The sequence below is a fragment of the Nocardia sp. NPDC051981 genome (assembly GCF_040680715.1).
GTDB lineage: Bacteria > Actinomycetota > Actinomycetes > Mycobacteriales > Mycobacteriaceae > Nocardia.
In genome coordinates this window covers 55940-286625 of record NZ_JBFAXK010000001.1, presented here as the reverse complement: position 1 = coordinate 286625, position 230686 = coordinate 55940, and the positions used below count along the sequence as shown (strand labels likewise).

Annotated in this window: 201 protein-coding genes, 3 pseudogenes and 1 riboswitch (2 of these 205 cut by a window edge); of the genes and pseudogenes, 125 read left to right on the top strand and 79 right to left on the bottom strand. The window is 67.7% G+C overall.

From position 1 onward, the window contains the following. A protein-coding gene (locus tag AB0L60_RS01280; protein WP_364605546.1) for a hypothetical protein crosses the window boundary here: on the bottom strand, nt 1-5428 show its 5' portion. It extends 26 nt beyond the left edge of the window; the window shows 5428 of its 5454 coding nt (coding positions 1-5428); the start codon lies at nt 5426-5428; its stop codon lies off the left edge, out of view. A gap of 147 nt (nt 5429-5575) precedes the next feature. Between AB0L60_RS01280 and AB0L60_RS01275 the strand changes: the two genes are divergently transcribed. Then, the gene (locus AB0L60_RS01275; RefSeq protein ID WP_364605544.1) at nt 5576-5827 is read left to right on the top strand and encodes a hypothetical protein; all 252 of its coding nucleotides are present in this window, start codon (nt 5576-5578) and stop codon (nt 5825-5827) included. Nucleotide 5828: 1 nt separating this feature from the next. Here the strand turns inward: AB0L60_RS01275 and AB0L60_RS01270 are convergent, their stop codons facing one another. Then, on the bottom strand, nt 5829-6347 hold the full coding sequence (locus tag AB0L60_RS01270; protein ID WP_364605542.1) for a YbaB/EbfC family nucleoid-associated protein: 519 nt from the start codon (nt 6345-6347) through the stop codon (nt 5829-5831). Nucleotides 6348-6360: 13 nt separating this feature from the next. After that, the gene (locus AB0L60_RS01265; protein ID WP_364605540.1) at nt 6361-6645 is read right to left on the bottom strand and encodes a hypothetical protein; all 285 of its coding nucleotides are present in this window, start codon (nt 6643-6645) and stop codon (nt 6361-6363) included. Between the two features lie 220 nt (nt 6646-6865). Here AB0L60_RS01265 and AB0L60_RS01260 point away from each other — a divergent pair, with 220 nt between their 5' ends. Continuing rightward, entirely contained in the window at nt 6866-7456 is a 591-nt protein-coding gene (locus AB0L60_RS01260) for a hypothetical protein (protein WP_364605538.1), read from the top strand. Nucleotides 7457-8012: 556 nt separating this feature from the next. On the opposite strand, the gene AB0L60_RS01255 is transcribed toward AB0L60_RS01260, so the two are convergent. The 5 genes from AB0L60_RS01255 to AB0L60_RS01235 all read right to left on the bottom strand — a co-directional run bounded on the left by AB0L60_RS01255 (nt 8013) and on the right by AB0L60_RS01235 (nt 12047). After that, nucleotides 8013-8402 carry a hypothetical protein gene (locus AB0L60_RS01255; protein WP_364605536.1) on the bottom strand — a complete coding sequence of 130 codons (390 nt, stop codon included), beginning with the start codon at nt 8400-8402 and terminating at the stop codon, nt 8013-8015. Between the two features lie 269 nt (nt 8403-8671). Then, nucleotides 8672-9175 carry a YbaB/EbfC family nucleoid-associated protein gene (locus tag AB0L60_RS01250; RefSeq protein ID WP_364605534.1) on the bottom strand — a complete coding sequence of 168 codons (504 nt, stop codon included), beginning with the start codon at nt 9173-9175 and terminating at the stop codon, nt 8672-8674. Between the two features lie 2 nt (nt 9176-9177). Then, nucleotides 9178-9501, bottom strand: coding sequence for a hypothetical protein (locus AB0L60_RS01245; protein ID WP_364605532.1), 324 nt, complete (start codon nt 9499-9501; stop codon nt 9178-9180). 37 nt (nt 9502-9538) lie between these two features. After that, nucleotides 9539-11080 carry a hypothetical protein gene (locus AB0L60_RS01240; protein ID WP_364605530.1) on the bottom strand — a complete coding sequence of 514 codons (1542 nt, stop codon included), beginning with the start codon at nt 11078-11080 and terminating at the stop codon, nt 9539-9541. A gap of 103 nt (nt 11081-11183) precedes the next feature. After that, the gene (locus AB0L60_RS01235; RefSeq protein ID WP_364605528.1) at nt 11184-12047 is read right to left on the bottom strand and encodes a hypothetical protein; all 864 of its coding nucleotides are present in this window, start codon (nt 12045-12047) and stop codon (nt 11184-11186) included. 262 nt (nt 12048-12309) lie between these two features. Between AB0L60_RS01235 and AB0L60_RS01230 the strand changes: the two genes are divergently transcribed. From AB0L60_RS01230 to AB0L60_RS01195, 8 genes and pseudogenes are all read left to right on the top strand, one after another. Beyond that, nucleotides 12310-20040, top strand: coding sequence for an ADP-ribosyltransferase (locus AB0L60_RS01230; RefSeq protein WP_364605526.1), 7731 nt, complete (start codon nt 12310-12312; stop codon nt 20038-20040). Nucleotides 20041-20071: 31 nt separating this feature from the next. Beyond that, on the top strand, nt 20072-20467 hold the full coding sequence (locus AB0L60_RS01225; protein WP_364605524.1) for a hypothetical protein: 396 nt from the start codon (nt 20072-20074) through the stop codon (nt 20465-20467). A gap of 40 nt (nt 20468-20507) precedes the next feature. Further along, the gene (locus AB0L60_RS01220) at nt 20508-20963 is read left to right on the top strand and encodes a hypothetical protein (RefSeq protein ID WP_364605522.1); all 456 of its coding nucleotides are present in this window, start codon (nt 20508-20510) and stop codon (nt 20961-20963) included. Between the two features lie 19 nt (nt 20964-20982). Next, complete coding sequence (locus tag AB0L60_RS01215; RefSeq protein ID WP_364605520.1) at nt 20983-21372, top strand: hypothetical protein; 390 nt, start codon at nt 20983-20985, stop codon at nt 21370-21372. Between the two features lie 19 nt (nt 21373-21391). Next, nucleotides 21392-22447 (top strand): hypothetical protein, encoded by a 1056-nt coding sequence (locus AB0L60_RS01210; protein ID WP_364605518.1) that lies wholly within the window; start codon nt 21392-21394, stop codon nt 22445-22447. Nucleotides 22448-22459: 12 nt separating this feature from the next. Further along, the gene (locus tag AB0L60_RS01205) at nt 22460-22744 is read left to right on the top strand and encodes a helix-turn-helix domain-containing protein (RefSeq protein WP_364605516.1); all 285 of its coding nucleotides are present in this window, start codon (nt 22460-22462) and stop codon (nt 22742-22744) included. Next, nucleotides 22669-23208 (top strand): DUF5753 domain-containing protein, encoded by a 540-nt coding sequence (locus AB0L60_RS01200; RefSeq protein WP_364605514.1) that lies wholly within the window; start codon nt 22669-22671, stop codon nt 23206-23208. Before AB0L60_RS01205 ends, AB0L60_RS01200 begins: the two co-directional genes overlap by 76 nt. Nucleotides 23209-23249: 41 nt before the next feature. After that, nucleotides 23250-23363: pseudogene (locus tag AB0L60_RS01195) on the top strand (DUF397 domain-containing protein); the annotation flags it as partial. Nucleotides 23364-23525: 162 nt separating this feature from the next. Here AB0L60_RS01195 and AB0L60_RS01190 read toward each other — a convergent pair. Further along, on the bottom strand, nt 23526-23678 hold the full coding sequence (locus AB0L60_RS01190; protein ID WP_364606806.1) for a hypothetical protein: 153 nt from the start codon (nt 23676-23678) through the stop codon (nt 23526-23528). 242 nt (nt 23679-23920) lie between these two features. Continuing rightward, nucleotides 23921-24625 carry a hypothetical protein gene (locus AB0L60_RS01185; protein ID WP_364605512.1) on the bottom strand — a complete coding sequence of 235 codons (705 nt, stop codon included), beginning with the start codon at nt 24623-24625 and terminating at the stop codon, nt 23921-23923. Between the two features lie 151 nt (nt 24626-24776). Here AB0L60_RS01185 and AB0L60_RS01180 point away from each other — a divergent pair, with 151 nt between their 5' ends. The 17 genes and pseudogenes from AB0L60_RS01180 to AB0L60_RS01100 all read left to right on the top strand — a co-directional run bounded on the left by AB0L60_RS01180 (nt 24777) and on the right by AB0L60_RS01100 (nt 41159). After that, complete coding sequence (locus AB0L60_RS01180) at nt 24777-25160, top strand: hypothetical protein (protein ID WP_364605510.1); 384 nt, start codon at nt 24777-24779, stop codon at nt 25158-25160. Next, nucleotides 25157-25612, top strand: a pseudogene (locus tag AB0L60_RS01175) (serine/threonine-protein kinase); the annotation flags it as partial. The gene AB0L60_RS01180 and the pseudogene AB0L60_RS01175, both read left to right, overlap by 4 nt. 201 nt (nt 25613-25813) lie before the next feature. Next, on the top strand, nt 25814-26092 hold the full coding sequence (locus tag AB0L60_RS01170; protein ID WP_364606705.1) for a hypothetical protein: 279 nt from the start codon (nt 25814-25816) through the stop codon (nt 26090-26092). 136 nt (nt 26093-26228) lie between these two features. Then, nucleotides 26229-28112, top strand: a complete 1884-nt coding sequence (locus tag AB0L60_RS01165; RefSeq protein ID WP_364605508.1) for a hypothetical protein — start codon at nt 26229-26231, stop codon at nt 28110-28112. Further along, entirely contained in the window at nt 28109-28882 is a 774-nt protein-coding gene (locus tag AB0L60_RS01160) for an ESX secretion-associated protein EspG (RefSeq protein ID WP_364605506.1), read from the top strand. The genes AB0L60_RS01165 and AB0L60_RS01160 overlap by 4 nt, the downstream gene beginning before the upstream one ends. A gap of 474 nt (nt 28883-29356) precedes the next feature. Continuing rightward, nucleotides 29357-29644: a YbaB/EbfC family nucleoid-associated protein gene (locus AB0L60_RS01155; RefSeq protein WP_364605504.1), complete on the top strand. Its 288-nt coding sequence runs from the start codon at nt 29357-29359 to the stop codon at nt 29642-29644. Nucleotides 29645-29751: 107 nt separating this feature from the next. Continuing rightward, nucleotides 29752-30066 carry a hypothetical protein gene (locus AB0L60_RS01150; RefSeq protein ID WP_364605502.1) on the top strand — a complete coding sequence of 105 codons (315 nt, stop codon included), beginning with the start codon at nt 29752-29754 and terminating at the stop codon, nt 30064-30066. Continuing rightward, nucleotides 30063-31397, top strand: a complete 1335-nt coding sequence (locus AB0L60_RS01145) for a hypothetical protein (RefSeq protein ID WP_364605500.1) — start codon at nt 30063-30065, stop codon at nt 31395-31397. The genes AB0L60_RS01150 and AB0L60_RS01145 overlap by 4 nt, the downstream gene beginning before the upstream one ends. 50 nt (nt 31398-31447) lie before the next feature. Beyond that, on the top strand, nt 31448-31762 hold the full coding sequence (locus tag AB0L60_RS01140; protein ID WP_364605498.1) for a PE family protein: 315 nt from the start codon (nt 31448-31450) through the stop codon (nt 31760-31762). Nucleotides 31763-31780: 18 nt separating this feature from the next. Next, complete coding sequence (locus AB0L60_RS01135; protein ID WP_364605496.1) at nt 31781-32809, top strand: PPE domain-containing protein; 1029 nt, start codon at nt 31781-31783, stop codon at nt 32807-32809. Next, on the top strand, nt 32806-33594 hold the full coding sequence (locus AB0L60_RS01130; protein ID WP_364605494.1) for an ESX secretion-associated protein EspG: 789 nt from the start codon (nt 32806-32808) through the stop codon (nt 33592-33594). Before AB0L60_RS01135 ends, AB0L60_RS01130 begins: the two co-directional genes overlap by 4 nt. A gap of 92 nt (nt 33595-33686) precedes the next feature. After that, nucleotides 33687-33998 carry a WXG100 family type VII secretion target gene (locus AB0L60_RS01125; RefSeq protein WP_354830426.1) on the top strand — a complete coding sequence of 104 codons (312 nt, stop codon included), beginning with the start codon at nt 33687-33689 and terminating at the stop codon, nt 33996-33998. Between the two features lie 46 nt (nt 33999-34044). Next, nucleotides 34045-34377: a hypothetical protein gene (locus AB0L60_RS01120; protein ID WP_354830425.1), complete on the top strand. Its 333-nt coding sequence runs from the start codon at nt 34045-34047 to the stop codon at nt 34375-34377. 119 nt (nt 34378-34496) lie between these two features. Further along, nucleotides 34497-36008, top strand: coding sequence for a type VII secretion protein EccB (gene eccB, locus AB0L60_RS01115; RefSeq protein ID WP_364605491.1), 1512 nt, complete (start codon nt 34497-34499; stop codon nt 36006-36008). 161 nt (nt 36009-36169) lie between these two features. Continuing rightward, nucleotides 36170-37360, top strand: coding sequence for a hypothetical protein (locus tag AB0L60_RS01110; RefSeq protein WP_364605489.1), 1191 nt, complete (start codon nt 36170-36172; stop codon nt 37358-37360). Next, nucleotides 37357-39234, top strand: a complete 1878-nt coding sequence (locus AB0L60_RS01105; RefSeq protein WP_364605487.1) for a serine/threonine-protein kinase — start codon at nt 37357-37359, stop codon at nt 39232-39234. Before AB0L60_RS01110 ends, AB0L60_RS01105 begins: the two co-directional genes overlap by 4 nt. Beyond that, nucleotides 39234-41159 carry a serine/threonine-protein kinase gene (locus AB0L60_RS01100; RefSeq protein WP_364605485.1) on the top strand — a complete coding sequence of 642 codons (1926 nt, stop codon included), beginning with the start codon at nt 39234-39236 and terminating at the stop codon, nt 41157-41159. The genes AB0L60_RS01105 and AB0L60_RS01100 overlap by 1 nt, the downstream gene beginning before the upstream one ends. A gap of 146 nt (nt 41160-41305) precedes the next feature. On the opposite strand, the gene eccE (AB0L60_RS01095) is transcribed toward AB0L60_RS01100, so the two are convergent. Both eccE (AB0L60_RS01095) and eccA read right to left on the bottom strand, forming a co-directional pair. Continuing rightward, the gene (eccE, locus tag AB0L60_RS01095; protein WP_364605483.1) at nt 41306-43456 is read right to left on the bottom strand and encodes a type VII secretion protein EccE; all 2151 of its coding nucleotides are present in this window, start codon (nt 43454-43456) and stop codon (nt 41306-41308) included. Nucleotides 43457-43470: 14 nt separating this feature from the next. Beyond that, on the bottom strand, nt 43471-45306 hold the full coding sequence (gene eccA, locus AB0L60_RS01090; RefSeq protein ID WP_364605481.1) for a type VII secretion AAA-ATPase EccA: 1836 nt from the start codon (nt 45304-45306) through the stop codon (nt 43471-43473). Nucleotides 45307-45516: 210 nt separating this feature from the next. On the opposite strand from eccA, the gene eccD (AB0L60_RS01085) reads away from it, so the two are divergent. From eccD (AB0L60_RS01085) to eccCa (AB0L60_RS01075), 3 genes are read left to right on the top strand one after another with little or no spacing between them, the layout of a single operon-like run. Continuing rightward, on the top strand, nt 45517-46938 hold the full coding sequence (gene eccD / locus AB0L60_RS01085) for a type VII secretion integral membrane protein EccD (RefSeq protein ID WP_364605479.1): 1422 nt from the start codon (nt 45517-45519) through the stop codon (nt 46936-46938). Next, the gene (gene mycP, locus AB0L60_RS01080) at nt 46935-48407 is read left to right on the top strand and encodes a type VII secretion-associated serine protease mycosin (RefSeq protein ID WP_364605477.1); all 1473 of its coding nucleotides are present in this window, start codon (nt 46935-46937) and stop codon (nt 48405-48407) included. The genes eccD (AB0L60_RS01085) and mycP (AB0L60_RS01080) overlap by 4 nt, the downstream gene beginning before the upstream one ends. A gap of 17 nt (nt 48408-48424) precedes the next feature. Further along, complete coding sequence (gene eccCa, locus AB0L60_RS01075; protein ID WP_364605475.1) at nt 48425-52447, top strand: type VII secretion protein EccCa; 4023 nt, start codon at nt 48425-48427, stop codon at nt 52445-52447. Nucleotides 52448-52556: 109 nt separating this feature from the next. Here eccCa (AB0L60_RS01075) and AB0L60_RS01070 read toward each other — a convergent pair whose 3' ends face one another. Further along, nucleotides 52557-53234: a GNAT family N-acetyltransferase gene (locus AB0L60_RS01070; RefSeq protein WP_364605473.1), complete on the bottom strand. Its 678-nt coding sequence runs from the start codon at nt 53232-53234 to the stop codon at nt 52557-52559. Next, nucleotides 53231-54070 carry a GntR family transcriptional regulator gene (locus AB0L60_RS01065; RefSeq protein WP_364605471.1) on the bottom strand — a complete coding sequence of 280 codons (840 nt, stop codon included), beginning with the start codon at nt 54068-54070 and terminating at the stop codon, nt 53231-53233. The genes AB0L60_RS01070 and AB0L60_RS01065 overlap by 4 nt, the downstream gene beginning before the upstream one ends. Before the next feature lie 214 nt (nt 54071-54284). Here AB0L60_RS01065 and AB0L60_RS01060 point away from each other — a divergent pair, with 214 nt between their 5' ends. Further along, nucleotides 54285-54755 (top strand): DUF4254 domain-containing protein, encoded by a 471-nt coding sequence (locus AB0L60_RS01060; RefSeq protein ID WP_364605468.1) that lies wholly within the window; start codon nt 54285-54287, stop codon nt 54753-54755. Nucleotides 54756-54849: 94 nt separating this feature from the next. Here the strand turns inward: AB0L60_RS01060 and AB0L60_RS01055 are convergent, their stop codons facing one another. From AB0L60_RS01055 to AB0L60_RS01045, 3 genes are all read right to left on the bottom strand, one after another. Continuing rightward, on the bottom strand, nt 54850-56679 hold the full coding sequence (locus AB0L60_RS01055; protein WP_364605466.1) for a serine/threonine-protein kinase: 1830 nt from the start codon (nt 56677-56679) through the stop codon (nt 54850-54852). Then, nucleotides 56676-57812: a hypothetical protein gene (locus AB0L60_RS01050; protein ID WP_364605464.1), complete on the bottom strand. Its 1137-nt coding sequence runs from the start codon at nt 57810-57812 to the stop codon at nt 56676-56678. The genes AB0L60_RS01055 and AB0L60_RS01050 overlap by 4 nt, the downstream gene beginning before the upstream one ends. 221 nt (nt 57813-58033) lie before the next feature. Next, nucleotides 58034-61558: an AAA family ATPase gene (locus tag AB0L60_RS01045; RefSeq protein WP_364605462.1), complete on the bottom strand. Its 3525-nt coding sequence runs from the start codon at nt 61556-61558 to the stop codon at nt 58034-58036. Between the two features lie 369 nt (nt 61559-61927). On the opposite strand from AB0L60_RS01045, the gene infA reads away from it, so the two are divergent. The 14 genes from infA (at nt 61928) to AB0L60_RS00975 (ending at nt 72871) form a co-directional block, all read left to right on the top strand. After that, a complete protein-coding gene (infA, locus tag AB0L60_RS01040) occupies nt 61928-62149 on the top strand; it encodes a translation initiation factor IF-1 (protein WP_040804562.1) in 222 nt (73 codons plus the stop codon). A 118-nt stretch (nt 62150-62267) separates the two neighbouring features. Then, entirely contained in the window at nt 62268-62381 is a 114-nt protein-coding gene (gene rpmJ / locus AB0L60_RS01035) for a 50S ribosomal protein L36 (protein ID WP_033085975.1), read from the top strand. A gap of 236 nt (nt 62382-62617) precedes the next feature. Next, complete coding sequence (rpsM, locus tag AB0L60_RS01030; protein WP_040855471.1) at nt 62618-62989, top strand: 30S ribosomal protein S13; 372 nt, start codon at nt 62618-62620, stop codon at nt 62987-62989. A gap of 9 nt (nt 62990-62998) precedes the next feature. Next, nucleotides 62999-63412 (top strand): 30S ribosomal protein S11, encoded by a 414-nt coding sequence (rpsK, locus tag AB0L60_RS01025; protein ID WP_040855472.1) that lies wholly within the window; start codon nt 62999-63001, stop codon nt 63410-63412. Between the two features lie 22 nt (nt 63413-63434). Then, a complete protein-coding gene (gene rpsD, locus AB0L60_RS01020) occupies nt 63435-64040 on the top strand; it encodes a 30S ribosomal protein S4 (protein ID WP_040855473.1) in 606 nt (201 codons plus the stop codon). A gap of 106 nt (nt 64041-64146) precedes the next feature. Then, a complete protein-coding gene (locus AB0L60_RS01015) occupies nt 64147-65205 on the top strand; it encodes a DNA-directed RNA polymerase subunit alpha (RefSeq protein WP_040855475.1) in 1059 nt (352 codons plus the stop codon). A gap of 53 nt (nt 65206-65258) precedes the next feature. After that, nucleotides 65259-65759: a 50S ribosomal protein L17 gene (gene rplQ / locus AB0L60_RS01010; RefSeq protein WP_364605457.1), complete on the top strand. Its 501-nt coding sequence runs from the start codon at nt 65259-65261 to the stop codon at nt 65757-65759. A gap of 64 nt (nt 65760-65823) precedes the next feature. Next, nucleotides 65824-66738 (top strand): tRNA pseudouridine(38-40) synthase TruA, encoded by a 915-nt coding sequence (truA, locus tag AB0L60_RS01005; RefSeq protein ID WP_364605455.1) that lies wholly within the window; start codon nt 65824-65826, stop codon nt 66736-66738. A gap of 395 nt (nt 66739-67133) precedes the next feature. Next, nucleotides 67134-67475: a hypothetical protein gene (locus AB0L60_RS01000; RefSeq protein WP_364605453.1), complete on the top strand. Its 342-nt coding sequence runs from the start codon at nt 67134-67136 to the stop codon at nt 67473-67475. Between the two features lie 113 nt (nt 67476-67588). Then, the gene (locus AB0L60_RS00995) at nt 67589-68554 is read left to right on the top strand and encodes a helix-turn-helix domain-containing protein (RefSeq protein ID WP_364605451.1); all 966 of its coding nucleotides are present in this window, start codon (nt 67589-67591) and stop codon (nt 68552-68554) included. A gap of 249 nt (nt 68555-68803) precedes the next feature. Then, complete coding sequence (locus tag AB0L60_RS00990) at nt 68804-69784, top strand: AraC family transcriptional regulator (protein ID WP_364605449.1); 981 nt, start codon at nt 68804-68806, stop codon at nt 69782-69784. A gap of 83 nt (nt 69785-69867) precedes the next feature. Then, nucleotides 69868-70722: a nitrilase-related carbon-nitrogen hydrolase gene (locus AB0L60_RS00985; protein ID WP_364605447.1), complete on the top strand. Its 855-nt coding sequence runs from the start codon at nt 69868-69870 to the stop codon at nt 70720-70722. A gap of 111 nt (nt 70723-70833) precedes the next feature. Beyond that, on the top strand, nt 70834-71796 hold the full coding sequence (locus AB0L60_RS00980) for a helix-turn-helix domain-containing protein (protein WP_364605445.1): 963 nt from the start codon (nt 70834-70836) through the stop codon (nt 71794-71796). A 79-nt stretch (nt 71797-71875) separates the two neighbouring features. Continuing rightward, nucleotides 71876-72871, top strand: coding sequence for a nitrilase-related carbon-nitrogen hydrolase (locus AB0L60_RS00975; protein WP_364605443.1), 996 nt, complete (start codon nt 71876-71878; stop codon nt 72869-72871). Nucleotides 72872-72874: 3 nt separating this feature from the next. Here AB0L60_RS00975 and AB0L60_RS00970 read toward each other — a convergent pair whose 3' ends face one another. After that, on the bottom strand, nt 72875-73144 hold the full coding sequence (locus AB0L60_RS00970) for a metal-sensitive transcriptional regulator (protein ID WP_354831600.1): 270 nt from the start codon (nt 73142-73144) through the stop codon (nt 72875-72877). A 183-nt stretch (nt 73145-73327) separates the two neighbouring features. On the opposite strand from AB0L60_RS00970, the gene AB0L60_RS00965 reads away from it, so the two are divergent. The 3 genes from AB0L60_RS00965 to AB0L60_RS00955 all read left to right on the top strand — a co-directional run bounded on the left by AB0L60_RS00965 (nt 73328) and on the right by AB0L60_RS00955 (nt 76221). Further along, nucleotides 73328-74143: an S-methyl-5'-thioadenosine phosphorylase gene (locus tag AB0L60_RS00965; RefSeq protein ID WP_364605441.1), complete on the top strand. Its 816-nt coding sequence runs from the start codon at nt 73328-73330 to the stop codon at nt 74141-74143. A gap of 254 nt (nt 74144-74397) precedes the next feature. Continuing rightward, entirely contained in the window at nt 74398-75633 is a 1236-nt protein-coding gene (locus AB0L60_RS00960) for an NAD-dependent epimerase/dehydratase family protein (RefSeq protein ID WP_364606701.1), read from the top strand. Between the two features lie 24 nt (nt 75634-75657). Continuing rightward, complete coding sequence (locus AB0L60_RS00955) at nt 75658-76221, top strand: NAD(P)H-dependent oxidoreductase (RefSeq protein ID WP_364605439.1); 564 nt, start codon at nt 75658-75660, stop codon at nt 76219-76221. Here the strand turns inward: AB0L60_RS00955 and eccE (AB0L60_RS00950) are convergent. Next, nucleotides 76218-77861, bottom strand: coding sequence for a type VII secretion protein EccE (gene eccE, locus AB0L60_RS00950; RefSeq protein WP_364605437.1), 1644 nt, complete (start codon nt 77859-77861; stop codon nt 76218-76220). The genes AB0L60_RS00955 and eccE (AB0L60_RS00950) overlap by 4 nt on opposite strands. 130 nt (nt 77862-77991) lie before the next feature. Between eccE (AB0L60_RS00950) and AB0L60_RS00945 the strand changes: the two are divergent. Both AB0L60_RS00945 and eccB (AB0L60_RS00940) read left to right on the top strand, forming a co-directional pair. Then, nucleotides 77992-78144, top strand: a pseudogene (locus AB0L60_RS00945) (type VII secretion protein EccB); the annotation flags it as partial. 1 nt (nt 78145) lies between these two features. Beyond that, entirely contained in the window at nt 78146-79480 is a 1335-nt protein-coding gene (gene eccB / locus AB0L60_RS00940) for a type VII secretion protein EccB (protein ID WP_364605435.1), read from the top strand. A gap of 23 nt (nt 79481-79503) precedes the next feature. On the opposite strand, the gene mycP (AB0L60_RS00935) is transcribed toward eccB (AB0L60_RS00940), so the two are convergent. Together mycP (AB0L60_RS00935) and eccD (AB0L60_RS00930) are read right to left on the bottom strand one after the other, a co-directional pair. Further along, the gene (gene mycP / locus AB0L60_RS00935) at nt 79504-80973 is read right to left on the bottom strand and encodes a type VII secretion-associated serine protease mycosin (RefSeq protein ID WP_364605433.1); all 1470 of its coding nucleotides are present in this window, start codon (nt 80971-80973) and stop codon (nt 79504-79506) included. Nucleotides 80974-80985: 12 nt separating this feature from the next. Next, complete coding sequence (eccD, locus tag AB0L60_RS00930) at nt 80986-82446, bottom strand: type VII secretion integral membrane protein EccD (protein ID WP_364605431.1); 1461 nt, start codon at nt 82444-82446, stop codon at nt 80986-80988. A gap of 79 nt (nt 82447-82525) precedes the next feature. Between eccD (AB0L60_RS00930) and eccCa (AB0L60_RS00925) the strand changes: the two genes are divergently transcribed. Continuing rightward, entirely contained in the window at nt 82526-86581 is a 4056-nt protein-coding gene (eccCa, locus tag AB0L60_RS00925) for a type VII secretion protein EccCa (RefSeq protein WP_364605429.1), read from the top strand. A 245-nt stretch (nt 86582-86826) separates the two neighbouring features. On the opposite strand, the gene AB0L60_RS00920 is transcribed toward eccCa (AB0L60_RS00925), so the two are convergent. From AB0L60_RS00920 to AB0L60_RS00900, 5 genes are all read right to left on the bottom strand, one after another. Further along, nucleotides 86827-87129, bottom strand: a complete 303-nt coding sequence (locus AB0L60_RS00920; protein ID WP_354830360.1) for a WXG100 family type VII secretion target — start codon at nt 87127-87129, stop codon at nt 86827-86829. 53 nt (nt 87130-87182) lie between these two features. Continuing rightward, nucleotides 87183-87512: a WXG100 family type VII secretion target gene (locus tag AB0L60_RS00915; protein WP_364605427.1), complete on the bottom strand. Its 330-nt coding sequence runs from the start codon at nt 87510-87512 to the stop codon at nt 87183-87185. Between the two features lie 98 nt (nt 87513-87610). Continuing rightward, nucleotides 87611-88813 carry a hypothetical protein gene (locus AB0L60_RS00910; RefSeq protein ID WP_364605425.1) on the bottom strand — a complete coding sequence of 401 codons (1203 nt, stop codon included), beginning with the start codon at nt 88811-88813 and terminating at the stop codon, nt 87611-87613. A gap of 36 nt (nt 88814-88849) precedes the next feature. Continuing rightward, nucleotides 88850-90085, bottom strand: coding sequence for a hypothetical protein (locus AB0L60_RS00905; RefSeq protein ID WP_364605423.1), 1236 nt, complete (start codon nt 90083-90085; stop codon nt 88850-88852). 49 nt (nt 90086-90134) lie between these two features. Further along, the gene (locus tag AB0L60_RS00900; RefSeq protein WP_364605421.1) at nt 90135-91715 is read right to left on the bottom strand and encodes a serine/threonine-protein kinase; all 1581 of its coding nucleotides are present in this window, start codon (nt 91713-91715) and stop codon (nt 90135-90137) included. A 155-nt stretch (nt 91716-91870) separates the two neighbouring features. On the opposite strand from AB0L60_RS00900, the gene AB0L60_RS00895 reads away from it, so the two are divergent. Then, nucleotides 91871-93214, top strand: a complete 1344-nt coding sequence (locus tag AB0L60_RS00895) for an FHA domain-containing protein (RefSeq protein ID WP_364605418.1) — start codon at nt 91871-91873, stop codon at nt 93212-93214. A gap of 7 nt (nt 93215-93221) precedes the next feature. Here AB0L60_RS00895 and AB0L60_RS00890 read toward each other — a convergent pair whose 3' ends face one another. Then, nucleotides 93222-94655 (bottom strand): metallopeptidase, encoded by a 1434-nt coding sequence (locus tag AB0L60_RS00890; RefSeq protein WP_364606698.1) that lies wholly within the window; start codon nt 94653-94655, stop codon nt 93222-93224. A gap of 148 nt (nt 94656-94803) precedes the next feature. Here AB0L60_RS00890 and AB0L60_RS00885 point away from each other — a divergent pair, with 148 nt between their 5' ends. Continuing rightward, on the top strand, nt 94804-97533 hold the full coding sequence (locus AB0L60_RS00885; RefSeq protein WP_364605416.1) for an ATP-binding cassette domain-containing protein: 2730 nt from the start codon (nt 94804-94806) through the stop codon (nt 97531-97533). 79 nt (nt 97534-97612) lie between these two features. Continuing rightward, a complete protein-coding gene (locus AB0L60_RS00880; RefSeq protein ID WP_364605414.1) occupies nt 97613-100189 on the top strand; it encodes a hypothetical protein in 2577 nt (858 codons plus the stop codon). Here the strand turns inward: AB0L60_RS00880 and AB0L60_RS00875 are convergent. Continuing rightward, entirely contained in the window at nt 100106-100711 is a 606-nt protein-coding gene (locus AB0L60_RS00875) for a hypothetical protein (protein ID WP_364605412.1), read from the bottom strand. The two genes, AB0L60_RS00880 and AB0L60_RS00875, sit on opposite strands and share 84 nt — an antisense overlap. A gap of 394 nt (nt 100712-101105) precedes the next feature. Between AB0L60_RS00875 and rplM the strand changes: the two genes are divergently transcribed. The 3 genes from rplM (at nt 101106) to glmM (ending at nt 103666) form a co-directional block, all read left to right on the top strand. Next, nucleotides 101106-101549, top strand: coding sequence for a 50S ribosomal protein L13 (rplM, locus tag AB0L60_RS00870; RefSeq protein ID WP_326309446.1), 444 nt, complete (start codon nt 101106-101108; stop codon nt 101547-101549). Next, entirely contained in the window at nt 101546-102061 is a 516-nt protein-coding gene (rpsI, locus tag AB0L60_RS00865; RefSeq protein ID WP_364605411.1) for a 30S ribosomal protein S9, read from the top strand. The genes rplM and rpsI overlap by 4 nt, the downstream gene beginning before the upstream one ends. Nucleotides 102062-102289: 228 nt before the next feature. Continuing rightward, on the top strand, nt 102290-103666 hold the full coding sequence (gene glmM, locus AB0L60_RS00860) for a phosphoglucosamine mutase (RefSeq protein WP_364605410.1): 1377 nt from the start codon (nt 102290-102292) through the stop codon (nt 103664-103666). 49 nt (nt 103667-103715) lie between these two features. On the opposite strand, the gene AB0L60_RS00855 is transcribed toward glmM, so the two are convergent. Then, on the bottom strand, nt 103716-105359 hold the full coding sequence (locus AB0L60_RS00855; protein ID WP_364605407.1) for an ABC-F family ATP-binding cassette domain-containing protein: 1644 nt from the start codon (nt 105357-105359) through the stop codon (nt 103716-103718). 117 nt (nt 105360-105476) lie between these two features. Here AB0L60_RS00855 and AB0L60_RS00850 point away from each other — a divergent pair, with 117 nt between their 5' ends. The 4 genes from AB0L60_RS00850 to AB0L60_RS00835 all read left to right on the top strand — a co-directional run bounded on the left by AB0L60_RS00850 (nt 105477) and on the right by AB0L60_RS00835 (nt 108380). Next, a complete protein-coding gene (locus AB0L60_RS00850; protein WP_364605405.1) occupies nt 105477-105683 on the top strand; it encodes a PspC domain-containing protein in 207 nt (68 codons plus the stop codon). 105 nt (nt 105684-105788) lie between these two features. Further along, nucleotides 105789-106100 carry a DUF6802 family protein gene (locus tag AB0L60_RS00845; protein WP_364605403.1) on the top strand — a complete coding sequence of 104 codons (312 nt, stop codon included), beginning with the start codon at nt 105789-105791 and terminating at the stop codon, nt 106098-106100. A 46-nt stretch (nt 106101-106146) separates the two neighbouring features. Then, on the top strand, nt 106147-106467 hold the full coding sequence (locus AB0L60_RS00840; RefSeq protein ID WP_364605401.1) for a hypothetical protein: 321 nt from the start codon (nt 106147-106149) through the stop codon (nt 106465-106467). Continuing rightward, complete coding sequence (locus tag AB0L60_RS00835; RefSeq protein ID WP_364605399.1) at nt 106464-108380, top strand: hypothetical protein; 1917 nt, start codon at nt 106464-106466, stop codon at nt 108378-108380. The genes AB0L60_RS00840 and AB0L60_RS00835 overlap by 4 nt, the downstream gene beginning before the upstream one ends. A gap of 252 nt (nt 108381-108632) precedes the next feature. On the opposite strand, the gene AB0L60_RS00830 is transcribed toward AB0L60_RS00835, so the two are convergent. After that, nucleotides 108633-109496: a dienelactone hydrolase family protein gene (locus tag AB0L60_RS00830; RefSeq protein ID WP_364605397.1), complete on the bottom strand. Its 864-nt coding sequence runs from the start codon at nt 109494-109496 to the stop codon at nt 108633-108635. Nucleotides 109497-109716: 220 nt separating this feature from the next. Here AB0L60_RS00830 and glmS point away from each other — a divergent pair, with 220 nt between their 5' ends. Continuing rightward, nucleotides 109717-111585: a glutamine--fructose-6-phosphate transaminase (isomerizing) gene (gene glmS / locus AB0L60_RS00825; protein WP_364605395.1), complete on the top strand. Its 1869-nt coding sequence runs from the start codon at nt 109717-109719 to the stop codon at nt 111583-111585. 8 nt (nt 111586-111593) lie between these two features. Here the strand turns inward: glmS and AB0L60_RS00820 are convergent, their stop codons facing one another. After that, entirely contained in the window at nt 111594-112019 is a 426-nt protein-coding gene (locus AB0L60_RS00820) for a cupredoxin family copper-binding protein (RefSeq protein WP_364605393.1), read from the bottom strand. A 132-nt stretch (nt 112020-112151) separates the two neighbouring features. Between AB0L60_RS00820 and AB0L60_RS00815 the strand changes: the two genes are divergently transcribed. Further along, the gene (locus AB0L60_RS00815; RefSeq protein ID WP_364606695.1) at nt 112152-113702 is read left to right on the top strand and encodes an NAD(P)H-hydrate dehydratase; all 1551 of its coding nucleotides are present in this window, start codon (nt 112152-112154) and stop codon (nt 113700-113702) included. On the opposite strand, the gene AB0L60_RS00810 is transcribed toward AB0L60_RS00815, so the two are convergent. After that, entirely contained in the window at nt 113683-114558 is an 876-nt protein-coding gene (locus tag AB0L60_RS00810; protein WP_364605391.1) for a LysR substrate-binding domain-containing protein, read from the bottom strand. The genes AB0L60_RS00815 and AB0L60_RS00810 overlap by 20 nt on opposite strands. Before the next feature lie 70 nt (nt 114559-114628). Here AB0L60_RS00810 and dapA point away from each other — a divergent pair, with 70 nt between their 5' ends. The 6 genes from dapA to tsaD all read left to right on the top strand — a co-directional run bounded on the left by dapA (nt 114629) and on the right by tsaD (nt 119571). Next, on the top strand, nt 114629-115534 hold the full coding sequence (gene dapA / locus AB0L60_RS00805; RefSeq protein WP_364605389.1) for a 4-hydroxy-tetrahydrodipicolinate synthase: 906 nt from the start codon (nt 114629-114631) through the stop codon (nt 115532-115534). 118 nt (nt 115535-115652) lie between these two features. After that, entirely contained in the window at nt 115653-116789 is a 1137-nt protein-coding gene (alr, locus tag AB0L60_RS00800; protein WP_364605387.1) for an alanine racemase, read from the top strand. Between the two features lie 11 nt (nt 116790-116800). Continuing rightward, the gene (gene tsaE, locus AB0L60_RS00795) at nt 116801-117232 is read left to right on the top strand and encodes a tRNA (adenosine(37)-N6)-threonylcarbamoyltransferase complex ATPase subunit type 1 TsaE (protein ID WP_354831590.1); all 432 of its coding nucleotides are present in this window, start codon (nt 116801-116803) and stop codon (nt 117230-117232) included. 94 nt (nt 117233-117326) lie between these two features. Then, entirely contained in the window at nt 117327-118037 is a 711-nt protein-coding gene (gene tsaB, locus AB0L60_RS00790) for a tRNA (adenosine(37)-N6)-threonylcarbamoyltransferase complex dimerization subunit type 1 TsaB (protein ID WP_364605385.1), read from the top strand. Beyond that, on the top strand, nt 118034-118543 hold the full coding sequence (rimI, locus tag AB0L60_RS00785) for a ribosomal protein S18-alanine N-acetyltransferase (protein ID WP_354830326.1): 510 nt from the start codon (nt 118034-118036) through the stop codon (nt 118541-118543). The genes tsaB and rimI overlap by 4 nt, the downstream gene beginning before the upstream one ends. Continuing rightward, complete coding sequence (tsaD, locus tag AB0L60_RS00780) at nt 118540-119571, top strand: tRNA (adenosine(37)-N6)-threonylcarbamoyltransferase complex transferase subunit TsaD (protein ID WP_364605382.1); 1032 nt, start codon at nt 118540-118542, stop codon at nt 119569-119571. The genes rimI and tsaD overlap by 4 nt, the downstream gene beginning before the upstream one ends. A gap of 142 nt (nt 119572-119713) precedes the next feature. Here tsaD and AB0L60_RS00775 read toward each other — a convergent pair whose 3' ends face one another. Next, nucleotides 119714-121105, bottom strand: coding sequence for an Hsp70 family protein (locus AB0L60_RS00775; RefSeq protein WP_364605380.1), 1392 nt, complete (start codon nt 121103-121105; stop codon nt 119714-119716). A 636-nt stretch (nt 121106-121741) separates the two neighbouring features. Between AB0L60_RS00775 and groES the strand changes: the two genes are divergently transcribed. Together groES and groL are read left to right on the top strand one after the other, a co-directional pair. Then, complete coding sequence (gene groES, locus AB0L60_RS00770; RefSeq protein ID WP_040855536.1) at nt 121742-122044, top strand: co-chaperone GroES; 303 nt, start codon at nt 121742-121744, stop codon at nt 122042-122044. A gap of 142 nt (nt 122045-122186) precedes the next feature. Next, entirely contained in the window at nt 122187-123794 is a 1608-nt protein-coding gene (gene groL, locus AB0L60_RS00765; protein WP_364605378.1) for a chaperonin GroEL, read from the top strand. A 373-nt stretch (nt 123795-124167) separates the two neighbouring features. Here the strand turns inward: groL and AB0L60_RS00760 are convergent, their stop codons facing one another. Beyond that, a complete protein-coding gene (locus AB0L60_RS00760) occupies nt 124168-124407 on the bottom strand; it encodes a hypothetical protein (RefSeq protein WP_364605376.1) in 240 nt (79 codons plus the stop codon). A gap of 159 nt (nt 124408-124566) precedes the next feature. Here AB0L60_RS00760 and AB0L60_RS00755 point away from each other — a divergent pair, with 159 nt between their 5' ends. Next, nucleotides 124567-124872 (top strand): hypothetical protein, encoded by a 306-nt coding sequence (locus tag AB0L60_RS00755; protein ID WP_364605374.1) that lies wholly within the window; start codon nt 124567-124569, stop codon nt 124870-124872. Here AB0L60_RS00755 and AB0L60_RS00750 read toward each other — a convergent pair. Together AB0L60_RS00750 and AB0L60_RS00745 are read right to left on the bottom strand one after the other, a co-directional pair. Further along, on the bottom strand, nt 124847-125422 hold the full coding sequence (locus AB0L60_RS00750; protein WP_364605372.1) for a sigma-70 family RNA polymerase sigma factor: 576 nt from the start codon (nt 125420-125422) through the stop codon (nt 124847-124849). The genes AB0L60_RS00755 and AB0L60_RS00750 overlap by 26 nt on opposite strands. A 388-nt stretch (nt 125423-125810) precedes the next feature. Beyond that, nucleotides 125811-126104, bottom strand: a complete 294-nt coding sequence (locus tag AB0L60_RS00745) for a WhiB family transcriptional regulator (RefSeq protein ID WP_040855647.1) — start codon at nt 126102-126104, stop codon at nt 125811-125813. 610 nt (nt 126105-126714) lie between these two features. Here AB0L60_RS00745 and AB0L60_RS00740 point away from each other — a divergent pair. The 3 genes from AB0L60_RS00740 (at nt 126715) to AB0L60_RS00730 (ending at nt 129543) form a co-directional block, all read left to right on the top strand. Further along, complete coding sequence (locus AB0L60_RS00740) at nt 126715-127659, top strand: hypothetical protein (RefSeq protein ID WP_364605369.1); 945 nt, start codon at nt 126715-126717, stop codon at nt 127657-127659. Between the two features lie 161 nt (nt 127660-127820). After that, nucleotides 127821-128402, top strand: coding sequence for a sigma-70 family RNA polymerase sigma factor (locus AB0L60_RS00735; protein ID WP_213557917.1), 582 nt, complete (start codon nt 127821-127823; stop codon nt 128400-128402). After that, nucleotides 128395-129543 carry an anti-sigma-D factor RsdA gene (locus AB0L60_RS00730; RefSeq protein WP_364605367.1) on the top strand — a complete coding sequence of 383 codons (1149 nt, stop codon included), beginning with the start codon at nt 128395-128397 and terminating at the stop codon, nt 129541-129543. Before AB0L60_RS00735 ends, AB0L60_RS00730 begins: the two co-directional genes overlap by 8 nt. A 122-nt stretch (nt 129544-129665) precedes the next feature. Here AB0L60_RS00730 and AB0L60_RS00725 read toward each other — a convergent pair whose 3' ends face one another. Beyond that, entirely contained in the window at nt 129666-130079 is a 414-nt protein-coding gene (locus AB0L60_RS00725; RefSeq protein ID WP_029923780.1) for a DUF5319 domain-containing protein, read from the bottom strand. Between the two features lie 376 nt (nt 130080-130455). Between AB0L60_RS00725 and guaB the strand changes: the two genes are divergently transcribed. Together guaB and AB0L60_RS00715 are read left to right on the top strand one after the other, a co-directional pair. Next, nucleotides 130456-132000 (top strand): IMP dehydrogenase, encoded by a 1545-nt coding sequence (gene guaB / locus AB0L60_RS00720; RefSeq protein WP_354830311.1) that lies wholly within the window; start codon nt 130456-130458, stop codon nt 131998-132000. A gap of 78 nt (nt 132001-132078) precedes the next feature. Next, the gene (locus tag AB0L60_RS00715; protein WP_364606690.1) at nt 132079-133212 is read left to right on the top strand and encodes a GuaB3 family IMP dehydrogenase-related protein; all 1134 of its coding nucleotides are present in this window, start codon (nt 132079-132081) and stop codon (nt 133210-133212) included. A gap of 188 nt (nt 133213-133400) precedes the next feature. Here AB0L60_RS00715 and AB0L60_RS00710 read toward each other — a convergent pair whose 3' ends face one another. Further along, complete coding sequence (locus AB0L60_RS00710) at nt 133401-134219, bottom strand: alpha/beta hydrolase (protein WP_364605364.1); 819 nt, start codon at nt 134217-134219, stop codon at nt 133401-133403. 467 nt (nt 134220-134686) lie between these two features. Between AB0L60_RS00710 and guaA the strand changes: the two genes are divergently transcribed. Then, nucleotides 134687-136252, top strand: coding sequence for a glutamine-hydrolyzing GMP synthase (gene guaA, locus AB0L60_RS00705; RefSeq protein ID WP_354830306.1), 1566 nt, complete (start codon nt 134687-134689; stop codon nt 136250-136252). Between the two features lie 129 nt (nt 136253-136381). Here guaA and AB0L60_RS00700 read toward each other — a convergent pair whose 3' ends face one another. From AB0L60_RS00700 to AB0L60_RS00690, 3 genes are all read right to left on the bottom strand, one after another. Beyond that, entirely contained in the window at nt 136382-136588 is a 207-nt protein-coding gene (locus tag AB0L60_RS00700; protein ID WP_364605361.1) for a hypothetical protein, read from the bottom strand. Then, a complete protein-coding gene (locus AB0L60_RS00695) occupies nt 136581-138458 on the bottom strand; it encodes a PspC domain-containing protein (RefSeq protein ID WP_364605359.1) in 1878 nt (625 codons plus the stop codon). Before AB0L60_RS00695 ends, AB0L60_RS00700 begins: the two co-directional genes overlap by 8 nt. A 274-nt stretch (nt 138459-138732) precedes the next feature. After that, the gene (locus AB0L60_RS00690; protein WP_364605357.1) at nt 138733-139740 is read right to left on the bottom strand and encodes an AraC family transcriptional regulator ligand-binding domain-containing protein; all 1008 of its coding nucleotides are present in this window, start codon (nt 139738-139740) and stop codon (nt 138733-138735) included. A gap of 168 nt (nt 139741-139908) precedes the next feature. Here AB0L60_RS00690 and AB0L60_RS00685 point away from each other — a divergent pair, with 168 nt between their 5' ends. The 4 genes from AB0L60_RS00685 to AB0L60_RS00670 are packed head-to-tail and all read left to right on the top strand — an operon-like array spanning nt 139909 to nt 143207. After that, nucleotides 139909-140490, top strand: a complete 582-nt coding sequence (locus AB0L60_RS00685) for a UbiX family flavin prenyltransferase (RefSeq protein ID WP_364605355.1) — start codon at nt 139909-139911, stop codon at nt 140488-140490. Between the two features lie 21 nt (nt 140491-140511). Then, the gene (locus tag AB0L60_RS00680) at nt 140512-142005 is read left to right on the top strand and encodes a UbiD family decarboxylase (RefSeq protein WP_364605353.1); all 1494 of its coding nucleotides are present in this window, start codon (nt 140512-140514) and stop codon (nt 142003-142005) included. 31 nt (nt 142006-142036) lie between these two features. Continuing rightward, on the top strand, nt 142037-142447 hold the full coding sequence (locus AB0L60_RS00675) for a DUF3224 domain-containing protein (protein ID WP_364605351.1): 411 nt from the start codon (nt 142037-142039) through the stop codon (nt 142445-142447). 16 nt (nt 142448-142463) lie between these two features. Next, nucleotides 142464-143207, top strand: a complete 744-nt coding sequence (locus tag AB0L60_RS00670; protein WP_364605349.1) for an SDR family oxidoreductase — start codon at nt 142464-142466, stop codon at nt 143205-143207. A 165-nt stretch (nt 143208-143372) separates the two neighbouring features. Here the strand turns inward: AB0L60_RS00670 and AB0L60_RS00665 are convergent, their stop codons facing one another. After that, a complete protein-coding gene (locus tag AB0L60_RS00665; protein WP_364605347.1) occupies nt 143373-143756 on the bottom strand; it encodes a VOC family protein in 384 nt (127 codons plus the stop codon). Between the two features lie 343 nt (nt 143757-144099). Beyond that, nucleotides 144100-144513, bottom strand: a complete 414-nt coding sequence (locus tag AB0L60_RS00660; RefSeq protein ID WP_364605345.1) for a nitroreductase/quinone reductase family protein — start codon at nt 144511-144513, stop codon at nt 144100-144102. A gap of 751 nt (nt 144514-145264) precedes the next feature. Between AB0L60_RS00660 and AB0L60_RS00655 the strand changes: the two genes are divergently transcribed. From AB0L60_RS00655 to AB0L60_RS00605, 11 genes are all read left to right on the top strand, one after another. Then, complete coding sequence (locus AB0L60_RS00655) at nt 145265-145909, top strand: VOC family protein (RefSeq protein WP_364605343.1); 645 nt, start codon at nt 145265-145267, stop codon at nt 145907-145909. Between the two features lie 37 nt (nt 145910-145946). Beyond that, entirely contained in the window at nt 145947-146399 is a 453-nt protein-coding gene (locus tag AB0L60_RS00650) for a hypothetical protein (protein ID WP_364605341.1), read from the top strand. Next, nucleotides 146396-147403, top strand: a complete 1008-nt coding sequence (locus AB0L60_RS00645) for a zinc-dependent alcohol dehydrogenase family protein (protein WP_364605339.1) — start codon at nt 146396-146398, stop codon at nt 147401-147403. The genes AB0L60_RS00650 and AB0L60_RS00645 overlap by 4 nt, the downstream gene beginning before the upstream one ends. A gap of 18 nt (nt 147404-147421) precedes the next feature. Continuing rightward, nucleotides 147422-148300: an alpha/beta hydrolase gene (locus tag AB0L60_RS00640; RefSeq protein WP_364605337.1), complete on the top strand. Its 879-nt coding sequence runs from the start codon at nt 147422-147424 to the stop codon at nt 148298-148300. A gap of 42 nt (nt 148301-148342) precedes the next feature. After that, nucleotides 148343-151096, top strand: a complete 2754-nt coding sequence (locus AB0L60_RS00635; RefSeq protein ID WP_364605335.1) for an AAA family ATPase — start codon at nt 148343-148345, stop codon at nt 151094-151096. 152 nt (nt 151097-151248) lie between these two features. Then, nucleotides 151249-154005 (top strand): AAA family ATPase, encoded by a 2757-nt coding sequence (locus AB0L60_RS00630; protein WP_364605333.1) that lies wholly within the window; start codon nt 151249-151251, stop codon nt 154003-154005. Nucleotides 154006-154205: 200 nt separating this feature from the next. Next, on the top strand, nt 154206-155090 hold the full coding sequence (locus AB0L60_RS00625) for an alpha/beta hydrolase (protein WP_364605331.1): 885 nt from the start codon (nt 154206-154208) through the stop codon (nt 155088-155090). A gap of 226 nt (nt 155091-155316) precedes the next feature. Beyond that, nucleotides 155317-155586, top strand: a complete 270-nt coding sequence (locus tag AB0L60_RS00620) for an alpha/beta hydrolase (protein WP_364605329.1) — start codon at nt 155317-155319, stop codon at nt 155584-155586. An 84-nt stretch (nt 155587-155670) separates the two neighbouring features. After that, nucleotides 155671-155850 (top strand): alpha/beta hydrolase, encoded by a 180-nt coding sequence (locus AB0L60_RS00615; protein ID WP_364605327.1) that lies wholly within the window; start codon nt 155671-155673, stop codon nt 155848-155850. Between the two features lie 29 nt (nt 155851-155879). After that, nucleotides 155880-156791, top strand: coding sequence for a universal stress protein (locus AB0L60_RS00610; protein WP_364605325.1), 912 nt, complete (start codon nt 155880-155882; stop codon nt 156789-156791). Between the two features lie 133 nt (nt 156792-156924). Continuing rightward, complete coding sequence (locus AB0L60_RS00605) at nt 156925-157647, top strand: hypothetical protein (RefSeq protein WP_364605323.1); 723 nt, start codon at nt 156925-156927, stop codon at nt 157645-157647. Nucleotides 157648-158075: 428 nt separating this feature from the next. Here AB0L60_RS00605 and AB0L60_RS00600 read toward each other — a convergent pair whose 3' ends face one another. The 4 genes from AB0L60_RS00600 to AB0L60_RS00585 all read right to left on the bottom strand — a co-directional run bounded on the left by AB0L60_RS00600 (nt 158076) and on the right by AB0L60_RS00585 (nt 161409). Beyond that, complete coding sequence (locus tag AB0L60_RS00600) at nt 158076-158957, bottom strand: aldo/keto reductase (RefSeq protein ID WP_364605321.1); 882 nt, start codon at nt 158955-158957, stop codon at nt 158076-158078. After that, nucleotides 158954-159814 carry an oxidoreductase gene (locus AB0L60_RS00595; RefSeq protein WP_364605319.1) on the bottom strand — a complete coding sequence of 287 codons (861 nt, stop codon included), beginning with the start codon at nt 159812-159814 and terminating at the stop codon, nt 158954-158956. Before AB0L60_RS00595 ends, AB0L60_RS00600 begins: the two co-directional genes overlap by 4 nt. Nucleotides 159815-159893: 79 nt before the next feature. After that, the gene (locus tag AB0L60_RS00590; RefSeq protein ID WP_364605317.1) at nt 159894-160652 is read right to left on the bottom strand and encodes a glucose 1-dehydrogenase; all 759 of its coding nucleotides are present in this window, start codon (nt 160650-160652) and stop codon (nt 159894-159896) included. A gap of 22 nt (nt 160653-160674) precedes the next feature. Further along, the gene (locus tag AB0L60_RS00585; protein WP_364605315.1) at nt 160675-161409 is read right to left on the bottom strand and encodes an SDR family oxidoreductase; all 735 of its coding nucleotides are present in this window, start codon (nt 161407-161409) and stop codon (nt 160675-160677) included. 152 nt (nt 161410-161561) lie between these two features. On the opposite strand from AB0L60_RS00585, the gene AB0L60_RS00580 reads away from it, so the two are divergent. Next, nucleotides 161562-162368, top strand: coding sequence for a helix-turn-helix transcriptional regulator (locus tag AB0L60_RS00580; RefSeq protein ID WP_364605313.1), 807 nt, complete (start codon nt 161562-161564; stop codon nt 162366-162368). Nucleotides 162369-162458: 90 nt separating this feature from the next. On the opposite strand, the gene AB0L60_RS00575 is transcribed toward AB0L60_RS00580, so the two are convergent. The 3 genes from AB0L60_RS00575 to AB0L60_RS00565 all read right to left on the bottom strand — a co-directional run bounded on the left by AB0L60_RS00575 (nt 162459) and on the right by AB0L60_RS00565 (nt 169689). Next, complete coding sequence (locus AB0L60_RS00575; RefSeq protein ID WP_364605311.1) at nt 162459-165215, bottom strand: AAA family ATPase; 2757 nt, start codon at nt 165213-165215, stop codon at nt 162459-162461. 129 nt (nt 165216-165344) lie between these two features. Further along, complete coding sequence (locus AB0L60_RS00570; RefSeq protein WP_364605309.1) at nt 165345-166712, bottom strand: NAD(P)/FAD-dependent oxidoreductase; 1368 nt, start codon at nt 166710-166712, stop codon at nt 165345-165347. Between the two features lie 211 nt (nt 166713-166923). Further along, nucleotides 166924-169689, bottom strand: a complete 2766-nt coding sequence (locus AB0L60_RS00565; protein WP_364605307.1) for an AAA family ATPase — start codon at nt 169687-169689, stop codon at nt 166924-166926. 568 nt (nt 169690-170257) lie between these two features. On the opposite strand from AB0L60_RS00565, the gene AB0L60_RS00560 reads away from it, so the two are divergent. Together AB0L60_RS00560 and AB0L60_RS00555 are read left to right on the top strand one after the other, a co-directional pair. Next, nucleotides 170258-171505, top strand: coding sequence for a PspC domain-containing protein (locus tag AB0L60_RS00560; protein ID WP_364605305.1), 1248 nt, complete (start codon nt 170258-170260; stop codon nt 171503-171505). Between the two features lie 62 nt (nt 171506-171567). Then, a complete protein-coding gene (locus AB0L60_RS00555) occupies nt 171568-172209 on the top strand; it encodes a response regulator transcription factor (protein ID WP_040855660.1) in 642 nt (213 codons plus the stop codon). A gap of 172 nt (nt 172210-172381) precedes the next feature. On the opposite strand, the gene AB0L60_RS00550 is transcribed toward AB0L60_RS00555, so the two are convergent. From AB0L60_RS00550 to AB0L60_RS00535, 4 genes are all read right to left on the bottom strand, one after another. Beyond that, nucleotides 172382-173536 (bottom strand): serine/threonine-protein kinase, encoded by a 1155-nt coding sequence (locus tag AB0L60_RS00550; protein ID WP_364605302.1) that lies wholly within the window; start codon nt 173534-173536, stop codon nt 172382-172384. Between the two features lie 373 nt (nt 173537-173909). Next, the gene (locus AB0L60_RS00545; protein ID WP_364605300.1) at nt 173910-174908 is read right to left on the bottom strand and encodes a sucrase ferredoxin; all 999 of its coding nucleotides are present in this window, start codon (nt 174906-174908) and stop codon (nt 173910-173912) included. Continuing rightward, on the bottom strand, nt 174905-175465 hold the full coding sequence (locus AB0L60_RS00540) for a YdeI/OmpD-associated family protein (protein WP_364605298.1): 561 nt from the start codon (nt 175463-175465) through the stop codon (nt 174905-174907). Before AB0L60_RS00540 ends, AB0L60_RS00545 begins: the two co-directional genes overlap by 4 nt. A gap of 24 nt (nt 175466-175489) precedes the next feature. Beyond that, entirely contained in the window at nt 175490-176212 is a 723-nt protein-coding gene (locus AB0L60_RS00535) for an alpha/beta hydrolase (RefSeq protein WP_364606687.1), read from the bottom strand. A 286-nt stretch (nt 176213-176498) separates the two neighbouring features. Between AB0L60_RS00535 and AB0L60_RS00530 the strand changes: the two genes are divergently transcribed. Then, nucleotides 176499-178076, top strand: coding sequence for a glycosyltransferase family 39 protein (locus AB0L60_RS00530; RefSeq protein WP_364605296.1), 1578 nt, complete (start codon nt 176499-176501; stop codon nt 178074-178076). Nucleotides 178077-178179: 103 nt separating this feature from the next. Here AB0L60_RS00530 and AB0L60_RS00525 read toward each other — a convergent pair whose 3' ends face one another. The 4 genes from AB0L60_RS00525 to AB0L60_RS00510 form a co-directional block, all read right to left on the bottom strand. Beyond that, nucleotides 178180-179817: a DNA polymerase Y family protein gene (locus AB0L60_RS00525; protein WP_364605294.1), complete on the bottom strand. Its 1638-nt coding sequence runs from the start codon at nt 179815-179817 to the stop codon at nt 178180-178182. 178 nt (nt 179818-179995) lie between these two features. Continuing rightward, entirely contained in the window at nt 179996-180748 is a 753-nt protein-coding gene (locus AB0L60_RS00520) for a hypothetical protein (RefSeq protein WP_364605292.1), read from the bottom strand. 184 nt (nt 180749-180932) lie between these two features. Continuing rightward, nucleotides 180933-182198 (bottom strand): hypothetical protein, encoded by a 1266-nt coding sequence (locus tag AB0L60_RS00515; RefSeq protein ID WP_364605290.1) that lies wholly within the window; start codon nt 182196-182198, stop codon nt 180933-180935. Between the two features lie 186 nt (nt 182199-182384). Next, nucleotides 182385-183416 carry an SDR family NAD(P)-dependent oxidoreductase gene (locus AB0L60_RS00510; RefSeq protein ID WP_364605288.1) on the bottom strand — a complete coding sequence of 344 codons (1032 nt, stop codon included), beginning with the start codon at nt 183414-183416 and terminating at the stop codon, nt 182385-182387. 181 nt (nt 183417-183597) lie between these two features. On the opposite strand from AB0L60_RS00510, the gene AB0L60_RS00505 reads away from it, so the two are divergent. Continuing rightward, nucleotides 183598-186954 (top strand): error-prone DNA polymerase, encoded by a 3357-nt coding sequence (locus AB0L60_RS00505; RefSeq protein ID WP_364605286.1) that lies wholly within the window; start codon nt 183598-183600, stop codon nt 186952-186954. Between the two features lie 108 nt (nt 186955-187062). Here the strand turns inward: AB0L60_RS00505 and AB0L60_RS00500 are convergent, their stop codons facing one another. Further along, the gene (locus tag AB0L60_RS00500) at nt 187063-188052 is read right to left on the bottom strand and encodes a hypothetical protein (protein WP_364605284.1); all 990 of its coding nucleotides are present in this window, start codon (nt 188050-188052) and stop codon (nt 187063-187065) included. A 169-nt stretch (nt 188053-188221) separates the two neighbouring features. Between AB0L60_RS00500 and AB0L60_RS00495 the strand changes: the two genes are divergently transcribed. Beyond that, nucleotides 188222-188452: a DUF167 domain-containing protein gene (locus AB0L60_RS00495; protein ID WP_364605282.1), complete on the top strand. Its 231-nt coding sequence runs from the start codon at nt 188222-188224 to the stop codon at nt 188450-188452. Between the two features lie 10 nt (nt 188453-188462). On the opposite strand, the gene AB0L60_RS00490 is transcribed toward AB0L60_RS00495, so the two are convergent. The 8 genes from AB0L60_RS00490 to AB0L60_RS00455 form a co-directional block, all read right to left on the bottom strand. Then, nucleotides 188463-188927 carry a tRNA (cytidine(34)-2'-O)-methyltransferase gene (locus AB0L60_RS00490; RefSeq protein ID WP_364606684.1) on the bottom strand — a complete coding sequence of 155 codons (465 nt, stop codon included), beginning with the start codon at nt 188925-188927 and terminating at the stop codon, nt 188463-188465. A gap of 616 nt (nt 188928-189543) precedes the next feature. Continuing rightward, nucleotides 189544-190062 (bottom strand): flavin reductase family protein, encoded by a 519-nt coding sequence (locus tag AB0L60_RS00485; RefSeq protein ID WP_364605280.1) that lies wholly within the window; start codon nt 190060-190062, stop codon nt 189544-189546. After that, a complete protein-coding gene (locus AB0L60_RS00480) occupies nt 190059-190421 on the bottom strand; it encodes a cupin domain-containing protein (protein ID WP_364605278.1) in 363 nt (120 codons plus the stop codon). The genes AB0L60_RS00485 and AB0L60_RS00480 overlap by 4 nt, the downstream gene beginning before the upstream one ends. Further along, nucleotides 190418-191896: a 4-hydroxyphenylacetate 3-hydroxylase N-terminal domain-containing protein gene (locus AB0L60_RS00475; RefSeq protein WP_364605276.1), complete on the bottom strand. Its 1479-nt coding sequence runs from the start codon at nt 191894-191896 to the stop codon at nt 190418-190420. The genes AB0L60_RS00480 and AB0L60_RS00475 overlap by 4 nt, the downstream gene beginning before the upstream one ends. Next, nucleotides 191896-192573 carry a DUF2848 family protein gene (locus tag AB0L60_RS00470; RefSeq protein WP_364605274.1) on the bottom strand — a complete coding sequence of 226 codons (678 nt, stop codon included), beginning with the start codon at nt 192571-192573 and terminating at the stop codon, nt 191896-191898. Before AB0L60_RS00470 ends, AB0L60_RS00475 begins: the two co-directional genes overlap by 1 nt. A gap of 3 nt (nt 192574-192576) precedes the next feature. Continuing rightward, nucleotides 192577-193386 (bottom strand): carbon-nitrogen family hydrolase, encoded by an 810-nt coding sequence (locus tag AB0L60_RS00465; RefSeq protein ID WP_364605272.1) that lies wholly within the window; start codon nt 193384-193386, stop codon nt 192577-192579. A gap of 71 nt (nt 193387-193457) precedes the next feature. After that, nucleotides 193458-194216: an alpha/beta hydrolase gene (locus tag AB0L60_RS00460; protein WP_364605270.1), complete on the bottom strand. Its 759-nt coding sequence runs from the start codon at nt 194214-194216 to the stop codon at nt 193458-193460. A 10-nt stretch (nt 194217-194226) separates the two neighbouring features. Beyond that, nucleotides 194227-194661 (bottom strand): nuclear transport factor 2 family protein, encoded by a 435-nt coding sequence (locus AB0L60_RS00455; protein ID WP_364605268.1) that lies wholly within the window; start codon nt 194659-194661, stop codon nt 194227-194229. 118 nt (nt 194662-194779) lie between these two features. On the opposite strand from AB0L60_RS00455, the gene AB0L60_RS00450 reads away from it, so the two are divergent. Beyond that, a complete protein-coding gene (locus AB0L60_RS00450; protein ID WP_364605266.1) occupies nt 194780-195433 on the top strand; it encodes a GntR family transcriptional regulator in 654 nt (217 codons plus the stop codon). Nucleotides 195434-195664: 231 nt separating this feature from the next. On the opposite strand, the gene AB0L60_RS00445 is transcribed toward AB0L60_RS00450, so the two are convergent. Beyond that, nucleotides 195665-196447 carry an oxidoreductase gene (locus AB0L60_RS00445; RefSeq protein WP_364606681.1) on the bottom strand — a complete coding sequence of 261 codons (783 nt, stop codon included), beginning with the start codon at nt 196445-196447 and terminating at the stop codon, nt 195665-195667. Nucleotides 196448-196463: 16 nt separating this feature from the next. Then, nucleotides 196464-197153 carry an NAD(P)H-binding protein gene (locus AB0L60_RS00440; protein WP_364605264.1) on the bottom strand — a complete coding sequence of 230 codons (690 nt, stop codon included), beginning with the start codon at nt 197151-197153 and terminating at the stop codon, nt 196464-196466. 90 nt (nt 197154-197243) lie between these two features. Here AB0L60_RS00440 and AB0L60_RS00435 point away from each other — a divergent pair, with 90 nt between their 5' ends. Together AB0L60_RS00435 and AB0L60_RS00430 are read left to right on the top strand one after the other, a co-directional pair. Then, nucleotides 197244-197945: a TetR/AcrR family transcriptional regulator gene (locus AB0L60_RS00435; protein ID WP_364605262.1), complete on the top strand. Its 702-nt coding sequence runs from the start codon at nt 197244-197246 to the stop codon at nt 197943-197945. A gap of 50 nt (nt 197946-197995) precedes the next feature. Further along, entirely contained in the window at nt 197996-198145 is a 150-nt protein-coding gene (locus AB0L60_RS00430) for a hypothetical protein (RefSeq protein ID WP_364605260.1), read from the top strand. 64 nt (nt 198146-198209) lie between these two features. On the opposite strand, the gene AB0L60_RS00425 is transcribed toward AB0L60_RS00430, so the two are convergent. Then, nucleotides 198210-198806 (bottom strand): TetR/AcrR family transcriptional regulator, encoded by a 597-nt coding sequence (locus tag AB0L60_RS00425; RefSeq protein WP_364605258.1) that lies wholly within the window; start codon nt 198804-198806, stop codon nt 198210-198212. A 75-nt stretch (nt 198807-198881) separates the two neighbouring features. Between AB0L60_RS00425 and AB0L60_RS00420 the strand changes: the two genes are divergently transcribed. Together AB0L60_RS00420 and AB0L60_RS00415 are read left to right on the top strand one after the other, a co-directional pair. Further along, the gene (locus AB0L60_RS00420; protein WP_364605256.1) at nt 198882-199796 is read left to right on the top strand and encodes a zinc-binding dehydrogenase; all 915 of its coding nucleotides are present in this window, start codon (nt 198882-198884) and stop codon (nt 199794-199796) included. 693 nt (nt 199797-200489) lie between these two features. Beyond that, complete coding sequence (locus AB0L60_RS00415) at nt 200490-200807, top strand: DUF3017 domain-containing protein (RefSeq protein WP_364605254.1); 318 nt, start codon at nt 200490-200492, stop codon at nt 200805-200807. A gap of 88 nt (nt 200808-200895) precedes the next feature. Here the strand turns inward: AB0L60_RS00415 and AB0L60_RS00410 are convergent, their stop codons facing one another. The 4 genes from AB0L60_RS00410 to AB0L60_RS00395 form a co-directional block, all read right to left on the bottom strand. Then, nucleotides 200896-201057: a hypothetical protein gene (locus AB0L60_RS00410; protein ID WP_169336776.1), complete on the bottom strand. Its 162-nt coding sequence runs from the start codon at nt 201055-201057 to the stop codon at nt 200896-200898. 179 nt (nt 201058-201236) lie between these two features. Next, on the bottom strand, nt 201237-202355 hold the full coding sequence (locus AB0L60_RS00405; protein WP_364606678.1) for a homoserine O-acetyltransferase: 1119 nt from the start codon (nt 202353-202355) through the stop codon (nt 201237-201239). 41 nt (nt 202356-202396) lie between these two features. After that, nucleotides 202397-203746 (bottom strand): bifunctional o-acetylhomoserine/o-acetylserine sulfhydrylase, encoded by a 1350-nt coding sequence (locus AB0L60_RS00400; protein ID WP_364605252.1) that lies wholly within the window; start codon nt 203744-203746, stop codon nt 202397-202399. 96 nt (nt 203747-203842) lie between these two features. Continuing rightward, nucleotides 203843-203954: riboswitch (SAM riboswitch) on the bottom strand. Nucleotides 203955-203966: 12 nt separating this feature from the next. Continuing rightward, complete coding sequence (locus AB0L60_RS00395; protein ID WP_364605250.1) at nt 203967-204677, bottom strand: TetR family transcriptional regulator; 711 nt, start codon at nt 204675-204677, stop codon at nt 203967-203969. A gap of 139 nt (nt 204678-204816) precedes the next feature. Between AB0L60_RS00395 and AB0L60_RS00390 the strand changes: the two genes are divergently transcribed. From AB0L60_RS00390 to AB0L60_RS00345, 10 genes are all read left to right on the top strand, one after another. After that, entirely contained in the window at nt 204817-206310 is a 1494-nt protein-coding gene (locus AB0L60_RS00390; protein WP_354830240.1) for an MFS transporter, read from the top strand. 354 nt (nt 206311-206664) lie between these two features. Further along, nucleotides 206665-207882: an NADP-dependent isocitrate dehydrogenase gene (locus AB0L60_RS00385; RefSeq protein WP_354830238.1), complete on the top strand. Its 1218-nt coding sequence runs from the start codon at nt 206665-206667 to the stop codon at nt 207880-207882. A gap of 396 nt (nt 207883-208278) precedes the next feature. After that, on the top strand, nt 208279-209679 hold the full coding sequence (locus tag AB0L60_RS00380) for an FAD-binding oxidoreductase (RefSeq protein WP_364605247.1): 1401 nt from the start codon (nt 208279-208281) through the stop codon (nt 209677-209679). Nucleotides 209680-209968: 289 nt separating this feature from the next. Next, nucleotides 209969-211117, top strand: coding sequence for an MFS transporter (locus AB0L60_RS00375; protein WP_364606675.1), 1149 nt, complete (start codon nt 209969-209971; stop codon nt 211115-211117). Between the two features lie 130 nt (nt 211118-211247). Further along, nucleotides 211248-211895, top strand: a complete 648-nt coding sequence (locus tag AB0L60_RS00370) for a TetR/AcrR family transcriptional regulator (protein WP_354830235.1) — start codon at nt 211248-211250, stop codon at nt 211893-211895. Nucleotides 211896-212103: 208 nt separating this feature from the next. Then, nucleotides 212104-213309, top strand: coding sequence for a lipid-transfer protein (locus AB0L60_RS00365; RefSeq protein ID WP_364605244.1), 1206 nt, complete (start codon nt 212104-212106; stop codon nt 213307-213309). A gap of 38 nt (nt 213310-213347) precedes the next feature. Beyond that, nucleotides 213348-213785: an SRPBCC family protein gene (locus tag AB0L60_RS00360; RefSeq protein ID WP_364605242.1), complete on the top strand. Its 438-nt coding sequence runs from the start codon at nt 213348-213350 to the stop codon at nt 213783-213785. A 19-nt stretch (nt 213786-213804) separates the two neighbouring features. Next, complete coding sequence (locus AB0L60_RS00355) at nt 213805-214674, top strand: MaoC/PaaZ C-terminal domain-containing protein (RefSeq protein WP_364605240.1); 870 nt, start codon at nt 213805-213807, stop codon at nt 214672-214674. 10 nt (nt 214675-214684) lie between these two features. Then, a complete protein-coding gene (locus AB0L60_RS00350; protein ID WP_364605238.1) occupies nt 214685-215563 on the top strand; it encodes an SDR family oxidoreductase in 879 nt (292 codons plus the stop codon). A gap of 18 nt (nt 215564-215581) precedes the next feature. After that, the gene (locus tag AB0L60_RS00345) at nt 215582-216868 is read left to right on the top strand and encodes an acyl-CoA dehydrogenase family protein (RefSeq protein WP_364605236.1); all 1287 of its coding nucleotides are present in this window, start codon (nt 215582-215584) and stop codon (nt 216866-216868) included. 79 nt (nt 216869-216947) lie between these two features. On the opposite strand, the gene AB0L60_RS00340 is transcribed toward AB0L60_RS00345, so the two are convergent. Beyond that, the gene (locus AB0L60_RS00340; RefSeq protein WP_364605234.1) at nt 216948-218363 is read right to left on the bottom strand and encodes a family 1 glycosylhydrolase; all 1416 of its coding nucleotides are present in this window, start codon (nt 218361-218363) and stop codon (nt 216948-216950) included. 144 nt (nt 218364-218507) lie between these two features. Here AB0L60_RS00340 and AB0L60_RS00335 point away from each other — a divergent pair, with 144 nt between their 5' ends. Next, nucleotides 218508-218864, top strand: coding sequence for an immunity 51 family protein (locus AB0L60_RS00335; protein ID WP_364605232.1), 357 nt, complete (start codon nt 218508-218510; stop codon nt 218862-218864). A gap of 53 nt (nt 218865-218917) precedes the next feature. On the opposite strand, the gene AB0L60_RS00330 is transcribed toward AB0L60_RS00335, so the two are convergent. Both AB0L60_RS00330 and AB0L60_RS00325 read right to left on the bottom strand, forming a co-directional pair. After that, the gene (locus AB0L60_RS00330) at nt 218918-219736 is read right to left on the bottom strand and encodes an SAM-dependent methyltransferase (protein WP_364605230.1); all 819 of its coding nucleotides are present in this window, start codon (nt 219734-219736) and stop codon (nt 218918-218920) included. 155 nt (nt 219737-219891) lie between these two features. Beyond that, on the bottom strand, nt 219892-220746 hold the full coding sequence (locus AB0L60_RS00325) for an alpha/beta hydrolase (RefSeq protein WP_364605228.1): 855 nt from the start codon (nt 220744-220746) through the stop codon (nt 219892-219894). Nucleotides 220747-220815: 69 nt separating this feature from the next. Between AB0L60_RS00325 and AB0L60_RS00320 the strand changes: the two genes are divergently transcribed. Continuing rightward, nucleotides 220816-221622, top strand: a complete 807-nt coding sequence (locus tag AB0L60_RS00320; protein WP_364605226.1) for an exodeoxyribonuclease III — start codon at nt 220816-220818, stop codon at nt 221620-221622. 100 nt (nt 221623-221722) lie between these two features. Here the strand turns inward: AB0L60_RS00320 and AB0L60_RS00315 are convergent, their stop codons facing one another. Then, complete coding sequence (locus AB0L60_RS00315) at nt 221723-222211, bottom strand: hypothetical protein (RefSeq protein WP_364605224.1); 489 nt, start codon at nt 222209-222211, stop codon at nt 221723-221725. 275 nt (nt 222212-222486) lie between these two features. On the opposite strand from AB0L60_RS00315, the gene AB0L60_RS00310 reads away from it, so the two are divergent. The 7 genes from AB0L60_RS00310 (at nt 222487) to AB0L60_RS00280 (ending at nt 228379) form a co-directional block, all read left to right on the top strand. After that, nucleotides 222487-222765 carry a hypothetical protein gene (locus tag AB0L60_RS00310; RefSeq protein ID WP_364605222.1) on the top strand — a complete coding sequence of 93 codons (279 nt, stop codon included), beginning with the start codon at nt 222487-222489 and terminating at the stop codon, nt 222763-222765. Continuing rightward, nucleotides 222746-223267: a DUF6879 family protein gene (locus AB0L60_RS00305; protein WP_364605220.1), complete on the top strand. Its 522-nt coding sequence runs from the start codon at nt 222746-222748 to the stop codon at nt 223265-223267. Before AB0L60_RS00310 ends, AB0L60_RS00305 begins: the two co-directional genes overlap by 20 nt. Beyond that, complete coding sequence (locus AB0L60_RS00300; RefSeq protein ID WP_364605218.1) at nt 223264-224100, top strand: helix-turn-helix transcriptional regulator; 837 nt, start codon at nt 223264-223266, stop codon at nt 224098-224100. Before AB0L60_RS00305 ends, AB0L60_RS00300 begins: the two co-directional genes overlap by 4 nt. A gap of 253 nt (nt 224101-224353) precedes the next feature. Continuing rightward, on the top strand, nt 224354-224860 hold the full coding sequence (locus AB0L60_RS00295) for a ribonuclease domain-containing protein (RefSeq protein WP_364605216.1): 507 nt from the start codon (nt 224354-224356) through the stop codon (nt 224858-224860). 1 nt (nt 224861) lies between these two features. After that, nucleotides 224862-225368 (top strand): barstar family protein, encoded by a 507-nt coding sequence (locus AB0L60_RS00290; RefSeq protein WP_364605214.1) that lies wholly within the window; start codon nt 224862-224864, stop codon nt 225366-225368. A gap of 116 nt (nt 225369-225484) precedes the next feature. Next, the gene (locus AB0L60_RS00285; RefSeq protein WP_364605212.1) at nt 225485-227113 is read left to right on the top strand and encodes an alkaline phosphatase family protein; all 1629 of its coding nucleotides are present in this window, start codon (nt 225485-225487) and stop codon (nt 227111-227113) included. Between the two features lie 132 nt (nt 227114-227245). Further along, nucleotides 227246-228379, top strand: a complete 1134-nt coding sequence (locus AB0L60_RS00280; RefSeq protein WP_364605210.1) for a PQQ-binding-like beta-propeller repeat protein — start codon at nt 227246-227248, stop codon at nt 228377-228379. A gap of 51 nt (nt 228380-228430) precedes the next feature. On the opposite strand, the gene AB0L60_RS00275 is transcribed toward AB0L60_RS00280, so the two are convergent. Beyond that, entirely contained in the window at nt 228431-229069 is a 639-nt protein-coding gene (locus AB0L60_RS00275) for a TetR/AcrR family transcriptional regulator (protein WP_364605208.1), read from the bottom strand. Nucleotides 229070-229182: 113 nt separating this feature from the next. On the opposite strand from AB0L60_RS00275, the gene AB0L60_RS00270 reads away from it, so the two are divergent. Both AB0L60_RS00270 and trpS read left to right on the top strand, forming a co-directional pair. After that, nucleotides 229183-230127 carry an oxygenase MpaB family protein gene (locus tag AB0L60_RS00270; RefSeq protein WP_364605206.1) on the top strand — a complete coding sequence of 315 codons (945 nt, stop codon included), beginning with the start codon at nt 229183-229185 and terminating at the stop codon, nt 230125-230127. Between the two features lie 180 nt (nt 230128-230307). Beyond that, nucleotides 230308-230686: the start of a tryptophan--tRNA ligase gene (trpS, locus tag AB0L60_RS00265; RefSeq protein ID WP_364605204.1), read on the top strand. 647 nt of this gene lie beyond the right edge of the window; 379 of the gene's 1026 nt are visible here — the first part of the coding sequence; it begins with the start codon at nt 230308-230310; its stop codon lies beyond the right edge, outside the window.

Sequence of the window (230686 nt, the reverse complement as noted above, 5' to 3'; positions counted from 1 at the left end):
CTAGATTGACGATTTCCAGCCGCATTCCAGGGAACACGGATTCGTAGGCCAGAATAACCCGCTGGCAGGAATTGCAGATTTGGTACGCCAGCGGCATATCCTGCGTGCGCGCGGCGGGCAGATCCACCACCATCCGCAGATCACCGGTAATGCTGTCGCGGGTGATCGGCGTATAGGGCGTGCCCTGCTCGTCGGCGTGGTTCTTCGCCAGCGCGTTCAATTCCTCGAGCACGCTTTCCATGCGCTTGGTCGCGTGCAGCACATCGAGTTTCGAGAAGTGATTGAACGCCTCGTCCGGCTCCAGCAGATTTACGGAATCCTGGAAGACCTGCCGCACCGTGTCCGCGTCCAAGCCGTGCTCGGCGAGACGTTGCATCGTGTGCCGGGTGTCGATCGCCCCGTCCTTCGGCGCGGGATACAGCGCTTCGATCACGTCGTGGGGCAATCCGGTCTGGCGCGCCAATTGATGCGGCGAGAAATCCTTGGCCCGCAAGGGAATGTACGCCGAGGGGTCGGGGGCGGCGTCGCGGGCGCGCTCGTTCAATTCGTGCACCGCGAATTCAATGACGTGGCGGGCATGACGTTTCTCGGCCGGCAGGCTCGGCCGGGTGCTCTCGACCTCGGCGTCGGCTCGTTCGATACCGTGCCGGATCGCGGCCTCAATCTGCTCCGGGGACAGTCCGCTGTGTTCGGCGAGCTGATCGCGCACCAGGTTCTCGAAGAATTTCGCCTCGGCGTCATTGAACCGATCGTTGCCCGCGCCCTCGGCCAGTCTGCCGGTAGCCGGGTCGTACGCGCTGGCCTGGGCGGTGTCGAAGATCCGGGCCTCGCGCGGCGGGCCGGCCGGTGCCTCGGAGGCGGGGTGCCATTCCTGCGGTGTGCCACTGTAATTGAACGTGTCGTGCGGTTCTCCGCGGTGATCGCTGCGGTAGCGCCCGGTGACCAGCGCGCGTTCGCCGGGTCGCCCGAGCTCGTCGAGACCGGGATGGCGGCCGGTGATATCGCGCACGGAGTCCAGGCCTGCCTGGCGCAGGTCACGGGTTTCCTCGCGCAACTCCCGCAAATCCTCCCGGCGCTGCTGGTGTTCCGGCAGGTCGGAGCCGTGCGTGGGATCGCCCTCGCCATCGTGCGGCGGACCCTCGCCGCCGTCGTGCGGGGGCCCGGGTGGACGGCCACCACCGTCGTGGGGAGGCGCGGCATTGTCGTGGGGAGGGGCGGCATTCTCGTGTGAGGGTATTTCGGGATTCTCGTGCGACGACGCATGGGTGTCGGGCCCGGTGTGCGGGCCTTCCGGCTCGTAAGCGATGACCATCCGGTGCTCGGGCAGCGGCGGGACGATGTCGGCCATGCGCTCCCGGTTGAGGTTGTTGCTGGCCCCGGTGTCGATCGTGTAGTCGTAGTTGCGATACCCATCCCCGGGAAACGTGGTCTCCTCCACGATCCGGAACGGATTGGGGCGGCCGTCGTACCTGTTCTTGATGGCCTGCCACAGGTCCGGGCCGGTGATGTGTCCGCGATACACGGGGGGACCCTCGGTGTTCTCGGGCTTGGGGTCCCACTGGATCTCGACGCGCCCACCCGGTTTCAGTGCGGTCTCGAGCCTCTCGGCCATGCCGTGGTAGTCGGACGGGTCCAGGTGCGCGCTCACATTGTTGATGTAGATCCGCGCGACTTCACCGCCGGGCCCGTCGCCGAGCAGGTGGCCGTTGGTGAGCAGATCGGCGAACACCATGACCGTGCCCGGCTCGGTGAGCGGACCGGGATCGAGGATGCCGAGATCGCGGCGCCGCTGTGCCGCGCCAGGCATTTCGGAGGCCAGCTCGGTCTTGATGACCAGTCCGCCATGGGACCTGTCGGCTTCGGGGGTGAGCTCGACCGCGTACGCGCCGCGACCGACACCCACATCGATGGTGTGCCCGCCCTCGACCGCCGCGGAGACGGAGGCCCGCTGCTCTCGTGGGATGGGTTCGTGATTCGGCCCGAAGAGGCCCTGCTCCAGCGGAAGCCGATGTTGTGGTCGGGGCCGGGGGAGGACTTCCACGGCCGACTGCCCGTTGACCGGGTCGTGCAGCACCACCGTGTATTCGACATTGAGCCCGTTCTCGGTGGCTCCGCGATTGGCGCGGTCGATGCCCTGCAGGAACTCGCCGAGTGTGGTCTCCCGGCCGTCGATGGTGAGGCGTCCATTACTGGTGTCGAGCACCCCGGTGATGTGGTTCGGTCCCTCGGCCAGTGCCTTGGCGGCGTCGTGCATGTGCTGGAAGCCGGTGTCGCCGATCGCGTCACGGACCTCGGGGGTCATGTCGGGGTGTGAGCGGAACTCTTCGATGGCCTGGCGCAAGGCATTCGGGCGGTCTCTGGGGGACAGCGACGGATCGTTGATGATGTCGCTCAACGGATTCAGCGCGTCGAGCAGGCCGTCCCAGGTCTTGCGTGCGGTGCGGGTCTCCGGATCGAAGATCGGGTCGAAGATCCGCCGCGAGAGCTCCTCGCGCATGCGGCCGTGCATGCCCTGCTCCTCGGCGCGCAGGGTGTCCGGGGCATGCTCTCCGGTGAGATGCTGCTCGAGCTGGTCGATATGGTCGCGAGCACCCTGCTCGAAGTCGTGCTCGTCGAGCGTCGGCCCGAATTTCGGCCGGTGACCGAGAATATCGTGCTCTTCCAGCGCTATTCGTTTGGCGAGGGCTGGATCATGGTCGTGCAGTAGTTGTTTGACCGTCGCCTCGTGCGCGGGATCTTGGAAGCCGAGCTTCCGGGTGAGGTCGTGCAGATCGTTGCGTAGTCGCGGAAGCACTTCCGCCTTCGTCGCCGGGTCCATGACGGCCCGGTCGATGTGCGCCGCCAGCACCTTCAGCTCTGCGATCCGTCCCGCCAGGTGCGGGGTCATCTGGTCGGGGCGATCCTCGCGCATGTCCGGGCGCGAGATCGGAATGTCGTCGTCCTGCGAGAGTCGGATCTCGGCGAGCTCGTGCGCCACCGCCCGCGCCACGTCCTCGTTGCGGGCGCGCGGGGAGATGTGGATGTCGTATCCGCCCTCCCGCTCATGGATCTGGGCGACATCGCGTTTGCCGCCCTCGGGCGGCGGCTCGGTCTCCGCGACCTTGATGCGGACCGTGTCACCGTTGGGGAGTACGAACTCCCGGGTATCGCGATTCCAGGCGACGTCCTCGGGGGTGATCAGTTGCAGGTTGTCGTCGATCCGGCCGTCGACGTACTTCTGGTCGAGAGCTTTGCCCTCCGGGCGGGCGTCGCCGTGGAAGTCGCCGACCGGAGCGGCCGCGGGCACACCGGATCTGCGGTTGTCGGATGGAGTTCGGGTGGATTCACCGTCGTGCGGAGCCGGGAGGTGCACGAGGACCGGTCCCGCATCGGGCAGGCCCGCGTGTGGTGCGGTCTCGCGATCCTTGTCGCCCGGCGTGTGCTCCCTGTTGTCCGGTACCCGGTCCTTGCCGCTCGGGGTGTGTTCTTCGATGGGTTCGTGGATGCCGGGTTCGTGGTGGCCGGTGCCGTCGTGCTCACCGGTGGCGCTGTCGACCGGGCGCGGCCCCGCGGCCTCGACACCGGTTTTGGACGCCTGGACCGGGTCCGTGCCGGACCGGAAGGGTTTGTCGGTGGCCGCGGCGCGGGGGTCGGGCGCGGGGCCAACGGGTTTGGGCGCGATACCGTCGGAAGGCGCGCCGGCGCGCAGGTCACGGGGGAGGGCAGCGGCCTTGGCGGGGTCGGCGGACGGACGGATATCGCCGGCGGTGCCGGTGGGGCTGCCGGAGTGCGTCGTGGACGGCGTTGCGCCGGAACCTGATCCGGGCGCGGTGCTGCCCGGGCCGGTGGCCCGGCCCGGATCGCCGCCGTTCTGCGGAGCCGGGGCGGGGGAGCCGGAATCGGTCGTCGGAAGCGGCCCTGCCGCTGCGTGATTCGAATCGGCGTCCGGCTTCGGTTCGCTCGTATGTCCGTTGGGATCGCCGGGCCGACCTGGCTCACCGCCGTGGTCACCGGTTGCCGTGTGCTGGTCGCCGGTGGCGTGTGAGTCGCCGGTGGTGTGGCCGTCGCCCGTTGCGGTGGAGTCGGCGCTCGGCGTGTGGGTGTCGGAGCCGCGCTGCGGACCGGAATCCGATGTGCTGGGATCGTTTTGCGCATCGGCCTCAGGGCGCTCGCGCCGACCGTCCACGCCGACCGGTGCCTGATTGTCGGCGGGAGGAGAATCGCTGCTGCTGTGTTCCGCGGGTGGCGCATGATCGGTGCTCACGGCATCGGGCGCACTGGCGGCATGCAGGGACGGACCACCGTCCCGTCCGCTGCCGGGGGAGTATCCGTTGCTGCTGCCGTCGGGCGCGGATCCGTTGGTACCGCCGTTGGCCGGTGCGGTCGTGGGTTCGGCGGTGCTCCCCGGACGTCCGTCGGCCCCGGGCTGGTCGAAGGTCCGGGTGCCGGTCGGCTCGGGCAGGTGAGTGCTGCCGTCGCGGGTCGGCACATCCATCACGCCGTTGTGGTTGGTCAGCCCGGCATGTCCGTACAGCCCGCCGGGGCCGGCCCCCGCGAACGCGCCGCCGGTGAGCGCGCGCGGATCCAGGTCCCAGTTCCCGTTGACCACTCCATTGCCCAGCCACGCGGCCCCGGCTCCGCCCAGCCCACCGGCGGCACCGGTGAGCGCGCCATTGAAGGTTCCGCGCCACCCGCCCATATCGATGGGCAGCGCCCGGTTCGCGCCGAAGCCGATCGCGCCGCCGGCCGCGCCCGAGAACGCCGACACGGCAGCGTTCTTCGCGAGGGCGTTCCAGTCGTAGCCGTGCCCGTGGCCGTTCATGTTCTGGATGGTCTGGACCGCGAACTCCTGGCCCACGCTCTGCACGGTCGAGATGAACGCGCCCTTGCCGACCTCGTAGATGGCCTTCGTGACGATCTTGCGCAGCACCTGATCGGTGATGCGTTCCATGAGCATCGACTCGATGCGGTTCTCGAACATCTGGCCCAGGCGGCGGAAGGCGAAGCGGGCGGCCGTCAGGGCCTCGGCCTCGAAGAAGCCCGCGAAGGGTCCGGTCCCGGCCGCCCAGGCAAGCTCGGCGAGCAGGAATCCGCCCGCGATATAGAAGTTGATCTTGGTGGCCTGGAGTGAATCGCCCATCTGGTCGGCGGCCTTGGACAGCTGGCGATAGTTGTCGCCGAACTCCTTGACCGACCCGTGCCCGGAATCGTCGCCGTCGCGCAGCGGTTTCAGCCACTTCAGCGTGGACTCGCCGCCCACACCGTCCGGGTACGCTTTCTCGATGTCGTCCATCAGGCGAGTCAGTTCGTCGATGAGCTCATCCGACTGTCCCGCAACGGCTTCCAGATCGCGGCCCATCTGCCACATCCGGTCTTCGTTGCCGTGCGGCCACTCGGAACCCACCAACCAGCTCAGCCACTCGAGCCAGGATGGAAATTCCAGCGCCACAGGCCACCTCACGCCGGTCGGTTCTGATCTTGGCGAGACCGACTGTGCCACAACGGAGCAGGTGAACTCAACACGAACGGCGAATGAGATTCGAGTGATCGGGTGGCTAACGCCCGCGGTGATAGGGTCCGCCCGGAAGGAGGCCACATGACGCCCGATCGACCCGAGCCGGTGCGCACCGCCGAGACCGTCACGCCCGGCTACGTGCTGTGCTACGAGTGCGACGGCGAAGGCCGCTGCCCGCGCTGCCACGGCGTCGGCTGGCTCGACGACACCGGCAAGCGGCGCAGATGCCCACTCTGCCATGCCCGGCGCGTGTGTCCCATCTGCCGGGGCGAGGGAGAGCTGGCCATCTCGGATCTCTCGACGTACCAGCTCGGCTATTACCCGGAGCTGTGACTCACCAGCTGGAGTCGGTGGCTCCCCGATTTCGCTGGCCGGAATCCCAGTCGTCGTAGTCGACGGCATTGCTGAACTGCGGCGCGGGCTCGGTGAATCGCGCCAGCCGTTCGCGGGAGTTGGGCGGCGCGAGCGAGGCGGCCGGCGGATCCAGCGGAGCCTGCTGCAGATCCGGCATCCCCTCGATCAGCTCCGACAGCTTCGGCATCGTGGCGCGGCGATCCCGCAACGGCTGCAACAGTTCCCGGGACTGCTTGGCGACATCCTGGGCGGCCCGCTGTGCGGCGGTGGTCACCGCCTTGGCGATCTCGTCGTGGGTGAGCTCGCCGATATCGGCGGCGAATCGGGTGGCGATCACGATCCCGTCCGCGTTCACGGTGACGGTCACCCGCCCGCCCGCAGCGGTGCCCGACGCCATGAGCTGGGCCCGCTGCTGTGAGGCTTCGGCGATCTCCCGCATCTGCGTGGTGAAGCTCTCGAGAATGGAGGCGGCCGCGGCCTCGCCCTTGTCGCTCGACATGTGGAGTGCCGCCCTACGCGAAGTTGTTCTTGTTGCCATGCTCCATGGCGTCGAGATCCTTGGCCGATTTGTCGAGCCCCTGCTTCAGGTTGTCGAACGAGGTGGCCAGATTGTCGGTGCCCGTGGTCAGATTGTCGCTGCCGGTCGCGAACCCTTTCACGCCATCGGCGAACTTGCCGCCGAAATCATCGTCGCCCCATGCCGATTGCCCCGGCGAGACGGCCGAGCGCGCATCATTCGACATGCGCTGCAAGCGATCCCGGATCTCCTCGGCGACACTCGCCGCACTGCGCACCATGTCCGGATGCGCGTTCAGTCTTCCCGCCATGACGCCCCTCGCGAGTAAGCCGATTGTCGAAGATCGACTGTCCCACAGCTACCGGGTGAACACAACGTGAACAGTCTCTGTGCGGCTCCGGTCGGTCCGGTGCCGGAATTACTCGTATCCTCATGATCGGGCGGCGAGTCGATCCGGCTCGCGGCGACCAGCATCCGACGCGCGGTGACCAGCAGTGCTCATGGTGACCAGCAGTACCGGGAACGGGGAAGGGACGGGTATGCCGGACACGCTGCCACTGGCACGAACCAACGCGGAGGCCCGCCTCTACGTCAGCCTGCAACCCTGCCCCACCTGCGATGAAACCCGCTGCACCTTCCGCAGCTCCGTCATCACCGTCGACGGCGTCCTGGCCAGCCGCTACTCCGGCGAATGCCCCCGCTGCGGCGAGCAGCGCGTCTACGAATTCCGTCTCCCGGAAGAAATACTCCCCCCGCCCGCGAATTCCGTCCGCTTCGGTGCCGACCACGCCTCCGAACTGCTGGATCCCGGTGTGTGGCTCTGGTATTCCGACGTCTGCTCCCGCCAGGTCCCCGCCTCCACCGCGGGCCTGGACGACCGCGGCCTGCGCGCCGCCCGCCACGCCCTCGCCACCGCCGTCGCGGCGGTCGAGGAAACCCTGAAGTTCGTCCCCGCCACCGCCGACCGGATCCCCGGCTCCGCATTCACCTCCGCGCAGGGACGAGCCACCTACACCCGCGAGCCCGGCCGCTTCACCCGCCCCCGCCTCGAAGCCCTCCGCGACACCTACGCCGCCGCCCTCAGCCGGTAATCACCCGAATAAGCGGCATCCTTCGCCGCCTCATCAACCTCCCCGACCCGAAACCCTCGACTCGTAATGTGCCGCACCACTTCCGCCTCCGGCGGCAACCCGTGCTTGTGCAGGTAGTGCGCCCCCGCCCCCGCCCACACCCAGGTCCCATCGGTCCGGAAGTCCAGCGGCACATCCCGATCCCCGGTCCCGGCCCAGCGGGCATCGATCCGGGCGGCATGAACCCCGGCGCATAACCCGCCCTCGACTGTGCCATCAACCGCGGCCGCGCCAACTGCCCCACCAGCCCCGCCACGGTCGCGGCGAAAGACAGCATCAGCGTGGCCACCGTCAACCAGAACCCGGCACCCGCGTACTCCCAGAAGTTCAGTCCCCCCAGGGAGAACGCGATACTCAGCCCGCTGATCGCGTTCGCGAAAATGAACGCGGCAGCGGCCCCACTGGCCGCTCGCACGGCCGCGCACCCCTGCACCGGCCAGCAAGGCGATGGCCACGACAACGATGGCGATCAATCCCAGCGAGAAAATGCACGGCGGGCAACGGAACAGAGCCGTCATCACCCTCCCATATGGATATGACGTGCGAGGAACGTCGCATCAGCACCGTGGCGCGCATAGCCCACCACATCGCCCGACGCTATCTGCAGAACGAGCCCACCCACGAACGCCCCCGCCCAGAACAACACCCGCCGCCGAGCCCCCACCCCCACAGCGAGCAACGTTCCAACCAACCCGCCACCAATCACCATGAGCACGTACGGCACAGCTCCGAAGTAGTCGGTAGGCCGCGCCCGCATCCCATGCCCGTCGCTCTTCCAGGCATAGATGTCCCAACTGCCATGCAGCCCAATAGACATCACAGGCAGCCAGAACATCGCGACCGTCAACACCGCCGCCGCGATCAGCAGGAACCCGGTAACCCGCCCGGCCGGCCGCGTGCCGTTCACCGCCCCCGCGTTCCCCGGCTCACCACAGGCCCACTCATGAAGCCTTCATCCCGTGTGTAGGCCATAGATTCTCACGCCTCTCCCGATACAAAATGTGCCCCGCCGCCGCCCGAAACAGCATGTCCTCAACCCCATCGGTCCAAGCCGTCCGCCGAACCTTGTCGATGATCAAGGTCCGACTCATCTCCTCCCGCCTCGGCCCGAACCAGTACTCCGCCTCGTCCGGCTCATCGCGCACCTGCCGGTAATAGACAAGCAACGCCATAGCCTCACCAGTCGTCCGCGCGAATCCGGCCGGGGGTGATGTCATCCAGATCTTCGACATCGGTGAAGGTCATGATCGATTCGCTGTTCTGGTGTCGCTCCGGCGAATTCGGGGGTGCGGTGGAGGCTGGGATGGGTTCGGGGATTCGCTCGGTGAGGTCCGGCAGGCCCTCGATGAGGTCCGACATCTTCGGCATCCGTCCGCGCCGTTCCTGAATCGGATTCGTGAGTTCGGCGCTCTTGCGGCCCAATTCGGTGGCCGCGGCCTGCGCGGCTTCGGTGACGGCCTTGCTCAACTCGTGGAGCGAAAGGCCCTCGAGATCGTCGTCGAAACGGGTCTCGATAACCGTCCCATCGGCATTCACCACCACCGTGACCCGCTTCTGCAGCGCGTACCCGGTGGCCATGAGCTGCGCCCGTTTCTGCTGCATCTCGCCGAGAATCCGCATCTGCTGCTGGAACTCGTCGAGCATCGAGGCCAATTCGGCCTTCACGCTCTCATTGGCCATGGCTACTTGCCGAACGCGTCGGCGTTACCTTGATCGGTACCGTCGAGCTTCTTGCCGGACTGGTTCTGCCCGTCGGAGTTGTTCTCGGCGTTCTTGGCCAGGGTCTCGGAGAGACCCTTCAGCGTCTTGCGGGCGGCCAGATAGCCGGACCCGTCCTCGGTCCCGGCGAATTCCGTGCCGTAGCTGTCGTTTCCCCAAGGTTCGCCCTTGCCGCCGGTGCTGGCCATGAGACCGTCCACCACCCCGCGTAGCCGACTGTTGACCAGGTCCGTTTTGGCCGACGCCTTCTTCAATAGCTCGGGATCGACGTCGAGTTTGTCTGTCATCAGGTATTACTCCTCCCCATAGCAGCCGGTCAGCGCGTCAGCCGCGCTGCCGCATCCGTTCCTGAAACCGTTGAGTGAATCCCACGATGTAGATCGTCGGCGGCACCGAGGACGAGGACGGTTCGATCACGCCGTCGTCGGCCATGTAGTAGATCGCGCGACCGATCATGATCTCGCCCGGCCGGGTGGGCACGAAAACCATCCAGCCGTTGTCGATTCGTTCGGCGGTCAACTGGTCGAGGGGGTAGCCACTGGTGTCGGTACCGCGCGCCAGGATGAATCGGCGGACCTGCTCGATGGCGTCGATCCGGCTCAGCGGCGGCGCGGTGACAAAGGTCCGAAGGCCCGCCAGCGTGAACTGGTTGAGGGCCGAATCTACTTCGTGCTCGGCCGGATCGAAGACCGCGGCCACGGTCTCGTAGGTCACCAGTCCCGCCTGTGCCGCCGAAACCAGCGTCGCGACAGCGGATCTGGTGGCATCGGTGACCGCCTTCCCGGCGGACGTCATGACCTGCAGGATCACGTCGATGGTCGAGTCGGTGGTCCAGATACCGGGTACGGCGCCAGCTATGCCGGGACCGTCCGGCGATTCCCCCCGGAACCACTGTCCGTCCTCCCACCAGTAGCAGAAGGTCAGCTGCCCGGTGGCCGCCCGCGGATTCAACACCGCGTCGGTCACCCAATCCGGTGCGCCCGCGTACAAGCTGGGTAGTAGAGCGCCGTCGTTGTAGACAGCATCGAGTTCGGGTGCGTTGAGCACACCGCCCGAGATGACCGCCCGATCTCCCGGCAGCACGTACAGCGTGCTCCCACTGCGATTCGGTCCCTCGAACCAGGCGAGCGACGGCAGCATCCGGGGGCCGTTCGGTGCGTCGAGAGCGACGAATACCGCTGCGAGCGTGGTCCAGTGCGACCACATCAGCGGTAGCGGCGGGAAGACCTCGGTTGTCGCCTGGCCGCGAATCTCCTTCGCGCGATCGGACCGAGCCTGCTCCGCGGCGACTCGCGGCGAGCGCATCAGGCGCCCACCGTGGCTCACGTACGCGGCCAGCCAAACGGGTAGTCGGTTGCGCGGGTACTCGCGCAGATCGGCCAGATACGCCTCGGCCGGAAATAGTTGGTTGTCCGGAAACGGCTCGTCGCCGTAGTCGTAGTCGGTCTGCACCTGGCCGGCGTTATTGAGGCTGATTCGGATCCGCCACCACGGTCCTCCGCTCATCCCCGCCGCGACGTCGCGCTGCTCCTGCACCAATTGCAGGACCGACTGCGCGGGTTCGACCTGAACCGCCTGCTCCCCGGCCGAATACACGACGCTCCAGGTCTTGTCGGTCACGGTCCACGCGAAGGTCGCGCCGACCCGCTCCCAACCCTCCGGTGCGGCGGCCGCGAGTTCCTGGGCGATCCGATGCGTCAATCCCCGCGCTCGCTCGATGATCTCCTGCTCATCGACCACCGCTTCGGGACCGGGATGCGAAACCAGGCTGAATCCGATGTCCGGCTCCGCGTTGGACTCCGCGAACCCAGCCATGAACGACTTCATGAATTCGTCGTCCCGATTCCCGCCCTGAGGTCTGCTCACGTCCCGACTCCCCTCCTCGACCGGTCCCGCGCCTTTCACCCGGTCGGATACCTGTGCGACCTTACACATTCGAGGTGTCGGTGTCGGCCGAGGTGGGGTTAGCTCAGAGTTCGCGGGAGCTTACGTAGCCCTCGTCGGTAATGCGCAGAGCATCCAGCGTCGCCGTCGGGCTGCCCGACAGAACGACGTCCCAGCCACCGTCGATGCGCTGTGGGGCGAAGCCCATGGCCCCGATATCCACGCCGGCACCGATCAGATACATCCGGATTCGGCTCGATGCCTCGGCCGCGGACATCCCGCCCGGAGCCGCCGCGTGCACAGGCCATGGACGGCGATCGAAAAACCCGAGGCGTTCCGCCTCGCGTTGCCGGTTCTTCTCGCTGTGCCGGTAGTGGTCGGAGGTGTTCGTGAACGGTATCCGCCAGAGTGCCGGGCGCTTGGCCCAACCGTAGAAGTAGGGCCCGCCGGTCACCTGCAATCCCGCGGTGATCAGTCGGGAATCCTTCGGCTGAACGAGCGTGATGATGCCGCTGTGCCCGGAACCGTCGGCCAGCCGAACACGGCAAGTCCTGCGGTGGGTCGCGGTGCGGTTGTCGACCTCGCCGACGACATCGGAGGGCATCGCGGCGAAGCGGCTCACCAGCTCATCGAATTCTGCTGGTGGGCCCGAGAATCCGGCGGTGATCTCGTGGAGGCGGCCGTTGGCGCCCTTGTCGACCCGGTTGAACCCCTCGCCGACGAAGGCATTCGTGCTCCAGGTTTCGGAGCCGTCGCCGTCGGCGGTGAATCCCGCGCCCTCCAAGAGCGAGACCAATTCCGAGGCACGCCTGCGGCCGTGCGCGATGACGGCCGCGGCCTGTGCCTTGCCGATGGGATTCAGCGTCGAGGAGACCCCACCCCGATATCCGGTGCTCTCCTCCGGCCCGACCACGGCGATGCCGTGCGGAATGAACCACAGTGATCGCACGGTGACACTCCTTCGGTGGCGGCTGTCCCGATTCCGTTGCCGACCCTAGCCGATCGATAACGGCCGTCGCTTTCCCAGTTGATCGTCGGCGCGTTCTGTGGCAGCGTGTCGCGAGATCGTGAACTGTCCGTGCGCCGAATGCTCTGTTGGACAGCGAATCAGCAATGCAGGTCAGCGCGTATTCGGGGGCGATAGTGGGGTCACGGGGGTGTCTGATTGAAGCCACCGCTGCGCGAGTAATTCTCGTCGCAGGCGGTCCGCGATGATCTGGAAGCCGCCCGCGGCGGGAGCTCTCGGCTGGCTCGTCGGCATGAAATGGCCCGAAGGCAATGAAGACCTCATGTGGGGGATTGCCGACGACTGGACCGGTGCCGCGAAGGACATGCGCAGTATCGATGCCGACATCGATGCCGCGATCGCCGCGGTGCGCCAGGCCTATCCGACCGGCGACGGCGGCGACAAGATCATCGCTCAGCTGTCGGACATGCGGACCGGCAACCAATCGATCGACAAGCTCGCGGACTGGTTCGACACGATCGCGGGGACCGCGAACAACACCGGGACACAGCTCGAATACACGAAGCTGATGTTCTATACGACGCTGATCACGCTGGCCGCGGATATCGCGGCGGCGTGGGCGTTTCCGCCGACCGCGCCGATGGCCGAGGGCGCGATCATCGGCGTCGGCCGGATCACCGTGCGGATCCTCACCCGGCGCGCGATCGACTTCCTGGGCAAGGAAGCCGAGAAGGCAGGTGAGATCGCCCTGAAGAAGTTCATTCTGAAGCAGGTACTCATCGGTGGCCTGATGGGTGGATTGCAGGACGGCGCAATTCAGGCCTATCAGAACGAATTCGGACGTCGCAACGGTATCGACTACAAGCAGTTGGGGCTGTCAGCGGCAGGTGGTGCTGTCGGTGGTCTGATCGCCGCTCCCGTCGGCAAATACGTCCCGAAGATGTTGCTGAGCCCGCTGTCGAAGGACGTCGCCCAGAAGATGGTGACGCAGAAGGCCGCCAACTTCCTCGGCGGTGGAGTCGCCGGTGGCGTGGCCGGTCTGGGCGGCTGGGTCGTCAGCGGCGGTGTCACGCACAACTGGGAGTTCGACCCCCGTGTGGTCACCGCGGGTATTGCGGGAGGCACGCTGCCCGGTGTCGCCCACGAAGTCCCGTCGCCCTGGAAAGGCGGCGAGCCGAAGCTGTCCACCGCGGGGGTCAAGACCGACGGCGTTCCAACGGGTGTCAGTGAGCAACACAAGACCCCAGAGATCGGAACCGGCACGCCGTCGATGGGCGAGCAGCCTCATCAGACGCCTTTGTCCGCCGAGAACGCAGCTCGCGATGGTGCTCCGGCGGCCGAGCATCCCCAATCGGTGGAGCAGAAAGCGCAACTGACCGATCACGGGAGCCAGCACGAAACTCCGGCCGGTGGGCCGCAGGCCGCACCGAATGCGCAAGCGCAGGTGCACAACCCACAGGTCGTCGAGGCGCGCCCGGCGGACGGTCCGCAGGCCGCCAACACCGGGCAGACACCGGCGTCGGCTGATCCGCGTCAGGTAACCCCTGCGGGCGCACCGCGCGCCGAGACGCCTGGTGTACTGCGCACCGAAACACCAGCTGCGCTGAAACCCGAAACACCCGTCACCTCGAATTCGCCGCGTGCCGACGCACCCGGATCGCAGACCCCACAGGCTGCCGAACCGAGGGCCACGGCCGCCCCGGCACGCGATGGCGGCGCCGCGCTGACTCCGATGAGCACCAGGGCCACCGGGCAGGACGTCCCCACTCGCGTGGGCGAGCACACGGATCTGAGCCTGTCCGCGCGGACAGCGGAACCGGCGGTCGGTCGTCCGGACGGCAGGGAATTGGTCGGCGCCGGTAGCGGTCCCGCTTCCAGAATCGGCGCGCGACCCGAGAATTATTTGGGCGGAAGAGAACCGCGGCCGGATGGGCAGACGAATCATCCGTCCGGGTCTCCGACAGAGCACAACCGGGGACCCAACGACCAACGCGGCCCGAATCACCCGGCGGCGGGTCCGGCACCCGACCCGACCGGCACTCATACAACGCCGCCGCACGATTCCACGCCCGCGCACACACTTCCGCGCGACCCCGAACATCCTGTGCTGCCGAATGATTCGCCGGTAACCGAGGCCGAGCACGCGCATGCTCGTGACGCCTTGGATCGCCTAGGGCCCGAGGCGACGCCCGAACACCTTGCGCACGAACAGGACAGCTCTGTCGCGGCCGCGCACGACCGGGCGACCGAGAACCACGAGTGGTGGCACTCGCTCACCCCGGAGCAACAGGACGCCATGCTGCGCGTCCACCCGCACGAGCTCGGCAATGCCGACGGCATCCCACCGCACGTCCGCGACGAAGCCAACCGCCTGGCGATCGCGCGCGACATCAACCAGGTACGCGAACAGAATCCGCGGGTCGACAAGTTCCTCACCCGGTTCACCGATCCGGAGAGCGTCCGGCAGTGGAAGAACCTGCGGTCTACCGTGGAAGCCCTCGAGCACGCGGACGATCTGGCGCGTAGCTTCGCGGACAAGAACGCCGGTCACGAGCCGCCGGTGCAGGTGCTCTCCTACGACTCGGAGGCGTTCGGTGGCGAGGGGCGCGCGGTCGTCGCCTTCGGCGATACCCAGCACGCGTCCACCGTTTCGTTCCACGTTCCGGGAATCACGACCACGGTGCGAAGTCTGGGAACGAACCTGGACAACGCCTTCAACCACTACCGGGCCACATCGGAGAACAGGGATCCCGCCGAGGTCGCGTCGATCGCGTGGATCGGTTATGACGCGCCGAGCGGATTCCCGAAGATCCTGCGCGAGATGACCGACGCGCGGCTGGCCTCACGCGGCGGCCAACTCCTCGCCCGAGATGTTGCCGCGTTCAGTCAATCCCGTCGTTCGGACGCCGCCCTGCCCGGCGGCTCGCCGATACCCGACGTGCACCTGTTCGGCCACAGCTACGGCTCCACCACCACGGCCTTCGCGGGCGCGGGCGGACGCCTCTCCGGCGACATCTCCACCATCACGCTGCTCGGCTCACCCGGCGCGGGCCCGGTGGGGCACGCCGCGGATTTCGGCATCGGCGCGCACAACATCTTCGTCGCCAGTTCCTCGCGCGATCCGGTCACCTGGATCGGCGCCAACACACACGGCGAAATCGGCCGCATGGCACCGGGTCTCGGCAACGGCCTGGGGATGGACCCCGCCATCTCGGCCTTCGGCGCCAACCGCATTGCCGCCCAATTCCCCGGCGGCATACACACACTCAGCGACATCTCGACCCACACGGGCTACTACAACTACCTGGACAAGGGCGCCACGGTTCCGACCGAGTCCCTGCACAATTTCGCCCGTATCGCCAACGGCGAGAGCCCGCACACCCTGCCCGAATACCCTCGCCCCGGCCGAGACGACCTCAACGCGTGGCAGCGCAACGTCGGCTCCCGACCTCACGACCCGGCGGGCTTCCGTGCTCCCGAACCCAATGTCCATCAGGGCGAACACCCCTACGGCTACGACGATCTGGTCAACCAGCACCGCCCCCAGGACCCGGCCCCGGTCGCCCCGGAACGTACGCACTCCCAGGTCAACGACTGCGGCCCCCAGGCCCTCCGCCAGGTCCACGAGCTAACCGGCAACCCCGACGTCCACGTCCCCGAAGACGCCCACATCGCCGACCACGGCATGACCGCGGCCGAACTCGAGAACGCCGCGGGCGCCCACCTCGACCGCCACGAAACCCTGGGCTCCATCGCCGACCAACTCCACCGACTAGGCGACGGCGCCACCGCTCTGGTCGTCGACGAATTCCACGGCCCCACAGACGCCAACGACATCGGCGCCCACGCCTACACCATCACCAACGACGGCGGCCGACTAGTCGTCCACGACAACGCCGTCCCCGGCGGCCCCTACCCCTTCCCCCCGGACCACACCAACGTCAAATCCACCCACGCCATCGTCTACGACTCCCACGGCAACCCGGTACATCCGCTCGAACGAACCCCTGAGACCACTCCGGCGAATGTCCGCGATACTCGCCCGGAAGCCCGTATAGGCCAGCCGGATTCGCGCTCCGAACCCGCGCGTCAAGGGCAGCACCCCGAGCCCCGGCACGAACCAGTCACCCACGAATTCACCCATCCGACCGATCATGAGGTCGGTGGTCCCGCCCACGATCCGATCCGGCGTTTCGACACACCAGATGCTGCCCGCCACTATGGCGAGGAGATACTCGGTCCTATCCGAGACATGATGTCCGGCCCTGAACTACGTGAGCTGCAGGCATACACCAAGAAGTCTTGGATCAATGAATTCTTGCGCGCGCCGGACCCGGTGAAGTTGCTCACCAAGCTCGGTGAGGACGAAGTCCACTACGGGCAATTGATGCGGCTCACCGGCGGCAGCCCGATCATGCCGAAGATCGAAGTGCTCGAGCGATTGCTTGCGGAGCATCCCGATCCTCGCGATCCGAATCTCGATCCGCCCCTGCGCGCTGCGATCGACAGCATCCTCAACGAGGACAATCCGCACGCTCGGCTCCAGGAGCTGTGGCGTAATTCCGGCAAGCTGCCTTCGATGCGTGAGTATTTCGGTGGTGACCCGACGATGGACATCCTTCGATCTCAGGTCGCTCACCTCGACCAAGCAACGAATCGTCCGCTTCCCGAGGGAGTGGAGGTTTCGCGCGGTATCAGCATGAGGAGTCTCGACCGTCTCATCGGACCCGACGGCCGGCCACTGAACGGTCGTAATCCAAAACTGCTGAAGGGCACGGTCCAGGACGACCACGGCTACATGTCGACCAGTCTGGGACCGACCCCGCCTCAAGAATTCAGGCTCAAAGTCCGTATGGAACTGGAGGTTCCGGCTGGATCGAAGGGCGCGTGGGTCGGCGACAAGGGACTGTCCGGACCTGAGAACGAACTCATCCTCCAGCGTGAATCCCGCTTCCTGATCACAGATGTCATCGAGGATCCGCAAGGCGCGAGATACGACGATGGGTACGTCGACTACCTGGTCAAAGGAACCCTCGTACCGGCGGATTACGTCCACGAGCCGCACGTCGAAGTCACGGATGCCCACGATCCGAACTCGACGACGGACAAGCCCGAAGCGGATCCGGTTCATCCTCCGACGGACGGACCCGACGAAGACCACGTTCCCTTTCGGCTGGGCGACGAGACGCAGCATCCGGTCGAGCCGGTGCACCCGCAAGAGGCTCCGCATGCCGAAGGCAACGGACCCGAACATGTGCCGACCGATCCTGCCGATCGACCCTCGACGCTCACACCGCATCTGGCCGACCGCTTCAACGAGATGCATGAGCGCATCGCCGACATAGCTGCCGCCTACAACGATCCGACTCGCACCGCCGAACTACCCGGACTACGACTCGGACTCGGCGACCTGATGGACAAACTCGGAATGCTCGACCGCTCGACAGCGGTGACTGCGATGCGACTGTTCAACGAGTACAACCCCGAGTTCGCGAATTATCTGAATGAAAACTACAAGGCCTTACTGCCACACCCATCGGACGTTGAAAGTCATGGCGCGGTTCCGACGCACACGACTGAGCACCCTTCAGAGGTCGCCGATCATACCGGGCCATCCAAGGAACATTCGTCAGCTGACGAGCCGAACTCGGAACCCGCTCACGAGTTGCCGGAAGCCGGTGCTCCATCGGAGCTCACCCCACACGAGCAAGATGCATTGCACCGCTACACCGACCCCGACGCGGGCGTCTACGCCGATCTGAACAAGCGCCTTCGCAGTGGCGCTGACCTGGATCCCCATCAAGCGGAACTCGCAGACCATATCTCCTCGGCGCTCGATAAGCTTCCTACCTTCGAAGGCACGGCATGGCGAGGAACAAACCTCTCACCCGAGGACCTCGCTCGCTACGTGAAGGGCGCCACAGTTCGTGAGCCCTCATTCACCAGTACCTCGACCGACCGCAACCGAATCTTCACCGGCAATGTCGAATTCATCATGCACTCGACGAATGGTCGTGAAGTCAGCCCGCTTTCGGCCCGTCCGGCTGAGAAGGAGATCCTGTTCGACCGCAACGCGACGTTCGAAGTCCGAGGCGTAGTCCACGACCCCAACGCCAACCTCTTCGGCGTCACTCGCATCTATCTGGTCGAAACCCCCAGCCACACAGGAATTCACGAAACTTCGCCGGAGCATGCCGACACCCATCCCAGCGATAGCGAGGCTACCCATGCTCCGAACACTCGAGACCTGGTCCCTGAGGATCCTCCCGTCCGTTACGGAACCGACCGCACCTCACTAGGCGATTCCCCCGAAATCGAGCGAGTCTTCCAAAACCTCCGTAACGAGGGCGAACACGATGTAATCCTCCACGGCAACCGCTTCGGCCGCCCCACCGCCGACGGCGGCCACGAGATCGACCCGCAAAAGGTCGTAGAAGCAATCCGCAACAACCCGGACTATGTACCGGGGACCCCGGTCCGCCTCATCTCCTGCCACAGCGGAAACGAAATCGGCTGGGCCCAACACGTCGCTCATGAACTGGGTGTCCCGGTCCGGGCCCCGTCCGATCTGGTCGGTGTGAGGGCTCACCCGGATTCTCCAGCGGTCGTCCACAACGAAGGCACTTGGAAGACCTTCCACCCGGAAGGGCCGGACGGAAGAACCCCCGAACCCACCGTCCACCAGCCGGATTCCCTTGTCGACGCGGCCCTGCCCAGAGGCGGGGACACCCGAGATGGCTGGGACATTCTCGGCAATGAGACAGCGGATGAGCCTTCGGGTTCGCCGCACGATGAGCATCCGGGTTCGCCGCACGACGAGCAGTCTGATTCGCCGCACGATGAACACGGGCTCGACGGCGATTCGGCCTCTTCGAGGTACGCGGACCTCGAAGACGATGTGATCATCGATTCGGGCGATCCGAAGTACAACGAGCGATTCGTGGAATGGAATCGCCCTAGTCACCGACCCCCGGATCCCGAGAATCCGCACGCGCCGCGGCGGCCGCTCGATGTGCACGAAGAGATCCGAGCGCCACACCGTGACCGTGATAATGTGCCGGACGGCAACACGGAGCCTGACAGACTTCGGCCGGATGAGAGCCCGGATCCGATACCTGAGCCGCTGGGTGACTTGGCCGGGGACGGCGGGCTCCACCCGTGGACGGAATACCCTGTGGTCAACCAAAATGGCACTCGCACAACATTTTTCACCGACGGTGATGGTGTCGTCAAATGGGTTGAGGCTACTCCTGGTGCACGTGATATGGCCGTCGATGGCAAGGGAAAATGGTCTGGATTCAACCCCGACCTGAGCTTCCCATTGCTACCGGACGTTCAATATCAGGTTCCAAATTTTCATAACAATGAGAAATTACTGAACTTCCATACCGACGAGCATGGCCAGACGGATCGACTCACTGGAGATGTCGAAGCGCGGGGGCAGGACAAGAACCATCGCGACGACGACAGCAAGAAAGGCGCGCAGAAGCGTGCCAACCAGGAAGGGGAAGCTGCCTTCCCGAAGAACCCTCCCGGGCGTACGCTGACCCTCCTTGAACGAGCGAAGGCTCGTATCAAGTGGGCGGGCGGGCACCTGCTCGCGAATGAGCTCGGTGGTCTTGGTGAATATCTGAACATGCATCCGCAGATGGCAGCATCGAACTCCGGAAATGATCGAGACGGATGGGTTCATGCTGCATCGTGGCGGGCAAAGGAGAACCAGCTCGTCGAATTCGCGAGTCAGGATCATCAGGATATTCGAAACTATCAGGTCAAGATGATCAGAGAAGCCGACGGAGTTCCGGCTTCGGTTGTCATGCGCTGGCAAGAGGTTACCTACGCACGCAATTCCGACGGCACCGTGCAGCTTGGTTTGAACGGTAAGCCCGTGGTGGAGTCGGTGGTTACCAAGGAACGAGCGTTCTCGAACAAGGAGGCGAACTTTGGACCAGCCACCCCGTACAACGGTCGCTGAGATCTGCGCGATAGTGGAGCGTGCGGCGCCAGTGAGCTGGGCGCGCCTTACCCTGCAGGTCTGGGCGAATGTGATGTCGTACGAAGTCGCGGTGTCCGCGCAGGATGCCAATGGCAGGTCCGCGGGCGAGGTGAGCCAGCCGGCGGTGACCGATCTGCTGGTACGGCTGCGGAACGAGATGTACGAGCCTGATCGTGGAGCTTGGCTCTCCGCGAGGTTTGTGCTGAATCGTGGGGAAGAACCAGATATCTCGTTCAACTATGACGATGATCCACAGTGGTCACCTGACTTGCATCCGCTGATGTACGCGCGCGACCTGGAGGTGTATCCACGTGCGGAGCAGCATGTTCCGCAGTGGTTGCAGGATCGGGTGGCGTTCGGCCTGGAACTGGAACGGCAGCATGAGGCCGACGGCGATACACAGTAGGCTGTGCATTGATGATCGGTTTCCGAGGAGGACTTGCCTGATGTCGAACCAGCCGTTGAACCCGATGGAACAACAGGAGAAGCTGTCGGACATCACATTGGAAATACTCGAGACCCTGCCGATGGGATGGACGCGCTTGATTGTTCGCGGTCGGATTCTCGGTCGGTACGCTGAGCGTGAGAGTGGGGTGAAGATGCCGGATGGATCTGTGCAAGGCTTCTCCTTCCCGCCTACCGCATGGCGAAAGTTCCAAGATTTGCGGGACGGTATGTACGCCCCCGGTCTGGGCACCTGGGTCGAGTTCGAATATGTACTGGATCCGCCCGGCCGGTTTGTTATCGACTACAACCGTGACCAACTTCCCCGATTCAGTAAGAAAGGTCCGACGAGCAGGGATTTTGCCCTCGAGAACGAGTGGTATCCGCGCACGGCCGAGCACATGCCCGAATGGTTCCACGATGGATTGGGCACGCCTTCCTCGGAACATCTCGGCTGATGCACACAGGAGTGTGGCGGTGATCGGTCTGAAGCCCGTTGGTATCTATCAGGAGATGTACCGAAAAGCGCGGGAAGGGCTTCCGTCGTTGCGAGATTCGTACACCGACCAGGTGGTTGGGGAACGAGATCTGGTAGTCGCGTATATGAGGTCGGCCACGCCGGTCTTCGACGTACCGGCGGATGTCACGGATCTGGTCGATGTTTCCCAGACTATCCGTAACGGTCCATCACTGCTTTCTGACGGAGAGTGGATCTGGCGCATCGACTCGATCCATTATCTCGCGAACTACTCCCTCGCAATTCCGTCTGCGTTCCTCGATCACGTGCGCGCGCAAAACTACCGTCCCGCAACCGATGTCGACGTGTCCGACGCAAAGTTCGACGCTGCGATTTCCGCGTACTTCTGAACGAACTCAGGAATCCGCCATGACGCTTCCGCCTTGGGTGACCCCGCCGGATGAAACCGACGACAGCGAGATCGACAAGAAGCTCGCGGCGAGACTGGGTGTCACCGTCGACCAGTTGCACGAGATCGACCGGCAGATGGCCGAGGATGTACGTGCCCGCGACGCTGTTCCGCCTGCGGACCGAATCGTCGACAGCAGTCCAAAGTTCAATGAGGGTTTCGGGCCCGACAACGCCGCGGACACCGCACAGTCCGGCGAGATCCGAGCCTCCGCCACGCTCCCGCCTCTTTTGTCGGCGGAGGACGCGATGGCGCCGAACTACGACGCCTGGACGCGTCTTCCGGTGTTCTACTTTCCGATCACGGTAGGCGACACCCTGATCGGCTACCTGTGGGGGTCACAGGACGGGAAGTCCGCGGGGTTCTTCCGGAACCTCGCGTCCGCGGTCGATCGTGTGAAATTCGCTGTGTACTGGAACAATCGGCTCGAAGAGACCTACGGTATGGGGCTTACCCCGGCGGAGGCGATCGAGTATTGGCGTGGAAGGCCTGGGGACCCCCAACTCGGTGCGATCGCTGGTAACGCGGAGCGAGGTGAGTCGCGGACTATCCAGGAGTTGGCGCTGCGCTTGAATCCCGATAAGCCGTTGGGCGATGGTCCATGGGTCCAGGACGGCACCTTTCCAAGTGGCAGTCCGGAGGATCGCTCGGAAGGATTCAGCGCGATCGCGCCTTCTCCGACAACCACATACCCCGAGGAAACCGCTTCGGCTGTCATTTATCTGCCCGTCAGTCTGAAAGGCACGATCGTCGGGTATGTGTGGGCGTCGACGAGTGACGATGCCGCCGGGTACATCCCGCGCACCGCGGTCGGCCACACGGGCTTCGTTGCGGGGGGACTGTGGCGCTCACGTCTCATCAATGCACATATGGCTGGGCTGTCGGCGCTCGATGCGGTTCGGCGTTGCCGGTCGCTACCAGACAATGCCCCTGGGACATTCGGTGTGATCGAGCCGATTCCGGAGCAGGAGGCGCCCACGCTCGCCGATCTCCGCCGGCTCGCCGATCAAGATTGACCGCAGGCACGGGTGAAGCAGAGTGAGGCATCGCAGGCGATCGGATGCAGTCAGCCGAAGATCGTTGCGATGGAGGCCGGGAAGTACCTGCAGCAGCCCGATGGTGTGACCGCTCTACTGAGGTTGTACAGAGCCGATGTGGCGCAGATCGACCGGCTCGCATCGTCGCATCGCTGGCCGGTCGCGCAGACCAGAAGACTTGGTGGGCACCGTTTTCCGAGGTGCTGCCCAACTGGTTCAAGACGTTTGTCGGCCTCGATGGCCTCGCGCGGAGCCAGTTCATCTATCAGACGGTGACCTTCACCGGTCAACTACAAACCGAGAGCTATGCGACTGCGCTGCACGCGGGCAGTCCGCTGGTGGCGTCGGTTGACGTTCCGCAGACCGTCCGGGCCCGCATGGCGAGGCAGCGGGTCGCGGACACCGCCGACCCGATGGGTTTGAGTACCGTCATCGAGGAGGCAGTTATGGTCCGGGAGGTTGGCGGTCCGCGCGTGATGCGCGAACAACTGGACCACCTGCTGACCCTGATCGAGCACGACCACAACGATATTCGGATTCTTCCGACCAGGACCTACGCCCATGGCGGGAAGGTCGGCGAGTTCATCTTGCTGTACTTCGACGAAGCGCAGACAGTCGGCTACATCGAATACCCGACTGGCGTCTCTACCTGCAGGATTACGATGGGGTGGCAGTGTACGAGATGTTGGCCGACCAGCTCAGCGCGGCGGCACTGTCGAAAAGTGAATCCGCCGAACTGATTCGGAGCCGGGCGACCGAGTGGAAATAAGGGAGTCGGCGCATGGCCCCGGTCGCGGGTCACCTATGGCGTAAGTCCAGCTACAGCGGAAGCAATGGGGGCCAATGTGTCGAGGTATGCGTCACCGCGCAGACGGTTCTGATCCGCGACAGCAAATACACCGGTCCGAGTGAGTCCCGGCCGGGTGCCATCATTCGATTCGCCATCGCCCGTTCCTTTCCGTCGACCCCGATCCGGCGCTTCGGCCGGGTAACGTTGTCGACGGTAGAAACCGGGACTAGGCGACTTCTAACGAACTTCCAACGGAGACCTGCGCGACTACAGCCCGCGTCCGCGCTTGATCAGCGCATACAGCAGGTTGAAGTTGGTGAGCGAGCTGATCGGAACGGCGATCGAGGGATGTTTGGCCGCGGTTTTGATGCGGAGCCGACCCTCGGCAATGTCAACGTCGGTGATCTCGGCCCACTGCACCAGGGTGCTGTATCCGGTTACTCCAGCCCGGCTGAGCACGCGACCAGCCCGACGAATATCATCCCGAGTCGTCCGATGCCGCGCCAGTCCATCGTGACCGCGCCGTAGGTCTGAACGTGCCTCCCCAGACCCGCCCGCACAGCCGCTTCCGAAATGCGCTGTGTGTCATCGGTTTGCAGACCTGGCTGCGTCATGATTCCCCCGGTCGTCAAACGTTCTTCCAACGATGGTGCACGAGCGTGTCACCCGCGGTATTGACCACCGCTATTGAGCTGCGCCGCAGCCTGGTTGACGGCTGTGGCGAGCTCGGTCATCAGTCGTATGACTTCCAGGTAAGCGGCGGAATCACGGGGGACGGTTCCGCGGATCCAGCAGATCAGTACTCCATCGTTGACGCGAATGCGCGCCGTAGGGGCAATCTGGACGATCGCGTACGCCGCCTTCTTGACGGGGAGCGTCAGTAGCTGCCGGGCATGATCAGGGTTATTGGGGGTCAGACCGAGGTACCAGCGATCGAATTCCGCGTCACCGCTGGAGAATCGGCGGTGTTCGACCGATTTCTTATTGAACTCGAGAAGCCACTCACCCTGGGTCGACAGGAGGTCCAGCCGGTCCACCGTGGGATCGACGCCTTCGAGCAAGGCCGCGGTGTGTCGCCAGGTCTTGATCGTATTGAGGTACATGGTCTCGTGCTCGACCAAGAATGTGGTGAACGGGAAGCCGAGGGCCTGACCGTGGATGGGCTCCTGGTATTTCGCCTTCGAAGGGTAGGGGCACAGCCCGACCTTCGCGTGTTGCTCGCGCCAGACCTCGGTGGGCCAGCTGGGCACACCACCCATCGCGGTCGCCATCGCCGCATGCGCCTCACGGTTCTTCGCAGTGCCACTGATCGCCAGCGCACCCCACGCCACCACGATGACCACCCCGATGACAATGGCAATAGCCATGAACTCCCCCTGTAATCAAGCGTCCATCAACCGCCCGCAGCTTAGTCACCGCCCGGATACGCCGCTATTCGAGCTATGTCCGCTGGCCAGCGGCCCTGCGACTGCCCGGCTAGGATCGTCTGAAACGTGTCGGGGTGGGAGGGTTCCAAGGGTGAGTGCCGAATTCGACGAGTTCCCAAGGCTCGCGCGCGTCTATGACCACCGCGACGAAGACGGTCGCCCGGTCGCAGTCAGGGCGTCGCTGCCCTCACACCTGCGTGACCGGATCCTCGCCTACCTCGACTCCGCCCCGATCGTCCTGGCCGCGCGCAGTTTCGAGGCCGACGAATTCATCCCCTCCGTCCGTGACGTGCCCCTGACTTTCCGCACCGACGGCGTCTGGATCTGGTCCGGCGCGGTATCCCACTACTTCCGCAAGCACGCCCTTCCTCCAGACCCAGAGCTGGTGCGCCACATTATCGCTCGCGACTTCCAGCTGGGCGAGGTCAGCCCGGAAGCAAAAACCCTGGCTGTACGGATGATCACCGCTGGATGACAACGGTGAATTGCACGGAAGGGGACACGCAGTCTGTCTCCCTGGATTACGCGCACAGCCGCGGAATCCTGCACCGCGACGTCAAACCGGCGAACATCCTGCTGTCGAGAGCAGATACCGGCCGAGACGAGCGGGCGATTCTCACCGATTTCGGAATTGCTCGCCTGCTGGACGCGAGCACCTAGCTCACCTCCACCGGAAGCTTCACTGCGACACTGGTTTACGCCTCGCCGGAACAACTGTCTGGCGAGCGAGTGGACCACCGCTCAGACCAGTACTCGCTCGCTTGCACCCTGTTCGCGTTGCTGGCCGGACAACCACCGTTCGCCGCGACCAATCCCGGTCAGGTGGTCGCAGGCCATCTGAGCAAACCCGTTCCCCTGCTCAGCAGTCTCAGACCTGACATCTCACCGATGTTCTACGGCGTGCTCGCTCGCGCGACCAGCAAAAGGCCGGAGGACAGGTTCCCCAGCTGTTCGGAGTTCGCGTCCACTGCTGTTGCTGCCAGCGTGCAGCCGTCGGTGCCGTTCTCTCGGATCGCGCCGACCGTCGTCGCCTCCGCTCCGCCCCCTGCTCATCGCTGGGTGCCGCCGTCTCCTGCGGCGCAGCCTGCAGCGCGACAACAGGTTTCGGCCGAACCCGAACCGAAGGGCATGAGTCGGAGGAGGCTGCTGCGACTGAATGTCGCGGTGGTTCCGCCGGTAGCCGTCGGCATCGCGGCAACAGTGGTGCTGTCAAAGGACAAGGACTGGGCAAGCGGTAACAACGAGGTGTGGCTCTGGGATGTGGCCACTCGCGCCAAGCTGTCCGATCCCCTCGCCGGCCATACCAGCCCGGTACGTTCACTGGCCTTCGCCCCGAATGGCTCGCAGCTCGCCTCCGGCAGCATGGATCACACCGCTCGACTGTGGACGATGCCCCGCCCGAGGTGACGGGAAGCTGCGCGGGGTACCTCATGGTACGGTCGGGCCGTATCGTCACCGGGGGCTTGGTAGCGCAACACGGTGCAGTAAGGGTCGTGAATAGCGTTGGATTGCAACGTTATTGGAGGGGGAGGGAGAACGTTTCGTGGCCGATGGCGACGCCTTCACCAATCTCAGAAACGACGGCCAGAAGGGTGTGTACTTCGACTCCGGAGCCGCCCAGACGATGGCGCAGCAGGCCGCCGACATGTTGACGGTCGTGAACGCGGCTATGGCTCTGGTCCAGCCGGAGACGAACCTGCAACCGTTCAATCAGCGAGACTCCGGGCGGATGCTCGCGGACAAGCTCAATGCGGCTACGCAGCGTCTGGGCGGCACGGTCGCGAAGGACCATGTGGCAGTTCTCACCAGTATGGGTGAGGCCTTCGTCGGGGCGAATAAGGCGTACGCGGACGCTGATCAGACGTCAGCTGTGAACTTCGACCAGAATGTGCGCGACAGATTCAGCGGTATGCACGCGAGTGGGCAGCCCGGATTGGCGACGTCTCCGCTGGCCGCGCTGACACAGCACGTCGACTCTGTCAGCCTGCCGGGATGGGGGCAATCCAATAGGGGCAACGTCTACGAGTGGTCCGGAACGTCGAAGGACGACTACTCCAACAAGCTCCAGAGCACAGACCAGGCGGGCCAGCTCAGCTCCGCTGCCAAGGCTGCGGGGATTGCGTTGGACGGTAAGCAGATTACTCCCGAATCGGGCAGCCAATACGGCTGGGACGATTTCCACAATCATTGGCAATATATTCACGATTCCACGATCCTCAGCGTGCTCGCGCAGCATGCGCAAGACTGGAAGACCGCGAGCGCTTACATCAAGAGTCAGGCGTCTACTTTTTCCGCGGCCAAGGACCAGTATCTGACGGGCTACCAGGGTGACAACTCGATCGGGGAAAAGATCTGGGCCTCCGACGCTGCCAAGCAGGCGCGGGACGGGATCGGGCACTACCTCGACAATGTGAAGGCCCTGACCGATTCGATGGATTTGATGAGCGCCAATCTCGCCTTTGCCGAGGGATGGCTGAAGAAGCTGCAGAATTTCTTGCCGTACAAGAGTATTTCGCAGACCACCGAGCTTGTCGCGGCGGGAGAATCGGCCGTCGAGATGCCCATTTCGCAGAGTTCCGTCGATGAAGCGATGAACGAGATGCGGCAGGCATGGGATGAGTGGTACGGCAATGGCGTCAGGGACTCGAGCGGTGCGGTGCCCATCATCCCCGACCCGAAGGCTGCGGTCTCGATAACGCCGCCGGGACCGGCACCCACCGATCAGCCGGATCCGAATGCGAAGCAGCCGGCGGGTACTCCCACCACGCAGACCCCGACCACCCAGACACCCAATATCGACAACCCGGACGGTCAACAGCCAACCAACACTGATCCGAAGGACACCGATCCCAAGAAGACCGACACGCCGACAACAACGACTGACACGACGCTCCAGACGCTGATCACGCAGGCCAGCACGGTGCTTCAGGCTGGCATCACCGCCGCCGAGCAGGGCGTCGAGAAGCTCGCCTCGGCGGTCGAAACGGCGCTGACGCAAACACAGACGACGACGAAGACCACCGATCCGACGGATCAGCTCACTCAGCAGTTGCAGAACCTGGGCTTGATTCCGAACACCGACACACCCGGCGGAACCCCGACCGGAGGCAGCCCCACGGGTGGCACGCCCACTAGCCCTGGGTCGCCCCAGACACCGAAGACTCCGATCGCTCCTCGTTCCGCCAACCAGACAACGACGACCGAGACGGACGCGGAGGAAACCACGACTTCGCGTGCAGGACTGGCATCTACGTCCTCGGCCTCCTCCAGCGGCTCAACCGGTGGTATGGGTGGTTCGCCGATGTCGGCGGGCTCGCAGGGGCAGGGCAAGGAGCACAAGCGTCCGCAGTTCCTCACGAACCTCGACAATCTCGAAGAAGTTCTCGGTGAGGCTCCGGCCGCGGTCACCCCGGTGGCGGAGAAATGACGCAGAGTTGGCGATTCACCGAGGCCGAGTTCTACGCCCTCTGGATGGATCGGACGGGACAAGCGCCGCCGAAGCCTTTCTTGTTCACCTCGGCTACGCAGACCGCGGACGAATTCGACGCCGAGCAGTCGGAGGCTCGAGAAAGCCTGAGTCACAAGGTCGGCGGAAATTGCGAGCTCGTTTTCGACGCCATGGCAAACCCCGATCTGTTCCTGACCGCTTACGGATGGGATGAACGGGACCGCTTCGGTACCGGCTCGATGATTCGGGCCCGCGCTACGCGTAAGGGACCAAAGGGCTATGTGATCAAGCAGCTGCCCGGCACGAGCTACTTCCAACGTGGCGGCTACACGGTGACCGAATGCGATCCCATCCAGCTCGCCGACGAAATCGTTCGTGCCATGCCCTCCGTCGAGCGGGGCCGTCTCGGCGACATCGGATTGGCCTCACACGAGCAGGATCTCGACCACGATTTCGGCCGTTCGTCCATCGCCGCCGCACCGGACACCGCGGTCTCTCGCACGCGGGAATTCATGGCGCAGTCCATCACGACGGCCGGTGAGGTCCGGATCGTGCAGGGCCGATCGGTGTTCGGTCCGCGTGGAATCACCAGCCACATAGTGCGTTTCCGCGATATCGAAGATGACGGTCGTTACGTCATGGTCGAGAACCCCCAGCGTGCACTCGCGGTCGATGAGACCAGATTCATCTCGGTAGTCAACAACTATGTCGCCGCAGTGGTGCAGACCATCAGAGACGAGCGCGGGTGAACGCATCCGCGCATCGAAATGCTGTTGGCTTGGCGAAGCGGCCTGTGATACTCATACGCATAGCTAACTGGGAGGGAGTTCGGCATGACTGAGTCGGGGACGACCAGTTCTGGTGCTGGCGAGGGGGATTGGGCCTCGCTAGTTGTTGCCAGCACGTCCGGGTCTATTCGGGTGCGGGCGACCAATCAGGGGTTGCCATTGGCCGTGAAGGTCGAATCCGCTGAGCTGCATCGGGATCCGGGACAGCTCGCTGGGGAGGTCTTGCGGCTGTGCCAGAAGGCTGCGAATCGGGCTGGGCTCGCGCTGCGGAAGCAGTTGGAGGAGGCCGGGCTTGGTGCTGAGGGCCTTGCTCGGACCGGGCTTCCCACTGAAGCTGAGGTCGCTCGACAAGAGATTGTCGAGGAGCAGGACTACGATACTGAGCCGCAGAGTTGGCTCAGGACGGTGTGAGAGGGGGCGCGCGTGGTTTCGTCTATGGATGAGCTGCAGGAGCAGGTTCGGCGGCAGCTGTATCGGTTTCAGGACCTGGCGGATCAGATGGCTGCGGTCCGGGGGCGGGAGACTTCCGAGGACGGGGCCGTGACGGCCGAGGTCGACGGGAATGGCGCGCTCAAGGATCTGCAGTTCACGAGCGCTGTTTCGCGGATGACGCCGGCGGAGTTCGAGCAGGCTGTGGTGACGACGGCGGCGCAGGCGGCGCGGCGGGCGTTCGAGCGGCGGGCTGAGGTCGTGGACCGATTCAATGAGGAGATGGCCGGCTAGGCCGGTTTGTTAACAGAACTTTGGCCAGAGTTTGCATCTTGCGGTCTGGCACAAGAATTTTCGCACTTGTAGTCTGAGCACGATCATAGGTAGTGGGAGGGACACTCATGGCCGATCACGTGGCGGCGGAATTCGCGCCCATCTTGGCGTACGGCACACAGAAGGCGGGCATCGCTGCGCAGGTCGCGGGGGCGGCCGGAGCTGATGTGGCTACCGCGCTCGCGCAGGCGGTGCCGGTGTTCGGGCTGATCGGGCAGGAGTTCCTGGCGGCGTTCGCTGTCGCGCAGGGTAATTACCTGCTGTCCTCAGCGGAAATCGCGGCGGTGCACGCGGACACCGCGACCACGGCGTACGCGGCTGTCGGGGCATACGGCACCAACGAAGTAACCTCGGCGGCGAGCTTCCTATCGACGGTGCTGTGACCAACCCGTCGAATCCGACCGTTCTGGACGAGCTTCGCAGCAGTCCGATCGGTCCGTACCTCGATACTCCGGTCACGGATGTATTGAGCAATCTGGGATTGCCGCAGCTGCCACAACTTTCGTCGATCAGCCTGCCGGATCTGTCGGGGATACAGATGCCGACGCTGCCGACGATCGACCTGACGAGCCTGATCCAGCCGGTCGTCAGTTTGCTGCAGTCGTTCGGGACGGGGAGCCTGGGCAACAGCAGTTTCAATCCGGCGACCATTCTGACTTCGCTGATCAGTGCGCTGACTTCCGCTGTGTCGCAAAGTAAGTCGGCGACAAGTACAGTCATGAACACCTGGACCGGCGATGCCGCCAATGCCGCGCAGGACAAGAGCAAGATGGTCGAGGCCAACAGCGTCGAGGTGGCCGCCCAGGGGGCTCAGCAGCACGGGATTCTATTGAGCGCCGAGGCCATCGTCGCCGAGGGCTATGCCGAAATCAGCGCTGTCATCGCGAAATTCGTCGCGGAGGTGACCGCGGGCATCGCGATGCTGGCGACTCCCGCCGGCATCCCGTGGTTGATCGCGACCGCGACCGACGCGATCACGGAAGGCACGGCCATCGCGGCCAAGACCAGCGCCGAGCTGGCGGGCAGCACCGCCGAGATCACCGCGGCCGGAACGAAGATCATGATCGCGGGCGCGCCGATCGCTTCCAATATCGCGGATCTGGTGAACATGGTGGGCACCGCGCTGCAGCCCATGGCCAGTGTCGCGCCGACGGTCGCGGAAAAGCTGGTCGAGAAGGGCGCTTCGGTCGTCTCCTCCGGCGTCAGCGACATCAGTTCGGCGCTGAGCAACAGCAATACCAACACGAACACAAACACCAATACGAACACCAAGACCAATACGCCCACGGACACCACCATCAAGACCGAAGACGCCGCGAAGACCGACAGCCCGGACGCCACGAAGACCGACGGTGGCGGCGGCAGTCCGCTCAGCACCCTGTTCGGCGGCGTGCCCACCACCACGACACCGACGAATATGCCTGGCACCAGCCGGATTCCGACGGGCGAGGTCACCTCCGGACCCGGAGTTCCCAAGACCACCACCGAGGCGACCGGTCGTACCACCGCCACCACCTCGCCGGGCATGGCCTCGGGCGCTGGTGCCGCGGGTCGGGCCGGCGCCGCCGACGAAGAGTCCACCTCGGACCGTTCGGGCCTGGTCACGGGTGCGCACGGCGACGAGGTGGTCGGTGTGATCGAGGGTGTGGTCCTGCCGGTTGTCGGCGCCATCGAAGCCATCGAAGAGCCGCCGGACAAGGCGCTCACACTCTGAGATCACTGTGATGTAGGGACCGAATTGCCAGGGGTAACAGGAGGATTGGCATGAGCACCAACGCATTCGACGGTCTGCGCTTCGACGCCTCGACCGCGCGCGACGCCGCGGCCCAGCTGGATGCGCTCGCCGACCGCATCGCCAACGGACTGGGCGTCGAGCAGGTCAAGCTCGACTTCGCGCCCGCCGGAGCGGATGAGGTGTCGCAGCGTGCCGCGCAGACACTCAACGCGGTGGCCGCGTCCTTCGTGACCTCCGGCGGCGACGGCGTCACCGAACTGCGCAATCTCGCGTCGACGCTGCGTAGTCAGTTCGACACCTTCGGGCAGGTCGAGGAGCAGTCCGTCCTCGGCTTCGCCGGCTGAGCGGAGAGACCTTCCCCGATGCTGGAACCGACGAAACCCGGCTTCACCGAGACGGTTTGGGAGTCCCGGCCGCCCGAACAGCTGGCGCGCGACCTGGTGACGGGTGCCGGTGCGGTACCCGCCGCCGAGGCCGGTCTCGCGTGGACGCGATTGAGCGCGGGTTTCGCGGCTGCCGCCGTCGAATACGAGCGGATTCTCGTAATCCTCGACAGCGCTTGGGAATCCAAGAACAGCGGTCCGTTCATCGAACGCATCAAGGCGTTGCGGGACTGGCTCTGTGCGTCCGCGGCGGCCGCCGCTGGTAACGCCACACAGGCCGAATCACACGCTGCGGCATATGAACTCGCGAAACTGTCCATGCCGGACGTCGATGAGGTCGAGAAGCTCAAAGACCTCCAGCAGCTGATGCAGCAGCTCGGTCTGGCCGCCGGCCTGCCGCTGCTGGGCGGACTGGCGACGACCGAGACCGACGCCGAGAAGGCGAAAGCTGAGGCAGCCCGGGTGATGCGGACGTACGAGGCCGCCACCGAATCGCTGGCCAAACCCTGGGAACACCAGGCGCCGCCACAGGTGACCGCAGGGCTGACGCCTACAGAGCAACCGGCCGAACCTGTGGGGAACCCGGATACGCCGTCGATCGCGCCGACCTCGCTGCCGACCTTGTCCCTCGACTCGCTCAACCTGCCGCCGATGCCACTGACCCAGGTGCGCGCGACAACTGTCGAGGCCAAGGAGGCGACGACGCAACGTGTGGTGACGCAGCCGGTTGCGGTTCAGCAGACCGGCACGTCGATGGCACCCACCGCCATGGGCAGTACAGGGCAGGACAACGACGAAGAGCACATCCCGCGCGCCGGACTCGTGGGTGCACCCACCAGCGACGCCGAGCTGGGCCTCACCTCCGGCATGCAGGTCGCGCCCGCCGTGCTCGGCGGAATCGACCCGGCCGCGCAGCGCGCCCCGGTCGACATCGCGTTCAACGCGGGTAGTACTGGATCTGAAGGTGCCTCCGGCGCGAAAGAGTCCGGTCAAGAGGCCGCCTCATGACGACCCTCACCAACGACGGCGTGATCGCACTCGCTGGACACCTAGGTGTGCAGACCCTACCTCTGGTGCTATCGATCGGCCCGCAGCAGGATTCGTACCAGGAATGGGAACAGGCGCAGGAGCTAGCCCGCGCCGACCTACGCGCCCGTCGCATAGTCGACGCCCACGGTGATGTCGACACCGACACCGCCACAGCACTTTTCGTACTAGCTCAGCCCGACCGTGAACTGGCCATGCGTGTCCACACCGCCAACGGCCCCATCCGCGTCTGCGTCACCCGCCGCGCCGAAGACCACGCCGTCGCCATCCGCCGCGGCGACACCCTCGACATCCACCCCCTGTGGTCCGACGGCTCCGGCGCCTCCCTCGCCCGCCCCCTCCTCGACGCCCTCGGACCCTGCCCGCCCGCCGACCTCGCCGCCTTCAGCGCAGAGTCCACCGATCTGGCCGAACGCCTCGACACCGCAACAACTTCCGCGGAGTACGCGAGCACCGTCTACAGCCTTGGCGTCCCCGACACCGACGCCACCACCTACGGCCTCGCCCTCTCCGCCACCCACGCCTACGCCGAAATCGTGGCCTACGCCTACGCCGACGGCCTCACAGACCGATCGCCCGGAGCCGTCGCTGTCTACGACACCGCACGGGGCCGCATCGTGGCCGCACCGGGGGTCGCCCCGGACCAGCAACTCTGGTCCACGCTGACACCGGGCAGTGATCACCGTATCGCGCAGTCGATTTCAACTCTTATCGACTCGCTGCCTGGGGGGAGGTGGCTGTCGTGAGTCCCGCGTGACCCACCTACAGCTGATCCACCCCGAACCGGTGATGCACAGCGCATCGCCTATCTATTCCGAGAAAAGGCAAGGTACAGACGATGACCGGATCTATTTCAAATGACGCGGCAGTTGCGAAGGCCGCGCAGAGCCATATGGCTGACGTAGTCGCGTCCGTCAAGGACATCCTGCGCAAGATCACCGACCGCGTGGACTCGTCCAAGGACAGCTTCCAGGGTGACGCTGCTGATTCGTTCAAGGCTGCGGCGGTCGCGTGGGATGACGAGTCCGTGAAGCTGAACGCCGCCCTGGACGAATTCGAGAAGAAGGTCGGCCAGGGTACCGACGTGTTCAGCAACGTGGATATCTCCAACAAGGACGACTTCAGCAAGGCTCTCACGAACCTCGGCTAGTCGGTCACCGCTCACCAGACTTCTCAACACTGCAAAGGAATACGCAATGCTTTACGACGCCGCAGGGATGACCTCCCTCGTCCAGGACCTCCGTCAGTTCCACAAGGACCTCGTCGCCGTTGCCGGTGACGGCCAGTCCAAGGTCGATACCTCCAGCGATCTCGGCCAGGCTGTCGAGCGCCTGAAGCAGGCGTGGTCGAACCCGAACAGCGGCGCGGAGAACGGCGCACTGGAAGGTGTTACCGCCGCGAAGTCCGACTGGGACAACGCGTACGCCGAAAAGTGCCTGTCGACGTTGGACGCCGTTGCCACCGCGGTGGAGAGCGCGCTGCACAACGCCCTCAGCGCGGACAACAAGGTCAAGAACGCCTTCATGTAACGAGGACGTCTGTGCCGATCCGACAGCGCACGCCTCCAGCTAGGAGGGGTGCGCTGTCGTCGGTCGGCGGCCAGTAATCTCTACGCCCGTAGTTCCCGGCTCGACGGAGGATTTGGTTAGTGCCAGCACAATTGAGCACGCGTGCCCAGGTCAATGGGTACCGCTTTCTGCTGCGCCGACTCGACCACGCGTTGATCCGTCGGGACGTTCGAATGCTGCACGATCCCATGCGGTCGCAGTTTCGATCTCTGATGGTCGGAGCGGTTCTCGCGTTGCTCGTGGTCGCCGGTGCGGCAATCATGGCTTTCATTCGCCCGCAGGGATCCATCGGTGACGCGAACATCGTGATGGGCAAGGACAGCGGAGCACTCTACGTCGTAGTGCGGGACAAAGACGATAAAACCAAGATGACCTTGTACCCGACGCTGAATCTCGCATCGGCGCGGTTGATCTCGGGTACCAGCGAAACTCCGAAATCAGTCAAGGACAGCAAGCTCAACACGGTTCCGCGCGGACCGATTCTCGGCATCCCCGGTGTGCCTGCGGCTTTACCGGGCACTGGGCAGGGCGAGCGGTCCCAATGGACGCTCTGCGACAGGGTGCCGTTGTCGGCATCCGGTGGCGCAGCCTCGTCCTCCGGTGCAGAAACCACGATTATCTCTGGCAGCCTCGAGCTGAGCGATCGCGTCAAGGCCGTCGATTCGAACTCGACTATTTGGGCGAGCAAGGGCGGCAAGGACTATCTGATCTACGATGGTAAGGTCGCGGAGTTCGATCGCACGAAGGACTCGATAGCGCAAGCATTGGGCTTGAGCGGCAAGCGATCGCGGCCCGCTACTACCGACCTGATCGGTGCTGCGGTCAAGGTGCCGCCTCTGGTTCCGCCCACTATCCCTCGCATCGGGGAGAACGGCCTGGGCAAGCTGAACAATGTGCCGGTAGGCGGCATCGTGAAGGTGGCGGCACTGGACGGTTCCGACCGGTCCGACTTGTATGTCGTGTTGGCTGACGGTGTGCAGCGCATTTCGGCGTTCACCGCGCAGGTCATCGGCTCCGACAACTCTCAGGGCATGAACGGCTTCAAGTCCGTGACACCAGACGTGCTGAACGGAATCCCGGTTGTGCATTCCCTGCCGGTCGACGACTTCCCAAACGCCACACCGAAGATTATTACCGCCGAGGACAACCCGGTTGCCTGTGTCACCTGGGCGAAGAAGAGCGGTCTCGGGAAGGAGCAGCCGGACGCAACAGAGGGGCCCTCGGATCGGGCTACGGTCCAACTGCTGCTCGGCACACGTCTGCCGCTGCCCGACTCACAGAAGCCGGTGGACCTGGCTACCAAGGATGGGGCAGCGGGCGACCGTGTCGACGCTGTGTACGTGCCACCCACTACGGGTGAGTTCGTCCGTACTACTGGTGTCGAACCGGGTAGTCAGCGACGCGAGAATCTGTTCTACATCTCTGACAACGGAATCCGTTACGGCATCCCGGATCTCGCAACGGCACAGATGCTCGGGCTGGGTGCTACGCCACATCTGGCACCGTGGGAGATCATCGGCCAACTCGTTCCAGGTCCCACCTTGTCCAAGCAGGACGCCTTGAAGAACTGGGACACTCTGCCGACGCAGTAGCGACGACTGCCCGTGCTCCTACACGTTCGATGCCGAATGGTCTTGTCATCCGTCCGGTGTTAGGTTGTCCTGTGCCTGGGCGGGTCCAACCACGGACAGTACGGCTCGGAATTCGAATTTGGAGGGGTCCGCCGAGAGCGCGCGGAGTTGGGGAGGGATGTATGCGGTTCAGGCTGAGGAGAGCCGCCGCTGCCGCGGTCGGGCTCGTCGTACTGGCGGGGATGGCGGCTTGTGGTGGAAGTGGCGGGGATACATCGGATTACGGACCGTATTCCGGCAAGCCGAGCACGTCGGATTTCGACCAGAAGCCCAGCAAAGCTCGGGGCATGCTCGTGGAATCGTTGCGGTTGGGCGAACACATCATGTATGCGACGGACATCGATCCGGAGATCGGAATGGGTCGGGGCGGCGGCGTTTTCGCCGACCGTCTCGGCCTCGGCCTCGGCGATTCGGTTATCTCCGCGCCGGAGACGCGCGCCGCTAACGGTCACGACCCGCTCGCGGCCTTCGGGGCGATGGCAGCGAGTAAATCTTATGCGGACTATACGGCCGGGAAACCACAGAAGTTCCTAGCGACGTCGCTGGTCGAGTTCCCCGACGAGGCGGCGGCGAGTGCGGCGGCAGCCGATATGGATCGGGCCGACTTCGAGGCGAATGCCGATAACGTGCCTGTGGCGGTTGATGCTTTTCCGGCCGCGATCAGCCATTGGCGGCCAGGCATTCCCACGCTCGGGAGCACCATGGCCTACAAGTCGCTGGTTATCCGGGTGTACGTACAGTCGCTGGACCCGGATCTCGGAACGCTGGTCGACATGGTCACCCGGTCGTACCGGCGACAGATCGATCTGCTCGCGAACTACACGCCGACCCCGTCGGCGGATCTGCCCAAACTGCAACTTGATCCGGGCAAGCTGTTGCCCCGGACGGTGTTGACCGACGACCCTATGCCCACCGCCATGAAGTTCGCCGTCTGGGGAGTGCACGCCTACTCGGCGCTGCTAGACAGTCCCGCGGAGGATGCGAAGGCGAATGCCGAGCACGGCATCAACACAGTGGCGGTCTCCTATAACAAGCGCCTGTTCAAGATGCGCGACGCCACTGCGGCCAAGAACTACGCCGGATATCTCGACGGGCAACCGGGCGACACCGAATACATACCGATCAGGGGAGTGTCCGGACTGCCCGATGTGGCCTGCCGCCAGCTCTCCAAACCCTCGAAAAATCTGGAAGCCAGGCGTTTCCGTTGTGTGATGTTCCGCGGTGAGTACGTCGCGACGGTGTACAGCAATACCGATATCGATTTGAGGCAGCTGGCTGGCGCGCAGTATTCGGTCATGGGAGGGACGGTATGAAGGCGCTGACGCCGCAGGATCCGAAATGGCTGGGGCGCAATCGCACTATCGCGGTTATCGGGCGGGGTGGCATGGGCCGAGTGCTGCTGGGCCGCACGCCGACCGGACGACTGGTTGCGATCAAGCAGATTCACCCGCACCTGGCCGGAGATCCGCAATTCCGAGACCGGTTCGCTCGCGAGGTGGAGGCCTGTCGGCAGCTCACCGGTGCCTACACCGCAGCCGTGATCGACAGCGACACGGAATCCGAGAGTCCCTGGCTGGCCACCGAGTACATCAATGCCCCCGACCTGAAGACTGTCATCGACGAGTGCGGGCCGTTGAACCTCGGTGGGCTGCGGCTGCTCGCCACCGGGTTGGCGTCCGCGTTACTGGAGATCCACCGCGCCGGGCTACTGCATCGAGATCTCAAGCCGGGCAACGTTCTTCTGACCGGCGAAGGCCCACGGATCATCGACTTCGGCATTGCCCGTGCCCAGGACAGCGACGCACTGACCGCTACCGGCACAGTCTTGGGATCCCCGGCCTACATGTCGCCGGAGCAGGCCGAGGGGCGGCCCCTCACGGCTGCCGCGGACGTGTACTCGGTGGGCGCGATTCTGGCCATGGCGGCGACGGGTTCCAGTCCGTTCCCGGGTGTTTCGACACCGCAGGTCCTTTACAGCGTCATCCATACCATGCCCAACACCGAGGGCGTGCCGGTTGCGCTGCGGGAGTCGGTGGACGCCTGCCTGTCGAAGGATCCGGCCCGGAGGCCGACAGCGGAAGAGCTGCTGGACGCGGCGAGCCGGATTCAGCCCGAGCCCATGTGGCCCGCTCCGGTGACGGCCCGGATCGACGCGCACCGTGCGGACTCCGACTGGTGGGTCCATACCTCAGAAAGGGAGTCGAAGCTCGAGGAGGAGGTGGAACAGGCCAAGTCCAATCGACGCAGGATGCTGAGATTGGTCGCGGCGGCCGCGGCGACTCTGGTGGTGCTCGGCACGGGAACCTTCGGGGTGTGCGAAATATCCATGCAGAGCGGGCATTCGCAGGCGATGGCCGATCCCTCGCTGACGGTCACGACCATGGAGTTGCAACAGCTCGATACTTGCAAGGTGCTCGATCTCGTGACGCCGAAGCTGGGCACGCGGGTCAAGGCTCCGAGCATGCAATACAGCGGATGCGAGACAACGGTCACCGACTCGGACCAGCACAAGATCAGTGTGGAACTGGATAACTTCACCTCGGCCGGCGAAGTGGAGCAGACCACGGAGCCCACCGGCCAGACTGTGGGCTGGGTACCGATCCTTCGTAACAAGAGTGGGTACAGTGCGTGCGATCGCTATGTTCTCACGCAGAGTGGTGGCCACAACGCCCTGAAGATCCAGATCTACGCACCCAACGGCGGTGACGGCTGCGCGATGGCGGACAAGGCGATCACGGCCGTCGTGCAGCAGCTCACCGTGTACGCACCCCAGTTGAAGCTTCCGCAGAACTCGATTCTGCGCGTTGACCCGTGCTCGTTGCTGGACCCGACGCTCGCAGGTGGCCTTGCTGGTGACCCCGCCCGGCGCGTTCGTGGTGCCGGTGACTGCTACTACCAAGGCGGCACCGGAACCGTCGAAGTCACACTGCAGCACACTGATCGGCTCGACAAGGACAACACCCGGTACGAGACCATTCAGATCGGGCAAACCACGGCCTACATCGAGAAGCTCTGGTTGAAGGCCTCGAATGGCAACTGCGAAGTGAAATACCAGGCCCGCCTGACCACCAACGACAAGGCCGAAATCGTCAGGACCCGGATCAGCGACTGGGGAAAGGCCGACACGGGTTCATGCGAGAAGGCCAAGAAGCTCATGGCCGATGTGCTACCGAGGCTGCCGAAGTAATGGCGGTTAAGCCACTCGATCCCGCCGAGCCCCGAGTCATCGGCCGCTATCGAGTCCTGGGAGTTCTGGGTTCGGGCGGAATGGGCCGGGTACTGCTCGGTATCGGGCCCGACGGGCGATTCGTGGCGATCAAGCAGATTCATCAGCACCTGCTGGGCGAATACGAGTATCGGGCCCGGTTTCGGCGTGAGGTCAACGCTAGCACCCGGGTGTCGGGTGCCTTCACCGCTCCGGTGGTCGATTTCGACGTGGACGGTGGAAACCCCTGGCTCGCTTCGGTATTCGTGGTTGGCATGCCGCTGGACAAGGTGGTGGCCGAGTTCGGGCCACTGCCGGTGCCCGCGGTCAAGGCGTTGGCCGCCGGTCTGGCGGTGGCCCTACAGGATATTCACAGGCTCGGGCTGGTGCATCGAGATCTCAAGCCCGCCAATGTGATGCTCACGGCGGAGGGGCCGCGCGTGATCGACTTCGGAATCGCGCAGCTCCACGAGAACCCGAGCGGATTGACCGAAACCGGTTCCGCCTTGGGCTCTCCCGCCTACATGTCTCCGGAGCAAGCTTCGGCAGAGCCGATCACCCCGGCGAGCGACATCTTCTCCCTGGGTGCGCTGCTGGTCATGGCGGCGACCGGCAAGAGCCCCTTTGCCGCCCCCTCCATGGCGTACACGCTGTTCAATATCGTGCACGCGGAACCGGATTGGGGTCAGATGGCACCGGAGCTGCGTCATCTGATCGCCCCCTGCTTGGCGAAGAGACCGGAGTATCGCCCCACTCCTGCGCAATTGCTGGACCAGATCGGATGGCTGCCGGAAGGTGCCGCGCCGTGGCCGGGACCGGTACACGCTGGAATCCAGCGGCAGCTCGCCGGGCTCACCGCTCTGACCTCGAACCCTGACGCGACCGTCATCGTCTCGGGCAACGGCCATCAGGCCACCGTCATGGGCACGGGGTTCGAGGTGGCCGATGTGCCGGGGTCGGGCAAGGCCGGGTCACGTGGAAGCAAGATAGCCCGGCGTGTGGGCCTGGCCGCGCTGCTGGTGCTGCTATTGGTCGCGGGTGCGATCACCTGGGTTCGACTGTCGGACAAGCCAGCCGGAACGAATACTGTCGCCGCGATGCTCGATCGATTGCGCAATGCCGATGCCTGCGCGTGGCTCCAGCAGTCGATGCAGGGCTCGGTCCCGTCGGATTCGGACTGGCCCAGCGATGCCTCGACGTGGAATCCCGATACCTATCTGAGCTGGGAATGTGCGGTCCACAAATCAGGCGGCCAATACATGACGGTCAAGCCCGGTGCCAGCACGGATCTGCTGCAGGGGACCGGTCGAAGCGTAGACGGTTTGCCGATCCTCGGCGACGACGACGCCACCTTTTCGGAGTGCCGACGGGGCGTCGACATCTCCGGCACGAACCAGAAGTGGGGCATTGTAGTCACATTGGGCAAAGCCACGTCATGCGACCTTGCCGAAAAGGTACTCACCCGGCTGGTCGCCACGCGGAATACGCCGCCGCAGCGGTCCGATGCCGTATCCCTGGGCCGGATCGATCCGTGCGGGCTGGTTTCCGACAAGCGGTTGGACGATGCGGTCGGACCGGTTGCGGCCGCGCCGACGGATGTTTCCGCGCATGAATGCCACTGGCAGGGAACGTCCGAGGTGCGACTTCAGCTGAATTTCGTGAAATCCAATGAAGTCGCCGTGAACGTACCGATCGACCTCGGCAACGGCAAGACGGCCATCCCGCACAACCATGTCGTGGATACGATCTGCACGCTCGAATATCCCTATCGCTCCGTCGGCGACAAGATCGAACTGGTCCAGCTGGCATTGCAAGGCGAAGGCGAAGGCAGCGACCTGTACCAGAAGATCTGCTCCGCAACGAAATCCATCATGCAGGAAGTAATCGCCAACTTACCCAAGCGCTGAACTGCGGGGGCCGAACCGACTGAGGCAGCTCGGCGTCCTGCTTGTTCGCGAGTGCCGGCCTCAAGGGCGTTCGAAATCCACCCGAGTAGCAGGCTGCCGCAGGTTATCTCCGTCGACCGGGGTAAATCGGCACGAACAACTATCGATCAGCGCCGGGCTGGGGCCCCGCTGAGGTAATGCTGTTCGGCCGGCGTGGTGACCATTTGCGCGGTGGTCATGGTGGCGGGGGTGTGCACCGAGATGGTGTGCGGCGCGTCCGGGTGCTGGACGATCGTCACGTCGGCGTCGGGTTGGTAGTCGGCGGAGATGGATTCGTGGATCGTGACCACCGTGGCCGAGCCGGGGGGAGCGCTGGCCGGGACACCGTCGAAGACGATGACCGTGGCGGCCGGGCTGGGGAGGCGGCCGGTGATGGCGGTGCCGCGGGAGCTGTGGGTTACCGAGGAGGCCAGGGAGAGGGCGTGGGGGGCGGCGACATTCGTCACCATGCCCTGCCAGGCGCCGGGGCGGGCCGTGTGGACCACCGCGCCGGCGCCGAGGGCGATGGCGCGGAGGATGACCTGTTGGGCCAGTTGGAGGCTGGCGATGATGTCGATGCGGCGGGAGCCGTCGCCGATGAGGGGGACCGCGATGCCGCTGCCGGTGGCGTCGGCGCCGATGAGCTGGCCGCAGCCCGCTGTCGGCATGGTGATGTCGGTGAGGACGTCCACGGGGCCGCGGTAGCCGCTGGGGCGAATCTCCTGGGTGCCGTAGGCGAGGATGTCCATGAGCGCCCACATTTGGCGGCGGGGTAGTTCCTTCAGGCCCGCGACCGGGGGTTCGCCGTGTTCGTAAGGAGTGTCGTAGCGGACGCGGGCGTCCACCTCGAAGATGCTCGCGGGCTGGCCGGGTTTCGCGCCGGGCTCGGGGACCGGTTGCAGGCGGACGGTTACCGTGGTGGCCAGGCTGCGCACGGCCCAGATCTTGGCCAATCCATCGGAATTGAAGAGCTGGGGATCGATCTGGTAGCTCGTCAGATGAACCCCGTTGTGCTCCAGGTTGTCCGGGTGCTCGGTGAATTCGCCGACGGGAATACCGCGGGTGAGCTCACGCATCGCGGTCGTCATCTCGGACGTTGTCAGTACGGACGCCGTAATGCCGTGCCCGGCAAGGCGATTCGCGACCCGGCGAGTGGCGACCAGGGCCGAGCGCAGGGCGCCCTCGGGACCGCCGCCGCGATTGTCGACGGCCTTGGCGTTGTCGAGCGGATTCAGGCGCAGCACCAGCCACATGGTGCGGTGTGCGATGGCGGGCAGCGGGCCCAGGATCTCGTCGTAGAGCCGGCCCAGCGGTGCGATGCTGGCCGCGTAGCCGGAGATCACCGCCTCGGTGCTGGCGGTGCGGGTGCCGGTGCTGATGACATCGACCGAATGCAGCTCGACATCGTATTGCCGCAGGCAGGCCGCGATCTCGTTGAGCGGCAACAGCTGATCGGTACTCAGTGAACCGCGCCGCAGCAACGTCAGCATGTCCGGCGGCGGATCGATGCGCAGCATGGTGGTCAACAGCGTGCCGTCCCAGCGCAATCCGCAGCTGCCGCCATCGGGCAGCGGGACGTCGACCAGGGCGTTCTCGTCGAGACTCGCGCGCCGTGCCTGCTTCCAGCGATACGCGACCCACCGCCCCAGCCGCAGCCCGATCGGCGTGCCGGCCACCGGGACCAGCCCGATGAGCGCGGGCACCAGCCCGGCCACCAACGCCGCCCACCAGGGTGCGTGCAGCGCCACCACGACCAACGAGACCGCGACTCCGATCAAGGCCGCCGGAATCACCAGGCGCAGCGGCAGATTCCGCAGCAGCCACAGATCATCCGAACTCAACTCGGCCGCAACGGCATTCGCCGCGGAACGGTTCGCTGCGGACTGCGAGTGCTGCCCCTGAGGCTCCACAGGCTCCGGTGCGGACTGTGCCGCCGCCGGGGGACGCGGTTGCGGCGGCGCCGGTCGCGGCGGCGCGGCTACGGGCGAGCCGCCGTGCGAGAACTCGTCGAACCCGCCATGCCCGAAATCGCCGTCCCCGCTGCGTGAATAGCCGCTCGCCGCACCGGTCGGCGCGAAGTTGCCGCTGGGCCCGAAGCCCGGCTCGCCCTGTCCGTATTCGCGCGGTCCGCCTTGGCCGTAGCCGCCCGGACCGCCCTGCGGGTAACCGCTCGGCGGCCGGCCGTGCCGCCCATCTCCGGGGTAACCCCCGTCCCCGAATTGGTTCCCACCATTTCCGCCCGGCTGATAGCCGCCCGCTCCCCGCGGAAAGTCGTTCACAGTTCAGTTGCCCCTCAGTCGGCGGCCGACGACAGGTTGAGTGACGCGAGCAGGCTGCTCAGCGCGGCTTTCATATCGGGGCCCTCGATCCGCATGAGCACCGATTCGTCGACGGCGCTCAGATCGATGGATTCGTCATTGGCCAGGCGGAATTCGCGTTCCTCCTCGGCGGCCTCAATCAGGTTGCGGATGAAACGGCCGTTGCCGGCCACGTCGACACCGCGGCGCGGTTGCCCGCTCTGGTCGGTGCTCTCCATGGTGTAGAGCTTCTCGCAGGTCGTGACCAAGGCGCGCAGTGCGTCCTCGGACAGCTCCGAATCCCGCTTGGACGCGACGACCTCGCCGATCCGGCCGAGCTCTTCCGCCGTGTAGGACGGGAACTGGAGCCGCTTGGCGAAGCGGGAGGCCAGACCGTCGTTGGCGGCCAGGAAGCGGTCGATCTCGCCGTCGTATCCGGCGATGATCACCACCAGGCGGTCGCGGTCGTTCTCCATGCGGGCCAGCAGCGTGTCGACGGCCTCGCGGCCGAACGCGTCACCACCCGAAAGACCCTGCTGGATCAGGGTGTACGCCTCGTCTATGAACAGCACGCCGTCCATGGCGGTGTCGATCAGCGCGTCGGTCTTGATGGCGGTCGAACCCAGGTGCTGGCCGACGAAGTCGGAGCGCTTGGTCTCGACGACCTTGTCGGTCTTGAGAATGCCCAGGCCGCAATAGATCTTGGCGACCACGCGCGCGATGGTGGTCTTACCGGTTCCGGGCGGGCCGGTGAACGCGAGATGCTGACCGCGCGCCGAGCTCGAAAGTCCCTTCTCCGCACGGATCTTCGCGAGCTGAGCACTCGACTGCAGCTTGGCCACCTGCGTCTTCACCGCGGCCAGGCCGATCTGCTTGTCCAGCTCGGCGCGCGCCTGCGCCAGGATCTCCTTGGCCCGGTCCTCGTGCTCGGCTGCCTGCTTCTCCTCCAGCGAGGGCGCCGAGGCCGGATCCCACCTGTCGGTGCGGGCCTCGATCACCTCCCTGGTGGTGAGGGTGATCCGATAGGTGCGGTCACGCATGGCCGCGGTGTTGGCGTCGAAATCCGGTGCCTGCGAATACACCTTCTCGAACAGCGACTGCGCCTCATCGGCCTGCCCCTGTTCGCGCAGGCACAGCCCGCGGCAGAACATGGCCGCGGTGCGCGCGGCCGGAATCGGGCCCGCCTCTGCGGCTTCCATCCGGCGAATCGCCTCACCGAACAGGCCCAGCTGCGCACACGCTGTGCCGACCATCACATGCGCGCCGGCCGCCAGATACGGGTCTTCCCAACCCTCGGAACCGGCCAGCACGGTCATCACATCCGGCCAGCGCTGAGTGTTGTAGTGCAGGATGCCGCGCACGTACTTGGCGATGCGGCCGTCGATTTCGAAATCCGGCTCGGAAGCTCGTGCCCGCCGGTGCTTTTCGAGTTCGCCGAGTACCTGCTCGGCCTCGTCGTACTGCTTCTCGGCGATCAGATGCGCGGCCCACGCCAGATGGATCTCGGTGAAACCGGCCAGCGGGTAATCGATGTAAAGGCCCGGCAGGAAACGTCCGGCAAGCTGCCGCGGCGCCAGCCCCAACCGGCGCTGTTCCCGCCCCAGCGAGACGGTGCTGCACTTGTACAGATTGCTCAGAACATCCTTGGTGACCTCGCCGGCGGCGGCCCGGCCCAGCCAGGCGTCGGCCATGGTGGGATCCCATTCGGTCGCGCGCTGGAAGGCGAGTTTGGCGTAGTCGAGGTCCCGGTTCGACTCCTGGCCCTCGATGCTCAACCCCAGTGACAGCACTCCCGCATCGAAGGCGCGTTGGGCCTGGCGAGTGTCGATCATCCTAGTCGAACCCCGAATTCGTCGAGCCTGGTTGGTCTTTCGTTCACAATCCCCACCCACACCATGCGAATCGCACGGCTGCGGACAGTCGGATACATTATGGTTAACCGCCCTGGGCGGGCAACTGTTGAGAGCTATAGGGGAGCAGTTCAGCTAGTGACAGCACAGTCGATCAGCGGCCCGAGGGCCGCTGAACCCGAATTGTGCCGTGTGTCCGTCATCGGGGGGAATACCCAGCTCGACGTCGGTCTGCCGGCCAACGTTCCGATCGCCGCCTTCATCGGTGATCTGGTGCGCCTCATCGAATCTCGCAATCCGGACCCGATCGGCGGTGAGGAGGGGGGAACACCACTCCAGTCGCAGCATTGGACGCTGGCCAAATTGGGACGCGACATGATCGCGCCCAGTCAGACGCTCAACGACGCCGAGATCTACGACGGTGAATTGCTGGTGCTGCGGGCGGTTTCCGCCAAGGAAGCGCCCGCGCTGTTCGACGACGTCATCGACGCTGTGTCGAGGCTCACGGCCGAGGAGTTCCGCAGCTGGTCCGTGACCGCCGCACGGTGGACCGGACTGGTGGCGGGGGTGGCCGCGGTCGCGTTCGCGGTTGTGCTGGGCCTGATCTCGCGATCCGGGGGCGACAAGTTCGTGGCGCCGCCGCTGCTGCTGGGCGGTGCCATCGCCGCGCTGGTCGCCGCCGCCATCGCCATGCGCAAGTACGCCGACGAGCTGACCGCGACCGTGCTCACGCTGTGCATGCTGCTGCTCACCTTCGGCGGCGCGGCGCTGGCCGTGCCCGGCTCGGTGGGCAGTCCGCACCTCATGCTCGGCGCGGCCGCGACCCTGCTGCTCGCCGTGGTCGGCTACCGCATCATCGGGGCGGGCGCCGCGGTGGTGTCCGCCGTCGTGACCGTGGTGATCCTCTCCGGAATCGGCGCGGCCGTCCGCATGATCTGGGATGCCGGGGTGCCGAAAGTGGCTGCGGGCGTATTGGTCGCGTCGATCATCCTGCTGTCGATGGTGGCGCGGCTGGCCGCCATGCTGGCGCGACTACCCGTGCCGCCGGTGCCCACCGCCGGCGCCGCCATCGATCCGGCCGACCACGAACCCCGCCCCACCATCGAGGGCATCGGCGCCATCGGCGCGACCGTGCTGCCCTCCGCGCACGGACTCGGGCAGCGTGCCCGCACCGCCAATCAGTTCCAGACCGGCATCGTCATCGGCAGTGCGCTGGGCGCCGTCGCCGGTGCGCTCGGCACGGCCGACCCGCTGCACTCCGACCGCTGGCAGGGCATCGCCCTGGCCGTCGTCATCTCGATCATTCTCTGCCTGCGCGGACGCTCGTTCGCCGATCTCACCCAGGCCGCCACGCTGATCGCCAGCGGCTGTGTCACTTTCATCGGTCTGGCGGTGCTGCTGGCACTGTCCGATGACGGGATGTTGCTCGTCTCCGCCGGACTGCTGCTGGTATTCGCGGTGGGAGCCGTCGGATTCGGCGTCATCGGCCCGCACGTCGAGGTCACCCCGGTCACCCGGCGCTTCAACGAACTGTTCGAATACGGCCTGATCGTCTTGATCGTCCCGTTGGTGCTGTGGATCATGGACGTCTACTCGACGGCTCGGAACATATGAGTCGGCGTCCTGGAAACTGGGCGCGAACACTGTGTGCGGGGGCGATTCTCGGCGGTGCGTTGCTGGGGCCGCAGGGCACCGCGGCGGCCACCGTCACCCAGCCCGATCCTGACCTCTCCCATATCGGGGATGCGCAGGCACTGGCCGGCAAGCCCGCGCCACCGGTGCCGACCCAGAAGAACGCGGTCTGCGTCGAACAGTCGCTGAAGGGTGACACCCCGCGCGATGAACCCGTCGCGCAGAAGGTGCTCGACCTGCCCGGGGCCTGGCAGGCCAACCCGGGGCCGAACCACAGGGGCGCGGGGCAGAAGGTCGCCGTGATCGACACGGGTGTGAATCGGCATCCGCGGCTGGCGAACCTGCAGGGCGGCGGGGATTACGTCTCCGACGGAGACGGCACCACCGAGGACTGCGACGGCCACGGCACCCTGGTCGCGGGCATCATCGCCGCTCAGCCCAGCGCGGACGACGCGTTCGTGGGAGTCGCGCCGGACGCGGAGATCCTGTCGATCCGTCAGCTCAGCGACGCCTACAAGGCCAAGGACTCCAATGGCGGGGACACGCCGGGCAGCATGAGCAAGTCGGGGTACGGCAATATGCAGACCCTCGCCGCGGCCGTGGTGCGCGCGGTGAATATGGGTGCGACCGTTATCAATATCTCCGAGGACGCCTGCACGGCCGCCGGTGGCGACACCGCGGACAGCGCGCTCGGCGACGCCGTGCGGTTCGCCTACGAACAGAACGTGGTCGTGGTCGTCGCCGCCGGCAATGTGGACCAGGCCAATGGCTGCGGAACGCAGAACGACCAGTACAGCAATACCAAGACCAGCTGGGACAAAGTGAAGACCATCGCCAGCCCGGCCTGGTTCAACAAGTACGTGCTGGCGGTCGCCTCGGTCGATCCCAGCGGCGGACCCTCCAGCTTCTCGCTCTACGGCCCGTGGGTCGGTGTCGCGGCGATCGGGACCAACATCGTCTCGCTCGACAACAAGCCCGGCGGAACCGGCCTGGTCAACGCCACCGGGCTCGACTCGGGCCAGAAGGCCATCAACGGAACCAGTTTCGCGGCGCCGTACGTGGCGGGCCTGGCGGCGCTGGTGCGGGCGAAGTACCCGGACTGGACCGCGCGGCAGGTGATGAACCAGATCATGCTCACCGCGCATCAGCCCGGCACCGGCCGCGATGACCGCGTCGGCGCGGGTCTGATCGATCCGGTCGCCGCCCTCACCGCGCAATTCCCGGCGAGCACGCTCACCGCGGACATGCCCGAGCTGCCGATCCATGTCGGGGCAGCGAAATCCCAGGCCTTCCCCACACCGCAAAAGCCTGTCGGCCCACCACGATTGCCGCGGCTGGTCGCCACCGTCGGAACCATCGTCTGTCTGTCCGCGCTGGGAATCGGTCTCGCCGTGTCGATTCCGTTCCGGCGACGCCGCCGCGACGACGAGCTACCCGACCTCGATTCCTAACGACCGGAGAAATACCCATGGCTACCGAAGGTTTCGTGCGCCGGCCCCGCATCGCCCCACCCCGCGCCCCGGGCGGTGAGATGGCGCTGACCGCGCCACCGGAGATTCCGCGTCCGGTGCCCGCGCCGCTCATGAGCAAGCTCATGCCGGTCGTCATGGTGGTCGCCATGATCGGCATGCTCGCCATGATGAGCTTGATGGGCCGGTCGATGCTGTCCAACCCGTACATGATGATGATGCCGATGATGATGATCATGTCGATGGCCGGCATGCTCATGGGTCAGCGCGGCAGCAGCAAAAGCTCCTCGGAGCTGAACGAGGAACGCAAGGACTACTTCCGGTACCTCGACCAGACCCGCCGCGAGGTCCGGCGCACCGGGCAGAAGCAGCTCGAGACGCTGGTCTGGAGTCATCCGGAACCCGCGGACCTGCCCTCCATCGTGGGCACCCGGCGCATGTGGGAGCGGCGGCCCAACGATCCGGACTTCGGGCATGTGCGCGTCGGCATCGGCACGCATCGGCTCGCGGCCAAGCTGGCGCGGCCGGAAACCGGTCCGCTGGAGGATCTGGAACCGGTCTCCACCGTGGCGTTGCGTCGTTTCGTGCGAACGCATTCCGTGGTGCACCACCTGCCGACGGCGGTGTCGCTGCGCGCTTTCCCCGCCATCAATGTCGAGGGCCCGGCCGAGGACACGCGCGGGCTGGTGTGGTCGATGCTCATGGAGCTCACCGCGTTCCACGGCCCCGACCACGTCGCCGTCGCCATCGTCACCGCCGAACCCGACTGCGAGGCCTGGGCGTGGGCGAAATGGCTGCCGCACGTGCAGCATTCGAGCCAGCGCGACGGCATGGGCGCGGCCCGCATGATCTACGGCTCGCTCGGTGAACTGGAGACGGCGCTGGCCGACGATCTGCTCGAGCGCGGGCGGTTCATGCGCAATCCGCAACCGACGCAGGGGCGTATGCACTTGGTCGTCATCATCGACGACGGATATGTCAGCGGCAGTGAGCGTTTGATCAGCGAGTCCGGTCTGGACGCGGTCACCGTCATCGACCTGAGCGCCGCCGAGAACAGCCTGGCCGCGCGGCGCGGGCTGCAGCTCGTCGCGGCCGGGGGAGAGGTGTTCGCCAAGAGCGCGGCCGGCACCGAGAAGTTCGCCAATGCCGACAGCGTGACCCTCGCCGAGGCGGAGGCGTTCTCGCGCAGTCTGGCCCGCTTCCGCATCGCCACCGCGGCGCAGATCGTCAGCCTCGGCGACAACACCTCCGCCGCCGACCCCGGTCTGATGAACCTGCTCAAGATCCCGGACGCGTCCCAGATCGACCCGGCCAAGGTGTGGCGGCCGCGCGCCGGACGCGAACGACTACGTGTGCCCATCGGCATCACCCCGGACGGGACGCCCGTCGAGATCGACATCAAGGAATCCGCCGAGAACGGTATGGGGCCGCACGGCCTCTGCATCGGCGCCACCGGCTCCGGTAAGTCGGAATTCCTTCGCACACTGATTCTTTCGATGGTCACCACGCACTCGCCCGATCAGCTCAACCTGATCCTGGTCGACTTCAAGGGTGGTGCGACGTTCCTCGGTATGGATCCGCTGCCGCACGTGGCGGCGGTCATCACCAACCTCGAAGAAGAGCTCTCGCTCGTCGACCGTATGCGCGACGCGCTCGCCGGTGAGATGAACCGGCGCCAGGAACTGCTGCGCTCCGCGGGCAACTTCGCCAATGTCAACGAGTACGAGAAGGCCCGCGCGGCCGGCGTGCCGCTCGACCCGCTGCCCGCGCTGTTCGTGGTCATCGACGAGTTCTCCGAATTGCTCTCGCAGAAACCGGATTTCGCGGATCTGTTCGTCATGATCGGCCGACTGGGCCGCTCGCTCCACGTCCACCTGCTGCTCGCCTCGCAGCGGCTGGAGGAGAACAAGATGCGCGGCCTCGATTCGCATCTGTCCTATCGCATCGGTCTGCGTACGTTCTCGGCCAACGAATCCCGCGCGGTGCTCGGCATCACCGACGCCTATCACCTGCCCGGTGTCCCGGGCTCCGGCTACCTCAAGAGCGACGCCTCGGATCCGTTGCGGTTCAACGCGACCTATGTATCGGGTCCCTACGTCGCGCCCCGGGCCGCCCGGCAGGCCGCGGACGGCACCACTGTCGTCGAAGCGCCGCCGCGCGAATTCACCGCCGCGATGGTCGAGATCCTCGAGCAGCCCGAACCGGAGAACCGGCTCGATCCGCTCGACCTGCTGCCGCCCCCGCCGCCGACGGGCGACGAAGGCCTGCCCGACAGCCTGCTCCAGACCGTCGTGAAACGCCTGACCGGTCACGGCCGCCCGGCCCACGAGGTCTGGCTGCCGCCGCTGGACGAGTCGCCGACCGTGGACATGCTGCTGCCGGATCCGGACTGGCGGTCACCGGTCAACCGGCACGGGCAGCTGTGGATGCCGATCGGCATCATCGACAAGCCCTATGAGCAGCGCCGCGATGTGCTCACCATCAATCTCGCTGGGGCGCAGGGCAATGTCGCCGTGGTCGGTGGCCCGCAGTCCGGCAAGTCCACCACGCTGCGCACCATCATCATGTCCGCGGCGGCCACGCACACGCCCGAACAGGCGCAGTTCTACTGCCTCGACTTCGGTGGTGGCTCCATGGCGGGTCTGGTCGGCCTGCCGCACGTGGGTTCCGTCGCCGGCAAGCTCGACTCCGACAAGGTGCGGCGCACCATCGCCGAACTCGCCACCCTGCTGCGCGAACGCGAAGAGCGCTTTGCCGCCCAGGGCATCGAATCCATGGCCGAATTCCGGCGGCGCAAGCACGCCGCGCTGGCCTCGGACCGCGCCGACGACCCGGTACTGGCCGACCGATTCGGCGACGTCTTCCTGGTGATCGACAACTGGCAGGTCGTCCGCGAGGAATTCGACAGCCTGGAGCCGGTGGTCGGACAGCTTGCCGCCCAGGGTCTTTCGTACGGCATCCACGTGATCCTGGGCGCGAACCGCTGGGGCGAGATCCGCGCCTCCGTGAAGGACATGATCGGTACCCGCATCGAGCTGCGCCTGGGTGACCCCTCCGACTCCGAGATGGGCCGCCGCGTCGCGGTCAACGTCCCGCTCAACCGGCCCGGCCGCGGTCTCACCCCGGACCAGCTGCACATGCTCATCGCCATGCCGCGCCTGGACTCCGACACCAACGTCCAGAATCTGGCCGAGGGTGTGGCCGCCGCGCGCACCGAGATGCAGGCCATCTGGGGCGAACGCCGCGCACCAGCCGTTCGCACGCTGCCCGGTAGCGTGCCCCGCGAACAGGCACTGGAACTGGCCCGCCGCCACGGAATTCAGCAGAGCCCCACCAAGGTGGTCATCGGCATCGGCGAATCCGAACTGCAGCCGATCGTCCTGGATTTCGGCTCCGACCCGCACTTCATGGTCTTCTCCGAAGTAGAATCGGGTAAGACCACGGTGCTGCGCAACATCATTCGCGGCCTGGCCGAGAGCTCCAACGCCGACACGGCCCGCGTCATCCTCATCGACTACCGCCGCACCCTGCTGGGTGTGCTGGAAGGCGACCAGCTGGCCGGGTACTCCACCTCCTCGCAGACCTGCGGCGGCATGATCAAGGAAGTGGTCAACTATCTCTCCAAGCGCATCCCCGGCTCCGACATCACCCCCCAGCAGCTGCGCGATCGCGACTGGTGGACCGGCCCGGAGATCTACGTCGTCGTCGACGACTACGACATGGTCGTCGCGGGCGGAAATCCCCTGGGCGCCTTGGTGGAACTCCTACCGCAGGCCCGCGACATCGGCCTGCACGTCATCATCTCCCGCAATATGGGTGGCATCTCCCGAGCCCTCTACGACCAGGTCCTGGGCTCGATGAAGAACCTGTCGGTCCCCGCCCTCCTCATGAGCGGCTCCCGGGACGAGGGCAAACTCATCGGCGACATCCGCCCCATGCGCCTCCCACCCGGCCGCGGCATCCTCTGGTCCCGCTCCCGCGGCGACGAAATGATCCAAATCGCCGACCTCCCCGCGCTGTAACCGGTTGGCACACAAGGAAGTCGCATGAACATCGGCCCCGGCTCGATACCCGGCGGCCACCGTATCGAACGCGCGCTCGGCAGCGGCTGAGATGCGGTAGCCACGGGGATCACGTGGTTGCCGGGCCCGGCTCGGTGATCGCGCCGGGGAGGGTGCGCAGGAGTGGGTTGTGGCTGCGGGACCAGATGCTGGTGGGGTCCGGGTTCAGTGTGCAGCGGGTGGTTTCGCCTGCTGCCAGGGTTGGGCGCGTCGTGACGGGGTGGGGCCAGGCGGCGGTGGGGCGTTCGAAGAGGGCTCGGGAGGGGCCGGTGGCTTCGGGTCCGGCTATGCGGGCGAGGTGGAAGCCGGCGCGGAGGTAGTAGGCGTGGAGGTCGGTGTTGGTGGTCCAGGCGTCGAGGCGGACCCAGGTGCGGTGTTGTTCGCGGGCCAGGCGGGCGGCGTGGGCCAGCAGGGTTTCGCCGACGCGGGTTCCGGCGAAGCGGAGGTCGACGATCATGTAGTGGATGATCACGGCGTCGGCGAGTTCGCCGGGGGACCAGAGGTTTTCGTCGGCGCGGTCGTTGACGGTGATGGTGCCGGCCGCTTCGCCGTCCACCTCGGCGATCCAGGTCTCGTCCTGGCGGACCGCGTGGGCCACGGACCGGGCGAAGGTCTCGATGGGGAGTCCTCGCCCGGCCCGCGTCCACTGGTCACTGCCGCGCGCCGCCAGCCAGCTCGTACGTTGCAGCCGGAACCGGGTAATGGTCCCAAGATCGGCGATACGGGCGCGGCGCAGGTGTGGTTTCATGGCGAATCGGGTAGCCGGGAATTACCGAAGGAATGGGAATTTCCGGACGGAAATGGAGCGCCCAGAGTTTTACGAATAATGTCCGTTCCTTCGTCATCGCCCAATTCGTATGCCAATCGGTTGCGGGCCGCTGTGGAACGATGTCGCGTCACTCGGGTGACGCCATTGTGGTTGGCTCCGATGCGGAGATGGTCGAGCAGTAGCGTACCCGGGCCCACGCCCAGCAGCGCCGCCTCCTCGGCCGCGGCGGGTCGGGCGACGATGGTGTCGCGATGGGCGGTCTCGGCGAATCCGCGTTCGGCGAGCCGCCGTGTGGTGCCCTCCGGAATGTCGTATGGTGCGTCGATTCCGGTGGCCTCGGCCAGATCTCGCGGATAGAAGCTGACCTCCCACGACCACGGCTCGTTGTCCAGATACTGCATGATCGTGCGCGACACCACCCACTCGTCGCGCGCGACACCCAGCCAATGCGCCACTTCCGGACTGGCCGGTTCCATTCTGGCGCTGAACTGTTTGGACGGCTCCCGTCCCGCGGCGCGTGCGATCTCGGAGAAGATGTCGTGCGCGGCCTTCGGCCGGTCCGGCCGAATATGGTTGGTGACAACGGATTCGAGCACTTCCTGACTGCGCACGATGGTGCCCCGGGAAGTGGCTGTGTAAACCAGGTTTTCGGCAACCAGGAGTTGAATGGCGTTGCGAGCAGTCGTAATCGAAACCTGCATCTGGCCGGCCAGCTCATTGTGACTCGGCAGTCGATCGCCCGGTTCCCACTTGCCGGCGCGGATCTCCTCGCGGAGGAGGTCTGCGATCCGTTGATATCTCGGACCGTCCGCCATCTCGCTCCTCGGTTGTTGCTTCAAGGCTCAGAAGTCTACTCCCGTAGTACTACTGCCGTGTAAGGCTTGACACCAGCATTCTGAGCTTTATTGTAATGAACGTCCTGAATGCGGTGTTGTTATACGTCGAAGAACGCGAGGCAACGTGGCAGGTTCGGAGACATCGAACACGGTCGTTGTGGCATTGCCCGACGTGTCCGCTTCGTATGCGGATGTGGAGGCGCAGCCCTTGGCTGCCGGCCTATTGCCGACCTCCGACCTACTACTGCGCGCTTGTCGCGGTCACCGGGTGATCGGCGGACCACTGCTGTGGTTCGCCCATGACCTAGCGGTGCTGCACGAGCGGCGGCTGGTCGGGCGCGGCGGTATCGGTCCGGAAACCGATCCCACCTCGATCGTCGAAACAAAGCGCCGCCGAATCGAATTGGTCATGGCCATCGACGACTGGATCGTGCGCTCGGTTCCCCAGCATCGGCTGGGTGCGACCCTGCACACCGAAACGGTCGGTTCGGTCATCGATCGCCTCGCGGAGGCTTCGGTTCGGGCTCATCACGCGTTGATGACCCTTGACGCGAATGATGAAATGCTACACGGCGCTTGGCACCATTTAGCCGAATTGTCGGACGCTTACGACGATCTCGTTCGTGATGTGCTCGCCGGTCGGCGGCGGCTGCCTGCCTGGTAAATAACGAAACAACTGTGCGGTCCGGGCCCGAGGGCGGCCCGGACCGCCATGTTCCGCGCGAAAGATCAATTGCAATTGCAGTGCGCGGAGATGGCTACTTCGGCAGTTGCCGGATGGCCTCGTCGAGCAGTGTCACGGCCTTGCCGCACGCGTCTGGTGAATTCGACAGATCGGACACCGTGAGCTTCAGTTGCTCGGCATTGCCTTTATCCGTGGGCCGCACCAGATAGCTGAGGTAGCAGTCGTTGCTGGAGCGTGCGCCGGTGACGTACGCGGTGAATTCGCCGGCCTGCAGGGTTTCGTAGGTCCACTCGCCCTGATCGGGGCGGCTCTGGTCGACCAGGTCGACGCGGACCCAGCCGTCCCGGCCGATGGTCGCGCAGGCGTGCGGGGCGCGCTGATGGTCGGAGATATCGCCGACGATCTCCCGAATCGTGCTGTCCTGCACCACCGAACACGGGTCCACGCGCAGAATCGAGTTCGACGGGACCGTCCGCTGCGGCACGTACGAGGTGAGCTGCTGCGCGACCGCGGTCAGCGCGTCCTCCGCCGCGGTGCAGGCGGTTCCCGGCTGGGCCGCGGGGTCCAGCTCCTCGGCCGACATCCGCAGCGGCACATGCCCGCCGGACTGGGTCACCAGCACGGCGTCGCATTTGTTGTCCGCGGCTCCGGCGCTGAGGATCGGGCCCCAGCCGGCGGTCCGGCCCGTCGGCGTCAACTGGTCCACACCGATGGCGTGGTCGGGAATGTCCAGGTTGTAGTGGATCTTTCGCTGCGTCGAATCGACCACGGTGGTGCCGCAGCCGCCCTCGGGCGAGGCTTGCGGATCACCGGTGCGCGTGCCGAGCTTGCCGGGCACCGCCTTGTCGATGACCGCGCAGAAGTCCAGCAGCCGCAATTCCATGGCCGTCAGGTCCAGTGACGGGTCCGTGCGCGGCTGGGCATGGCCGTCGGTCTGCGACGACCGGCTCAGCCCCGCCAGCGTGCCGCTCACCACCACCAGTCCGGTGACGGCCGCCGCCGCCCAGCCGATCGTGCGCCGCCGCCGACCGGCCAAGCGCGCCAGCTGATCCCGATAGCGGGTCTCCTGCTCACCGCTGGACGCCCACCACTCGGCATCTGCTCGATGCGTCTCGATGAACTCCAGCACCGGCTGTGGCCACGCCGATTCCCCAGGAATGCGCTCCGCCTGCTCCAGCAGCTGACGCGCCGACGGGCGATGCGCGTGATCGGGCGCCAGGCAGGACTCCACCAGTTTGCGCAGCGCATGCGGGACCGCCTGCAGATCCGGTGTGGCGGACATGGATCCGGTCGCGGCCAGGACCAGCAGCATGCCGACCGCGTAGATGTCGACGGCGGAGGTCACCGGCTCGCCCCCGGCTTGCTCGGGGGCCACGTAGGGTGCAGCGTCGGCGACGGCCGCCGAAGCGCCCTCGCCGTCGCGTGCCCGGGTGATACCGAAATCGATGATGCGCGGGCCCTCGGGCATCAGCAGGACATTGCCGGGCTTGAGATTCCGGTGCACCAGCACCGCCCGGTGCACCTCGATCAGGGCGGTGGCCAGGCCGGTCGCCAGCAGGCGCAGCGCCGGCAGCGGCAGCGGACCGCAGGCCGCGACGACCGTCGCGAGATCCGGCGCCGGCAGGTATTCGGTGGCCAGCCAGGGTCGTTCGGCATCCGCGTCACTGTCCACCACGGCCGCCGTATAGGGTCCGGTCAGCTGCTTGGTGGTCTCCAGCTCCCGCTGGAAGCGCGCCCGGAATTCCATATCCACCGTCTGCGAGCGGTGAATCTGCTTGACCGCCACCAGCTTTCCGGTGGGCGTGCGGCCCAGCAGCACCCGGCCCATGTCGCCGGTGCCGATGACGGCGATCATATGGTGCGGGCCGATCCAGCGCGGATCGTCGGGCAGTAGTGCCTTCATCGCGGACCTCCCATGATCGCGTACTGCGCCGCCGCCAGCTGCCGGACATCGGTCTCGGTATTGCTGTAGACCACCGCCGCATACCCGTCGCGCACCACCACACAGCGATAGCGGCGGGCCTGCACGGATTTCGGGTCCGGGCGGGTCGCCTGCGAACAGGTTGCGGCGGTCAGGCCGCGGACATTACGCATCCAGGTGTACTCCGAGTTCTCAGGGTCGGCGGCGAGGTCTCGGCCGTACTGTGCGGCGGCCTTCGAATCCCGCATCCGATACAGGTACTTGTTGTGGGACACCGCCAGCGCCGTCACGCCGCTGCCGGAATATTTGCTGAAAGTGTGCGGTGGCTCCGGTGAGAGCGCCGAGAAGGCGCGGACCCCGAAGGCGGCGAACGTCTTCGGGTCGGCCAGCGGATCACCGGTGCGCACCAGCCGGGTCAGCAGGCCGTCCGGATCGAGCGGCACCGTGGCCGGATCCGGAACGGGCGAGGTGTCGAAGCCGGCCAGCCCGGCCACCTGCTTGCGATAGGTGGTGGTGACCATGTCGACCAGCCGGCCCAGATCGGGATCCGGCAGTTCGGCGTACACCCGGATCACCACGTTCTTCCACGCCATGAGACTGCCCAGCGAAGGGACGCCCGGCCGCCAATGACTCAGGGCGGCCGGGAAGGCGTCGACCCCGACCGGCGCGTTGTCGGGACTCGCCTCGAAATCGACGCGGGCCATCTCTGCCGCGGCCGCCGTCGCCGACCGCTCGTCGCGAAACGCGGTGAGCGACACCGCCAGATACTTCTGTGGCGGACCGTCACCGGCAGGCCGGTTCGCGGCCGCGATACCGAAGGAACCGGCCACCCCGAAGGGGCGCGCTGCCACCCGCTGCTGCGGTGAGAGTGCGGTCTCGTGGAAGCCGCGATCGTCGGCCGAGATCCCGCCGTCGCGCACCGTCGTCAGGTCGGGATCGATATCGGTCGCGAAGACGATGTGATCCGCCAGCCGCACCGACTCGGCGAAGACCCCGCGGATCCGGCTCGGCTGCCGATCGAAGTCATCGTCGCCGTGAATCGCGTACGGCCCGTAATCCGGTGTACCGCCGTCGTTCCCGCACGCGGCGGCCAGGACCAGCACGGCGGCACCCATTCCGGCGGCGCACCATCGCCCGGACCTCAGACGCATGCGTTCCTCTCACCCACCGGTCAGCGGCGGGCCGGCCGTACGTGCAAAACCCGCATCGCACCGAGGCGAGCGGCGCGATCGAGCCACAAACTAGCACCCGGCCGATGCCATGTCATGCGCAGCCGTCCCAGCCGAAGCCACTGCCCGCGAACGGATTCGGAACCAGCGCCGGGACCGGCCCCGGCTCAGCCCCGATAGTGCCGGTGGTCGGCCCCGAAATCATCGGCGACGGTGGCCGCCAGCTCGACATACGCGCGTTTGGTGGGCTTGCTCAGGCGGTGCAGATCGATCTCCGCGCCCTCGCCCAGATGCGCGTCGTAGGGGATGATGTGCACTGCGCGGCAACGCGACAGGAAATAGTCGCGCAGCTGATTGATGCCGACATTCGGGGCGCCCGGGCGCGGCAGGTTGATCACCACCACGGCATTGCGGACCAGATGATCGTGGCCGTGCAGTGACAGCCAGTCCAGGGTGGCGGCGGCACTGCGCGCACCGTCGATGGCCGAGGACGAGATCAGCACGAGGGAGTGCGCCAGATCCAGTACACCCGCCATGGCCGAATGCATCAGGCCGGTACCGCAGTCGGTGAGGATGATGTTGTAGAAGCGCTGCAGAATGCGCGCGACCGCGCGGTACTCCTCCTCGCTGAACGCCTCCGACGCCGCCGGATCCCGCTCACTGGCCAGCACCTCCAAGCGGCTGCTGCCCTGCGAAGTGTGGCGGCGCACATCCGAATACCGCTGAATCTGCTCGTCCAGCAACAGATCCCGCACGGTCGATCGGGTCTGCAGCGGCACCCGCTGCGACAACGTCCCGAAGTCCGGATTCGCGTCGACCGCGATCACCCGGTCCCCGCGAATCGAGGAGAAGATCGAGCCCAACCCCATGGTGGTCGTCGTCTTCCCGACGCCACCTTTCAGCGACAGCACCGCGATCCGGTAATCCCCGCGCACCGGCTGCCGGATCCGTGCGACCAACTCCTGCAGTCGCCGCTCCTCCGCCGACATCCCGGGATTGATGGCGCCACCGGACATATGGTGCACGGCCCGCCGCCATCCCGACTCCGGAGCCTTCTTGGCCCGCCGCATCGGCACATCATCCAGCGACGGCACGGGACCACCGGCAAACCCGCGCGGCCTGCCCGCACCCCAGGCGCTCGCCCCCGGCCCACCGATCCCCGGCTGCCCGGAAGCCGGCACACCGTACTGTCCCGGACCCCCGGCTTGCCCGGGAGCCGCGACACCATACTGGCCCGGAGCCCCAGCTTGCCCCGGCACCGAGGCACCGTGCTGCCCCGGAGCACCGACCTGTCCCGGGCCCATGCCGTACTGCCCGGGGACGGCTGCCTCCGGCTGGCCCGGCGCAGGCTGACTCCCCGGCCCACCGAACCCCTGCTGTCCCGGGCCGCCAGGCACATTGCCCGCTTCCGGCCCGGTTCCGTTCGGGTGAACAGCGCCCTGTTCCTGTCCCGGTGCGGCCCAGGGCATTTGCCCACCAGCACCCATGCCCTGCGGTCCCGGGCCACCGGTGTGCGGCCCGGTCAACCCGGCGGCCGCCGCCTCGGACATGGGCGCGTTCGCCCACGGATTGGCGTCGGGGTTGGTGGCGTCCGCGCTATCCGGCATCGGCCCATCCGGCCCCTGTGCCCAAGGATTCAACTGCGGCGGAACAGCACCCGCCGGGAATCCCGGGGTCTGCTGCATCGGCGGCATCCCCGAATCCGGTCGGCCCGGACCATTCGCCTGCGGCCCACCCAGACCCGCAGCTGCTGCCTCGGACATGGGTACGTTTGCCCAGGGGTTCGCATCCCCTTCGAGGTTGTCGGACGAACCATCAGGATGGGTGGAATTCGGCCCCGGTGCCTGCCCCCACGGATTCGGCTGCGGTGGCACAGGACCCGCCGGGAACCCTGAAGTCGGCTGCATCGGTGGGAGCCCGGAATCAGCTGCCGGCGGCATGCCCTCCGCGCCCGGGAACTGTCCCGGAACCGGCGGCGCTGGCGGCATCCACTGGCCGCCATTGCCGGACATCTGAGCGCCGGGACCCGGAATCTGAGGCAGCGAGCCGGATCCGGTGCCCTGTGCCAGCGGACCCGAACCCCGCGGGCCGGTTGCGGGAATCTGCGGGATCGGTGCCGTGCCGTGCGACGAGGTGCCCGGCATCGCCGGCAGGGGCGGGCGGTTGTCGTTCTGGCCGGGGGTGGGTGAGGTGGAATTCCCTTGCGGTGCAGGGGGTACGGGGTCACCGGGGTGGGGGTCCGATGGCTGCGGGAGTGGGACTTCTCCGGCGCGGTGACGGCCCGGGGTCATCGACTGGTCGAAAGCGGTGTTCGGGTCGGCTTGTTCGCCGTCGGTGGGCGCGCCGGACAGACCGGCCGGCTGGGCCTCGAGCAGTTCATATGCGGCCGCCTGGCCGGGGTCCGCGTGGCCGGCGTCATCGGGGTGGCGGGAGTCCGGTTGATCTGCGCCGGGGCCGGTTTCGGGGGCCGGGGGGATCGGTGTGCGCGTGGTCGGGGCGGCCGGGGCGATGATGCCGGAGCCGGTCGCGTCCAGGTCGCCCGGAGCCGGGGGCAGGGGCGGGTGCGCCATCTTGGTGGTGGCGTCGGCCGGATCGGCTGCGGTATCGGCTTCGCCGGGGGACGGGGGCAGCGGGGGGCGCGCGGCGCGGAGCGCCGGATCGTGTGCGGCCGAGTCGACTTCACCGGGTGAGGGCGGGAGCGGCGCCCGGGTGGCGGGATCCGCCGGGGGACGCGCGGGGTTGGCCGGGCCGGGAGTACTCGCGGCCGATGCACCGGCGAGGGAGGCGCCCCTCGGATGCGACTCAGCGGCACCCGGGCCCTGTGGTGAGTTCGGCGAAGACGGCAGTGGCGGCGGGGTGAAGTCGGGTTTCGCCTGCCGCGGTTGCACCGGAGCGGACTGCTCGGCCGGATCCACGGGTTCGGCGGGCGGCGTGGGCGGCGTCGAGAATTGCGGACCCCGCACCGGTCCCAGCGGACCCGAATGCGGGGCCGGCCGAGCCGGTTCGGCACTGGCGATGCGCTGCGTCGGATCAACCGGGGGCGTCGGCGGGGGCGAGAACTGCGGACCGGGCGTGGGTCCGAGCGGGCCCGAATGAGGGCCTGGGCGAGCCGTTTCGGGGGCGGCCGGGTGTCCGGGTTGTCCGCCATTGACTGGAGGGACGTCGAAGCGAGGCCCCTGCGGAAGGTTGGGCGCCTGGCCGGGATGCGGTGCACCGCCGAAGCCTCGACCGTTGGGCGGCGTCGAGCCTTGCCCATTGTGGGGCCCGGGCGCAGGGCGCTGGCCGTGCTGCGGGAGCTGAGTCGGGGTTTGGCCATGCGGCGGCTGCGCCGGGCCGTGGCCGTTGAGCTGTGGCGGTCGCGTGTGGTGTCCGTTGGACTGCTGATTCGCGCTGCCCGACTGGTCGCCGCGGTGCGGAAGGTTGAAATGGGTGCCGGGGTCGCGGGTCGGCATCGGGGTGGCCGGCTGCGAGGCCCACGGATTCGGCTCGGCGCCACCGGAGGTGGGGGCGGGATTCGCGGCGGGCGGCTGGGCGGTGGGCTCGGGTGGTGCATCCTTACGCGGCTTGCGCCGGCCGAAGAGGCCGCGGCCGCTCTTCTGCTCGGGGATGACCTCGTCCTGGGGGAGGTTCTCGACGGGAGCCTCGTAACCGGTTGCGGCGACTTCGCTCTCGGAGAGCCAGGGCGGGAGCATTGGGAGTCCGTCGTTCTCGCGACTCACATCTACCCCCGGTGTTCGATTGAGCGTGCAGGACAGCGCGTAGTTTAGCGATCTCCGACGGGCGCGCGCCCGGCGTATCTCGTCCGCCCGGTGGCGTGCTGCGCGCAACCGGTGGCATCGGCTGTGCACAGCGGGGCACGTCACGGCACCCGTATTTGGCCGGGTCTGGGGAAACGGGTAAGCTAGGTCGCTGGTGACTTACATAGTGGTTGTGGCATGTCCTAGTGCCGCCTCCAGTGAGTATGTCACCGGGTTGGCCGCAATGCACCACCAACTTCGGGGCCGACCTGCCGTAATGAGCTTGAACCAACCAGGTTCAGCCTAACCGGGATCGCGGAGGATATGGCGAAGAAGGAAGGGGCCATCGAGGTCGAGGGCCGGGTTATCGAGCCGTTGCCCAACGCGATGTTCCGGATCGAGCTGGAAAACGGTCACAAGGTGCTGGCCCACATCAGCGGCAAGATGCGGCAGCACTACATCCGCATCCTGCCCGAGGACCGCGTCGTCGTGGAGCTGTCGCCCTACGACCTGACCCGCGGCCGCATCGTCTACCGCTACAAGTGAGTCACCCCCGCGGGTGCCAAAGACTTCCGGGGCGCGAGTCCCGGGTTTTCCCCGGTCAAACCGGCCGGGGAAAAACTGTGTTCACGGCCAGTGAACACCGACCCAGATTGGATCTGACGTGAAGGTTCAGCCGTCCGTCAAGCCGATCTGCGAGAAGTGCAAGGTGATCCGCCGCCACGGTCGGGTCATGGTGATCTGCGAGAACCTGCGCCACAAGCAGCGTCAGGGCTGATTGCGGCCTCGTGCCGTGATCGCCGGGACAGTGGATTCTTCACGCCCCCGGTCGCTCACCGCCAAGCACCGAACGCGGTTCGGATTGGCAACAAAGAAGAAACTCCCAGCGCCAGTCGCCGTCGCCGAGTCCCATAGGGGACGGATGGCGGCCCACCCCCGGTACGGAGGCCGGGGCCCCACTCACGAGGGGACGGACAGGGAGCAGACCTCCGCAAAAGTAAGGAATCGCCAACCATGGCACGTCTGATGGGCGTCGACCTCCCGCGCGAAAAGCGCATGGAGATCGCGCTGACCTACATCTTCGGCATCGGCCGTACCCGCGCCAAGGAGATCCTGGACGTTACCGGCGTCAGCCCGGACCTGCGTTCCAAGGACCTCAGCGATGACGACCTGACCAAGCTCCGCGACTACATCGAGTCGCAGGACTTCAAGGTCGAGGGTGACCTGCGCCGCGAGGTGCAGGCCGACATTCGTCGCAAGATCGAGATCGGCTGCTACCAGGGCATCCGCCACCGTCGTGGCCTGCCTGTGCGTGGCCAGCGGACCAAGACCAACGCCCGCACGCGCAAGGGTCCGAAGAAGACCGTCGCCGGCAAGAAGAAGTAGGGATAGCGCATGCCTCCGAAGAGCCGGGCCTCGGGCCCGAAGAAGACTCAGAAGTCGCGTCGCCGGGATAAGAAGAACATCCCGCACGGCCACGCGCACATCAAGAGCACGTTCAACAACACGATCGTGTCCATCACCGACCCCGAAGGCAACGTCATCTCCTGGGCGTCCTCCGGCCACGTCGGTTTCAAGGGCTCGCGTAAGTCGACCCCGTTCGCCGCGCAGCTGGCCGCCGAGAACGCTGCCCGCAAGGCGCAGGAGAACGGCGTCAAGAAGGTCGACGTCTTCGTGAAGGGCCCGGGTTCGGGCCGCGAGACCGCGATCCGTTCCCTCCAGGCCGCCGGCCTCGAGGTCGGCACGATCTCCGATGTCACCCCGCAGCCGCACAACGGCTGCCGTCCGCCCAAGCGGCGTCGCGTCTAGCGGGAAGGAAGAGTAGAAAACAATGGCTCGTTATACCGGCCCTATCACCCGCAAGTCGCGTCGTCTGCGTGTCGACCTCGTCGGAGGCGACCAGGCGTTCGAGCGTCGTCCTTACCCGCCCGGCCAGCACGGCCGCGCGCGGATCAAGGAGTCCGAGTACCTCATGCAGCTGCAGGAGAAGCAGAAGGCTCGCTTCTCGTACGGCGTCATGGAGAAGCAGTTCCGCCGCTACTACGAAGAGGCCAACCGCCAGAAGGGCAAGACCGGCGACAACCTGCTGCGTCTGCTCGAGTCGCGGCTGGACAACGTCGTGTACCGCGCCGGCCTGGCCCGGACCCGTCGTGGCGCCCGTCAGCTGGTCTCGCACGGCCACTTCACCGTCAACGGTGTGAAGGTGGATGTGCCCAGCTTCCAGGTCTCGCAGTACGACATCATCGATGTCAAGCCGAAGTCGCTGGCCATGTACCCCTTCCAGGTGGCGCGTGAGACCGTGGGCGACCGCCCGATCCCGGGCTGGCTGCAGGTTGTTCCCGGCCGCCTCCGGATCCTGGTGCACCAGCTCCCCGAGCGTGCGCAGATCGATGTTCCGCTGCAGGAACAGCTGATCGTCGAGTTCTACTCGAAGTAATAGGTGCGCGTACGCGCGCCGCTGGTTGCGGCCCCGGTGTAACCGCCAGGGCCGCAACAGTTCCCAATCGTGAGCGTCAAATGGTGGGCGCTCGAAGGAGGAAGAAATGCTGATTTCACAGCGACCGACGCTGACCGAAGAGGTTGTGTCCGAGAACCGGTCGCGGTTCACCATCGAACCGCTGGAGCCGGGCTTCGGTTACACCCTCGGCAACTCGCTGCGCCGCACGCTGCTGTCGTCGATTCCTGGTGCCGCTGTCACCAGCATTCGCATCGATGGCGTGCTGCACGAGTTCACCACCGTCCCGGGCGTGAAGGAGGATGTCACCGACATCATCCTGAACCTCAAGGGCCTGGTCGTGTCGTCCGAAGAGGACGAGCCGGTCACCATGTACGTGCGCAAGCAGGGCCCGGGCACCGTCACCGCCGGTGACATCGTCCCCCCGGCGGGCGTGACCGTGCACAACCCGGACATGCACATCGCCACCCTGAACGACAAGGGCAAGCTGGAGATCGAGCTCGTGGTCGAGCGCGGTCGCGGCTACGTCCCGGCCGTCCAGAACAAGGCGTCGGGTGCGGAAATCGGCCGGATTCCGGTTGACTCGATCTACTCGCCGGTTCTCAAGGTGACGTACAAGGTCGAGGCCACCCGTGTCGAGCAGCGCACCGACTTCGACCGGCTCATCCTGGATGTCGAGACCAAGAACTCGATCTCCGCGCGGGATGCGCTGGCGTCGGCGGGCAAGACCCTGGTCGAGCTGTTCGGTCTCGCGCGCGAGCTGAACGTCGAGGCCGAGGGCATCGAGATCGGCCCCTCGCCGGCCGAAGCGGACCACATCGCTTCGTTCGGCCTGCCGATCGAGGACCTGGATCTCACTGTGCGGTCGTACAACTGCCTCAAGCGTGAAGGCGTGCACACCGTCGGCGAGCTGGTCGCCCGCACCGAGTCGGACCTGCTGGACATCCGCAACTTCGGTCAGAAGTCCATCGACGAGGTCAAGGTCAAGCTGCACTCGCTCGGCCTGTCCCTCAAGGATTCTCCGGCTTCCTTCGATCCGTCCTCCGTCGTCGGCTACGACGCGGCCAGCGGCACCTGGAGCGACAGCGGTTCGTTCAGCGACACCGACAACGGCGAGCAGGACTACGCCGAGACCGAACAGCTTTAGGTCATTCGGGGTGTAGCGCCCCGAATCGGCCTTCAACACAGGAGATTCAAACAATGCCCAAGCCCAAGAAGGGTGCCCGCTTCGGCGGGACGGCGTCGCACCAGAAGGCGATCTTCGCCAACCTGGCGACGGCGCTCTTCGAGCACGGTCGCATCACGACCACCGAGGCCAAGGCCAAGGCGCTGCGCCCCTACGCCGAGAAGCTTGTCACCAAGGCGAAGGGCGGCACCCTGGCCGACCGTCGCGAGGTCATGAAGGTGATCCGCTCCAAGGACGTCGTGCACGCCCTGTTCGCGGAGATCGGTCCCTCGTTCGAGGGCCGTGAGGGTGGCTACACCCGCATCATCAAGACCATCCCCCGCAAGGGTGACAACGCTCCGATGGCGATCATCGAGCTGGTCCGCGAGAAGACCGTGACCAACGAGGCCGACCGTGCCCGTCGTGTCGCCGCTTCGCAGAAGGCTGCCGAGGCTCCGGCCGAGGCCAAGGCCGAAGAGGCTGTCACCGAGGCTCCGGCCGAAGAGGCTGCCGCCGAGGACAAGGCCGCGGAGTAAATCCGGTCCTTCGGACTCGACAAGGGGTTTCAGGGCATCCCGGAAACCCCGAGGGTGAGATTCCATGAGTGAGCCCGCCGTCCCCTCCGGGTCGGCGGGCTTTCTCCATGTTAACCAGGAGATCGCTGTGACCGTGGAGGATCCGACGCCCGAACCGGTTTCGATTCGGGTACGGCTGGACATCAGTTACGACGGCACCGATTTCACCGGCTGGGCGCGCCAGCCCGGCCTGCGCACCGTGCAGGGCGTGCTGGAGGACGCGCTGAGCAAGGTGCAGCGCGAGCCCATCCAGCTCACCGTGGCCGGGCGCACCGACGCGGGCGTGCACGCGGAAGGTCAAGTCGCGCACTTCGATACGCACACCGAGGTGGACGGTCCCAAGCTGGTGCACCGGCTCGCGCGCTTCCTGCCGAAGGATGTGCGTGTCAAGGCGGCCGGCCTCGCGCCGCCCGAGTTCGACGCCCGCTTCTCCGCCATCCGCCGCCACTACGCCTACCGCCTGACCACGGCTCCCTATGGCGCGGAACCGCTTCGGGCGCGCAGTGTCGTCCCCTGCCGCCCGGGCCCCGATGTCGAGGCCATGCGTGCGGCGTCCCGAAAGCTGTTGGGCCTGCATGATTTCGCCGCGTTCTGCCGCCGCCGTGAGGGCGCGACCACCATCCGGGAACTGCAGCGCTTCGACTGGGTCCGGGAGGGCGACCTGCTGACCGCCTATGTCAGCGCCGACGCCTTCTGCTGGTCCATGGTCCGGAGTCTGGTCGGCGGTGTCCTGGCCGTGGGGGAAGGCCGCCGCACGCCCGCCTGGATCGCCGGTTTGCTGAACGAGCGTGAGCGCTCGAGCTCTGTCACCGTGGCCCCGGCCCACGGGCTGTCGCTGATCGCGGTCGACTACCCGGACGACGCCGACCTGGCCGCCCGCAATGCCCAGACCCGCGAGGTCCGCACCGTTCCCGACCCCGAAGGTTGCTGCGGCGACTGACTCGTCCTGCACCCGTGCGGCACACGGCAACCGGCCGGCCGAACGCTGACAAGCGACCGCGCTGACGCAGTGTTCCACCAACTGACGTGCGGTCTCGGCCGTTTCGGGCTTCGGAAGCACCCGCACACCCGGGCCGGACCACATGCGTCGGCTGCACCGGTTCAACTAGCGGCTCGTCGCTGGCGGCGCGTTCGACCGCGGCGTGGATGAGCACGAAAAGTAAAGGGCGAACTTCTTTTTGGTTCGGGGGTGCGAAGTTTCGCTTTGCGATGTGGCGGCCGGGGGTACGGGCGGATAGTCCTTGATATGGGGAAATCGAAGCGGGGCCGCGGGGTGGGGAGATCGCCGAGGTCATCGACCTGCTCCCCGGTGATCGGGCGGCCGTGGAACGGCAGTTGGCCGGCGCGGACCTGCCCGGCGTCACGGAGCGGCTGTCGCCGTGGGAGTTTCGCCGGCAGGTGGAGTCGGCGCTGGATCGGCGGGCACGTCGGGACCGCGCGGCGCTGATGGCGGATCTCGACGTGTTCGACGACCCGGACGACGACGACCCCGAAGCCGATCTGCCGCCGTATGCGCTCGCCGCGCCGGTACTGCGCGCGCAGCTGCGGACGATCGACTCGACCGTTCGATGTGGTCCGGACTGCACAGCGGGCGGGGCGGCTAATTCGGTGTCGGGTGGAAATGATGGGCATGTGATTGCAGAGGGCGATGTGGGCGAAAGCGCAAGTCCGGGATGAAGATTAGTGGTGTGAGTTGCGGGGAATGGGGAAATTCGGGCGATGTGATGAAAGTTGGATATTGTTAAGGGAATTCGCGGATCGGGGCGGGCGTGGGGTGCGAGAATCGGGCGATGAGGGGCGGCGTCGAGCCCGCGGTGATGGAGGTTCGGTCCACACCGGAGGTTTCGCAGCAGGAGACTTTCGAGGAATGGGAGGCCGTTGTCGCAGCGGCCTACGTTCCGCTGGTGGTGACACCGGTGCGGTCGGGGGAGTTCCGGGCGCGCATCGTGCAATCGCGATTCGACGGCATCGATGTGTCCATGGTGACGGCCAGCGGTCAGCACCTCAGCCGGATACCGCGGCTCCTCCACGAGCCCGAGGAACCCATTCTGTTCGCCAGCGTGACCACGCACGGGCACGGCTGGCTGGAGCAGGACGGGCGGGTCGGGGAACTCGCCGACGGCGGGCTCACCCTGCACGTCAGTTCCCGGCCCTTCAGCGCGCATTTCGAGCAGTCCTGGGGCGTGGTGTCGGTGCAGGTTCCGCTGGCGGCGGTGGTGGGGGCGTCGGGGGTGCCGGCGGACCGGCTGCCGACCGCGGTGCGCTTTCCGCCCGAGGGGGCGGCCGGAATCGTGGGCCGCTTCTTCTGCGGGCTGGCGCAATTGCAGTACACCGCACCGGACCAGGCGGCGGTGCTGGCCAAACACGGTACGGGACTGCTCGCTTCGGTGGTGCAGCTGGCGGCGGGCGAGCTGCCGCGCGACGAACCCGCGCAGACGCTGGCCAAACAGCGGGCGCTGGCGTTCATCCAACGCCATTACGCCGACCCGGAACTCACCATCGATCAGGTGGCCGGCGCCTGCGCGGTGTCACGCCGCACCCTGTACCGGTTGTTCGAGCAGGGCGAGGACGGTGTGGCGGCCATGCTCCGGCGCATGCGGATCGAGCGGGCACTGGCCCTGATCCGCACCGATCCGACTAGGCCGCTGCTGTCCGTGGGCCGGGCATCGGGCTTCGTGTCCGAGCGGCAGTTCTATCGGGCCTTCAAACGCGAGATGGGGATGACCCCTGGCGAATTCCGGTCGAGTCATGCCTGATCAGGAGGTGTGTCGGGGCTGACGTCAATTGGCAGTGATCTGGCACGCCCGGGCAGTCACAGCGGCCCGGCGGATGGGAATACTGGTGAGGCGCCGCCCGGTCGCCGCCTTCGAGCCGCCGGCGACCGGGCAGGCGGCCTATCCGGATCGGCTTGACTACCAGGACAATCCGGACGACTGGTCGGTTTTGTCGCATCGGTCGACTTCATTCGCAGTTTCCCGGCGTCCGGTAGTGGAATGATGCACGGTGTGGGAATTGCGTCCACTGCCAGCGCCGAAGTCCGTACGACCTCAGAGGTTTCCGCGCGGCAGGCATTCGAGCGGTGGGAGGCCATTGTGGCCGACGCGGTGCTGCCGTCGATCTGTGAGCCGCTCGGCAAGGGTCAGTGGCACGGCAAGCTGCGCTTCACTCAGTTCGATCACTCCAGCCTCACCATGATGACCTCCAGCGCGCAGCGGGTGGTGCGTAACAAGCGCCAGCTCGATCAGGCCGCCGGGGACTTCCTGCTGGTGAACATTGTTGTGGAGGGCGCGAACTGGACCGAGCAGAACGGCCGGATCACCGAGGGCGGGGCCGGGTCCATCGCCTTCTACGACAGCGCCCGCCCGATCGAGAGCCGCACCACCGAGAACGCGGTGTCCACGATCGTGCGCGCGCCCATGAGCGCGGTGCTCGATCACGCCGGGCTGGTGCGCGACGAGCTACCGATAGCCAAGGCGCTACCCGCCACCGGCGCTATGGGTGTGGTGGTCGACTTCTTCCGCGGCATGGCGGCCCTCCCGGTCAAGGAAACCGATCGGGCCGCACATGCCCTCGAATCGCAGATCACGGCCATGCTCTCCTCGGCGGTGCTGCTGGCCAACGGGCAGAACTCGCCCGCGCCGGCCGATTCGCTCTACACGCGCCAGCAGGTGCTGTCGGTGCTGCGCCAGCGCTATACCGATCCGGATCTGACCGTCGATGAGGTGGCGCACGCCTGCCTGGTCTCGCGCCGCACGCTCTACCGGGTGTGCGAGGACATCGGCGGCCCCGCCGCACTGGTGCGCCGCATGCGGGTCGAGCATGCCCAGCGACTGTTGCGGGCCGACCCGGCCCGGCCGCTCTCGGCGATTGCTTCGGCTTCCGGATTTGCCACCGATCGCCATTTCTATCGCGCATTTCGCCAGGAAACCGGGGTGACGCCCGGTCAATTTCGGTCACAACTGGACGCAGGCACGCGCGGTCGGTAGCCCGGCACAGTATGTCGCTGTGACCGGTTCACGTTCGGCGAAGGGTGATTGCACATCATCCGATACCCGTCGAAGGAGCCGACGTGCCGACCAAGGTGCGAGTCGCCGCCGTCCAAGCCGAGCCACGATGGCTGGATCTGCGCGCCGGTGTCCAGCAGACCATCGAGTTGATCGAGGACGCGGCCGCGGGCGGCGCGCAGCTGGTGGCCTTCCCGGAGACCTTCCTGCCCGGATATCCGTGGTGGTTGTGGCTGGAATCGGTGAGCTGGGGACAGGGGTTCTTCGCCCGGTATCGCACGCATTCGATGACGGTGGGCCGCACCGAGTTCCGGCGTATCGCCGACGCCGCGCGGCGGCATCGCATTCACGTGCTGCTCGGCTTCAGCGAGCGCAGTGCCAGTGCGCTCTACATGTCGCAGTGCCTCATCGATGATCGCGGGGTACTGCTCGGAATCCGTCGCAAGCCCGAGCTGACGCCGCTGGAGCACAAGATCTTCCGCAGTGGCGAGCCGGGCGAGTCGCAGGTCTTCCACACCGGCATCGGCCGCATCGCGGTGCAGGGCGGCTCCGAGCAGTTGCATCTGCCGGCGCGGCGGGAGCTGGAGCGCACCGGCGCGCAGATCCACGTGGTGTCCTGGCCGGGGTTCATCGTGGCGCGAGACGTGGATTGGGGTGTGCGCGTGAACAATGCGGCCACGCTCTGGTACGCGGTGGTCGGGCAGTTGAACGTGATCGCGGCGTGTGCGGTGATGGATGTGGCGGGCGGTGAGAGCCGCCGGGGATCGGAGCCGGCCAAGCAGCTGGTACCCGGGCCGGGCGGGCATGCGCGTATCTTCGCGCCGGGCGGCGAGGAACTGGCGTCGCCGCTGGCCGGGCACGAACAGGGTATGCTGTACGCCGATCTGGAACTGGACCTGAGCTTCGAGTCCGCGGCCTAGTGGTATCGCCGCGTACCGCTCCGGGGTATTGGCTCGAATTCCCCTGATCTGACACACTCTCCCGAGTATTCGGCCGTACATGGGCCGATCATTGTCATCGAGGGATGGGGAGTGGAACGGTCAGAAGCGGTCGATCGGATCGAGGTGCGGTCCGGACCGGAGCAGTCGGCGGCGGAGGCATTCGAGCGCTGGGAAGCGCACGTGAGCGATGCCTATGTGCCATTGGCGGTTTCACCAAAACCGACCGATCGTTTTGTTGGCTATATCGAACACGCTCGATATGGCGACCTCGATCTGACCGTCGCCGGATCCTCCACTCAGTTCATCCGCCGCACCGATCGGCTGATAGCGCAGGCGAATGACGAGTATCTGATCGCGAGTATTCCGCTTTCGGGTCACGCGCGCCTGCAGCAGGACGGCCGCGTAGCCGATGTCCGTCCCGGTTCGATCGTGTTCTACGACACCACTCGTCCCTACCAGTGGGATCTGCAGCAGGAGTGGGAACAGGTCGTGGTGCAGGTCCCACTGAGCCGGCTGCGCGATCACTACGGCGTTTCCGATCCCGAAGTCCCCACGGCCACCGTGTTTTCCGGTGGAACCGCGCCGGGAATCGTGGCGCAATTCTTCCGGGGTGTCGCGGGATTGCAGCGTACCGATCCGGCCGGGGCGGCACTGCTGGCCGAACCGGGGGTGGATCTGCTGGCGGCGGCGGTGATCGCGGCGTCCGGGCGCACCCCGCACGACCAGTCCGCCGACGCCCTGAATCGGCAGCGGGTGCTGGCCTTCATGCGCAGCAACTGTGCGGACCCGGATCTCGGAGTCGATCGAATCGCCGAGGGCTGCCGCATGTCGCGCCGTACTCTCTACCGGGTGTTCGGCGAGTTCGAGGGTGGACCGGGAACGGTGTTGCGCCGTATGCGAATCGAACGTGCTTGCGACCTACTACGAAATGCGCCACAGTTGCCGCTTTCGGCCGTTGCGAAAGCGTCGGGATTCCTCACCGAGCGTAGTTTCTACCGAAGCTTCCGATTGGAAATGGGCACGACTCCGGGGGCTTTTCGTACCCTGGCATGATCAGTCGGTGATTCGGCACTCGTCGCCATTGTTTTGCCGGAAACTCTTGGCAAGCATCACGTTCCATGAGGGAACAGCGATGAGGATTACGGTGCGAGTCGCCGCCGTCCAGGCCGAACCCAGCTGGCTACGGCTGTCCGACGGCGTGGAACAGGTCGTCGAACTGATCCGAGCAGCAGCGACGCAGGGCGCCCGGCTGATCGCATTCCCGGAGGCATTTCTTCCGGGATATCCCTGGTGGCGCTGGATCGATACCAATCAGTGGAACGTCGAATACTCCACCCGGTGCCGCGAGAATTCGATGACTCGAGATGGCGTGGAAATGCGCGCGATCACCGGGGCCGCCGCCGCACACGGCATTCACGTCGTCCTCGGATTCGGTGAACGCCGGGATCGGCGAATCTATATGTCGCAGGCCGTGATCGACGATTCCGGCGAGTTGCTGTCCGTACGCCGCAAGGCCGGGCTGAACAGCGTGGAACGCAAGATATTCGCCTCCGGAACTCCGAATCTGCCTGCGGTGCACCACACTCCGATCGGCAAGTACGCCGCGTTGTCCGGGCAGGAGAACCAGCGGCCACTGCTCACCCGTGCGCTGCGCGCCGACGAGGAGCAGATCCACGTGGCCGCCTGGCCCGGCAGTCCGTACGCCGATGCGGCCGGGCCGGATTCGAGCATCACGGTCAGCCGGATGTACGCGCTGGAGGTCGGCGCCTTCGTGCTCGCGCCCACCGCGGTGGTGGGGGAGCCGGCGTTCGACGGTATGGGCGGCGCCCCTCGGATCGGCGGCCCCACCGGCCGCGCCCGCATCTACGCCGCGGACGGCAGGGAAGTGGTGACCCCGCTCGAGGACGGCGCGGAGGGCATTCTCTACGCCGATCTGGACCTGGACGCCGGCAGCGGCGACACCCGGCAGCGCGACTCCGTCCCGGCCGCGCGTGACCGCAAGGACCGCGACCCCGTCCCTGTCCGCCGCGGGTCCCGTCGGGTCGCCTCCGGCTGGCAGTCCGGCCCGGACCGCTGGGCGCTGCCCGTGTCCTTGGGTACGTATCCCGGCGGCATCGCCGCCTGCTGAGGCCTAGCTCCGCACCAGGCGGGCGATGGCGTCGGTGGCTTCCTTGATCTTGGCCTCGGCCTCGGGGCCACCGGCGATGGCCGCGTCGACCACGCAGTGGCTGATGTGATCCTCGAGCAGGCCCATGGCGACGGCCTGCAGGGCCTTGGTCATGGCCGAGACCTGGGTGAGGATGTCGATGCAGTACTTCTCCTCGTCGACCATGCGCTGCAGGCCGCGGGCCTGGCCCTCGATGCGGCGCAGGCGCTTGAGGTAGTCGTCCTTGGCGGTGATGTAGCCGTGGGTGGCGTGGTCGTGGCAGGCCTCAGCGGCTTCGGCGGGCGCAGCCGGGTCTGTGGTCGCGGTCTTGTCGTTGGTCACCTGCGCTGTCCTCACTCCCGGGCGTTAATACCCCCCTAGGGTACATGGTTTGCCCTGGTCCCACCACTCGAGCGCGCATGCGCGAGAATCGTGGACATGAGTGAGGATCCACGGGCAACGCTCGCCATCATCGGAGGCAGCGGGTTCTACGACTTCTTCGGCGATGATGCGACCACGGTCGAGGTCGAAACCCCCTACGGCGCGCCCAGCGCGCCCATCACCATCGGTCAGGTGGAGGGGCGGGCGGTGGCGTTCGTGCCGCGGCACGGCCGCAAACACGAGTTCTCGCCGCACACCGTGCCCTACCGCGCCAATATGTGGGCCCTGCGTTCGCTGGGCGTGCGCCGCATCTTCGGCCCGTGCGCGGTCGGCAGCCTGCGTGCGGACTGGGGCCCGGGCACCGTGTCGGTGCCGGACCAGCTGGTGGACCGCACCTCCGGTCGCGCCCAGACCTTCTACGACACCGGCGGGGTGCACGTTGCCTTCGCGGACCCGTACTGCGAGGAGCTGCGTTCGTCGGCGATCGGCGCCCTGGGCGACGAGCTGCCCGCGCACGATCACGGCACCATGGTCGTGGTGGAGGGCCCGCGCTTCTCCACCCGCGCCGAGAGCCGCTGGTACGCCGGACAGGGCTGGGCGCTGGTCAACATGACCGGGCACCCGGAGGCCGTGCTCGCCCGCGAGCTCGAAATGTGCTACGCCGCAATCGCTCTCGTGACCGACCTGGACGCGGGCCTGGAGACCGGTGAGGGCGTCAGCGCCGCGGCCGTCTTCGCCGAGTTCGAGCGCAACCTGGTGCCCTTCAAGGCGCTGGTACGCCGCGCCGTCGCCGCCGTAGAAGGCGACGACACCTGCGACAAGTGCCGCGTGCTGACGGGCACCGGCGTACAACTGCCTTTCGAGCTGCCCTGAGCTCCCCAGGTCGCTTCGAATCAGACGCAACAACTGATTTCGCGCCGATCAGGGTAACTCGCCGGGGACGCCCAGAATCGGTTTCGCACCTAACCGATGGCACGGGTTGCCAACGGCGGACGGCTCTCAGCCGTCCGCCGCAGGCGCGGGGAGGCGGGCTGAATGAGCATGTGGTCGCGACGTTGTCCAGCCGACCTGAGCGTCGGAGGCCGGTCGAATAGGCTGGAACCATGAATGCGGGCGGTCCCGATCCCGTGCGCGTGTTGCTGACCGGCGCGGCCGGTTACCTGGGCTCCCACGTGCACCGCGCTCTGCTGGCGGCCGGTCACGAGGTCGTCGCGATCGATGCGTTGCTCGAGAGCGTGCACGGTGCGAATGCCGCTGGCCCCGAGGATGTTCTCCGCCTCGATGTCCGTGATGAGGACGCGCTCGAACCCCTGCTCGCCGATATCGACGTGGTCTGCCACCTGGCGGCGGCCGTGCCGCTGCCGCAGCTGCGGGCCGCGATCGAGCTGGTGCCCGCCGACTCCTCGAATCTCGCTGCCCCGCAGGACGTTCCGCATCTGCGCCGCGTCTCGGTGGAGGGGCAGCGCGGCCGTGACGATGCCGCCCGCGGCGCCGGTCCGTGCGTGCGCGCCCCGCTCGGCGCGGACCGGGCCGGCGGGGCCCGGCCGGGCGCGGAGGGCATGCGCTGGGCCGCGCTCTACGGTGCGCACAATGACGTCGGCACGGCCGTCCTGCTGGCCGCCATGGAGCGGGCGGGGGTGCCGCGGCTGGTGCTCGGGTCCTCGGTGGCCGTGTACGGCGAGGGCCGGTATCGGGGCGTGCGCAGCGGGCCGTTCTATCCGGGTCTGCGGCGGCCCGGTGACCTGGATCGGGGATTGTTCGATCATCGCGCGCCGTGGTCGGGGGAGGTGCTGACCTGGGAGCCGATGGGGGAGGACGCACCGCTGCGGCCCCGGAGCGCCTATGCGGCAAGCAAAGTCGCGCAGGAGCACTACGCGCTGGCATGGGTTGTCAATACCGGCGGGGATGCCGCGGTGCTGCGGTATCACCAGCTCTACGGCGAGCCGGTGGCGGACGGCCGCAGGGTGCGGTCGGCGGAATCCGGTGTGGTAGCGCGTTTTCGGGCCGAACTGATGGCGGGCCGCCCGCCGCAGGTGTTCGAAGACGGCGGTCAGGTGCGGGATTTCGTGCATGTCCGGGACGCGGCGGTGGCCACCGTCGCGGCCGTGGAACGCCGGCTGCCCGGATTCGTGCCGTTGAACATCGCCTCGGGACGGCCGCTCACGCTGTGGGAGGTGGCCTCGGCCATGGCCAAGGCGGTGGACGGGCCGACGCCGGTGGTGACGGGGCAGTGCCGCGTCACCGATATCCGCCATATCGTCGCGCATCCGGAAAGAGCCCGGCACGCGCTGGATTTCACCGCGCGCACCCAGCCCGCCAAGGGGCTGGCCGACTATGCCGCGCGCGGGATCGGGCGGCGCTGACCCCGCGGCCGATAGGCTCCCGGCATGGACACCCCGCTGCGGCTCGAGGTCATCATCGCCAGTGTGCGTCCCCAGCGGTTCGCGCCGGTGGTCGCGGACTGGTTCCTGCGCCGCGCCCGCGCCGACACGGATTTCGAGGTGGGCGTCATCGACCTCCTCGACACCCCGCTGCCGCTGAACCTCACGGATTCCCCGGAGGTGCAGGCGTTCCGGCAACGGATCGGGGCCGCGGATGCGTTCGTGGCCGTCACCTCCGAGTACAACCATGGCTACCCGGCCTCGCTGAAGACGGCCTTCGACAGCGTCAAGCGCGAATGGCGCGGCAAGCCCATCGGTTTCGTCAGCTATGGCGGTCTGTCGGGCGGGTTGCGCGCGGTCGAGCAGCTGCGGCAGGTGGTCGCCGAGATCCATATGGTCTCCATTCGCGAGACCGTGAGTTTCCATGAGGCCAAACGCAAGTTCGACGCCGAGGGCGAGACCCGGGACGGCGCGGCCATCGACGCCGCCGATCGCATGCTGCGCCAGCTCGCCTGGTGGGCGGCGGCGTTGCGCACCGCCCGTGCCGCGGATCAGTATCCGGGCAGCTAGCGCGCGAGCGCGACGGCGGCGCGGGGCTGTCCGATGTAGGTGGACTCGCGGGGAATGGAGACCAGGGTCAGGGGCACCTCGGTGGTTCCGGTGCGCAGGACGATCCGGTTGCCGGCGGCGGCGGGCTGGTGGATGGACAGGTCGGGTCTGGTGCCGGGCCAGCCGAGCGGGTCTCCGGTCAGGTAGATGGTGGTGATGCCGGCGTGGGGCGCGGGGGCCAGGACGCCGTCCACCAGGGTCGCGCTGAAATCGGCGTCGGATTGGTGGGTTTCGACGGCTACGGTGAGGCGTTCGGGATTGCCGATGGTGGTGACCAGCTGCTGCCAGGCCTCGGGGCGGTCGGTGCGGATGAGGATGCGTTCGCCGATTGCCAGGGCGCGGAAGACGATCTGCTGGGCGAGATAGAGCTCCCCGGCCAGATGGACGCTCGAAATACCCTGCCCGACAAGGCGGATGGCGACGCCGTTGCCGTCGTCGTCGGAGCCGAGCAGCTGGCCGCACCCGGCGGAGGGCAGCTGCAGGGCCCCGATGCCGGCGATGTCGCGGATCTCGGTGGGCACGGTGTCGTCCAGGCCCGGTACGGCGAAGGGGAGATGTGCGAGCAGCCCCTCCCGGTGGCGGCCGTTCATGGAGATCATGTGCTGCTGTACCGGTTCCACGGGCAGCTCCCGGACGGTGAGCCGCCAGGCCGCGCCGATGCGCACCGTGTCGGCGCTACGGCCCGGGCGCAGCCGCACGGCTACCGTGGTGCCGCGTGAGGCGGGCACCCACAGCTGGGCGAGCAGATCGGAGGCCAGCCGCGGGGGATCCACGGCCGCACCGATGTTCACGCCGTTGCCGAGTTCGGCGTAGCGCCAGCGCTGGGTGAGCGCTCCCGGATCGACGCCCGCGGTGACCTGCAGGGCGGCCTGCCGGATCTCGGGCGCGGTGAGCAGCCGGGCCGAGCAGTCGGTGTCCTCGAGGGTGCGCATGATGCGCTGGGTGGCGATGGTGACCGCCCGGCACGCACCGGTCAGCCCGCCGCCGCGCCGGGTTGCGGCCTCGGGGCAGGTGATCGGGTCGAAGGCGATGGCCAGCCATACCGTGCGGTGTGCGGTGGCGGGCAGCGGGCCGAGCAGGGTGTCGTAGATCGCGCCCGCGGGTGTGCCGGAGCGGCTGCGGAAGCCATGCGAGACGATGTCGATACCCGACAGCAGAATGTCGTGCCGGCTCAGGCTTTTCGCGAGTTCCGGCAGTGGCAGCAGGTGGGTGGCCTGCACCGTGCGGCGCCCGAGCCGGGTCAATCCGCCCCTGGGCGCGAGCACCTCGACGACCGCCACCACGCGACTGCCGTCCCGGTAGAGCCCGAGCGAGCGCCCGTCGGGGGCGCGGAAATCGATGAGTTCGGCGGGCGGGTGGCCGCGGCGGGTGCGGAAGCGGCCGCCGGTGGCGATCCAGTCGGAGACTGTGCGTTTGCCAAGAGGTAACAGAAGAACCAGACCGACCACTATGCCGAGAGTGAGTGCGCCCCACCATGTCAGCCCGCACGGTATGCCGAGGACCAGAACGACCAGTCCGGCAACCTGGGCCCAGATCAGGTTCGCGAGGGAGATCCGGCCGAGCAAAGGCCGCGTCGCCGTCTCCCCGGATTCGATCGTCATCGTCGGTCCCCGGCTCCCCGATATCGGCCGCGCGCGCTGCCCGAGTGTGCCCGCGCGGCGGCCGAGTGCGAATGAATGTCCTTGTCAATGTACTGTGTTCGGCGAACGCACCGACTTGCCGGGGAGTTGAATGCCTTCGAAACCCACGACCCGATGGCAGGTGAGCGGCTATCGCTTCCTGGTCCGTCGCATGGAGCACGCCCTGGTTCGCCGGGACGTGCGAATGCTGCACGATCCCATGCGTTCACAGTCGCGGGCGTACGCCGCCGGACTCGTCCTCGCGTGTGTCGCGCTGGCGGGTTGCGGAGTGTTGGCTCTGCTGCGGCCGCAGGACCGGATCGGGTGCCAACACGATCCTCATCGGCAAGGACTCCGGCGCGGTCTACGTGGTGCTCGGCAATGTGGTCCATCCGGCACTGAACCTGGCCTCGGCGCGGCTGGCCGCCGGTGACGCGGCCAAGCCCGCGACCGTGCGGGAGTCCGAGCTGGCCGAGAAGCCGCGCGGGCAGCTGATCGGCATACCGGGAGCGCCGACCTCCTTGAACTTCACCGGCGGCGACGGTCGCAGCTGGACGGTGTGCGACATGCTGTCCAATGACGGCAGCCGCTCTCTCACCACCTCGGTGCTGGCCGGCGATACGGGCCGGGCGGACAAGGCATCTCCCATGGCGTCCGGCACGGCGCTGCTGGTGCAGGGCCGGGACCACACCTACCTGATCTACGACGATCGGCGCGCCCGGATCGATCTGGACGATCGGGCCGTGGTCGATGCCCTCGAGCTGCGTGGCCGGACCCCGCGCCCGATCAGCGACGGCCTGCTGAACGCGATTCCCGAGGTGCCGCCGCTGGTTGCGCCGCGCATCGAGAATGCCGGCGCCGCACCGGATTACCCGCTCGGCGACCACCGGATCGGCGATGTGGTGCAGGTGCGGACCGACGGCAAGTACTACGCGGTGCTGCCCGACGGCCTGCAGCCGGTCTCGGTGCTGACCGCCGACATCATCCGGAATGCCCACCGCACCAGCGCCGCCGACGACTACATCGCGCAGGCCGACCGCACCGGCGCACCGGTCTCCTCGGCGCTGCAGGTGTCGAAGTATCCGGACCGGGCCCCGGTCCTGGTGGACGGCAAGGATCAGCCCGTCGACTGCCTCTCGTGGAAACCGGTTGGCTCCGCCGATACATCCGATGGCAGCCGGCACGCCGAGCTGGCCGTGCTCACCGGGCACGCGGTCCCGATTCCCGACCGCGCCAGGCTGGTTCCACTGGCGCAGGCCGATGGCAGCGGCCCGAATGTGGACAGCTTCTATATGAATCCGGGCTCGGGGGCGTACGCGCAGTCCACCGGTATCGAGCCGGACAGCCAGCGCCACGACAGCCTGTTCTTCGTGTCCGACTATGGAGTGCGGTTCGGGATCAAGAATCTGGATTCCGCCGGGGCACTGGGCATGGATCCGGAGCGGGTGCGGCCGGAACCGGTGCCGTGGCAGATTCTCGGCTTGCTCGCGCCCGGACCGACTCTCAGCCGGGAAGCGGCCATGGTCGCCCACGACGGGGTCGCGCCCGATCCGAATCCCGCCAGGGAGCCGGTGAAAACCCCAGCGCCGAACGGGAACTGAGCTCAGAAGGCGGTCTCACCGAGTCAGGCGTCGGTATCGCGCACACCGAACCTGCGGCGCAGCGGGAACGAGGCCAGAAAGCCGAGCACCAGCAGCAGCGCGACGACACCGGTGCCGATCAGGGCGACATTGCGCGGTGTGCGGTCGGGTGCGGGCGGCGGCGTGGGTAGGGCGAGCTGCTGATTCCGCGGTCCGGCGGGACGCTTGGGCGGCAGGCTGTTTCGCACCTGGGCGGTGAGCGCGGCCACGGGATCGACTGTGCCGTAGCCGATGGCCGGATTCCAGCCCTCGCCCGGCGCGTGTGCGGTGGCCTCGATGCGCTCGATGACCTCGGCGGCGCGCATATCCGGGTAGCGGGCCCGCACCAGCGCGACCACGCCCGAGACCTGCGGTGCGGCGAAACTCGTTCCGCTGTACGGGACGACCTGGCCCTGATTGGTCACCTTGGCCGTGGTGAGCCCGGTATTGCGGGGATCCAGCGAGACGATGTTCTCGCCCGGCGCGGCCACCCCCACCCACGGCCCGGGGACGGTGAACTTCGACGGCTGACCGAAGGCGTCCACCGAGCCGACCGACAGCACATAGGCGTCCCACCAGGCCGGCACCACATACGACGTGACGTGATCCCACGGATCGTCGGCAGGGTGCAGGGCATCCAGGCCCGGATTGCTCGCCTTGCAGGTATCGGTATTGCCCGCCGAGGCCACGATGACCACGTCCTTCTCGACGGCCGCGTACTGCACCGCCGCGCCCAGCGCGCCCATTTCCGCGCTGGCGGGCTCGGTGGTGGGGCAGGCGACCAGGGAGATATTGATGACCCGCGCGCCCGCGTCGGCGGCCCGGCGCATCGCCGCGGCGAGCGCGGAGATCTTGCCGTAGCCGTCGGGCATATCGTCGGGGCCCTTCTCCCGGCCGGCACCCTTGGTTTGGTACAGCGCGCTGGTCTGGCGGATGGTCATGATCCGCGCCTCGGGCGCGACCCCGGCGAAGCCCTGGCCGCCGAACTCGGAAGCGGCGATCAGGCCCGCCACGATGGTGCCGTGGGCGTCGCAGTCCTCGGTGCCGTCGCCACCCGCGGCCACATAGTCGCCGCCGGGAATCAGGCCGCGCAGCCGCGGGTGCGGGGACACCCCGGTGTCGATGACGGCCACCAATTGCCCTGCGCCCCGCGAGAATTGCCACGCATCGGGGAGGTCGAGGGTGCGCTGGGCAGGCGGAATGGCCGGCCCGCCACCGCCCGCCCGGGTGCTGGAGCACGGCGAATTCGCGGGGTGTTCGGTCTCGGTCGGTGGCATGGCGGGACCGCCGGGAGGCAGCAGGCCCGCGTCGATGGGCGGCGGCCGGTCCGCGAACGCGACACCCGGCCCGGCTCCCGTGCCGGCTGCCGAACCGAGCGCCAGAACCGCCGAGGCCGCCGCGACCCGCAACCCCCGCACGCTGGGAGACGTCGCCCGATCGCGAGAACCGTTGGCGTTCAATGCTTTATCCGCCACGGCCGCCGACGATCACAGTCCGCGCACGAGGGCGTAGAGATCGGTCACCAAGAAGGCGAGCGGCACCACGGCTGCCACGAAGCCGTACTCGAGCAGTTCCACCGCCCGCCGCACGGGCGGGGTCGCCTGCCGACGGGGCACGATGATACCCAGGACCAGTGCCGCCGTGAAAAGCGCCAGTGCCACACCGAAAATCGCGAGTGGCTGTCGCTGGGTGAGGGCCGCACCGAGAAGCACCAGCAGCACGATGGTGGTGCCGCCCGCGATCAGGACCACGGCTTGTTCGGCGCCCGCATAGGTGCGGCTGCGGAACATCAGCACCACGGCGCACACCAGCGCGAGGGCCAGGCCCGGCCAGTACGGGGTGCCGGTGCTGGGATTCACGGCGGCGACCGCCCCGGCCACCACCACCGCGGTGGTCGCCGCGACCAATCCGGCCAGATAGTCGCGCGCCCGTTCGGATTTCGCGCGCAAGACCTCCAAGCTGGGCAGGGCGCGATGGTCGTCGGGGTCGTCCTCGGTGGGGTCGATCGGGGTGCCGGGTGCGGGGACGGGCGGCAGCGGCAGCTTGGCCAGCAGCATGGAAAGCCTTGGGGCCAGGGACAATCCGGCCAGACCCAGCGCCGTCGCGCCGGCGCCGATGGCGTGCACGGGCAGATCCGTCAGCAGGCCCGCCAGCGTCGCGGGGATGGCGAAGGCCGCCAGCGCGGTCGCGCCGATGAACAGGCCCAGCCCCACGCCGCTCACCCGCCAGGCCAGCATCGCGGTGGCCCCGGTCAAGACCGCGCCCAATAACGCGTTGGCCCAGCCGTAGTGGCTCGGCACGAACAGCAGGCCCGCGCTGAAGGCGGTGGGCAGTGCGCAGCCGCCCAGCACCAGCGCGCTCGCGCGGTCGCGGTACATGCGGCTGAACACCGTGCTCGCGGTGACCAGCAGCAGAGTGACGACGGTGGCCGCGATCGCGCTCACCCAGCCGGGAAAGGCGGCGGGCGCGGCCAGCAGGCCGAGGCAGCCGGTCAGCATGATGGCCACCGCCAGCGCCGATCCGGTCAGCCGGGCCGTGCGCGGCGTCCAGCCGCGGAAGTGGTCGGCGTCGGCGATGGCGACGTTGTCCATGATGTCGTCGAAAAGCGGTGTGGGCGCGCTGTGTTCGGCGCTCTCCAGCATGAGCAGTTCCCCGTCGCGCACGCCCTGCTCGGCCAGGCTCAGAGAGTTGGTGAAAGGCGGCTGCCCGACACGGGCCAGCACCCACTCGTGCGGCTCGAACGGTTCGCCGTCGTGGTCGAAGTCATTGACGCGATTGTGCTGATCGACCATGTCGACCACGCTCGGGATGACCAGTGCCACCGGCACATCGACGGGAATGGCCATGTCGACCTGAGTGTGCTTGGCCAGAATGGTGACGCGCGCCAGATCGGGCGCGCGGACTGTGCCGTGGAGTTCCTCGAGGTGATCGGTCCGCGACTGCGCCACGCCCGCACTGTACGGCATGATGGTTGCCGTTCGTACACTGAGCCGCAATTGAATTCGAATTCGTGGGGGACTTTCCGCGATGAGCACCGTACGGTTCCAGCGCCGGCCGCGCCGGGTGATGCCCCGCTCACCCGGCGGCGAAGTGACCCTGCAACCGCCGCCGGAGATTCCGCGGACGGTCCCGGCCAATCTCTTCACCAAGCTCATGCCGGTGGTGATGGGCGTGGGCATGCTCGGAACGGTCGCGCTCATGATCACCTCCGGGAGTGGTCTCGCCGCCAATCCGATGAGCCTGATGTTCCCGATGATGATGGTGTTCTCCATGGTCGGGATGCATGCGGGGCAGGGTAGCAAGGGGCAGAAGGCGGCCGAGGCCGACGAGGATCGCAAGGACTATCTGCGCTATCTCGACCAGGTCCGCCGGGATGTGGAGGAGACGGCCGCGCAGCAGCGGGCGGCCGTGGAGTGGAGTCATCCGGAGCCCGGGCTGATCTGGATGCTGGCGGGGACCACGCGGATGTGGGAGCGCCGGCCGGGGGACAAGGATTTCTGTCATGCCCGCATCGGGCTTGGTAACCAAAGGCTTGCTACGAGACTGGTCGCCCCGGAAACTGGGCCCGTCGAGGAGCTCGAACCCATTGCCGCGGTCTCGCTCCGGCGCTTCGTGCGCACCCACTCCACCGTGCCCGATCTGCCCACCGCCCTCGCCGTCAAGGGCTTCGCCGCCGTACAGCTCACCGGCGACCGCGCCCAGGCTCGCGACATGTCCCGCGCCATGCTGTTGCAGCTGGCCATGTTCCAGGGCCCCGACCAGGTGCTGATCGCCGTGGTCCGCGGACCGGACACCGTCCGCGAATGGGAATGGACCAAGTGGCTGCCCCACACCCAGCACCCCGAATCTCAGGACGGCGTCGGCAGCGGGCGCATGGTGTACGGCTCCATCCGTGAGGCGTACGCCGATCTGAATCTCCTGCTGCACAACCGGGTTCGGTACTCCCGCAATCAGCCGCCCAATCCGAACCTGACCCAGATCGTGCTGGTGGTGGACGGCGGACTACTCGAAACCGAAGAAGATCCCCTGCGGGAGCACGGTTTCGAGGGCGTGACGGTCATCGACCTGTGCGGGTACGCGCCGCGGCTGGCCGGCTCCCGGGGCATTCAAATGGTGGTCGAGAACGGCGAGTGCGCAGGGCGCGGAGCCTCCGGAGCGATGGAGCGCTTCGCCGTCGTGGACCGCATCACCGCCCGCGAGGCCGAGCAGGCCGCCCGCCGGCTCGCGCCGTATCGGGCCGCCGTCGCGCGCACGGCCGAGGCCGCCGGTGAGGAGGGCGAGGCCATCTCGAGCTGGTCGCAGCTGCTGGGGCTGGGCGATATCGGCGCCTTCACCCCCGGGACGGCGTGGAAGCCGCGCTACGGCCGGGAGAGGCTGCGGGTGCCCTTCGGTGTCGGGGCCGACGGGCTGCCGGTGGTGCTCGACATCAAGGAGGCGGCCGAGGGCGGCATGGGGCCGCACGGGCTGTGCATCGGCGCTACCGGGTCGGGTAAGTCGGAATTCCTTCGGACGCTGGTACTTTCGCTCATCGCCACGCACTCGCCGGATCAGCTGAACTTCGTGCTGGTGGACTTCAAGGGTGGCGCGACCTTCCTCGGGCTGGAGGGGGTGGCGCATGTCGCGGCCATCATCACCAATCTGGAGGAGGAGGCCGATCTGGTCGACCGGATGCGCGACGCGCTGGCCGGCGAGATGAACCGCCGCCAGGAACTGCTGCGCGCGGCGGGCAATTTCGCCAATGTCTCCGAGTACGAGAAGGCGCGAGCGGCGGGCGCGGATCTGGATCCGCTGCCCGCGCTGTTCGTGGTGCTCGACGAGTTCTCCGAATTGCTCTCGCAGCATCCGGATTTCGCGGATCTGTTCACCATGATCGGCCGGCTGGGTCGCTCGCTGCATGTCCATCTGCTGCTGGCTTCACAGCGGCTGGAGGAAGGGCGGCTCAAGGGGCTGGAAAGTCACCTGTCCTACCGGATCGGCCTGAAGACGTTCTCCGCCAATGAATCCCGGCAGGTGCTGGGCGTGCCGGATGCCTACAACCTGCCCAATAATCCCGGCGGCGGCTACCTGAAATCCGATGCCGGGGAGATTCAGCGGTTCCAGTCCGCCTATGTCTCCGGACCCTGTGCCGGCGGCGGGTCACGGCGCGATGCCGCGGTGGCCACCCGGTCCGGCGACATCGATGTGACCGCACGCCCGTTCACCGCGGGCCGCGTGGACTTCCATGCCGCCGACCGGATTCCGCTGCCCGACCTGCCGGAACCGATGACGGCCCCCGCCGACGCGGATCAGATCTCCAACCTGCAGATGCTGGTGTCGCGGGTGCGCGGGCACGGTCGTCCGGCCCACGAGATCTGGCTGCCGCCGCTCGGCGCGGCGTCCACGCTGGATCAGCTGCTGCCGCGCTCGATCCTCACCGGGGACTGGAATCCCATTGCGGCCCTGCGCGCCCCGATCGGCATCGTCGATCGGCCCTACGATCAGCGCCGCGATCCCATGGTGGTGGACCTGTCCGGATCGCGCGGCAATGCGGCGATCGTCGGCGGTCCGCAATCGGGGAAGTCGACCGCGCTGCGCGCGCTGGTCATGGCGATGTCCCTGACACACACGGCCGAACAGGTGCAGTTCTACCTGCTGGACTTCGGTGGCGGCACCATGATCGGCCTGGCGGGGCTGCCGCACGTGGGTGCGGTCGCCAGCCGCATGGAGGAGGACCGGGTGCGGCGCACCGTGGCCGAGATGGTGGGCATCGTGCGCCGCCGCGAGGCCACCTTCCGACGGCTCGGCGTGGAGTCCATGGCCGAGTTCCGGCGGTTGCGCGCCGACCCGGAGACCGGTGATCGCGCCACCGGCCAGGGAACCGGTCCCACCGCCGCGGGTGTGCACGAGGATCCGTTCGGCGACGTCTTCCTGGTGATCGACGGGTACGGCGCGTTCCGGCAGGAGTTCGAACTGCTGGATCAGACCGTCATGAACCTAGCGGTGCAGGGACTTTCGTACGGCGTGCACGTGGTGATGTCGCTGAACCGCTGGGCCGAGGCGCGGCCCGCGCTCAAGGATCAGATCGGCACCCGCATCGAACTGCGGCTCGGCGACCCCATGGACTCCGACCTGGGGCGCAAGTTCGCGGCGCTGGTGCCCATGGGCCGTCCGGGCCGCGGCATGACCGCCGACGGGCTGCACATGCTGACCGCGCTGCCGCGCGTGGACGGCGACCCCGATCCGGCGACGCTGGGAACCGGTGTAGCGCACGCTGTTTCGAGCATCATCCAGCTCACCCCGGGACGTCGGGCACCGGCGGTGCGTATGCTGCCCGACCGGCTGCCGCGCGCGGAACTGCTGCGGCTGGCGGGGGACTGGCCCGCCGAGGTGGATAACACCCAGCCGTGCCTGCGCTTTCCGCTCGGCATCAATGAAACCGGGCTGGCCCCGGCGTATCTGGATCTGGCGGCGAGCCAGCATTTCGTCGTCATCGGCGATTCCGAGTGCGGCAAGACCACCCTGCTGCGCGCGCTGGTGCAGTCCATCTGCGCGTCCAATACCACCGATCAGGCGCGCATCATCATGGGCGACTACCGCCGGACCATGCTCGGCACCGTGCCCCAGGGCTATCTCGCCGGCTACGGCACCACCGCCCCGCAGTTCACCCAGAACATGGCCGACCTGGCCGCGTACGTCACCCAGCGCATGCCCGGTCCCGAGGTGACCCCGCAGCAGCTCAAGGACCGGTCCTGGTGGCGCGGCCCGGAACTCTACGTCGTCGTCGACGATTACGACCTGGTCGCCGCTGCCGGCGGCAACCCGCTGCACGCCCTGGTCGACCATCTGGCCCACGCCCGTGACCTCGGCTTCCACCTGATCCTGGCGCGCCGCTCCGGCGGCGCCGGCCGTGCCATGTACGAGGCCACCCTCAACCGCCTCAAGGAACTCAACTCCGCATCCCTGATCATGAGCTGCAGCCGCGACGAGGGCACCCTCTTCGGCGACACCCGCCCCGCCCTCATGCCCCCGGGCCGCGGCACCTACGGCACCCGCGCAAGCGAGGATCTGATCCAAACCGCCTGGCTGCCCGCGGCCGAGCTGTGACTGCGAGCTGCCCGGGCCGCACAACCTCAGCAGCGTGTGGCGCAGTACGGCCGGGCAATCCGAGGGGATGCCCGTCAGGACCTCGCCGGTGGTGGCCCATCTGCGGACCTCGATCATCTGCTCCAGCGATGCCGCCGAGAGCCCAGCGTATGACAATGCGTTGGGATGACACACGATAGAACCCGGCAGTCAGCCCGCTGCGCGGGCCGACTGCCCTGCCCACAACCCGGAAACCACAAGGCGGGTCAGAACAGGCCGGCCAGGGCGGTGTCCTTGGCCTGGAGTTCGGCGTTGCCGGTGCGGACCAGGGTGGCCGCGCCGTTGAGGGTGGTGTTGAGCTGGAGTACGTGCTGGTTCCACGTGCGCTGGAGGTCGGCGAACGCGTCGTTGGCGTCACCCTTCCAGTTGTTCTGGACGAACTCCTCCACACTGCGGTGGAAGGCCTCGAGTTGGTCGCGGATGACCTCCGCGCGGCGGATGATCGAGTTCGCTCCGTCGGCGACGCCCTCGAAATGTGCGGAGATGATTCGGCCGTCTACTGCTGCCATGGTGAATTCCTTTGCCACTGGTCCGAATAGCGGGGGGAGAGAGACCGAATCGGCTAGACAGCCGGGAGGTCCAGGCTGGAGATCTGCGCGTTGACCTTGGATTCGTAATCCTTGTCGTGCTCTTCGTAGTTGGAGCCGACCTTGATCAGGGTCTCGGCGGTGTGCACCAGCTTGTCGTTGAGCTTGTCGGCCTGGAAGTAGTACCGCTGCATGAACGCATTGAAGGCGTCGGCCGCACGGCCCCGCCAGTTCGCCCCGGCGACCATGCTGTCCTCATCGCGCTTCAGATCGGCGATGGCATGCATCAGCATGTCGTGGGTCTGCTGGAACTCCTGGGCCTTGGCCTGAATGAGCTCATTGCTGGCTTCGAATGCACCGGCCACGGTGTCTCCTCTCGATTCGCGGGCGGACGACCTCTCAGTGCTATTGGACGTAGGTCACGACCCGCCGGTTCCCCCGGCTCAGCCCGCCACCGAACCGACTACCAGGTGCTGTTCGCCAGCAAGGCGTACTGGGCGGCCGCCCGCTGATGGGCGTCGGCGAGCTGATTCGACTCGACCGCACCCGTGTAGCGGCGGTAGCTGACCATGCACCGAAAGCGCTTTGCGCCACTGTTCCGGTTTTGGTCGCTGGTCTCTCCGCATTTCGCGTTCGGCACCCCGGCGGGCGCGTCCGCGGCGCCGGAATAGCCGTGCGCGAGAATGGCCGCGGACAGACGCTCGGCGGCCTGCGCGTCCCGTACGCGGAAGAGCATGCTGACGCCGTCGTAGGACGCGCCGGAGGTGGTGAATCGATCCATGCCGCTGTCGGCGACCAGCCGCCCCCAGAAGTCCTGGTCGCTCACCCGATTCAGGAACCCACGCGGTTCGGCGACCGCCTGGTTGGCGAAGTCGGGTCCGAAATAGACCTGTGTGTCGAGGGTCCGCCGCAGCATTCCATCCGCGTCGAAGGGCAACCGCAGGACGCCCTCGCGGTCCAGGGGCGGCAGCGAATCCAGCAGTGGCAGTTGGGCGTCGTAGACCTTTTCGGCGAGGGCCGTCAGTTTCGACAGGTCCGGGTCCTTCACCCCGAGATAGGTGTCCACGACATAGCTGCCGTGCGCCAGGGTCGACCCGATGCTGGCCACGCCGGGACGCCAATGGCTGTGGGCGTCAGGGTACTTCGAGAGCGACACGTGCTGATTCACCTCGGCCGCCACTCCGAAATCGGCATTCTCCAAGTCCGCGGCGGCCTTCGATGCCGCCGCGGCATCGGGGAATTGCATCACCGTCACCGTGGTGAACGCGCTGTCGTCGGGGGTCTTGCCGTACTTGTCCGGCTGTTTCACGCTGTGCCCCACCGCGACACCGAACATCATCTTGGCGGCGTCGAGGATGGGCGCGGTGACCTTGGCCAGTACGACGGTGGCGCCGTCCGAATCCTTGAAAGGATGAACGCCGGTGCTGTACTTGAATTCCGGATCGACATCCGCGGCATTGACCACGTGGTCGGCCAGTCGCTGCTCGGCCAGTTCGAAACCCTTGGCCATGTCGGGGAAGTACTCGTAGCGCAACTCCAGCGGATCGGTGGAGTACTTGCCGACATCCAGTGTGCGGACGTCGATTTCCCCGGGACGGGCGCCGCCCTGGACGATCGGGCCGCACCCCGTCACCGCGGCGGCGATCAGCATGAGCAGGGCGGTCACTCGAAGTTTGTGCGAGAGCATGCTTTCCGTTCCCCCTCAGTGTTCCGCGTTGACCAGCAGGGCGTACTGCGCCGAGATACGCTGCTGGGCATCGAGGAGCTGATTCGCCGACACCTCGGCGGCGAAACGACCGTGCCTGACGTAGCAGTAGTGGGAGATCGCGAACTTGTCGGGACCGGTGTACTTGCGGCACTGGGCATTCGGCAGGTTCGCCGGAGATTCGGCCGGCCGGAAGGTGCGTGAGGTCTCGCTGCGCGCGGTGACGATCGCGTCGGCGGCCGCGGCGTCGCGGGCACGGAAGACGGTGCCGCCGTTGAACGCCACCCGGTCGACACCCGCCTTGTCGAACAGTGCCGCGTTGTCGTCGCCGGGGAACAGCTGCAGTCCGCCGTGCCGGTCGTAGACGCCGGGAATGCCACGCTCGGATCGATCGTCGTACACGGTCGGCAGCGTGCGCCCGAGGACTCCGTCCATATCGACGGGCTGTTCGGTCAACTGGTCCTGGGGAATGACCGGGAACTTGGCGAGGGCAGGCGGGATGGCGTCGAGGCCGAGCTGCGCCCGGGCAATGAGCTTGGCCGGATCGCTCACCCCGGTCTCGGCCATCACGTCGTCCCAGACGTAGGTGAAGAGGACGAATCTGCCTGTGGCATACCAGGAGCGGACGGTGGCATTGAAGTTGTACTGGGTGTCGAGGTAGACGAACGCGTCCGGATACTTGTCGATCCGCAAGCGCTGGCTGCCCGGGACGGCATCGAAGTCGGCCTGGCCCAGGGCCCCAGCGGCGGCGCTCGCCGCGGCGTCGTCGGTGAAAATCAGCACGACGTTCGAGTACTCGTAGGCCAGAGTTGCCTGTTTGTCGGAGTTGCCGGTGGTGACGAAGCCCGAGATGAACCCCGGGGCCGCGGCCCTCAGCGCATCGGCTTTGGCTTTGGTGCGCAGTGTCATGGCACCCGAACCGAAATCGATGAACGGGCGGATGGCGCCGTTCACTGCGGCTGCGGGGTACCTGACCTGTGGATTCACCTCGGACGGCAGGGGTATGTAGTTGGCCAGCCGCTCGGCCTGCACGGCGCGCGCCAGGTCGGGGTCGGCCGCCTTGTCGTAGTGCTTGGGCTGGGTGGGCAGATTGCCGGTGTCGAGCTTGCTCAGGTCGATCATCGGTTCGACGGGCGCCGCCGGGGCCGCTTCGGTATCCGAGCCGCAGGCGGCTGTCACCACCGCCGATACCACCAGGGCGACGGCCACGGCCGCCCGTTTCACCGTGCGCATGCTTCCCCCTCCATCAGTAACAATCGGTACGAACTATCGGTCGTAACCGCTACTTGATTCTGTTGTGCAGCACCGGAACCAGCTTGTCGGCCAGGATCTGCGTGGAATCCGGGGTCCAGCCGCGCAGCGCGGCCACCGCGGCCGGATCGTCGAGCGGGACGACGATGGCCCGTGAGCTGGTGATCTCGCTCGGCAGGCCGAGCAGCCCACCGCCACCGGCCTTTTCGTCGCTGCGCACCGCGATGATGTAGGAATCGTCGGGCACGGTCAGCGACCCGTAGCCATCGGAGGGGCGGGGAGAGGTTTCGTCGCCCTTGGGCTGGTACTCGTTGTTGTAGACGAAGCCGAGGCTCTCCAGGAACTTCGCCTGCGGGGTGCCGGCCAGGTAGATGCTGTATTTGGTGTTGAATTGCGCACCGGTCACGTCGACCATGGTGACGGTCTTGCCCGCGAAGGCGGGATTGTCCTTGCGCGCCTTGTCCACCGGGCTCAGATTGGGATCCACCGTGGTGGTCGCCGATGCTCCGGTGCTGGAAGCCGTCGTGGCGGAATTGGTCTCGCGGCCGGTGGCCACGATCGCGATGCCCACGGCCAGTGCGACCGCCACCACCGCCGCACCGATCCCGATGTAGAGCCGGTTGCGGATGCGCGGGGCCGGCCCCGTCTCGGTCAGCTCGGACGCGGAAAGTGGTATACCGCCGGTGGTTTCGCCGCCGGATCGCAGCATGCTCGGCGGCGCGACCTGGATCGGATAGGTCGGCGAGGTGGTGGTCGACACCGGGTTGTAGCCGGGCACCAGTGCGGCCGTGGCGGCGTCGGTGAACTCGCGGCAGGAGTTGAAACGCTCGGCCGGGTTCTTCGCCATGACCCGCGCGAAGATCTCGTCCAGCGCCGCGGGCAGGTGCGGGTCGACGTCGGTGGCGCGCGGCGGCGGCTCGTGCAGGTGGCCCATCATGACCAGCGCCGGTTGCGTTGCGGGATAAGGGTTCCGGCCGGTCAGCAGCTTGAAGAAGGAGCAGCCGAGGCTGTAGATGTCGGCGCGGTGGTCCAGCGGCCGGCCGGACAGCTGTTCCGGCGGCGCATAGGCGATGGTGGCCACGAAGCTGCCGGTTTGGGTGAGCTCGGTGGTGTCCTCGGTGGACTTGGCGACGCCGAAGTCCGCGAGCAGCGCGCGCTCGTCCTCGCCGTCGACGCTGGACAGCAGGAAGTTGGCGGGCTTCACATCGCGGTGCAGCAGGCCGCGGCGGTGCGCGTAGTCCAGTCCGCGGCCGATCTGGGTGACGATGGACAGTGCGCGCAGCGGCGGCACCGCGGCCGGATCACGCTTGAGCTCGGCCGAGGCGTCGGTGCCCTCGACATACTGCATGGCGATCCACAGCCGGCCGTCCTCCTCGCCGCGATTGTGGACCGAGACGATATTCGGGTGGTCCATGCCCGCAACCACATTCGCCTCGCGTTCGAAGCGACCGCGGAACTCCCCGTTGGCGGTCAGATCGGAGGAGAGCACCTTGAGCGCGTCCATACGCGGCAGTTCGGGATGTTTGGCCAGGTAAACCGTGCCCATGCCGCCGGACCCGAGCACGCGGACGATCCGATACCCGCCGACGATGGTGCCTGGACTCATCGCCATTGCCGGAACTCCTGGATGATTCGGTGGGGCAGGCCGTACCTGCCGGAGCATACCGGGCTCCCACCGCCGCTCCGCGACTCCGAAAGGCCGCTGAGTAACCTGGGTGCTGTGTTGAACAATCCCTGCCGTGTGCTCCTCGGGGGTCGGTTCCCTTGATGGATCGGCAGGTCGAGGTGGTCGCGGGCGGTCATGTGGTGAGCCGGGTGGCGGGTGCGGTCATCCTGGTGGCGCATCGGGAGCCGGGGGCGCTCACGCCCGGATCGCGGGCCGTGGTGGCGGCGCGGGCGCTGGGCGAGCTGGTCGCGGATGCGACGGATCAGGCCCCGGACGGGCCGGGCCGGCTGGTCGCGCGGCACGCCACCCGCTGGCTGATGAAGGAGGCCGAGCGCATTTCGCCCGGCGCGCCCATCGAATTCGGCATCCTGACCGCCGCCGACACCGGTGGCCTGGCGATCTTCCTGCACGGATCGGTGACGGCGCTGCTGGCCGGGTCCGTGGTCGAGTACTACCGCGGCAGCGATGCCGCCTTCACCGTGGACCGGGTGGCCGAACGCCCCGCGAGGGCCGCCGCCCTGTTCATCGAAGGGGACCGGCCGCCCGAGCTACCCGGGCGCGGAATCGGTTCGCTCATCGAGGGACTCGCGCCGGCGGCGGGCGCGGTGGTGTGGTTCGAGGGCGAGCCGGTGGTGTCGCGACGGCCCGCGCGCCCGGCCGGGGCGCGGCAGCGGGTCGTGGAACCGCCGCCGCCGACCGCGGCGTTCGACGCGGAGCGGGATCCGCAGCCGGAAGCGATACCCCTGGACCCCAACCTGATTCCGACCCGCACCTCCAATCGAATTCCGGCGAGCCTGGACCCGGAACCCGAACCCGCCCAGGATGATCCGGACACCGAGGGCATCGACCTGCACCGCGCGCCGACCGAGATGGGCGGCGCCCGGGAGGCGAACGGCACCAACCCCGCGCCCAAACCCGACCCGGACCTGCAGCGCCGCCTGGAGGCCACCGCCAAGGCCACCGCGCTCACCGTGAAGGTGCTCGGATTCAAGTGCGCACGTGCGCATCCCAGCGATCCGCGGGCGGCCTTCTGCACCGTGTGCGGCATGCCCGTGGATCAGACCCAGCAGCCCGCCGAGGTGATCCGGCCGCCGCTGGGCATGCTGGTGCTCGACGACGGCATGACCTATATGGTGGCCGCCGACGCCGTGGTCGGCCGCGACCCCGAGCATTCCGATCCGGTGCGAGCGGGCCTGCTGCCCTTGCGAATCGACGACAACTCCGGCGGCATGTCCCGCGTCCACGCCGAGATCCGCCTGGTGAACTGGGACATCACCATCGTCGACCACGGCTCCACCAACGGCACCCGGGTCCGCCCGCAAGGCTACCGGGATTGGATTCGGCTGCAACCGAATCAGCCCTTCACCCTCGCCGCTGGCACCGAAATCATGCTCGGCAACCGGGTGCTGCGCCTCGAACCGGTCGCACCCCCGCCGTTCGGATGAGGCGCGATCAGGTATAGCGCGAGTAGCAGGTGTCCTGGGTGCCGAGGACACCGGCGCGGAAGGCGTCGACTCGGGAGAAGCCGCTGGGGACGGTCTTGCCGTCGGTGTCGCTGGCGGCCAGGCCGTCGGAGAGCAGGCCGGAGACCGCCTCGTCGAGATCGCCCGCCGACAGCGAGATGTCGCCCTGGGACTTGCTGCGGTTGGGGTCGGCCAGCTTTCCGGAGATCACGCCCGACAGGCAGGCCGCGCGCAGGCCGGTCTTCGCCCCCTTCAGCGGCAGTCCCGCGGCATGCTGCACGGCCAGGGTGTAGCGCGAGATGAAGACGATGTAGGCGGTGAAATCGCCGGTCACATCGGCGGGCAGGGCGTCCTGGTCGTCGGCGTTGGAGACGCCGCGATCGTGCAGCGCGGGCACATCGGTGCCGATCAGGTTGGTGGCGGGGCAGTAGGTGACCGGGACGGTGTCGGCGCCGTTGCGGCATTTCAGTTTGGCCGAGTCGTAGCTGTACTTGGGCTCGTCCGGGATCGGCATGATGGCGGCCATGGCCTTGGCCAGCTCCTGGAGGTTGGCCTTGTTCACGTCGGACTGGCCGTGGCCGGAATCGTTGCCCAGGGTCTGCGGCAGATCGCCGCGGCGGCGGTCGATCTCGTTCTGGTCGATGGCCTTGCAGCCCTTGGGCCCGTCGGTGAAACCGATCTGTACCGCGGTCACCCGCTCGAACGCCGAACCGTGCACGTTCTGCGGATCGTCCGGGTCCGCGTCGCGGAAGGCGACGGTGGCGGCCAGCACCGCGTTCAACCCGTCGGAGGTGTTGATCGTGAAGTGCTTGGCCTTGCCCTCGGCCACATTCCGGATGAACGCCCCCGCGAAGCAGTCCGCCTGCTGCTCCTTGACGATGGTCGGGGTGCGGCGGCCGACGAGCTTGGCCATCTCCTGGATGGCATGCCCGTACTCGTGGGCCAGCACCATCACCACCGACATCTTCCCGAACTCGTCGGCCACCGCGGGGAGCAGCACCCCACGATCCCAGCCGACGGATCCGTCCAGGCGGCAGTAGGCGGCATTGACGAGCCGGTAGCTGGACTCCCCGCAGAACTGCCCGGCCTGCGAGCGCGGCGTCTTGGCGCTCCACGAGATGAACTTGCCGACCGGGCTGAAGACGCCGCCGAACTCCAGCGGGAACTCGCCCTGCCAATAGGTCTGGATATCGTCGAGCGCGTTGAGAACCAGGTGGTCGACCTGGCCGCCGTCGGAATCCTGCGCGGTCAGCGTCGAATCCGGGGCGCCCGCGCGCGGGCCGCTGGGTCCGCTGGTGGTGGGCAGACCGGCCACCTTGAACGGGTCGTCGTAGATGGAAACCGCCCGACCGTGAACAGTGCGTGTACATCCGGACAAGAGCGCGACCGCCAGCACCAGCACCCCCGCCACCACGCGGCGAATCCCCCCGGACCGGCGCGTGCGCACCGCCTCCCCCTGGCGTCTCGCCACGTGCACTCCCTCGCAGGCTGATTCGATCTCTGTCCCGTTATCGGGCCTGCGGCCGATGAGCGCAACGCCGGACTTCGGGGGCTTCGCTTATTATCCAGCCATGTCTTCACCGGGGGCGCAGCAGATCACCGTGCGTCATGAAGGAACCGAACGGGTCTTCGACGCGACCCAGCAGATCACCATGGGCAGGGCGCCGGAGGTGACGCTGTTCGTCGACAGCCCGCTGGTGTCCCGGGTGCACGCGACCCTCAGCTACGAGGCCGGGTCGTGGATGCTCAGCGACAATGGCAGCACCAACGGCGTTTTCGTGGACGCCCGCCGCCTGAACACGCCGCTGGTCATCAACCGGCCCACCCAGGTGCGGCTCGGCGATGCCATCACCGGGCCGCTGCTGCACCTGCTGCCGCAGGCCAGCCGGAGCGGTGGCACGCCGCCGCAGCAGCAGCGTCCGGGCATGATGCCGCCGCCGAACCGGCCGCCGTCGCGGCCGATGCCCCAGGCGGGACAGCCGCAGCAGGCCCAACAGCCGCCGGTGCAGCCCTTCGCGCAGCGCCCGCCGGTGCAGCAGCGGCCCAATCCGCAGCAGGCCTGGCCCAACCCGGCCCAGGCCAACCCGAATCTCGCGCAGCGGCCGCCGGTGAACCGGCCCGCGTCCGGACCGCAGCATCAACTGCCGCACCCGGTACCGCACCAGCAGCCGAATCCCCTGCAGCAGCGGCAGACTCCGCCTCCCGGCACCTCGGCGACGCCGAATGTGCCGCGCCCGCCGGTGCATACGCCGCCCCCGGCCGCCGCTGACAACATCAATATGACCACCAAGGCGGACACCTCCGCGCTGCCCCCGATCCGCGCCCGCGCCTCCACCGCGGCCATCGCGCGCGCCGACCGGATTCCGCGCGACGGCCTGAACATCGGCCGTACCAGCGACAACCAGATCGTGGTCAACGACCCGATGGCCTCGCGCCGGCACGCCCGCCTGGTGCCGGACCGGCAGGGCCTGGCCATCGAGGACCTGGGCTCGGCCAACGGCACCTTCGTCAACGGCCGCCGCGAGCAGCGGGCGCTGCTGCGTGAACGTGACATCGTCACCATCGGTAACGTCGACTTCGTCGTGCAGGAGGGCACGCTGGTCCATCGCCAGCGGCCGGTCGCCGAGCAGGGCCTGCACGTGCACGGCGTCTCGTTCACCGTCGAGGGCAACAAGCAGTTGCTCATCGACGTGAACATGCAGGCCGGGCGCGGCTCGCTGACGGCGCTGATCGGCCCCTCCGGCGCGGGCAAGTCGACCCTGTCGAAACTCATTGCGGGAACGACGCATCCGTCCGCGGGCGTGGTCACCTTCGAGGGCCGCAACCTGCACGCCGAGTACGAGGCGCTGCGCTCTCGTATCGGCATGGTGCCGCAGGACGACGTGCTGCACCGGCAGCTGACCGTCAAGCAGGCGCTCAACTTCGCCGCCCAGCTGCGCCTGCCCCCGGATACCAGCAAGGCCGATCGCCAGCAGGTGATCGCCGATGTGCTGAAGGAACTTTCGCTCACCCAGCACGCCGACACCCGCGTGGACCGGCTCTCCGGCGGTCAGCGCAAACGCGCCTCGGTGGCCATGGAGCTGCTCACCGGTCCCTCGCTGCTGATCCTGGACGAGCCCACCTCGGGCCTGGACCCGGCGCTGGACCGGCAGGTCATGACCATGCTGCGGGAACTGGCCGATGCCGGGCGCACCGTCATCGTGGTCACCCACTCGGTGGCCTGCCTGGACATGTGCGATCAGGTGCTGCTGCTCGCGCCCGGCGGCAAGACCGCCTTCTGCGGGCACCCGGGCAGCGTCGGCCACGTCATGGGCACCAGCGACTGGGCCGAGATCTTCGGCCGCGTCGCCGCCGATCCGGACGGGGCCTTCGCGAATTTCCGCTCCCGCCAGGCGTTCGCGGAGCCGCCCGCGCCGGTCAAACCGGTCGAACGGGCGAAGGCGCCGAAATCCAGTCCGCTCAAACAGTTCTCCACGCTGTCTCGGCGGCAGCTGCGGCTCATCTTCGCCGACCGCGGCTATCTGGCGTTCCTCGCGATCTTGCCGTTTGTGCTGGGTGGCCTGTCGCTGGTCGTGCAGGGCAAGAGCGGATTCGAGTCCGTCGGCTTCGTGCAGGCGCCGGACGGCAGTTTCGTGCGCGCCAACAATGGCGAGGCTCAGCAGCTGCTGGTGGTGCTCATCCTCGGCGCCTGCTTCATGGGCGCCACACTCACGGTGCGTGACCTGGTCGGCGAGCGGGCCATCTACCACCGGGAGCGTGCGGTCGGATTGCGTTCCGGCGCATACCTGATGTCGAAGGTCGTGGTCTTCAGCCTTGCGGCACTGCTGCAGTCGGCCGTGATGATCGGCATCGTGCTGGCGGTGAAGAAGCCGCCGAGCAAGGGCGCGGTGATTCCCTACGGCCCGGCGGAGCTCTATCTCGATGTCGCCCTCACCGCGGTGACCTGTGTGGTGCTGGGTCTGGCGCTGTCCGCGCTGGCCAAGTCCAACGAGCAGGTGATGCCGCTGCTGGTGGTGATCATCATGGCGCAGCTGGTGATGGCGGGCGGCATGATCCCGGTGACGGGCCGCGTTGTGCTGGACCAGCTTTCCTGGCTGTTCCCCTCGCGCTGGGGCTATTCCGCGGGAGCGTCCACGGTCGATCTGCCCAATCTGTCGGCCTCGGCGGCGGCGCAGCAGGACCACTTCTGGAAGCACACCGTCGGCGCGTGGGCACTGGATGTCTCGGTGCTCGCCGTGATCGCCGTGCTGCTCGCCCTGTTCACCTGGTCGCGCCTGCGCTTGAAGAAGTCGGCTGCGTGATCGGCCATTCGCGCAGGCGGGGGTGCGAAGTGTGGATTCGGTCGCGCGCGCCGCGAAGCGAGCAGGCAGACTGATGACTGTGACGGCTCGAGTTGGGGCAGTGCATCTCGGCTGGGACGTGGTGTCGGTGGCCGCCGGTGGCGGCGGTTCGCCCATTCGCCCGGTCCAGGTCGAAAGCTCATACACACCGCCCGCATACCTGCTGGCGGATTCGTCCGGCCGGCTGCACACCGCCGGCGTGGACCGGCGTCCCGATGTCGGCATCGCCATCTCCGATGTGCGCGACATCATCGGGCACCCGCAGATCGTGGTGGCCGGGGCGACCTGGCCGGCCGAGCTGGTCTTCCGGGCCCGCATGCACAATCCACTCGCGTCCATCGTCGAGCACCTGGGCGGTGCGCCGGATGTGCTCGCGCTGCCATTCCCCGATGAATGGCCCGACCCCAAGGTCGACGAATTCGTGCGCCTGGTGGAGCAACTCGGCGTGCCCGCCGAGCCGTTGCCCGAATCGGTCGCGCTCTCCGGCTATGTCCGCGCGCTCGGTCTGGTGCGCGCGCCCGGTCGCGGTCCGGCGGTCGGCGCGGTCGGCGTCTACTCCGACGGCCGCGAATGCCTGGTCGTCGCCGTCCATGGCAATGACGATCAGCCCACCGAGTCGGTCAGCGTCGCCATCACCGCCGAGGCGCTGCACGAGGCCCACGCCGCCGACAATGTGGTCATCGAGGTGATGGCCGCAGCCCGCGCCATCAATGCCGACACCTCGACGGTGCTGCTCACCGGCAATGTGTGCTTCAACGACGCACTGCGCCTGGCCTTTCAGAACCATCTCGGCCACCGCTTCCAGGTCGCCGACCACCCGATGCACGCCCTGGTCCTGGGCGCGACCCATCTGCTCGTCGCCGACAGCGAGGGCGACCCGGCCTACGACCGGCCCGCGGCCGCCGCACCGCAGCCGGCGGGCGCCGATGCGCGCCCGGTCGAGCAGGGTCCGCGTCATGTCACCGGCGGCCCGGCCGGCGGGCAGCCACTGCAGCGTCAGCCTGAGCCGCTGGCCCACCAGCCGGAATTGATTCCCCGGCACATGGATTCACCGCCCGCGCCCGAATCCCGCGCGCAGCGACCGGATTCCGCGCGCGGCACCGGCCCGCAGCCCACGGTCGATCCCGCCGCCGCGCCGGATCACTCGGGTGCCGACCCGGCGGGTGCGACCGTCCGCCTCACTGCCGAGGAGGCCGCGGCCATGACCGCCGCCGCCCAGCCGAAGCAGGCGGCCGGGACCGGCCCACAGGCCGTCGCCGATCCCGCCGCAGCAGGACCCACCAGGCGAATCACCGCGCAGGAGGCTGCATCTCAGAGCGGTGGCGCGGGCACGCCGACCGGACCCGGCGGCCTGACCCAGCGAATGACGGCCGAGGAGGTCGCGCGGCTCACCGCGCAGGCGGCGGGGCAGTCGCCGAGTGGCGATGCGGGCCAAGGGGTTCCCCGTGGCACCGAGAATCCGAGCACCGGACCGCAGCCGGTGGCCGGCAGCCGCGGTACGCTGCCGCCCGGGCTGGAGGGCGTGGGTGGCCGGTTCATGCGGCCGCCCGGGTCGCCGGCCGATGATCAGCTGACCACGGTCATGGGCCAGGGCGGCGCCGGGGCGGGCCAGCAGGGATTCGGTCAGCCGGGCACGCCCGCCGCCGATGGCGGGCCGGGCACGGGTGCAGGCGCGCCACAGGGCTCGGGTGCCGTAGGCGCGCAACAGGGTTCGGGCGGTGCGCCCGCCGGACCGTACGGCTCCGGCGGTTACGGGCCGGCCGGCGGCTACGGCCAGGCCGCCGGGCAGCCGGGCTACGGCCAGTACGGACCCGGTGGTTCCTACGGATCCGGTCAATCCGGACCGGGCGCCGGGTCTTCCGGCTACCCGGCCGGTGCGGGCTACGGTTCGGCGAATGCTCCGGGCTCCGATGCGGCCGCCCGGGGCGGCTACGGTCCGGGCGGCGCGCAGCCGAACGCGGGTGGCCAGCACGCCCCGCAGCAGGGTGCCGCCGGGCAGTACGGTCAGGGCGGATACGGCTCGGGCGGCTATGGGCAGCAGGGTGGGTACAACACCGGCGGCTACCCGGTCGGTCCCTATGTGCCCGAGGGAGATACGTCCGGTTCGGATCGCGGGAGTTTTGCTGGATCCGGTGGAAATGCTCCTGGCCAGTCCGGCGGGATGTACGGTGGGTCGATGTCGACGGGGGCGCGTGGAGCGAATCCGCAAACGCCGGAAGACTCGGCCGGGCAGCCGGATTCGGAATCCGGCTCCGAGGGCGACCGCAAGCAGCGCAAGGGCAAGCTGTGGAACAAGATGCGCAAGCCCTTCGGCGCTCCGATCATCGTCGGCGCGGCGGCGCTGTCGCTGCTGGGCGCGCACTCCGACCAGCGGTCCGACCCGGTCGCGTCAACCACGCCCGCCGACACCGTGATTCGGGTCGGTGGCGGGACCGTGAGCCCGGTCAACGAATCCTGCGCCGTGACCCCGTTCGTGTCCGGCCTCCCGCATGCGGGCATCGCCACCGTCGGTGATCCGAGGGATCAGGACTGTCTACGCTTCGGCATCGACACGCTGCGCTACACCATTCCCGGACCCGCGCGCGGCGCCGATCCGGGCCCGCCCCTGCACATCTGATCCGTCCGTCGCGAGATCGTCGAGCCGCAGCCAGTTGGTGGCGGTCAGCAGCTCGACCCGGGAGACCCGGGGCGCGGGTCCGGCGTGACCGGTCAGCGCCCAGGCGCGTTCGATGGTGAGCCGCAGCAGCCGCCGGGCCGCGTAGAACAGCAGCGCGGCCAGCGGCAGTTCGCCGATGCCGGCGGAGAGCAGGGCGAACCACAGATCCGGGCTGTTCCAGTCGAGCACGATGTCGAACCAGGCATCGCAGATCAGCAGCGTCCCGGTGATCATCGCCCACGGTATGAAGACCTGCCGGCGCCGCCAGGCGTGCCAGGCGGTCATGCCGATCGCGCCGACCAGCGCGAAATCGAAGCCCACCCATGCGATGTCCCACTGGTCCACCTCGCGCGAGGAGGGCAGGCTGACCGAGAGGTACGCAATCCACGGAATCAGGAAGACCAAGCTGCCGGTGACGACGATGAGCAGGATCCGGCGCATCGACTGGGCGTGCGTATGGCTCGGATGAATGCTGATCGCCATGGCGGCCTCCATTGGCAGTGCGAGTGATCAACCGTCGTGACGGTCCCCGTTTCCATATAATGCTCGTAACGGAGGAAGGTATTCCGCTTATGGCGTGAAGTAACTCACTCGAGATTCGAATCCTGCGGGACAACTGATTCAGTGCCGTGGTGGGTAACTCGCCGGGTACGCCCAATATCGGTTCGGCACCCAACCGCCGGCACGGGTGCGTGACTGTCAACGGCACTCAGCCGCCCGCTGAAGGCTCGGGGAGGCGGGGGTGTAAGGTGGCTCGTTGGCGTGCGGTACGGCCGGGTAACCGGTTGTCCCACGAGCCCCGGGTCTCCACCGGCCGCCGGGAATCAGCTCGACCTCACGCTTGGCTGGCAAAACCTACGACAGACAGGGATGCACTGTGCCTACGTACAGCCCCAAGGGCGGTGACGTGACCCGCAAGTGGTACGTCATCGACGCCACTGACGTAGTGCTCGGCCGTCTTTCCGTGCAGGCTGCCAACCTGCTGCGTGGCAAGACCAAGCCGACCTACGCCCCGAACGTGGATGGTGGCGACTTCGTCATCATCATCAACGCGGACAAGGTCGCCGTCTCCGGCAACAAGCGTGAGGACAAGGTCCTCTACACCCACTCCGGCCACCCCGGTGGTCTGAAGGGTCGTACCGTGGGCCAGATCCTGGACACCCGCCCCGACCGTCTGGTCGAGCGTGCCGTCAAGGGCATGATCCCGAAGAACAAGCTGGGCAACCAGATCATTCGCAAGCTGAAGGTCTACGCGGGCCCGAACCACCCGCACGCCGCCCAGCAGCCCATCCCCTTCGAGATCAAGCAGGTGGCCCAGTGACCGCTCCTGAGGAATTCAACGACGACTACGTCGTCGAGGACACGGCCGTGGAGGTCGTCGAGGAGGGTGACGGTTACGAGGCCGACGCCGAGTACACCGAGACCTTCTCCGCCCCGGTCGTCATCGACCGCCCGGTGCAGACCGTCGGCCGCCGCAAGGAGGCCGTGGTCCGCGTGCGCCTGGTGCCGGGTTCCGGCAACTTCGTGCTGAACGGCCGCACCATCGAGGATTACTTCCCGAACAAGGTGCACCAGCAGCTGGTGAAGTCCCCGCTGGTCACCGTCGAGCGCACCGAGACCTTCGACGTGCACGCCCGCCTGGTCGGCGGCGGCCCGTCCGGTCAGGCCGGCGCCCTGCGCCTCGCCATCGCGCGTGCCCTCATCGAGGTCACCCCGGAGGACCGTCCCGCCCTCAAGCGTGCCGGCTTCCTGACCCGTGACCCGCGTGCCACCGAGCGCAAGAAGTACGGCCTCAAGAAGGCCCGCAAGGCGCCTCAGTACTCGAAGCGCTGATATTGCGCCGTCGGGCTCTACCGTGCCCGGTCCTTCCGGGGCCGGGCACGGTACGGTCTACGCGGCAACCTGTACGAGAGCAGGCTCCCCGCAACGGTTTTCACAACCGTTGCCCCTTATTTCCTGGACGCACTCCGCCGCGGAACGCGGTGGAGTGCGAGAGTCCAGGGGAGGGCCGGAAGCCTGCTCTCGTGCTGTATCGACCAGACCAGCAGGGGTGTTGAGGTAATGGGACGTTTGTTCGGCACCGATGGTGTGCGCGGGCTCGCCAATGAATCGTTGAGTCCGGAACTGGCGCTGCAGGTTTCGGCCGCCGCCGCCCAGGTTCTGAGTCGGGGGAAGAAGCGCGCGCTGGCCGTCGTCGGCCGCGACCCGCGCGCCAGCGGCGAGATGCTGGAGGCCGCCGTCACCGCGGGCCTCACCGCCGCCGGTGTGGACGTGCTGTCGGTCGGCGTGCTGCCGACACCCGCCGTCGCCTACCTGACCGGCCTGTACGACGCCTGCCTGGGCGTCATGATCTCCGCCTCGCACAACCCCATGCCGGACAACGGCATCAAGATCTTCGCCGCGGGTGGCCACAAGCTGGACGACGCCATCGAGGACCGCATCGAGGCGCTCATCGCCGAGGGTGCCTTCACCCGCCCCACCGGGGCCGCGATCGGACGGGTGCTCGGCCATCCCGGACTCGGTGGGCACGTCTACGACGTGCACGACCGCTTCAGCCTGGAAGGCACCCACGAGCGCTACGTCGAGCACCTGGTCCAGGCCACCGGCCGCGATCTGCGCGGGCTCACCGTCGTGGTGGACTGCGCGAACGGCGCGGCCTCCGAGGTCGGGCCCACCGCCTACCGCGAGGCGGGCGCCACGGTCATCGCCATCAATGCCGAGCCCGACGGCCTGAACATCAATGACGGCTGTGGCTCCACGCATCTGGAGCAGGTCCAGCGTGCCGTCCGCGAGCACGGCGCGGACCTCGGCCTCGCGCACGACGGCGACGCCGACCGCTGCCTGGCCGTGGACGCCACCGGCGCGGTCGTCGACGGCGACGCCATCATGGCCATCCTCGCCCTGGCCATGCGGGACTCCGGTGACCTGGTGCAGAACACCCTGGTCGCCACCGTCATGAGCAATCTCGGCCTGCACATCGCCATGCGCGAGGCCGGAATCACCATGCGCACCACCGCCGTCGGCGACCGCTACGTCCTCGAGGACCTGCGCGCGGGCGGCTACACCCTGGGCGGCGAGCAGTCCGGCCACGTGGTCTTCCCCCGGTTCGGCACCACCGGCGACGGCGTCCTGACCGGCCTGAAGCTGATGGCCCGCATGGCCGAAACCGGCCGCGGCCTGGCGGAATTGGCGAGCATCGTGCAGACCGTCCCGCAGGTGCTGGTGAACGTCCCGGTCACCGACAAGGCGGCGGTCGCGGCCGCGCCGTCGGTGCTGGAAGCCGTCGCCGAAGCCGAGCGCCTGCTGGGCGATACCGGACGAATCCTGTTGCGCCCCAGTGGAACCGAACAGCTGGTCCGCGTCATGGTGGAGGCGACCGACTCCACCCGGGCGCATGATCTGGCCGACAACCTCGCCAAGCTGGTCGCCGCCGTCTGAGTAGCCCCTGTCGCCCCGGCATGCCGAATCGCATGCCGGGAGCACGGGGTCAGTGCGTTTCGGTGAGCTGCCCGCCGTCCATGTGCCAGCGGCGGGTGGCCCGGACATTGTCGAGCATGCGACGGTCGTGGGTGACCAGGAGGACTGTGCCCTCGAAGGATTCGACGGCCTGCTCCAGCTGCTCGATGGCGGGCAGGTCCAGATGGTTGGTGGGCTCGTCCAGGACGAGCAGGTTCACGCCGCGGGCCTGGAGCAGGGCCAGTGCGGCGCGGGTGCGCTCGCCGGGGGAGAGAGTGTCGTTGGGGCGCAGCACATGTGGGCCGCGCAGGCCGAACTTGGCGAGCAGGGTGCGGACGTCGGACTCGTTCCAGTCGGGCACCTGGGCGCTGAAAGTATCTGCCAGGGTGGCGGTTCCGCGGAACAGGCCGCGCGCCTGATCGACCTCGCCGATCGCGACGCCCGAGCCGAGGGCGGCGGATCCGCTGTCCGGCTTCGTCTTTCCGAGCAGCAGCGACAGCAGCGTGGACTTGCCGGAACCGTTGGCGCCCGTCAGCACGATGCGGTCGCCCCAATCCACCTGCACCGTCACCGGTCCGAGGGTGAAGTCGCCGCGGCTCACGGTGGCGCCCGACACGGTCGCCACCACCGAGCCGCTGCGCGGGGCGGCGGCGATGGACATGCGCAGCTCCCACTCCTTGCGCGGTTCCTCCACCGTGTCCAGGCGTTCGATGCGTTTGAGGGTCTGCTTGACCTTGGCAGCCTGTTTCTCGGTGGATTCCGCGCGGGCCTTGCGACCCATCTTGTCGGAGTCCACCTTCGCCTTGCGGCGGGCATTGCGGACGCCGTGTTCCATCCAGTTGCGCTGCATATTGGCGCGCGCTTCCAGACCGGACCTGGTGTCGGCGTACTCGTCGTAGGCCTCGCGCGCGTGCCGGCGCGCGATCGCCCGCTCCTCCAGGTAGGACTCGTAACTGCCGTCGTAGACGCCGACCTGCTGCTGCGCCAGATCCAGTTCCACGATGCGATTCACGGTGCGCGCCAGGAACTCCCGGTCGTGGCTGATCACCATGAGGGGCTCGCGGACGCCGGTCACGAACTGCTCGAGCCGGGCCAGGCCGTCGAGATCCAGATCATTGGTCGGCTCGTCGAGCAGCAGGATGTCGAAGCGCGACAACAGGACCGAGGCCAGCCCGGCGCGCGCGGCCTGACCGCCGGAGAGCACGGTCATGGTGGTGTCGAGGCCGTGCGGGAGGCTCTCGGCCAGGCCGAGATCGGCGGCCACCTCCTCGGCGCGCTGTTCCAGGTCCGCGCCGCCGAGGGCGAGCCAGCGTTCCAGGGCGGGGGAGTACTCGTCGTCGCCGCCGTCGGCGAGGCGTTCGGCGGCGGCGTCCATGAGCTGCTGGGCGGCGGCCACACCGGTACGGCGGCGCAGGAATTCGAGCACGGTCTCGCCGGCCAGGCGCTCGGGTTCCTGGGCCAGGTAGCCGACGGTGGCGTCGGGCGGGCTCAGCACGATCTCGCCCTCGTGGGCGTGACCGTCGGCGAGCATGCGCAGCAGGGTGGACTTCCCGGCGCCGTTCACGCCGACCAGCCCGATCACGTCGCCCGGGGCGAGGATCAGGTCCAGGTCGGAGAACAGAATCCGCTCACCGTGTCCGGCGGCCAGGCCGCGCGCATGCAGAGTGGTGCTCACCAGGGCGATTCTGCCGTGTTCGGGGTGGCACCCTGACTCCGGCCCTCGGAAAGTTCAGGGTCGTATTGGGGCGCGTGACCGATGTGCGCCGAGATCGAACTGGGCACAGTGGGAGACATGACGACACAGTTTCCGACTCCGGCCCCCAAGCGACTGACCCGCTCCGCCAGCGACAAATGGATCGGCGGCGTGTGCGGCGGCCTCGCCCGGTACTTCGGCTGGAACGCCAACCTCGTTCGCGCCCTGTTCGTGGCGTCCTGCCTGCTGCCCGGACCGCAGTTCCTCATCTACATCGCGCTGTGGATCGTGATCCCGAAGCAGTGAGTTGTGCACAGGCCGCGAGTTGTCCACATTCGTGATCGAGGGTGATGCGGGTGCCTCGGCAAAGTGACAGGATGAGAGCCACGTCACAGCGGAGGAGTGCACATTATGGTCACATCGGGTGATCTGCCAGGATTGGAACTGCCGGATCTCGACGCGCACACGGAGCTCGGCGGGCTCGGCGCGGTCGAGTTATCGCACCCCACGCAGGATCTCGACGGTGACGGTCTGCTCGACACCGTGACCACCAGCACCGATCACGCCATGCAGGTGTGGACGGATCTGGATCACGACGGCTACGCCGATCATGTGACCGTGGTGGACAGCGGCGGGGACTTCTCGGCCTGGGAGTTCCACCACAATCCGGACGGCACCACCGAGTGGGTGCGCATGGACGTAGGGCACCTCGGCGGCACATAGCCGGGGCGGCGGGGGTTTTCACGGCATCGAGATTCGAGGGGGAGCAATGAGTGAATCCGGCGATTTCGGCGTGCGCATTGCGGCCCTGCACGACGGGGCCACCACCTTGCGTGACAATGCGGCGGCCCTGGGACAGCATGCCCGTAGGGTCGGCGAATATGCCTTCGGCATCGGCAGGGACGAAGCCGGGCGCAACTATTCGGCGCAGGGCATTGCCGTGCACCAGGGGTTCGAGCGCGCGGCCGCCTGTCTGCGCTACTGGGGCGCGGCGGCCTCCGCCACCGCCGAGGTATTCGACCGCGCCGCCACCGAATACGCGCGCCTGGACCGTGAACACGCCGCCGCACTCACGCGGGTGGGCCGATGAGCTTCGATCCCACCGGCAAGAGCGTCGACCAGATTCTCGACTACGGTGCGCCCGGCCTCCAGTACTGGGAACACTTTCTGCCCCTGTACACCAAGGCATTCGGCGTACCGCAGGGGCTCGGCCTCGCCGACCTCTATGCCCGCTACGACGAGCAGCGAGGCGCGGATCTCATCGAGTTCGACACTGCCCGAACGGAACTGGACAGAGCGCTCACGGATGCCGAGTCGCGTTGGTCGTCGCATCAGGCGATCGCGCAAGCCTTGCCCACCGCCTGGACCGGCGCCACCGGCACCGAGGCGCTCACCATCGTGAATTCCCAACTGCGCCAGGCCCGCGACGATCTCGACACCATCCTCGCCGCCTCCACCGCCATCGCCGCCGCCCTGGACCCCCTCCGTGACTCGGTCCTCGCCAAGGCCGAACACACCCTCGCCCTGCTCGAACCCACTCCGGACGGCGGAGGCCGCCTCATCATCGACGGCAAAACCCTGGACGACATCGAAGCCCTCGACACCACCGACCCCTGGCTCACCGGCACGTTCCGTGCCGACGTCGATCACAAACTCGCGGCTTTCACCGCCGCATGCGCCGCCACGAACGAGGCCTTCGAATCCCACTACCGCACCATCGTCACAGCCCTGGCCCAGGTCATCGACCATCCCTACCCACAACCGGCCCAAGCCCTGCTGCCCCGGCCCGAGGAGAACCCGGTCCCGAGTATTCCCACGCCCCAGCCCCTTCCAGCGCCGCAGTCGTACCCAGCGACAACCCCGCCAACATCGCACCCCCAGCCGTCGCAGCCGGTCGTCCCACCTGGATACCCGCCGTCATCGGGTGGGGCAAGCACACCCGACCCGGCCCAGCCGCAGTCTCCGGATCGAGCCCAGCCGTCCACCGTCGCACCGGAATCCCTGCCTGGTCGAGCGGGTTCCACCGCACCGGCCGCCGAGACGCGACCGGCGGGAGCTGCGGACCTCAGCGGTGCGGAGCCCGATGGTCCCGCGGGCTCGGCGGACACTGGAACCGCAGCAGTCCCGGATCTGGCCGAGCAGCGGTCCGACCAGTTCGGCCGGACCCTGAAGGACACTCTCACCCACCTTGAAAAGGGCCTCCAGCAGGGCATTTCCGCCGCCATCGAGAAGCTCGGCGCGCTCACGGGCCAGACGCCGCCATCGCCCGGTGAATCCGAGGCCACACCCGATCCCGAGCCCGAACCGGATCACTCGGATAACCCGGCTCTCCCGTCCGGCCGACTCGAATTCGATCTGTCCGGAAAGCATTTCGTCCTCGAACGCACCCCTACAGGCGACCTGACCCTCGCCGTGACCGACGAATCCGGCCAAACCAACACCTACACTCTGTCTTTCGATCAGAACGGCACCCCCGTTCTCACCACCGACGACCCCGCCCATGGCCCTACCGCACCCGCCAGCGATGCCCACCCGGATCCGGTCCCACCCGCCCAGGCGGACGCGCCGCCCGCGACGGATGGCGGCGCAATGCCCGGTCCGGACTGCGTACCCCACACCTGCACAGTTCCTGACCCGCCGACCGCCGCACCGAATCCCTGCCCCGAACCCACCACGAATCAGTCTGCGCCGCTGGGGATTCCGCTCCCACCCGCCGCCGGGGACGGTGTGCCGTCGGGCTGCACCCAGCCGCCCACCCCCGATCCCACTCCGGACCAGACTGCGGGCGGTTGCGCGCCGCCGACCCCGCCCGTGCCAACCGACCAGACACCCGTTCCCGCACACCCGCTCGAAAACCCCGCGCCGCCAACAACTACGGGTCAACCCGGATCCGACGCGCCACACTCCGACGCCACGCCCTGGTCAGCGGAGCCGCACACGCCGCTGGAGATCCCGGAGGGAGGTCTCGAAATACCCGAGACCACCGAACCTCTCGCGCCGTAATCGTCGTCGTGCCGGTGCTGCCTGGACTCTGCGCGAGGACCGGTCCCGCACCCTGCGCTGCCGTAAGCGGGAACCCCGTGGCTCGGCGCGCTCGTGAATCCGGTTCCCGCGCTGGGGAGTCCGGACGGACTGGCGGCGAGTGCCGTGGGAGGGGTCGAGTGCCCCAGCGAGGGAACCGGCTGTGCCGCCCCCAGAATCGCTCGAGGCCACCCGCGGAATCGCTCGAGCCGAGCGTGCGTTGGCCGCCCCGGGTTACTTGCGGAGGGCCTGGATGAGTTGGAGGACCGGGAGTTTCTGGGGCTGCTCGGGCTCTTCCTCGATGGCGTTGGGGTCCACGAGCTGGGTGTGGGGGAGGGCGGCTTCGGGGTCGGCGAAGGGCTTGTACTTCTTGTCGCCGAGGACGGTGTAGTTGAGGTAGCCGACCAGCAGGGCTCGGGTGAGGCGTTCGGTTTTGGGTTCGTGTTTGCCGGCGCCGAGGGCGGCGAGGGCGCGGCGGCCCTCGATCATGCCGTTGTGGCCGGCCTTGTCGAGCGAGCGCAGGATCGCGCCCTCGCCCCAGGCGGCGGCCAGCGGGATGGCGTCGGAGCTGACCGAGTCGATATCGGTGGCGCCGGCCAGGATCAGGGCCGGAGCGTCGATCTTGGGGGCCAGGGCCTCGGCGGAGGGCGCGGTGGGGGACGGGTACAGGGCCGCGACGGCGGCGACGTCGCGCTGGGAGGCGGCGATGACGGCCGCGCCCGCACCCATGCCGTGCCCGGCCAGGGTCAGCCGCTTCGGGTCCACGCTGACATTGCCCGCGCCCAACCGCACCCCGGCGCAGATGTCGAGGGTGGTCAGCAGATCCGTCGCGAGGTTCAGGTGCGAGGGGATGGGTCCGCGCTCGGTGTCGGGCGCCGCGGCGACATACCCCCAGGAGGCCAGGTGCTCCAGCAGTCGGCGGTAGTTGCCGACCCCGGTCAGCCACCCGTGCCCGAACGCCACCGCGGGCAGGTTGAGTCCCTTCCCGGGCGTGTACACCACGCCGGGCAGCCCGGCGATGCCGAGATTCCCGCGCAGCACCTCGTGCGGGCCACGCAGGGTCAGAGTGCTCAGGAGCGATTTCACAGACGCCGACACGGAGATGAACTTAGTCGGTAATGGCCCGAGATGCTTCAAGCGCACAAGGTTCGCGGCCCGCCTCGTTCTGGACTACGGCTTGATCGACCTCCGCCTTGGAGCGGGGGAGCGAAGCGGAGGAGGGAAGAACGAGACCTTCGCTCCACCTCCCTGCGCTTGGGCCGCGAACCCGCCCAGAGCGAAGCGGAGGACGAATTGGATACAGCTACGCTAGGGGGCCATGTGCGGAATCGTGGGGTATGTGGGGTACCGGAATGCGCTCGGCGTGGTGGTCGATGCGTTGCGCCGCATGGAATATCGAGGTTACGACTCCGCGGGAGTGGCGATCCTGAACGGCGCGGGCGGCCTCGCGGTGGAGCGCAAGGCCGGGCGCCTGGCCAATCTGGAGGCGGAGCTCGCCGAGACCGGCCGGGACCGATTCGCCGGATCGACCGGCATGGGTCACACCCGCTGGGCCACGCACGGCGCGCCGACCGATCGCAATGCCCACCCGCATCGCGATGGCACGGGCCGGGTCGCGGTGGTGCACAACGGGATCATCGAGAACTTCGCCCCGCTGCGCCGCGAGCTGGAGGCGGCGGGCGTCGAGCTGGGCAGCGACACCGACACCGAGGTGGCGGTGCACCTGGTGGCCCGCGCCTACGCGGCCGGGGACACCGCCGGTGATTTCATCGCCTCCGCGCTCGCGGTGGTGCGCCGCCTGGAGGGCGCGTTCACTCTGGTCTTCTCGCACGCCGACCACCCGGGCACCATCGTGGCCGCCCGCCGCTCGACCCCACTGGTGGTGGGTGTCGGCCAGGGCGAGATGTTCATCGCCTCGGACGTGACCGCCTTCATCGAACACACCCGAGAGGCAGTCGAACTCGGCGAGGACCAGGCCGTGGTCATCACCGCCGACGGCTACCGGGTCACCGACTTCACCGGCGCGACCGACGGCGTCCGGTTCCGTCCGTTCACCATCGACTGGGATCTGGCCGCCGCCGAGAAGGGCGGCCACGACTACTTCATGCTCAAGGAGATCCAGGAGCAGCCCGCCGGCGTCGCCGACACCCTGATCGGCCACTACGCGGGCGGCCGGATCATTCTGGACGAGCAGCGGCTGGCCGATCAGGAGCTGCGCGAGTTCGACAAGGTCTTCGTGGTCGCCTGCGGCAGTTCGTATCACGCGGGCCTGCTGGCCAAGTACGCCATCGAGCACTGGACCCGGTTGCCCGTGGAGGTCGAGCTGGCCAGCGAATTCCGTTACCGCGACCCGGTTCTGGACCGCTCCACCCTGGTGGTCGCCATCTCGCAGTCCGGCGAGACCGCCGACACGCTGGAGGCCGTGCGCCACGCCAAAGAGCAGAAGGCGCGAGTCCTGGCCATCTGCAATACCAATGGCGCGCAGATCCCGCGCGAGTCCGATGCGGTGCTCTACACCCGCACCGGCCCGGAGATCGGCGTGGCCTCGACCAAGGCGTTCCTGGCCCAGATCACCGCCAACTATCTGGTCGGCCTGGCGCTGGCGCAGGCGCGGGGCACCAAGTATCCGGACGAGGTGGCGCGCGAGTTCGCCGAACTGGAGTCCATGCCGAAACTCGTTGCCCAGGTGCTGGAGTCGGCCGACCGGGTGCGCGAGATCGCCCGCCAGTTCGCGCACGTCCCGACCGTGCTGTTCCTGGGCCGCCATGTCGGCTACCCGGTCGCCCTGGAGGGCGCGCTGAAGCTCAAGGAACTGGCCTACATGCACGCCGAGGGTTTCGCGGCGGGCGAGCTCAAGCACGGTCCGATCGCCCTCATCGAGGACGGGCTGCCGGTCTTCGTGGTCATGCCCTCCCCGAAGGGCCGCGCGGTGCTGCATTCCAAGCTGCTCAGCAATATCCGGGAGATCCAGGCGCGCGGCGCGCGCACCATCGTCATCGCCGAGGAGGGCGACGACACGGTGCGCCCGTTCGCCGACCACCTGATCGAAATCCCGTCGGCCCCAACGCTGTACCAGCCGCTGCTGTCCACGGTTCCGCTGCAGATCTTCGCCGCCGAGGTGGCTCAGGCCCGCGGCTACGACGTCGACAAGCCGCGCAACCTGGCCAAGTCGGTCACCGTCGAATAGCCGCGCGGCTACTGGACGGTGACCGTGCCCTTCATGTCCGGGTGCAGCGGGCACAGATAGCGGTAGGTGCCGGGCGTGGTGAAGGTGTGGCTCCACTCGCCCTTGTGGATGATCGGGCTGTTGATGCCCAGCGCGACATCGCCGATGCCCTGCACGGCGTGCGGGGCGCGGTCGTCGAACTTCCAGGTCACGGTGTCCCCGGCCTTGACGGTGATATCGGCCGGGGAGAACTTCATGTCCCTCACCTCGACGGTCACCGCGGCGGCAACCGCCGGACCGGTGGTGGTGGCCGTCGCGGAGGCGGCCGGAGCGGCCGTGGTCGAGGTGGCCGCGGTCTTCGAGCCTTCCGACGAGCAGCCCCCGGCCACCAGCGCTCCGGCCACGACGGCGACGAGAAGCAGGACACGCGAAGACGACTGGCGACGGATCGACATGCCAGCCAGGTTAGTACCCGGCGATAGCGTGCCATTCGCGGGCACCGCGCTGACCTGCGCCGCGGCTCCCCAGGCGTAGTCTCCTGAAGCGCAGGCAATCACATCCGGGAGGCGATCATGACCGCACCGGCGGTGCGCGGGTACTACACGGCCGACGAGGTCCGCGCCGCGGAGGCCGAGCTGTTCACCAGGGTGCCCGAGGGAATGCCCATGCGGCGCGCCGCCTTCGGCCTCGCCGACGTGGTGGCGCGGGAGCTGCGCGAACGCACCGGTGGCGTCGCCGGTCGCGCGGTGACCCTGCTGGTCGGGTCGGGCGACAATGGCGGCGACGCGCTGTGGGCGGGCTCGTTCCTGCGGCGGCGCGGGGTCGCGGTGCGGGCGGTCCTGCTGGTACCGGAGCGCGCCCACGCGGCGGGCCTGGCGGCCTTGCGCCGGGCGGGCGGGCGGATTCTCGCCGTCACCGCCACCGCCGAGGAACTGCGGGAATCGGATCCGCCAGGGCTGCTGCACCACGTCGACACCGGCACCTCCGTGCCCTATCGGGTCGCTCGGTTGCTGGGCGCGCCGGATCTGGTGGTGGACGGCATCGTCGGCATCTCCGGTCGTGGCCCGCTGCGCCCGGTGGCGGCCGAACTGGTTGCGGGCGTGCGCTGTCCGATCATCGCCGCCGACCTCCCCTCCGGCGTCGATACCGATACCGGAGCCGTGACCGGTCCGGCCGTCCGCGCGGACGTCACCGTCACCTTCGGCGCCCGCAAGCCGGTGCACGCCCTCGCCGCGCCGCACTGCGGCCGAATCGAGCTGGTGCCCATCGGATTACGACTGCCCGAGGCGAATCTCATCGCGCTGGAACCGCGGGCGGTCGGCGCGGGCTGGCCGGTCCCGGGCCCCTCCGACGACAAGTACACCCAGGGCGTCACCGGCGTCTGCGCGGGCAGCGGCACCTATCCGGGCGCCGCCGTGCTGTCCACGGGTGGCGCGGTCGCCGCCACCTCGGGCATGGTGCGCTACGCGGGCACCGGCGCGGAACAGGTCCTCGCCCATTTCCCGGAAGTGATTGCCGCCGAGACCATTTCCGCGACCGGCCGGGTCCAGTCCTGGGTCTTCGGCCCGGGCGCGGGCACCGACGCCGCCGCCCGCGACCGGCTGGCCGAGATCCTGGCCACCGACCTGCCCGTGGTGGTGGACGCCGACGGCCTCACCCTGCTCGCCGCCGAACCCGGCCTGGTCACCGGCCGCGCCGCCCCGACCGTCCTCACCCCGCACGCCGGCGAATTCGCCCGCCTGACCGGTGCCGAACCCGGCCCCGACCGTGTCGCCGCCGTCCGCAAACTCGCCGAATCCTGGCAGGTGACAGTGCTTTTGAAGGGCCGCGCCACCCTGATCGCGGGCCCCGGCGTCCCGGTCTTCGTCAATGAGGCGGGTGGCTCGTGGGCCGCCACGGCCGGTTCCGGTGACGTCCTGTCCGGCATCGTCGGTGCTCTCCTGGCCCGCGGCCTCCACCCGTCCTGGGCCGCCGCGGCCGCGGCGCGCGCCCACTCCCTGGCCGCGAATCTCGCCGCCCACGCCACCACGTCCGCGGGAGCCCCGATCTCCGCCTCCCCGTTGCTCTCCCACGTCCGCGAGGCCATCGGCACCCTCCGGGAGCTCGCCGTCGGCGACTTCACGCAGCCGTACCGGTAGCGGCGGCACGCAGGGCGGTCCGCGCGGCTGTGACAATCGGATGGGCGCCGGTGCCGCGGCGGTAGGCGAGGTGGGTGCGGCGGCGGGCCGGCAGCGCGGTGAGGGTGACGCCCGGGGGTGTCGAGCGGACGCCCAGGTCGGGGACGAGTGCTACGCCCTGGCCCGCGGCGACGAGCGCGAGCACGGTGCCGAAGTCGTCGGCGTGGTGGCGGATGCGCGGGGTGAATCCCGCGGCGAGACAGGCGCGGACCGTCATCTCGTGGCAGAGGGTGCCGGGCGTACCCGCGATCCACGGCGAATCGGACTGTGCGGCAAGCGGTCCGGGCTCGCGGGCGGCCAGGTGGATGGTTTCCTCGAACAGCGGCTCGGTGTCGAGTCCGGGTTCGGGTGCGAGGGGAACGTAGTCGTACTCCTGCAGCAGCGCGATATCGAGGGTCTCGGCCCGCAGGGCAGCGGGGGCGGCCGCCGGATCCAGTTCGGTGACAAGCAGTTCCAGCCGCGGATGGTCGCGGCTCAGCGATACCAGCGCTGGGGAGAGGATGGCGTGCACGGCGGTCGGGAACGCGCCGATCCGCAGGGTGCCCGTGAGTTCGTGCCGGGCGGAGGCGAGTTCGGCGGTGGCCTGTTCCAGCACGGACAGGATGGTCTCGGTGTGCTCGACCAGCCGCAGCGCGGCCGGCGTGAGGGTGACGCTGCGCCCGGTGCGTTCCAGCAGCGGCACCCTGGCCTCCCGTTCGAGCGCGGTGAGCTGCTGGGACACCGCCGACGGCGTGTAGGTCAGGGCCTCGGCGACCGCGGCGATGGTCTTGCGGTGCGCGAGCTCGCGGAGCAGGCGCAGACGGCGGACATCCAGCATCAGCTGATCTTATGCTCGGACGAAGAAACGTGAAATAGACCTGAAGCCCGGCATCGATCACGCTGGTCGCATGACATTCACCGGCCTATATGTGCCCCTGGTCACGCCCTTCACCGCCGACGGCGACCTGGCGGCCGACGCCCTGGAAGCGCTCGCCCACGAGGTCCTCGACGCCGGCGCGGCGGGCCTGGTCGCGCTCGGCACCACCGGCGAACCCGCCACCCTGACCGCGGCCGAGCAGGCCCGGGTCATCGATATCTGCGCGAACGTCTGCCGCGAGCGCGCCGCCGCCCTCATCGTCGGCGCCGGCTCCAACACGACCCTCGACTCAGCGCGTGCCCTCGCCACCCTCGACCCGCGCGCCACCGCCGCCCTCGCGGTCGTCCCCTACTACTTGCGACCGTCGGAAGCCGGCGTGGTGGAACATTTCCGGACCCTCGCCGCCGCCAGCCCGGTGCCGCTGCTGATCTACCACATCCCGTACCGCACGGCCCTGCCCCTCAGCGCCGACACCCTGCTCCGCCTGGCCGAACTGCCGAATGTCGCGGGCTTCAAATACACCGCGGGCGGCATCGACGACACCACGATCGCCTTCATGTCCCGGGTGCCCGGCCATACCTCGGTGCTCGCGGGCGACGATCTGTATGCCGCCCCGCTGCTGGCCCTGGGCGCGTCGGGCGCGATTCTCGCCTGTGCGAACGTGGCGCCCGCCGCCTACGCCGACCTGATCGCCGCCTGGCGCCGGGGCGAACTGGAATCCGGCCGCGAACTCGGCAACCGCCTGGCTCCGCTGGCCGCCGCCCTGTTCACCGAACCCAATCCCGTTGTCGTGAAGGCGGTTCTGGCCGCCCAGGGCCGCATCCCCACCCCGGCCGTCCGGCTGCCGCTGCTCCCGGCAAACGATGGATCGTTGTCCGCCGCGTTAGCGGCGATTGCCGCTGCGAAGGTGACAACTGATTTCGTGAGGGCCGGGTAACTCACCGGGTACGCCCAAAATCGGTGTGGCACCCAACCGCCGGCACGGGTGCGCGACGGTCAACGGCTCTCAGCTGTCCGCTGAAGGCTCGGGGAGGCGGGGTGGCAGTATCGAGGGCGTGAACAAGCCAGACCCACAGGTGGAGATCGTCGTCGACCTGGATGCCATTGCCCACAATGTGCGCATCCTGGCCGAGCACGCCGGGGACGCCGCGGTCATGGTCGTGGTCAAGGCGGACGGGTACAACCACGGTGCGGCCGAGGTGGCGCGGGCGGCCCTGGCGGCGGGCGCGCGGGAACTCGGCACCACCACCGTCGGCGAGGCGGTGGAGCTGCGGGCCGCGGGGATCACCGCACCGATCCTGTGCTGGCTCAACACCTCCGACACCGACTACGCGAGCGCCATCGCCGCCGATATCGAAATCGGCGTCTCCGCGCTCACGCAGCTCGAGGGCGTGGCACAGGCGGCGCGGCAGCTCGGCCGGACCGCCACCGTGAGTCTCAAGGTGGACACCGGGCTCAACCGCAACGGCATCCCCACCGCCGAATTCCCCGAGGTGCTCGACCTGCTCGGGCGGCTGGTGGCCGAGGAGACGGTGCGCTTCCGCGCCATCTTCTCCCACCTCGCGCTCGCCGACGAACCGCGGCATCTGGTCAACGACCTGCAGCGCGAACGGTTCCTGGAGTTCATCGCCACCGCCAAGGAGCACGGCCTGCAGCCGGAACTGGTGCACCTGGCGAATTCCGCTGCCGCACTGACCCGTCCGGACCTCGCCTTCGACATGGTGCGCCCCGGCATCGCCGTGTACGGCCTGTCACCGATCCCGGAGCTGTCCGATTTCGGCCTGCGTCCGGCCATGACCTTCCGCGCCCGGGTGCTCCGGGTGAAGCGGGTCGCGGCGGGGGAGGGCGTGTCCTACGGCCACGAGTGGACCGCCGACCGCGACACCACGGTCGCCCTCGTTCCGGCCGGCTACGCCGACGGTGTGCCGCGCCTGCTGGGCGGCCGATTCTCGGTGGCGCTGGGCGGCGTCCGCTACCCGCAGATCGGCCGGGTCTGCATGGATCAGATCGTGGTGGACCTGGGTGAGAACGAAGCCGGGGTCCGGGCGGGTGACACCGCGGTGCTGTTCGGTGGTGAGCCCGCTCACCCGCACGCCCAAGAGTGGGCCGACACGCTCGGCACCATCAACTACGAGATCGTCTGCAACCCCCGCGGCCGCGTGGTCCGTACCCACGTCGGCGGTGATCGGTGACCGATCACCGCATGCTCGCCACCGTCGAGGACACCGAGGCGCTGGGCCGCGAGCTCGCCGAACAACTGCATGCCGGGGATCTGGTGATCCTCGACGGCCCGCTGGGCGCGGGCAAGACCGCGCTCACCCGCGGCATCGCCGCCGGGCTGGGTGTCGAAGGACGGGTCAGCTCACCGACTTTCATCATCGCCCGCCAGCACCGCGCCGGAACCCACCCGGGTGCGGTGGCGCTCGTGCACGTGGACGCCTACCGGCTCGGCGGCGACCTCGACGAACTCGACGCCCTCGACCTGGACACCGATCTCGACCACGCCGTGGTGGTGGTCGAATGGGGGCTGGGCGTGGCCGAACACCTGTCCGATCGCCATCTGCGCGTGCAGCTGCGCCGCGAACCCGAGTCCGATGTGCGCACCGCCGAATGGGAGTGGGTCGCCGCGAATTGAAACCGGACCGGAAAAGTCCCGGATGCGCCGGTAAGTTCCCGCAGGCAGACACCACGCCGAGTGGGCTGTACCACCCGGTATCGTAAAGACAATCATGCTGATATTGGCTGTCGACACCGCGACCCCCGCCGTCACAGCGGGACTGGTGGAACTGGAACCGGCGCAACCCGGGTCGAACGCACCGCAGATCACCACGATCACCGCCAAGGTGACCGTGGACGCTCGCGCGCACAACGAGGTGCTGACCCCGCAGATCCTGGCCTGCCTCGCCGAATCCGGCCGCTCCCGTGCCGATATCGGCGCTGTCGTGGCCGGTGTCGGGCCCGGGCCGTTCACCGGACTGCGCGTCGGCATGGCCACCGCGGCCGCCTTCGGTGACGCGCTGGGCGTCCCGGTGTACGGGGTGTGCAGCCTGGACGCCATCGCCGCCGACACCGAGAGCTATCTGCGTGAGAGCGCCGACCCGATCGAGCTGCTGGTCGTCACCGACGCCCGCCGCCGCGAGGTGTACTGGGCGCGCTACCGCACCGCGGCCGGGGGCCGCACCCTGACGCGGTCCGAGGGACCCGAGGTGAGCAAGCCCGCCGATCTGGATCAGGCCGCCGCCACCGTGATCGCCGGATCCGCTTCGCACGTCGACTATTTCGATCTGCCGGTGCTGCCGGTCGAGACGCCGTCCCCGGCGGGCCTGGTGCGCTGCGCCGCCGCCGAGATCCTGGCCGGCGTCGTGCCCGCGCCGCTGGTGCCGCTGTACCTGCGCCGCCCCGATGCCGTCGAGAAGAGTTACGCGCAGGTGGGCCGATGACCATCCGCATCGAACCGATGCGGCCTGCCGACGTCACCCGCTGTGCCGAACTCGAGCAGGTGCTGTTCCCGGAGGACGATCCCTGGCACGAGGTTTCGTTCCTGTCGGAGCTGGCCGGACCGCACAACCGCTACATCACCGCGCGCGACACCGATGGCCGCATGATCGGCTACGCGGGCATCGCACTGCTCGGCACCGCCGAACATCCCGAGGCCGAGGTCCACACCATCGGCGTCGATCCCGCCGAGCACCGGCGCGGCATCGGCACCCTGCTGTTGGAGGCGCTGCTGCTGGAGGCCGGGCGCCGCGGCGGGCCGGTGTTCCTGGAGGTCCGCACCGACAACGCGCCCGCCATCACGCTCTACGAGAAGCACGGCTTCCACATCATCGGATTGCGCAAGAACTACTACCAGCCCAGCGGGGCCGACGCGTACACCATGCGGCGACCCGCCATGGCCGGCTTCCCGCAGGACGGATTCACCACCGACGCCGAGGTCTCGTCATGATCGTCATGGGTATCGAAAGCTCCTGCGACGAAACGGGAGTCGGCATCGTGCGCCGACTGCCCGACGGCAGCTGCGAACTGCTCGCCGACGAGGTCGCCTCCAGCGTGGACCAGCACGCCCGCTTCGGCGGCGTGGTGCCCGAGATCGCCTCCCGCGCACACCTCGAGGCCATCGTGCCCGCCATGCGCCGGGCGCTGGCCACGGCCGGGATCAGCAAGCCCGACGCCCTCGCCGTCACCATCGGCCCCGGTCTCGCGGGCGCGCTGCTGGTGGGCGTCGCGGCGGCGAAAGCCTATGCGGCGGCCTGGGATATCCCGTTCTACGCGCTCAATCACCTGGGCGGGCACGTGGCCGTGGACACCCTCGAACACGGTCCCATGCCCCCGGCGGTCGCGCTGCTGGTGTCCGGCGGGCACACCCACCTGCTGCAGGTCACCGATCTCGCCCACCCCATCACCGAATTGGGCAGCACGGTCGACGATGCCGCGGGCGAGGCCTTCGACAAGGTGGCCCGCCTGCTCGGCCTCGGCTACCCGGGCGGGCCGGTGCTGGATTCCATTGCCACCGAGGGCGATCCGAGCGCCATCGCCTTCCCGCGCGGCATGACCGGCCCCCGCGATCCGCGCTACGACTTCTCCTTCTCCGGGCTGAAGACCGCCGTCGCGCGCTATGTCGAAGCGGCGCAACGGGAAGGCCGCGTGCTGCCCATCCCGGATATCGCGGCGTCCTTCCAGGAGGCCGTGGCGGATGTGCTCACCATGAAGGCGGTGCGCGCGGTCCAGGACACCGGCGTCGGCACCCTGGTGCTGGGCGGCGGCGCGACCGCCAACTCCCGTATCAGGTCCATGGCCGAAGAACGCTGCACCGCAGCCGGTATCACCCTGCGTGTCCCCAAGCCGCGCCTGTGCACCGACAACGGCGTCATGATCGCCACCCTCGGCGCCCACGTGATCGCCGGCGGCGCAGAGCCTTCCGAACTCACCGTCGCCACCGACCCCGGCCTTCCAGTCTCCACCAGCCACCTGTAGACGCCGCCGGCAAAGGTCGTCGGCGGTTTGGCGAATGCCGTGGCGACAACCGATTTCGTGACGTTCGGGTTAACTCATCGGGTATGTCCGAACTCGGTTCGGCACCCAATCGCCGGCACGGGTACGTGACCGTCGACGGCTCTCAGCCGGCCGCTGAAGTCTCGGGGAGGCGGGGGGACTCGGCCGGCGGCAGCGAGGTGCCGAGCAGCGGCCCGAACAGGCGGGGGAGATCCGCGGGGAACGGGATCTGGGGTAGGTCGGGATCCGGGCGCAGCGGCGGCTGGGCGGTGCTACTGGGCGCGACGGGCGCGCCGCCGGCCGAACCGGTCAGGGGCGCCGGAGCCGCGGCCGTGGTGCGGCGCTGGGTAGTCGTGGCGCTGGTGGAGCCGCCCGAAGGACCCGGCGGCGTGGTCTGCGGGACCGGCTGCTGCGGGCCGGTCGTGGACGGCGAGTAATGGGTGTTCTGCGGCTCGGGCACCACGAATTCCTTGACCCCGTACCCGACGATCAGTCCGACCACCACGATCGCGCCCGCCAGCGTGCCCGCGAGCTTGGTGAAGGTGCCGATCGGCGCGTCCGAGCCCAGGCCGATCACCGGGAAGGTGCTGCTCGGCGTGGTCGAATCCGCCACCAGCGCCGCGCCTTTCGCGATCGCGGCCTCCGGCTCCGGCACGGTGACGACCGGCACGTCGAGCTCGCGCTCCAGCCCCACCACCATGATCGGCACATTGGCGCCGCCGCCGATCACGGCGACCGCCTCCGGGAACTTCGGGGCGCGCGCGAACACGGCACGGGAGAACACCGCCAGCTCGCGCAACAGGTCGGCGACGATCTCCTCGAAGTCCACCCGGGTCAGCTTGAGCGGCTGCCCGGCCACATGGTCGATGGTGACCGCCGGAACCACCGACAGGTGCTCCTTGGCGGCGCGGCTGCGGTTGAGCAGGATGCCTCGGTTGGGGCGGATGCCGCGGCGGGACAGGTGGCAGTCCAGCAGGTGTTGCAGGATCAGTTCGTCGATGGCGTTGCCGCTGATGGCGGTGGTGCGCTCGGTGCGCAGCACGGTGTCGTCGGCGTGGTCGGCCACGGTGACCGTGGTGCCGGTGGCCCCGATGTCGATGATTGCCACCGTGTTCCAGCGGTCCAGCAGTCCGGTGTGCCGCAGATAGGCCAGGGCCGCGGTGCTCTCCGGGATGAGCTGTACGCCGTGCCGCTGCCGGCCGATCGCCGAGCGGATGATCTGGGCCTGCTCCCGGTCCCGGTAGGCGACCGCGATGTCACCGGGCGGGGCCGAGTCGGGCTCGCGGTGGCCGTTGCCGCGGGCGATCGGATGGGCGCCGACCGGATGCACGCTGTCGCGCGGGATCTGGGTGGTCATCAATTCGATCGAGGAGGCCACCAGATCACCGACGTCGGAGTGGGCGGTATCGGCTGTCACGACGCGGTAGTCGAAGTTCTGGGCGCCGTTGGGCGCGGTGGCGACCGTCGCCGAGCACACCACCTCGCTCCCGGCGGAGATGCCGAGGGATGTTCGCATGTTCACCTCCCTTCGAGCGGATGGTCCGGGTGGAGACGACCATCTCGAACGGACTCCGGACGCGCCCTACGGGTAGCGGACGTCTCCGAGCTTCGGATCGCGGCGGGCCCTTGTCCGATAGGGCATCCGGACCTGCCACTGATCACTTGCGGTCTTGCTCTCTTCTCGAGCCCGCGCGCTGGGTTGCCGCGCGGTTAGCGGGGTGAAGCAGTTGTGAAACTCTCGACGGTGCACGTGGTGGGACCGAGTCGGTCTCGTCGCGTGGCCGACGTCAATGGTGTCACAATCCGTTATCCGAACGTTACAGATTTTCGGATTTCTTTGGAAGACCTCAGATTCCCGGGCCGTCGTGTCGGCGAGTCGCGTTGTCCAGCGGTGTTGCCGTGCTGTCCAGCGGCGTTACGGGTAACACCGGGCACCGAGTAGCAGTGCCCGGCCTTGAGCGCTGGCACTCCCGTGTATAGAGTGCTAGTTGGCACTGGGTTAGTGCTGAGGTGCCAGCTGATGACTACTGAGCAGGGGTCCCGGCACCCGCGACGACGGGGCTGATTGCGCAGGGTCACACACATGACCGAAACCGTGAGTCCGGGGAACAGCCCCGGACGCGACGAATCCCCTGAAAGTGGAGGGCTCAACGTGGCGAGCGTGAACATCAAGCCGCTCGAGGACAAGATCCTCGTCCAGGCCAACGAGGCCGAGACGACGACCGCCTCCGGCCTGGTCATCCCCGACACGGCGAAGGAGAAGCCCCAGGAGGGCACCGTCATCGCCGTGGGCCCGGGTCGCTGGGACGAGGACGGCGAGAAGCGGATTCCGCTGGACGTCAAGGAAGGCGACGTCGTCATCTACAGCAAGTACGGCGGCACCGAGATCAAGTACAACGGTGCGGAGTACCTGATCCTGTCGGCTCGCGACCTGCTGGCCGTCGTCACCAAGTAGGAACGCTCCAACTCTCGGGGCCTCTCAGGGGCTTCCCCCTGAAACCCCATCGAGAGACACCGCCCCGGAGTCGCAGCTGCCAATACAGCAACCGGCCCGGGGCGGAGTGCGTTCCGACCCAACTCATTTCAGGAGTAGGTACATGGCAAAGCAGATCGAGTTCGACGAGAAGGCTCGTCGGGCGATGGAGCGCGGCGTCGACAAGCTCGCCGACGCCGTCAAGGTCACCCTGGGCCCGCGCGGCCGGCACGTGGTGCTGGCCAAGGCGTTCGGCGGCCCGACCGTCACCAACGACGGCGTGACCATCGCTCGCGACATCGACCTCGAGGACCCGTTCGAGAACCTGGGCGCGCAGCTGGTCAAGAGCGTCGCCACCAAGACCAACGATGTCGCCGGCGACGGCACCACCACCGCCACCGTGCTGGCGCAGGCTCTCATCAAGGGCGGCCTGAAGAACATTGCCGCGGGCGCCAACCCGATGACCCTGGGCAAGGGCATGAACAAGGCCGCCGAGGCGGTCGCCGCCGCCCTGCACGCCGCCGCGACCCCGGTCAACGGCGAGAAGTCCATCGCGCAGGTCGCCACCGTGTCCTCGCGGGACGAGGAGATCGGCGCGCTGGTCGCCGAGGCGCTGACCAAGGTCGGCAAGGATGGCGTCGTCACCATCGAGGAGTCCTCGGGTCTGCAGACCGAGGTCGCCATCACCGAGGGCGTGCAGTTCGACAAGGGCTACCTGTCCCCGTACTTCGTCACCGACCCGGAGACCATGCAGGCGGTCTACGAGGACGTGTGGATCCTGCTGAACCGCGAGAAGATCAGCTCCCTGCCGGACCTGCTGCCGCTGCTGGAGAAGATCGCGGAGTCGGGCAAGCCGGTCGTCATCATCGCCGAGGACGTCGACGGCGAGGCGCTGTCCACCCTGGTGGTCAACGCGATCCGCAAGACCCTCAAGGTCGTCGCCGTGAAGGCCCCGTTCTTCGGTGACCGCCGCAAGGCGTTCCTCGACGACCTGGCCATCGTCACCGGCGGCACCGTGGTCAACCCGGACCTGGGCATCACCCTGCGTGAGGCCGGCCTGGACGTGCTGGGCAAGGCCCGCCGCGTGGTGGTCACCAAGGACGAGACCACCATCGTCGAGGGCGCCGGCGCGCAGTCCGACATCGACGGCCGAGTTGCCCAGCTGCGCAAGGAGATCGAGAACACCGACTCCGACTGGGACCGCGAGAAGCTGGAAGAGCGCCTGGCCAAGCTGGCCGGCGGCGTCGCCGTCATCAAGGTCGGCGCGGCCACCGAGACCGAGCTCAAGGAGCGCAAGTACCGCGTCGAGGACGCCGTCGCGTCCGCCAAGGCCGCGGTCGCCGAGGGCATCGTCCCCGGCGGTGGCACCGCCCTGGTGCAGGCCGCGTCCACGCTGAACGCCCTGCGCGACTCGCTCTCCGGTGACGAGGCGGTCGGCGTCGAGGTCGTGCGTCGGGCCCTGCTGTCGCCGCTGTTCTGGATCGCCAGCAACGCCGGCGTCGACGGCGCGGTCGTCGTGTCCAAGGTGTCCGATGGCAAGGACGGCTTCAACGCCGCCACCCTCACCTACGGCGACCTGGTCGCCGAGGGTGTCATCGACCCGGTGAAGGTGACCCGTTCCGCGGTGGAGAACGCCACCTCGGTGGCCCGCATGGTGCTCACCACGGAGTCCGCGATCGTCGACAAGCCGGTCGAAGAGCCCGCCGACGCGCACCACGGTCACGCCCACTGACCCAGCCCCGCTGACGTCAGCTCAGGCCCCCGGACAGCCCGCTGTCCGGGGGCCTCGCCGTTTCCGGACCCCAACCGCGCCACCCGACTTCCTCCGGCGCGATCCGGCCGTCGGCGCGACTGCGCCACGCCCGCACCGCCATGGTGACGCCCGCACGGCCATGGTCCTGCCCACTGTCATGGTGATGCCCGGGTTGCCGTGGCCTCGCCCCGACTGCATTGCGCCACTGTCATTTTCGGGCCTCCGCGCCCTGTCCACCGCGGCAGTGCCGGCCTCGTTCCGCGAAAGTTCCAATGCCCGAACCGAATCCGACCGCTGCGAGGGACCGGTCCGGGTATACGGGTCCGCAGTGGTTTTCGGATCCGCGCGGGAGTCAGCGCGCCGGGGAGTTCGTCAGTGTGGGCCCGGGGTAGGAGTCGGTCGGTGACGGCGTCAGCCAATTCGGGCCCAGTGGCCCGGAGACGGGCGGGAGCGGGACGGCGGGGGATGGGTCCCGGAGATCGCCCGAATGGGAGTCGGTGAAGGCATAGAGGCCCCCGATGGCGAGGGTGACAGCGGCCAGCCCCGCGAGGCCACGGCGGTAGGAGCGAATGAGGATGCTGAGGAGCCGCATACGAATCGGTCTTTACCGGCAAAGCATGCAGCCGAAACCGGTCAGGCGACCTGAATCGGCGGCATGCAAAGGGGCCTCGCGGGTGTGACGGGTTCTGGACCTCTTACTTCGGGAAATGAGCTCTCAGTCGTGGATCGGACTGGGGGAGCGGCCGTTCCCGTGGTGGAGACCGGGGTGGGAGCGGTGGATCGTGTTCGGCGGTGCCTGGTCTGTGGCTATCGCGGCGAGAAGGCGATCGCGGAGCGCGGGCGGTGGCGGTACGGCCACCGCGGACGCGGCCAGCATGATGGCTTCTCGGGTCTGCTGCACTTCCTGGGTGAAGGCGGCGCGCAGTACGGCGTCATCGGTATCCAAAAGGTCCGCCACTGCGCGCTGATCTTCGTCGCCGATCGATCCGAGCGCGACAGTGTGCGCGAGATCGATCTGGCTTTCTTTCATCTCACGTCACTCCCAAACTTTTCTTGAGTCGTGTCAATCCATCCCGTATACGGGACTTAACGGTCGGCAGCCCCACGCCCAGATGGGCTGCGACCTCGGCGTACGTGCGTCCGCCGAAGTACGCGAGGGAGATGGCTTCCCGCTGCGTCTCCGTCAACGTCGCCAGGCCGGCGAGCACCGCCTGCTGTTCCAGCCGACGCCCGACCTCCTCGGTGACTTCGTCGAATTCGTTGCCGAGGGTGCTGGTGCCGTACGCGACCTCGCGCAGGGCGTGCGCCTGCTCGGCCCGAACCCGGTCGACCGCGCGCCGATGGGCCAGTGTCATCAACCAGGTGACGGCCGAACCCTTGGACGGGTCGAAGTTGGCTGCCGTGCGCCAGATCTGGAGATAGACCTCCTGCGTGGTCTCCTCCGCATAGCCCGGATCATGTAGCACGCGTAGAACCAGGCCGAAGACTCGCGCGCTGGTACGGTCGTACAGCTCGGCGAACGCCTGCTGATCCGACTGCCCGCAACGCTCGAGGAGTGCGGCTAGTTCCAGACTTTCGGCTGCGCGCGCCGTCACCGCAGAGTCCACGCTGGGCGTCTCCGCCCCTCCGTCCCTCGAGCTCTGGAACGAGTTGCCCTCTGCGGCAGGCGGCCGCGCTGTCACAACGCTCCGTTCTGTGTCATCGGCCACGAGGGTAGCGTGCCGCTATAACCTCCTCTCGCGTGGGGGTATCGGCAAAGAGACTGTGGCAGAGTGGCTTTCAATTGCACCGAAACGTCGCATACATGACATTCGAGACATGACATGACGCCGGTCGTCGCCGACCCGCTCGAGCGGTGCCGGGTGTTTGCTAGACATTCGGCACGCCATCGCGGTCGGATGGGAGGAATCTCGAGCCCACCCGGTCGCCCGTCCTCAGCGATACCGCTGGTGAACACCAGTCACGCGAGTTTGCCTGGAGCGCAGAACGGGTAGGTCAGGCGACGATGCGCCGGCGGTTGCGGCGGGCGTGTAGCTCACGCTCGGTCTCGGACATGCCGCCCCAGATGCCGTAGGGCTCGCTGACCTTCAGCGCGTGCGACCGGCACTGCAGCAGCACCGGGCAGGACTTGCAGATCTCCTTGGCGCGTAGCTCGCGCTGGGCCCGGGCGCGGCCGCGTTCGCCGTCCGGGTGGAAGAACACCGCGGAGTCCTGGCCGCGGCAGGATCCGCGCATCTGCCAATCCCAGACATCGGCGTTCGGACCTGGGAGGTGGGTCGGCATAGGCATGGTGAACTCCTCATGGTGCGAGCTCGTCGGCATTGTCGAGCGGTGCTGGTGGCAAACAGGTGGCCGCATCGCCGTGGCCCGGCGATCGCACTTCGTCGGCTGCGCAATTCGACACGACGCCAACGACGGCGATGACGTACGTTAGGTCGGACAACGAATTCGAGTCAATAGCTTCATTCGACTCGAGCCGAATACGTGCACATTAGAGAATTAACATCCTCGCTATTTACAAGACCCCCTACCTGTGGTGATACTGATCGGTTGCCCAGTACCGTGACCAACCTGTGATAGCCCATCCGGCTGGTCGAAGTGCCTGGTAGCAGCGGCTTTTCGAGGGTCGATGCCTGTCGCTCGATCTATGCAAGAGTCTCGATCGGAGTGATCTCAGCCATTGGACATCTCGCGCTGAGTAGGGTAGAGATGGCCGATTCGCGGCCGTCAGGTTAATAGCGCGAAACGCTATACGAATTCCTTACGGGCGTGCTGGGCGATAGCGAGAACAGATTTACGGAGTGGAAACACAAAGGCGCTCGTGAATGCTGATCGATAGCTGGGAGCCTGTGGTATGGCGGCTGCCCTCACTTGCCCCGGCACTGGTTACAGTGCGGCTGTGCCTGTGCTCGAAGTGAACTCCGAACTCGCCGACGCCGCTTTCGGCGCCACGCCGGAACGTGCTGCCACCGGGTTGCCCGCGGCCGCCGATGCCGCCGAATCCTGGTTGCGAGCAGTCTCGCTCAGTGGAATCGGACACTACGCCGCCGCGCGCGCCGAGCTCGCCCGCGCCCGCCGCGCTACCACCGACCCCGCGCTGCTGTCACTCACCCACAGCACCGAGGCCTCGTTGCTGCGCCAGCTCGGCTGGCACGGCGCCGCCGCCGTCGCGGACGGCCGCGCGGCCGCCCTTGCCCTGCCCGCCGTCGCCGGCGATCTTGCGCCCGCGCCCGCGCCCGCCGCGACCCCGGCGGCAATCAGGCGCGCCGAAGCGGTTTGCGATGCGTTGACCGGACTCGCCGCCGATGCTCTCGGCACCCTCCGCCCGGCGCTTGCCGCCCGACTGCTGGATCGTTGCCGCAAACACCTCGACGTTCATCTGACCGATGCCCCGAGTGCGTGGCGCCCGCGTGTCCGGCTGCACTGGGTGGCTGCCGAGACGGCGCTGTCGGCCCCCGGCTCCGGTTTGATCTCCGTTCCCGCGGCCGAGCTCGCGGCCGGCGGTCGCCCGGCTCCGGCCGATCCCGCCCTGGCCCACGCCGAGGCCGCCCTCGCCCTCGCGGAAAACTCGCCCTCGCTGCGGCATCGAGTGAAATCCCGGCTACTTCTGGCCGCCGCCTGCGCCGCCGCGGGCGACCTCGACCGATCCCGGGCTCTCGCAACCGAAGTCGATCGCGCCTGCGCCGAACATGAGCTGCTGCCGCTGCGCTGGGCCTGCGCCATGCTGCGCTCCGGTGTCGAACCCGGAGGTGACGGCGCGATCGTGGCCGCCGAGTGCGCGCGGTTGCTGGAGGCTCGCGGCGGGCGATTGCGTTCGGCCAGCGGCCTTCTCGGCCATCCCTGAGTGGCCCCCGGGACTTCCCTGAGTCGTCCCGGAGAAGGACCCCGTAACGGCTGGCATGAATGCGCCAGCCGCTATTGTTGGACCGTTCCGCCCCCATCGGCGGAAGCACCGGCTCTCCCGCCGCCGTGCCACTCTCGAAAACGCCAGGAACAGCTCTGACGATGAACAACACGGGTGAGGAGTTGGATCCCGCAGTCGTCGCTGCCGCAGCGCAGGGCGACCGGGCGGCCCTTTCCCAGGTACTGGTGAGCATCCGCCCCCTCGTGGTGCGGTATTGCCGTGCGCGCATCGGATCGGCCGAACGTGGCCAGCTCTCCGCTGACGACGTCGCGCAGGAGGTTTGTCTGGCCGTCATGACCGCCCTCCCCAGGTACCAGGATCAGGGTCGGCCGTTCATGGCTTTCGTCTACGGCATCGCCTCGCACAAGGTCGCAGACGCCCACAGAAATTCCGCCCGTAACAAGGCGGACGCCATGGCCGAAGTACCGGATGTCATATCCACCGACCAGGGACCGGAGCAGCGAGCTCTCGAATCCGAAACGAGCCGGCAGATGAACGCTCTGCTGGCGACCTTGCCGGAAAAGCATCGAGAAATCCTGATCCTTCGCCTGGTCATGGGTCTGTCGGCTGAAGAAACTGCAGTCGCCGTGGGCAGTACGGCGGGTGCTATACGAGTCGCCCAGCACCGGGCACTCGCGAAACTCAAGTCTCAAGTGGCGAGGGCAGGTGAAATGTATGGCTAGGGATGGCGAGCGCGGTCGGGGCGACTGGAAGGCGCAACCTGGATCGCAGAACAGCGGTCCCTACGCCGAGGCGTCCGGTGATACCGGGCCGGTGGACATTGCCGCGGTGCGACGCGACGATGCACTGATCGACGCCATCTCCGGCGACGGCCCCGTGCAGACGGGTACTTCGGAGGAGTATCAGCTCGCCGCCTTGCTGGCGGACTGGCGCGCGGAGATCGTGGCCGAGCCGTTGCCGGCCGGACCGGACCTGGATGCCATTGTCGCCGCGGTCAATCAGGAGATCGGCGCACGGCAGGCCAGAATCGGCGCGTCGAATCGCGGGCGACTGAGGCTCGTCCGGCCCATCCTGGGTGCGGCGGCGGCCATGGCACTCGTCATCGGAGGTCTGACGGCGTTCTCCTACAACGCGAGTCCCGGCGATCCGCTCTGGCGGGTCAAGGAGGTCGTGTTCAGCGAACAGGCCCAATCAACGGTTGTCTCGCGGGCGGACAGTGATCTGGCGCAGGCGCAGCAGCTCATCGCGCAGGGCAAGGCCGACGAGGCCAAGCCGCTGATGGAGCGTGCCGCCGACAATGCCTCCCAGGTCAATGACTCCGGCAAGAAGGACAACCTGACCGACCGCTGGCAGCAGCTGTACGCGGTGCTGCAGCAGAAGGCGCCCGAGGTGGCCAGCGCGCTGGCGTCGATCGCCCCGACCAGCAGCACCACCAAGGTGCCGGTCCCGACGACCACGCCGAATCAGCCGGTGCCGCCGGTGAATCCGCCGACCAAGACCGATGGCGGCCCGTCGACGACCGTCGATTCGCGGCCGATCGAAACCGCGCCGAGCCCGAATCCGGGCACCGGAGGCGGAGTTTCGACGGTGCCGACCGTTCCGCCGGTGACCACCCTGCCGTCCCTGCCGCAGGAATCCGAATCGCCGGTGGTGCCGCCGTCCGGTGGCGGCGGGAACCCGACGTCGGCCGTGGTTCCGAGCGGAGGCAATACCGGAGGCGGTACGACGGGTGGCGGTACGACTGGTGGCCTGCAGCCGCCGCCGGTCGAAAAGCCCTCGCCCGTCGCGCCCATCCCGTCCACGATCGTGCTGCCGACCGGCGGCGGCCTGCTGCCGCCGGCTCCGTTGCCGGGGACGCACTAGGACACCCGCTTCACCCGATCGTCGTGCGCCGATCGGGTTTTCACGTCAGCGGGGGCGGAACGGCCTTCGCGGGACATGCGAAAAGGGCCTGCATCCTTGGGATGCAGGCCCTTTTCGATGAATCAGACGTCGAACCCGTCGAATCCGTCGCCGTGCAGTGCCTCGTTCATGGAAGCGTCCGCGTAACCGCGGCAGTAGTCCCAGGTGACGTAGGCCTCGGGCGTCGGGTCGTAGGCGGGCTCGTGCGGTCGCACCGTGCCGTCCACCAGTAGCTGGAGGAGGTTGGCGCGCAACATGTCCCAGTCGTGGTAGTGATCCTGCCGGCAGTCCTCACAGCTGACCACGAGACCGCGGATGCCGCGGTGGGCCAGCAGCGCCTCGTAGACCGCGAGGTCGGCGAGATCCTCTTCGACCGCTAGGCGCTCGTGAGGATCCAGCGGCTCCCCCGGCTCGATGGCATCGAGCGCGGCCGACGGGTCGGAGGGGTCTCCGGCGAATGGATCCGGCGGCAAGCCAGGTGGTAGATGGTCACGCACAGTCCCACGGTACGCAGAACCACCCCATGTGCGCCAGCGCTGAAGGGGATTTGCCCTCACTTCGCTGGTGGTGCGGCGCACAGTGCGCTCTCGGTGTGGCGCGCGTGTTGTCCTGGGCAGGCACAGTGGTTGTCCTGGGCAGGTGTGGTGATGTCGTGGCAGCCGACACAGTAATGGCACGGCCGGCAAACCGCAGCGGTTGTGGCCGTCGATACCGCGCTGTCAGGCCCACGGGCGGGGTGCGACCTGGAATTGTCGAGCCGATACCATGGTTGACCAAAGGCCGGGTAGCAAACGCCGGCATTGCCATTCATCCATGCATCCGCCGGTGCCCGGTCCGGTGGATGTTGCCGAGGTCCAGGAGGGGTCGATCCGAATGAGCAGTCCCGTGACGGGCGAACGAAACACTGGCCGCCCCCATACGGGCGGCGACGATCCCGACAAGATCGCCATGCTCGGTCTCACCTTCGACGACGTGCTGTTGTTGCCCGCGGCGTCGGATCTGATTCCGAGTTCGGTCGACACCTCGAGCAAGCTGACGCGTGAGATCTCGCTGCGCACCCCGCTGGTGAGTTCGGCCATGGACACCGTCACCGAGGCGCGCATGGCCATCGCCATGGCGCGCGCGGGCGGTATGGGCGTGCTGCATCGCAATCTGTCGGTGGAGGCGCAGGCCGCGCAGGCCGAGACGGTGAAGCGGTCCGAGGCGGGCATGGTGACCGATCCGGTGACCTGTCGCCCCGATGACACGCTGGCCGAGGTCGACGCCATGTGCGCCCGCTTCCGCATTTCCGGTCTGCCGGTGGTGGACGAGCGCGGCATGCTGGTCGGCATCATCACCAACCGCGATATGCGGTTCGAGGTCGATCAGGACCGCAAGGTCGCCGAGGTGATGACCAAGGCGCCGCTGATCACCGCTCAGGAGGGCGTCACCGCCGAGGCCGCGCTGGGCCTGCTGCGCCGCCACAAGATCGAGAAGCTCCCGATCGTGGACGGCAGCGGCAAGCTGCGCGGCCTGATCACCGTGAAGGACTTCGTCAAGACCGAGCAGTACCCGAACGCCACCAAGGACCGTGACGGCCGCCTGCTGGTCGGCGCCGCGGTCGGTGTCGGCGAGGACGCCTGGGTCCGGGCCATGACGCTGGCCGAGGTCGGCGTGGACGTGCTGGTGGTCGACACCGCGCACGGTCACCAGTCGGGCGTGCTGCAGATGGTCTCCAAGGTCAAGGCCGAGGTCGGCGACCGGGTGCAGATCGTCGGCGGCAATGTCGCCACCCGCGCCGGCGCCCTGGCGCTGGTCGAGGCGGGCGTGGACGCGGTGAAGGTGGGTGTGGGCCCCGGCTCCATCTGCACCACCCGCGTGGTCGCCGGTGTCGGCGCGCCGCAGATCACCGCGATCCTGGAGGCCGTGGCGGCGTGCAAGCCGCACGGTGTGCCGGTCATCGCCGACGGTGGTGTGCAGTACTCCGGTGACATCGCCAAGGCCATCGCGGCCGGCGCCTCGACCGTCATGCTCGGTTCGCTGCTGGCCGGTACCGCCGAGTCGCCCGGTGATCTGATCCTGGTGGGCGGCAAGCAGTTCAAGAGCTACCGCGGTATGGGTTCGCTGGGCGCCATGCAGGGTCGCGGCGAGGCCAAGTCGTACTCCAAGGACCGCTACTTCCAGGACGACGTGCTCTCGGAGAAGAAGCTGGTGCCCGAGGGCATCGAGGGCCGGGTGCCGTTCCGCGGCCCGCTGGATCAGGTCATCCACCAGCTGGTGGGCGGTCTGCGCGCGGCCATGGGCTACACCGGTTCGCAGAGCATCACCGATCTGCAGGCGGCGCAGTTCGTGCAGATCACGGCGGCGGGCCTGAAGGAGTCGCACCCGCACGACATCACCATGACCGTCGAGGCTCCCAACTACACCACCCGTTCGTAGCCGGACATAACCGGTTCGCGCATGTCGCGGACCGGTTTTGTCATGTCCGGCAGACGAACACAGAGAGGAATGACTGAGATGCGCGATATGGTCGAGATCGGCATGGGCCGGACCGCCCGGCGCACCTACGAACTGGACGATATCGACATCGTTCCGTCCCGTCGGACCCGCTCGTCCAAGCAGGTGTCGCTGTCCTGGCAGCTGGACGCCTACCGCTTCGAGATCCCGTTCCTGGCGCATCCCACCGACGCGCTGGTGTCGCCGGAGTTCGCCATCGAGCTGGGTAAGGCCGGCGGTCTGGGCGTCATCAATGGTGAGGGCCTGTGGGCCCGGCACGCCGATGTGGCCGCCAAGATCCAGCAGCTGACCGAGGTCGGCGAGAAGGAGGGCACGGAGGCCGCGGTAGCGCTGCTGCAGCAGCTGCACGCCGCCCCGATGCAGCCCGATCTGCTGGCCGCCGCGGTCGCACAGGTGCGCGCGGCCGGTGTCACCACCGCGGTGCGGGTGAGCCCGCAGAACGCGCGGGCGCTGACCCCGGCGCTGGTGCAGGCGGGCATCGACCTGCTGGTGGTGCACGGCACCATCATCTCGGCCGAGCACGTGGGCGACGGTGAGCCGTTGAACATGAAGACCTTCATCGCCGAGCTGGATGTGCCGGTGGTGGCGGGCGGCGTGTCCGATCACCGCACCGCGCTGCACCTGATGCGCACCGGCGCGGCGGGCGTCATCGTCGGCTACGGCTCCATGCAGGGCGCCACCACCACGGGTGAGGTGCTTGGCATCGGGGTGCCGATGGCCACCGCCATCGCCGACGCCGCGGCCGCGCGTCGCGACTACCTGGACGAGACCGGCGGGCGCTACGTGCACGTCATCGCCGACGGCGAGACGCTGACCTCGGGCCACATCGCCAAGGCGATCGCCTGTGGCGCGGACGCGGTCATGCTGGGCGTGCCGCTGGCCATGGCCCGGGAGACCCCGGGCAACGGCTGGTACTGGCCGTCGGCCGCCGCGCACCCGTCGGTGCCGCGTGGCGCGGTGCTGCCGTACGCCGTCGAAGAGGAGCGCGTCCCGCTGGACCAGGTCCTCTACGGCCCCTCCAACGACCCGTTCGGTTCGCTGAATCTGGTTGGCGGCCTGCGTCGTTCGATGGCGAAGACCGGCTACAGCGACCTCAAGGAATTCCAAAAGGTCGGGTTGAACGTCCGCGCCTGAGCGGAGACGCTGTCCTCGCGCCCTTGTGCATTCACCCGAATGTGCAAGGGCGCGAACTGTATCCGGCGTCCGCGCTACCGGTTGACTTCGGCCGCTGTCGAAGTCTTGGATCGATTGCTTCGTTCGCAAAGGTGACAACTGATTTCGTACCGACCCGGGTATCTCGCCGGGTACGTCCACAATCGTTTCTACGGCTCCCAAGCCGCGCGTTGAAGGCGCGGAGCTGCGGGTATGCCGCGGAGGAATTCTCGGACCGCGGTGTTGACGGCCACGGGGTGGGTCATGTTCACCGTTTGCCGGGCGCCTTCGATTTCGAGATAGTGGGCATTGGGGAGGCGGTCGGCGAGTTCGCGGGCGTGGGAGCGGGGAACGCCGGAGCGGGTGGGGTGGATGACCAAAGTGGGGCAGGTGATTTCGGATAGTCGGTCCAGGACCGAGTCGCGGCCCAGCAGGGCGCCCGCGGCCACCTCGGTGGCAGTGGGGTCGCGGGCGAGCCAGCGCTTCACCCAGACGGCGCGGTACCAGTCGTCGTCGCCGATGAGCCAGCGGGCGAGGTATTCGGCGAGGGCGGGGCGGGGCCCGTCCTCATACCATTTGTCGAGGAACCTACGGGCGTTGGCGAGTTCGGCCGGGGTGGGTTCGTGCGCCTCGCTGGAGAGCAGGACGAGGGCGGTGACGCGGCCGGGGGCCAACAGCGCCGTGCGCAGGGCGATGAAGCCGCCCTGCGAAATGCCGCCCACCACGGCGCGTTCCGCGCCGAGTTGATCCAGTACGGTCAGCGCGTCCCGGGCGGAGGTCCAGTACGTGAACGGCAGCCCCTCGTCGCGAGTGCGGCCGTGCCCGCGCGCATCCCAGGTCACGATCCGGAACTCGGGTGTCAGCGCCGCCTGTTGCGATGCGAACATCGTTCGGTCCATGAGGAATTCGTGCCCCAACAGCACCACCGGGCCTCCGCCCCCGCTGTCCTCGTAGTGGATCTCGGCATCGATCGCACGGGCGAATGGCACGAGGTAGAGGATAGCCAGCACCGGTGACAATCCGGCGAGCTTTCCTGCGCACCGCGACGCTCGGTGCCACGGGTCGGCCGTGTCCCGGCGCGACTGGCCGAGATTCGTCAGGAATGGGCCGGAAGTCCCTATCGGTGACCCACCCGACGCGAATACCGTCCCGATGCCACCACTTCCGGGCCGGGCGAGCCGCCGCTTCCGAAGCTGCGGCGCACCTCGGCCCGGGGTGGAGGTCCATCCCGCCTCCCCGAGACTGCCGCTCCGCCTCCCCGCGCGGCGGGCAGCTCAGTGCCGTTGACTGCGACGCAGCCGTGCCGGCGGTTGGGTGCCGAACCGAATTTGGACGTACCCGGTGAGTTGCCCGCTTCTCGCAAGATCAGTTGTCACCTACCGATCCGTGGGTAAACCCAGCGGATACCAAAGGCTGGGGAGGCGTGGTCAATGTGATGTGTATCGCTCACTAGACTGTGGCCGTGGCAGAAACCCAGCGACCAGTCCTTGTCGTCGACTTCGGCGCGCAGTATGCGCAGTTGATCGCGCGCCGGGTGCGCGAAGCGAGTGTGTATTCCGAGGTGGTTCCGCACACGATCACCGTGGAGGAGATCGCGGAGAAGAACCCCCTCGCGGTGATTCTCTCCGGCGGGCCGAGCAGTGTGTACGCCGAGGGCGCGCCGCAGCTGGACGCGCGGCTGTTCGATCTGGAGTTGCCGGTCTTCGGTATCTGCTACGGATTCCAGGCCATGGCGCAGGCGCTCGGCGGGACGGTGGCGCACACCGGGACTCGCGAGTACGGCCGCACCGAGCTGAGCGTGGACGGCGGCATCCTGCACGGCGGCCTGCCGACCCGGCAGCCGGTGTGGATGAGCCACGGCGATGCCGTCACCGATGCCCCCGCCGGGTTCGAGGTGACCGCGACCTCCGCGGGCGCACCGGTCGCCGCGTTCGAGGATCGGGCGCGCAAGCTGGCAGGTGTGCAGTACCACCCGGAGGTGCTGCACTCGCCGCACGGTCAGCAGGTGCTGAGCCGGTTCCTGCACGAGATCGCCGAGATTCCGGGCGCGTGGACGCCCGCCAATATCGCCGACGCGCTGATCGCCCAGGTGCGCGAGCAGGTCGGGGACGGGCACGCCATCTGCGGTCTGTCCGGCGGCGTGGACTCCGCGGTGGCGGCGGCGCTGGTGCAGCGGGCCATCGGTGATCGCCTCACCTGTGTGTTCGTCGATCACGGTCTGCTGCGCGCGGGTGAGCGTGAGCAGGTGCAGCGTGATTTCGTCGCCGCGACCGGGGCCAAGCTGGTCACCGTCGACGCGGTGGAGAAGTTCCTGGGTGAGCTGAAGGGCATCACCGATCCGGAGGAGAAGCGCAAGATCATCGGCCGGGAGTTCATCCGGTCGTTCGAGGACGCGGTCTCCGAGGTGGTCGGCGAGCAGGGCGAGACCAAGGTCGAGTTCCTGGTGCAGGGCACGCTGTACCCCGACGTCGTGGAGTCCGGCGGCGGTGCGGGCACCGCGAACATCAAGAGCCACCACAATGTCGGCGGTCTGCCCGACGATCTGGAGTTCGCGCTCGTCGAGCCGCTGCGGCTGCTGTTCAAGGACGAGGTGCGCGCGGTCGGCCGCGAGCTGGGCCTGCCGGAGGAAATCGTTGCGCGCCAGCCGTTCCCGGGTCCGGGTCTGGCCATCCGCATCATCGGCGAGGTGACCCACGACCGGCTGGAGCTGCTGCGCCAGGCGGATGCCATTGCGCGCGAGGAGCTTACGGCCGCCGGTCTGGACAAGTCGATCTGGCAGTGCCCGGTGGTGTTGCTGGCCGATGTCCGCAGCGTCGGCGTGCAGGGCGATGGCCGCACCTACGGCCACCCGATCGTGCTGCGCCCGGTCTCCAGCGAGGACGCCATGACGGCCGACTGGACCCGCCTGCCGTACGAGGTGCTGGAGCGCATCTCCACCCGCATCACCAATGAGGTGGCGGAGGTCAACCGCGTGGTGCTCGACGTGACAAGCAAGCCGCCGGGGACCATCGAATGGGAGTGAGTGTCTCCCACTGACACGCGAAGGCCCCGCACCCGGAAGGGTGCGGGGCCTTCGGCCTTCTCGGAAGGGCAGTTCCTTGAAGGAACGTGCGCTACCCCGGCGAGGGGAAGGGGCAGCGCAGTCGGCTCGCTAGTCCCGGTTCTTCCTTGGGGTGAGAACCAGGACGATGCCGACGACAATGGCGGCGATCACCACGATCCAGCCCAGGGACAGGCCGCCGGAGACGGGCCAGAAGTGGGGGCCGACGAAGGCCCACACGCTCACGCCCAGGCCCAGCAGGCCGGCCAGCAGGAGTCCGAACGAGGGACGACGGTTCTTGTTCTGTTTCTCAGCCACGGTTCACCTCCGCATTTCCCATCTGCACATCGACGGTCAGGTTCAGGACGGGACCCGTCGCCGGGCCGGACATTCCGCTCAGGCAATTCGAATCGCCCATGCGGACAGTGCATGTCGTATTGACGCGCAGGTTGGGCGGCAGCACCACGCGGGCGTCGCCCATGCGCACCTTCACCGCGACGTCGCGGTCCTCGGTCAGCTGCAGCCTGCTCAGGTCGAGGGTGCCCGAACCCATGCTGACGTGGTACTCGGGCAGGAGCTCGGAAGCCGATGCGGCGGACCACCGGTGGTCGCCCATCGCGCCCTGATCGAATTCGATGGGACCCACCAGCGAGGCCAGGATGACGAATCCGGCCAGCGGGGCGAGCAGCACCATGAGGCCGTGGCCGCGGCGCAGGAACGCGCCGATGATCAGACCGAGCGCGATCACCGCGAGGGCCGCGGACCCGATCCGGGCCGGGGTCATCCAGTCCACGCCCGAGGCGGCCACGGAACCCGCTGCGGCGGCGGCCAGGATCGCGAGGCCGATGGTGACCGCGGTCAGCCGGGAGCGCGGCCGGCGCGGGGACACCTGCACGGCGGTCTGCTGTAGCGGCATGCCCGGCTCGGGGAGCGCCCAGGCCAGCGGGGCCACGCCGAGTGGATCCCAGCCGGGCGGGGTGGGCCCGAAGTCGGGGGAGATCGGCGCGGGCCCGAATCCGGCCCGGGGGCGATCGATGGCCGACGGAATCTGGTGCAGTACACGGGGTTCGCCGATCTCGGGGAGGGCGGGCGTCTCGTTTCCGCCGGTATTCCCGTCGTCGGTCGGTGCGGCGGGGCTGTTCGGGGCAGCCGTGGCAGGGGCTCCGGGCTTGCTCATGTCGACCGGCGCCGCCGGAGCTGCGCTGCCCGGCTGCCCGGAATCAGCCGCCTGGCTCCCGGCGGCCGTGCCCTGATCCGGGGTCCCGGTCCGGGCGGCGTCGGTCGGCTTTCCGGAAGTGCCCGGACCCGAGGGAGATCCGGACTTCTGCATCACCACTGTGTCGGCCACGGAGGATGCCGGGGCGTAGCGCGTATCGAGCACCTCGGTTATCTCGACGTCCGGAAAATCTTGCGGGGCAGGCGATTCCGGGCGCAGGACGGCGGTGCCGGCGTCGGGCGGGTTGGCGCGGAGTACCGATGTGCCGGCATCGCCGCTCGGGGCGGGCTGCTGTTCCGTGCCCGGTTGCGACATGGGCTGGGCGGCAGCGGATTCCGGCGTGGGCGGCTGGTTCGGATCGGGCTCGTAGTGGTCCGGGAGGGTGGTGTACGGGCCGTAGGTCTGGAAGGTGACGGCGTTGGTGCCCGGGTAGCCGGTCCAGTACGGGTTGGTGGTGCCGGGGTAGCCGGTGTTGAGGAGGCTGTCGGCGGCCGTCTGGTCGAAATAGGCTGCGGGCGGCTGGGTTTGGCGCTGGTAGAGCAGCCACCAGCCGGCCAGCATGAGCGCGAAGCTGATGACGCCGGACCCGCCGAGCCCGACGCCGACGGGTCCCATCGTGCTCACGGCGATCCCCAACGCCACCATGAGCACGATGGTCCGGGACGAGTTCTGCGAGGACTGGCCGCGGCCGAACAGCGATTCCGCCGGCGAGGACTGGTCGCCCGCCTGCGGGAGCAGCAGCCAGCCGAGCAGGTAGAGCACGATGCCCGCGCCGCCGAACAGCGCCGACACCACGAACGCCACCCGCACCAGGACGGGGTCCACGTTGTAGCGGCGGCCGAAGCCGACGGCCACGCCCGCGAGCGGTCCGTCCTTCGGGAAGCGCATCGGCCGGGTGTGCCACAGATCGTGAAGCTGATCGGAGAAGCCGGTACGCCCGGCGCTCTTGGACCAGTCGCTCGTTCTCGTCATGGCTTCCATCGTGCTGTTCGGCGTTGTCCGGGCGCATCGGGGATCACCCTGAATGGGTACCTGAACTTCGGTCCGGAGCCGTGCCTTACCGGCGGCGATGGGGCTGCCGCGACAGCCGCCGGTACCCGTGCGCCCTGCATTGTTCTGCCCGCGATCCTGCCCAAATCTGCGGCACGCAGCGCGGGCCGTTGTCGATGATCAGCGGCGAATCTCCATGATCACTGCGGGTTTCCTGGGAGTCGGCTGTGGGGATCGGCGATGGGAAGTCCGGTTGTCAGCTCGCCTGCTGCTCCTCCGCGCCCGAGTCCCAGCGGCGAGCCGCGCGGCGCAGTGCGCGCGCATCGGAATACCCGAGACGGTGGGCCAGCGACGACTTGGTGGTGGTCTCGGCGGCCTGCCGGGCCACCGTCTGCCGGGCGAGGTCCAGTTCGCGTCGCCAGGTTGTGCCGGATTCGGCCAGATGGCGTTGCAGGGTTCGCGGGCTCACGGTCAGGCATCGCGCGACGGCGCTCAGTGAGACGTCGTCCCCACCGAGCATCTCCCGCAGCGCCCGCTGCACCTGCTCCGGCCAGGAGAGCTCGTCGAGCAGCGGGGCCGACAGCGACTCCGCGTGCCCACGCACGATTTCCGCGAGTACCGGATCGGCGGTGCGCAGCGGCAACGCCAGGTCGCAGGTCCGCAGCGTCACGCTGTCGAAGGGGGCGCCGAAGTCGATGGCCGCGGTACCGAAGGCGTCGACGAAGGCGCCCATGGACCCAGGTGGCTTCTGCCGCAAGGTGATTCGGGTCGGCGTGATCGATGCCCCGCTGGCGTGCCGGATGCGAGCCAGCGTGCTGGCGTAGGCGGCCTGGATGGTCAGATCGGCGCCGCGCCCCTCGCCGTCGATCATCTCCAGCACCATGGTGTGCTCGCTGTCGCTCGAGTCCGGAGCCGACCGATAGTGGTGATTGGTGGTGGCCATCAGCGCGCTGCTGCGCCGCACCGCGGCGAGCCCTTGGGCGACGGTGGCGGCCGTGCTGAACAGGTAGTCGAAGATGCCGAATCGGCCGATCCGGTACGTCGTGGCGATCCGCAATCCGACTTCCGGTGCATCCTGGCGGAATTCGGCGTTCTCCCACAGCCGCAGGTAGGCGCTGCTGGACACCATGCCGTGCTCGGTGGTCAGCACCGACTGCGGCAGGCCGGCGTCACGCAGCAGCATGCGCGTGTCGACTCCTTCGCCCGCCGTGTTCAGTACGCATCGGGCCAATACTGCGCTGTAGGCGGGCACCGAATCGAACACATGGTCATCGTAAGCGCTGACCGGAATCCGACGCCCGGGTCACGCTCTCCGCGAAATCACTGGTGGATCGCCTTCCCTGCGGCGGCCGGTCGTGGATGACGCATTCGGTTCCCTGCCTGACATGAACGGTCCTTCTGCGAGTCGCCCCGGGTCGGCAACGCTGAGGCGGTGTCAGAGACTACGACCGGGGAACCGCGTCGGCTGGTGGTGGGAATCAGCGGAGCGACCGGAATCGCCTATGGCATCCGGGCCTTGGAACTTGCGCGCAAGGCCGGGGTGCAGACCCATCTGGTGGTGACCCCCGCTGGGCAGCAGACCCGGGCCTACGAAACCGAGTTCAGCGCAAAGGATCTCGCGGCCATGGCCGACGTGGTCTACCGTCCCGCCGACATCGGGGCGGCCATCGCATCGGGTTCGTTCCGGACAGCGGGGATGCTGGTGGCGCCGTGCTCGATTCGCACGCTGTCGGCCATCGCCTACAGCAACGGTGACAACCTGCTCACCCGCGCGGCGGACGTGACCCTCAAGGAACGGCGCCGGCTGGTGCTGATGGTGCGCGAAACCCCGCTGACACTGGGCCATCTGCGCGCGATGACCGCGGTCACCGAATCCGGCGGCATCGTGATGCCGCCGGTGCCCGCCTTCTATCTGCGCCCGGACAGCATCGACGAACTGGTCGACCACACCGTCGGCCGGGCGCTGGATCTGTTCGGCATCGATCTACCGGATATGCCCCGCTGGGGCGAGTGACACCTTCTCGAAGGAATCATCGTGAAACATCTGAAGAGCCTGCGCGAATTTCTCTCCGAGCTGGAGCGGATCGGCGAGCTGCAGACCATCGATCACGAGGTCGACTGGGATCTGGAGATCGGTGCGGTCACCCGGCGTTCCTACGATCTGCGCGCTCCCGCACCGCTTTTCACCAACGTCACCGGATACGGCGATACCGGGTTCCGGGTGCTGGGCGCCCCCGGTGCGTTCAGCAGCGCCGAACATCAGCTGGCGCGCATCACGATGGCGCTCGGGCTACCCGCCGAGGCGAAGGGCCAGGAGCTGATGGAGGCGCTGGTCGAGGCCCGCAACAAGCCGGGTATTCCGCCGGTGGAGGTGCCCAGGGAGGGCGCTCCGTGCAAGCAGAACATCCTGCTCGGCGACGACGTCGACCTGACGATTTTCCCGACGCCGCGCATTCACGGCACCGATGGCGGTCGCTACATCGAGACCTGGGGCATCAATATAGCCCGCACCCCGGACGGGTCGTGGACGAACTGGTCGGTCAACCGCATGATGATCCACGACCGCAAGAGCCTGGCTTGTCTGATCGCTCCAGTGCAGCATCTGGGCATCGTCCGCTCGAAGTGGGCCGAGATCGGCAAGCCGATGCCGATTGTGCTGGCGCTGGGCGTGGAGCCGGGACTGCCGTTCGTCGGCGGAATGCCGTTGCCGGAGGGCGTATCCGAGTGCGACTTCATCGGCGGCTATTTCGGCGAGGGCATCGAGGTGGTGCCGGCCGAGACGGTCGATCTGCTGGTGCCCGCGACCGCGGAGATCGTGATCGAAGGCTTCGTGTCGATCGACGAAACCGTCATGGAGGGCCCGTTCAACGAATTCCCGGGCTACAACGCCACTGCCGCCTCTCCGAAGGCGCGTTTCGATGTCACCGCGATCACCTATCGCGACGGTGCCATCCTGCCGGTGGTCGCCGCGGGCCCGCCGGTCGAGGAAGACCACACCTGCACCGCGACCATGCACGGCGCGGAACTGCTCTACCAACTGCGTCAGGCCGGGTTGCCGATCTCCTCGGCCTGGCACACCCCCGAAGCCGCCATGCACTGGCTGACCCTGTCGGTGCGCCAGGACTGGCACCGGACTCTCGGGATCTCCTCGGCCGAATTGGTACAGCGGGTCGCCGATGTGGCGTTCACCGGCAAGGCATCGGTCAACGCACCCAAGATCCTGCTGGTCGAGGACGATGTCGACATCACCAACCTCGACGAGGTGGTGTGGGCGTTCGCGACCCGGTCGCACCCCGACGTGGAGCGCGGTGAATTCCATTTCCCGCACAAACTCAGCGACGATCTGCCGGTGTACCTCGACGACGAGGAGAAGCACACCTTCATGGCGGGCAAGGTGGTCTACAACTGCCTGCTCGCCGACCTCTACCCGGAGGGCAAGCGCCCGGTGAAGGGCAGTTTCGAAAACGGTTGGCCCGCAGAGATTCAGCAGCGCGTGCTGTCGAACTGGCAGAAATACGGCTACCGCTGATCCGTATTCCGAGAAACGAAGGAGAACAATGATGAGCAATCCCGAAACCACCCACGCCACCGGCCGGATCACCGTCCACAAGTACGAGCCGGCGGCCTACGAGGAGCCGGCCGAGGGCCCGGTGCTGACCCGGATCCACGTCGAGGAGAGCTTCAGCGGCGACATCTCCGGTGAGGGCGTGGTGGAGTTCCTGCAGTCCGCCAATGCGGACGGCACCGCCAGCTTCGTCGGCATCGAGCGGGTCACCGGCACCATCGCCGGCCGGGCGGGCACCTTCCTGCTGCAGGACCAGGGCAGTATCGCCGACAATATCGTCAGCGGTGAGTGGTTCGTGGTACCCGAGTCGGGCACCGGCAAGCTGGCCGGCTTGCGGGGTACCGGCGGCTTCAAGGCCAACCTCGGTGAGAACGCCGAGATCTGGCTCGACTACTGGTTCGAGTAGAAGGCACGGGACACGCATGTCTGAATCACTGGCCGGCAGAACGGCCCTGGTGACCGGGGCGGCCACCGGTATCGGCACGGCCATCGCCCGCGCCCTTGCGGCCGCGGGCGCCCAGGTGGTGATCAATCACCCGCACACCCCCGATCTCGCCAAAGCCGCTGTCGCCGAGATCGAATCGGCCGGCGGTCGCGCGATCGAGATCGCGGCGGATGTGACGAATGCGGACGAGTACCGGGCGATGGTTGAGCAGTTGCTTTCCGCCTTCGGTCGCTGGGACATCCTGGTGAACAATGCGGCGGTGGCCATCACCAAGCCGTTCGACCAGGTCACCTCCGAAGAGTTCGATCGCAGTTTCGCGGTGAACGTCAAGGGCGTGTTCCACGGTCTGCAGCTGGCCTGGGATCACCTGGCCGACGGCGGGCGCATCATCACGATCTCGAGTTCGACGACCGGATTGATGTTGCCCGGCTACGCGGTCTACGACGCCACCAAGGGCGCGGTCGAACAGTTCACCCACATCCTGTCCAAGGATTTCGGCAAACGCGGGATCAGCATCAATACCGTCAGCCCCGGCGCGACGGAGACCGAGACCTACCGGATCGGCAAGAGCGAACAGTTCCTCGCCGGGCTGGAAGCGTTGAGCGCCTTCGGCAGGCTCGGCCGGCCCGACGAAATCGCCGCCGTGGTCGCGTTTCTCGCCTCCGACGCGGGTGGCTGGGTGACCGCCCAGAACATCCGCGTCAACGGCGGCACGGTCTGAGTACTGCCGCCGCATTCAGGTGAGTGGGTGGCCTCGTCAGTCTTCGCGGTCGGCGAGGTCGCCTTTCCCGCAGGCAGCGGCGGGCTCGACCGCCCGAAGAGTTGACCGACATTCGAAAGGCCAACGGCCCGTTCGATTTCGGGCCGTTGACCGTCGACGATGCGGTCATGCGGAGGTGGCGATCTTCCAGAGGTGGCCGTCGGGGTCGGCGATGTAGCCGAAGTAGCCACCCCATTGGGCGGCGGTGGCGGGCTTGACGATTGCGCCGCCGGAGGAGATGGCGGTGTCGATCACTGCGTCGACTTCTTCGGTGGTGTCGACGATGTGGTGGAAGGAGACGCCGCGGAAGCCGCTACCGTCCGGGGAGACTCCGGCGTCGCCGGCGGCGTGGGCCACCGGGTAGATGCCGAGGGCGGAACCGCCGTCGAGTTCGAACGAGGCGAAGTTCGGGAAATCCTGGCCGAGCTTCGCGCCGAGGGCGACGTAGAACTTCTTGGAACGCTCCATGTCGTCGACTGCCAGCATGATGGTGGTGACCTGCAGAGCCATTGTCTTCTCTTTCCTGCCGTTGTTCGCGGGTTCACTCTCTCGACCGGCCGCGTCGGCAGTATGTGACAGATAGTGGCATGGATCACATCAACGGGATTCGGGTGATCGGCCGAGTGAACTGCCTCCGGCGCGAAAGCTGTTACGCGCCTGCATCATTCACAGACGACTGTCACCGGACGCCGATCGTCCTCGCATCTTCGGGTGATCGGCTCGAGCCGACGGCGCGCCGGGCTGCGGCGGCCCAGGATGATCGTAGGAGAGCAGTTGTCCACTCCACTCGTGTCCCGCAGCGGCTAGCTCGAGTCTCAAAGCTCTGCCCTCAGGTGGGATCCGCTGTTTGTTTTCAGGCGGTTTCGCGATACACCGCGATCACGGGAATCTTCCGGGTCGTCTTGACCCGGTATTCGGCGAACACCGGCATGAGCTCGACCATGCGGTCATAGAGCTCGTCGGCTTCCGGCCCGGTGACGAATTCGGCCTTGCCCGTGTACGTTTCGTCACCGACCTCCACCGTGAGACGGGGATCGGCACGCAGGTTGTGGTACCAGGCGGGATGCTTGTCCGCGCCGCCGTTGGACGCGATGAGAACGATGCGCTCAGCGTCGGGGACGTAGACGAGCGGATTGGTGATCGCCCGGCCGGATTTCGCCCCGGTCGTGGTGATCAGCGCCATATTGGTCCGCCCCTCGAACGTCCCGCCGACCTTCCCGCCGTTGGCCCGAAACTCCTCGATCACAGACTCGTTGAATGCGTTCATAACCTCTGTCCTGTTCCAGATCTGCTGCTGCCAACCGAGCGGGCCGGGGAGAAATTCCGCTTCGCCAGTGGGTGGAGCAGGGAGGCTGCGGTCCGGTCGGAGCTCGGAGCGGCCATCCGGTCCGATCGGGGCGCGATCGGCCGCGGGACCGGAGGACGACCCCGGGCCGCATCCGATTGCCGTTCAGGTCGGCGGCGCTTTCCTGTCCGGTCCGGACAGGACGGCGCCTCAGTGTGACGACAGATCTTAGTTGTCACAACTGCACCGTGCTGACATGGCACGTCACCCACATGTGCAGACCCTGGTTGGCACCGATTGCAGGTTGCAGTTGTCACTGGAAGCCCGTCTCGATTTCAGGCTCCGATGCGGAAGAAAGGTGGGCGGACAAGCAGGCGAACCGGCGTCTGCGATGGTCCGGAAGTCCAGAACCCCTGTGGGACTTTGGAACTCGATCGGCTTGCGAACCATCGGCCTGGGACGTGGTGAGTGACTTCCCCATCGCCACCCTCCCGGATTCCGTCGAGGCCACACCGCTCGAACGGCAACTCCCAGCCCCTGCTCGAATCTGAAACCTCTTCAACTGCTGAACGCCGTACTACTGACCCTGCAGCAGCGCGACCAGCTCTCGTTCGGAACCCAGGGGCTGTGCCCGGGTGTCGACCAGGGTTTGGCACGGGTTCGACGAAGCCGGTCCGATCGCACTCTTGAAGTTGTAAGCAACCGCTGGCAACAGAACAAGGAGTGCAGGGCAATGAACACCACAGGGGTTCCCGCGCTGAAGCTCGAAGCGGTAGTCATCCCGGTCACCGACGTGGACCGGTCGAAGAAGTTCTACGACGGCCTGGGTTGGCGCCTGGACGCCGACTTCGAATTCGACAATGGCTTCCGGGTCGTGCAGTTCACCCCACCGGGCTCGCCGACGTCGATCCAGTTCGGCACCAACATCACGACCGCGGAACCCGGCACGGCGCAAGGCCTGTACCTGGTGGTCTCCGACGTCCAGCAGGCCCGTGACGCGCTCGCGGCCCAAGGCGCGGAGATCAGCGAGGTCTTCCACCCCGGTGCCCCCGGAGCACAGTTCCAGCCCATGTCGGGCGACAGCCGCGTGGCGGGAGCGGCGGACGAACGGGCCAGCTACGGGTCCTTCGCGACCTTCACGGATCCGGACGGCAATGCCTTCCTGCTCCAAGAGGTCACCACCCGCATCCCGGGCCGCGTCGAGGCCACCGAGACGTCGTACGCCACCACCAGCGACCTGGTCGAGGCATTGAAACGCGCGGCTGCCGCCCACGGCGAGCACGAGGCCCGCAACGGCGGCGAGTACGACGCGGCCTGGCCCGAGTGGTACGCGACCTACATGGTCGCCGAGCACCACGGCGAGCAGCTGCCCGAATGACACACCACCACAACGAGATCCAGCAAGGAGAACGACGATGACCACCATCCGCATGCACGCGAACACGCGTGTGACGCCCGAAGAATTCGTGGCGGCCCTGACCGACTTCGGTCCGGAACGTTCGAAGCTGTTCGGCAACAGCGACAACGCCTACCTCGAGGTACACGCCCGGGATGACCACCACGCCGACGTCACCGAAGGATCCGGCGGGGTTTGGGAGCGGCTCTGGTACGACTGGAGCAACCCGCAGCACGTGGTGCTGACGACCACCGCGTCCAACGCGTGGGGCCGTGCCTCGGGTCACACCTACGACCTGGCCCGGCGGGCCAACGGCACGACCGATATCGACTACGTCGTGGTGCGCGAGGGTAAGAACCTTCGCGGCTGGTTCCTCGGAGCGGTGCTCGCCACCGTCGGCAGGAGCGTGCTGACCAAGGCGTTCCGCAACTCGGTGTCCGCGATCGAGGCCCGCAAGGAAGTGCGGTCATGACCGTCGACAAGGTGATCGTGACCGCAGTGGGCACGGATCTCGAGAACAACATCGCCCTCGTATCCGAGGAGAACGTCACGGCAGGTGCCGGCGAGGTCGTGGTCGAGGTCGAAGCCGCGCCCGTCAACGGAGCCGACGCACTGTTCGCCATGGGCTGGTTCGGGGTCTACCCCGACGTGCCCGCGGCGATGGGCGCCGAAGGCGTCGGCCGGGTCGTCGAGGCCGGGCCGGGCGTGGACCCGGCCCTGATCGGGCGGCGCGTGATCATGATCCCGACATTCCGGTTCGGCACGTGGGCCACCAAGACGGTCGTGCCGGCAACAAACGTGGTGCCGGTCCCCGAAGACGTGGACCCGCAGCAACTGGCGATGCTCGCCGTCAACCCGGCCACGGCCCACGTGCTGCTGCACGAGTACGTCGACCTGCGGCCCGGTGACTGGGTTGGTCTGGACTTGGCCAACTCGGCCGTCGCCCACTACCTCATCCCGCTGGCGAAGCGGGCCGGGCTGAACACACTGGCCGTTGTCCGCCGTGACGCGGTCGTCGACGAAGTGAAGGCGCTGGGGGCCGACATCGTCCTGGTCGACGGTGAGGATCTCCCTGTCCGGATGGACGCAGCGCTCGCGGGCGCACGCCTTCGGGTGCTCTTCGAGGGCACCGGTGACCCGGACCAGGTGGCCAGATTGGTGACGGCGGTGGTGGACGGAGGAACGGTCGTGGCGTTCGCGTCGGCGACGGGCCAGACCCCCGCGATCCCGCTCGGGGACCTGATCTACCGGGGTATCGCGTTGCGGTCGGTCTATATCGTCGGCTGGCTGCAGAAGGCGCCGAGCGAGAAGGTCCAGCGGATGTACGCCGAGCTCGCCGACTTGGTCGCCGAAGGAGTGATCGGCGCTGAGGTCACCGCGACCTACCCGCTCGACGAGTTTGCCAAGGCAATCCAGCACGCCCAGCAGACCGAGCGCAACGGCAAGGTCCTCATAGTCCCCGCGGCCCGGGCCTGAAAGCAGAGGATGAGGCAGATGACCACCACCCAGATCGCCGGGCAGTCGCAGATGACCGCCCGGATCCAGACCATCGACGCCGCGAACGGCGTTACCTACGCCTACCGCCGTTTCGGCAACACCGCGGCCGAACAGCCGCCGCTGGTGTTCCTGCAGCACTTCAGGGGCAACCTCGACAACTGGGACCCGATCCTGGTCGACAGCCTCGCCGAGCACCGCGAGGTCGTCCTGCTGGACAACACCGGGGTCGGCCTCTCCACCGGCACGGTCCCGGTGACGGTGACCGAGATGGCGCGCGACGCGATCGCGTTCCTGGACGCACTCGACCTCGACAAAGTCGACTTGCTCGGGTTCTCGCTCGGCGGCATGGTCGCCCAGGAGATCGCGCTCCTGCGCCCGCGCGTCGTGCGCCGGCTCGTACTGGCCGGCACCGGGCCTCGAGGCGGCCGCCAGATGCACGGCTGGACCTTCGACATCGAGCGCACCGCGAACCAGGCCGACAACGGCCTCGAGGATCTGCTGCACATCTTCTTCGGGGTCACCGAGAGCAGCCGCAGACTCGGAATCGACTACGTGCAGCGCATTTTCAGCCGGACCGAGAACGCCGACAGGCAGACCGGACCCGAAGTCGCGCGAGCCCAGTACGACGCGATCGTCGAGTGGGGAATCCCGGACCCGAGCCGCCTTGCCCGCCTCGCCGGTATCACACAGCCGACGCTCGTGGCCACCGGCGACAACGATCTGATGATCCCCACGGCGAACTCTCAGCTCCTCGTCGACCACCTGTCGAACGCGCGGTTGCGCATTTTCAGCGACGCGGCGCATGGGTTCCTCTTCCAGTACCCCAACCAGTTCGCGACGCTGGTCGACGAGTTCCTCGCCGGACCGGCCCAATAGAAGCCTGCGGTACAACGCGACGGCGGTGGCTAGTGTGGCGGAATGGCCGCACGGACCACCGCCTTTCGCGGTCGCACGGAGGAACGCCACCGCCTCGACGATGCCCTGCGCCGCGCGCGCACTGGTGAGAGCGGTGCACTGGTCCTGCGAGGCGAAGCCGGAATCGGCAAGACCACACTGCTGGAGTACCTCTCCGATCAGGCGACCGGTTGCCGAGTCGTCCAGGTGACCGGTGTCGAGTCGGAGCTCGAGCTGCCGTTCGCGGCCCTGCACCAACTGTGCTTGCCGATGTTCGACCTGATTGCCGCGCTGCCCGATCCCCAGTCCCACGCCCTCCGGGTGGTTTTCGGGCATGTGGCAGGCGATGCGCCCGACAAATTCGTCGTCGGACTGGCAGTCCTCGGACTGCTCTCGGAAGCGGCCACCAACCAGCCGGTCGTGTGCCTGGTCGACGACGCCCAATGGCTCGACGACGCATCGGTCCAGGTCCTCGGCTTCGTGGCCAGGCGGCTGGCAGCGGAGTCGGTGCTCATGGTGTTCGCGGTCCGCGAGCCCGCAGGCGAGCAACTGCTTGCGGGCATCCCGGTACTTGCCGTGCCCAGCCTCGACCATGACGAGGCGGTCGCGCTTCTGACGGCGATTCTCCCTGGACAGCTCGATCGCAGGGTCCGCGACCGGATCGTCGCCGAGACACACGGGAACCCCCTGGCACTGCTGGAACTGGCACAGCGCGGGAAGGCCGAGCTGATGGGCGGATTCGCGTTCCCTGCGATCGGGGCCGGCAACCTCCACGACCACTACGTGCGGCGCATCCGGGAGCTGCCCGACCCGACCCGCCTGCTTCTGCTGCTCGCTGCCGCGGAACCCACCGGAGACGCCACCGTGCTGTGGCGAGCCGCCCAGTCGCTGGGCCTGGGGTCGGCCGCCGCAGCGCCCGCGGAGGAGGCCCAGCTGTTCGAGGTCGGCGAACAAGTGCGGTTCAGCCACCCGCTGATACGTAGCGCTGCCTACAGTGCCGGCACACCGGAGCGACGTCGCGCGGTGAACGCCGCGCTGGCTGATGCTCTGGATGCCGAGGCCGAGCCCGAACGCCGGGTCTGGCACCTCGCCGCCGCGACCACCGGACCCGACGATGACGTCGCCGCCGCGCTGTACGACGCCGCCGAATGTGCCAGGGCGCGCGGCGGAGTCGCCGCGGCCGCGTCGTTCCTGCAGCGGGCCGCGGCGCTCACGGCCGATGCGCGACAACGCACCGAACGCACCCTGGAGGCCGCGCAGGCACACCTCGACGCGGGCCGCTACGACACGGCCCTCGGACTCGTCGCCGAAGCCGAGGCACACGCGGTAGACGACCTGCAACGCGCCCGCGCGGACCTGGTGCGTGGGCTCACCGGACGCGCGGCGAAATCGGGCAGCGACGCTCCGGTCGCGCTGGTACGGGCGGCTCGCCGGCTCGAGTCCCTCGACCCGAGCTTGGCCCGCGACACGTACCTGGACGCCTGGGGCGCCGCACTCGTCGCAGGGAGCCTGGCGCATCCGGACGGTGACCTGATGCTGGTCTCGCGAGCCGCCTGCTCGGCGCCGTCGTCGAGTTCTGCGAGCCCGATCGACTCGCTGGGCCCCGGACTGGCCACCCTGGTCACAGACGGAACGGCCGCCGCGGCACCCGCGCTCCGGCAGGCAGTGACGTCCTTCCTCGACGCCAACGTTTCCCTGGACGTCTTCCTGCGTCGCGGCGTGCTGGTGGCCAACGCGGCCCTGTCACTGTGGGACTTCGAGGCATGGGATACGGCCAGCAGCCGGCACGTGGCGCTGGCGCGCGAAGCCGGAGCGCTGGCGCCGCTGGCCAACGCGCTCAACGCCCATCGCGTGGTCGTGCTGTGGCGCGGAGACGTCGAGCACGCGCGCGACCTCGGTCTCGAGGAGCAACGGGTCAAAGAGGTGACCGGAACACAGAGAGCGTCGTACGGCGACCTGTTCCTGCTGGCCTACCAGGGAAACGCCGCCCAGGCCGCGCCGCTGATCGCGACCGTCGCAGCGGAGGCGACGGCTCGCGGCGAAGGGCTCGGTCTGCAGATCGCTGATCGCGCGACCGCCCTGCTCAACCTCGGGCTCGGCCACTACGACCTGGCGTTCGACGCCGCGGTCCGGGCAGCCGAAGGTAACCTCGGCCCCTTCACAGCGCAGGCGCTGCCAGATCTGGTGGAGGCTGCCGTTCGTAGCGGGGCCAAGGACGCCGCGATGAGAGCGCTGGACAGGTTGACCGCCTATGCGGCGGTTCCCGAATCAGACTGGGCGGCAGGGCTGCTGGCGCGCTCGCGAGCCCTGATCAGTGTCGGCGACGCGGCCGAACGTTCCTACACCGAAGCGGTCGAGCACCTCGGCCGCACACGCCTGCGGTTCGAGCTCGCACGGTCGCGACTGCTGTTCGGCGAGTGGTTGCGCCGGGAACGCCGACGCAGCGATGCACGCATCCACTTGAAGGCAGCCTTCGAGGAGTTCGTCGCGATGGGGGCCGACGGATTCGCCGAACGCACCCGGCACGAACTACTCGCCACCGGGGAGAAGGTTCGCAAGCGAACCTCCGACACGCTCAACGACCTGACCCCGCAGGAGGGCCAGATCGCCCGCATGGCGCGCGACGGCCGCACAAACCAGGAAATCGGCAGCGAGCTGTACATCAGTGCCCGCACCGTGGAATGGCACCTGCGCAAGGTCTTCGGCAAGCTCGGGATCAGCTCTCGACGCGAGTTGCGTGACGCGCTCCCGGACCGCGAGGTCGCGCGCGCCACCTGATCCCGACGCACATGCCCGCCGCGGGATCATCGCGGCATTGCGAAACCCGGGTGTTCACCGGGGGCGACACGGGCGCGAATACCGGGGCTCCTCGGACAGGCTGTGACGTGGTCCATCACAGGGACCGCACAGTTCGAAGGGGAGTTCTCGCAATGAGTTCCATGCGACCGGGCCGCGCCGGTGGTCTCGTCGGTCGCGACAGCGAGCGCGAGGCATTCACTCGATTGCTCGACGCCGTGCGCGCCGGGGAGAGCCAGGTCCTTGTACTCAGAGGTGACGCGGGCATAGGCAAGTCGGCACTGCTGGACAATCTCACCAGCCGGGCAACCGGTTTGCGGGTATTGCGCGTGATCGGCATGCAGTCGGAGATAGAACTGGTCTTCGCGGCTTTGCATCAGCTGTGCGGCCCGCTGCTCGATCGGGTGGGCAAACTGCCAGCGCCCCAAGGAGATGCGCTGCGCACCGCGTTCGGGCTGAGTGATGGGCCGGCGCCGAAGCCGTTCATGGTGGGGCTGGCGGTACTCGGTTTGCTGTCGGAGGCCGCCGAGGATCAGCCACTGCTGTGCGTAGTCGACGACCATCACTGGGTGGACCGTGCCTCGGCCCAGGTCCTCGGATTCGTGGCGAGACGGCTGGCCGCCGAGCGTGTTGGGGTGGTCTTCGGAACCCGAGTCGCAGCAGAGGAATTGGCCGGTATCCCAGAACTTGCCGTGACGGGCTTGTCGGCCCGCGACGCGCACGCGCTGCTCGAGTCCACGATGTCGGGATCGATGGATGCCCGGGTACGGGACCAGATCGTGGCCGAGACCCGCGGCAACCCTTTGGCCATGCTGGAGTGGGCACGCGGAACAACCTGGAATCGCCTCGCCGGCGGTTTCGGGCTGCCCGACGCGGTCACGTTGTCCAGCCGGATCGAGGACGGATTTCGCCGGCAACTCGCCGCAATGCCCGACGACACGTGCCGCCTGCTCCAGCTGGCCGCCGCCGACCCGTCGGGCGATGCCGCACTGGTGTGGAAGGCGGCGTCGGCGCTGGGTATCGGGCTGTCGGCGGCGACCCCCGCGGTAGAAGCGGGTGTCGCGGAATTCAGCACGCGGGTCTGGTTCCGGCATCCGCTACTGCGGTCAGTCGCCTACCGGTCGGCAAGCGACTCCGATCGTCGCGACATCCACCGGGCGTTGTCCGAGGCGACCGACCCGACCCTCGATCCCGACCGCCGGGCCTGGCACCGGGCCCGGGCGACCGTCGGCCCGGACGACGACGCCGCCGCGGATCTCGAGCGGTCCGCCGCCCGCGCCCAGGCACGCGGCGGCCCCGCTGCCGCAGCGGCGTTCCTGGAGCGGGCGGGGCTGCTGTCCGCGGATCCCCGGCAGCGGATCGAACGGCTATTGGCGGCCGCGCAGGCGAATCTGCAAGCGGGATCCTATGATTCGGCGCTCGGGTTGCTGGCGACGATGGAGGTCGATCCGCTGGATCCGCCCCAGCACGCGCGCGCGGACCTGTTGCGCGGGCAGATCGCCTTCGCGTCGGGCTCGGGCAACGATGCGCCCGCGCGCCTGCTGCGCGCGGCGATCCGATTGTCGGCCTTGGATCTGGACCAGGCGCGCGAGACCTTTCTGGCCGCCTGGATCGCGGCGGTCTTCGCGGGCGGACTCGCCTCCGACGGCGATCTGGCCGAAGTGTCCAGGGCCGCACAACGTTTGCCCCGGTCGGTGCGTCCCGGTAAGCCGGAACAGATCCTGCACGCGTTGTCGCTGGCCATCACGGCGGGCCCGGCGCAGGCGGCGCCCGCGCTGCGCGAAGTGGTCGATGCCTTCGACGGCACCACCGAATCACCCGAGGACGTGCTGCGCTGGAGCTGGCTCGCGCACGCGGCCGCCGTCGCCCTGTGGGATCACGGTGCCTGGCGGCGGATCCTCGGGCGCAATGCGGAGGTCGTTCGCTGTGCGGCGGCCGCTGACCTGCTGCCGGTCGTCTTGTCGGCGCTCGGCGCGGTCACCGCGTGGACCGGAGACTTCGCCGCGACCGCCGCCATCGTCGCCGAGTCGGAGGCCGTATGCCAGGCGACCGGGGCCACCGCGTGGTCCTTCGCCCCGATCATTCTCGCCTGCCTGCGCGGTGACCGGGCCGGCTCGGAAGCCCTGGTCCGCGCGACGCTGGAGGTGGCGACCGTGACGGGGAACGGCGGGGCCATCACCTTCTGCGGTTGGGCAATGGCCGTGCTGCACAACGGACTCGGCGATTACGAGGAAGCCGTCATCGAGGCGGTCCGCGCCCGTGAGACCTCGCCGGACATCTTCATCGCGAACTGGGCACTGCCCGAACTGGTGGAGGCGGCGGTACGCACGGGCCGGACCGAGCTCGCGCGGTCGGCGGTGGCGCAGCTGGAGCGGGTCGCGATGGCGGGTGGTACCGAGGAGGGGCTCGGACTGGTGGCGCGCTCCCGGGCGTTGACGTCCGCGGGCGAAGCGGCGAGGCAGCTCTACAAGGAGGCGATCGCTCGGCTCGCACGGACCGAGCTGCGCCCCGAATTGGCACGCGCGTATCTGCTTTTCGGCGAATGGCTGCATCGGGAAGGGCTGCGTGAGGAGGCCCGTGAGCACCTGCGCACCGCCCACGACATGTTCGTCGGCATGGGGACCGCGGCGTTCGCCGAGCGCGCTCGGCGCGAACTGCTGGCCACCGGAAAACGCGTGCGCCGCCGCCAGATCGATCAGGCGGACGCGCTCACCGACCAGGAAGCGCTCATCGCCCGGCTCGCCTGCGACGGCCGCACCAACCCGGAGATCGGCGCCCAATTGTTCCTCAGCGCACGCACGGTCGAATGGCACCTGCGCAAGGTGTTCGCGAAGCTCGACATCGGTTCCCGCCGCGAACTCTCCAACGCCCTGGCCCAGCGAGCCCGATAGACCGGCCCGACGCCGGATCCGATTGCGGCACAAGCCTCGAGCGACGGTCCTGCCCGGCACCCTGGCGCCCACTGGTCGAGTACTGAGCCGGGGTCGGTACCAGGGATTCTCCCGGGCGCGAGCCGGTGCCCGGCGGCGCGACGCTGATCGAGTCGCTGCCACACCGGGCTGGGACATCGGCGTCGAACTGGAGAACCACAATGTTCAGCAATCCCCGCTATGCCGTCGGCTTCATGGCCGTGCTGGTCGCCACTTTCACGGCGACACCGATCTGGGCTTCCGGACCGGTCTCGGAGGCCGCTGGTCCGTCCGTCGTCCTGCCCGCCGGCGGACGCCTCGACTCCCCGGATGGCCCCGGCAAGCCGAAGCCCGTCAAGCCGACCATCGTGCTGGTGCACGGCGCATTCGCCGACGGCTCGAGCTGGCAGAAGGTCACCGAATCGCTGCAGCGGGACGGGTACACGGTCATCGCCGCCGCCAACCCGCTCGAGGGCCTGGCGCAGGACGCCGCGCGGCTGAGCTCCACCATCGCCCCCATCGAGGGGCCGATCGTGCTCGTCGGGCACTCCTACGGAGGAGCTGTCATCTCGCAGGCCGCCGAGGGTAATCCCAAGGTGAAAGCACTGGTGTACATCGCCGCGTTGATCCCGGACACCGGCGAGCAGGTCAGCGCGCTGGTGGCGCGGGCCACGACGTCGCAGCTCGGTCCCGCGCTGGTGCCGACGAATTACACCAACGCCGACGGCAGCACGGGCACCCAGCTGACGGTCAACCCCGACAAGTTCCGCGATGTGTTCGCCGCCGATGTCCCTGCCGACGTCACCCGTGTGATCGCCGCCCAGCAGCGGCCGACCGACGCCGCGGCGTTCTCCTCGGTTCCGACCGCCGCCGCGTGGCACACCATCCCGTCCTGGTCGCTCATCGCCCGCCAGGACCTGGCGCTCAGTGCCGACCTGGAGCGTTTCGAGGCCGATCGCGCCCACAGCACGACCGTGGAGGTCGACAGCTCGCACGTCCCCATGTTCTCCCAGACCAAAGCGGTCACCGACCTCATCATCGACGCCGCCAACTCCACGGCACGATAACCGCCGCACCAGGTTTCGCCCCGCCCGAGTTCTCCGGGCGGGGCGTCCGCGTATCCGGAGGATGCAGCCGGGCATCATCGGGCCGCGCCAGTACCGTGGCCCGGGTATGGACCCGGGGTTCCCCCAGGCGCGATCAGCTGCTCGCCCGGCGAGAGTGGAGACATCGATTCGAATGGCGCACCGCCATCGAATTCACCAACTCCTCCTGCCCGGAAGGTGATCCGTCATGCCGTTCATCACCCTGCGCGACGGCGCTCAGAAGTACTACAAAGACTGGGGCGACGGCCGCCCGGTGATCTTCTCCCACGGCTGGCCGCTCAACGCCGACGCCTGGGACACTCAGGCGAATCTGGTTGCGGCGGCGGGATTCCGGGCCATCGCGCACGACCGCCACGGGCACGGTCGACTCTCCCACGTGGGAATTCTCCAAGGACACCTACGACGTCACCGCCGCAGCCTTCGACAATCCGGACTTCGTTCCCATTGTGATCGGTAACTATCGCTGGCGTCTCGGATTGGCGCCCGCCGAACCGGACTACGCGGACGCGGAAACCACACTGCAAGCGGCTCCGCCCATTCGGTGCCGACGATCACCATCGACGGCAAGCACGATCCCTTCACGCCGGCTGGGGACGGCGCGGCCTATCGAGGCAGGTTCACCGGCAAATACGACCACCGGGTGTTCGAAGTCGGGCACAACGTCCCGGCCGAGGACCCGGACGGCTTCGCACAGGCGGTGATCGACGCCGACCGACTCTGACGACAGATCAACCGATTCAGGAGACAGCAATGACAGAAACCAGTACTGCCCCAAGCATTTCCGGTCTTCCCATCGTGGTTGCCGTCGACGGCTCGGAGACCTCCTACCGGTCTGCGGCCTGGGCCGCGGTCGAGGCCACACAATACGATCGGCCGCTGCGGATCGTCACCTCGGCGGCACTGCCGACGGTATGGGCGCCGGACCTGATCTGGACGGACCGCGACATCGAGTCAGCGCACGACGAGGGCCGCAGAGTGGTGGCCGAGGCCGCCCGCGTCGCACGCATCGCGGCGCAACGACCCATCGCGGTAAGCACCGAGGTGACCTTCGACCCGATCACCGCCTACCTGATCGACGAATCGAGGCGGGCCCACACACTGGTGCTCGGCAGCAGCGGACTCGGTGCGCTCGGCCGCGGATTGCTGGGCTCGGTGAGCGGCGCGCTGACCCGGCACGCGCACAGTCCGGTCGCTGTCGTGCGCAGCTTTACCGGGCTCGACCCGATCTCGGCCGGCCAGCCAGTGCTGGTCGGCATCGACGGCACCCCGAACAGTGTTCCCGCCCTCGAACGCGCCTTCCAAGAGGCGTCGATGCGCAAGGTCGGTCTGACCGCACTACACGCCTGGACCGACTACAGCGGCTCGCTTCCGTCCCATCTGGACCGCGATTTTCCGCGCGCCGAGGAGGAGGAGATCCTGGCCGAACGCCTTGCCGGATTCGGCGAGCAGTTCCCGGATGTCCAGGTCAGCCGGATCCTGGTGCGCGACAGACCGGTCCATGCACTCCTCGGGGAGTCCGAGCGGGCGCAGCTACTCGTGGTTGGCAGCCATGGGCGAGGCGGCTTCCCCGGCATGCTGCTGGGTTCCACCAGCTCCGCTCTGGTTCACAGCGCGCCCGCCCCGATCCTCGTCGTCCGGCCCGACAGGACTCATACACAGTGAATCGACAATCCCTGGCTCGAACCGCACGAGCCACGGGCCAGGGGTGATCACTGGCGCGAAGCACGACCGGATTGACGGACCGTGGTCTATGCCGCAGGAGGTTCCCGCGGGGCGAGACTGAGGAGCGATTGCCATGGATCTACTAGACGATGTGATCGGCGCGTACGGTGGTGTCGAGCGCTGGCGGAGGATCGACGCCATCTCGGTGCATCAGCGTGTCGGCGGGGTGTTGTGGGTGCTCAAGGGCGTCGACGGGATCATCAACGATTCGACCGTCGAGATCCGGCTGCACGAACAGCGCACGTGGCTCCGGCCGGCGCCCACGCCCGATATTCGACTGTCGTTCAGTCCCGACCGCGTGGCGATCGAAACCGACGACCCCGCACCCCGCACGGTCGAGGAACTGACCACGCCGCGCGACTCGTTCGCCGGGCACGTACTGGAAACCCCGTGGTCGACCTTGCAATTGGCCTATTTCTCGGGCTACGCGATGTGGACCTACCTGTCCGAGCCCTATTCGCTCACCCTGCCCGGCGTCTACATCGAACAGCTGGGCGCCTGGCACGAGCAGGGCGAGACCTGGCGGCGGCTGGCTGTGCAGTACCCGGACACCATCGCCACCCACAGCCCGAACCAGGTGCTCTACATCGACGCCGACGGCCTGATCCGCAGACGCGACTACTCCGTGGAGATCTCGGCGAATTCGCCTGCCGCCCATTACTCGAGCGACTTTCTGACAGTCGAGGGGATCGTCGTACCCACCAGCCGAGTCGTTTACGGCCGCGACGCGAATGGACATCGCGTCGATGATCCGGTCCTGGTCTCGATCGACCTCGACCACGTGAGGATCAGCTGACCTTCACTGCCGCGGCCGCGGTGTGGTGGCCGCGGCCACGGCCTGGGACGAATCCGTCGACACCGGTGATGAAGCTCGACGCGTGGTGATCGCGGGGTCAGCGGCCCGAGGCGAAGCTTCAACCGGCTTGTCCTTCTGCACAGCAGTAGTCGTAGGCGCCTCAATGGGCCTGCGGTGGTGCGAGATGGGCACCCCGATGTGGTCGAGCAGTTCATCGCTTCTCAGTGGCCTCGGCACGTAGTCACACGCGCTGGCCGCGTAGGAGTCACTTATGGCATAGGTGATTGCCATCGAGGGAGACCGCGATGCTCGGAATCGGTGAAGGGTTCCGCAGCTGCCGGCATAGATACGCGCCCGGCAGGACCAGCTCGACCAGCGCCAAGTCTGCATTCCATCGCTGAACCACGGTCAGACTGAAGCATCATTTCTCAATGTTCCTCAGGGACAAGGGCGGTGATGGCGGCAACCTGGGCCGGAGAGAGTTCGATGTTCGCGGCGCCGAGGTTCTCCTCGAGGTGTTCGATGCTGGTCGTACCGGGGATGGGTAGCGCCTGTCCGCCACGGTGCAGTTGCCAGGCAAGGGCGATCTGTTGTGGTGTGGCACGGTGTTCCGCGGCAATGGGATCGATCACGCGGTGGAAGGGCATGCCCTCCTCGCCTGTGGGTACAGCGCCGGGATGCCAGGGCGAGAACACGATGCCCGATTGCTGTGCGAGCTGCCGGACGGCGCTGCCGAGACGCTCGGCAACGTTGTAATGCACTGTGACAGCGGCAATGTCGGTGATGTTGAGCGCCGTCCGTAGCTGGTCTGCACTGACGTTGGAGAGTCCGATGTGGCGGATGAGCCCGTCGTCACGCATCTTCACGAGGGTTCCGACGATGTCCTCGAAGGGGGCGTCGGTCATCGTCGGCGTATGCAAGTAGTACAGGTCGATGTGGTCCAGGCCGAGCCGGCGAGCACTCATGTAGGCCGCTTGCCGCAGGTAGTTCCGGTTCCCGACCGCGCCCATATCGCTGTATTCCGGGCCACCGCGGACGAAGCCGCCTTTGGTGGCGATCACCAAATCGTCCGGATAGGGGTGCAGGGCGTCGCGAATGAGTTCCTCGTTCGAGTGGGGCCCGTAGACATCGGCGGTGTCGATGAAGGTCACGCCCTTCTCGACGACGGTGCGCAGCAGTGCGATACCGCGTTCTCGGTCGGGGTATTCGCCCCAGACCTTCGGTCCGGTCAGCTGCATGGCGCCGTAGCCGACGCGGCCGACGGTCAAATCGCCGCCGATGGTGATGGTTTCGGTTGCCGCGGTTGTCATTTCGCGTCCTCCGGAGGTTGAAAGTCGGTCCGCTTGCTCAAGTAGGCCCATTTCTGATCGGACGCCGATTGTCGTTCGAGGATGTCGGCGGCGCGTTCGAGCGCATAGCTGCCGAGCAGCAGTCGAAGCGGCGGGTCGGCGAGCCCGACGAGTTCGATTATGACCTCGGCGGCGCGGTCGGGGTCGCCGTCCTCGCGGCCGTGATTGTCACGCAGTCGCCTGATCATCGCCCCGACTGTCGGTTCGTAATCGGGGTCCAGAGCGTGTGCGGTGCGCATTGACGTGCCTGCCCAGTCTGTGCGGAAGCCGCCGGGTTCGATGATGGTGACCTTGATGCCCAGCGGAGCGACCTCTGCTGCGAGCACCTCGGAAAATCCGCCGACCGCGAACTTGGACAGCTGGTACGCGCCGAGTGCGGGTGAGCCCTGCCGGCCGCCGATCGACGAGAATTGGATGATGTGCCCGGCGCGCTGGCGATGCAGTACCGGCAGCGCGGCGCGCGTGACGTTGACGACGCCCCACAGATTGGTTTCCACCTGGGCGCGCAGATCGTCCTCCGTGATGTGTTCGATCGAGTCGAGATTGGCGTAGCCGGCGTTGTTGACGACTACATCGAGACGCCCGAAACGCTCGACCGCCGCGGCGACGGCAAGATGGGCCTGCTCAGGTCGGGTCACGTCGAGAGTGAACGGCAGTACCCGATCGCCGAATTTCTCAGCGAGATCGCTGACGGCCACAGGATTTCGCGCGGACGCGACGAGATTGTCGCCGGCGGCGAGGACGGCACGGGCAAGGCTGAAGCCGAAGCCGCGCGAACTTCCGGTGATCAACCACGTCCTCGGGTTCATCGTCGGCATGTCGTAACTCCTTGAACTGGAGAGGGACTCGGCCCCATGGCGTTCCGGCCACGGGGCAGCCCTGCTGCTGAGGGCCCGTTCAGGGCACCGTGTATCCGCCATCGACGGGAATGGTCGCGCCGGTGATGAAGCTCGTTTTTCCGGAACTGAGCCAGACGACGGCGTCGGCGATCTCGTCCGCCGTCGCAATCCGCCCGAGCGGGTGCGAGGCGATGATGGACTTCATCGGTTCGGTGTTCGGGTCCTGTGTGGCGATCATGGGGGTTTCGACCAATCCGGGTGCGACCGCGTTGACGCGGATGCCGTAGGGCGCGGCCTCGAGCGCAGTGCTCTTGGTCATGGCGATCGTGGCCGCCTTGGTGGCGGTGTAGCCGGAGAAGCCCGCCACCCCGACCAGGCCGGCGCCGGAGGCCATGTTCACGATCGCACCGGATCGCTGTGAGACCATCTGCTGGAGTTCGTATTTCATGGCGAGGAAAACGCCCCGGAGGTTCGTGGCGATCATGCGATCGAGCATGTCGGCCGAGTACTCCCAGGTCAGCTGGTACTCACCGTCATACCCGGCATTGTTCAACGCGATGTCCAAATGGCCGATACCCGAGACCGCGGCCTCGACGGCCCGTTTCAACTGCGTTTCCTCGGTCACGTCGGCCACCACGAATCGCGCTGTACCGCCTGCCGATTCGATCTGCCGGACGGTCTCCTTCAGACTTGCCTCGGTGCGGCCTGCGACCGTCACGATCGCCCCTTCGGTCGCTAAGGCCAACGCGCTGGCCCGCCCGATACCGCTGCCGCCGCCGGTGACGAGTGCCGACTTTCCATTGAATTGCTGTGCCATTTCTCTTGTCCTTCTGGTGTTTTCAGCCCTGGAGCGAAGTGGTCGAGCGGACGATGATCTCGTTGACGTCCACGCCCTCGGGCTGGCCGACGGCGTAGTCGATGGCCGCGGCGATCGCGGAGGCGTCGAGACCGGCTCTGCCGAGTGCGTCTCGGACCGCGGCCTGCAGTTCGGGAGTGCCGCCAGAATGGGTGAGTTCGGTGCGGGTGAGCCCGGGGTTGACGAGAGTGACCCGGATATCGGCGGTCTCCTGGCGCAATCCTTCGGAGATGGCGCGCACCGCGTACTTCGTCGCGGAATAGACCACCCCGGTCGGATCCACCCGGTCGGCGGCGGTGGATGCGATATTCACGATGTGCCCGGACCGGCGCTCGCGCATCGACGGCAGCACCGCCGCGATGCCGTGCAGCACGCCGCGCAGGTTGACGTCGATCATCTGGTTCCAGTCGTCAACTCGCAGGTCTTCGACCATGGACAGCGGCATGACGCCGGCATTGTTGACCAGGACGTCGACCCGCCCGTGGCGGGCGAGCACGTCCGTGACAACCGCTCGCACATTCTCCAGGTCTGTCACATCGAGCTGCGCGTACTCCGCGTCGTGTCCGGCTTCTTTCAGCTCGGTGACCAGCTGAGCCAGGCGGTCCGTGCGCCGCGCGCCCAGGACGACGTGATGCCCGGCGGCGGCCAACCTGCGGGCCGTGGCCTCGCCGATACCGCTGGATGCTCCGGTCACCAAGATGATCTTGGATTCGTTCATTTCTTTGCAACCTCCGTCAGTGATGGGTGGGACCCATTGAGCACACCACTGACGCAAAATCCCAGGCAGACTACGGTTTTTCCCGTGGCACGACGTACCGGGGGTACAGATGTACCCCCTCTGTGTCCCGAAGGCCGTTAGCCTGGGCAACCGTGATCGAAACCGACCTTCGAGAGTTCCTGCGGTCGCGGCGGGCGCGAATAAGCCCAGAGGCGGCTGGGCTGCCTCCGCATCCCGGTATCCGCCGGGTACCGGGTCTGCGCCGCGAGGAAGTCGCTCAGCTGGCCGGGGTCAGCGTCGATTACTACGTGCGGCTCGAGCGTGGCCGCAACACCCATGTCTCGACTGCGGTGCTCGATGCAGTAGCCCGCGTTCTGCAGCTCGACGACACTGAACGCGATCACCTGTTCGCCTTGGCGAAACCCACCGGCCCACAGCCACAACCGGCCGTTCAGCAGGTACGCCCAGGTCTGCTGCGGGTCCTGGACAACATCACCGCGATCCCCGCAATGGTCCTCGGACACCGCCTCGACGTGCTGGCGATGAACCACCTGGCACGTACCTTCTACCCCGGCTTCGACGACGTCGCGGCCGGTGAGTGGAATATGGCCCGCTTCATGTTCCTCGACCCCGCCGCCCGCGATCTCTACCTCGACTGGTCCGAGACCGCACGCGAAAACATCGGCATGCTGCATCTCTACGCCGGCCACCACCCCCACGATCCGAGGCTCACCGCACTGGTCGGCGAACTGTCCGAAGATCCGGATTTCCGCCGTTGGTGGCCCCGGCAGGACGTCTACCGGCCGACCTTCGGCACCAAGCGCTACCGCCACCCGATCGCCGGGGAACTCAGCCTCGGCTTCGAAGCCTTCACGCCCAGCGGCGATCTCGACCAGACTCTCGGCCTCTACACCGTGGAGCCCGGATCCCCATCCGAAAAGGTCCTGCGAACACTCTGACACTCGCCCCCACGCGAATATCGAATTGCTTTGCGCGCCTGCAGCATAGGCGCTGCCAGGAATGCAGTTGCATTGGAGTCGATTTCGACCTCAGTCTGCCGCAGGAAGGGCATCAGCCAGCTCACGGCGGGAGGCGATCCCGAGTTTCGCGAAGACCTTGTGTAGATGCCATTCGACCGTGCGGGCGCTGATGAACAGCTGTGCACCGATCTCGGGGTTGGTTCGGCCGTCACGGGCGAGCTGGGCGATGAGTGTCTCCTGTGCGGTGAGCGGGTCGGCCTGGTCGGTGCCGAGTTGGCGGACCCGTTCGCCAATGGCCAGCAATTCACGGCGGGTGCGCTCGGCGAAGGCACCCATATCCATTGCCGTGAGCATCGCGTAGGCGGTTCGCAGCTCGGCCCGGGCATCAACGCGGCGACCGGCCCGGCGCAGCCATTCCCCGTAGAGCAGGTGCGCGCGAGCGAGTTCGGGGCGTAAGCAGGTCCGGCCGAGCCGGTCGATGGCTTCGCGGTACAGCGCGTCGGCGGCGTCGCCACCGCTCACCAGCGCCCGGGACCGCGCCAGCAAGCCCAGCCCGGCTTCCGTGCTCCCAGGACGCACGGATTCCTCGAGCAGCGCCAGCGCCTTGTTCGCGAGATTGGTATCACCGGTTCGGCAAGCGGCCTCGACAACTTCGGGCAATGGCCAGTGCGCCAGGACGTAATGCCCTGTGCTCTCCGTGGCCGACCGTGTCACGTCCATCGTTTGCCGGTACTGGCCGAGACCGTTGTGCAGCACCGCCATCACCCATTGCGCCCAAATCAGCGTGCAGCTGTTGCCGGTGGCTCGGGCATCGTCGATCACCGGTTGTACGAGCAGTTGGGCGACGGCGCGATCACCGCGGAAGCAGGCGAGCAAAATCGAAGGGAGAGCGAGCGCGGGGGCCCCGGTGGCCTGGCAGATCGCATCCGATTCGGCCATCAAAGCGGTCGTTGCCACGAAGTCACCCGACCATGCCTTGACCGTGGCGAGGCTCGACAGCGCGATGGGCATCATGTCGAGAGCCCCTGCCGCCCGGATGCTTTCGACGTAGCGTTCGAGGATCGAGCGCCATGCGTCGTGATCCCACAGCGCGATGGCCACCGGATGGGCGAACCAACTCCAGCGGAGCACCTCGTCCGCCGAATTGTCGGCGTGTGCGAAGAGCTCCACCGCCACCCGCATGGCCGGCGCGGCAGCTGCGAGACCATCCACCACCATCGACGACAGCGCGTCCAGAACCAGCTCGGGCTTGCCCGGCAGGTCGGAGCGAGGCAGCAGCTCCCGAGCGGCGTACGACACCTCGGGCAGACCGCCCCCGGACACCGGATTGCCAGCGAAGAACGCGGCTATCCACGCCGTCAGGTAGATCTCGCGAGCCTGGTCGATATCGAATTGCTGTAGCCGTGTCGCCGCACGCAGCAGCAAGGGCGGAGCGGAACGGCTCATCCCCGACGCGAACGCCACCTGGCCGTGCAGCAGATCGGCCGTGGCCTGTTGCAACGGATCCAACGGCTCGGCTTCGACATTCGCCAGCAGTCTCAGTGCCGCGTCGTAGTTGCCGGCTTGCAGGTTGGCTTGTCCGGCCGCGAGCAACCGCTCGCCACGCCTGCTGTCGTCCGCCGAGAGCAACGCGGCCCGTTCCAGGAACGCGGCGGCCGCGGCGGGTCCGCCGCGGGCCTGCGCGCGAGTGGCCGACCGCTCGAGTTCCGCCGCGACGTCCTCATCGGGTGCGGTCGTGGCCTGAGCGCGATGCCATGCCCGGCGATCGGGATCCAGCTCCGGATCGGTCGCTTCGGCCAGAGCCACGTGGATGTCGTGCCGCTCCGGGACCGACGCGGACCGATAGACCGCCGACCTCAACAGCGGATGCCGAAACCACACCCGGGCCGCGAACTCGGCGAGCCCCGACTCCACCGCGGATGTCGCGGCATGGAACGGGATTCCGAGCGCCGTGGCGGCCCGCCATACCAGCGCGGCATCGCCCGACGGATCGGCGGCCGCCAGCCGCAGCAACCGTTGTGTGTATGCCGGCATCGCCGCCAGCTGCAAACGGAACCCTTCCTCGATCCGATTCGACAGGGCCGAGACCGTCAGCAGGCCGAACCCGCCGGCCAGACCGTGCGGGGTGGCGCTGCGCACCCACTCCAGCAGAGCGAGTGGATTGCCGCCGGTTTCGGCCACGATCTGATCCCGCACTCGGACGTCCATAGCCCCGGTCAGCGCGGAATCCAGTAGCACCCTGGCGAATTCGTACGACAACGGGCGCAGCGGCAACTCCGGAATACCTGCCAGCTCGGCGGTGAGGCCGCGGGTACCGAAAACCAACCCGACCGGTTCGGCGGCGAGTCTGCGGGCGACGAAGCCCAGTGTCTGGGCCGATGCTCGGTCCAGCCACTGGAAATCGTCGACCACACACAGCACCGGCCGTTCCGTAGACGTCTCCGCCAGCAGTCCGAGCACCGCCAATCCGATCAGGAACGGCTTCGGCGCGGGCCCCTCGCAGAGCCCGAACGCGGCCTTCAGCGCGTTGCGCTGAGGATCGGGCAGCGTGTCCACCCGGTCGAGCATGGGCGTGCAGAGCTGATGCAGGCCCGCGAAGACAAGTTCCATTTCCGACTGCACACCGACGACGCGAAACACCTGGCAATCGGTCGCCTGGCTCGTGAGGTGGTCGAGCAAGGCGGATTTCCCCACCCCGGGATCACCGCGGAGTGTCAGCACCCGGCTTTTCCCGGTACGCACTGCTTCGAGTAGCTCACCACAGGTTTCCAGCTCGGCGGCGCGACCGACCAGGCTCGTCGAGCGACGTAGCTCCGGAGCAACCATCGACCTCGAACCATTCTCCGCCGGAAAAGGATTCGATGGTCGCACGATTTCGCGCACGATAACAAGCGCTCGATGTTACTGCCGTCGTCGGCCGTATGCCCCTGCAATCGGCTCCCAGCGATGCCTCAGCTATCGCTGGGGGTGTCGATTGATCAGGCTCGGCACCCGGGCTTCGGTGATTTTGGTTCGCAATTCCTTCAACCCGGCCACGTACGCCTCGGAGAAGGTCGGGAAGGGCTGCACCACATCACGCAGTACGCGGAGCGGGACTTGTGCTCGGATGGCGAGGGTGGCCTGTTGCAGCCATTCGCCGGCTTCGGGTGCGAGTGCGTAGGCGCCGGTCAGGCGTTCGCCGTCGCTCAGCAGCGTCAGAAACCAGGGAGTCTCGGCGTAGGACCGGGTGAAGGTGGCGGTCTTGGCCACGTCGGCCAGCCGGACCGTCGCGCTGAATCTGTCCTGGACTACGCCGACCGACGCTGCCTGCGGATCGGTGTATACGACGTTCGGGATGGCCCGGTAGTTGGCTTCGCGGGGTTCGCCCAGAATGTTGGATGCGACGACCTCGCCTTGGTACTTGCCCATGTGGGTGAGCAGGCGCACCCCGTTGACATCGCCGATGGCCCACACCCCGTCCGCAGCACGAAGACTGCCGTCGACGGGGATGCCGGTCGCCTCCGCGGTGATACCGACTGTCTCCAGCCCGATTCCGTTGACGCGGGGCTTGCGGCCGGTGGCCACCAGCAGCCGATCGCCCCGGCGTTCGGTGCCGTCTCCGAGGCTCAGCACGAAGTCCGCGCCGTCGCGATGCACTGCGGTGGCGCGTACCCCGAGCACGACCTCGATGCCGTCGCGGATCAGTACCTCGGCGAGACCCCCGCCGAGCGGTGCGGGCTCGCGCGGCAACAGGTGGGTGCCGCCACCGATCAGCACGACCTCCGCACCCAGTCGGCGGATGGCCTGCGCCATTTCGACGCCGACGGGCCCGCCTCCGAGAACGAGCAGTCGACGTGGAATGGCGGTCAGACTTGTCGCCTCCCGGCTGGTCCACACGTCCGGCAGTCCGGCCAGCCCAGGGAGGGGCGGCAGGATCGGTTCCGAACCGGTCGCGATGACAACGTGATCGGCGGTGTAGCGCCCGCCCGCGACCTCGACGACACCGCGTCCGGCAAGTCGCCCCGCGCCGCGGATCAGGTCGATGCCCTTGCTCGACAGCCAGCCTTCGGCGCTGGTGTCGGAGTAGTTCGACACCATGAAATCTCGCCAGGCCAGCGAAGCCGCTACGTCGATCTCCGCACGCGCTTGGGCTTCCCGCGCCTGCTGGACAGCCTCGCCGGGACGCAACAAGGTCTTGGACGGGATGCAAGCCCAGTAGGAGCATTCGCCGCCGACCAGCTCGCGTTCGACCACGGCGACCCGCAATCCACCGTCGGCCAGTTCACCCGCGCAGTGCTCGCCGGGCGAGCCGCCGCCGAGGACGATGACGTCGTAGTCCTTCACGCTCCCACCCCCTGCTCGTCTTCGCGCCGACCCAGCTGCTGGTTGAAGGTCTCGGACTGGTTGGATCGAGGTTCCATCGCCGTTGCTCCTCTCGTGCGGATTGCTGCCTGGGTCCAGAATCCGCCCCAACCGGTCCGGCTCGCACCTGTGTTTCCCCCTGGCAGTTCCCCTGGGCACTGGCGGGATCACGCCGGCGTGGGTGGCGAAGGCTTTACTCCATCCTCGGGTCGAGCACGGCCAGGGCGGCCTTCAGTTCACGTCGTGAGCCGATACCAAGCTTGCCGAACACCTTTCGCAGATGCCATTCGACAGTGCGGGCGCTGATAAACATGAGCTCGGCGATATCAGGGTTGGTCCGGCCTTCAGCCGCCAGGCGAGCGATGAGGGCTTCCTGATCGGTGAGCGTGCCGCCGGAATCGACCGTGCGTTTGCGGGCGCGCTCACCGCAGGCGAGAAGTTCACGACCGGCCCGTTCAGCGAAAGCTGTCATACCAATTCCGGACAGCAGGTCATGAGCGGCGCGCAACTCGGTGCGCGCGTCCTGGCGGCGGTTCTCCCGGCGCAGCCACTCGCCGAACAGCAGTCGGGCACGGGCGAAGTCGGCGCGCATGCCGGTGCGGCCGAGGCGGTCTATCGCTTCCCGGTAGAGCTCCTCGGCTTCGGGACCGGAGCTGAGCAGAGCGCGCGACCGCGCCTCGATACCCAGGCCGAGATCGGTTCGAGTGGCCTGGGTGCTCCGCGCGAGCTGATCGAAGGCAGCGCGGGCAGCCTTCGGATCTCCGGTGCGGGTGGCCGCCTCGATCAGTTCTGGTAGAGCCCAGAGCGAGATGTACAGGCCCGGCGCGTCCAGGGCGGCTTCGCTGGCCATCGTCAGTGCCCGGTCATAGCGGCAAAGGCCATTGTTGAGAATCGAACCCGCCCAATTGGCGCAGGCTTCCGCCGCGCCCTGCCCCTGCGCGCGAGCCGCGGTCGCAGTGGTTTCGATCAGTCGTGCCGCGTCGTCCTCACTGCCGCGCATGGCGGCCAGAATCACTGCGGAGAACTGCGCGGCCTGGGTGCCGGTTGCCTCGCTGATGGTGTCGGATTCGGTCACCAGCGTGGCCGCGGCCTGGAAGTCACCCGCCCAAGCGGTCGCAACTCCCAACGCTCCCAGGGTGACTGGGAGCTGGTCCAGTGCGCCCACTTCCCGGGCGAGTCGAACCTGGCGGGTAAGCAGAGTGCGCCACTCGCCGAGGTCCCAGAGGGCGCTGGCCGTGGCCTGGGCGAACCAGCCCCATCTGAGACGTTCAGCGGTATCGATCTCCGTGTCGGAGAAGGTATCCACGATCCGCCGCAGGGCTGGTGCCGCGGCCGCTGGACCCGCGGTCACCCACTCTGTCAGCGCGGACAGGATCGAACCGGGAAGGTCGGGCCCGGCCACTTGCGGCGGCAATTCCTGTGCGGCGGTGGATATTTCCACGATCCCGGCGCCCGTTGCATATCTGCCGGCGAAGATCGCCGACATCCACGCGGTCAGGTAGGTGTCGCAGGCCAGATCGCGATCGAGGGGTTCCAGACGTCTGGCGGCGGCGAGCAGCAGAGGAGGGGCGTCGCCGCTCAGTCCGGAGGCGAATCGAATGTGTGCGCGCAACAGCTCGATTCGCGCTGCCTGCAGGTCGTCGTGCACAGTCATGTCGGCCATCGCCAGCAGATCCGTGGCCGTTCCGAAGGCACCCGCTTGCAGGGCCGAATCCGCTGCCGCCAGGATGCGTTCCACGCGTCGCACCGGGTCGACGCTCATGAGCACCGCTCGCTGAAGGAAGGCTGTGGCGGCGGCCTGCCCACCTCGGGCGCGGGCACGTTCGGCCGATCGCTCGAGGTCGGCTGCGATGTCCTCGTTCGGCCCGGCCGCACTGTGGGCGCGATGCCAGGCCCGCCGGTCGGCATCGGCGACGGGATCGGTGGCCTCGGCCAGTGCGAGGTGGGCGGCCTGCCGGTCCTCAGGCGAGATCGACCGGTACGCCGCCGAGCGCAGCAGCGGATGACGAAACCGCACGCGACCGTCGAACTCCGCGAGACCTGCCGCCGCGGTCGCGGCGTCTTCGAAAGGGATACTCGAGCGCTCCGCCGCTCGCCGGATCAGACTTACGTCCCCGGAAGGATCTGCGGCAGCCAGCAGCAGCAGCCGACGGCTTCGCGCGGGTAGCGCCTCGAGCTGCTCTCGGAAGTTCGCTTCGATCCGCTCCGGGACCGGCATGACGCCGGGCAGGCCGAATCCGGCCGCCAGCCGTGCTGGTGTCAGGCTTCGCGGCAGTTCGACCAGAGCCAGCGGATTGCCACCGGTCTCCGCCAAGATCTGCTCCCGGACTCGCCGATCAAGCGGCCCGGTCAGCACCGAGTCCAGGAGATTTCGGGCGTCTTCGTCGTGCAGACCGGTTACCGGCAGCTCGGTCAATCCGCCAAGGTCAGCTCCCGGATCCCGGGTCGCGAACACCATGCCCACGGGGTCGGCGTCGAGCCGACGAGCCACGAAACCCAGCGTCTGCGCGGATTCCTGATCGAGCCACTGGTGATCGTCGATCAAGCACAGCAGCGGCGATTTCCTAGAAACCTCGGCCAGCAGGCCGAGTACGGCCAAGCCAACCAACGAACGATTCGGAGCCAGCCCGTCCGCAAGGCCGAAAGCAACCCTCAGTGCGTGCTGCTGTGGTGTGGTCAACGCGTCGAGCTGGGCGAGCATCGGTGCGCAGAGCTGATGTAGGCCTGCGAACGGCAGCTCCATTTCCGATTGCATACCGGTCACTCGCGCTGTGCGGAATCCCTCAGCCAATTCGGCCGCGTGCTCGAGCAGCAATGTCTTGCCGATTCCGGGCTCGCCGCGGACGACCAGCACCCTGCTCGTACCGGTCCGGACTGCCGCCACCAGTCCCTTCAATACTTCGCGTTCGCGCCAGCGATTCACCATGCCGGGCGTACCGAAAGATCCTGTGCCACTCATCTCGGTACCGAATCCTCCCCGCAATCAGGCAAACCCACCAGCGGCCGGGACGGGTAACCGTCGTTCCACCCGGATCTGAGAGTGGTCCATCAGTACGTTCGTGACCACTTCGGTGACATCGCCCGGGCGGCCATCCCGAGCTATGAGACGTTGAGAGTCACCTGGCGCGATTGGTTCGGTCCGGGGCGGTGGCCGCCAGCGCTACGTGCGGTCAGCGGCGAAGCCGGTCTCGGGTGAACACACGGTGATCCACCGACCCGGGCAGGCGGTCGCGTTGGACACGACACTCCTGCCGGTCACGGTGCGCGAGAGCGCGTTCGGTGAACTGGTATCGCCACACCTGACCCTGGATCCCGTTCGTACCAAAGCGAAGTCCAGTCCCGTCCGGTCCAGTACTGCGGTTGGTGGTGACAGGAAAGATCTGTAAGTGACAACTAAAACCTGTCGTCACACTCAGGGATCGAATCGGGGTGTTTCCCGATGTCGGGTGTCACCGGGCCGTGCCAGTATCGAAGGCATGTATCCGTCCGCGCCCCTTTACGACCCTGCCCGCGGGGCGGTCACTCCTGTGACCCAGCCCAGGCTGGTGCGGCGTACCGGCGGGCGCATCGTGGGCGGGGTCGCGGGCGGGCTCGCCGATCACCTCGGGATCGACGTGTTCAAGGTGCGGATCGGTTTCGTGCTGCTGTCGGCGCTGGCCGGGGCCGGGATCGTGGCCTACGGGATGCTGTGGATCTTCACGCCCGCCGGGGGTGACGCGGCTCCGCCGACCGGGTCGGAGCGGCGGCAGGCCATCGGACTGGCGCTGCTCGGTATGGCTCTGGCGGTCGCCACCGCGTGGGTGTTCAACGGGACGGCCGCGCATGTGGTGGGGCCGATCATCGTGGTGGCGGTCGGCGCGGCGCTGGTGTGGCGCGAATTCGACGCGGACGGGCCGAGATCCGTCATCGGGCTGCCCGCCAAACCCTCGGTGGTCACCTGGGCGCGCATCGTCGGCGGGGCCACCCTCATCGTGGTCGGGCTGGGTGTGGTGGTGCTGGGGCGGATCAACCTCAGTTCACTGGGGTCGGCGCTGCTGGCGGTGGCGGTGACCCTGGTCGGGGCCGGACTGCTGACCGTGCCGCTGTGGCTGCGCATGATGCGCGCCCTGAATGCCGAACGCTCGGCGCGGATCCGCAATGACGAACGTGAGGAGATCGCCTCGCACCTGCACGATTCCGTACTGCAGACGCTGGCCCTGATCCAGCGGCAGGCCGGCGACCCGCAGGAGGTGGTGCGGCTGGCCCGCAGTCAGGAACGCGAGCTGCGCAAGTGGCTGTTCGAGGACACCGGGCCCGCGCAGTCCAGCCTGGCCGCCGCGCTGCGCACCATCGCCGGCGAGGTGGAGGACCAGCACGGGGTGAAGGTCACCCCGGTCACCGTGGGCGATGTGTCCATGGACCTCGACGACAGCGGAATCGGGCTGCCCAAGGAACATTTCACCGCGCTGCTGGGGGCTGCGCGGGAGGCGCTGGTCAATGCCGCCAAGCATGCCGGGGTGCCGACCATCGACCTGTACGCCGAGGTGGAGCCGCATCAGGTGAGCGTCTTCGTGCGCGACCGCGGCAAGGGGTTCGACCCGGACGCGGTGTCGAAGGACCGGCAGGGCGTGGCCAAATCCATCCACGCCCGCATCGAACGCCGCGGCGGGCACGTGGAGATCAAGTCCGCGCCCGGCAATGGCACCGAGGTGCGAATCTTCATGCCGCGCAAGGACGGTGGCGACGAACGGCTGGTGGTGCAGACCGACACCCCGGAAGACGTCACCCAGCTGTGAGCCGCGGAGTGTGGTACCGATGGGGTTCAGGGTTCGGTTCGGCGTCAGGTGAGGAGTCTTAGGTGAGCGTCCGGGTCTTTCTGGTCGACGATCATGCCGTGTTCCGGTCCGGGGTGCGGGCGGAACTGAGCCGCGAATCCGATATGGAGGTCGTCGGCGAGGCGGGCGGGGTGGCCGAGGCCATCGCCGGGATCAAGACGACCGCGCCGGATGTGGTGCTGCTGGATGTGCACATGCCGGACGGGGGCGGGGTCGCGGTGCTGCAGGGCATCGATCCGGGACCGGTGTGCCTGGCGCTCAGCGTCTCCGACGCGGCCGAGGACGTGATCGCGGTGATCCGGGCGGGCGCGCGCGGGTACGTCACCAAGACCATCTCGGGGCCGGAGCTGGCCGACGGGATCCGCCGGGTCTCCGGTGGCGACGCGGTGTTCTCGCCGCGGCTGGCCGGCTTCGTACTGGACTCCTTCACCGGCAAGTCGCCGGTGCCCGAGCCCCCGCTGGACCCGGAACTGGACTCACTGACCCCGCGCGAACTCGAGGTGCTGCGCCTGCTGGCACGCGGCTACACCTACCGCGAGATCGCCGAGACCCTGTTCATCTCGGTGAAAACGGTCGAGACGCACGCGTCGAACGTGCTGCGCAAGACCCAGCAGTCGAACCGGAACGCCCTCACCCGCTGGGCGCACCGCCGTCGTATCGACTGAGCTTCCCCGCTTTCCCGAGCCTCTAGCGCACGGCTGAGTGCCGTTGCCCGTTTCGCATGCGTGCCCGGCGGTTGGGTGCCGAACCGATTCAGAAGGTACCCGACGGGTTACCCTCGCCGCGCGAAATCAATTGTCGCTTTGGGTTTCTGAAGTCCTCGGCCGACAGCAGCCGCTACAGCACGACCAAGATCACGATGATGATCAGCAGGCCGATGAGCAGGCCGATCGCCACCGCGAGCGGGCCCGCGTTCGGGCCCAGGGCGCTCAGGTCGAAGCCCTTCGCCTTGGGTTGCGGGGCAGCCGGAGCCGCGGCCGCCTGCCGCTGTGGGCGGGGGAGCGGGCTGGAGTGCGGGCTGCGCAACCCGGCGGCGGAATTGCGGGCCGCCCAGGCCGGGATCGTCCCGTCCTCGGTGCGGACCGGCGCGCCCAGGATGTAGGGCGCGGTACCGGGACCGAAGGCGGCGGTGAGGATTTCGTTGCGCGCCTCGGTCATGGTGGGGCGGCGCTGCGGGGCCGGCTCCATCATGTGCAGCAGCACCTCGGTGAGCGGTCCGCTGCGGGCGGGCGGAGTGATCTGGGCCATGGCGGCGCGTTCCACGATGACATCGCTGTCCTCGTCGAAGCCGTAGGGCGGCCGCCCCTCGATGGCGGTGTACAGCGTTGCGCCGAGCGAGAATACGTCGCTGGCGGTGGTGGGGCGGGCGCCGCGCGCTACCTCCGGTGGCAGGTAGGCCGGGGTGCCGGTGATGACGTCACCGATCTCCTCGGTGGTGTCGTTGGCGCCGCTGGAGATGCCGAAGTCGCTGAGCTTGACCTTGCCGACCTCGTCGCCGCGATCGGCGACCAGGATATTGCCCGGCTTGATGTCGCGGTGCACGATGCCGGCGGCGTGCGCGGTCGCCAGCGCGTCCGCCACCTGCGCGCCGATCTGCGCCACCTCGATCGGGGACAGCTGATCCACCAGCGCAAGGGCTTTGGCCACACTGCGCGAGGGCAGATACTCCATCACCAGCCAGGGCTCACCGGCCTCCAGCACCACGTCGTACACGGCGATGGCGTGCTCGTGCGACAGCTTGGCCGCCACCCGGCCCTCGTGCATGATCCGGCTGCGGACCTCCTGCGCCTCCTCCTCGCTGAGCCCCTGCGTGGTGAGGACCTGCTTGATGGCGACATCGCGGTGCAGCAGCCGATCGGTCGCCAGCCACACGGCACCCATGCCACCACCACCCAGCTTCGACTGCAGGCGGTAGCGGCCGGCCACCAGATAGTCGGGGCCGACAATGGGACGGGCGCGTTCGGTCACGGGTGCAGGGTAGCGGAAAACCATCCTGACTGGCCTGCTTCGAAACCTGAGGTTTGCTGGGCATCCGGGGTGCAGACCTGGGTATTTCTTCCAGACCCATACGGACACAGCGCGTTTCGCTTCTCGCCGCCCGCGCGCCCGGCCTGGAGGGAATCTTGCGGGGCTTCTGGCTTCCGGGCGAAACTGACCAAACGGCGGCGGTCACCGCTGCCGCGGCAGTCCTCGGAGGTTCGCGCTGACCCGCCCCTTATCACAATGTGCGGTGAAGAGGCCCGCCCCTATTTTTCGGGGGTTTCTATCTTTGTGGCTTCGGACTCGATGACTCGCCATATTCGTGAACGCGTCGCACGCTACTGATCGAACTCGAATTCCGAACCTGTAATTCGCTTACCGGCCGTCACGTGAATTGCCTTATATGGTCGACCTCTACTGCGGTGGCGGGTTTCGGGGCGGCGCCGCAGCTGGCCTGGCGAGGCGAGTAGGCGAGGGTGCGGGTGGTGACCAGCCAGCTGCGCCCATCGCGATGGGTGACCCGGGCCGCGCCCGCGAAAGTGGCCGGGTCGGTGACGTATTCGATGTCGGCCGGGGCCGGTTCGACGATGAGGTCGTCGATGCCCGCGGTCGGATCGGCGTCCCCGGGGATGGTGGTCGCCAGCCCGCTGTCGTCGAGGAGCGGGGTGGTCAGGGTGTAGGAGGCGTCCGCGATGCGCTGGCGGACCGCGACTTCCGCGACCTGCTCGACCGGGGTGTAGCAGCTGCGACCGCGCAACCCGGTGAGCGAGACCTCGCCCCTGTCGGCGGCGGCGAGCATGGCGTGGGCCGAATCCTCGTCCAGGCGGCCGTAAGTGAGCCCGGTGGGGAGAACGATGACGGCGGGGGCGAAGCGGTGGCCGCCGGTGTGTGAGCACTCCCACACCCGGTTGGGGTGTGCGGCGGACAGGCTCGCGGCGATGGGCCGGCCCAGCAGCGCGCAGCACTGATCGCGTTTGCCGTGCGCGCAGACCAGGACCAGCGGATCCGTCACGGCCGCACCGATTCCCGGGGCCGGGCCGTTGAGCAGGTGCAGGTCCAGATCCAGCAGCTCACGCAGGTCACTGATCTCGAGGCGCTCGCACCAGGATCCCTGCGGCCGCGAACTGGCGAGCAGAACCGTTCGCACACCCGTGAATTCCTGGCGCCCGGGCCGCCGGATCAGGGTCGGCCGGACGTGCGCCGCCTTGGTGCGCGCCGCCAGTTCCGGCGTGATGTCGGGCCCGAGCACCTCGTCGCCGATCACATCGCGGCCCCACGCCCCGGGCTGCTCGACGCACAGCCAGCCGGTGATGCGGGTCGCGCTCCCGGGTAGTGGGACCTCCAGCGCCGCAGCCGAACACGACAATCCCTCGAACCCCGTCACAATGGCTTCCCGTCGATCAGCTTCCGGATCACCTGCGCCAGCCGCCGCGCTCGCGCCTCCGGCCGCACCGCGCTGCCCAGGTGGTAGCCGACCGAGACGCGCGACTGCGTGGGCAGCGTTTCGAAGAAGGCCGCCGCCTCCGGATGCCGGGCCAGCGCCGTCAGGAAATCCTCCGGCAGATCGCGGTCGACGGCATTGTCCCAGCGGCCGTCCGCCCTGGCCCGGTCCACCTCGGCCTGCCCGGCCGGATGCATGAGCCCGGTCGCGATCAGCTCGTCCACCAGGCCGACATCGCGCTGCGACCACTGGCTGCGCGGGCGGCGCGGTGTGAAACCCATGACGAAGAAGTCCTCGTCGAGCTTCTTGGACTGCCCGTCGATCCAGCCGAAGCACAGGGCCTGCCGCAGCGCGCCGTCATAGTCCAGCGAGGCGTACCCGGAGCCCTTCTTCGCGAACTTCAGCCAAATGCCGTCCACCGCTGCGTGATTGGCCGACAGCCAGTCCCGGAACGACTGCTCGTCGGGAAACCACAGCGTGGGACGCTCGGATGCGGACACCGTTCAACTGTAGATTCCGGCAGCTCAGTGCCCCAGAAAGGGGAGCACTTCGGCCTCGAACTCGTGGTAGCGGTCGCGGTGGATGCTGTGACCGCATCCGAAGGTGCGAACCGTGCAATCGGGCAGGCTCGCGCGCACCTGCTCGAGCTTGTCCGGGTCCACCATGCCGCCGGGCCCGCCGCGCAGGAACAGCGTGGGCGCGGTGATGTCGGACAGCCCCTCCCACCACTCCGGATACGGCTTGCGGAACTGCTCGAGCGCCACCCCGGTCATGGAGCGATCGAAGGCCAGCACCGCGCGCGGATGGCGGATGATGCTGGTGGTGGCGTGGCACAGTTCCGGGATCGACGGCAGCCTGCGTGTGAACCGCATCTCCTCGTCGCCGGAGCGCAGCGGCAGCGGCTGTTCCTCGATCACCAAGCGCCGCACCAGTTCCGGGCGCTCCATCGCCAGCCACGAGATGGCGTATCCGCCGAGCGAGTGGCCGACCAGATCCGCCGTTTCCAGTCCGAGCCGATCGCACAGTCGCAGCAGGTCGGCCCCGAATTCCGGGAATCGGTAGGAGGCGGTGTGGCCGCTGCGTCCGTGCCCGCGCAGGTCGGGAATGATCACCCGGCGTCCGCGCCGCACCAGCTGGGCGGCGAATCGATCCCAGGTGTGCCCGTCCCCGCCCATGCCGTGCACCAGCACCACGGGTGTGTCGCTGGAGAGATGCCCGCCCGTCGCGCCGGAATCCCGGTAGGCGATCCGGACGTCTTCGAACTCGACCCGGGTGACCGCTGACTCCACGATGGTCCAGAGTACGGATCGGGGTCCGGGTGGCGCCCCGGTTTGTGGGCAGCGCCATATCGAATTACCGATTCGGTTGCCTATTCATTCCGATGGCGAATGATGGCGAAACCCATGCACATCCTGGCGCGATATCCGCTTGTCGCGTCATGTGAAATAGATCACTTTCACATTGTCGATAATCGGTCAACCGTGACGGTAGCGTCATTGCCTGATTCACCAATAGCTTTTCTGCCGGGGAAATATGGTTCTCAATGCTGCCGCCCCCGCGGTCGATCTCCAGGATCTCCAGGAACCGAGCCCGCCGCGGCCCACCTTCGCTACGGCGTGGGTCCTTCTGCTAGCCGCACTCAGCGGGGCCTTTCTCGCCATCCCCACACTGCGCTACGACTTCTTCGGCGACGAGCTGTATTTCGTCGCCGCGGGCGCGCACCGCAGCATCACCTACGCCGACCAGGGCGTGCTCATACCGCTGATGGCCCACCTGGCCGACGCCGTGGCGCCCGGCTCGGCGCCCGTGTTGCGATTACCGGCGGTCCTGATGACCGCGGCCGCGGTCGTGATCAGCGCCGCGGTCGCCTACGAACTGGGCGGCTTGCGCACCGCGCAATTGCTCGCGGCCGCCGCCTACGGGGTCTCGCCACTCGCCGCGACCCAGGCCGTCCAGCTGAGCACCTTCTCCTTCGACGCCACCCTGCAGGCCGCCGTCATCTGGTTGCTGATCCGCTGGATTCGCACTCGCGACGACCGCCTGCTCGTCGCGCTCGGCCTCGTCGCCGCCATCGATCTGCAGGTCAAATGGTTCATCCCCACGATCCTGCTGTGCCTGGGCGCGGGCGTGCTCGTCGCGGGACCGCGGCAGCTGCTGTGGCGGCCCGCGCTGTGGCAGGGCGCGGCGATCTTCGCGGTCTCCGCGGTGCCCGGCCTATGGTGGCAGCACACGCACGGCTGGCCGGCGCTGGCCATGAGCAAGGTGATCGGCGCCGAACAGGACGCGGCCGGCGGCGGGCCGCTCGCGTGCATGCCGCAGATGATCGGACTGACCGGTTTGCTGGGCGGGCTGCTCGCCGGCTGGGCCTTCTGGTGCCTGGCCCGGCAATGCTGGCTGCGGCCCTATCTCTTCATGCTCGTCGCCTCGGCGCTGCTGGTGCTCGTCGTCCTCGTCGGGCACGGACGGCCTTACTACACAGCGGGATTCCTGCCCGTGCTGTTCGGCATCGGCGCGGCCTCGCTGCCCTACTCGGTGAACGACCGCGGCGGCCGATTGCTGCGGGTCGTCGCACCGCCGATCGTGGTGCTGTCGCTGGCCATCATCACCGCACTCGTGGCCACCCTGCCGCAGCCGCCCTCCCGCGTGCACGGCGCCATCCGGAACCAGGCCGACTTCGCCATGCGGACCAGCATTTTCGGCTCCTCGGGATGGTCCGATCTGACCGCGAAGGTCGCCGACGCCTACCGGCAGCTCCCGGAGTCGGAACGCCCGAAAGCGATCATCGCCCAGAACTATTGGCAGGCGGCCGCGATCCAGAACTTCGGGCGAGACTACGACCTGCCGCCCGTCTACAGCCCCAACCGCGGCTTCGGCTACTTCGGCCCGCCGCCGTCGGACACCGATGCCATCCTCTACGTCGGTCTCGACAGCGCCGAACCCACCCTGCGGCGGCAGTTCGGCGAGGTGACGGTCCGTGCGCACCTGAACATTCCGAACGGATTCCCCGGCGTGAACACCGATATCGCCATCTCGGTCTGCCGCGAACCCGTGCATCCCTGGACCGAACTCTGGCCCACCATGATGGATCTGCGCCTGCCGCTGGGCATTTGAGCGGCACCGCCGCAGGGCATTTGAGCGGCACCGCCGCAGGGCATTTGAGCGGCACCGCCGCAGGGCATTTGAGCGGCACCGCCGCAGGGCATTTGAGCGGCGCCTACTCGTAGAGCCCCTCCACATGCCAGGCGCTGTTGTAGCCGAGCAGGAGCAGCGCGCGCAGGCGGGTGGCGTCCTCGGCGTCCAGCTGCACCTGGGCGCGGGCGGCGAAGCCGTGCTCGAAACGGTGTGTCCACCACCGATCGTCGACCGGCCAGGGTCCGGCCCAGCCGGTCAGCCGCCAGGAGCTGCTGCCCCAGTGCAGGTGGGCGGGATCGGCGGTGAACAGGCCGCGCTCGGTGACCCAGATCGGGGAACCGTCGGCAGCCTCCAGGCGCACCTCCGGATGATGGGTGAGCACCAGCGCCGGAGCGGGCTCGGGAAGCCGGCCGGGCCAGGGCTGGGCCGGATCGGTCGCGGGCACCGGCTCGTCACCGAGGGTGACCATGGTGATGCGCTCCCCCGGGCCGCGTCCGCCGCTGAGCACACCCATGCGCACGGCGTCACCGCCCAGCAGACTCTGCACCCGGATCAGCGCGCGGCGCGCCCGCTCCTCGTCCTCGCCGACCCCACCCCACAGGCCGAGCTGCAGGGCGCCGGCCGACACCACCTCGACGGGTTCCAGGCGCAGGAGGGTGACGGCCGCGTTCGGGCCGGCATCCCGGTCATCGTGTGCCTCCGGCGAATCGGGAGCCACGGCGCGGGTCCGGCCGCGATCGAGGGCACGGCGGGTGAGCCAGCCGTCGAGCTGCCAGCGGATGCGGTCGGCGGTGCTGTCCGGGGTGAGCGGTTCGGCGCAGCGCCAGATGCGGGAGAACTCCTCGCCCGCTTCGGTTTCGGCGTGGATGACCAGGCGGGTGCAGGCCACGGCGGCGGCGGAGAGCTTGGTGTGCAGCTCGGTGGCGAGCAGGCGGCCCGCGAAGGCGGCCATGTCGACGCGTTCGATCGGGGGATCGCAGCGGTGCTCCACGGTCAGGTCGGCGGCGGGCAGGCGGGCGGCGGGCGGGCGCTCCGGGACCGCGCGGGCGCAGCGGTGCGCGATGATCGCATCCGCGCCGAACCGCGACGCCACCTCGGCGGGGGTGAGGGCCGCGAAGTCGCCGATGCGGCGCAGGCCCAGCCGGTGCAGCAGATCCACCAGTTCGACGCGCTGCGGCGCGGCCAGCACCGGTTCCACCGCCAGCTCCGAAACCGGCATGGGCGCAAGGAATTCCGCGCCCCGGCCGGACGGGACCAGGGTGGCGTGGCGGGCGGCGAAGACCGCGGTGGACAGCTCGTCGGCAATGCCGATCTGGCATTCCACGCCGACCGCCGCCACGGCGTCCACCAGGCGCTCGGCGGCGGCCTCCTCGGAGCCGAAGAACCGCGCCGCGCCGCGCGCCGAGAGCGCCAGCATGCCCGGGCGCAGCACCTCCACGCCCGGCACGGTCGCGTCCACGGCCGCTACCACGGGTTCGAACAGACGGGCGTCGCGATCCGGATCGTCCTGTGCCACCAGCAGATCCGGGCAGCGGCCCTGAGCCTCCCGCTTCCGCAGGCCCCGGCGGATCCCCTCCGTCCGTGCCACCGCCGTACAGGCCACCACCCGATTGGCCGCGAACACCGCCACCGCGCGAGTGGCCTTCGCGCCCGCCTCGGCGGCCGCCGCCACCGCGGGCCAATCCGGGCACCACACCACGAGCACCCGCCGCGCCTTCACGACCGGCCTGCTCTCGCGGCGCTACCGCATCGGTCGGCGGCCGGACGACAATCGCGGCGGTCAGCCCGCGACATGACGCCCGCCCACACGCGGGGGCACCCGGAAGGCGCGGGAAATCCGCTGCGCCGCAGGCGCTATCGCCTGGCCGGCGGCGGTCGGGGCGGCGGTCGGCGATCGGTCAGGACGCGGCATGACGCGCCGGGCGCAGCGGTTCGGGAGCGGCGGCGGGCCGGGCGGGGCCGGGGGCGGCGACCCATTCGACGCGACCGTCGGCGGGGCTGAGGGCCAGGTGGCCGGAGCGGGGCTGGGCGGAGCGGCCGCGGACGGAGACGTCGAGGCGGACGGTGCGCAGGCGGCCGCAGCCGCGGCCCAGGCCGCTGTATCCGGAGACCCGGGTATCGATGTGCAGGGCGGAACCGGACCAGGAGCCGTTGGTCACCATCAGGGTGGAGTTCTTGCTGCGGGCGCGGGCGGCGAGGATGCGGGCGCGGGACATGGGGACGGCGAGACCGTTCAGCCCGAGCACCACCAGATCCAGGCCGTCCAGCAATACGGAGGCAACTTCGAGCGGGTCCGGTCCGGGATCGGAGACCACCGCCAGCCGGTCGAGCCGGGCCCCCATCTCCGCGGCGGCCAGTAACCCCAGCCGCGGCAGCCCGACCACCGCGGCATGCCCCCCGGAGCCCGTCACCGCGGCCAGCAGCCCCGAGATCAGCGACCCCGCGCCGTTGTAGACGACCACCGACCCCTTGGCCAATCCGCCATCGGGTAAAAGGTTTTCGAGCGCCCCCGGCACCGGCAAGGACTCCCGCCGCGGCTCTTCGGACACGGGCACATGGGCCGCCACCTCGGCCCCGCGCGCGGGCACGGCGGCCATCCGCCGCCGCAACTCGGCCAACTGCGCCCGTCTGGCCTCCGCAGCCGCACCCATCCAGTGACCACCTCTCCCAGTCGACGGGACCCAACCCTCGGCAACGCAAGCCAGCACCGAGCCAGCTACCTAACATAATCGAAAGTTTGTTCGATCAATGCACAGTAGAACTCGAATCCCAGGACGCGTCAAGAGGCGTGTGATCGAGCACCGAGTGCCACGCTCGGTGATTCGGGGCGGGGAGTCAGTCGAGGGAGACCACCACGGTTTCGCCGTGGCGGGTTATTTCGATGCTGCTGCCTGCCGGAGCTTCGGCCGTGAGCAGGACATCGCGTATTACTTCGATCGCCGCGCGCCAATCGTCGATCACTGTCAGGGGGAGGTCGTCGACCCAGCTGCCGTCCCTGCGGCCCACGCGGGCGGGTCCGTGCTTGGTGGTTCCCAGTCCGGCGGCTCGGAGGGCGGCGTTGAGAAGAGGCTTCAGCTGTGATGCCGGGCCGTTTCGAGGGGCTTCGGAGGAGGAAACGGGCAGGTAGGCGTGGGCGTGGTAGCGGCGGGGCGGTGGGGCTGCGTGGCCGGAGCGGGTTCGCGGCAGGGTGTGAGGGTCGACGCCGAGGAGGAGCTCGGTCATGACCAGGGCGCGGAGTTCACCCGCGCCGGGGGACAGCGCCGACAGGACGGACCGGTCGGTGCAACCCGCGGTGTGCAGCGCGGTGGTCAGGGCTGTCCGGTGCGCCGCTGTCGGATCGGCGGCGAAGCTCCGGGCGGCCGCCTCGACCTCGGGGTGACTGGACCAGGGCTGGTCGCGGACGGCCGCGCAGCGGGCGCGTGCCCGGTCGACAGCGGTTGCCAGTGCGGCGAAGGGGAATTCGGGATCGTCCGGGTCGCGCATCGAGTACAGGTCGCCGGCGGGGTAGTCCGGATCATCGCGATAGGGATTGTCCGGCTGCTCGACGTAATCGAGGTACCACCAACCGGTTTCGTCGTCCTGCAGCCAATCCACGCCGAATGCCCGGATATCGCCGTGCGCGGCATACGCGCGCCGCTGATAGGGATCCAGGCCCGGCAGGGCGGCGAAGGCCTCACGCAGCAGCGGGACGGCGATCGCGGCGTCGGCGTCGGTGCACAGTGGGGCGAAACGGCCGAGCAGGGCCAGGTACGGGCCGGGGTAGGACGCGTCGGGGTCGGCCAGTGCGGTGGCACGGCAGATCAGGTCGACCTCGGACCAGCGCAGGGCGTGCGGATGCCAGTGCGCGAGATCGTCCCAGCCCAGCTCGACCGGGTCGGTGGCGCCGGGATGGCGCAGGCTCAGTGAGGAACCGTAGAAGCCGGATGCGACCCGGAATACGTACCCGTCGCCGAGGTCGTACTCCGCCTCGAAGTCGTCGTACTCCTCCTCGCGGTCGGCGCGGTCCCCGCCGGGCACATCGGAGGCGTACTCGTCGAGAAAGCTCGCGGCCCAGAGCTCGGGTCGCGAGAACAGGGAATCCGGCTGCCAGACCTCGGTCATGCCGCGATCCTGCCAGCTTCGATCCGGTCGGCAACCCTTGGGGCGCACAGGCTTCGGCGTACCGCAGGGTGGAGCGCTGGGTGTCGCGGTTGCTCGAGGCCGACAACATCAGGTGGGCAACGCTTTTCCCGCGTGACACTCACCGGGTGCGGCCATGAGCAGGGCGGTTCCCAGGTCGGCGGGTGGTCACCAGTAGGTGCCCGGGACCAGCCGGGCCGCGCGGCGCAGGGCGGTTCCGGTGACGCGGACCGCGGGCGGGACGGTGCGGCGGCGTTGCGGGACAACGATGTCCACGTCGGCCGTCTCCGGTTCGGGCACCGCCTCGCCCTTGGCGGCGGGGGAGTCGGGGATGGCGCGGTAGTAGCGGTGCAGGACCCGCTCCTTGATGCCGGGCGCGAACATGGAGCCGTACTCGGCCAGGGTGCCGAGCGGCACGTCGATGCGGCGGGGGCGCTCGGTGAGGGCCCGCACGATGAGCGCCGCCGCCCACTCCGGGGACTGGGTGCCGGTGCCCTGGTCGCCGCTCGGGGTGATCATGGGGGTGCGGACCAGCGGCATGTGGATGGTGGTGAAAGTGATATTGCTGGAACGCATTTCGGCCGCGGTCACCTCGGCGAACTTGTCCAGGGCGGCCTTGCTGGCCAGGTAGGCGGCGAAGCGCGGGGTGGCGACCTGGACGCCGGCGCTGGAGATGTTCACGATGTGGCCGTCGTGGCGCTCCCGCATGCCGGGCAGCAGGCCCAGGGTCATGCGCACCGCGCCGAAGTAGTTGACGGCCATGGTGCGCTCGAAGTCGTGCATGCGGTCGGTGGAGCGGTGCACGGCGCGGCGGATGGAGCGGCCGGCATTGTTGACCAGCATGTCGACGTGCCCGTGGGTGTCGAGCACGGCCTGCAGGGTCCGGTCGACCGAGTCCTGATCGGTGACATCGCACGGGTAGCCGAACGCGGCGCCGCCCGCGGCGGTGATCTCGTCCACCACGGTGGACAGCTCGTCGGCGCGGCGGGCCAGCAGGATGACGACCGCTCCCTTCTCGGCGACGGCGAGCGCGGCCGACCGGCCGATACCGGAGGACGCGCCGGTGATGACGACGTGCTTGCCGGCCAGATCGCGGCGGGCGCGCCGCCGGGCCAGGTAACCGGTGCCGTTGTCGGCCGAGCTATCGGGCCCGCCCGCCCCGCCGCCATCCCTGACCGAATCGCTTCGCGATGCCATCATTTCTGCTCCCTTGCAGGTGGAATTGCCTCGAACTTACTCCAAAGTAAGTTACCTCGCCACGGTGCGGTTGCCCACCCCCGAACCGGCCTCCGGGGATTTGGTGCGTGCCGCTGTAGAGACCAATCGGTTTCGAATGTATGTTCGATACTCGAGACCGGTCGGATTGCGGAGGAGGTGCGTCATGGGCTGGCACAACGGCCCGCCTTCGTGGGCGGAGATGGAACGGGTGCTGTCCGGGCGGCCCGACCCCGCGCGCAAGCCGGTCGACGGCGACGGCGGCGACAGCCCGGCCTGGTCGCGGAAGCGGGAGAAGTACGAGGCCGGGGAACTCGGCCGGGTCGCGCGATCAGCGGTGCCGTACGCCGAGCTGCACACGCACTCGGCCTACAGCTTCCTCGACGGCGCCAGCCAGCCCGAAGAACTCGTGGAGGAAGCCGTGCGACTGGGCCTGGAGGCCCTCGCGCTGACCGACCACGACGGGTTCTACGGCGTGGTGCGGTTCGCGGAGGCGGCGCGGGAATGGCGGATGCCGACCATCTTCGGCGCCGAGCTGTCCATCGGCACCGCGGCCCGCGCCGGTGCGCACCTGGCGCCCCGCGGGCGGCGGCGCGGCCGCGAATCCGAGTCGGACGCACTGAATTCCGAGCCGCGCACCGGCACACCCGACCCGGCCGGACCGCACCTGCTGGTGCTGGCGCGCGGGCAGGAGGGGTACCGGCGGCTGTCGCGGGAGATGGCCGCCGCGCACATGGCGGCGGGGGAGAAGGGCATCCTGCGCTACGACCTGGAACGGCTCACCGCCGCGGCGGGCGGGCACTGGCACATTCTCACCGGCTGCCGCAAAGGGACTGTGCGACAGGCGCTTCGGCAGGGCGACCCGGCGGCCGAGGCGGCGCTGCGCGATCTGATCGAACGGTTCGGGCGCGAGCACGTGAGCGTGGAGCTCACCCACCACGGCATCCCCGAGGACGATGAGCGCAATGCCCGGCTCATCGCCCTCGCCGACCGGGTCGGGCTCCCCGTACTCGCCACCACCGGAGCACATTTCGCGGCCCCGCCGCACCGGCGCCGAGCCATGGCGCTGGCTGCCATCCGGGCCCGCTCCAGCCTCGACGACATGGCCGGCTGGCTGCCCCCCACCGGCGGCGCGCACCTGCGCTCCGGCGACGAGATGGCGCGACTGTTCGCCGCCTGCCCCGAGGCGGTGGCGAATGCCGTTGCGCTGGGCCGGGACTGCGCGTTCGACCTGCGGCTGATCGCGCCTCAACTGCCGCCCTTCGACGTGCCGGACGGCCACGACGAGAACTCGTGGCTGCGCGAGCTCACCCTCCGCGGCGCGGCCCGCCGCTACGGGCCCCGGGCCGGGAGCCCGGACGCCTACCGGCAGCTGGAACACGAACTGGACGTGATCGCCACCCTGAACTTCCCGGGCTACTTCCTGGTCGTGCACGACATCGTCAGCTTCTGCCGCGACAACGACATCCTCTGCCAGGGCCGGGGTTCCGCGGCCAATTCGGCGGTCTGCTATGCCATCGGCATCACCAATGTGGACCCGGTCGCCAACGAGCTGCTGTTCGAACGGTTCCTGTCGCCGGAGCGGGACGGGCCGCCCGACATCGACGTGGACATCGAATCGGATCGGCGCGAGGAGGCCATCCAGCACGTCTACGCCAAGTACGGGCGCGAATACGCGGCGCAGGTGGCCAATGTGATCACCTATCGCGGGCGCTCCGCGGTGCGGGATGCCGCACGCGCCCTGGGCTTTTCGACCGGACAGCAGGACGCCTGGAGCAAACAGGTGAGCCGCTGGACGGGCGTGGCGGAAGAGCAGCACACCGACATCCCCGGCGACGTCCTCGCGCTGGCCGGTGAATTGGAGGGGCTGCCAAGGCATTTGGGCATCCACTCCGGCGGCATGGTGATCTGCGACCGGCCCATCGCCGACGTGTGCCCGACCGAATGGGCGCGCATGGCCGATCGCAGTGTGCTGCAGTGGGACAAGGACGACTGCGCGTCGGCGGGACTGGTCAAGTTCGACCTGCTCGGGCTGGGCATGCTGTCGGCGCTGCACTACATGATCGACCTGGTGGCCGAGCACAAGGGGCACACCGTCGAACTGCATCGGCTGGACCTGGGCGAGGAAGCCGTCTACGACATGCTGTGCCGCGCCGACTCCATCGGCGTCTTCCAGGTGGAGTCCCGCGCGCAGATGGCGACCCTGCCGCGCCTGAAGCCGCGGAACTTCTACGACCTGGTGGTGGAGGTGGCGCTCATCCGGCCGGGACCGATCCAGGGCGGGTCGGTGCACCCCTACATCCGTCGCCGCAATGGCAGGGAGAAGCCCGATTACGACCATCCGGCACTGGAGAACGCGCTGGAACGCACCCTCGGCGTCCCGCTGTTCCAGGAGCAGCTCATGCAGATGGCCGTGGACGTCGCCGGATTCACCGCCGCCGAGGCCGATCAGCTGCGCCGCGCCATGGGATCCAAGCGGTCACCGGAGAAGATGGAACGGCTGCGGGCCCGCTTCTATCAGGGCATGAAGGACCTGCACGGCATCACCGGCGAGGTGGCCGACCGCATCTACGAGAAGGTGTACGCCTTCGCGAATTTCGGTTTCCCGGAAAGCCATTCGCAGAGTTTCGCCTCACTGGTGTTCTACTCGGCGTGGTTCAAGCTGCATCATCCGGCCGCCTTCTGCGCGGGACTGCTGCGCGCCCAGCCGATGGGGTTCTACTCGCCGCAGTCGCTGGTCGCCGACGCGCGACGGCACGGGGTGGTGGTGCACGGGCCCGACATCAACCACAGCCTGGCCGAGGCGACCCTGGAGGCGCGGGGCCTGGAGATCCGGCTGGGGCTGGCCGCGGTCCGGCACATCGGCACCGAGCTGGCCGAACAGATCGTGGCCGCCCGCGAAATCGGGCCCTACACCACGTTTCTCGACCTCACTGGGCGCGTGGAGCTGAGCGTGCCGCAGGCCGAAGCGCTGGCCACCGCGGGCGCGCTGACCAGTCTCGGCGGCACCCGCCGCGAGGCGCTGTGGGCGGCGGGCGCGGCCGCCGGGGAACGGCCCGACCGGCTGCCCGGCACCGGGGCGGCCACCGCCGCACCCGCCCTGCCCGGGATGAGCGCGCTGGAACTGGCCGCCGCCGACGTGTGGGCCACCGGCGTCTCGCCCGGCAGCTATCCGACCGAATTCCTGCGCGAGCGCCTCGACGCGCTCGGCGTCATCCCCGCCGCGCAGCTGCTCGACATTCGCGACGGCACCCGGGTTCTCGTCGGCGGCGCGGTCACCCACCGGCAGCGTCCGGCCACCGCGGGCGGAGTCACCTTCCTCAATCTGGAGGACGAGACCGGCATGGTGAACGTGGTCTGCTCGGTCGGCCTGTGGGCCCGCTACCGCCGCCTGGCCACCACCGCGCCCGCCCTGCTCATCCGCGGGCGGGTGCAGAACGCCGAGGGTGCGGTCACCATCGTCGCCGACCATCTGCAGCGCATGGACCTGCGCATCGAGGGCCGTTCCCGCGACTTCCGCTGAATGGCGGCCACCGGCACCATATTTCGGTTGTCGCATCGAACGGCGCGGCCCGCGCTTCGGGTGAGATACAGGGCGCGCCAAGAGTTTTCGCCTCGATCGGCGAACAGCTCAGAAGTCGCCGCCGCCGGAATCGCCGCCGCCGCCGAAGTCGCCGCCGCCGAAGTCGCCGCCGCCGAAATCGCTGCCGCCGCCGAAGTCGTAGTCGCCGCCGCCTCCGCCCCACTCCTGGGGGCCGGGGTCGTAACCGCCGTAGCCGCCGGACTCCGGGGGCGGGCCGTATTCCGGGCCGCGGTCGCGCTCGTGTTCGCCTTCCATCCGGCCGAGTTCGTAACCGAGCAGGCCGCCGCCCAGAGCGCCGCCGACCGCGCCGAGACCGGCCGCAGCGCCGGGGCTCATGCCGGGACGGCCACCGCCGTAGGGCGGCGGGGGCGGGGTGCCGTAGCCCGGGCCGCCCGGGGCGTAGCCGCCGCCGAAACCACCGCCGCCGAACGGGGCGGGCGGGGGCGCCGGGGTGCCGCGGCGACGGCGGACGAACGCGACGACCGCCGCGATGATGCCGCCGATGACCAGGATCGGGCACAGCAGGCCCAGCCAGCCCCAGCCGCTGCTCTTGCTCTCGGGCCTGGCGGCGGGCTGGTGCGCGGGGGCCGGGTTGCCGGCCTTGACGCTGGTGGGCGCGGCCTGATCGGCGGCCGTCTTCAAGGCGCCCAGTGCCGCGATGGTCGCACCCGTGTAATCGCCGTTGCCGAGCGCGTTTCCGAAGGCGGTCCCCGCGGGCGTGGTGTCGCGGATATGGGAATTCGCGCCGGTGCGGATGGTCAGCCACCTGGTCTTGGTATTGATGGCCAGCACCACGTCGGTCGGATTCTTGGCGTGGGTCTGGGTCTCCATGTCGAACTTGGCCCGATCGTCGGAGTACTTCTCGGTGGTGAAGATCTGCACCGGATCCGTCAGTTGCAGCGCGGCATTCGTCACCTTGGTGACATCGAGCACCTTGGAATCGTCGTGAACGGTGACCGGCCCGGCCGCGGCCGTACCCGTCGCCAGCAGGATCACCCCCGCCACCGCCGACAGCAGCAACAGCAAACGCTTGACCATCTGAACTTTCCTTCCCGGGCGACCTTCCTGCCGCGCGGCATCGCCTGCGACACTACGACGTCCCCGCCTCGATCGCTGGCCTCGAGCCTGTGCGCTGTATCGCAGGCCCCACCCGTCAACCCGGACCCCGTCCGCGACAATGGGGTCGGGCGCGGGAAGGGAGTGCGGCATGTCGACAGTGGTCCGGGCGACCATCAAACCCGGCAGCAAGAAGGGGCCCCTGGTCGAGATCCTCGACGATGGCGCGCTGCAGCTGTACGTGCGCGCCCCGGCGGTGGAGGGCAAGGCCAACAAGGCCGCCATCGAGCTGCTGGCAGCCCACTACGGCGTCCCCAAATCCGCGGTCCGCCTGACCGGTGGTGCGACCTCCCGCTTCAAGCGCTTCGAAATCGACGACTGATCCCGGAGACTCAGACCGCGCCCGGAAAACCCAGCTGCCGCCAGGCCTCGTACACGGCGACGGCCGCGGCATTGGACAGATTCATCGAGCGCCGGCCCGGCAGCATCGGGATGCGCAGCTGCTCGGTGACGCGGGGATCGGCGAGCACCTCCTCGGGCAACCCGGTCGGCTCGGGCCCGAAGAGCAGCACATCGCCCGAGCGATAGGCGACATCGGTGCTGTGGGTGGTGGCCGTCGCGGTGAAGGCGAAGACCCGCTCGGGCCGAATGGCATCCCACGCCGCGGCGAGACTCTTGTGCACGGTGACGATGGCCAGGTCGTGGTAGTCCAACCCGGCCCGGCGTAGCTTCGGCTCGGACAGGTCGAAGCCGAGCGGTTCGATCAGGTGCAGTTCGCAGCCGGTGCCGGCCGCCAGCCGAATGGCATTGCCGGTATTCGGGGGGATGCGAGGTTCGAAGAACACGAGATGGAACACGGGCTCCAGCATCTCAGAGCGCTGGTTAGGGCTGTGCGGTGAGTCCAGCCCATGTCGCACCCGAGAGTCGCGGTAGCCATGCGGGGGGTCGTCCGCGACAGTGTGCCGGTGCTGCTGTGGCGGCTCTGCGGCTGACTCGGTCCGGGCCACCCTCAGCGGGGTCGGCTTTTGGGTGGTGCACCGGCAGAAGTGCAGGCGCAGATCGGATTTCGTGTGCGCGCGGGAGACGGCCGAGAGTTCTGGACACCGCCGCCGACCTCACCGCGCGGGCGCTAGGTCTGACAGCGTTCGGTTTGGCTCTTACCGGCCGCACCGGGCCAGTGTGAGCAAATAGATTGGATCGTGCCTTGCCTGGAATTGCTTCGGCTGCAGGGTAACTGGCGCCTGTTTCGCCGACGTCCTGGCAGGAAGGGGCACACTTCGTTGCCAGGACGCCGACTCTCCGAGATGGTCGTCGTGGGCTGTCGGAAGTTGTCCCATCGACGACCGCGAACCATCCGTGTGGGGCGCTGGCTCGCGTCTGTTCGATTGCCAGATGCTGTGGCCGATCTGGGTTCGAAATCCGTACCGTGCGAGCATATTTCGCGTCGCCTGGTCATGGTTGGGTGAGGGTTGATCAGGAGAACCAGTGTTCGGGTTCGGTGTCGTGGGGCATGATGCTGCTGAAGTTGCCGCGGAAGAATCCGAGGGCTTCACCGTCGCGTGAGCAAACATCTTGGACGGCACCGAAGACGACGGTGTGGTCGCCGGCCTCGATGATGCGGTCGACGTCGCAGTCGAGGTGGGCGAGTGCGCGTGGCACGACGGGGACTCTGTGGCCGTCGTATTCGAGTCCGAGGCCGGCGAAGTGGTCTTCTCCTGGTTGGGCGAAGCGCAGCGCGATGGTTTGCTGTCGGCTCGACAGAATGTTGACCGCGAACCGTCCGGCCGCGCTCACCGCTTCGGCGCTGCGAGCGCCGCGGTTGAAGCACACCAGCAGCAGGGGTGGGTCCAGGGAGACCGACGTGAGGGAGTTGACGGTCATGCCGTGGGGGACGCCGTCGACTTCTGTCGTGATCACGGCGACGCCGGTCGCGAATTTCCCCATCGTTCTGCGCATTGCCGATGGGTCGACCATCGGGGACATCATCGTCATTTCTCCTGCTCCTTGCCTGCGGGGTAGCGGACTTCGAAGGTCAGCACCCCTTCGTCGGAGCGCCACGGTCCGTGCGGCATGCCCGGCGGGCGGCATGCGTACTGGCCGGCGGTGAACTTCTCGCCCAGGGTCAGGTCCACGAAGGAGCCTTCGAGGATGTAGACCTCTTCCCAGAAGTCGTGCCGTTGCACGCCCATCGGCGTGGAATCGGCGCCCGGCGCGTATCGCAGGATCCGGGTGGCGACGCCGGTGGTGGGGTCCTTGCTTAGGATCCGTTCGGTAATCAAGGGGTTGTCGCCGGGGCAGACGGTGAATTCGACGTCGCTGACAGAGAAGAATTCGAATTCAGGCTTGCTCATGCGGTCACCTGGCCCAGCTCGGCCGACGGCATCTCGGACAGGTCGTAGGACGCCAGGAACTGTTCGACCGCCTGGGTTGCGGTGTCGTAGTCGAAGTTTCGGAACGCGTAGCCCTTCACGACGAACGGGGCTCCGGCATAGAAGAGCTCGTATTGCTGATGGCGTCCTGCGAATTCACTGCCGATGGCGTCCCAGGCGAGTTTGAACAGTTTCACTCGCTCGACGGCGGACAGGCCGGGGCTGCTGACGTAGCGGTCCATGTCGTCACGGGTCTGCTCGCCGGCGAGTTCGTGAACGCTCGAGGGCACCTGCAGTACCCCGCCTCCGGCCAGGTCGCGCACGATCTCGATTACGCGTGGGTGGATCTCGGATTGCAATCCCATCGCGCCGTACAGGGCGGCCGCGCCCGGGCGCCACAGTCCCTGCTCGTCCGGTGTCGCGGTGTGCTCCGCGGCGAGGACCCCGGATTCCACTACCGAGACCAGGCTGGCGAGCTCGCCGAGCTTCTCGACGACGCCGGGGAACTTGTCGACACCGTTGACCGCGGCGATCTTGCGGGCGATCCCTGCAAGGAATCGCAGTTTGGTCGCGAAGCGGATCTGTGCCTGCCAGTTGCCGAGCACATGTGCGGCGGTATCGAAGAACTGTTTGCGCAGACCCGGGACATCCTTGTAGACGAAGACGTTTTCCCAGGGGATGAAGACGTCGTCGAACACCAGCAGGGCGTCGGTCTCGTCGTAGCGTGCGCTGAGCGGATAGTCGAACTCGCTGGTCACGCTGGGGGCGTACGGGCGGCGGCAGTACAGTGTCAGTCCGTCGGCGTTCACCGGGACGGTGAAGCTGATCGCGAAGTCCGAGTCCTCGGCTTGCAGCGGTTTGATGCAGGAGACCAGGATCTCGTCGGCGACCGCGCCGCCGGTGGCGAGCATTTGGGCACCGCGAACGACGATGCCGTCTTCGCGTTCGTGTTTCACACCGACCTGGATGAACTCGCCCTCCCATGCGTGCGCGGTGCTTGCGCGGGAGACCTGCGGCGGAATGATCGCATAGGAGACATAGAGATCGTTCTCGACGATCCGGCGGTGGAAGGCGAGGACGTTGTCACGCAGATCGTGTTCTTGCGCGAACGCTTCGGGGTGGGCCGAGAAGGCGGCGACGAAGGCGCCGACGTGGTCGGGTGAGCGGCCCACCCAGCCGTGGGTGTGATCGGCCCAGACCTGGGCTGCCGTGCGGTAGGCCGTGAGATCCTCGGCGCGCCGCGGCGGCAGGAACAGCCTGTTCACCGGGCGGCCGAGGGTCCCGTCGGTGACCTGCATGCCGTTGCGTGGATCGGCTGCCAGGTCGAACAAGTCTCCGATCGTGCGGGCGATCGGCGCGAACGCCGGATCGCTTGCGACGTGCTCCACGGACGTGCCGTTGACGATCACGCGGCGGCCGTCGTCCAGCGAGGCCAGGTAGTCGGTGCTGGTGCGCATTAGCTGCTCCTGACAGTGACGTTGTATGTGAATTCGATCGGGGCGTGACCCGGCACTTCGAGGCTCATCTGCCAGTGGTGGCCGTATCGGAAGGTGCCCTCGACCAGCGGCATGGTTCCGCCGAACAGGACCAGCGCGGACTCGTCGCGGTCATGTTTGCCCCATTTGGACAGCAGCTCGCTGAGCGGCAGCATCGAGGCGAGGGATCCTCGCTGGTAGATATCGCCGTTTACCCAGCTGGACACCGTAATCTCGTCCCACCGCAGAACGCTCGGGTCGGTTCCGAGGTCGATGATCGTGGTGGCGATCGGCTTGAGGCACGCGGCTTTGGACAGGCGGATGCTCTGCGTTTCGAGTACCCGGTCGGTGTGGTCCGAGCCGACTGTCAGGTAGTAGCGATGGTCGGCGTATATCAGGACAGGTTCCACCTCGCCCGACGTCGATGGCCCGTCGACCTCGATAACGGTGTCGGTTGTCACGGTGTCGGCGCCGATTTCGTAGAACGCGGGAATGCTGTCCGGTCTCGGCACGCCGATCGCGGCGAGCTCATCGACGTGATGTGCGACGGCGGCGGTGTCGCGCCCGGTGTACCCGGCGACAATGACATTGGTCGGTGTGAAGGCCACTTCGTCACCGGAATTGGTCCGGAGTCGTAGCTGGGTGATGCCGGTGGTCATGTGCTACTCCACTCTGGTCGATAGGTCGGGGGGCCAGCGTCGGTCCGCCAGTGCGGGAAACTCGGCGCGCACGCGTTGCGGCAGAGCAGGATCGATCTCGGCGAAGGTGAATCCCTCGTCGGAACCCGCCTCGACGAGCACTTCACCCCAGGGGTCGACGATCCGGCTGTGGCCGCCGAGGCTCACCCCGTGTTGTTCTCCGACTGCATTGCAGGCCAGCAGCCACGACTGCTGCTCGACCGCACGCACGCTCGTGAACAGTCGCCAGTGCGCGAGGCGGGCGGCCGGCCAGGCCGCGCACACGGCCAGCAACTCGGCGCCGGCATCGGTCAGACTGCGGAACAGCTCCGGAAAGCGCAGGTCATAGCAGGTGGTGAAGCCCGATGGCACACCCGCGATGGAGTCGACGGTTATCGAGGTGCCCGGTGTGAGGAGCTCCTGCTCCCGCGAGCCATACCCGAAGACGTGCACCTTGCGGTAGATGTTGCGCACGGAACCGTCCGGGCTGACCACCACCGAGGTGTTGTACAAGCGGCCCTGCTCATCGATCTCGACGATGCTGCCGAGGTGAACGAACAGCCGATGCGAGGTGGCCCAGTCACGCGCCGCGGTGACCGTCGGGCCGGTGAGGGGTTCGGCTCGGTCCTTGTACTCGTCGAAGGCGAAATAGCCGGCGCCCCACAGCTCGGGCATAACCAGCAGATCGGCTTTCTCGAGCTCTGATTCGCGATCGATCGCATCACCGACCCGCCGTAGCCGAGTCGCCACGGGCTCGGAGTCCGGGCTAGCGATCTGAAACAGCGCTACGTGCACAGCGATTCAGTCCTTTCTTGATCACGACTCCACGGCACACGAGTCCCTCGCGTACCGTGGGTCGCGTCGGCTCAGGCCGACAGAGAAGTGCCCGCGTTCTGCAAGTGAGCGATGAGCTCGTCGTTGAACTTCTGCCCGATACGCTGCACTGCGTGCGGACTGCCCTCGAACAGAACGCGTTTCGCCGACAACCCCTCTGCCAGAGCATCGGCGACATCTTCGAATCCCGGAGTGCCACCACCGGTGACCACCAGTTTGGGGAACGTGGTCCGCGCCAGCGCCTCCAGCGGAACGCCTGTCTCCCAGGGCCTTTCAGTCGTAAGATTGCGGATGGCCTCGGCCAGTGGGGCAGGCAGCGGCGACGGCAGGGGCATGTCGACGTTGAGTACCTTCAAAAAGCCGACTGCGAAGGACTCGAGATCGGCGGGGTCGGCGGCCGAGAAGTAGTCGCGCAGCGCGGTCGCGAGCCGGTCTGCTGCCGGTCGTCCGGCACCGTTGGGTAGTGCGGGCGGCTCGATCACCGTCAGCGACCAAACCTTCTCCGGGGCCAGTGCTGCGGCCCGCATCGCGACGACCCCACCCATCGATGTTCCGACCAGATGTGCGCCATCGCCGAGCAACTCGGCGATCTCGGCCGCGTCCCGGTCCGGATCGATACGCGGTGTGCTCGGGCTCGGGTGGTAGCCGCGGCGGTACGGTGCGGTGATCTGGTATCGGTCGGCCAGCACCCGCTGCTCAGCGAAGGCCGCGGCGGCCGAACTCAGGCTGCCGTGCACCATGACGATGCGTGGGCCGGAATCGCCCCACCGCTCTGCGGCAAGTTCAGTCATCGGGTCGTCCTTACTGCTGCGCGGCCGCGGCGGCCTCGGCGCGAGCGAACACGCCAGGGTCGATGTCCAGCTGACGCGATTGGAACTTCCAGCCGGCTTCGGTGCGCACCAGCACGTCGGTGTAAATACCGGTGGCGATGATGAAAGGCGGCTCCACGACCTGGAGTTTGGTAACCGCGCACGTCGCCGTCGCCGTCTCGCCGTCGCCGTCGACGGTGTAGTTCGTCATTAGATGACGTGCACCGTCCTCCTTGCCGGCCGCGATGTGACCGTTGATGAACTCCCTGATGGCGTCGTGTCCGACGAACGTGCCGTAAGTCGCGATGAACTTTCCGTCGGGAACCCATGCCCCGAGCCAGGAATCGACATCGTGGTTGTCCAGCGATCGCATCTGCAGGTTCGACAGCTCGATGATCGCCAATTTGTCTGAAGCGGACAGAGGCATCCGTGTGCTCCTTTGCCAACCGGATGGGCTATGACACAGCACACACTACGGCACTGGTATGCGGTATACAAGTACGTAGCGTGCTGAATTTCGCATACGGCTCTGTTAACCTAGGGGTATGGCAAAGCTGAGCGGCATCACAGCGGTTGAACGGCCCCCGACGCTGGGCCGGCGCGCTTATCTGCAGATTCAGCAGGCGATCAGGGATGGCTCACTCACCCACGGTGAGCAGTACTCGGAGAACGAACTGGCCGAGTCTCTCGGCATGTCCCGAACGCCTGTCCGTGAAGCCCTTCTCACGCTCAGCCGCGAGGGAATCATCGTCGTCGAATCCCAACGCGGGTTCCGTCTGCGCGAGCTGTCGACAGCGGAGCGGCAGGAGATCTTCGATCTCCGTTCGCTGCTCGAAGGCTTTGTGGCAAGTCGTTTGGCGCTCAGCGCCACGACCGAGGACATCTCACAGCTACGTACGATCGTTGACGCGCAGGAAAGCCTCAGCAGCGGCCAAGAGTCGGAATTCCTTGCGCTGGACGAGCGGTTCCACCTGCTTCAGTCCGAAATCCTCGGCCTCGAGCGCACCCACGCAACGATGGTCAGCCTGCGCGGGGCAATGTGGCTCTTCGGTTTCGAGGCACTCAAACTACCTCACCGCCTCGAAGCAGTCGTCGTCGAACACCGCGCCATTATCGACGCCATCGAACAGGGCGATCCAGAGGCCGCAGCCAGCGCAGCACGCAAACACCTCGAGAACACCGCCGCCGTCGCACTCTAGCTAGCTAGTGGTCGCAAGCAGCAGCAACCGGTGTATGGGTGCGCCGGTTTTGTCGTTGTACCGGATCGCGGCGGTAAGGGCCGGCAGGCGTTGCAGGATACGAACGGCGGCGCCCGCCGCTCGCCGTGCCCAACCGCATAAATAGGCAGTTTGTTTCATAGGCACTCGGTCGTGCGGCCGATGCCCCTCGCCTGGTCGGTCGAGCGAGAGGGCATCGGTCAGGCAGTGGCTTCAGATGGTTTTCAGTGCGCCTCCGTCGATGGACAGGTCGGTGCCGAGGATGCTGCGTGCGTGGTCGGAGGCCAGGAAGGCGACCTGTGAGGCGATCTCGTCGGCCTCGATCAGTTTGCCGGTGGTCATGCCGATCGTGGCGGGTAGTTGGGGAAGGAAGTCCTCGATTGCAATGCCGTTGGCGGCGGCTATTTTTCCGCCGGGTCCGTCCGGCGATTCCCAGAACGCGGTACGCACCGGGCCCGGGGAGATGGTGTTGACTCGGACGCCTTGCGGCCCGAATTGCTCGGCGAGTGACTTGCTCAACGCGGTGAGCGCGGCCTTGGCGACACCGTAGTCGGTGGTTGCCGCGCCGGGGGCGCGCCCGACGATCGACGACATGTTGATCACGGTCCCGTGGCGTTCGATCAGGCTCGGCAGCGCGGCTCTGGTTACCCGGATCGCGCTGAGGAGGTTGATATCCAATGTCCGCTGCCAGGTTTCGTCATCGATGTCGAGAAATCCTTTGGTCGCGTTGAACTCTGCGCCTCCGACGTTGTTGACGAGGATGTCGATGCCGCCGAGTGTTTCAAGGGCCTGTGTGACGAGTTCGGCCGCGCCGGTGGAAGTTCCGAGGTCGACGGCGACCGTCGCGGCGCCGGTTTCGCGCAACTGTTCGGTGATGGTGCGGGCGGCCCCGATCACTTCGACGCCTTCCGTGATCAACCTCCTGACGATGGCCAGTCCGATGCCGCGGCCGGCGCCGGTGACGATCGCGGTGCGTCCGTTGAGTCCCAGATCCATTCGTAGTCCTTGTTTGTCAGTAGCCGACGGTGAAGCGGCGCTGGACGAATCGCGGCTGCTCGACCTCGTCGAGCAGAGCGATGGCGAGGTCGGGTGCGGAGATATGGCTGGTGCCGTCCTGGCGTACCAGGAGCTGATCTCCACCGATCCGGAAACGCCCGGTCCGCTCGCCGCCTGGCCGGATTCGTAGTGCCGATGGGCTGAGGTAGGTCCAGTTGCGGTTGGACTGCCGGTAGAGGTTGAGCGCGTCCCGCAATGCCCGCACCACGGCCCCGTACTCGACGGGGACTTCGAGGTCCTCGATCAGGCTTCGCTCGAATTCCGCTCCGCCGTCGACGATCTGCTGCCCGGGCGCGATCTCCAGACTGCCGGCCCCGCCGACCATGATCACTCGCGCCGACGGGTGCCGCTCCATCGCGCCGATCATCGCCTTGGCCCCGATGACGAAGTTGCCCGCATGGGCAATCGTGTCGGCGACGCCATGCCCGGCGTTGACCGCGCTGATCACCACATCGAGTCCGCCGATCGCCGAGGCGATGCTGTCGGTGTCGAGCCAGTCGGCGACCCGCCAGTCGGCCCGGCCGCGTTTGTCGGGAAAACGTGCCGCGTCGCGGGCGAATGCGGTGACCTGATGTCCACGCCGGTCGGCCTCGAGCACGGTCTCGCTTCCGATTACGCCCGTCGCGCCGAAGATTCCGATCTTCACGATACTCCTCGAACTACACTGCGTTCAGTTACTACACGCCGTTCAGTAATGACATGCTAGATAGTAGTCGCACGGGGTAAAGTGTCAACCGTGGCCGAAGTCGTACAGCGTCGCCGGGAGCGCCTACGGGCGCAGACGGCCGAAGACATCAAGGCGATCGCGCTGCGGCTACTGGCCGAAGGCGGTCCCGACGCGGTCTCGTTGCGCGCCATCGCCCGTGACATGGGCATGACCGCCGGCGCTATCTACGGCTACTACGCGACTCGCGACGACCTGATCACCATGCTCATCGGCGATGTGTACGGCGGCCTGGTCGATGAGGTGGAGGCTGCGCGCGATCGGGTTCCGGTCGATGATCCGGCCGGCCGCGTGGTGGCTTGGGGTGAGGCGGTGCGCGGCTGGGCGCTGGCGAATCCCGAAGGCTTCCGGCTCATCTACGGAGATCCCGTCCCCGGATATCAGCCGCCACCGCGTGGTCCGGCGGCCGAGGCCGGGGCGCGGGCCTGCAATGGATTGGTCGGTCTGGTCGCCGCGGCCTGGCCCCGGGCGGCCTCGCTGCAGGATGATCCTGCCGTCGCCTGGTCTGACTTCGACGCCGAGCTGGTTACTCATGTCCGAGCAGATTTCCCCGACCTCCCGCCCTCCGCTGTCGCGCTTGCGTTGCGGCTGTGGGGTCGCATGCACGGCCTTATCGCACTCGAGATCTACGGGCATCTGGGCCCCCAAACCCAGGATCCCGCAAAGCTCTATCACGCTGAGATGGTGGACCTGGTCCGTTCTCTGGGCCTGTAACGGCTCCGATTGCCTTGCCCTACGGCACGCTGGCCCGCAATCACGCCGGAATGCGCGCAAAACCCTTGCCCGGCCACATCTCTCAGTCCCTCGCCGGGCCGCTGCTCACCCTTTTCTTCAGCTCCGAGAAACTGCGCGCCGGGCACGATGCCATGCTGCAGATGCTCAAGACCGCCGCAGAAGCCTCGGTCCATGTCTAGCCGTCGGTCACTCGCCTCAATTGGCCGGTTCGAGTCGTCGTCTTCGGCACCGCCGCCCGACACTTCATTCGGCAGACTCGTTTGCCGCTTCCGACACGATCTTTGATGGCCCGAGTAGCGCGGTGGCGGCAGCGCGGGCGTCGGCGGCAGCGGCGCCGGTGGAGTCCACGAGCCCTCGTGCCTTGACGCCGTTGTAGAGCAGCAGGAGTTGCCGGGCCAGTTCGCCGGGGTTGATCGCGCCGGCTTCGGTGGCCAATTGCTCGAAGCAGGTGAGCATGGCGTTGTCGTGGGTTTCCAAGGCATGGTGTGCGGGGCGGTCCGTGGAGAGCAGGGACGCGGCGCTGTTGATCAGGATGCAGCCGTGGTAGCCGGGGTCCGGCAAGTGTGCGGCGAGGAGATCGAACGGTGCCAGCAGCCGCTCGAGGCGGTCGCCTTCACGGCGAGCCAGTTCAGCCTCCAGTTCGGTGAACCATTCCTGGCTCGCCGAACTCAGCACGGCGTCGATGAGTGCATCCTTCGACGAGAAATGCGCGTACACAGTAGGTTTCGCGACGTTGGCGTGCTGGGTGATCGTATCGATCGAGACGCTGTAGCCCTCACGATAGAACAGTTCTCGGGCTGCTTCGAGCAGGCGGTCGCGGGCGGGTGTGCGGGGCGGCATGAAGTGATTCTAACTGGTTAGTTCAGTCTGCTACAGTGCGCCTACCTAACTGGTTAGTTCAATTGGAGGCGATTTATGCGGGCCCTGATCTACGATCCCGCCGCACGACACCGCGTCCGTTTCGGCGACGTGCCCGAACCCGTCCCGAGCCCCTCCGAGGCGGTCATCGCGGTCGAGGCCGCGTCTCTGAACTTCGGCGAACTCGCCTTCGCCGAACGGCAATTGCGGCCGGGGCAACTCCTCGGCAAGGACGCCGCTGGGACGGTCGTACAGGCGGCGGCCGACGGTTCGGGCCCGCCGGTGGGGACACGTGTCAGCTCATTCGCCGGGACCGGTGGATTCGCCGAACTGCGGGCCGTGGCCACCAGCGATCTTGCCGCCGTTCCGGATTCGGTCGGCCTGGCCGCCGCGGCCGCGGTCCCGGCGGCCGGGGCCACGGCCCTGCAAGCGGTGCGGCGGCTCGGGCCGCTGCTGGGCCGCCGAGTGCTCGTCACGGGCGCCTCCGGCGGCGTGGGCCGATTCGCTGTTCAACTCGCCGCGCGCGCCGGAGCGCATGTTATCGCTTCGGTGGGACGGCCACAGCGCGGCGACGGGTTGCGCGCACTCGGTGCCGCCGAAGTCCTTTCCGGCTCAACGATTCCCGACGAGCCGGTGTACGGCGTCATTGACAATGTCGGCGGTCCGATCCTCGCGCAGGCGTTCGGGAAGCTCTGCGACGGCGGGATCGCGCTGTCGGTCGGATGGGCCGCCCGCGAACAGACCGTGATCGATTTCGAGGAAATGCGGATGCTGGGCGGCGTCAGGCGACTGGAACCGTTCTGCGTGTCCTCCCCGTTCGGCCCCGACATCGCCTACCTCGTCGAGCGGTTGCGGACCGGAGAACTCGATCCGCAAATCGGGTGGACCGGATCGTGGCGACATGTCCACGACGCGATCGACGCCCTGCTCGACAGGCAGGTGAACGGCAAGGCGGTCCTCGATATGCGTTGAGCGGCAACATGTTCCAGCAGGAGCTGAACTTATCGCCATTCAATTGGCGCTTGCTGAAGTGAGTCTGTGATTGCTTCCGACGAGCTGGAAGCGCAGTGTCGCGACAACGACGAGGAGTTCGACATGGTCCGCGCCGAGACGACCGTCGCGCTGGGCCTCGGTCATCTCGGCGCCCGGCGAGCGGATCGGCTTACGGAACACCAACCCGCACCGAACATCCAGCCAACCGACCACCGCCTATGAGCCCATCCAGCAGTGGTCCTCAGGCCACCAGGACATCCGGGGCCGTCTAGGTCGTAAGCTGGGCGGCGAGTCGGTCGATCAGATGGCTCAGTTCGCTGCGGTGGGTGGCAAGGAGGGTGAGCTGGGCATCGAGAGTGGTCAGCTCGGTGCGGAGTTGGGGGGGTCAGGCCACGAGGACGATCATTGTCATCGTCCAGCCGATGAAGGCGGTGGGCTCCATCGTGATCAGTCTGGGCAGCGCGATCCCGATGATGACAAGGGCCAGGCAAACTCCGTTTGCCAGCAGGGAAAGTTCGCCGCGAACTCACACGGTGGTCATGAGGTCGGGGCGATCATGTGTGTCCGGGCTGGTGCTGCTCATCGTTGTTCTGTGTAAATAGATGTGCGATTCGAAGAACACGAGATGGAACACGGGCTCCAGCATCGCAGAGGGCCGGATAAGCTCGTCCGGTGACTCCAGCCCATGCCGCACCCGAGAGCCGTAGCAGTCGTGCGGGGGAGTTCGTCCGGGGCAATCTGCCCATACTGCTGGTAGCGGTGGTGCTGGTGGTGGCCGTGGTCTTCCTGGCCTGGGACCGCTGGCGGCGCGGCACCTTCTTCTTCGGTGGCGGAACGTTGCTGGCGGCGGCACTGCGGCTGATCCTGCCGACGGACCGGGCCGGTCTGCTCGCGGTGCGCAGCAAGGGCTTCGACGTCGCCTGGCTGACGGTGCTGGGCGGCGCGATCATCGTGCTGGCCGCGACCATCAGCAGCCTCGGCGTCACCTAGACCGCGCCGAGGTCGGGGCCGCGACCGGAGTCGCGGCACTGAATGTTCGATCGGAGGGTGGCCGCGAACCCGCGGCGCTGGGGGATTGCTAGACCGAGGTCATGCGGCGGCCGAGCTCGCGGCGCAACACTTCCTGGTCCGGGAGTCTGTGCAGGACACGAAGTATGGCCGGGCGAAGTTCACGCTGCTCGTCCTCGGAGAGCAGATCGACGAGATCGCGTAGATCCATGTCATCGAATGCGGCGGTCATGCCTGAATACATTACGTGTGCCGAGCCTTGCGCACACGCATTCCGGGCCGTCGGTTACGGAGGTGTCATGCGAGTGAAACCGGAAGCGCGTCACGGCAATTCGCGCGAAACGGACACGATACGCGAGGTAACGCGCCTCCGGTGAGGCAGCGGAGATACAGCGGACGGGCAGCGCTGTTTCAGCGGCCCGACGCGCGCTGGGCGCGGGCCAGATCCATCGTCTCCAGCATGAGCTTGCCGACCGCCTCGGTCTCGGTCAGGAACCCGTCGTGGCCGTCCCGGGACCGGATGATCTCCAGCCCCTTGGAACCCGGCAGCAGATCGGCCAGCTCCTGCTGGGTACGCAGCGGATACAGTCGATCCGAGTCCACCCCGCCGACCACGCACGGCACCGGCGTGGACCCCAGCGCCGCCGCGATACCGCCGCGGCCACGGCCCACGTCATGGCGGTTCATGGCCTCGGTGAGCAGCACGTAGGTGGCCGGGTCGAACCGCGAGATCAGCTTGTCGGCCTGGTATTCCAGATAGCTCTGCACCGCGTAACGCCCACCCACCCACGGGTCCTCATCGCCCTGGGCATGGTTCTCGAAGCGGTGGTCGAGCTCGAACTCGGTGCGATAGGTCAGGTGCGCGATGCGCCGGGCGATGCCCATGCCGGTCATCGGGGCGCGCCCGGTGCCGTGGTAGTTGCCGCCCTGCCAGTCCGGATCGGCCGTGATGGCCGCGATCTGGGTGGTCTGGGTGCCGATCTGGTCGGCGGTGCCGCGCGGGCCGACCGCCAGCACCAGGGCCGCCCCGACCCGCTCGGGCCGGGCGATCATCCATTCCAGCACCCGCATGCCGCCCATGGAGCCGCCCACCACGGCGGCCAGGCGGTCGATGCCGAGCAGGTCGAACAGCATGATCTCGGCGGTCACCTGATCGCGGATGGAGATCTCGGGAAATCGTGCGCCCCAAGGCTTTCCGTCCGCCGCCAGCGAGGACGGCCCGGTGCTGCCCTTACAGCCGCCGAGCACATTGGTGGCGATGACGCACCACTCGCGGGTGTCCACCGGCGCGCCGGGACCCACGATGCCGTCCCACCAGCCGGCCTGGCCGTGGTGCACGTCGGCGGGGCCCACCACGTGCGAATCACCGGTCAGCGCGTGTTCCACGAGCACCACGTTGTCCGCGTTCGCCGATAGTTCGCCCCACCGCTGCACAGCCAGCGTGACATCGGGAATGACGGCTCCGTTCTCGAGCTCGACATCCCCGATGGCAATGCTGCCGAGCGTCCCGTCGGGCGGCGGCAGCAGCAGCTCCGCCGCGTGCCGGGACGTGTTCGATTCGATGTTCACGGTCAATTTGCCGCCGCCGTCAGTCCGGCGCGCAGATCCGCCAGGATGTCACCGATCCCCTCGATACCCACGGCCAACCGGACCAGGCCAGGTGTGACACCGGAAGCCAATTGCTCGGCGGGCGTCAGCTGGGAATGCGTGGTGGAGGCCGGGTGGATGACGAGCGAGCGCACGTCCCCGATGTTAGCGACATGGCTGTGCAGCACCAGCGCCTCCACGAACTTCTTGCCGGCGTCCACGCCGCCGGCCAGCTCGAAGGAGACGATGGCGCCGACACCCTTGGGCGCCAGCTGTTTGCCCCGCTCGAACCAGGGGGAGCCGGGCAGTCCTGCGTAGTAGACCTTCTCGACGCCGGGCTGCTCGGCCAGGAACTCGGCCACGGCCTGGGCATTGGCCACGTGCCGCTCGACGCGCAGGCTCAGCGTCTCGATGCCCTGCGCGATGAGGAAGGCGTTGAACGGCGACACCGCCGCACCCAGATCGCGCAGCAACTGCACCCGCGCCTTGAGTGCGTAGGCCGGCGCGCCGAGATCGGCGAACACGGCGCCGTGGTAGCTGGGGTCCGGGGTGGTGAAACCCGGGAAGCGGGACTCACCCGCCGCGTCCCGCACGGTCCAGTCGAAGTTGCCGCCGTCCACGATCACGCCCGCGACCGCGGAGCCGTGCCCACCCAGGTATTTGGTGGCCGAGTGCACGACGATGTCCGCGCCCAGTCGCAGCGGCTGGATCAGGTACGGCGTGGCGACGGTGTTGTCCACGATCAGCGGCACGCCCGCCGCGTGCGCGACCTCGGCGATGCCCGGGATGTCGAGCACCGAGCTGCTCGGATTGGCGACGGTCTCCCCGTAGAACGCCTTGGTGTTGGGCCGCACGGCCGTGTGCCACTGCTCGAGATCGTCCGGATCCTCGACGAAGCTGACCTCGATGCCCAGCTTGGGCAGCGAGTAGTGCAGCAGGTTGTAGGTGCCGCCGTACAGGTGCGGGCTGGCCACGATGTGGTCGCCGGCCTGCGCCAGATTCAGGATCGCGTAGGTTTCCGCGGCCTGACCGGAGGCCAGCAACAACGCGGCCACACCGCCCTCGAGCGCGGCGATACGCTGCTCCACCGCGTCCTGGGTGGGGTTCATGATGCGGGTGTAGATATTGCCCGGCTCGGCGAGCCCGAACAGCGCGGCGGCGTGATCGGTGTCGCGGAAGGCGTAGGAGGTGGTCTGGTAGATGGGCAGGGCGCGGGCTCCGGTGGCCGGATCGGGAGCCTGTCCGGCGTGAATCTGCTTGGTCTCGAAGGACCAGTCGGCCGGATCCAGGGTGCCGTCAGCCGAGACGGCCGCGGGCGCGGTCGAGTCACTCATGTGTTCTGCTCCAAAAACAAGGTCGCCGAATGGCGGAAGTTTGACGTTATCGAGATGCGAATGGGCTTCGACAACAACACATTTCGGTAGACCTCCTAGTTGCGCTTGCGTTCGGCCTTCGAACGCCGGGTCTGCACCCGGAGCACCCCACCGCAGCTGGAGGGTTGCCGATCAGCAAGCCGGGGCCTTAACGCTGATGCTCTTGACCTGTCGCGCGATTCTAGCGGGCGGACGCCGGTGTTTCGGAAGTGGGGCTGGCCACAGCGGGCCCCGCGCAGGTGCGCACGAATTCGTGATACGCGCCGACCACGGCCTCCGCCATGCGGCGCGGTGACTCGATCAGGCGCTCGTCGGCGAAGCCGGAATCGAAGTCCGATTCGGTGCCGGCCCGCATGATGGCGTGGAAGGTGCCGAGCAGCAATCGAACTCGCAGATCAGCGACGGTGGTGCCGAGGCGTTCGGCCAGCACCTGTGCGGTCTGCTCGGTCTTGTTCTCGGTGGCGGCCATGCTGCACGCCCGCACCGCGGCGGTGGACCGGATGATGCGCTGCATCTGCTGGAACCAGCGGAAGGGCAGCGGTTCGTCGTGGTCGACGACGCGGTCCACGATGGACAGGAAGCTGTCCAGCAGCGCTTTCAGTTCATTGCCGCTGCTCGGCTGCTCGCGCAGGGCGTCCGCGTGTGCCCGCGCCCAATCGGCGATGGGCGCGATGACGATGTCTTCCTTGCTGTCGAAATACCGGTTCACGGTGCGCGGCGAGACGTCGGCCTCGTCGGCGATCTGTTCCACGGTGGTGGCGTCGAACCCCTGGTCGTCGCACAGCCGCAGGGCGACATCGATGATCCGCGCCCGGGTCTGTTCCTTCTTCCGCTCACGCAGGCCCGGCCGGTGACGTGCGATCACACCGAGGTGAGTTGACAACTCCGACATGCCTCCATGGTAAGGGTTCGAACGCTTCTCGTGTCCCATTATGCCAACTGTCGCAGTGCGACAAATTTCTCTTGACGCCAATTGGCCGCAGGGGTCAAGATGGTTGGGAGTGATCCCGGACCGTCCGTGAGGAGACGACATGACCGCCGCGACCACAACACTCGAAGACCGATCACAAAGCTCTGACCGGCGCGGAGCCGCGCGCTGGTGGGCCCTGGGCGTACTCGCCATGGCCCAGCTGATGGTGGTGCTGGACGCCACCATCGTCACCATCTCCATGCCGTTCGCCCAGCGTGACCTGGGCATCAGCGACGGCGACCGGCAATGGGTGCTCACCGCCTACACGCTGATCTTCGGCGGCCTGCTGCTGCTCGGCGGCCGCCTCGCCGACTACCTGGGCCGCCGGCGCATGTTCCTGATCGGCCTGGTCGGCTTCGCCGGGGCGTCGGCGCTGGCCGGGCTCGCGCAGAACGGCGCGGAACTCTTCGCCGGGCGCGGGCTGCAGGGCGCGTTCGCCGCCCTGCTCGCGCCGGCCGCGCTGTCGCTGGTGTCGGTCACCTTCACCGAGGCCAAAGAGCGTGCTCGCGCTTTCGGCGTCTTCGCGGGTGTGTCCGCGGGTGGCGCGGCCATCGGCCTGATCGTGGGCGGCGCGCTCACCGAATACGCCAACTGGCGCTGGTGCCTGCTGGTCAACACCCCGATCGCGCTGATCGCCTTCCTGGGCGCGCTCGCCTTCGTGGTCCGGGACGTGCCCGCACCGCGCACCGGCGGCTACGACCTGCCCGGCGCGGTGACCGCCACGCTCGGCCTGGTCTCGGTGGTCTACGGCTTCAGCCGCGCGGCCTCCGACGGCTGGACCGCGAGCACCACCCTGGCCCTGCTGATCGCGGGCGTCGCGCTGCTCGCCGCCTTCGTCGCCATCGAGCGGCGGTCCTCGAATCCGCTACTGCCGCTGCGTATTCCGGGGGAGATCAACCGGGGCGGCTCGTTCCTGGTGGCGCTGCTGCTGCCGATCGCCATGTTCGCCATGTTCATCAACATGAGCTACTACTTCCAAATCACGCTGGGCTGGTCGGCGCTGAAGGCGGGGGTGGCGTTCCTGCCCTTCCCGATCGGCATCGTCGTCTCCGCGGGCGTCGCGAGCGGGCTGCTGCCGCGGATCGGACCGCGGCCGCTCATGATCACCGGTTCGGTGCTGGGCATGGCCGGGCTGCTGTACCTGTCGCGGCTGAGCTTCGGGGACAGCTACGCCGGGGGCGTGCTGCCGGCAGTGATTCTCATCGCGCTCGGCATGGGCGGGCTGTTCGTGGCCATGCAGACCACGGCCCTGCATCAGGTCGAGGAGCGTGACTCCGGTGTCGCGAGCGCGCTGCTCAATGCCGCGCAGCAGGTGGGCGGCGCGATCGGCACCGCGCTGCTGTCGACGATCGCGGTGCAGGTGGCCGAGCGGTTCGCGAAGAACAATCCGGGCGTCGACCACGTGATGGCCCGGGCCGCGATTCATTCCTATGACATCGCGTTCCTGATCGGCGCGGGATTCTTCCTGGTGACCATTCCGATCATCGCGTTCATGGTGCGAGACAAGCCGGAGAATCTGCTCGAAGGTTCCGAGCACGTGCACGTGGGCGTCTGAACCACCGACTATTCACCCGCGGGTCGCGGCAACATATATCCCGCGGTCCGCGGGTTTGGGGGTTGCCGCGGGCCGCGGGTTTTCGCATCCTGGAAAGTGCGTAAAGTCACGCGAAAAGCTACTTATCGGTAACCGCACTGAATCCCGCACAGCGGGGGCCACCCGAGCGGTGAGATCGATAGCAGCAGTACGCTTGTCTTGCTTGACGCCACAGCGTACGTGGACTTGGCACCACAGGTCCCGTGCCGAGCGCCATGCGTATACGTTGTCTGTTGAACAGCTGGGGTCCGCTACAAGCGGTGCTCACCGGCCGTGCAATGGGAGCACCACCTTCCTAGGAGGACACGAAGATCCATGTCCAAGATCAAGGTTGAAGGGACCGTCGTCGAACTCGATGGCGACGAGATGACCCGGATCATCTGGCAGTTCATCAAGGACAAACTGATCAACCCGTATCTCGATGTGAACCTCGAGTATTACGACCTCGGCATCGAGTATCGCGACAAGACCGATGATCAGGTGACCATCGACGCCGCCAACGCCATCAAGAAGCACGGCGTGGGTGTGAAGTGCGCGACGATCACCCCCGATGAGGCCCGCGTCACGGAGTTCGGTCTGAAGAAGATGTGGCGGTCGCCGAACGGCACCATCCGCAACATCCTCGGCGGCACCATCTTCCGCGCGCCGATCATCATCTCCAATGTGCCGCGTCTGGTTCCGGGCTGGACCAAGCCGATCATCATCGGCCGCCACGCCTTCGGCGACCAGTACCGCGCCACCGATTTCAAGGTGCACCAGGCGGGCACCGTCACCCTGACCTTCACGCCCGAGGACGGCTCCGAGCCGATCCAGCACGAGGTCGTCCGCATGCCGGAAGACGGCGGCGTGATCATGGGCATGTACAACTTCAAGGACTCGATCCGGGACTTCGCGCGGGCCTCGCTGAACTACGGCCTGCAGCAGAACTACCCGGTGTACATGTCGACCAAGAACACCATCCTCAAGGCCTACGACGGCATGTTCAAGGACACCTTCCAGGAGGTGTACGAGACCGAGTTCAAGGACGAGTTCGACGCGGCCGGTCTCACCTACGAGCACCGCCTGATCGACGACATGGTCGCCTCCGCGCTCAAGTGGGAGGGCGGCTACGTCTGGGCCTGCAAGAACTACGACGGCGACGTGCAGTCCGACACCGTGGCGCAGGGCTTCGGCTCGCTGGGTCTGATGACCTCCGTGCTGCTCACCCCGGACGGCCGCACCTGCGAGGCCGAGGCGGCGCACGGCACCGTGACCCGGCACTACCGTCAGCACCAGCAGGGCAAGCCCACCTCCACCAACCCGATCGCCTCGATCTTCGCGTGGACGCGTGGCCTGGCCCACCGCGGCAAGCTGGACAACACCCCCGAGGTGATCGGCTTCGCCCAGACGCTCGAGGATGTCGTCATCAAGACGGTCGAGTCCGGCCAGATGACCAAGGACCTCGCGCTGCTGGTCGGCGGCGACCAGGGCTACCTGACCACCGAGGAGTTCCTCGGCGTGCTGGACGCCAACCTGGCTCGCGAGCTGCGCTAGAAAAGAAGTTCCCTACTCTCGGGACTCTCAGGGGCAAGCCCCTGAAACCCCAAGGGCAAGAGGTTGTTCAGGGGCCACCCCTGAAACCCCGGGAGCGCAAGCTCCCACGCGCCGACCAACGTGAACAGCGCGAAGCGGTGAAGATGGCGGCCGGGACCACAGTCCCGGCCAGGACCATCCACCGCGCCACACGGGCACCTGCCCCCACCGGAACCGGTGGGTGGGCGGGTGCCCGAACTGTTTCCGGGGTCCTCCCGGGCCGTGATCACGAAACGTTCACACGGTCCTTGCCAGCATGGCCGCGTGTCAGCGGGTTAACGCACCCCGACCGGACGGTCAATACCCCTGTGACAGACGGGGTTCGGCCGCGGTACGCGCGGCGGCGAAGGAGGAGCGATGACGGCGATCGGTGGCGAGCTGCGCACTGTGGTGCGGGGCCGGGTGCTGGTACCCGGGGACGAGGGTTTCGAACAGGCGAGCATCCCGTGGAATCTCGCCGTGCGGCAGCGGGTTTGGGCGGTGGTGGAGGTCGCGGACGCGGCGGACGCCGCGGCGCTGGTGCGGTTCGCGGCGGCGGCCGAGCTGCCGCTGAGCACGCGGGCGACGGGGCACAGCCCCTCCTCGGCGGCGGACGGGACCGTGCTGGTGACGACCCGGGCGCTGGACGGGATCGAGATCGACGCCGCGGCACGGGTGGCCCGGGTGCAGGCGGGGGTGGCCTGGCAGCCGGTGCTGGAGCGGGCCGCCGCGCACGGATTGGCCGGAGCCTGCGGCAGTTCCGCGGTGGTCGGGGTGACCGGGTACACACTGGGCGGCGGTGTCGGCTGGTTCGCGCGCAGCCGCGGCTACGCCGCGCACGCGGTGCGGGCGCTGGAGGTGGTGACCGCGGACGGCGATCAGCGCCGGGTGACCGCGGACTCCGAGCCCGACCTGTTCTGGGCCCTGCGCGGCGGCGGTGGCGATTTCGGGTTGGTGACCGGCATGGAATTCGAATTGTTCGACGCGACCGAGCTTTTCGGCGGCCGCATACTGTGGCCCGCCGAGCGGACCGAGGCGGTTGTCGCGGCCTTCCGACAGGCCACCGCGGAAGCCGAAGAAGGACTGAGCCTTTGGCTGACTCTCCTGCAATTCCCGCCGTTCCCCGCGATTCCCGAGATGCTGCGCGGCCGGGCCATGGTGGCCGTGGACGTGGTCGCGCTGGGCGCGGTCACCGGTCCGCTGCGGTTGTTCGACGAGATTCCGGGTGCGGTGCTGGACACCCGGCGGCCGCTGGATGCCGCGCAGGTCGGCGGCGTCTGCATGGAGCCGACCGACCCCAGCCCGGCCCGGGTGCGCGGTGAGCTGCTCACCGAGTTCTCCGCCCGGGTGAGCGACGCGCTGCAGGCCGCCGCCGCGCCGCAGGGCGGGGTGGGGCCGCTCGCGCTGGTCCAGGTCCGGCACCTGGGTGGCGCGCTGGCCCGGCCGCGCGCCGACGCGGGCTGTGCGGGCGGGATCGCCGAGCCGTACCTGTTGTCGCTGCTCGGCCCCGCGCCGACCGCGGACGTCGAGGCGGCCGTCGTCGAGCGCGGTGACGCTGTGGTGGATGCGCTGCGTCCGTACCTCAGTGGCCGGAAACCGTTCACCTACTTGGATTCCGGTGAGACCCCGGCCGCGGTCTTCGATCCGGTCACGCTGGCGCGGTTGCTGGAGATCAAGGACCGGTTCGACCCGGATGGCTTGTTCCGCAGCAACTTTCCCGTCATTCCGCCGCTCGGCGAGGTGGATCCCAGCCGGGTCGCCGCACCGGTCACGGTCTGACCGGGGACCCGCGGGCCGCCCGCCGGGACCAGCGTCCCGGCGGGCGCGTGGCGTGGGCCGGCCCGTGATCCGGGCCGGTCGGTGAGTGAAATCACCGGACCTGACGGTATCGGGACCGTTCGCCACTGTGTTGCGCTTGGTTGTGCCCGAATCCGTGTCCGCCGCCACCACCGCATCCGCCGCCGACGAGATGAGCCCCGACGGGGTGCACCGTCCCGTCGGCGCCGCGCCCGAGGCTGTCAGCTTCGCGTCCGAGGCGGGGCCACGTGAGCGGTGGCATGTTCCCGCCATGCTGGCGCTGGCCCTGGGCGGGTTCGGGATCGGTACCACCGAATTCGTCACCATGGGTTTGCTGCCCGATATCGCCGGCTCCATGAAGGTCTCCGAACCGACTGCTGGACACATTGTTTCGGCCTACGCGCTGGGTGTGGTCGTCGGTGCGCCGGTGATCGCGGCGCTGTGCGCGCGGGTCCCGCGCAAGCGGCTGCTGATGGCGTTGATGGCAGCATTCACGCTGGGTAATGCGGCCAGTGTGATCGCGCCCGGCTTCGCGACGCTGACCGTGGCGCGGTTCGTCTCGGGTCTGCCGCACGGCGCGTACTTCGGTGTGGCGTCGCTGGCGGCGGCCTCGCTGGCGCCGGTGGGGCAGCGTGCCAAGGCGGTTGCCGCAGTTATGCTGGGTCTAAGCGCCGCCAATGTCGTCGGCGTTCCTGCAGCCACCTGGCTGGGCCAGAACCTCGGCTGGCGAAACGCTTTCGTGGTGGTCGCCGTGATCGGTATCGCGACCGTCGCCGCCATCTCCCGCTTCGTGCCGGACCTGCACGGCATTCGCATGACCGACCCCCGCACCGAACTGACGGCCCTGCGCCGCCCCCAGGTGCTGCTCACCCTGCTGGTCGGCGCCGTCGGCTTCGGCGGCATGTTCGCGGTCTACACCTACATCACCACCACTCTCACCGATGTGGCCGGCCTCCGCGTCGGCCTGGTTCCGCTGGTTCTCATGCTCTTCGGCCTGGGCATGGTCGCGGGCAATATCGCCGGCGGCGTCCTCGCCGACCGTGGCGTGGATCGCGCGATCCTCATCTCCCTGCTGGCCATGGTGGTGATCCTCGCCGGATACGTTGCGGCAGCGCACAATCCCTGTACCGCGGCCATTGGCGCCTTCCTGGTCGGTGCATCCGGCGCGGCCCTGGCCCCCGCCCTGCAGACCCGTTTGATGGACGTGGCCCACGACGCCCAGACCCTCGCCGCCGCCCTCAACCACGCGGCACTGAATATCGCGAACGCCGCAGGTGCGTGGCTGGGCGGCCTGGTGATCGCGGCGGGGCTGGGGTACACCGCGCCCACCGCCGTGGGCGCCGGTCTCGCGGTCCTCGGCACGCTGCTGTTCGCGGTGACCGTGGTTGCAGCGCGGCGCGGCGGTGCGCTGCCGCATTGACGCGGTGCGGCTGCTCTTTCAGCCGCTTCTCGTGGCCGGGGCGCTCGCGGCGACCGACGCCCGCGGCCGGACTCCGGCCCGCAACCCCGGCGCGAACATACACAGTTGTATGTAAGTGTAAGATCCTCCCATGACCAGCTCCGCCGTCTCGAAACCCCCGCGCCGCACCCAGGAGCAGCGCAGCAGTGAGACCCGGACGCGACTGCTGGACGCCACCATCGACTGCCTCGTCGAGTACGGCTACGCCGGGACGACGACGCCGCGGGTGGCCGAGCGCGCGGGCGTGACCCGGGGTGCGCAGGTGCACCATTTCGGTTCCAAGAGCGAGCTGGTGGTTGCGGCGATCAGTCATCTGGCGCAGCGGCGCACCGAGGCGGCCATGCAGGAGATCCGGCGGGTCCGCAGCGGCGACGATCCGATCGGCGCCACCCTGGAGGCCATGTGGGAGCTGCATCAGGGCCCGCTGTTCATCGCGGCCATCGAATTGTGGGTGGCCAGCCGCACGGATCGGGTGCTCGCGGTCGAGATGGAGAAGGTCGAGCCGTTCGTGAACAACGCGGTGCTGCTGGCAGTCGCGCAGTTGGTGCCGAATGAGCTGGACCGCAAGAACGTTCGCGATTTCGCCTACACCGCGATGGACACGCTGCGCGGAATCCTGGTGACCAACTTCATTTCTCCCGATCCCGAGCGGGCGCACCGGCGCTGGCTGCGGGCCTCGGCGCAGTTGCGCCTGGCGGCCGAGGCGCGGATGCCCGACTTCCGGATCGCCGGCGAATAGCTGATCGGTTCGGCCCGAAGGCCCTCGCCGCGGTGTGCGGCGGGGGCCTTCGACGCTCGCGCGGGTGGGGTCACCGCATCGGCGGTATGTCCGGGCGTGCCCGTCGGAGCTGCCGATCTTGTGCTCGATGCCGAGAATCGCGACTCCCTCTTGCCTACTTACATACAGCTTTGTATGTTTGTTTTCATTCCCCTATGTGAGGAGTTCGATGACGAACAAGGTCTACGTCGTCGGCGTCGGCATGACGAAGTTCGAGAAGCCGGGGCGGCGCAAGAACGAGGATGGCAGTGACTGGGACTACCCGGACATGGCCCGTGAGTCGGGGACCAAGGCCCTCGCCGATGCCGGAATCGACTACCGCGAGATCGAGCAGGCCTATGTCGGCTACGTCTACGGTGAGTCCACTTCCGGGCAGCGCGCCGTCTACGAACTGGGCCTGACCGGCATTCCGGTGGTCAATGTCAACAACAACTGCTCCACCGGCTCGACCGCGCTCTACCTTGCGGCACAGGCGATCCGGGGCGGGCTGGCCGACTGCACGCTGGCGCTGGGCTTCGAGAAGATGCAGCCGGGCTCGCTCGGCTCCACCTGGGACGATCGCGAACAGCCCATGGCGCGCCACATCATGGCGCTCGCGGAGATCTCCGAGGTGCTCTTTCCGGTGGCCCCGTGGATGTTCGGCGCGGCCGGGCGCGAGCACATGAAGAAGTACGGCACCACCGCCGAGCACTTCGCCAGGGTCGGGTACAAGAACCACAAGCACTCTGTGAACAACCCGTATTCACAGTTCCAGGACGAGTACACACTCGACGACATCCTGGGCTCGCGCATGATCTACGACCCGCTCACCAAGCTGCAGTGCTCGCCGACCTCCGACGGGTCCGGCGCGGTCGTCCTGGCCTCGGAGGAATTCGTGGACCGCCACGATCTGTCGCGGCAGGCGGTCGAGATCGTCGGCCAGGCCATGACCACCGACTTCCAGTCCACCTTCGACGGCAGTGCCAAGAACCTCATCGGCTACGACATGAATGTCCGGGCGGCGGAGAAGGTGTACGCGCAGGCCGGGCTCGGCCCCGAGGATTTCCAGGTCATCGAGTTGCACGACTGCTTCTCAGCCAACGAGCTGCTGCTGTACGAGGCGCTCGGCCTGGCCAAGGAGGGCGAGGCCGGACACCTCATCGACTCCGGCGCGACCACCTACGGCGGCAAGTGGGTGGTGAACCCCTCCGGCGGGCTCATCTCCAAGGGACACCCTTTGGGCGCAACGGGTTTGGCGCAGTGCAGCGAGCTCACCTGGCAGCTGCGCGGCGCCGCCGACAAGCGGCAGGTCGGCAACGTCACCGCCGCCCTGCAGCACAACATCGGGCTCGGCGGCGCGGCCGTCGTCACTGCCTACCAGCGCGCCGACCGCTGATCGGCACCCTCCATCCCCGACTACGAAGAGGTAATCCCGTGGGACACATCGAAGCTTCCAAGGACCTGACCGCCTCGCCCGACGGCCTGTGGGCCGTGGTCTCCGACCCGCAGACCTGGGACAAATGGTTCTCCATCCACGAGCGCTGGATGGAGGAGCCGCCGGCCGTGCTGGCACCGGGCGCGAAGCTGACCGCCAAGATCATGATGCTCGGCATGGCCAACAAGATCGAGTGGGTGGTCGAGAGCGTCGAGACCCCGAACAGGCTGGTGCTCAGCGGCACCGGCATGGCCGGGGTGAAGGTGCAGTTCGCCTTCGACATCACCCCCGAGGGCGCGGGCAGCCGCTTCTCGGTGTCCGGTGATTTCGAGGGCGCGCTGATCAAGGGGGCGCTGGGCAAGGCGGTGGAGAAGGACGGCCTCACGCAGCTGGACAAGACTCTCGCCGCGCTCGATGCGCTCGCCACGGCGGCCTGACGGCGAGGCGACGCACGAGATGACTTCCACCGCTGTCGAATTCGATGAGTCGGGACTGGGCTCGTGGTCCGACGAGGAGGCGTTCGAGGTCACGCGCGAGCGGATCGCCGAATACGCCGCGGCCACCAACGATCCCATTCCCGCGCACCTGAAAGGCGATGCGGCCCCGCCCGTCTTCGCCATCGTGCCGGTGTTCGAGGCCATGATGATGCCGGTCGTCGAGGTGGCCCCGATGAACATCTTCGGGCGGGTGGTGCACGGGGAGCAGGACTTCCACTTCCACCGGCCCATCCGGCCCGGCGACAAGCTGGTGTCGCGAGCCAAGGCCATCGGGTTCGAGGGCAAGGACAACGGCTCGACCATCACCATCCGCATCGAATGCCGTTCCGAGGCCGGTGAACTGGTCAACGAGCAGTATCTGACCGCGTTCTTCCGCAATGTCGACGCGGGCAAGCAGGCGGGCGAGCAGGCTCCGGCGCACCGCTTCGATCCGGCACTGCTGGAGCGGGAGCCGCTGGCCACGGTGGCCGCGCACGTCGACGCCGATCAGACGTACCGGTATTCGCCCGCCTCCGGTGATCCGGTGCCGCTGCATCTGGACGATCAGGTCGCCCGGGACGCCGGCCTGCCCGGCATCATCGCGCACGGGCTCTGCACCATGGCCATGTCGTCGTGGGGGGTGCTGACCCAGGTCGCGGGCTCGGATGTGGCTCGGCTGCGACGGTATGCGGTGCGCTTCGCCAAGATGGTGTTCCCGGACGACGACCTGGAGACCCAGATCTGGAAGGTCGGCTCGGCCGACGGGGTCACCACCTACGCCTTCCGCACGGTCCGCGGCGACGACACCGTCCTCAGCGACGGCCTGGCCGAAATTTCCGACAACTCGTAGGGAGACATTCATGGGTGCACTTGACGGACGGGTCGCCATCATCACAGGAGCCGGCCGCGGGATCGGCCGGGAACACGCGCTGCTGTTCGCGCGGGAGGGTGCGGCGGTCGTGGTGAACGACCTCGGCGGCAGCAATGCCGGTGAGGGCGCGGACAGCGGCCCGGCACACGAGGTCGCGGCCGAGATCCTCGCCGCAGGGGGGCGGGCGATCGCCAACACCGACAGCGTGGCCGATTGGCAGGGCGCGAAAAACCTGGTGGAGCAGGCGGTGTCGGAGTTCGGGCGGCTGGATGTCGTGGTGAACAACGCGGGCATCCTGCGCGACGCCTTCCTGGCGGGCATGGACGAGTCGCAGTGGGACGCGGTGCTGGCCGTGCACCTCAAGGGGCACGCGGCGGTGTTGCGGCACGCGGCCGGGTACTGGAAGGAGCAGTCCAAGGCGGGCAATCAGCCGGTCGCGGCGGTGATCAACACCGCGTCCGCGTCGGGCACCACGGTCCCCAATGCGGGGCAGGCGAATTACGGTGCGGCCAAGGCCGGCATCGCCGCGCTCACCCTGGTGGCGGCCGATGAGCTGGCCCGCTACGGCGTGCGCGTGAACGCCATCGCGCCGATCGCGCGCACCCGGCTCACCCTGGCCACGCCGGGCATGGGCGAGATGATGGCCGCGCAGCAGGCCGGTCTGGAAGAAGGCGAGTTCGATGCCTTCAGTCCGGCCAATATCTCACCGCTGGTGGCGTATCTTGCCACCGAGAAGTGCCCGATCACCGGCAAGGTGTTCGGGGTGCAGGGTGGCGCGATCTCCGAACTGGCGGGCTGGCACGACGTGAAGACGATCGAGACCGAAGGGCCCTGGTCCATCGACGATATCGCCGGTCGACTGCCGTAATCAGGAAGGCGGACAACGATGTTCGAATGGTCCGAGACCGATGAGCTGATCCGCGGCGCGGTGCGGAGCTTCATCGACAAGGAGGTGCGCCCGCACCTCGACGCCCTCGACAGCGGCGAGATGCTGCCGTATCCGATCATCCGGAAGCTGTTCGCCGAGTTCGGCATCGACGCGCTGGGCTCGGAGACGGTCGCCAAACTGCTCGCCAAGCAACGCAAGCGGGAGGAGGCACTCGCAGCCGGGGAGTCGCTGCCGGAGAAGAAGGCGAAGACCGGTGGCGACGGCGGGCCCTTCTCCGGGCAGGAATCGCTGATGGCGGTGCTTGTCAGCGAGCTTTCCGGGGTGTGCCTGGGGTTGGTCACCGCCATGGGCGTGAGCATCGGTCTCGGTGCTACGACCATCCTCTCGCGCGGCACCCTCGCTCAGAAGGAACGCTGGCTCGCCGACATCGTGACCATGAAAAAGGTTGCGGCCTGGGCGATCACGGAGCCGGACTCCGGGTCGGACGCCTTCGGCGGGATGAAGACCTACGTCCGCCGCGACGGTGACGACTACATTCTCAACGGCCAGAAGACCTTCATCACCAACGGTCCCTACGCCGACACCGTCATCGTCTACGCCAAGCTGGACGAGGGCGACGGCACCCCCGAATCCAAGACGGCCGCGGCCAAGCGCGACCGCAAGGTGCTGACCTTCGTGCTCGACAAGGGCATGGAGGGCTTCACCCAGGGCAAGCCGTTCAAGAAGATGGGCCTGCACGCCTCACCCACCGGCGAATTGTTCTTCGACAATGTGCGATTGAGCCGGGACCGGCTGCTCGGCGAGACCGAGCAGCACGAGGGCGGCGACGGACGGGAAAGCGCCCGTTCGAGTTTCACCGCCGAGCGCATCGGCGTGGCCTTCATGGCGCTGGGCATCGTCAACGAATGCCACCGGCTCTGTGTGGATTACGCCAAGACGCGCAAGCTGTGGGGGCAGGAGATCGGCCGCTTCCAGCTGGTCCAGCTGAAACTGGCCAGGATGGAGATCGCCCGGATCAATGTGCAGAACATGGTCTTCCACGCCCTGGAACGCTCCCGCGCCGGCAAGCCGCCGACGCTGGCCGAGGCCTCGGCCATGAAGCTGTACTGCTCGGAGATCGCCACCGAGGTCGCCATGGACGCCGTCCAGCTCTTCGGCGGCAACGGCTACATGTCCGAGTACCACGTCGAACAGCTGGCCCGCGACGCCAAGTCGCTGATGATCTACGCGGGCAGCAACGAGATCCAGGTGACCCACGTCGCCAAGGGACTGCTCGCCTATTAGGCGCGCATGAAGTCCGGGGCCGCCACCAGTCGCCGGTGGCGGCCCCGGACGCCGGGCTCGGCGCGTTCGAAGTAGCGATCTACGGGACGGAGACCGGACGCAGGCAGCTCTCCAAGGGCAGGATGATGGAGCAGAGGGCGGGCTTGCGGGTGGGGCGGTAGTCGGCGGGGACGCCGCCCTGGGCGGTGATGGTTTTGAAGGCGGCCACCGCGTCGGTGGGGCGGCGGGTGAGGGTGGGGTCGGTTTTCGCGTCGACGGTGTAGAGGCCGAATCGCGGTGAGTAGCTGCCCCATTCGTAGTTGTCGGTGAGGCTCCAGTAGTTGTAGCCGATCACGTCGATGCCGTCGGCCTTGGCGCGTTGCAGCCAGTAGACGGTGTCGCGCAGGTGGTCGGCGCGGTCGTAGCCGTCGCTGCGCGGGGCGGCGTTGTCGGTGGGGAGTCCGTTCTCCACCACGTAGATCGGCAGGCCCGGGAACTTCTCGGTGTAGGTGCGCAGGTCGTAGTAGATGCCCTCGGGTTCGATGGCGTTCTTCCACAGTTCGTCACCCAGCAGCGCCGTGCTCGGCAGGTGCGTCAGGGAGGCGCCGTAGTAGAAGTCGACGCCGATGAAGTCGAGCTTGCCGCGGATACGGTCGGCGAACAGCAGGTCGGTCAGGTTCTGCACGATCGGGTACTGCGCGATATTGCTGGTCACCCGCGCGCCGGGCTGGCGGGAGTGGATGTAGTCGTAGATCGCGGTGTGCGCCTGCACCAGCCGGTCGAACATCGGCAGCGCGTCGAGCACGCCGATGTCGCCGATCTTGATCGATTGCGCGACATAGCCCATGGGCTCGTTGATGGTCACCCACATCGGGTCGTCGGGGGCGTATCGGTCGACCACCTTGCGCATATTGGTGAGCCAGTCCGACACCATGCCCTGGTTCTTCCAGCCCCCGAGATCGGCCTCCCACCCGGGGATCACCCAGTGGTCGAGGGTCAGCATCGGCCGCATCCCCGCCGCGCGGATCTTCTGGATGACCTGGTCGTAGAAGCGAAAGCCGTTCTCGTCCCACGCATTCGGCTGCGGCTGCACCCGCGCCCATTCGATGCTGAGCCGGTACACCTTCAGGCCCATCCCGGCCGCCAGATCGATGTCCTCGGCGTAGCGGTCGTAGAAGTCGACCGAATTGCCGTATGGGTCGTGCGCCTTGCCGGAATTGGCGTACCGGCTCCAGTTGCTGTCCGGCGCATGGCCTTCGGACTGGAATCCGGCCATGGCCACGCCCCACATGAAGTCGGGGCCGAGCGACGGCACGCTGGTCGGCGCACCGCCGGCGCTCCCGGTCCCGGACCCGCTGGCACTGCCCGACCCGGAGCCGCTGGAACTCCCGGACCCCGAGCCGGCGCTTCCGGACCCCGAGCCGCTGTCGGCCGGCGCCGCCCCGGCCACGGCAGACCCGCTGGACACGATGGCCAGTGCCGACAGGACCGAACACAGAACCCGCGCAGTTCTCATCTCAGCGAAATCTCCCACAGTGCTTCGGACGCGGCCCCCTGCCGCGTGGCCGGGTGGCCGTCCCAACCTTACTGGTCATACGTCCAACACGATGGTGTTTCACTCAATATCGGTTTGTCGGGGGCCATGGCTAGGGTTCGGGGCGTGACCGATCGTGAGAGTTTCGCTCCGCTGGTGTTCTTCGAACACGACCACAAGCCCGGGCACTACTGCCTGATGCTGTCCGACAACCACATGCTGGCCACCGAACCCGTCTTCGCCGAATTCGGTTACGACGGAAACGGTTACGGCTGGGCCGGGGTGGCGCGGTCGGCGGTGGCGACACAGGAGGCCGGGGTAGGGGAGCGGGTGAGCTTCGACCCCGAGGCGGGCACGTTCGTCGCGTATGGCCAGGACGCGCCGGCGCTGCGGGCGCTCGGGGCGTTGCTGCGGGACGCGCTCGCGGATCCGGCCGTTCTCCGCGAGCTCATCGCCGCGGGCGATCCGGAGTGGTTCGACTGAACACCCGCTGATCGCGTGCTGCGATCAACGGGCGGCGCAAGGGGTTCCGGCGCTCAGGGCTTGCGGGAGAGGGCGGCGGAGATCAGCTGCTCCCAGACGGTGAGGTCGTGGTGGTCGCTGCCGATGCGGGCCACGCCCTCGGCGGTGGGTTCGGGGCGCCAGAGGGAGCAGGGCACCAGGCCCGGCTCCAGGATTTCGAGATCGCCGAACAGGCCCAGGATCTCCTCATCGGTGCGCCAGCGGCCGCGGCCGAAGGTGGCCTGCAACTTCTGCTCGGCGACCCGGGTCTCCTCGTTGAAGCCGGACCGGAAGTGGGAGATGTAGAGCATGCTGCCGGAAGGGATCTGGTCGGCCCAGTAGCGGACCACCTGCTCGGGCTTCTCGTCATTGTTGAGGTGGTGCAGGATGGCGCTGAAGATCATGGCCACCGGCTGCGAGAAGTCGATGAGCCGCTCCACTTCCGGATGGTGGCGGATGGCCTCGGAATCGCGCAGGTCGGCCTGGATCACGGTGGTGAACTCGTCCGTCTCCAGAATCGCGCGGCCGTGCGCCAGCACGATGGGGTCGTTGTCCACATAGACCACGTGCGGCTCGGACTGGTGCCGCTGCGCCACCTGGTGCACATTGTCGGCGGTGGGCAGGCCGCTGCCGATGTCGACGAACTGCTTGATCCCGGCGCGCGAGATCTCACCGATGGCGCGCACGAGGCAATTCCGATTCGCGTACGCGATATCCACCGAACCCGGCAGATCCTTGATGAAGAAGTCCCCGACCTCCCGGTCGGGCGCGTAATTGTCCTTGCCGCCCAGGAGATAGTCGTACACCCGGGCAATACTGGGTTTGGACTGGTCTACTTGCGGTTGTTCCGTCATCTCTCCACACACCCCTGTCAGTATCGAATTGCCCTCCGCTTCGCTCCGGGCGGGGCGACGTGGATCCGCCGTAATCCTATGTAACTGAACGAGTTCGGGTGCGTGGTTCCAGGTAACACTGGGCGTGCCTGCGAGCGTGGGTGATTCGGCGCCCGTCAGACGGCCCGCAAGCGGGTGCGGCTGGCGTAGACGTGCTCGGCGATCAGGGTCGCGATGCGGTCGGGCGCCTCGAGCATGGGAACGTGGCCGACGTCGTGGACCAGGATGCGGTCCGCCGACTCCGGCAGTTCCTCCAGGAAACGGCGGGCGTACAGGCGATTCGGAATGATCCGGTCGTTTTCGCACATGAGCAGCCGCACCGGGGTGCGCAGCGTGGCCAGGTGCTCGAGGGCCGGGAATCGCAGGCCGCTCACCAGCATCGGCAGCATGGCCTTGCAGTGCATGGCCGAGGTGATGGCCGCCTCGATGCCCGCCCGTGAGGCCGCCTCGGTATTCTTGGTGAGCAGCAGCGCCACCGCCTGCCGGACGAACCCGCCGTAGGCGACGGCGGCCGGCAGCCGCTTGCCGATCTCCACGAAAGGCACCATCGACAGGAACTTCAGCCCGACGCGAAGCTGCACCGCGGAGGGGGTTTGCCAGCCGCCCGCGGGCGCGATAGCGGTGAGGGTGCGGGCCCGGCCCCGGCGGGCCAGCTCGAAGCCGACCCAGCCGCCGAGCGAATTGCCCGCGATATGGCAGGTGCGCCAGCCCATCTCGTCGAGCTGGTCCTCGACCCGGTCGGCGAGGGCGCTGACATCGAGGTACCAGCCCTCGAGCTCGGGGCCGCCCCAGTGCCCGGTGAAGGCCGGAGCGAACACTTCGCAATGGCTCGACATACGCTGTGCCACCTGCTCCCAGCAATGCGGGGACAGCATGAATCCGTGCAGCAGGAGCAGTGGTTCGCCGGAGCCGGTGTGGAGCGCGCGGATGGGCGCGGGTGGGGCGGTGGGCCGGGTGGTGCCTGACGTCATCGTCGTCACCCCTTCCTGGACCTCGATGTCCGTGAAGAGAGTCGGTAAGCCGCATTGTACGGTCGTGAAGTGGCGAAAATCATCACTACGTGCAACGTGAACGGGGTGCGTGCCGCGGCGGGCAAGGGATTGCTCGAATGGCTGGCCGCGACCGAGGCCGATATCGTCTGCCTGCAGGAGACGCGGGCGACCGATGAGCAAACGCGTAGCGCGCTAGCGCCCGCGCTGGACGCCGGATGGTTCCTCAGCCATGCCGAACCGGGCCTGAAGGGCCGAGCGGGCGTGGCGATCCTGTCCCGGCACCAGCCCGACGCGGTGCGCGTCGGCGTCGGCCTGTTCCAGGATGGAAGCTGGTCTCCCGTCGAGGAATTCGCCACGCTCGGCCGCTATGTCGAGGCCGACTTCGAGGATCTCACCATCGCCAGCGTCTACGTCCACACCGGCGAGGCCGACACCCCGCTACAGGACGAGAAGTACCGGTTCCTGGACGCCATCGGCGCACGCATGCTGGCCCACCCGGGCGAGTTCGTGATCATGGGCGACTGGAATGTCGCCCACACCGAGCTCGACATCAAGAACTGGAAGGGCAACGTCAAGAACGCGGGCTTCCTGCCGCGGGAACGCGCCTGGGTGTCGTCCATGCTGGCCGCCGGCTACGTCGACGTGGTCCGCGAGCTCCATCCCGGCGTCCCCGGCCCCTACAGCTGGCACTCCTACCGCGGCCGCGCCTTCGACAACGACGCCGGCTGGCGCATCGACTACCAGCTGGCGCGCGGCGAGATCGCCGCCCGCGCCAAGCAGGCCGTGGTCGAGAAGGCCGCAACCTACGCCGAACGCTGGTCCGACCACGCACCGGTGACGGTGCAGTACCGATGAAGAAGCCCGGGGTACCCGCAAGATGGGTACCCCTCCGGCTGATTCCCCCCTGAGCACATTCCCCTGACCGGCCGACCGGATGGCCAGTGCGTTCAGTCGGTCAACGCCCCACCTCCTCTCGCGGCTCCCGAGCATCGGAATGGCCTTCGGGCTCCGGAGAACCGGCGCTCTCCCCGGTGCTGTCCAGCGCCAGCGCTTCGTCCAACTCGTAGCGTGGCACCTTGGTCCGCCAGTGATGACACGCGGCAGGTTTCACGGTCTGAAGGTCAGCGAAAGCCGTTATACGCCTTGGGTTTCCACCGACATGTGCCAGGTTCGGAGTTATCACTACCGCACAGTCGATTCGGCGCAGGAGCCGGTACAGCATCCCCATTCGGTCGGCGTCCGAGTTGTCGGCCACCAGTACCCAGGACACCCGGAGCCCGAGTTTGTGTGCACGTTGACGGCAGTAGAACTCCGCCCAGTCCAGATCGGCCTTGGTCGTCAGCAACGGCCGGAAGATGTAGATCACCGCCTTGTCCGGCCCAGTTGTGGTGCGTGCCATTTCGATTGCTTCGGTTGGGGATTCAGGCAATCCGTCTTCCGGCATCTCCGCCCCTGTCGTTGCCTGGTTGGTGAGGCGCCCAGGACAGGGCCTCTCACACCGGCCCTGGACGCCTGGTACCGACGCTACGAACCGAGTCGGCACTGAAGCCACACCTATGCTCGAGCATGCTCTAATTGCTGCATTCGAGCTCGAAACGCCCTACCGCCGAGGATCATCGGAGACATGCGGGCATGAGCGCGCATAGAACCGATTGGGGACCGATCATGCGATTGCATTTCCTCGGCAAGGGCGACTCGGAAGGTGGAGGCTGCCCGAGCATGTACTACACGGAACGGGACACCTACGTCGTCCAGGGGTGGAAGACGGACACCCTTGGAACTGTCGAAATCCCGCACAGGCTTCTCGGCTTCATCCAGCCGGATACGTACATCGGTGCAGCCATGACCGATACGGGCAGAGGGACTTTCGCTCTCTCCGGCACGCCGGTGACCGATGGTGAATCGCTGGAACAGATGGACATCTATCCGAACGAGACAGCCATAGAGGTGCCCAAGATCGGAAGGACGTTCTACGGCAATGCTGCTAGCGCAGGGTGAAGCATTCAACAATCTGTTCCGGGAGGCTAAGCGCGAAGCGTTCCACCTCGAGATCAGGGACGACTACTACCCGGCGGACTACCCGCCTCTGGTTCGTTTCCTCGCGGGGGAACCTGAGGACTACGAGTGGTTTCAGCCGTGGCTGAACCAGGTGCGCGAGAGCACCGACCGGGGCGTAGCAGTCAACCGAGCGCGGGTAGTTACCGTCCCGCACAACGACTACACCCGCTATGCGAAGCACGTAGCCCGTCTCAATGTGGAGGCCGGCGAAGATGTGCGTTATCTGCCCCGGCACCTGATCGATTCTGATGAGCTGACTACCGACGATTGGTGGATCTTCGATGACTCGGTGGTGGCGTTCACTGTGTTCGAGCCCGGAGATAACGGGCGTTGGATCGGTGGTGCCGTCACCACCGATCCGCGGATTGTCGAGTACATCCGATTCGTCAAGGAACGGGTGTGGTCTCTGGCCGTTCCGTTGTCGCAATATGACGAACCGTGACGGATTCGCTTGATCAGGCCAAGGAAGCTCTCGGGGCCCGGCTCCGGGAGCTTCGCTTGGATGCGGGTATCTCGGGCAGTGAGCTTGCCCGGCGCGCAGGCTGGCATCAGACCAAGGTCCCGAAGATCGAGTACGGCAGGACCAAACCCACAGATGCCGATATCCGCGTCTGGTGTGCTCATACAGGCGCTGAGAACCAGGTACCGGACCTGATAGCCACTCTGCGGAATATCGAAGCCGCATGGCTTGAATGGAGGCGCGTGCTCGGGACCGGCACGAAGCGGAGGCAGCAGGCCTCGATCAGGCTCGAAGCCGAGACCGAGGTTATGCGGGTGTACCACCCGTTCTTGATCCCTGGCCTACTCCAGACGGCAGAGTACGCCGAGGGCGTCTTACGAAGCGTGATCGAGTTCCAGCAGGTTCCGAACGATATTGACGAGGGGGTATCGAAACGCCTTGAACGGCAGCAGATCTTGTATCGAAGGGACCATCGGTTCCACTTCGTCATAGCCGAGCAAGCCCTACGAACCACGGTCGGCAGCGATCAGACCATGATCGGGCAATTGGATCGGCTGCTGGCCGTAGTGGGTATGCCCAGAGTTGTTCTCGGCATCGTTCCCGCTGAGGAGCCGTACCGGGTGTCGATGACGAACTTCGCGCTGTTCGACAACTCCAGGGTCATGGTCGAAACCGTGACGGCCGAACTCACAGTCACTCAGCCGAGAGAGATAGCCCAGTACGGCAGGGCATTCGACGTGTTGGCCAACCAGTCGGTGACGGGCGAGCCTGCCCGGCGGCTTATCCGCCGAGCGCTCGAAGCACGGTCCCGCTGAGGGTTGCCGCGAACCTCTGGGTGTGTCGCCACCGATTCAAGGCGGAAACATCCAGGTCGATGGTCACCACGGCCGCTGTCTGATCCTCTCCATCACACACGGTTCCGGCGGTGCTCCGACTGCCGGGTGGTGACGTAGATTCGTCAGTCATGACGGATAGCCGAGCAATCAGTAAGGCACTCAAACGGGTCGGCAGTACGGCTTCTTACCTGGTCAACAGGGATGCTCTGGTTTGCGGAACCGAGTCGATCCGATGAAGAAGCTGTCCAAGCAGCAGAGCGCCTGGTTGACGCTGGGCGTGGCCGTGCTCGCGCTGATCGCCGCTATCGTCGCCAACCGGATCAATACCGACCATCCGAACAACGCGGGTAGCGCCAAATCCGTTGTCACATCGGTGGTCAAGACGACCGCAAAGCCGGGTGGTGTGACACCGGCTCCCGGCGTGGCCGATCAAGCGGCCCCGCCTTCCAAGGTGGCCGGCGTGCCCGATCAGGCGTACAAGACCCTGGTCGAGATCGACGCCGGGCGCTGGCCGGGCTCCGCCAACGCGCCCGGTACCCACGGCGGCGACACCTGGAACAACCGGGACGCTAGCCTGCCCCGCAAGGACGCCTCCGGCAAGGCGATCAGCTATCAGGAATGGGATGTGAATCCCAAGCAGCCCGGCCAGACCCGCGATGCCGAGCGCATCATCACCGGCAGCGACGGTTCGGCCTACTACACGGGGGACCACTACAAGACCTTTACGAGGATGCGCTGAAATGACCGAGCCGATGCCGCTGTCGCAGTTCCTCTCCGCTCCCGCCGAAGATATCGCCGAGCGACGGGCTCCCGCCCCGGTGCTCGGGGTGCTGCCCATCGGCGCGGCCGAATTCTCCGGCGTCCGTTACCGGATTCCGGACGACTACCTCGCCCGGGAACTGCGCGGCCGCAAGATGCGCACGGTCACCGAGGTTTTCGACGAGTTCGCCGCCGCCTTCCAATTCCCCTACTACTTCGGGGAGAACAAGGACGCCTTCGACGAATGCCTCCGTGACCTCGACGAATTCGTCGGAGCCGCACAGGGATACGTGGTGGTGATCCGCAATGCCGCGCTCCTGCTCGACCGGCAGCCCGACGAGCGCGACTGGTTCGCCGAGGCGATGGCCGACTGCGCGACCATCTGGGCGGCCCGCGGCATCCCCTTCCGGGTGGTCCTGCAGGACGCCACGCCACCGGGATTGCCGGTGATCCCCCTGGCTCTCGACCCCGAAACCGAAAATTCTTGATTCACCGGACCTTCCACTCCAGTTAACCTGCGGTCGAACAAAACTGTCCCGGACGCTGCAATGGTTCCGCTATGCGATCGCGGCCTGACGCGATCCGGATAGACCTGGAGGGTTCCATGCCTACCTCGGCACGCCGTCGCTTCGGCAAACGAAGCCGCGCCGCCGCCGCGTTCGCCGCGCTGGTCGCGCTGAGCGCCACCTCATGTTCGTCGTCGTCCGGCCAGGCGGCGCCGGACACCGACACCGCGACGCCCATCAAGCACGTGGTGGTGATCTTCCAGGAGAACGTCTCCTTCGATCACTACTTCGGCACCTACCCGAACGCGGCCAACACCGACGGCACCACGTTCACCGCGCAGCCGACCACGCCGAAGGTGGACGGCCTCACGCCGGATCTGCTCACCAAGAACCCCAACAAGGCGCAGCCCGTGCGCCTCGGCGGTCCGAACCAGCAGGTCACCTGCGACCAGGACCACGAGTACAAGGACGAGCAGCTCGCCCTCAACGGCGGCAAGATGGACCAGTTCGTCGAGCACACCAACGTGTCCGAGGGCAAGTCCTGCAAGGCGCCGGTCTACGGCCCGCAGGGCCTGGTCATGGGCTACTACGACGGCAATTCGGTGACCGCGCTGTGGAATTACGCGCAGCACTACGCCATGAGCGACAACTCCTGGACCTCCACCTTCGGCCCGTCCACCGTGGGCGCGCTGAACCTGGTCGCGGGCCAGACCCACGGCGTCACCAAGATGGAGCCGCCCAAGCCGGGCCAGCCCTTCCCCGCCGACACCGTGCTGGAGAACGCCGGCAACGGCCAGGGCACCGTGGTCGGCGACCCGCAGCCCTACGGCGACGACTGCTCCACCCGTGACACCGTCCAGATGAGCGGCACCACCATCGGCGACCTGCTCACCAAGAAGGGCGTCAGCTGGGGCTTCTTCCAGGGCGGCTTCAAGCCCACCGACACCAAGGACGGCAAGGCCGTCTGCGGCGCCACCCACAATGTCGGTGTGGCGCTGGGCGGTACCGGCAAGACCGGTGACAAGGCCTGGGACACCAAGGGCGACTACATCCCGCACCACGAGCCGTTCCAGTACTTCGCGTCGACGGCCAACCCACACCACCTGCCGCCGACCTCGGTCGACAAGATCGGCCACGACGATCAGGCCAACCACCAGTACGACCTGACCGACTTCTGGGCCGCCGCCGACAAGGGCAGCATGCCCGCCGTCAGCTACCTGAAGGCCCCCGGCTACCAGGACGGCCACGCCGCCTACTCCGATCCGCTGGACGAGCAGCAGTTCCTGGTGGAGACCATCAATCACCTGCAGAAGCTGCCGGATTGGAAGGACACCGCGGTCGTCATCGCCTACGACGACTCCGACGGCTGGTACGACCACACGGCGCCCAAGCTGGTCATGAACTCCGCCTCCGAGCAGGACGGCTACAGCGGCCCCGGCGTCTGCGGTGACGCCAAGACGAATCCGGCCAAGTACCAGGGCCGTTGCGGCTACGGCCAGCGCGTGCCGCTGCTGGTCGTCTCGCCCTACTCGAAGGCCAACTTCGTCGACCACGGCGTGACCGACCAGGCCTCGGTCCTGAAGTTCATCGAGGACAACTGGAAGACCGGCCGCATCGGCGACGACTCGTTCGACGAGAAGGCCGGCAGCCTCGACGCCATGTTCGACTTCAAGGCCGCCGCGCAGCCGGCCCTGCAGCTCGACCCGAAGACCGGCGCCGCGAGCTAGCCCGGATGCGCTGACCGCCCGGCCCGATCCCGTGGACCCGATCCATTGGAAAAGGCCGGGCGGTTTTGTATTCGGGCGCGGGCGGTTCCCCCTATAGTCGCTGACAGTGTGTCGAGCGAGTGGGGTCCGGTTGTGATCAGTCGTCGAAAAGTGTTGCGGGACGGGGCGATTCTCGCCGTCGCCGGGGCGGCGGCCGCGTGCGCCGCGCCGCGGCGGGTGGCGGGGACCGCGGCGTCCGGGAGCATCGCCTGGGAATACCAGGTCGACGGCGGACTGCGGGGACTGCGGTACGGCGCCGGCACGGTAGTGGTGGAAAACGCCGCCGTGCTCACGGGACTGGAGGCCCGGAGCGGACGCGAGATGTGGCGGTTCCCGATCACGACACCGGGGATCGGCCGTCATTCCTGCGTCTGGAGCAACGCCCTCGTGGTCTGCGGGGCCGAACCCGGTGCCGCCGGGGATCGGGCCGTGGCCGTGGATCTGGCTTCGGGGAAACGGAATTGGTCCTTCGACGCACCCGAGGAAGTCGTGCTCGGCGGGGTTTTCGGTGTGCGGGACCAGGTGCTCTATCTGATCGCCTCCGATCGCGACAAGGGCGGGCGCGAGGCGTGGGCCGTCGACATGAAGAGCAACGCCGTCCGCTGGCGGGTGCCCTGCGACGCCGAGGCCCTGTCGGTGCCCGACAGCGGTTTGCTCCTCTACAACCAGAGTCCCGGCACCGGCGGCGATCTCGTCGCCCTCGACCTCGGGACCGGTGCGACCGCCTGGTCCCGCGCGGGCGACTCGGCGGTCTCGGCCAGCACCATCGCCACCGGCCTGGTCCAGGGCGCCGTACTGGCCACCGACGGCGCCCACATCGTCTCCGGCCTGGATCCGAAAACCGGTGCGGCGCTGTGGACCACGCCCGCGCTGCCCTACACGGCCGGCGTCGTCTTCGGTTCCGGCGACGCCTACTACCTGTGTGACGGCGAGAGGCTGCACGCCATGACTCCCGGGGGCGAGGCGGCCAAGCTGTGGAGCATCTCCATCGCCGATCAGGGCGCCGCGGCCGATGTCGGCGGATACCCGGACGCGGGAACCTTCTACCTGCTCGCCGACCGCACCCTTCGCGCGATCGACACGCACACCAGCGCCATCCGCTGGACGCAATCGATTCCGGACAAGGCCGGATCGCAGGTCTCCTTCGCTGTCGGCGACGCCCACTGCTACGTCGAATCCACCGAGGACGAACCGGGCGCATCCGCCGTGATCGCCATCGTGCGCTGACTCGGATTCCCCTGCGGGGCTATGATTCCGGCGGCTGGGGGAGCGCGCGGCTCAGCGACGGATCCGCCGGGCCAGATCCTCGCCCAGCAGCACGAAAACATCGGTGGTGGCGTCGATGAGCTCGTCGCGGGTCATGGGGAGGTCGCCCTGGAGCCAGGCCGTGAGGGTCTGGACCAGGCCGCTGACCAGGTAGGTGGCGCGGAAACCGATCACGGGCAGGGGGTCGCCCTCGGCGAGGCCGTAGAAGTCGATGCCCTCGGCCGCCACGATATTCGCGAACGCCTTGATGGTGTGCGTTGTGCGGGTGCGTAATTCGGGGGTGGCGGAGCTGACCACCAGGGCCACCCGGGCCTTGCGCGGATCGTCGGTGAGGACGTGGATGCCCGCGGTGATGGCAGCGTGCGCCTTGGCGCGCGGGTCGTCGGGGGCGGTGTGCAGTGCGGCGAGCAGGGCGCCGGCCAGCTCCTCGGCGATGGTGTCGAACAGTGCCGACAGCACGGCGTCGCGGTTGTCGAAGTTCTCGTAGTAGTAGCGCTCGTTGAGTCCCGCGCCGGTGCAGAGGGCGGAGACGGTGAGCTTGTCGATGCCCTGGGTGCCGAGGATGTCGAGGGCGGCGTCGAGCAGGGCGGTGCGGCGCTGGGTGCGGCGTTCGTCCGCGGAGATGCCGCCGTAGGTCCGTTGCCCGGTCACGAACCGATTCTGGCACGGCCGCGATTCTGGTAGAAGGTCTTGCCAGAATCTGGAATCTGGGGGACTCTATTGCCAGATGTGATGGCCCGCATCACACCCACCGGGAGGCAACGATGCCTGCACGCGCGGCTCAGAGCGGCTACTTCTCCGACGACTCGATGATCCGCAGGGTCATGCGCAAGCGCGCGGTCGGACTCACCTACGGCCAGCGAGCGCTGGTGATCGGCGCGGTGCATCCGCTGCTCTATGTCGGAACCGCCGAGAACACCCAGCATCGGACCACGCCCTACACCCGGCTCGCCCTCACCGGCCGCCTGTTCGAGGCCGTCTCCCTGGGCACCCGCGAAGAGGCCGATCGCGCACGGGCCTTCACCCGTAAACGACACGTCCCGGTCGACGGCGTGATGCCGGAGGACGCGGGCGCGGCCAACCCGGCCGGCACCCACTACTCCGCGGCCGACCCGCATCTGATGTTCATGACCATGGCCTTCACCTTCGATTCCGCCGAGGTCATGCACGATCTGCTGGTCCGCCGCCTCACCCCGACCGAACGGGAAGGGCTGTACCAGGACTACGTGCGCTGGGGCGAACTGTTCGGCATGCCCCGCAGCGCCGCCCCCTACACCTACCGCGAATTCCGCGACTACTTCGACGGCTACCTGGCCTCCGACGAGCCCCACCTCACCGAGGAGGCCAAACTGGTCGGCTCCTACCTCATGGGCCAGCGCGTCGCCCATCCCCTGCCGGCCCCCATCCAGCAGGCCCTCACCGGCTTCTCCCTCCTGGTCCAGGGCAGCCTCCCCGAGCGCGTCCGCGACATGTACGACCTCGACTGGGGCCTGCGCGAGCAGCTCGCCTTCCGCGGCCTCTCCCGCGCAGTCCGCACCGCTCACCTCTCCCCACCCCTGCTCGGCAACCCCCTGGCAGTCCATATGACCGGCCCCAGCTACCCCCTCTACAAACTCGCCACCCGCCGCGAACAGCGCCTGCTCGGCTCCGGGCGGCCCAGCATGCCGGGGGTCGATCCTCGCCCCTTGTCGCACCGAATCGGTGCGTGACCAGCTGATTTGTCGGACGACCCAGTGGTTCGCGGCCGTCTCGATTCTGGACCGCGGCTGGAATAGACCTCCGCCTTGGAGCGGGGGAGCGAAGCGGAGGAGCGGAGGAGGGAAGAATCGAGACCTCGGGGCCGCGAACCCGCCCCGGAGCGAAGCGGAGGGGCAAATTAAGCTCGAGCCATGTCGAGTCCTGAAGCCGCCGCTGAGCGTAAGCAGCGGGTCCTGTCCGGAATCCAGCCCACCAGCGATTCCTTCCACCTCGGCAACTACCTTGGCGCGCTGCAGTATTGGGTGCGGTTGCAGGACGACTACGACGCCTTCTATTTCATTCCGGACCTGCACGCCATCACGGTGCCGCAGGACCCGAAGCAGCTGCGTACGCGGGTCAAGATCTCGGCCGCGCAGCTGCTGGCGCTGGGGCTGGACCCCAAGAAGTCCACGCTGTTCGTGCAGTCCCAGGTGCCCGAGCATGCCGAGCTGGCGTGGGTGCTGAACTGCATCACGGGGTTCGGCGAGGCGAGCCGGATGACCCAGTTCAAGGACAAGTCGGTCAAGCAGG

Excerpts from the sequence above, each read along its gene's own strand:
- AB0L60_RS01275 (WP_364605544.1), top strand. The coding sequence starts at position 5,576 with ATGACGCCCGATCGACCCGAGCCGGTGCGCACCGCCGAGACCGTCACG.
- AB0L60_RS01270 (WP_364605542.1), bottom strand. The coding sequence starts at position 6,347 with ATGTCGAGCGACAAGGGCGAGGCCGCGGCCGCCTCCATTCTCGAGAGC.
- AB0L60_RS01265 (WP_364605540.1), bottom strand. The coding sequence starts at position 6,645 with ATGGTGCGCAGTGCGGCGAGTGTCGCCGAGGAGATCCGGGATCGCTTG.
- AB0L60_RS01260 (WP_364605538.1), top strand. The coding sequence starts at position 6,866 with ATGGTGACCAGCAGTACCGGGAACGGGGAAGGGACGGGTATGCCGGAC.
- AB0L60_RS01250 (WP_364605534.1), bottom strand. The coding sequence starts at position 9,175 with ATGGCCAATGAGAGCGTGAAGGCCGAATTGGCCTCGATGCTCGACGAG.
- AB0L60_RS01245 (WP_364605532.1), bottom strand. The coding sequence starts at position 9,501 with ATGACAGACAAACTCGACGTCGATCCCGAGCTATTGAAGAAGGCGTCG.
- AB0L60_RS01230 (WP_364605526.1), top strand. The coding sequence starts at position 12,310 with ATGATCTGGAAGCCGCCCGCGGCGGGAGCTCTCGGCTGGCTCGTCGGC.
- AB0L60_RS01220 (WP_364605522.1), top strand. The coding sequence starts at position 20,508 with ATGTCGAACCAGCCGTTGAACCCGATGGAACAACAGGAGAAGCTGTCG.
- AB0L60_RS01210 (WP_364605518.1), top strand. The coding sequence starts at position 21,392 with ATGACGCTTCCGCCTTGGGTGACCCCGCCGGATGAAACCGACGACAGC.
- AB0L60_RS01185 (WP_364605512.1), bottom strand. The coding sequence starts at position 24,625 with ATGGCTATTGCCATTGTCATCGGGGTGGTCATCGTGGTGGCGTGGGGT.
- AB0L60_RS01170 (WP_364606705.1), top strand. The coding sequence starts at position 25,814 with ATGAGTCGGAGGAGGCTGCTGCGACTGAATGTCGCGGTGGTTCCGCCG.
- AB0L60_RS01160 (WP_364605506.1), top strand. The coding sequence starts at position 28,109 with ATGACGCAGAGTTGGCGATTCACCGAGGCCGAGTTCTACGCCCTCTGG.
- AB0L60_RS01155 (WP_364605504.1), top strand. The coding sequence starts at position 29,357 with ATGGATGAGCTGCAGGAGCAGGTTCGGCGGCAGCTGTATCGGTTTCAG.
- AB0L60_RS01150 (WP_364605502.1), top strand. The coding sequence starts at position 29,752 with ATGGCCGATCACGTGGCGGCGGAATTCGCGCCCATCTTGGCGTACGGC.
- AB0L60_RS01140 (WP_364605498.1), top strand. The coding sequence starts at position 31,448 with ATGAGCACCAACGCATTCGACGGTCTGCGCTTCGACGCCTCGACCGCG.
- AB0L60_RS01135 (WP_364605496.1), top strand. The coding sequence starts at position 31,781 with ATGCTGGAACCGACGAAACCCGGCTTCACCGAGACGGTTTGGGAGTCC.
- AB0L60_RS01130 (WP_364605494.1), top strand. The coding sequence starts at position 32,806 with ATGACGACCCTCACCAACGACGGCGTGATCGCACTCGCTGGACACCTA.
- AB0L60_RS01125 (WP_354830426.1), top strand. The coding sequence starts at position 33,687 with ATGACCGGATCTATTTCAAATGACGCGGCAGTTGCGAAGGCCGCGCAG.
- AB0L60_RS01120 (WP_354830425.1), top strand. The coding sequence starts at position 34,045 with ATGCTTTACGACGCCGCAGGGATGACCTCCCTCGTCCAGGACCTCCGT.
- AB0L60_RS01110 (WP_364605489.1), top strand. The coding sequence starts at position 36,170 with ATGCGGTTCAGGCTGAGGAGAGCCGCCGCTGCCGCGGTCGGGCTCGTC.
- AB0L60_RS01105 (WP_364605487.1), top strand. The coding sequence starts at position 37,357 with ATGAAGGCGCTGACGCCGCAGGATCCGAAATGGCTGGGGCGCAATCGC.
- AB0L60_RS01100 (WP_364605485.1), top strand. The coding sequence starts at position 39,234 with ATGGCGGTTAAGCCACTCGATCCCGCCGAGCCCCGAGTCATCGGCCGC.
- eccA (WP_364605481.1), bottom strand. The coding sequence starts at position 45,306 with ATGATCGACACTCGCCAGGCCCAACGCGCCTTCGATGCGGGAGTGCTG.
- mycP (WP_364605477.1), top strand. The coding sequence starts at position 46,935 with ATGAGTCGGCGTCCTGGAAACTGGGCGCGAACACTGTGTGCGGGGGCG.
- eccCa (WP_364605475.1), top strand. The coding sequence starts at position 48,425 with ATGGCTACCGAAGGTTTCGTGCGCCGGCCCCGCATCGCCCCACCCCGC.
- AB0L60_RS01070 (WP_364605473.1), bottom strand. The coding sequence starts at position 53,234 with ATGAAACCACACCTGCGCCGCGCCCGTATCGCCGATCTTGGGACCATT.
- AB0L60_RS01065 (WP_364605471.1), bottom strand. The coding sequence starts at position 54,070 with ATGGCGGACGGTCCGAGATATCAACGGATCGCAGACCTCCTCCGCGAG.
- AB0L60_RS01055 (WP_364605466.1), bottom strand. The coding sequence starts at position 56,679 with ATGAAGGCACTACTGCCCGACGATCCGCGCTGGATCGGCCCGCACCAT.
- AB0L60_RS01050 (WP_364605464.1), bottom strand. The coding sequence starts at position 57,812 with ATGGGTGCCGCCGTGCTGGTCCTGGCCGCCGCGTGCGGGAACGACGGC.
- AB0L60_RS01045 (WP_364605462.1), bottom strand. The coding sequence starts at position 61,558 with ATGCTCCCGCCCTGGCTCTCCGAGAGCGAAGTCGCCGCAACCGGTTAC.
- infA (WP_040804562.1), top strand. The coding sequence starts at position 61,928 with ATGGCGAAGAAGGAAGGGGCCATCGAGGTCGAGGGCCGGGTTATCGAG.
- rpsM (WP_040855471.1), top strand. The coding sequence starts at position 62,618 with ATGGCACGTCTGATGGGCGTCGACCTCCCGCGCGAAAAGCGCATGGAG.
- rpsK (WP_040855472.1), top strand. The coding sequence starts at position 62,999 with ATGCCTCCGAAGAGCCGGGCCTCGGGCCCGAAGAAGACTCAGAAGTCG.
- rpsD (WP_040855473.1), top strand. The coding sequence starts at position 63,435 with ATGGCTCGTTATACCGGCCCTATCACCCGCAAGTCGCGTCGTCTGCGT.
- AB0L60_RS01015 (WP_040855475.1), top strand. The coding sequence starts at position 64,147 with ATGCTGATTTCACAGCGACCGACGCTGACCGAAGAGGTTGTGTCCGAG.
- rplQ (WP_364605457.1), top strand. The coding sequence starts at position 65,259 with ATGCCCAAGCCCAAGAAGGGTGCCCGCTTCGGCGGGACGGCGTCGCAC.
- truA (WP_364605455.1), top strand. The coding sequence starts at position 65,824 with ATGAGTGAGCCCGCCGTCCCCTCCGGGTCGGCGGGCTTTCTCCATGTT.
- AB0L60_RS00995 (WP_364605451.1), top strand. The coding sequence starts at position 67,589 with ATGAGGGGCGGCGTCGAGCCCGCGGTGATGGAGGTTCGGTCCACACCG.
- AB0L60_RS00975 (WP_364605443.1), top strand. The coding sequence starts at position 71,876 with ATGAGGATTACGGTGCGAGTCGCCGCCGTCCAGGCCGAACCCAGCTGG.
- AB0L60_RS00965 (WP_364605441.1), top strand. The coding sequence starts at position 73,328 with ATGAGTGAGGATCCACGGGCAACGCTCGCCATCATCGGAGGCAGCGGG.
- AB0L60_RS00955 (WP_364605439.1), top strand. The coding sequence starts at position 75,658 with ATGGACACCCCGCTGCGGCTCGAGGTCATCATCGCCAGTGTGCGTCCC.
- eccE (WP_364605437.1), bottom strand. The coding sequence starts at position 77,861 with ATGACGATCGAATCCGGGGAGACGGCGACGCGGCCTTTGCTCGGCCGG.
- eccCa (WP_364605429.1), top strand. The coding sequence starts at position 82,526 with ATGAGCACCGTACGGTTCCAGCGCCGGCCGCGCCGGGTGATGCCCCGC.
- AB0L60_RS00920 (WP_354830360.1), bottom strand. The coding sequence starts at position 87,129 with ATGGCAGCAGTAGACGGCCGAATCATCTCCGCACATTTCGAGGGCGTC.
- AB0L60_RS00905 (WP_364605423.1), bottom strand. The coding sequence starts at position 90,085 with ATGCGCACGGTGAAACGGGCGGCCGTGGCCGTCGCCCTGGTGGTATCG.
- AB0L60_RS00900 (WP_364605421.1), bottom strand. The coding sequence starts at position 91,715 with ATGGCGATGAGTCCAGGCACCATCGTCGGCGGGTATCGGATCGTCCGC.
- AB0L60_RS00895 (WP_364605418.1), top strand. The coding sequence starts at position 91,871 with ATGGATCGGCAGGTCGAGGTGGTCGCGGGCGGTCATGTGGTGAGCCGG.
- AB0L60_RS00885 (WP_364605416.1), top strand. The coding sequence starts at position 94,804 with ATGTCTTCACCGGGGGCGCAGCAGATCACCGTGCGTCATGAAGGAACC.
- AB0L60_RS00875 (WP_364605412.1), bottom strand. The coding sequence starts at position 100,711 with ATGGCGATCAGCATTCATCCGAGCCATACGCACGCCCAGTCGATGCGC.
- glmM (WP_364605410.1), top strand. The coding sequence starts at position 102,290 with ATGGGACGTTTGTTCGGCACCGATGGTGTGCGCGGGCTCGCCAATGAA.
- AB0L60_RS00850 (WP_364605405.1), top strand. The coding sequence starts at position 105,477 with ATGACGACACAGTTTCCGACTCCGGCCCCCAAGCGACTGACCCGCTCC.
- AB0L60_RS00845 (WP_364605403.1), top strand. The coding sequence starts at position 105,789 with ATGGTCACATCGGGTGATCTGCCAGGATTGGAACTGCCGGATCTCGAC.
- AB0L60_RS00840 (WP_364605401.1), top strand. The coding sequence starts at position 106,147 with ATGAGTGAATCCGGCGATTTCGGCGTGCGCATTGCGGCCCTGCACGAC.
- AB0L60_RS00835 (WP_364605399.1), top strand. The coding sequence starts at position 106,464 with ATGAGCTTCGATCCCACCGGCAAGAGCGTCGACCAGATTCTCGACTAC.
- glmS (WP_364605395.1), top strand. The coding sequence starts at position 109,717 with ATGTGCGGAATCGTGGGGTATGTGGGGTACCGGAATGCGCTCGGCGTG.
- AB0L60_RS00820 (WP_364605393.1), bottom strand. The coding sequence starts at position 112,019 with ATGTCGATCCGTCGCCAGTCGTCTTCGCGTGTCCTGCTTCTCGTCGCC.
- AB0L60_RS00810 (WP_364605391.1), bottom strand. The coding sequence starts at position 114,558 with ATGCTGGATGTCCGCCGTCTGCGCCTGCTCCGCGAGCTCGCGCACCGC.
- dapA (WP_364605389.1), top strand. The coding sequence starts at position 114,629 with ATGACATTCACCGGCCTATATGTGCCCCTGGTCACGCCCTTCACCGCC.
- tsaE (WP_354831590.1), top strand. The coding sequence starts at position 116,801 with ATGCTCGCCACCGTCGAGGACACCGAGGCGCTGGGCCGCGAGCTCGCC.
- tsaB (WP_364605385.1), top strand. The coding sequence starts at position 117,327 with ATGCTGATATTGGCTGTCGACACCGCGACCCCCGCCGTCACAGCGGGA.
- rimI (WP_354830326.1), top strand. The coding sequence starts at position 118,034 with ATGACCATCCGCATCGAACCGATGCGGCCTGCCGACGTCACCCGCTGT.
- tsaD (WP_364605382.1), top strand. The coding sequence starts at position 118,540 with ATGATCGTCATGGGTATCGAAAGCTCCTGCGACGAAACGGGAGTCGGC.
- AB0L60_RS00775 (WP_364605380.1), bottom strand. The coding sequence starts at position 121,105 with ATGCGAACATCCCTCGGCATCTCCGCCGGGAGCGAGGTGGTGTGCTCG.
- groL (WP_364605378.1), top strand. The coding sequence starts at position 122,187 with ATGGCAAAGCAGATCGAGTTCGACGAGAAGGCTCGTCGGGCGATGGAG.
- AB0L60_RS00760 (WP_364605376.1), bottom strand. The coding sequence starts at position 124,407 with ATGCGGCTCCTCAGCATCCTCATTCGCTCCTACCGCCGTGGCCTCGCG.
- AB0L60_RS00745 (WP_040855647.1), bottom strand. The coding sequence starts at position 126,104 with ATGCCTATGCCGACCCACCTCCCAGGTCCGAACGCCGATGTCTGGGAT.
- AB0L60_RS00735 (WP_213557917.1), top strand. The coding sequence starts at position 127,821 with ATGAACAACACGGGTGAGGAGTTGGATCCCGCAGTCGTCGCTGCCGCA.
- AB0L60_RS00730 (WP_364605367.1), top strand. The coding sequence starts at position 128,395 with ATGGCTAGGGATGGCGAGCGCGGTCGGGGCGACTGGAAGGCGCAACCT.
- guaB (WP_354830311.1), top strand. The coding sequence starts at position 130,456 with ATGAGCAGTCCCGTGACGGGCGAACGAAACACTGGCCGCCCCCATACG.
- AB0L60_RS00715 (WP_364606690.1), top strand. The coding sequence starts at position 132,079 with ATGCGCGATATGGTCGAGATCGGCATGGGCCGGACCGCCCGGCGCACC.
- AB0L60_RS00695 (WP_364605359.1), bottom strand. The coding sequence starts at position 138,458 with ATGACGAGAACGAGCGACTGGTCCAAGAGCGCCGGGCGTACCGGCTTC.
- AB0L60_RS00675 (WP_364605351.1), top strand. The coding sequence starts at position 142,037 with ATGAGCAATCCCGAAACCACCCACGCCACCGGCCGGATCACCGTCCAC.
- AB0L60_RS00670 (WP_364605349.1), top strand. The coding sequence starts at position 142,464 with ATGTCTGAATCACTGGCCGGCAGAACGGCCCTGGTGACCGGGGCGGCC.
- AB0L60_RS00665 (WP_364605347.1), bottom strand. The coding sequence starts at position 143,756 with ATGGCTCTGCAGGTCACCACCATCATGCTGGCAGTCGACGACATGGAG.
- AB0L60_RS00660 (WP_364605345.1), bottom strand. The coding sequence starts at position 144,513 with ATGAACGCATTCAACGAGTCTGTGATCGAGGAGTTTCGGGCCAACGGC.
- AB0L60_RS00655 (WP_364605343.1), top strand. The coding sequence starts at position 145,265 with ATGAACACCACAGGGGTTCCCGCGCTGAAGCTCGAAGCGGTAGTCATC.
- AB0L60_RS00650 (WP_364605341.1), top strand. The coding sequence starts at position 145,947 with ATGACCACCATCCGCATGCACGCGAACACGCGTGTGACGCCCGAAGAA.
- AB0L60_RS00645 (WP_364605339.1), top strand. The coding sequence starts at position 146,396 with ATGACCGTCGACAAGGTGATCGTGACCGCAGTGGGCACGGATCTCGAG.
- AB0L60_RS00640 (WP_364605337.1), top strand. The coding sequence starts at position 147,422 with ATGACCACCACCCAGATCGCCGGGCAGTCGCAGATGACCGCCCGGATC.
- AB0L60_RS00635 (WP_364605335.1), top strand. The coding sequence starts at position 148,343 with ATGGCCGCACGGACCACCGCCTTTCGCGGTCGCACGGAGGAACGCCAC.
- AB0L60_RS00630 (WP_364605333.1), top strand. The coding sequence starts at position 151,249 with ATGAGTTCCATGCGACCGGGCCGCGCCGGTGGTCTCGTCGGTCGCGAC.
- AB0L60_RS00625 (WP_364605331.1), top strand. The coding sequence starts at position 154,206 with ATGTTCAGCAATCCCCGCTATGCCGTCGGCTTCATGGCCGTGCTGGTC.
- AB0L60_RS00620 (WP_364605329.1), top strand. The coding sequence starts at position 155,317 with ATGCCGTTCATCACCCTGCGCGACGGCGCTCAGAAGTACTACAAAGAC.
- AB0L60_RS00610 (WP_364605325.1), top strand. The coding sequence starts at position 155,880 with ATGACAGAAACCAGTACTGCCCCAAGCATTTCCGGTCTTCCCATCGTG.
- AB0L60_RS00605 (WP_364605323.1), top strand. The coding sequence starts at position 156,925 with ATGGATCTACTAGACGATGTGATCGGCGCGTACGGTGGTGTCGAGCGC.
- AB0L60_RS00600 (WP_364605321.1), bottom strand. The coding sequence starts at position 158,957 with ATGACAACCGCGGCAACCGAAACCATCACCATCGGCGGCGATTTGACC.
- AB0L60_RS00595 (WP_364605319.1), bottom strand. The coding sequence starts at position 159,814 with ATGCCGACGATGAACCCGAGGACGTGGTTGATCACCGGAAGTTCGCGC.
- AB0L60_RS00590 (WP_364605317.1), bottom strand. The coding sequence starts at position 160,652 with ATGGCACAGCAATTCAATGGAAAGTCGGCACTCGTCACCGGCGGCGGC.
- AB0L60_RS00585 (WP_364605315.1), bottom strand. The coding sequence starts at position 161,409 with ATGAACGAATCCAAGATCATCTTGGTGACCGGAGCATCCAGCGGTATC.
- AB0L60_RS00575 (WP_364605311.1), bottom strand. The coding sequence starts at position 165,215 with ATGGTTGCTCCGGAGCTACGTCGCTCGACGAGCCTGGTCGGTCGCGCC.
- AB0L60_RS00565 (WP_364605307.1), bottom strand. The coding sequence starts at position 169,689 with ATGAGTGGCACAGGATCTTTCGGTACGCCCGGCATGGTGAATCGCTGG.
- AB0L60_RS00550 (WP_364605302.1), bottom strand. The coding sequence starts at position 173,536 with ATGGTTTTCCGCTACCCTGCACCCGTGACCGAACGCGCCCGTCCCATT.
- AB0L60_RS00530 (WP_364605296.1), top strand. The coding sequence starts at position 176,499 with ATGGTTCTCAATGCTGCCGCCCCCGCGGTCGATCTCCAGGATCTCCAG.
- AB0L60_RS00520 (WP_364605292.1), bottom strand. The coding sequence starts at position 180,748 with ATGGGTGCGGCTGCGGAGGCCAGACGGGCGCAGTTGGCCGAGTTGCGG.
- AB0L60_RS00515 (WP_364605290.1), bottom strand. The coding sequence starts at position 182,198 with ATGACCGAGGTCTGGCAGCCGGATTCCCTGTTCTCGCGACCCGAGCTC.
- AB0L60_RS00510 (WP_364605288.1), bottom strand. The coding sequence starts at position 183,416 with ATGATGGCATCGCGAAGCGATTCGGTCAGGGATGGCGGCGGGGCGGGC.
- AB0L60_RS00505 (WP_364605286.1), top strand. The coding sequence starts at position 183,598 with ATGGGCTGGCACAACGGCCCGCCTTCGTGGGCGGAGATGGAACGGGTG.
- AB0L60_RS00500 (WP_364605284.1), bottom strand. The coding sequence starts at position 188,052 with ATGGTCAAGCGTTTGCTGTTGCTGCTGTCGGCGGTGGCGGGGGTGATC.
- AB0L60_RS00495 (WP_364605282.1), top strand. The coding sequence starts at position 188,222 with ATGTCGACAGTGGTCCGGGCGACCATCAAACCCGGCAGCAAGAAGGGG.
- AB0L60_RS00485 (WP_364605280.1), bottom strand. The coding sequence starts at position 190,062 with ATGACGATGATGTCCCCGATGGTCGACCCATCGGCAATGCGCAGAACG.
- AB0L60_RS00480 (WP_364605278.1), bottom strand. The coding sequence starts at position 190,421 with ATGAGCAAGCCTGAATTCGAATTCTTCTCTGTCAGCGACGTCGAATTC.
- AB0L60_RS00475 (WP_364605276.1), bottom strand. The coding sequence starts at position 191,896 with ATGCGCACCAGCACCGACTACCTGGCCTCGCTGGACGACGGCCGCCGC.
- AB0L60_RS00470 (WP_364605274.1), bottom strand. The coding sequence starts at position 192,573 with ATGACCACCGGCATCACCCAGCTACGACTCCGGACCAATTCCGGTGAC.
- AB0L60_RS00460 (WP_364605270.1), bottom strand. The coding sequence starts at position 194,216 with ATGACTGAACTTGCCGCAGAGCGGTGGGGCGATTCCGGCCCACGCATC.
- AB0L60_RS00455 (WP_364605268.1), bottom strand. The coding sequence starts at position 194,661 with ATGCCTCTGTCCGCTTCAGACAAATTGGCGATCATCGAGCTGTCGAAC.
- AB0L60_RS00450 (WP_364605266.1), top strand. The coding sequence starts at position 194,780 with ATGGCAAAGCTGAGCGGCATCACAGCGGTTGAACGGCCCCCGACGCTG.
- AB0L60_RS00445 (WP_364606681.1), bottom strand. The coding sequence starts at position 196,447 with ATGGATCTGGGACTCAACGGACGCACCGCGATCGTCACCGGCGCCGGC.
- AB0L60_RS00430 (WP_364605260.1), top strand. The coding sequence starts at position 197,996 with ATGCGCGCAAAACCCTTGCCCGGCCACATCTCTCAGTCCCTCGCCGGG.
- AB0L60_RS00425 (WP_364605258.1), bottom strand. The coding sequence starts at position 198,806 with ATGCCGCCCCGCACACCCGCCCGCGACCGCCTGCTCGAAGCAGCCCGA.
- AB0L60_RS00420 (WP_364605256.1), top strand. The coding sequence starts at position 198,882 with ATGCGGGCCCTGATCTACGATCCCGCCGCACGACACCGCGTCCGTTTC.
- AB0L60_RS00410 (WP_169336776.1), bottom strand. The coding sequence starts at position 201,057 with ATGACCGCCGCATTCGATGACATGGATCTACGCGATCTCGTCGATCTG.
- AB0L60_RS00400 (WP_364605252.1), bottom strand. The coding sequence starts at position 203,746 with ATGAGTGACTCGACCGCGCCCGCGGCCGTCTCGGCTGACGGCACCCTG.
- AB0L60_RS00395 (WP_364605250.1), bottom strand. The coding sequence starts at position 204,677 with ATGTCGGAGTTGTCAACTCACCTCGGTGTGATCGCACGTCACCGGCCG.
- AB0L60_RS00390 (WP_354830240.1), top strand. The coding sequence starts at position 204,817 with ATGACCGCCGCGACCACAACACTCGAAGACCGATCACAAAGCTCTGAC.
- AB0L60_RS00385 (WP_354830238.1), top strand. The coding sequence starts at position 206,665 with ATGTCCAAGATCAAGGTTGAAGGGACCGTCGTCGAACTCGATGGCGAC.
- AB0L60_RS00380 (WP_364605247.1), top strand. The coding sequence starts at position 208,279 with ATGACGGCGATCGGTGGCGAGCTGCGCACTGTGGTGCGGGGCCGGGTG.
- AB0L60_RS00375 (WP_364606675.1), top strand. The coding sequence starts at position 209,969 with ATGCTGGCGCTGGCCCTGGGCGGGTTCGGGATCGGTACCACCGAATTC.
- AB0L60_RS00370 (WP_354830235.1), top strand. The coding sequence starts at position 211,248 with ATGACCAGCTCCGCCGTCTCGAAACCCCCGCGCCGCACCCAGGAGCAG.
- AB0L60_RS00365 (WP_364605244.1), top strand. The coding sequence starts at position 212,104 with ATGACGAACAAGGTCTACGTCGTCGGCGTCGGCATGACGAAGTTCGAG.
- AB0L60_RS00355 (WP_364605240.1), top strand. The coding sequence starts at position 213,805 with ATGACTTCCACCGCTGTCGAATTCGATGAGTCGGGACTGGGCTCGTGG.
- AB0L60_RS00350 (WP_364605238.1), top strand. The coding sequence starts at position 214,685 with ATGGGTGCACTTGACGGACGGGTCGCCATCATCACAGGAGCCGGCCGC.
- AB0L60_RS00345 (WP_364605236.1), top strand. The coding sequence starts at position 215,582 with ATGTTCGAATGGTCCGAGACCGATGAGCTGATCCGCGGCGCGGTGCGG.
- AB0L60_RS00340 (WP_364605234.1), bottom strand. The coding sequence starts at position 218,363 with ATGAGAACTGCGCGGGTTCTGTGTTCGGTCCTGTCGGCACTGGCCATC.
- AB0L60_RS00330 (WP_364605230.1), bottom strand. The coding sequence starts at position 219,736 with ATGACGGAACAACCGCAAGTAGACCAGTCCAAACCCAGTATTGCCCGG.
- AB0L60_RS00325 (WP_364605228.1), bottom strand. The coding sequence starts at position 220,746 with ATGACGTCAGGCACCACCCGGCCCACCGCCCCACCCGCGCCCATCCGC.
- AB0L60_RS00315 (WP_364605224.1), bottom strand. The coding sequence starts at position 222,211 with ATGCCGGAAGACGGATTGCCTGAATCCCCAACCGAAGCAATCGAAATG.
- AB0L60_RS00310 (WP_364605222.1), top strand. The coding sequence starts at position 222,487 with ATGTACTACACGGAACGGGACACCTACGTCGTCCAGGGGTGGAAGACG.
- AB0L60_RS00305 (WP_364605220.1), top strand. The coding sequence starts at position 222,746 with ATGCTGCTAGCGCAGGGTGAAGCATTCAACAATCTGTTCCGGGAGGCT.
- AB0L60_RS00295 (WP_364605216.1), top strand. The coding sequence starts at position 224,354 with ATGAAGAAGCTGTCCAAGCAGCAGAGCGCCTGGTTGACGCTGGGCGTG.
- AB0L60_RS00290 (WP_364605214.1), top strand. The coding sequence starts at position 224,862 with ATGACCGAGCCGATGCCGCTGTCGCAGTTCCTCTCCGCTCCCGCCGAA.
- AB0L60_RS00285 (WP_364605212.1), top strand. The coding sequence starts at position 225,485 with ATGCCTACCTCGGCACGCCGTCGCTTCGGCAAACGAAGCCGCGCCGCC.
- AB0L60_RS00270 (WP_364605206.1), top strand. The coding sequence starts at position 229,183 with ATGCCTGCACGCGCGGCTCAGAGCGGCTACTTCTCCGACGACTCGATG.